Raw genomic sequence first — 230,686 nt, 5'->3', positions numbered from 1 at the left:
GCCCCATCAATTTTAAAAGTGCATTCATATTGATACAATGCCAATACTGCTCTCCATGCAGATAAAGTAATGCGATATTTATTTTGGCTGCTAATGGTTTATGAGGTAATAAATGGATTTGTTATTGTAAAAGTTTTCTGAAATACATTTTGCGGATTATTTAAAACTTGTCAGTAATATCGATGTTATGGCGATGATCACAGAACGTGCCATTCCCTGTGATGAGGCCTCTCGTGATTTTAAACTCATACTCGACGAGAATGCCCGCCATTCAGATTTGGGCTATTACCGAATCACGGATGATAAGCAGGGTAATTTTATCGGCCTCGCCAAACTGGCATCTGTGGCTGACCAACCGAAGACCGCCGAACTGGGCTATATGCTGCTACCGGAATATTGGGGGCTTGGTATTGCGAGCAAAGTTGCCACAATACTGGTCGAGCAGGCCTGCAGAAACCCTGAAATATCTACACTCATTGCGATTATCGATCCTGCAAATCTGGCATCAAAAAAGATCCTGACGAACAAGAATTTTATCACGCGTGAATTCAGAGATTTTGACGGTCTGCCCGGCGAAATTCTGCAACGGGCCGTGTAAAAACAGGTCTGTGTATCATGCAATATCTCTGCTTCGAACCCGAAGCGAAATGTCTATTCAGACTGTGTTGGCTTATTACGTTGAACAGCCGCCCACGCCAGTCTGCACGCATGTAAACTTAACGAATTAGCCCCACCCGCAAAATCAGGATCTGCGGACTGCACGGGATCATCTTCCCATCCGCAGACGGCGCAAATTTCATAATTCCCTCTCTCTTCGAGCGTTCTCTTACCGCAGCATAAACAGGGAGAGTGTTTATTTTCTTTCATTTTTCCACTGTCCCTGGTTGTTCAGATTTTCCCATCTGCTCTCCTTATTGCCAACTCCATACAAAAAATGTCGGGCGCATCAGCTATTGCGTTACTCTGAATAGTGCGACAAGTCATCACTCATCTCTTGTAACTCGTTGATCAATCTTGCCACATGGAAACCATCGCAGACGGCATGATGTACCTGAACGGCGAGGGGTAACAAGACTTTGTCACCCTGTGTGTAGTATTTACCAAGGGTAAACATGGGGGCAAAAAAGTTCTGCATATGGGCAACATTGATATTAAAACCGGTAAAACTTACCCAGGGATTAGCCGATACAAAAAATATATTTTCCCGCGACTCTTCTTTAGGCAGATAGGAAAGGTTATTGCGATAGCGCGCCACGTCTTCTGAAAAAGCGTTCTGGAAGTGGTGAATATTACCGTCGTAATGACTCCATAATGACGAAAAGGTCTCCGTTTCATCATGGAAAATCGTATAGGCTGGATGGCTGTCATTCCATACGACAAGCTCGTTGTTCTTGATGGCCATACGAAATTCCGCATGCCTGTTCACTATTTTTGCAAGGAGGAAAATCATCGTGGGGTAAAATTTCCAGCCGACCTCCTTAATATGTTTTAGCAGCGCGGTAATATCGATTTGCACAGTTTGGCTAAATGTACACTGCGCGAAGCTCTGGAATGCGTCGAAATGTTCTTTCCTTGCCCAGCGCGATAAGTCGACAACGGTATATTCCGGAGTTATATTTTTCATTTTTAACCTTTGATTATCCATTATATTTTAAAGGGTAGCCTAAGATTTTTTCATAAACTAATCAAGCTTGCGGGGCCATGGCCATTTCGCACGGGCAGGGCGTTTTTATACTCGTGTCACTCTTCACCCAACGGTAAAAACGCAATCACCCTAAAGAATCTTCATGGTTAGCCGTTAACTCATCCTGGAATGAAGCAAGTTCGTTAAGAGCGAACACACTAAAAAGGATGAATGATGACGGATACCCCTTTCAAATGGACCTGCTTAACCTGTGATAAGGAGATCGCGCAACACCTTGAATATTGTGCTGAATGTGAGGAAAAACGGTACAGAAAAATCGGTGGCCTGCTGTTCCTGCCACTCCTCAATATTTTGCTCATGGCCTACGATTATTTCACGTCTCTGATAGTGACATTAAAACTGGGTACGAACATGATCGGTCGTATTCCTGTTTACCAGACATCCTATCTTTTTACTGCCGCTGGGATTAACCTGATTTTACTGCTCCTGGTTATCTATGTTACGTCTCTTTTTGTGCGTAAAAAGAGAGCGTTACCTCTGGCGTTTAGCGTGCTACTGGTTGCCAGTATCGCGATCATGATGATTGACCGGGCCATCACTTCATACTTATTCGCGCCTCTTGCGCTGAATTTCGACATGATTATGCCTATTGTCAGATACATAATTTTCGCCTGCATATGGATACCGTACTTCCGTTTTTCGGTTCGGGTTAAAAAGACGTTCATTTGGTAATATCATATATGCCCCCGTTCCTGGCGCATATTGGTTGCATGAAGTGATCGTTTCCATTTGCAAATAAATCAGGTCAGGCATGAAAAGGCTCTGGCCTGTATCGATCACGCTTGAGGATTTTTTTGATTCTTACCAGATAATGTCGTCATCTGGCATTGAATGACATCTCTGTCATACGTGGAAACTCTTTTTTACGGGCCAGGTCACGCGTTGATTGCTTCAAAAAAAAGACTGTATTTGTTATATTATTGCTCATTGGTTATTCACCTCTGCGGTGCCAAAAAGAACAAGATTCACCGCGACCCAGGACAATAAAATGTTAGATTACCGCTTCCCGACAGCTTTGCAGATGGTTCTCAGCGTAGCGATGGCGGAGCAATTGGGTGAACGTTCGACGAGTGCGATTCTGGCCTACGGCCTGGAAGCAAACCCGAGCTTTATCCGTAAATTAATGGTGCCTCTCACGCGTGATGGGATTATCGTCTCTACGCTTGGCCGCAACGGCTCTATTCATCTTGGTCGTCCGCCCGAAGAGATCACCCTGCGCGATATCTACCTTTCGGTCATCGAAGATAAAAAGCTGTGGGCGTCGCGCCCCGACATACCGGCCCGCTGCGTGGTCAGTGCCAACGCGTGCTGGTATTTCAAATCGATTGCCGATGAAGCGGAGCAGGCGTCGTTAGATGTACTCGCTCGCCATACCGTGGCAAGCGCGCTGGAAAAGGTCAAAAAAGCCGATACCAGCGGGTGCGATCTGCTGCCTGAACTGGATGATCGGATTAAAAAAGCGCTTTAATACTTTTCATATTGCGAAAAAAAACCGCCTTCACAGTGAAGGCGGTTTTTTGTTATCTGCAACAGTGACTCAGGCTGGCAAAACCTCTCTTTCCACTTTACCGCGCGTGACGAATTTACGCAGTGTCACGTAAAACACCGGGGTCAGGAACAGACCGAACAGCGTCACGCCCAGCATGCCAGAGAACACCGTGATCCCGGTGACGCCGCGCACTTCCGCCCCCGCGCCGTGGCCGAGTATCAGCGGGATCGTCCCGGCGATAAAGGCGATAGAGGTCATCACAATCGGGCGTAAACGCAGGCGACAAGCTTCAAGCGCCGCTTCCATGATTCCTTTGCCCTGGATTTCCAGCTCACGGGCAAACTCCACGATCAGAATGGCGTTTTTACAGGCAAGCCCCATGAGTACCACCAAACCGACCTGCACAAACACGTTGTTATCGCCACCGGTCAGCCAGACGCCGAACAGTGCGGACAGCATGGTCATCGGCACGATAAGGATCACCGCCAGCGGCAGCGTCCAGCTTTCATACAGCGCCGCCAGAACCAGGAACGCAAGCAGAACCGCGACCGGGAAGACGATCAGCGCCGTATTACCCTGAGTGGCCTGCTGGTAGCTCAGGTCCGTCCATTCAATATTCATCCCATTGGGCAGGATCTGCTTAGACATTCCGTCCAGTTGTGTCATCGCCTGTGAGGAGGAGAGTACGCGAGGATCGGCATCGCCAATGAGATCCGCCGCCGGATAGCCATTGTAACGAATCACCGGGTCCGGCCCGTAAGTCGTACTGATATTGACCATACTGCCAATCGGCACCATTTCGCCCTGATTATTGCGGGTACGCAAATTGGCAATATCTTCCACGCTTTCGCGGTATGGCCCGTCGGCCTGCGCCATCACGCGCCAGGTACGACCGAACTGGTTGAAATCGTTGACATACGACGACCCCAGATAGGTTTGCAGCGTACCGAAAAGATCGGTCAGCGACACGCCCTGTGCTTTCGCCTTATCACGATCAACCTGCACATCCAGTTGCGGCACGTTAGCCTGGTAGGTGGAGATTGGGAAGTGCATCCCTGGCGTTTGCATAATCGCACCGGACATCGTGTTCACCGCGGTTTGCAGCGCGCCATAGCCAAGCCCGGCGCGGTCCTGAATATAAAGCGAATAGCCAGAACCCTGACCCAGCCCTAATATCGGCGGCGGCAAAATGGAGAAACCGAAGCCCTGCTGGATTTGCGCGATTTTGGCGTTGATCTCCGCGTTAATTTCCGCAGCAGAATGTTTACGCTGATCGAACGGTTTCAGGCCAAAAAAGACCGTCCCGGTATTTGGCGTATTGGTGAACTGCAACGCATTCAGCCCTGGAAAGGCGACCGCATAATCCACGCCTTCGGTATTCATCCCGATTTCGCTCATCTTGCGGATCACCGCATCGGTGCGTTCCAGCGAAGAGCCTTCCGGCATTTTCACACCGCCAATTAAATAGAGCTTATCCTGTGTCGGAATAAACCCGCCGGGGACGGCTTTAAACATCACGCCCGCGGCGCAGAGCAGCAGCACATAGACAACAAACACCGCGCCACGGCGTCCGAGCGTTTTGCCAACCAGCCCCTGATAGCCGTCCGAGCTACGGTGGAAAAAGCGGTTAAACGGACGGAAAATCCAGCCGAACAGACGATCGATAAGGCGGGTAGGGTAGTCTTTCGGCGCACCGTGCGGTTTTAACAGCAGGGCAGCCAGCGCTGGTGAGAGCGTCAGTGAGTTGATGGCCGAGATCACCGTCGAAATCGCGATCGTCACCGCAAACTGTTTATAGAACTGGCCGGTCACCCCGGAGAGGAACGCCATCGGCACGAACACCGCGCACAGCACCAGCGCAATCGCGATAATCGGCCCGGAGACTTCACGCATCGCCTGATGCGCCGCCGCAAGTGGAGCCAGCCCCTCTTCGATATTTCGCTCAATGTTTTCCACCACCACGATGGCGTCATCCACGACGATACCGATAGCCAGCACCAGGCCGAACAGACTCAGGGTATTCAGCGAGAAGCCAAGCAGGTAGAGAATACTGAACGTGCCCACCACCGATACCGGCACCGCGATCAGCGGAATAATCGACGCGCGCCAGGTTTGCAGGAACAGAATCACCACCAGCACAACCAGCACCACCGCTTCCAGCAGCGTTTGCACGACTGCGCGAATGGAATCGCGAACAAACACCGTCGGATCGTAAGGGGCCGCCCATTTCATATCATCCGGGAAACGCTTCGACAGTTCGTCCATCTTGGCGCGCACCGCGTTAGACAGATCGATGGCGTTGGCCCCCGGCGACTGGAAGATACCAATCCCGACCGCGTCTTTGTTGTTAAGCTGCGAGCGCAGCGCATAGCTTCCGGAGCCCATTTCAATTCGCGCCACGTCACGCAGGCGGACCAGCGAGCCGTCTTGCGCCGTTTTCAGAATAATATTGCCAAACTCTTCTTCCGTGTGCAGGCGACCCTGGGCGTTAATGGAGATCAGGAAATCGCTCTCTTTCGGCAGCGGCTCGGCGCCAAGCTGCCCGGCGGAAACCTGGACGTTTTGCTCCTGCATTGCCGTTACCACATCGGATGCGGTCAACCCACGTGCCGCCACTTTATTGGGATCCAGCCAGATGCGCATGGCGTATTCACCGGAGCCAAAAATCTGGATTTGACCAACGCCCGGCAGACGGGCCAGCTCATCCTTCACTTTTAGCGTGGCGTAGTTACGCATATACAGGGAGTCGTACTTACCGTTGGGTGAAAACAGATGCACCACCAGCGTCAGCGTCGGCGACTGTTTCTGGGTGGTGATACCCAAACGCCGCACATCTTCCGGCAGACGCGCTTCGGCCTGTGATACGCGGTTTTGCACCTGAACCTGCGCCTGATCGGGGTCAGTACCCGGACGGAAGGTGACAGTGGTGACCAGTACGCCATCAGAGCCGGCAACGGATTTCATGTACATCATGTTTTCAACGCCGTTGATCGCTTCTTCCAGCGGCGTCGCCACGGTCTCTGCAATCACTTTCGGGTTTGCGCCGGGATACTCCGCGCGTACCTGAACGCTGGGCGGTACGACATCAGGATATTCGCTGACCGGCAGCAGCGGGATAGCGATCAATCCTGTAATGAAAATCAGAATCGACAGCACCGCGGCGAAAATCGGCCTGTCGATAAAAAAGCGGGAAAAGTCCATGTGTCGGATTCTCAGGTAAGGGATCAGTTGAGGGCGGTGCTGGTGGTCATGGCAACGGTTTTCGCGTTAACCGGCATACCCGGCATAAACACTTTTTGTAAACCATCGACGATGACTTTATCGCCAGGGTTCAGCCCCTTCTGCACGATGCGTAAACCGGCAGCCAGACGCCCCGGCGTAATATCGCGACGCTGCGCTTTACCTTCTTTATCAACGATATAAACATATTTGCGATCCTGGTCGGTCAGCACTGCTTTGTCGTCGATAAGCGTGGCTTTGAACTCAGCGCTGCCCGGCAGACGCACGCGGGCAAAGAGCCCTGGCGTGAACTGACGCTGTGCGTTATCCAGGATTGCGCGCATACGGATAGTGCCGGTGCTCGGCGTTAACTGATTATCCAGAAAATCCACTTTGCCCTGATGGGGATAGCCATCCTCGCCAACCAGGCCAATCTCAACCGGTAACGCCAGGTGGTTACTGGATGCGCCTTGCCCGCTGCGGGCGAGGTTCTGGTAGTGGAGGTAGGTCGACTCATCCACGTCAAAGTAGACGTAAACCGTCTTTTGCGATACCAGCGTGGTGAGTACGCTGGCGCTGTCGCCCGCCGTGACCAGGTTACCGCTGGTGATCAGCGCACGACTGGCGCGGCCATCAATGGGGGCGGTCACTTTGGTGAAGTCCAGGTTAAGCTGTGCGGCATCAACTGCCGCCTGCGCTGCACGAATGTCGGCCTGCGCCTGGGCGGCGGCAGAACGACGCTGTTCCCACTCTTCACGGGAGACAAGATTGGTGTTGATTAATTTATCGGTACGGCTGGCCTCACTTTGCGCCAGGCTGGCCTGCGTTTTGGCTCTCGCCAGCGTTGCCTGCGCCTGTTCCAGCGCGGCGCGATAGGTTCGGTCATCGATGGTGAACAGCACCTCGCCTTTTTTCACTTCCTGGCCGTCGGTGTAATTCACTTTATCAATGTATCCAGAGACGCGGGGGCGTAGCTGAACGCTTTCCACCGCTTCAATCCGACCGTTAAAGCTATCCCACTGGCTAATCGATTTCACGACCACGTCAGCGGCGCTCACGGCAGGCGCTTGTGGCACGGCATTTTGCGCGACACCCTCATCGCATCCGACGAGCATGACGGAGAGTAATACCGCTCCCAGCGCATTCAGACGAAAATTAACCCAATGTTTTTGCAGGCTCATTATTTTTATTCCGGTAATTGTAGCCGCCGGGCAAGACGCAGCAGGGGACGCCGCGCCACTTCCTTTGTCCGGGCTGGCTTAAGGCCATTTGTGTCGTTCATCGCCACAAAACTGTAACAGTTGCGAATACACTATCGCGGCGATTGTAGGGAGGTGCTAAATTAAGTGCAAGAATAATTGTTGCACTTTATGTGCTGTTTGCGTCAGGAGCAGAAGTCAGATTTCAGGCAGGGATTTAAATGCAATAATAAAACTTGCATTTATTGCAAAAGCAGGCCACCTTTAAATGCAACAGACAAAGATGCTTTTTTGGTAAGCCGCGCGGGAGGAAACAAAATGAACAATGGCGCATTTATTCAAGATTTACTCGACTGGATCGACAACAACATTGAAAGCCGTCTCGATATCAATACCGTTTCCAGACGCGCCGGTTATTCGAAGTGGCACCTCCAGCGGATCTTCAAAGAGCATACGGGCTATCGTCTCGCCGAGTATATTCGTGCGCAAAAGCTGCAAAAATCGGTCGAGCGGTTAGCCCGCAGCGACGAACCGATTTTGAATGTGGCCATCGCGTTGGGCTTTGACTCTCAGCAGTCTTTCAACCGCAGCTTTAAGCGTCACTACGGGCAGGCCCCTGGCGCATGGCGACGCAGTATTGGCCGCGCTGAAATGCAGCGATTAGGCTAGCAATCCACATAGCTCGCATCCGTTCAGGATGATATTGGCGGCCTGCCAGCGGCAGGCACATTGAGTGAGGCGGGTGTCGGGCTGGCACGCCAAAGCCTCAGAGAAGACGAAAAAGGGCGGCGATTTTTTCTACCGCGTCTTCTATTTCCTTCTCCGTGTAAGCCGCAAAACCCATCAAAAAACCGGTTGATGCCGGTTCATTTGCATATAATTCGGCAAGCCCAAGCATATCAATACCTGCACGTCGGGCGGCTGCGGCGACGGCTGCTTCGGAAATGCCCTTCCTGAGATGGCAGGGCATCTGCATTCCGCCCGTTGGCGTTATGCCAACGACAAAATCAGAAAGACGCTCTTCAATCAGGCTTGCCAGTTTGTCACGGCGAGCAACATAAACTTCCCGCATCATCCGGACATAGGAACCAAAATGGCCACCCTCCAGAAATTTGGCGACGGTCAGTTGCGTGATGGAGGCGGTATGACCGTCCATTAACGTCCTTGCCATCGTCAGCGGTTCAACAAGTTCTGCGGGCACAATCATCCAGGCAATGCGTAGCCCCGGAAAAAGAGACTTGGTGAACGTCCCGATATAGATTGTCCGGTTAAAGGCGTCCAGCCCCTGCACGCAGGCCATCGGCTTGCCTTCATAGTGAAACTCGCTGTCATAGTCATCTTCAATAATCCAGGCCTGGTGACGGTTTGCCCAGTCGATGACCGCCAGCCGTCGGTCAAGAGACAGGGTGACGCCGGTAGGATACTGATGGGAAGGGGTAAGATAGATAGCTTTCGCCGGCGCTGTCAGAGCATTAAGTGACTCGATACACAGCCCTTTCTCATCAAGCGGAACCGGAAGGCTGTTCAGCCCGGCAGCCTTAAACGCTTTTTGCGCCCCCTGATAGGTCGGATCTTCAATCACGATGGCATCGCCGCTGTCCATCAGGACATGAGAACAGAGGGCGAGCGCCTGCTGGGAACTTGTCAGAATGATGATACGTTCTGGCGTGGCATGCGCGCCGCGTTCCAGATTGACATACTCTGCGATGGCCCGCCGTAACCGCTCTGTCCCCTGAGGCTGGCTTTGCTCCAGCGCACGGTGGCGATACTCTTTTAGTACCTGCCGCTCAAGTCGCTCCCAGGTTTGCACCGGAAACAGACGAGTTTCGGGGATCCCCGGCGCCAGTGGGCGAGGCGATGAAAATTCACGTATCCCCCCACTTTTGTACATCACATTTCCCCGCGCACTGAGCGTGGGTTCACGTACCTCAGCGGCGGACTGGCGTTGCCGGGAATGTGATTTCAGAAATCGGGCGCTGGCAGAAACAAAGCTGCCTTTACCCGTGTGCCTTTCAATAAACCCCTCCGCATGCAGACGCGTATAGGCGGCTTCAATGGTGTCGCGGGAAACATTGAGTGAGATGGCTAATGCACGCGAGGCGGGGAGGGCTTTGCCGTGAGATAAAATGCCTTCCAGGATAAGTGCGCGTATTGCTCTCTGGATCCTTTCATGAAGAGGCAGTGAGCCGTTTGCCGGATCCATCATCCAGGCCTTTACCGTTTCAAGCTGGGTATGCTTAAACATCCGTTTCTCCGTTATTACTTCCGTCATCATCCAGTCTATAACAGGATGGTCTGCTGCCAGAAGATAAATTGGTCTGCTGCATTGTGAAAAATTGGTGGGGCTAAACCTGCCATTTTAACCTTATCATTATTCCCGAAGCGTCAATGACAGGCAGGGTGGAGCGGCAGCGATAAGGCGCGTCATATATCGGCACGTTGCCTGTGCTTTTCGTGTTTGAATAAAGCCAACACCTACGCTGCCTGCGTTTGTTAATTAATGATTCACTCCAATACAGAACAAGCCAGAAAATAAAGAGGTTATTATTATGAATACAGTGGTTATCACAATTGAAGCAGCCAGCGAAATGGATTATGAAAGCTGGTTGCCGCTGTGGAAAAATTATCAAATATTTTATAATGTTGATATTCCTGACGCGGTCACAACGCGCACCTGGGAGCGCTTTGCCAATCCAATCGAGCCGATATTCTGTGCCGTCGCGAAAAGTAATGGCGAGGTGGTGGGTTTCGCCCATTATCTTTTTCACCGTTCAACCTGGGCGGAAAGTGATTACTGTTATCTTGAAGATTTATATGTCAGCGAAAATACACGCGGCAAACAGATTGGCAAACAGTTAATTGAATATGTCCAGAAAGAAGCCAGAAAACGCCATGCCAGCCATCTTTACTGGCACACCCACGAAGCGAATTATCGTGCGCAAAGATTATATGACTGGATAGCGAAAAAAAGCGGCATGATTGAATATCGGATGCAGGTAAGATAATCCGCGCAATGGCTCCCCCTTCAACAAACGCCGCAAAGCCTGTTTTATTTAGGGGGAAAGTGCGTAAAGACAAGGCCAGTGATAATTTACAGAAAGAGTATTCAACACTGGCTTTTCATCAGTAATGCGGCTCCACAGAGATAGCATGGGGTTTCTGGCGTCGGAATACCCCCGGCGGCATCCCTACATATTTCGTGAAGGCGACGTTGAAGGCGCTCGCTGACTGATATCCAATGCGAAATGCGATCTGTTCGATTTTATCCGTACTGCTCAACAGTGCTTTTCTGGCCAACGACATTCGCCAGAAGAGCAGATATTGCATGGGCGGCATACCGACTGTTTCGTTGAATATGGCGAAAAAAGAGGAACGCGACATCGCACAGTGGCTGGCGAGCTGTGCTATTTGCCAGTCAATGTCGGGTTTTTCATGGATGAGATGCAGCGCGATGGCGATCTTTTCGTGTTGTAATCCCCGCAAAATACCTGCCGTTCCCGACAGACAATCATGGCTTCGCAACGACTCAACCAGTAATAACTGTAAAAGACGCATCAATACCACTTCACGTCCTGGCCGCCGGGCCTGGCTTTCATCAAGCAGAAGTTCAAGCAGGGTGACAAAACGCTGTTGTCCTTTCACCAGGATCTCGTTGGGCAGTAACGCGACGATAAGCTGTTTGTCCGGCGTGTCGAATTCGCAGTGCCCCACATTCATCAGAAATTCAGCCGGTCCTGTTGTTGCGCCAATTCGCACGTGCCCATCGCCAATAAGGGTCGGCGTCGTAATGTCCGTCGGCGCAGACGTGCCCGCATTGGTGTTTTCAAACGTGTAGGTTGCGGGTATCAGAAGGAAATCGCCGGATACCAGCAATTTTGGCGCTTTGCCGTTAATGCTTATCAGACATTCGCCTTGTAACACTGCGCAGTAAAACGCCTCTCCGCAAGATTCCCGGACAATGCGCCACTGACCCGCTCCCTCAACGAGTTTGGTATGGGTGGGCCTGGGGTTGAGCAAGGTAACAATATCGGTTAACGGGTCTGACATTGGACGCTCTCTAAATTTTACTGGATTTTTGATTATATATTGTCCAGACAGAGGCGGCTATGATCGTTGCTCTTGCCAACAGAGAGGATTAAACATGTCGACTGCACTGATTACCGGATGCTCATCGGGTTTTGGGCTTGAAACAGCAAAACTCTTTTTAGACAAAGGCTGGAAAGTGATTGCAACCATGAGAACGCCCGATCCGACGCTGTTACCTGAAAGCGACAACCTGACTCTTTTGCCGCTGGATATCACTTCCGCTGACAGCATTGATAATGTGGTGAAAAAGGCCGGGGCGATTGACCTGCTGGTGAATAATGCTGGTTTTGGCGCACCGGTCCCTGTTGAACTCACGCCCCTGGCAACCGCGCAGCTGTTAATGAACACCAATGTTCTGGGGACGCTCGCATTAACCCAGGCGTTTCTGCCGCTAATGAGAGAGAAAAAGTCAGGGGTTATCATCAATGTTTCATCGTCAGTGACAACCAAAGCAATGCCGCTGATTGGGCTTTATCGTGCAAGTAAAGCGGCGCTGAATGCCTGGAGCGAGTCATTAGCCATTGAGGTCAGGCCATTGGGTATTCGCGTTCATGTGGTGTTGCCGGGGCGCTCACCAGAGACGAAGTTTGGCGAGAATGCGCGGGCCTATTTTGGCGGACAAGACGATCCGGTGTATGGCGCGATGGTGGATGCGTTTATTCAGATGGCGCGCGATAGCCATTCGCCGGTGACTCACGCCGGGGATGTCGCGAATGCCATTTTTGCCGTTGCGAACGATCAAAACGCGCCGCTGTATACCGCTGCCGGTGAAGATGCCAGGCATTTTTTACAAGAGGCGCAGCAACGTTCACCCTTTTCTTACTGATATTCGAGGGTGAAAAGGGGAATGAATCGACGAGGCGATCATGGTGGTGATGAGTATGAAGCAAGAGAAGCTGTTACTATTTTTTGCTATTAAGGATGGCTGAGAGGCCATATTGCTGCTTATTGCCAACAGGTAACGACATGATGATTAAACTCGTAGATTCATCGCCCGCCGTCACGGCTGATGAGCTTGGCGATATTGAAGCATCGCTGGGCGTCTCTTTCCCTGATATTTTAACGTCGTTATGGCTCATCAGTAACGGTGGCAAGCTTGAGGATGGGCGGCGCGTTTACCAGAGTGAAAAATATGAAAACGATATCAAATACTTTCTGTCGATTTTGCGTGCTAACAGCCCAGGTTTGTTGACCGCTGATGGCTACTACAGAACGCTGGTTGTCGATAAGAAGATTCTCCCGGCAAACTTTCTTCCCTTTGCCATTGACGGCGGTGGGTTTCCCTACTGTATGAATCTGGATGATGGGGCCGTCTATTTTGCCAATCTGGAAAGCCAGAAGAATATTTTTCTTGAGCAGAGTCTCGAGAGTTTCATCAGCAAGGTGATAACCGAAGATGAAGCCTGGGGATTTTAATTCCCTCGTTTTCTTGCAAGCATTGCCAGATATGAATTCGCTGAGGGCAGAGAAACCATCACTGCCCTGAGGTCCCGATAAAAGGAACCCGGAAGATGTCCGTAGAACTGGAATATTATGCCGATGATGAAGGCACCGCAGTTGATTTGCTTTTACCGATATTCGGTTCTGAACCTGTTCAGTGCATAAATCTGGAAGCGCATTCGCCTGATGACAAAATGAGGAACGATATCCAGTTTCTTATCGAGAAACAGAACGCTTTCTCGCAGAAAATCACAGCGGAAACTCAGGTTTACTGCAAACGGGTGTACGGCGCAGAGGCGACAGACCTTATTCTGATGAAAATTTATCTGTCTCCTGATGCGAAAGATAATTTCGGGTTTATGTTTGCAACCGATATAGATCGTGAACACGGAATAGGGCTCAAATTTGTAGGGCTTGAGCTGAAAAGCGTGGGGAGCAGCGAAACCGCGTTTTTATAACCCCCACCTCCCGAGCCGCATTTTCCCCCTCACCCTAACCCTCTCCCCAAAGAGGAGAGGGGACCGATCGTGCTCGCATTTTTGTGGGGATTCCTCAGCCCACAGGGTGAGGGGACTTTTTCGTGCGGCCTGAACGTTTTGTAGCCCGGATCAGGCGCTTGCGCCGCCATCCGGGGCCGAGGGGATTGTAAAGGGGAACGCGGTGTTCCCCTTTACCCCTTCACGTGTCCGGAGGTTCCATTTCGCCATGAATATTAAGTGAACAGAACCCTCATCCATAGCCGCATTTTCCCCCTCACCCTAACCCTCTCCCCAAAGAGGAGAGGGGACCGATCGTGCTCGCATTTTTGTGGGGATTCCTCAGCCCACAGGGAGAGGGAACTATTTCGTGCGGCCTGAGCGTTTTGTAGCCGGGATCAGGCGCTTGCGCCGCCATCCGGGGCCACGGGGATTGTAAAGGGGAACGCGGTGTTCCCCTTTACCCGTTCACGTGTCCGGAGGTTCCATTTCGCCATGAACCTAAGGTGAACGGAACCCTCATCCATAGCCGCCTGGCCTCCTCACCCTGCGATGATCTCGCTTTCTGCGACTGACTTATAAGCCATACGCACTGAGATCCGGCCCCTGCGGAACAATCCCATTTGGATTGAGCGCTTTGATGGAATAGTAGCCCTGCTTGATGTGATCAATATTCACCGTTTCCCGGATGCCCGGAACCGCCAGCATTGTCCGCAGATAGCGGTCCAGATGCGGGTATTCCGCAAGCTTACGCCGATTACATTTGAACACCCCATGGTAGGCGGCATCAAAACGCACGAGGGTCACAAACAGACGGATATCGGCTTCGGTTAGCTGTCCACCGCAGAGAAATTCCCGCGTTGCAAGACGCGTTTCCAGCGTATCGAGCATGGAGAACACATCGCTGACTGCCTCCTCATAACTGACCTGGGTGGTGGCAAAACCGGCGCGGTACACACCGTTATTCAGCGTTGGATAAATCTCGGCGTTGAGCTGATCAATCTCTTCACGCAGGGCGGCGGGGTAGAGATCAATACTGCCACGCGCCAGTTCGCCAAAGCCGCTGTTGAGCATCCGTATGATATCAGCGGACTCGTTATTCACGATGGTATGGGTTTTCTTATCCCACAACACCGGGACCGTCGCGCGACCGGTAAAGGTTGGATCGGCTTTGGTATAAAGCTGATGCAGCCACTCGACGTTATTGATCGTGTCGCGGTCGGTGCCGGGGTAATCGCCGAAATGCCAACCTTCCTCCAGCAGCCAGGGTTCAACCACCGAGACACTGATAACCTCTTTCAGCCCTTTCAGCTTCCGGGCAATCAGCGTACGCGAGGCCCACGGGCAAATCAGCGCGACATACAGATGGTAGCGTCCCGGTTCGGCGATAAAACCGCCTTCGCCGGTAATACCGGGCGCCCCGTCAGGCGTCACCCAGTGGCGAAAACTGGAAGTCTGGCGCACAAACCCGCCTTTTTCATCGGTGGCCTGCACCGGGTGCCAGTCCGCCGTCCATTTTCCGTCAATCAGCATGTGTACTCCTTTAGCCTTTAAAAGGGGTCGGTTTGAGCGCGTATTTTCCATCCCCGGTCAGCGCCAGAGCAAGCAGACCCACTATCCAGAATGCCGGGAATTCCCAGCCGCCGTTCGGGTTAGTGAAGAAAAAGCCAGCCGGGCCGTGAACGGTGAAGATAGCGCCCAACAGAATCGGAATCAGCACGATGGCAACGATACGGCTATAGATACCGAGGATCAGCGCAATCGCCCCCACCAGTTCAACCGCCATGGTGAGATAGGCCAGCCCGCCAGGCAGACCGAGAGAGGCAAAAAACTTCGCGGTACCCGCCGGGGTAAAAACAAAGAATTTCAGGCTAAAGTGCGCCAGAAACAGAATACCCAGCGCCAGGCGCAACAGCAGAGATGCATAGGGAGCAGTACGTGAATCAGTCATGGTTGTGTCCTCTCGAATAGGTTGATGAAAGGACTATAGAGTGTTTCCAGCCCAATGATTATTGGGTCAAAAAGAGGATATTTATTTCCATAATGGAAATAATCATGGCTACGACAGCGAGGCGTACGTTGCCGCCAGAAAATCGATTAACACGCGGGCTTTCTGCGCCAGATAGCGGGCCGGGGGATAGACCGCATAGAGCGCCAGCGGCGGCGCCTCAAAAGGAGCCAGAATGGGCACCACACGCTGCGCATTCAATGCTTTTTCAGCGATAAACATCGGCACTCTGGCAATCCCCAACCCGGCGCAGGCGGCCTCCATACAGGCTTCCGCATTGGAGAATTTGATTCGCCCGCGAACCGGCTGCAAATGCATTTGCTGTTGGGTATCGCGAAACGGCCAGTGCCAGGGATCGCGAAAATTGGTATCAACAATCAGGGCGTGCTGTTCCAGCTCTGACCAGTGTACCGGTTCGCCGTGGCGTTCAAGGTAGCTTTGGGCGGCGACGACCACACTGCGAATCGGGCATAAACGGCGGGCAATCAGGCTGCTGTCACTCAGGCTGCCGATACGCAGGGCCAGATCAAAACCTTCATCCACCACGTTAACGAGCCTGTCGGAAAAGCTGACATCCAGTTCGATATCCGGGTAGCGGCGGGCGAATTCCACCAGATGTGGCGCCAGTTGTGAGACGCCAAACGTGACAGGGGCCGAAATGCGCAGCAGCCCGGAAGGGGCGTTGGCGCTATTGCGAACGGCATCATTAAGCGCGTCGTAATCGACCAGAAGCTGACGGATTCGTTCGTAGTAGGCCAGGCCCACCTCGGTGGGGGTCAGTGAGCGGGTGCTGCGGCGCAGCAGGTTAACGCCCAGTTCGCTCTCCAGCCGGGAGATCAATTTCGATGCCTGACCGTGGCTGGTACCACACCGTTGCGCCGCCGCCGTAAAACTGCCTGTTTCCATCACCGCGACAAACATACGGTCGCAATCCAGCCGCTCCATTCGTTCTACCCGCTTCTCATCAGCAAAAAAATACCATAGCAAAACCCAGGGGGGACCGCTTACGTTTTCACCTGGTCACAGCGCGTGTTTCTTGCCTTTTTGTTACAACGTCACGTCATCAAATGCCTTAATAAGCCACTGTTTGAACTGTTGCACATCGCGGCGGCTGGCTTTATCCGCGCTGGTGACAAAATAGTAATTGCCGCCGGGAAGCGCCCCCGGCAGGGCAATATGCAGTAGCCCTTGTGCCAGCGGATACTGGATTAGCAGTTCGCTTGCCAGTAACACGCCCTGTCCGGCAATCGCCGCCTGAATCGCGTGTGTCTCATCATCAAAACGGATCCCCGTCTGCACGGCTAAATCCGCCGGGCCAAAAGTCTCTTTCCAGTGGTGCCAGTCCGGTTCCGGCGTTGGCACATGGCGGTTTTCGATGTGAAAGAGCGTGAGTCCGGCCAGATCCTGCGAGCTTTGCAGCTTTATAGCCGGACTGGCGACCAGCACAAAACGATCCCGCCAGAGTAGCGTGCTTTCCAGCGACGCGTCCGCCTGCATGCTGTAGCGAATGGCGCAGTCGGCCATCGCGCCGCGCACATCCACCAGGCTGGTGCTGCTGTGAAAGCGCAGTTCCAGGTCCGGGAGCTGGCGGTGCAAAAGCGGCAGGCGCGGCACCAGCCAGTTGGTCAGGAAATTCGAGGTGGTGCTGAGCGTCAGCGCATCGGGCGGGGCACCGGCCTCGATAAGCGTGACGGCCTCGCGCAGGGTGGTGAACATATTCTCCGAGGCGCGAAAAAGGATCTCGCCGCTGGCGGTGAGCGTTACCGCGCGGGCGGAACGGGTAAACAAGCGCTGGCCGAGGGTCTCTTCCAGTTGACGAATCTGGTGACTGATAGCCGTGGAGGTGACGCCAATTTCCTCGGCGGCCAGTTTAAAACTGGCGTGGCGGGCAACGGCATCAAAAGCGCGGATCGCGCCAAGCGGTGGCAGACGACGTAATTTCATGGATGAATTTAACTCATCTTTTGCTGAAAACTATGACTTTGATTGCGTCAATCAATAAGGCGTAGCCTGTATGAAGAGCAAGTAATCCATGAGGATTATTCATCATTATTCAACGAACAGGAAGCCTGATGACGCACATTAATCTGACGACAACGCCACAAACATCGCGTTCTCTTCCTCTGCTGGTACCGGGCATTGCCCAGGCGCTGATTGCGCTGGATTACGCCATTGTTTACGTGGCGCTGCCCACGCTGGCGCAGGATTTGGCGCTCACGGCTGGTGAAATGCAATGGGTTGTTTCCCTTTACGGGCTCATTTTTGCCGGGCTGCTGCTGCTGGGGGGAAGCCTCTGCGATCGTCTGGGGGCCCGGCGGATATTTACCATCGGGATGGGGCTGTTTTTATTCGCGTCCGTCATCGGTGGGCTGGCGCAGAGCGCCGCGCTGCTATTAATTGCTCGTGCGGGTCAGGGCGTTGCGGCAGCACTCCTGCAACCGGCGGTACTGGCGCTGATGGCGCAGCGTTTTCAGGGCGAAGCCCATCGCCGGGCGCTGGCTATCTGGAGTGCGATTGGCGCGCTCGGGCTGGTGGCAGGCGTAATGCTGGGTGGGCTGCTGGCCGAGTTAAACTGGCGGGCTATCTTCTTTATCAATCTGCCACCAGGGCTGCTGGCGCTCTGGCGGGTTAGCCGGGACTTTCCGCTGTTGAGAAGCGAAGGAGAGAAACAGCCTGGAGGGTTTGGGGCGCTGGCAGGCTGTGCCACTGCCGGGGCGGTCGTCTGGGCGCTGATGCGCTACGCCGAAACCGGGCAGCCTGATTTTCTGGCAAACCGTCTGGCGCTGGGCATGCTGGTGCTGTTTATCGTACATGAGCGCTTTGCCGCCAGGCCACTGTTGTCGGAACGGCTTCGCACGTTACCGGGGCTGCAAAGCGGCTGGCTCAGTAGCGCCTGCTATATGGCAAGCGTCGGTAGCCAGTTCTATGCCATGACGCTGTTCTGGCAGCAGACACTGGCGCTGGGGGCGGTGGTGACCGGGCTGTTGTTTACCCCGCTGGCAGTGTTGATTGTGGCTGGCAACGGTCTCTATACCCGCCTGAGCGTACGCTTTTCCAGCGCGGGGGTGTTAACCGTTGGGTTTGCTGCTGCGGGGCTGGGGCTGTGGCTGCTGTCGACGACGCTCACTGTGCCGTTTTCGCTTGCCTTTATGCTCGGTATTGCGCTGAGTGGCCTGGGACACGGGTTGATTTATCCGGCGATGTTTGCCATCGGGCTGACGGCCACGCCTGTGGCGCTACAGGGGCGGGCCAGTGCGCTGATGGTCACCACTCAGTACACCGCCGGGGCGATGATGCTGGCAATTATCACCGTGCTGTTGGGGGCGCATCCGTCACTGGAGGCGTGGCGTCTGGTGTTCCAGTGGCTGAGTGGGGCCGCGCTGGTGGGAATGTGTGTGGCATTTTGCGCTCGTCGGTCGGCGTAACCGGTGACTAATGTGTTCTTCGCCTGTCACACAGGGCAGGCGAAAACTCGCTAACCCATTAAATCCAATACTCTCGCCCGGTTCACCGCCTGAATACGTCCGCTCACCGCCAGCTTTTCATACAACTGTTTAAGGTGCCACTTGACGGTCTCAACCGAGATGCCAAGCGTGCGGGCGATGCCTTTATTGGAGTGTCCTTCGGCGATGAGCTGTAAGATTTGCTGCTCGCGTTCGGTCAATCGTAGCCCCTGCGTCGCGGCTTCGTGTGTCGGCAGGGGGGGAATTCCCCCGGACATCAGCATCGCCCCGGCGCTGGCGATGACGGCGGTTAATGCCGTATCAAACTGGGACTGTTCACGCAACCGGCTGAGCAGGGCCAGTAAAGGCGACCCGCCATCGAGCAGCGTGCGCTGCATGTTTTGCGCGACGGCGCGCGGGAGTGCCGGAACGCACGCCGCCATAGCCTGTTTTTCCTCACCGGCTTGCCAGAAGGCCACGGCCTGCTGGATGCGCAAGCGCGTTGCCGCCAGCCATTCACCACAGCGCTCCTGCTCATTTATCACGGGAGTCAGCGTCGCTGCCGCCGTCAGCGCATCGCCTTCGGCCAGTAACAGGCGGCTTTCGCAGATCCCCCTGTGCCAGCCGACAACCCTATTTTCCACCGCCCTTGGCTCGCTCGCCAGTTGCTGGAGTAAGGCGAACTGCCTGCGGGCGTTATCTTTCTTGCCGGTATTCAGGTGGAGGATGATTTCTTCGGCAAGCAGCGCAATGCGCGCACGCCACCAGCCGCGATCTCTACACAGTTGCCCGGCATGGCGTAAGAGTGTCATGGCCTCATCAGGTTGCGCATTCAACTGCGCCTGACGCGCAAGCACCACGTAGCACAGGCTAAGACCATCTGACGGGCAAAAATCATCAATCATGCCCAGACGCAGGTTCAGCAAACTGTTGACCCGTTCGCTGTCGCCGCGCTCCCAGGCGATTTCGGCCAGCAGCGGGGCCAGCGTGGCGCCACTACTGGAATTTTGTCCGGTATGGTGCTCCGCATGGTGCAACGCCTGGATGGCCTGGCGTTCGGCTTCCTGCAGATCCCCCTGACGCAACTGACCGAGTGCCAGCACAAAGACCCGGTAGACCTCAACAAACAGGTTGCGGTTGGTGGCCTGGTTGCCGGAAACGTGCTGCTGCACCTCCAGCGCTCGCTGCGGGTGGGCAAGGGCGAGATGGCAATAACTGAGGATGTTGCAGACCAGTCCATCCACCCAGATATCCCCGCAGGGCACCTCATTCAGCAACGGTTCAACCAGCGGCAGACTGCCGGAAATATTATCGGCGAAGGCCTCACAAATGGCGCGCACCACGCGCTGCTTTACCCACGTTGACCGTGGAAGATGCTCTGCGCGTGTCATCACCATCGCCTCAATGGCATCAAGCAACTGGCGGGCGTCGCTAAAGCGGCAATGGTGCGCCAGCGCCCAGGCCAGATTGAGCTGTAGTTCAATGCGCGAAGGATCGGGCGTGGCAGGCAGATGGTGGATCCAGCGCACCATCGTGTCGATATCGCCTTCTTCCGCCAGTGATTGTGCCCCAGCTTCTGCATGTCGGGCGAGCGACTTCCCGGCCGCCAGCGCATGGCGTATCGCTTCTGCCCAGAGCTGCTGGGCGGCGAACCAGTTACCCGCGCGCTCGTGAAGCTGGCGAATGTCGATGGTGGCATCCTGTTGCAGGCGATGGGAGAGGGCATCGCGCATCAGCGGATGGTAGCGAAACCAGAATCCCGCTTCATCCAGGGCGCTAAGAAACAGATTGTGTTGCTCAATCCAGGCAAGCATCTCTTTGCCGTTATTTAACCCCGTCACCGCATCACACAACGCCGGATGCAGACGATTCAGCAGCGAGGTCAGCATCAGGAAGTGGAGCACGCTGGAAGGCAGCGGTGCGAAAATGACCTCTTCAAGATAGCGACTGATTGAGCGCGAACCGCCACTGAGTACTCCCCCAATGCCGGGCATTGCGTCATGCCTGCGCGGAGAGAGGGCGGCAATTTTCATCCCTGCGACCCAGCCTTCTGTCAGTGTCATCAGTTGCGGGATATCGCGCGTATTAACCGGTGGCGTTACCGACCGGGCGAAGTAGGCCTGGGCTTCGGCATCGTTAAAGCGCAATTCACTGTCTTCGATTTCCGTGTACTGCTCCCAAAGCCGCAGGCGGCTGAGCACCAGAGGCAGGCGGTTGCGACTGCCGATAACCAGATGTAACGACGCCGGGGCATGCTGGAGCAGCCAGGTTAGCCCATCATGGATTTCGCGGCTTCGGATGCTCTGGTAATCATCGAGAATCAGATAGAGCGGGTGTGAACAGTGGTGAAGCTGGTTGACCAGTTCTGCCAGAAACAGTGAAAAATCGCCAGGATGCGCCCCTTCCGGGTATCGCTGGAAGGTATCGCTCCAGCCCGGATAGAGCGGGCTCAGCGCTGCCAGTAGGTAGCGCATAAAGAGTAATGGCGTGCTGTCTTCTTCTTCCAGACTGAGCCAGGCCAGCGCATCGCCCTGTGCCTGACGGTGTTGGTACCATTGGGAAAGCAGCGTGGTTTTGCCAAACCCGGCAGCCGCGCAGACCAGCGTCAGGCTACCGGAGGCGGCGTTGTCCAGCCGCGTTAGAAGACGGTCGCGTTGCAGCACGACGCCAGGGGTACGCGGCGGCGTGAGTTTTGTGAGGATCAGCGGGAGGTTGCGTGTAAATCGGAAAGGTTCTTCGTCAACGTTCTCTATGGGCAGGTGACCTGTGGGGGACAAAAATGCCATACAACCGCAACCTCGTTCTGTTCTCTTTCCCCCGAGTGTACCCAAGGAGGCAGGGCGGAACCAGCGTCACACCCGGGCGACTCGTCACTTCGCGTGCTCACCCCCCCATCAGAGGGGGTAGGCCACGCCTCGGGCGGGCGGTAGTGTAAGCCCAGTCTGCTGCCGTGGCTAAGGCAGTGTTTTTTGTCAGGATGAGGTGAAGAAAGTATGGCTATCGAAAATAAAGTCGCGCTGGTAACCGGTGCCGGTCAAGGGATTGGGCGAGGCATTGCGTTGCGTCTGGCCAAAGACGGCGCAGCAATCATGCTGGTGGATATGAAGGCAGAAGCGCTGGAAGCCGTCGCCGCTGAGGTCAGAGCCTTAGGGCGCAAAGCCGCGACGTTCGTGGCCGATATCTCCGATCGTGAACAGGTCTATGCGGCTATTGCCCAGACGGAACGCGAACTGGGTGGTTTTGACATCATCGTTAACAACGCCGGTATCGCGCAGGTACAACCGCTCTCCGATGTCACCCCGGAAGAGGTGGATCGCATTATGCGGATTAACGTGCAGGGTACCCTGTGGGGGATTCAGGCCGCGGCGAAAAAATTCGAAGAACGTAAGCAGAAAGGCAAAATTATTAACGCCTGTTCTATTGCCGGCCACGACGGTTTTGCGATGTTAGGCATTTACTCGGCGACCAAATTCGCCGTCCGTGCGCTGACGCAGGCGGCGGCAAAAGAGTATGCCAGCCGTGGTATTACGGTGAATGCTTACTGTCCGGGGATTGTGGGCACCGGGATGTGGACCGAAATCGACCAGCGTTTCGCGGCGATCACAGGCGCACCGGTGGGTGAAACGTATAAGAAATATGTCGAAGGGATTGCGCTGGGACGCGCGGAAACCCCGGATGATGTGGCAAGCCTGGTCTCTTACCTGGCAGGCCCGGATTCTGACTATGTCACCGGCCAGTCGATTCTGATTGATGGCGGTATTGTTTACCGTTAAGCCTGTTTTGATATGGAAAAAGGGCAGCAGGCTGCCCTTTTTTATGCGTGCGCCAAATCAGTTAAAGCGCGCGGTAATCGCCGCAACACGTTCGCCAAATTTAGTCGCTGTGGCAAGGTCGCCAGACGGGATTTTATCCGCGCCCGCATCGGACGGAGACTGCACCAGCAGGCCCACAGAACCGCCCAGGTTGTTCAGATCTTCACGCGACGCGGCCAGCGTATTCGCCGGCGGCAAGCCAAGGCTCACCCACACACCGCCGTGCTGAGACGCCAGGGTTTGCAGGTACTGCAACGTCACCTGTTTGTCACCGTTCAGGCTGGCGCTGTTGCTGAAACCCGCAAAAATTTTATCCTGCCAGCTACGGGTAAACCACGCTTTAGAGGTGGCATCAGCGAACTTTTTAAATTGCCACGGTACGCCGCCCATATACGTCGGCGCGCCAAAAATAATCGCCTTCGCGTCGTTTAACTTTTGCCAGTCGCTTTCTGTGATTTCGCCATTTTCATTAATAGCAATCAGCTCAGCACTGGCGCCGGCAGCAACATTTTCCGCAACCAGGGAGGTGTGGCCGTAGCCAGAAAAATAGACAACAACGATACTCATAGGTAGTCCCTCAATGGTGAATGATTATTCTTTATTACCAGACAGACTGTATTTCCCGGCGCCAAGAAACATAATGCACAGGCCGCCGAGGAAATAGAGTGCTTCACTTTCAAGTCCCCATGCCCCGACTTTGGTCAGGGTAAAGAATTTATCTGTACCCACCAGCAATGTTGCCACCACAATGTTAAAGGCATAAATAAAAGCGGCAGGGCGGGTTAACCAGCCAATAATGATCAGCACGGGCGCAACAATTTCGCCGATATAAACACCCTGGGCGATAAATCCGGGTAACCCCTTTGCTTCAAGCATCGCGGAAATCCAGTCTACGCCGTGGTTCACTTTGGCAACGCCATGAAAAAGCATTAAAATGCCGAACGTTAACCGAAGCAGTAATCGGCCAAAATCAGGATGTCTGGTGTACCGGGTAAACGCTTCATCAAATTTATTCAACACGATGTCATCTCTTATTTTGTTGCACCACGGATTGCCGCGTTATTGCGCGAAAGGTGGTCAAATATTCGCAGGTTTATTTTATCGACACAGTGGGTGAGCAAGATATGTATAAATACTTTGTCATTCAGGGTGCCTTAGTATCCAATAGATACCTGAAGCGATTTATACACATTATCTTGTGGTCATGAAAGAAGGCACCTGAAGGCCACTAAGTTTCCCTGAGGAAACCTTGTAAGAGAAACTATCGTTATGAATAAACTGCAATTACCTTACGATGTTTACGACGATCGCTGCCCGACGCGTGATGTGCTCTCAAGGCTGGCCGATAAATGGGCGCTGCTGGTTCTGGGCTGTCTGGAAAAAGAGCCGCAGCGTTTTAACAGTTTGCGACGACATATTCGCGGGATTACGCAGAAAATGTTGACGCAGACGCTGCGCAAGCTGGAGCGTGACGGGCTTATCTCGCGGAAAATTTTCCCCACGGTGCCTGTCACGGTGGAATACAGTTTGTCGCCGTTAGGCAAAACGCTGACGCACACCATGTCGTTTCTGACACTGTGGGTAGAAGACAATATGGACGCCATGCTGGCGGCCCAGGCGGCCTTTGATAAGGCCAATCCCGCCAGCTAGCAGGACATCCACAGCCTGGACGTATTGCGTGAATAATGTGACACAGTGAACACACCTGTCAGACAGGCGTTAAAAAACGACACTCCTGCCTGAGGAGTGTCGTCAGTTTATTGGGGCCGGGCAGTGTCGAGGGTAAGGACGTCACCGCTGCGCACTTTAGCCAGTGCGCTGACTTGCTGATACAGCACGGGGATCCCGGCTTCCCTGGCGATAATCGCGCTATGAGAGTGCGGGCTACCCTGCAGCAGGGCAATCCCGGCGATGTTTTTCTTCTCCAGTTGCAGCATGACGGACGGGTAGAGATCGCTTGCGATAAGAATACTCGGGCGCAGCGGCGTCGGGATGTTTTCCAGCGCCTGTGCCAGATGAAGATGTGTGCGATGCAGTAAATCTTCTATATCGATATAGCGTGCCTGCAAATAGGGATCATCCAGATGGCGATACTGGCTGCTCAGTTCCATCAGCATCTTGTGCCACGCCCATTCCGCCGTGCATTTTCGCTGGCGCAGCATCTCCCAGGCGCTATCCATCAGTTCCTGATCGTCAAGAAGGGTCTGGTGACCGGCAAAAATGGCGGCGATCTCGGGGGAAAACTTCTCTTCCGCCAGGCGAATCAGGTCGCTCAGATCGTCCAGCGTGTCCTTAACGGCACAGCGCAGACGAGCCATTTCCTCTTCCGGTGTTCGCACGGTGGCCTGGGCCAGCGGCAGTTCGACAGGGGTATAGCGCAACGCCTGGCCTTTAATCTGGACTGGAATATCTGGCGTTACCGCAGGTTGCTGCACCGTGAGCGTTTCCCCGAAATTTTCCTGTGCCAGCCGTTCAAAGGCCGCCAGCGCCAGCGCTGCCTGCGGGCCACGGGCAATCAGGCGCAGGGTGTCGTGACAGCGTACCTGCAGCAGAGCGATTTGGTTGATGCTGTCCGGCCTGACACATTTCCCCTCTTTTTCCAGCAACAGCCGGGCGTTAAAACCGGCCAGCGCAGCCACCAGGCGAGATGCCGGGCGAACGTGCAGGCCGTTAGGGTTGTTCACGGTCACTGCGACGGTGAGCGCCTCTTCCTGTGTCTCATCGTCAGTTTGTGGTTGTGGGGGCGCTTCCTGCCGGGCGTCGAGACCAAGCTGAACGCGTTTTGCCTCAAGCGCGTTTTGCGCATCGGCAATCACCTTGTCAATGCCAGACCCCGTGGCGGCGCTAACCGTGGCGGCCAGTGTGCCTTCCACCAGTGGCGCGGCGCACAGACGCACTTTTGCGGCAATGTCCGGGTCAAGCAGTTCCAGGGCGGTTTCCGCGCTTAGCAGGGCGCTACCGATATCCATCATCACCAGCACATGATCGGTGTCGGCCACCGACTCAATGGCCTCCATGACTTTAATCGGATCGGTGCCGATCGGATTATCAGGATCGTCAATCCCAGCGGCGATGGCTAACTTGCAGCCATCTCCCGTTAACATCTGCCGGGCCAGTTCCCCGACACCCTGGCCCAGTTGGGCACTATGAGAAACAATCACCAGGTTAACCATCGCCGTTTCCTTCTTTTACGCTTTTGCGGCTGCCGCCAGCATCTGCACCATAAACATCACCGAGGTTGCGCCAGGGTCCTGATGACCAATACTGCGTTCGCCCAGATAGCTGGCGCGGCCTTTACGGGCCTGCATGGTGATGGTCGACTGAACTGCCTTTTCCGCCACCTGGCTTGCGGCCTCCAGAGCCGCGGGAATGGACAGGTTTTGCGCGATGGCCTGCTCCAGCGATTCCGCGACGGGCAGCCAGACGTCACACATGGTTTTGTCGCCGGGCTCTGCTTTACCACGGCTGATTACCCCTTCGGCGCCTTCACGGATCATCTGATGCAGCTCAACAAGCGTCAGGCTTTGATGGGCCTGGGTCGCCTGCGCGGCGCGCAGAAAAAAGGTGCCAAACAATGGACCGCTGGCCCCACCGACGTTAGAGAGCAGCACCATACCGGTGTTTTTGAGAATAAAGCCGATGTCTTTGTCTGCAATGGCGGGCAGTTTTTCCACCACTTTGCTAAAGCCGCGATGCATGTTCAGGCCGTGGTCCGCATCACCAATGGCCCTGTCCAGGCCGGTGAGGAAATCACTCTCTTTGGTGAAGACCTCGCCGCAGCGGTAGAGCCAGTCAACAATTTGGTTTCTGTTCAGCGACATAAAAAATTCCTTAGTTACCCCAGGTCATGGCCGGTGTATGGACAGGCGCATCCCACAAAGCGAGGATCTCGTCGTCGGCTTTCAGCAAGGTAATGGAGAAGCCGCCCATGTCCAGTGATGTACACCAGCTACCGACCAGGTTGCGTTCGATGACAATACCGGCTTCCTGGCAGCGAGTTTCCAGCCGGTTGTAAACGCCGTACAGCTCAGACAGCGGCGTTGCGCCCAGGTTGTTGACCATCGCAATAACGCGATCGCCGCGCTGCAGGGCCTGTTTGCTCTGTTTGACTTCCTGCCAGCTTCCGCTGGTGTGATCCCATTCGCGCAGGGTGCGGCTGTAGTTGCCATTTTCCAGCAGCACGTTAAACATCTCGTCGACAGTGGTATCAAGTGAGCTAAACGGGCGGCGGTCGATCCCCGGTTCGCCGTGGATACCCACGCCAAATTCCATCTCGTTGTCCGCAAGGGTAAACGAAGGCTGACCGGCCGCAGGAACCGTACAGGCGCTTAAGGCGATACCAATGGAGTGCCCCTGATTGTTGAGCTTACGGCCCAACTGCGCGCAGGCATCCAGTGAGTCTCCGCGCTCGGCGGCGGCGCCGACCAGTTTTTCAATCAAGACGGTATTTGCCACCCCACGGCGTCCGGCGGTATAGAGACTGTCTTTCACGGCGACGTCGTCATCCACCACCACGGTTGTGACCTTCACGCCGCTGTCGTGCAGCAGCTCAGCGGCGGTTTCGAAATTGAGGATATCGCCCGTGTAGTTTTTGATGATTAACAGCACGCCTTCGCCACCATCAATGTTCATGGCGCATTCGAACATTTTATCCGGCGTGGGGGAGGTGAAAATCTCGCCAGGGCAGGCACCGCTTAACATACCTTTGCCGATATAGCCGCAGTGCATCGGCTCATGACCGCTGCCGCCGCCGGATAACAGCGCCACTTTCCCGGCGACCGGGGCATCGGCGCGGGTCATATACACCGGGTCCTGGTGCAGCGTCAGCTCAGGGTGCGCTTTTGCCAGGCCTGCTAATTGTTCGCTTAATACATCTTCCACACGGTTAATCAGTTTTTTCATTATTCATACTCCGCAGGAGGTGAGCCAGGCCATCCGCAGCGCGCAGGCCTGATGTTGTAGGGCATCAGCGGCGGATACCCGGCGTGCGGGGTTCCCTGGCCGATGTGCTGATTCTCCTCTGGCGAGAGAAAAAGAAAATGCCAAAAAATTGGGTTTCATAGTGAAACACCCTTGCGGATAAATGTTTCATAACGGAACACTTTTGCCGGAGAAAGGGGGAAAATGCGAGCAATGCCCGCCTTTTTTACCCCGGTTCCGATGCAGAATATATTTTGTGCAAAAAATCGGCGAACCCGGACAGCGATCAGTGCCAGCCACTCAGTGCTGCGGCTAACGCGAGGCGGATCGCATCCTGGGTCAGCGTTATTGACGCAGGTTCCATAATGGAACGTTTACGTTGATTTCTTTTTTCGGCTGTAGCGACAATAACGTCCCTTACCCGACTCAGACGGAACCGCGCATGACACAGCATCAAACGGCAGAACAGGAGGTTGCCACCTTCATCGCTCACTCCTGGCAGCGCTGCGAAAAAATCATGCAGCGTGACACCTGGGGCACGCCGCACCAGGCACAGGGGCTGACGTTTGAGACGATCAGCCGCCGTAAAACCGGGCTGCTGACCATTGGTCAGGCGGCGCTGGAGGATGCCCTGGAATATATGGAAGGGCGGCCCTGCGCGCTGTTTATCCTTGATGAGTCTGCCTGTATTTTGAGTCGCTGTGGCCATCCCGACACGCTTGACGCGCTGTCCCGGTTCGGCTTCCTGCCGGGCAGCTACTGTGCGGAAAGTATTATTGGCAGTTGTGCGCTGTCGCTGGCGGCGATGATGGGCCAGCCGGTAAAGACGCTGGGCTGCCAGCATTTCAAACAGGCGCTGTTCCCGTGGGCCTTTTGCTCAACGCCGGTATTCGACAACCATGGTCGGCTGTCCGGGTCTATTGCGCTGTGTTGCCGGGCGGAACATGCTTCCCCGGCGGATCTGTCGCTGACGCTGGCAACGGCCAGAGAAATTGGCAACTCGCTCCTGACGGACAATTTGCTGGCGGAATCTAACCGCCATCTGAATCAGATGTACGGCCTGCTGGAGAGTATGGATGACGGCGTGATGGCCTGGAATGAGCAGGGGGTGCTGCAATTTCTCAATGTGCAGGCGGCGCGCATGCTGTTTCTCGACGCCCAGGTCAGCCAGGGGAAAAACATTAGCGATCTGGTGACATTGCCCGCGCTGCTTCGCCGGGCGATTAAACATGCCCGGGCGCTCAATCACGCAGAGGTGACGTTCGAAAGCCAGCACCAGTTTATTGATGCGGTGGTGACCCTCAAACCCATCGTCGAAGAGCAGGGGAATAGCTTTATTTTGCTGCTACACCCGGTTGAGCAGATGCGTCAGTTAATGACCAGCCAGTTGGGTAAAGTCAGCCATACCTTCGAGCAGATGCCCGCCGACGATCCGCAAACCCGCCGACTGATTCAGGCCGGTCGGCAGGCGGCGCGCGGGGCGTTTCCTGTTCTGCTGTATGGGGAAGAGGGGGTGGGTAAAGAGCTGATGTCGCAGGCCATTCACAATGAGAGCGAACGCGCCGGGGGGCCGTATATCGCCGTTAACTGCCAGTTGTATGCCGACAGTGCGCTGGGGCTGGATTTTATGGGCAGCGCGGCCACGGAAAATGAGAAAGGGCGCCTTAGCCGCCTGGAACTGGCCAATGGCGGTACGCTGTTTCTGGAAAAAATCGAGTATCTGGCCCCGGAGCTGCAATCCGCGCTATTGCAGGTTATCAAGCAAGGGGTACTTACCCGGCTTGAGGCCAGGCGTCTGGTGCCGGTGGATATTAAAGTCATTGCTGCCACCACGGTCGATTTGGGCAATCTGGTGGAGCAAAACCGCTTTAGCCGTCAGCTTTATTATGCTTTGCGCGCCTTTGAGGTCGTCATCCCGCCCCTGCGGGAACGTCGCGACAGTATTCCTGCCCTGGTACAAAGCCGTCTGCGCGGGCTGGAGCGACGATTTTCCTCACGGCTTAGGGTAGATGACGATGCGCTGGCCCGGCTGGTGGCCTACTCCTGGCCGGGGAATGATTTCGAGCTCAACAGCATTATTGAAAATATCGCGATCAGCAGCGAACAGGGCCATATTCGCCTGAGTCATCTGCCGGAGTGGTTGTTTAACGAAGGGAGTGCACCGCAGGAACCGGGCGCCAGACTGGCTGCCAATCTGACGTTTTCCGCCGTTGAAAAAGAGGCCATTATCCAGGCTGCCAGAGTGACCAACGGGCGAATACAGGAGATGTCGCAATTGCTCAATATTGGTCGTACCACCCTGTGGCGCAAGATGAAGCAGTACGACATTGACGCCAGCCAGTTTAAGCGCGCACACCTGCGCTAAGGGCTATTCGTGCGCGGTGCAGAACGCGGCCAGCGCGGCGGCAAGGGCGGGTGGGTTCTCCCACGACATATTGTGCCCGCAGTCGGCCAGTTCCACCGTGGCGATCCCCATGGCGCTCAGTTGCGTAAAATCAGCATCTGGCAGGGATTCTGCGCCAAACAGCAGGCAGATGGGCTTATTGAGTTTAACAAACATTTCAAACCACTGATTGCCGGTAATCAGGCTGGATGCGCCACGCCAGACGGCCCAGGGGGCGGCGGCCGATAAACTTCCGGTCCAGGGGTTTTTATAGTTGTTCATCATGAGCGCATAGACATGGGTAATATAAGTCTCTTCATCGACCCGACAAATCTGGCGGCTAAAAAATCCCCCATCGGGGCGGAAGTTGGGCTCCGAGACTATCAGACCACGTAAACCGCTAAGTTGGGTTGCGGCTTCAATGGCAATACTGCCCCCCATGCTATGTCCATACAGGAAGTAATCATCAAGCTGTAAATGGGCGATCAGTTCGCAGACAACAGCGGCTTGTTCACTGATGGAGTAGCGAAATTCTTTTGGTTTCTCGCTATAACCGTAACCTGGCAGGTCAATCAGGATGGCGCGTCGGCCCTGGAAGTTTTTATCGCAGACCACGCGGGGGTACTCGTAAGAGGAGGCGCAGCCAAGGCCATGCACAAAGACCAGCGGCACACCGTCGCCGGGGAGATCTAACCAGCGGACAACACAACCGGCCTGGGTAGAGAAAAATGCGTTCATCGGTTTTTCCTTGTGATGACGTTTTTTGCGCGCGCCGACAGCATCCACGCAACAGCATGAGACCGCTATCATTGTCCTCCGTTTAGGGTATGTCAAAAATTATAAAACCTGCCATGTTTACTCACGGTCTACGGCCTGAAAGCAGGGGAGATCCTTTCCCCTGTCTGCGCGGGTTTAGAACGAGGCGCGTTTATAGGGAGCGTATTGCGCTTCCCAGAAGGTTTTCTCGATTGCCGCATGCAGTTCGTCGTCGCTGGCCTGCGGGGCAACGCCATCCTGCTGAGCCGCACGCGCAGTGGCTAACGCAATGGCGCGTGAAATCTCACCAATATCTTCCACTGCCGGTAACAGGCCGCCGCGCTCCAGGGTGGCCTGCGGTGAATGGGCGGCCAGCGCCTGGCTTGCGGCCATTAACATATTTAATGAGATGGTCACTCCCTCCTTCCCAGTACTATGCTGAGGACAGGCTTTCATTCGGAGAACCATCATGGAAAACATTGCGCTTATTGGTATCGATCTGGGTAAGAACTCTTTCCATATTCATTGTCAGGATCATCGTGGGAAGGCCGTTTACCGTAAAAAATTCACCCGACCAAAGCTAATCGAATTTCTGGCGACATGCCCAGCAACAACCATCGCGATGGAAGCCTGTGGCGGTTCTCACTTTATGGCACGCAAGCTGGCAGAGTTAGGGCATTTTCCAAAGCTGATATCACCGCAATTTGTCCGCCCATTCGTTAAAAGCAACAAAAATGACTTCGTTGATGCTGAAGCTATCTGTGAAGCAGCATCACGTCCATCTATGCGTTTCGTGCAGCCCAGAACCGAATCTCAGCAGGCAATGCGAGCTCTGCATCGTGTCCGTGAATCCCTGGTTCAGGATAAGGTGAAAACAACTAATCAGATGCATGCTTTTCTGCTGGAATTTGGTATCAGCGTTCCGCGAGGTGCTGCCGTTATTAGTCGACTGAGTACCCTTCTTGAGGACAGTAGTTTGCCTCTTTATCTCAGCCAGTTACTGCTGAAATTACAACAGCATTATCACTATCTTGTTGAGCAGATTAAAGATCTGGAATCTCAGTTGAAACGAAAGTTGGACGAAGATGAGGTTGGACAGCGCTTGCTGAGTATTCCCTGCGTTGGAACGCTGACTGCCAGTACTATTTCAACTGAGATTGGCGACGGGAAGCAGTACGCCAGCAGCCGTGACTTTGCGGCGGCAACAGGGCTGGTACCCCGACAGTACAGCACGGGAGGTCGGACGACATTGTTAGGGATTAGCAAGCGGGGCAACAAAAAGATCCGAACTTTGTTGGTTCAGTGTGCCAGGGTATTCATACAAAAACTGGAACACCAGTCTGGCAAGTTGGCCGACTGGGTCAGGGAGTTGTTGTGTCGGAAAAGCAACTTTGTCGTCACCTGTGCTCTGGCAAACAAGCTGGCCAGAATAGCCTGGGCACTGACGGCGCGACAGCAAACTTACGAAGCATAAAGGCAGAAATACACCAGTTTAAACAATCATTCATCTGGTTTTGCGAATACTGATATTGATGATACAAACGGCCCACCGGCCTGTTGAGGAACCTGTAAAACGGAAAGGCTCGCTGAAGCCGTATATTTTCTGGAGGTTCATCAGGCGCGGAACTCATCGAGGCGCGGGAATAAAATCCCATTCAGACGCCGGATAGATTCAAGCAAGCCAACTTATCGTCAAAATCGGTGTTGCAAAAACGGGAGTGACCATAGATTCCGTTACCCGCTTTGCGTTACCGGCGAGGATCCCAAGCCCCAGCCCTGGGAAAATGTAGGCGTTGTTGCACTGGGCAATCTCGTAGACCGCGCCATCGTAATGCACTGGCGCAAACGGGCTGCCGGTGGCAATCAGCGCCGCGCCCTGGGTCCATTCAATCAGGTCACGCGGCTGCGCTTCCGCCCGGGAGGTCGGGTTGGAGAGCGGCATAATGATCGGGCGCGGACAGTGGCTGTACATCTCTTTGACGATCTCTTCGCTGAACAGGCCCGGCTGACCGGAAACGCCGATCATGACCGTCGGGTGGGCGTTACGCACCACATCCAGCAGAGAGATATTGTTCTGCTCCACATCCCAGTGGGCGATAGCCTCGCGCGGGGTCACCAGTTTTTGCTGGAAATCGAGCAGGTTCGGCATGTCGTCCGTCAGCAGGCCAAAGCGGTCGACCATAAAGACGCGGCCGCGCGCCTGGGCTTCGCTTAAGCCTGTTGAGACCATGTAAGCAATGATTTTTTCCGCAATGCCGCAGCCTGCGGAGCCACCGCCTAAAAAGACGATCCGCTGATCCTGTAAATTGACGCCTGCGGTACGCGAGGCGGCGATCAGGGTGCCCAGCGTAACGGCGGCGGTGCCCTGAATGTCATCATTGAAGCAGCACAGTTTATCCCGGTAGCGGTTGAGCAATTTCGTCGCGTTCTTCTGGGCGAAATCTTCGAACTGTAAGAGGACATCCGGCCAGCGGGCTTTGACGGCATCGATGAACATGTCCATAAATTCCATGTACTGATCATCGCTAATACGCGGATGCCGCCAGCCCATATAAAGCGGGTCGTCCAGGCGTTGGGCATTGTTGGTGCCAACGTCAAGCATGATAGGCAGGGTAGTAGCCGGGTTGATGCCGCCGCAGGCGGTATAGAGTGAGAGTTTGCCAATGGGAATCCCCATTCCGCCCACGCCCTGGTCGCCGAGGCCCAGAATGCGCTCACCGTCTGTCACCACAATGACGCGGATATCGTTACGTGAAAATTGTTGCAGCATCTCATCAATCTGGTGGCGGTTCGGCCAGGAGATAAACAGGCCACGGGCCCGGCGATAGATGTCGGAGAAATGCTCGCAGGCTTCGCCCACTGTCGGGGTATAAATGATCGGCAGCATTTCGCTTAAATGCGTGCGCACCAGGTTATAAAATAATGTCTCGTTGGTGTCCTGAATATTGCGCAAATAAACATGTTTTGAAATATCACGTTTGAAATCGCAAAACTGCGCCCATGCCCGGTCGGTTTGTTCTTTAATAGTTTCTACCGTGTCAGGGAGCAATCCATTTAAATTGAGTGCCTGGCGCTCTTCCTGGGTAAACGCCAGCCCTTTATTTAATAATGGGGTTTCCAGCAATACTGCGCCAGTATAGGGCGTGTACAGCATCTCTTTTTTTAACATGTTACGACTCCTGAATAAACACATACCTTGCCTGCAAAAACGGCAACGTATTGCCGCTATTAATGAGGTCGCCTGGTGTTGATGAAGTTACGCCATGCCATTCTAATCGCACATGGCGCAGACTTTGGGTTTGTTTAATTTATTAAAACTTTAATTAGTTAAATAACATCTGTTGATACTTGATTTATGAAACCAGATATATCATGAACCCTTCGGTTATAACGCCCAGCGCCGTTCCTAATAATATGGACGATGACGCCGATTCGACATAAGTATCACTGCGCAGGGCAAACATCCCGGCGGCAATAGCCGAAGGGGTGGCGCCAATAATCACGACTTGCTGCATCAGCGTATGATTCAGGCCGAACGCTAAGCCGGCAACGGCCATCATGATCGGCTGAATTAAATTTTTAATACCAATATTGGTACAGGTCTGAATGTTGAAAGAAGGGCGCTCGCCGTAAAACAGCAGACCGAGTGCGAAGAGCGATAAGCCACCGGCGATTTTGCCTACCATCTCAATCGGCGAGCTGAGCAGATGCGGCAACTTCACGCCCGCCAGGCTCAGCAGAATACCGGTTACCGGGATCCAGACGATAGGGTTACGCGCCGCTTTCCACAGATTTTGCAACACCATTTTCACCGGGTTCAGGTCTTCGGTGTGGTTTTTATCGCCCATACGGATAAGGACAATGGTCAGCGGAATCATAAATACGCTGGTCACCACGTTGCCAATTAGCACGCCTAAAAAGCCTTCCGGGCCGATTAATACCGCCAGTACCGGCGCGCCAAAATAGGCCATATCCGGGAAGGCGCAGACCAGTGATTGTATGGCGCTGGTCTTAATATCGTGACGAAACACAAAACGGGACACAAGCAGGGTAAATAAATAAGATCCCATCAAACCAATAACCAGCACTGCCATAAATGACAGATTCTGTATTTTCTCCGGGTCAGTATTTAATGCGCCAATAAAAAGATGAAAAGGTAGAGCGAAACGGATAACCACAGATGCCATGACATTCGCATCTTCACGTTTGGTATAGCCTAATTTTCCACTCAACCAACCTAATACCATGATGAAAACTAAAGGGAACAAAGATTGAAGTAAAATCGATTGCATAAATTATCCTGTGCCAATGTTTTATTATATGGGTACTGACAGTGGATAATTTAGCGGTCTCTTCTGTAATAGTGAGTGACGGTAGTCACACTCACTCCGCTTTAAATAATTACAGAATGCTTACTTTAGTTTAATTAGTGAGGGGAGATGATGTGCTAATAATATTGCTTTTGCGGAAAATCGCAAGCCGGAAAATACCGGCCTGCGTAAGATAATTATTTCATTGCACAGTTAGCGCATTGTTTATTCTGGATCTGCTGGAAAAAGTCATTGCCTTTATCATCAACCAGAATGAAGGCCGGGAAGTCTTCCACCTCGATTTTCCAGATAGCTTCCATTCCCAGCTCCGGGTAGGCCACACACTCAAGGCTTTTAATACTCTGCTGCGCCAGTACCGCCGCCGGGCCGCCAATGCTGCCGAGGTAAAAGCCGCCGTGTTTATGGCAGGCATCGGTCACCTGCTGGCTGCGGTTGCCTTTTGCCAGCATCACCATGCTTGCACCCTGCGCCTGCAACTGATCGACATAAGAGTCCATACGTCCGGCAGTGGTCGGGCCGAGGGAGCCGGAGGCATAGCCTTCCGGTGTTTTCGCCGGGCCTGCGTAATAAATCGGATGATCTTTCACATACTGCGGCAGTTCTTCGCCACGGTCGATGATCTCCTGTAATTTCGCATGGGCGATGTCGCGGGCGACGATGATCGTGCCGGAGAGGGAGAGGCGGGTGGAGACCGGATGCTGTGACAGTTGTTTAAGAATGTCAGCCATCGGTTGATTGAGGTCGACTTTTACCGCATCGCCTTCGCCCGCTTCGCGCAGTGCCTGCGGAATGAATCTGCCCGGATTCGACTCCAGTTTTTCAATCCAGATACCGTCGCGGTTAATTTTGGCTTTGATATTGCGATCTGCTGAGCAGGAGACGCCCATGCCCACCGGGCAGGAGGCGCCGTGGCGCGGCAGGCGAATCACCCGGATATCATGAGCGAAGTATTTCCCGCCGAACTGCGCGCCGAGGCCAAGATTTTGCGCCTCGATCATCAATTCTGCTTCCAGTTGCGTATCGCGGAACGCCTGACCATGTTCATTGCCTTCGGTCGGCAGTTCGTCATAGTAATGGGTGGAGGCGAGTTTGACCGTTTTCAGGGTGGATTCCGCAGACGTTCCGCCAATCACGAAGGCGATATGGTACGGCGGGCAGGCGGCAGTACCGAGGGTACGCATTTTTTCCACCAGATATTTTTTCAGCTTCGCCGGGGTGATCAGCGCTTTGGTTTCCTGGTAAAGGTAGGTTTTGTTCGCCGAACCACCGCCTTTCGCCATACACAGGAACTTGTACTCGTCGCCATCGACGCTGTAGAGATCAATCTGTGCGGGCAGGTTGGTGCCGGTATTCACCTCTTTGTACATATCCAGCGCCGCGTTTTGCGAGTAGCGCAGGTTATCTTCGGTATAGGTGTTATAGACGCCGCGCGTCAGCGCCGCTTCATCACCACCGCCGGTCCACACGCGCTGGCCTTTTTTACCCATAATGATCGCCGTGCCGGTATCCTGGCAGGTCGGCAACACGCCTTTGGCGGCAATCTCAGAGTTACGCAGGAATTGCAGCGCCACGTACTTGTCGTTTTCGCTGGCATCCGGGTCGGTCAGAATAGTGGCTACCTGCTGCTGGTGCGCCTGACGCAGCATAAAGGCGGCGTCGTGGAAGGCCTGTTGCGCCAGCAGGGTGAGTGCCTGCGGCTCAACTTTCAGTATCTGCTGCCCCTCAAACTCGGCAACAGAAACATGCTCGCGGCTGAGGAGATAATATTCCGTATCGTCATGCGCCAGCGGGAAGGGATCCTGATAGTAAAACGGTTTCGTCGACATAGCTCTCTCGCTTTTTGTAAGGTTAGAGCCGCATACATCCATGCGGCAGCGACAAAAAAACGCCGCCGGAGCGTGTCCGGCGGCGAGGAATCAGAACATCATGGAAATCCACGGATAACCAATCAGCAGCAGGGCGGCCAGGAAGATGGCACCGAAAATGGTCCCCAGACGCCAGTAGTCTTTGGTGGGCAGGTAGCCGCTACCGTAGTAAATCGGGCTCGGGCCGGTACCGTAAGGGGTGATAATCCCCATCACGCCCAGCGAGGTGACCATCACCAGCACGAACACTTGCATGTTCATCCCCGGAATGGTTGACGCGATGGTCAACATGGCGGGCAGCAGGGCGGTGGTGTGCGCCGTGGTACTGGCGAACAGGTAGTGCAGCAGATAAAACGCCAGCAGCAGAACAATGGTCGCCACGCCCGGTGAGACATTGCCCATCAGCGAACCGCCTTCTTTACCCAGCCATGCGATAAACCCGGTGGAGGAGAGGCCATCTGCCAGCGCCACCAGAGTGGCAAACCAGACGAAGGTGTTCCATGCGGCTTTGTTGCTGGTGATGTCGTTCCACTCCAGCACGCCGGTCCATAACATCAGCACGATAATAAGCAGTGCGGCGAGGGCCGGTTCCAGCCAGTTGGCGGCAAAGATCCACATCACCAGGGCGGAGCAGACGAACACCAGCAGCAGGATTTCGTTGCGCGACAGTTTGCCCAGTTTTTCCAGCTCACGACTGGCCCACAGCGGCACTTCATCGTTCACTTTTACTTCCGGCGGGTAGAACCAGTAGGCCAGCAGCGGCATGGTCAAAATCAGCAGAATACCCAGCGGCAGGAAGGCCAGGAACCAGGTCCCCCAGGAGATGTCGAGCCCGGTAATGCTTTTCACCAGTGCCAGTGAAAGCAGGTTTGGCGCCAGCGCGGACAGGAACATGGAGCTTGTAATACAGGCGGCGGTGATCGCCACCCACATCAGATAGGAGCCAATTTTACGTGCGCTCGGATCGTTGGGTTTTGAGCCGTACAGCGGCGGCAGGTTGGCGATAATCGGGAAAATGGTGCCGCCACTGCGCGCGGTATTCGACGGTGTGAACGGCGCCAGCAACAGATCGGCGAAGGTAATGGCGTAGCCGAGTGTCAGGCTGCGACGGCCCAGATATTTCACCAGAATCAGCGCCAGGCGGCGGCCAAAGCGGGTCTTATCGTAACCGGCGGCAAACATAAAGGCGCCGAAGATAAGCCACACGGTGGAGTTGCTAAAACCGCTGACCGCCCACTTAAAGGACTGCGCGGCGAGTTTGAATTTAGGATCCACCAGTTGTTCCGGGCTGAACAGCAGCCACTGGCTGCACAGCGCAATCACGACAACACCGGTCATACCGATAACCGCGCCAGGCAGGGGCTCAAAGATAAGCCCGACGATCACACCCACGAAGATGGCGAAATAGTGCCATGCGAACGGCGGCAGACCTTGCGGAACAGGTACGAACAGCAGGAGTACTGCGACAATAACCGGTAGCGCCAGCATCAATAGCTTGCTCTGGTTACCACTCTTTTTACTACTCACCTGTGACGGTGCTAAAGCGGATGATTTCTCGTTCATAATAGCGTTCTAAGGTTGATAAGGATTCAGTTTTCACGCCAGACAATGGGAATTTAATGACTTTAGTTACAAAACTTTTTTTACTTATTAAATTCAACTCTGGCACGTTAAATAAATGGGTGTTTCCCGCAATAAGCTTTGCGAGGAATTAAAAATTGGGTCTGTTTCTATAATGCTGCTTTCGCTTTTTCGACAATTGATCGCGATCAAGAAAATTATCTAATGGTGTTATTGTATGCCGCCAATATAAAAAATAGCGGCATTTTGTGGTTTTTGCTGAATCGATACACTTTTTGTCAAACTTTGTGGATCTTAATTAAGATTTTTACCCGCATAATTTTTGTAAGATATTGATTTAATTGTATTTAATCTCTTTTATTTCAGCCTGTAGTACTTACTTGTTAGTAACTTGTAAGTTATATTTGTTAGCGCAAATGTTAATTCTATTTTATTTAAATAATAACACCTTTGAGTTAGCGATGTTATTGAGTGTATTAAATAGTTTTTTAACTAAAGTAAGCAATTAAGAAACTAAAGAAATTATTATATTAAAGACATGTATTCGGCAAAAACGACAACGAAAATAATGTCCGATAAGAATTCTCAAATTTCACTTTTAAAGTTTGGAGTTTATTTATGAGCCATTACTCGCAAATTCTCACCCCCTTTACACTACCGAATGGTACCGAGCTTAAAAATCGTCTGCTGATGGCACCTATGACCACCTGCACAGGCTATTTTGACGGTACGGTCAGCAGCGAGCTTATCGAGTACTACCGTGAGCGTGCCGGGGCTATCGGGGCGGTGATTGTCGAATGCTGCTTTGTTGACAGCCTGGGCCTCGCGTTCCCTGGCGCCATCGGGATTGATAACGATGCAAAAGTGGCCGGGCTGGCGAAAATTGCCGACGCCATTAAATCCAAAGGATCGAAAGCTATCCTGCAGATTTACCACGGCGGCCGCATGGTCGACCCGAAACTGATCGGTGGTCGCACACCGGTTGGCCCAAGCGCGCTGGCGGCACCGCGTGACGGCGCGGCTACCCCGGTCGCCCTGACAACTCAGGAAGTGGAAGAGATGGTCGCGAAGTTCGGTGACGCCGTACGCCGCGCTATTCTCGCGGGTTTTGATGGCGTTGAGTTACACGGCGCGAACACCTATCTCATTCAGCAGTTCTATTCGCCAAACTCCAACCAGCGTGATGACGAGTGGGGCGGCAGCCGCGACAACCGTGCGAAATTCCCGTTGGCGGTGCTTGAGATCACTCACAAAATGGTCCGCCAGTATGCGGATGACGCCTTTATCATCGGCTATCGCTTCTCGCCGGAAGAGATGGAAGTGCCTGGGATCCGCTTTGATGACACCATGTATCTGCTGGAAAAACTGGCCGCGCGTGGCCTGGATTATCTGCACTTCTCCGTTGGCGCAACGCTGCGTCCTTCCATTGTTGAGACCACCGATCCTACACCGCTGATTGAAAAATATGTCGCTCTGCGTTCCGAAACCCTGGCCCAGGTGCCGGTGATGGGCGTGGGCGGCGTGGTGAACGCGGCTGACGCACAGGACGCGGTTGACCACGGCTATGACCTGATTGCCGTGGGGCGCGCCTGCATTGCTTATCCGGACTGGACGGATCGCATCATGCGGGGTGAAACGCTGGAGCTGTTCATCGACAGCACCCAGCGCGAAGCGTTGACCATCCCGGAACCGCTGTGGCGCTTTTCGCTGGTGGAGGCGATGATCCGCGACATGAGCATGGCGGACAAAAAATTCAAACCGGGCGTGTACACCGAAACCGTACAGGATGATACCCGCGAGCTGGTGCTCAATATCAGCCTTGAAACCGACCGTATCGCGGATATCGAACTGCTGTCAGGCACGGGCGATGATGTGGATTTTGTCACCAGCTTTGATGAGATTCGTTCACGCATTCTGACCGCCAACAGCCCGCATGTGGATGCGATTTCCGGGGCAACCAGCCAGAGCGAATCGGTGAAAAAAGCCGTTTCCAAAGCGATGGTGAAATCGGGTAAAGCGCTGGCGCAGGAAGAGGGGGCGGACGACACCACGCCGAAAAATTATGATGTGGTGGTGGTCGGCAGCGGCGGTGCCGGACTGGCGGCTGCGATCCAGGCGCATGACGAAGGCGCACGCGTGCTGATTGTGGAGAAAATGCCAACCTTTGGCGGTAACACCATTAAAGCCTCCGCCGGGATGAATGCCGCAGAAACCCGCTTCCAGCGTGTGAAAGGCATTCAGGACAGCAAAGAGCTTTTCTATCAGGAGACGCTGAAAGGCGGCCAAAACCGCAACAACCCTGAGCTGCTGCGTTGCTTCGTGGAACATGCGCCGCAGGCCATCGAATGGCTGGCGAATCGCGGCATTATGCTTAACGACATCACCACCACTGGTGGCATGAGCATTGACCGCACCCACCGTCCGAAAGACGGTTCAGCGGTCGGCTGTTATCTGATTAGCGGTCTGGTTCGTAATGTGACGAAGCGCGGTATCGACGTGATGCTCGACACCTCGGTGGAAGAGATCCTCTGCGAGCAGGGTAAAGTGAGCGCGGTACGTCTGATCAATGACGAAAACGAAACCCTGACCATCGCGGTGAAAAGTGTGATTGTCGCCACCGGCGGCTTTAGCGCCAATAGCGAGATGGTGGTGAAATACCGCCCGGATCTTGACGGTTTTGTCACCACCAACCACAAAGGGGCGACCGGGGCCGGTATTGCACTGCTTGAACATATCGGGGCAGGCACGGTGGACATGGGTGAAATTCAGATCCACCCGACGGTGGAACAGAACACCTCGTACCTGATTTCCGAATCGATTCGCGGCGGCGGGGCGATCCTCGTTAACCAGCAGGGCAACCGCTTCTTTAATGAAATGGAAACCCGTGACAAAGTCTCCGCGCAGATCATCGCCTTGCCGGAACATTACGCTTACATCGTGTTTGATGAACACGTACGGGCGAAAAACAAAGCGGCAGATGAGTATATCGCCCGCGGCTTTGTCACCAGCGCCAGCTCACCGCGTCAGTTAGCGGAGAAACTGGGGATGGATTATCATGCTTTCCTGGCAACGCTGGAGCGCTACAACGGCTTTGTTGAACAGCAACACGACAGCGATTTTGGTCGTACCACCGCACTGCGTAACCCGATTAATGAAGGGCCGTTCCACGCGATCCGCATTGCGCCGGGGGTTCACCATACGATGGGCGGTGTAACCATTAATACTGAGACAGCGGTGCTGAATAAAGCGCAGCAGGTCATTCCGGGGGCGTTCGCCGCAGGCGAAGTGGCCGGGGGGATCCACGGTAGCAACCGCATCGGTGGTAATGCGGTGGCTGACATCATTATTTTTGGTTCACTGGCCGGGCACCATGCGGCAAACTGGGCGAAAGCGCAGGCCTGATGATAAGCCCCGGCAGAGACCGGGGCATTTTTTTAGGAGTGAATATGGAACAGCAAGAAGGTGTCTGGTCATACTCCGCCGTCCTGATGGGATCGCCGATCCTGCTCAAACTGTTCAGCCACAACCCCTCGCTTGCCGCCGACACCTTTCGCCTGATCAAACGCTATGAAGATCTGTTTACGGTCAACCGCACGCCTTCGCAGGTGATGGATATCAATCTGGCCGCCGGGCAGCATCCGGTGGCGGTTAGCCGTCCGGTCTTTGCATTAATTGCCTGCGCGAAGGCGGCAAGCCTGGTCAAGGGCGGCTGCTTTAATCTGGCGATTGGCCCGCTGGTCAAGCGCTGGCGGATTGGTTTTCGCCACGACAACACCGTACCGCCCGCTGAGGAACTGGCTGCACTGCTGGCGCTGACCGACCCACAAAACGTATTGCTGGACGAGGCCGCAGGCACGGTTTATCTGGCGCGTTCGGGGATGGAGATCGATCTGGGGGCGATTGCCAAGGGCTATATTGCTGACCGGGTACGCGATTTCCTGCGTCGCGAAGGGGTCACGCAGGCGTTGATTAATCTTGGCGGGAATGTGCATACGCTCGGCGCGCCACAGGGCGGGTGGGGCATCGGACTGAAAAAGCCGTTTTCGACGGCGGATGCGCTGGTGGGGGTTATCGATGTGCAAGATAAATCGGTGGTCACGTCGGGAACCTACGAGCGCTATTTTGAGGTAGACGGCAAACGTTATCATCACATCCTTAACCCGGCGACGGGATACCCGCTCGACAACGAACTCGACAGTGTGACGGTGATTTCAACCGACTCACTCGATGGCGATATCTGGACCACGCTGCTCTATGGGATGGGGGTGGAACAAGGATGCCAGGCGCTGCGCAACAAGCCGGAGATCGAAGCAATCTTTGTCACAAAAGACCGGCGGGTGGTGGCCTCATCCACGCGTAATGTCCTTTTTACGCTAATGGATGATAGCTACACCTTTACTGACAGTACTGCTTAAGCAATCCGTACTGCTCTTCCAGCAGGCGATAACGATAGACCGGGCGACCCGTCACCCCATAGTGGATGGTGGTAAATAAAATGCCGATCTGCGCGAGCCACATCAAATACTTACGGCAGGAGACGCGGGAAATATTGACCGCGCTCGCCAGCTCATCGGTCGAAAACTCGATATCCGGGTGCGCATCAATCCACTGACAAATGGTCCGCAGCGTCTGCGGAGTAAGCCCTTTTGGTAAGCGTCGGGTATCGGCAACCTCCTGCGGCCCGCCATGGAGCAGCCTGTCCACATCCGCCTGTTCGTAATACTGCTGCGCGCTCATCAGTTTCTTCTTTTCCTGCCAGTGGGTCAGGGCTTCTTCAAAGCGTGGAAACTGGAACGGTTTGATTAAATAATCCACCACGCCGTAATGCATCGATGTCTGAATGGTCGCGGCATCGGAGGCGGAGGAGATCATGATGACGTCGATTTTCCGTCCACTGGCGCGAATGATCGGGAGCAGTGACAGGCCATTATCCTGCTGCATATAGACATCAAGCAGGATCAAATCGATATCCAGCGCCGGGTCGTTAATCATATTTTCGGCCTGACGCAGGGTGGAGGCGACACCACAGCAGGTAAAGCCAGATAGCCGCGTGGTATAGACGCGGTTCAGCTCCGCCACCATGGCGTCGTCATCGACAATTAATACATTAATCACACGCTCTTCCTCTCACTGTCCCATGGGAGTTGTACAAAAAATTGAGTAAATACGCCAGGTTCCGACTCCACCGTAATGCTGCCACCGAGATTTTCGCACTGCTGGCGGGCGAGGAACAGCCCGACGCCCCGGTTTTCGCCTTTGGTTGAGTAACCTTTGTAGAAAATGGCATCGATATGTTCCGGGGAGATACCGGGACCATCGTCGCTGACCTCGGCGCTTAACCAGCCGTTTTGATAGTGCAGCAACAGGCCAATTTCGCCATCGGATTGATCGGTCATGGCGTCGAGGGCGTTTTCAATAAGATTACCCAGAATGGTTACCAGCGCCGTCACCTGCTGCTGGTTGGGGTTATCCGGCACCAGGGATTCATTCGCCAGAGTCAGGATAACCCCGGCTTCTCTGGCACGATTGATTTTACCCAGCAGAAAACCTGCTACGACGGGCGTCTGTATCTGATGCTGCAGGGTGCCGATGTCGTTCTGATAACCTTCTGCCGTCTGTAACACATACTCTTCGAGCGTGTCATAACGCTTCATGTTGAGCAGGCCGAGGATCACGTGCAGCTTGTTCATAAACTCATGGGAGTGGGCGCGGAGAGCATCCACATAATTGACCATCCCGTCGAGACGTTGCAGTAGCTGACTGATTTCGGTTTTATCCCTGAATGTGCTGACCGCGCCAATGACCCCATCCTGGCCGCGCACGGGCACACTGTTGCACAGCAGCAAATGCCCGTTGCAGCCGATCTCCTGATCGGACAGCGGCTGTCCGCTTTGCAACACGGTTTGCAGGTCGGCAAACAGCGGCGTGTGGCGAATATCGCGGGTGCCGTGGTTATTGGTGCTGAGCAACATCTGGCGCGCGGCCTGGTTGGCGAGGGTGATATTGCCCTCGCGATCAACGGCAATAACCCCCTCTTTGAGCGATTGCAGCATGGCCTGGCGCTGTTCAAACAGGGTGGAGATTTCATAAGGTTCCAGGCCAAAAAGAATACGCTTGAGCACCCGGACCAGCGCCCAGATGCCAAGCGAGCCGACCATGGCGCTAAAGAGCATGGTGAGCAGCAATCCCCAGCGGCTGTGGCTTATCTGTTTATCCACTTTACTGAGCGAGATACCGATGGCGACCACGCCGATTTGCTGGTGTCGGGCATCAAATACCGGTGTAAAAACGCGCAGCGCCTCGGCGAGGACGCCGTGGTTGACCGAGACATTCTCCCGGCCATGCAGGGCGGGGATCAGATCATCACCAATAAAGTGTTTGCCAACTTCACTGGCCTCGCGATGTGACAAACGGATGCCGTCCATATCGGTCACGACGACAAACAGCAGATCGTTTCTGCGTTGTACCGCCTGGGCAAGGTCCTGCACCGTTTGGCTCCCGACAGGCATCGAGAGCGCGCGTTTGATCTCCGGTTCATCGGCAAGGGTGCGTGCAACGGCCATCGCAGTGTCCTTCACCCCTTCCCGGGTGACATTGGCGATCTGGACAAAATAGAGCGCGTAAACCACCAGTAACACCGAGCCAATAACGCTGCACAGCATCAGCGTAACCAGGGTACTGAGTTTCATGGTGCGTTTGCGCGAAGCAGGATGTGGATGCCTTCCGTTCACTGCGGCCTCAAAATCATTCACAGAAAGAGGGTAATTATCGCCGAAGGGGCGCATATCTCAAAGCGGCTAACGGCTTGTCACCTTTGGATTTATCCCCTCAGTTACGTGACACGTCTCGCAAGGCAATTATATGAATCGCTTTATAGTAGGGCAGGATAAATAAAAAGGAGGTAATGATGAGCACTTTGTTAACGGTAGCGGCGAAAGCGCGACGTAATGACCGGACAACGGAGATAGACAGACTCTCAACAGACGATGTCCTGCAACTCATTCATCAGGAAGATGTCGCTGCTCACGACGCGGTGGCGCACTGTTTGCCTGATGTAGCGAGAGTGGTTGAGCATGCCGTGGCGGCACTCAGTCGCGGCGGGCGAGTTGTCATTATCGGGGCCGGCGCCTCTGGCGAACTGGCGCAGCAGGCGATTAATGATTTTGCCCCGGACAGCCAGACACAGGTGCGTTGCATTGCGGTTAATGACACGCATGCCGACGACTACGACGGCGGGATTGGTGCCCTACAGGCGATAAATTTTAACCACAATGATGTGCTGCTGGCGCTCACGCTAAGCGGTAAAACGCCGTGGGTATGGGGCGCGCTGCGCCAGGCTAACGAGACCGGCGCAATGGTGGCGGTACTTACTTCCGATCAACATAGCGAAGCCGCAAGCCTCGGGGATATCGTGATTGCGCCGCCAACGGGCGCGGAAGTGGTTGCGGGCTATGGGAATCCCAAAGCACGGCGCGCGCAGCAATCTATTCTGACCATGTTAACGACCACGCTTGCCATCCGCAGCGGCCGGGTATACAGCAACCTGCGGGTGGATATTCCGGCGACGGAAAATAAATGGCAGGAGCGCCAGATAGCGATCGTGATGGCGGCCAGTGATTGTTCACGCAAAGAGGCAAAAGCGGCGCTGGCAAGCTGCAATCAGCAGTGCAAAACCGCCATTCTGATGCTGCTCAGCGGCATGGATGCGTGGGATGCGAGCGAAGCACTACAGCGCAATAACGGCCATCTGCGCCTGGCGCTGAAAGAGAAGAGAGGGTGAGTTTCGGGCCACATGGCATAGGTCATGTAGCCTGCGTTGTGGAGTAAAACCGTGAAAAGCTGAGGAGCGTGGGTAAATCCACGCGCCTCAGAAGCGCAAGACCGTGCGATCAAGAAACGGCTGCACGCTTCAATTCATTCAAGAAGAGACACGCGCGAATGCGTGTCATGATTCCAGCTAAAAAGCACCAGATGCCAGAGTCCCGGTGCTTTTCGGGAAGGGTCAATTAACCCCTTTATCCCAAGAGACGTCAGACGGTTACGCACATTCCACGACCGGGGGACACCGCCTTCACGCACGATTTCCTGCCAGGGCGCAATGGCATCATTCAGGTCAATACCTGCGGCGAACAGCGCCTCAGCATTTCTGAGATCAATAATTTTATCGCTGATAACACTAACCCTGACGATTTCAAGGTTGCGACTTCTGTTACCGCTGTGCGACTGCATGGCCGCTTCTACCCCTTCTGGCGAGGAACTGAGGTACAGCGTAGGTTGATGGCTGTCTGAATATCTGCCCGGCGCTCTGGAACCCGATAACGCAAAATGCCGATATGCGGGATCAATGGCCCGGTAAAAAACCCCATCGATATTCGTTAAATAATTTGTCAGATCCATACGTTCTCTCATTTCTCTTCTGAGAAATACCCTCTACTGCGGGCGCCCGTCACCCATCTGGTTTGCCTGCCAGCGCTGGTTATGCCTGGAAAGCACAAAAAGCAGCAACAGTCGGTTAGCGTGAAATACTTATGGCAGCGCCAGATGAGCTTTATGTTCATCAAATAATGCAATTAAGTGGTCGGCAACGACTCTGACCCGTCGTGACCCGGCTAAGTCTGAATGCATCACCAGCCATAACGGCTGATCCACACCAGGATCGGGATTAACGCAGTGCAGACCGTTTTTCCTTGCCATAAAGTGCGGTAAAACGCCTAAACCGAGACCCGCTAAAACAGCGGAGACCTGAGCCGCGAGCGTGTTTGCTTCCAGCCTGCATGGCCTGCCGCGAAGCATTCGCGTTATCCAGCGCGCCGCAGGCAGGTGTTGGTGTGATTCCGGCCAGCCTATATAGTGCGCATTTTGTAACGAGACTCCCGCGGGCCCGCCAGATACTTTTTTAAGATATGCCTCAGCGCCGTATACGCCAAATCCCACCGTTCCCAGACGTTTTAGCGTCAGATTTCCGCTCTCTGGCTTGACCATGCGTATCGCTAAATCGGCATCTCTGCGATGCAGATTAACTGACTGCACGCCGCTGAGCACTTCCACCCGCAGTTCAGGGTAGTTGTTCATCAGCCTTTCCAGCGAGGGCAGGATGAAATGCGTAGCCAGGTTGTCCGATGTTGCCAGCCGGACAAGCCCTGCAACATTACCCTGTAGTTTAGCTTTCTCACCAAAAGCGAGCCCCGCGTATTCCAGCGCTTCCGCCTGCTCCAGTAGCGCTTCACCATCATCCGTTAACCGGTATCCGCTCTGATGTCGGCTGAAAAGCGGCACGGACAGCGACTGCTCAAGCCTGTCCAGCCTTCTTGAAATCGTAGCGATGCCCATTTCCAGAGCTTCTGCTGCGCCGCTCAACGTCCCCGCGCGGGCGATGGCCAGAAAAATGCGCGTATCGTCCCAGTTAAAATTGGCACTCATAGTTTTTCCGTTTATGGAAAACGGCTCTCCATTTTCAGGTCTGTTTTATCGATTTTAACAAGTTAATACTGTCGTTCCCATAAGGAGATAAATATGAAAAAACCAACATTAACGCCATCGCTCAACCTGGCTGCCATTCCCATTGCCGGACCTCGATGCGCTGTTCAAGAAATGAAAGGCGCGGCTGCCTGAAATCACTAACCAAAAAACGCCTCAGTCACATTTCCACTTTTTTTAAGAGTATTTATTTTATGAATGAAACGGCTGTACACGTAAGTTTCGTGCCGGTGCGCGCCTGGCTGGCAGTTACCGTACTTGGGATCAGTGCATTTTCAATCGTGACAAGCGAGCTTGCGCCGGTTGGTATGCTCAGTACCTTAGCAAAGGATTTGAATCAGACTGAATCCGGGGCGGGTCTTGTCGTGACCGCCTATGGCTGGGTTGGTGCGCTCGCAGCGCTGCTCTCCGGCGCGATACCCGCACGCATTTCCCGCAAGACTCTGCTTGTTGGCCTGATGCTTATTCTTGCTTTGTCCTGTATGGCTGCAACTTTTTCTTCTTCCATGAGCACATTTATGAGTGCGCGCATGGCCGGGGCACTTGCGCACGGTGCGTTCTGGGCAATGATTGGCATAGTGGGCGCGCAGCTTGTTCCGGCGCAAAAGCTTGGGCTTGCCACCTCAATCATTTTTGGCGGCGTCTCGGCAGCCAGCGTTCTGGGTGTACCTCTTTCGAGTTTTATTGCAAGCATGGCCGGATGGCGTAATGCCTTTATGCTCATTTCGCTGCTGGCGCTGGCTGCCGCCTGTGCATTATTCTGGACGCTTCCCGCACTGGCGGCGCCGCAGCCACTAAGGCTGCGTCTTTACTGTGGGCTATTCAAAAACCCGGTGCTCATGTCCCTGTATTGTGCAACAGCCTGCATTATTTCGGCCCATTTCGCGGCCTTCACCTATCTGGAACCCCTGTTGATGAAGGTCCATGGCGTACCGGCGGCTTCCGTCTCGGGTTTGCTGCTGGTGTTCGGGCTTTCTGGCCTGGCAGGGAATGTCATTGCCGGTAAGCTGATTGACCGGCATCTTAAAACGCTTATTTTCACGTCACTTCTTTTGAGTGCCCTCGCACTCGGTATGCTTGGTATGAGTAGCGTCGCACCTCTTCCTTTCTGGTTAATGGGGATGCTGCTTGCCTTGTGGGGGGCGGGTATTTCGATTGTATTTGTCGGGTTGCAGACGTGGTTACTTCATAGCGCCGGCGATGCCGCACAACCGGCGTCAGCCATTTATGTCGCAATTTTTAACGCAGCGATAGGAACCGGTGCCCTTGCGGGTGGCCAGGTGTTAGCCGTGACAGGCTTTCAGGGGCTGGCGTTACTGGCAGCAGGTATTATTGTGGGCAGTATGATGCTTGTACTGGTGTTGAAAAATCCCGTGAAAATGCACCAGGGAAAATTCGACTGCTGATAAAAACGCGGCGATGGCATAAGGGACGCAACAGACTTGCGCCCCTTACTTTAATAATTAGCTTTGACAGAAACGGAGCCGGTTGCCAAAGGGATCATGGACTTCCATAACCTCTCCCCAATCCTGCTTGATGATTTCCGGGCGACCGTAACCATAATGTTTGTCGTGTAGTTCCTTTCTGAACAACGCAATATTGTTCATCGGGATAAATATCGTTGCGCCTGGGGTGGCGTCACCGTGATGTTCAGAAAGATGCAACTGCAAACCATCGCGGACGATGCCCATATACAGGGGTAAGTCGGGTGCAAAACGGTGTTCAAACTCAACGCTGAATGACAGAAATTCAAGGTAGAACTCCTGTGCTTTTCGGACATCAAAAATTCGCAGGATGGGTATCGATTTACTGAACTGAATTTGAGACTCAGGAACCTGCGGACGTAACGATGCCGCCGCCGTGTTCCAGTCTCTAAAGCCTAACTGATGCGAAACCATTTCGAGTGCGGTGGAGTAAGAGATCGTCTGCTCATGTAACGCAAGAGAGGCTTTTAACTTTGCAGCCATGTGTTTGGCTTGCTCGATAGAAAACATAATTGCTCCTGTCGTCAGGAAATGAGGGTGCTCGCATTACCACATCCCGACCATCAAGAGTGGTTGAATCAATGAAGTTGAGAACAAACATGCTTTCACCTTTTCCCATTGGGAAGCGAGCGGCAGGCAGCATGAGCCCTGAAAAAGAATACCCAGACCCTGGACATTCCTCAAGCTTTCGGGGCGTATGAAGAGGGCGGCTACCAGTCCAGGTAGGTAGGCGTAATAGATATCAGATGCAATAAACACAGCGCCCGTGTCTTGCTCACCGCAGATCTGACGCCCACTGAGTGCGAGTAGATGATGTTGCTTACATCATGATAAGTTGATTCAGGATGAGTAGGTCACCGAAGCCAACACCTTTACGTAAAAAGGAATGTCAGATGGATTTAGAAACCGCACGTCTAACGCTTGAACCTTATAATGACTCACACTACGAAGGTTTAAGAAGGATGGATAGCGATACCCGTGTGATGCGTTATATCAACCAGGGTATTGCTAAAACACCCGAAGAGACCTGGGAAGGTATCAGACGTGTTCAGGCCCGTTGGGAGCGATACGGGTACTCGTGGTGGGTAATCAAAGAAAAAGCGTCCGGGGAGATCGTTGGTGCAGCCTGCCTCCAGCACCTGGCAAATGTGGATGGCGCGCCGTTAGAGATAGGCTGGCGACTCGTCCCGGAACATCATGGCAAAGGTTATGCGACAGAAGCTGCTAAAGCGATTATTGCTTTCGCGGTAGAGCGAACAGGCACAACGTATCTGGTGGCTGTTGCCGATCCTGACAATATCCCCTCGCATCGCGTTATGCAGCGCTTAGGGATGACGTATAAGGCAATAGAACAACATTATGATGTGCCCTGCGTCGTTTATGAACTTACGCTTCAACGTTCTGAGTAAGGGTTATTAATCATTCTGGGGAGGCGAATATCCTTTCGCTCCTCTTCATAGCAGACAAGGTTGCGCTGTCGACGGGCATGTGTGTGCCAGACGCAGATGCTATTGCTGGCACATCAACGCAAGCAGTGAATCTTTGAGATACCCCTCCAGCAGAGATGCGCAAATGCGTGTTTCATATGACATCATGCCCGCCGGTGGATGAAGCAGCCAGGCAGTAAAAGGCGGGACCGTGTAGTGGCTTAAAAGGGGGATTAGCGCCCCCTTTTCCATTTCGTTTTTGCAGACCGGAAATTGCAAAACACCGATGGCATGACCAGCTAATAACCAGGTGAGGACACTGCGCCAGTGAGTGGACTGTAATTTAACATCAACGGGAACGTTAATGAGTTGGGCATCAGCGTTGATCAATGGAATGCGATGGCTGGCAAATACACCAGAAACAGCAGCAAATGGATAACCAGCCAGCGCATCCGGAGAGTCCGGATAACCCATTCTGGCCAGCAAAGCAGGGGAGGCGAGCAACACTCTGCGCACGCTACCAAGCGGACGGGCGACAAAAAAACCTTCTGAGACCTCTCCCAGCCTCAGTGATAAATCCACCCCCTCCGTGACAGGATCGATAACGCGGTCGTTAAAAATGACATCGATCTGTAGTCCTGGATGTTCGTTCTGAAGCTGCAACAGTGCAGGCATCAGCAGGCTTTCCCCGGCAGAATAGGGCGCCGCAATACGGATTTTGCCTTGCAGCCCCTGATTTTCTTCATTCACGGAAAGCGCGTGTTCTGCCGCCTGAATGGCCGCTTTGCTTCGCTCATAAAACAGATTACCGCTATGCGTCAGAGACATGTTCCGCGTGTTGCGCCTTAGCAAACGCGTACCAAGATGTGCTTCCAGTTTATCTATTCTTTCACTGACGGCGGGTTGGCCAATGCCAAGATCGCGGGCTGCAGCCGACATGCTGCCCCGCTCAACGACCCTGATGAATATGCGCATTGCTGAGAAGAGATCCATTTAGCAATTATATCGGTTTTACCGATAAATGTAATTCGACACAGGTATCTACTGCTCTTCTGCGAAATGATGAAAACTCAACGCTCAGGTAAGCGTTAAGCAAAATAGTAATCTATTTCATTGAATTATTGGTGGAAGGTAATTATGTCAGATATCAGGCTTTTCATGTTCCAGTCAGGAACGCAGCAGTGTAAATATCAGCATATAAGGATGAATCAGGGCGTGGGAGAGAATTATGAAATTCCTGTCCCCTGGTTCCTGCTGACACATCCGGATGGTTTTACTCTGATTGACGGTGGTCTGGCTGTAGAAGGATTGAAAGATCCTTTTGCCTATTGGGGAAGTGCGACAGAGCAGTTTAAACCGGTGATGTCAGAAGAGCAGGGCTGCCTGGAACAGCTTAAAAGGATTGGCATCGCCCCGGAGGATATCCGCTATGTGGTACTGTCCCATTTACACTCCGATCATACGGGGGCGATTGGCCGTTTCCCACATGCCACTCATGTGGTTCAGCGGCGAGAGTATGAATATGCCTTTGCTCCTGACTGGTTTACATCTGGAGCCTACTGCCGACACGATTACGATCATCCTGAACTTGACTGGCTTTTTCTCGACGGCTTATCAGATGACAACTATGACCTTTACGGTGATGGCACGTTGCAGTGTATTTTCACGCCAGGGCATTCACCGGGACATCAATCTTTTCTCATCAGATTACCCGGCGGTACATATTTTACGCTGGCGATTGATGCGGCTTACACCTTAGATCATTACCATGAGAGGGCGCTCCCTGGCCTGATGACATCCGCCACTGATGTCGCTCACTCTGTCCGCAAGCTGCGCCAGCTTACCGAGCGATATAACGCGATATTAATACCCGGTCATGACCCTGAGGAATGGAAAAAAATCAGGCTTGCTCCCGCCTGGTATAGTTGAATCATTGCTCGCTCTGTAGTAGTGCATTGAATTTGGCCACCTGAACAGATGTGATATGCTCATGTCGGAATAATACAGGTGCCCTGATGAAAAAAGGAATTTCAGTGCAGCGTTGAAACGTAAATTCGTTTAGCTAATTATTGTTCAGAACTACACCGTGGCTGAAACAGCCACTGCAACAATAATCCAGGGAGTCGGGCAATTACGGGGCGAGCGTTCGGGAATTAATATAAAGGTGTTTAAGCGCCTTTTAATGTCCCAGAGCCAAACCATAACTGTTTCATGTTTGGCTTAACGATTTGATTATTTCAGAAGCGAACTGAGAGATTAATTCATTGCTGTGTTCGGATAGTAACGAAAAACGGGGGAGTTCGGCGATAAGACGCTCTCTGGTTGGCTCAAAATAGTCGGGAGCATGCGGCCCTGTCTCTATACAGCATTGGGCGAATCCCCATAAGATGTCGAGTATTTCAACCGTAAGTAACTCATCGGCGCTATCAAGAATCTCTAATATAAATGGAAGGGCAATATATCCCGCTGGCGCCATAGAAACATGCTGATGACAGAGTCCGCACCAAAGCTTATGACTGGCGGTCATTGCTGCCTCGTGATCGTCAGACGCTAATTGTAATAATAGCTCAGGAACATCGTTTGCGGGTCCATATGCTGTACAGGATGAATTCCAGTTTATAGCATAGATTCTTTCCTCCAGCGATGCATTATTCATCGGTAATTTCCTTTGTTCTTAATGAGTATAATCAACAGTTTTTTTGCATTAACGATAATGTAACCAAAACTCGTGCTATTAAAATAAATAGCCTTAAGCGCACCACTGCTATTATAGCCATTTGGCGGTTCTAAAGTCAGCATCTAACTTGATAACTGTTTTAAGGAAAATCCACACCTCATACATATTTACTTACGTTAATGTTCTTCATCTCACTTGGTGGATTAAGGATCTTAAGTCATTAATACTGGGACTGTCAGCGTTAGCGTTTTTACCTGTCAGTACGCAACTGCAAAGCGCTATATCTCCAGGCCAATTAAGGATATCTTCTGATGCGCAGCCGTTTTATAACCCACGCAGTATCTTTTTTTTTGCCATTGACAGGCTTCATCATAAGTTTACCGGGGCACGCAGAATCTTTAACGGACAGGGCCGAATATCAACAGATAAGCGGGCTTATCAGGGAACCTCTCACGCTGTCCGTCACGTTAAATAACGGCCAGCCTGCAATACTTGATGCTTTTGTCACACGTCCGGTTAGCAAGAAGCCTTTGCCGGTTGTGTTAATCACCAATGGAACTACCGGTAAGGCCGAGTTTGACCGCTGGACGCTTAACCCAAACCGGTACTCCTCAACAGCAATCGCGTTTGCACGCCATGGATATGCTGCAGTGGTCGTCCTGCGGCAGGGATATGGTCAGTCCAGTGGCGCTGCGGAATATGCAGGACACTCGTGCATTCAGCCCTTTCATCTGCAGGCCGGAGAGCAGGACATCCAAAATATGGTTGCGGCGCTTAACGCTGTGCGCCGGAATTCATGGGCATCCGTTGATAATGCGATGCTGGTTGGTATGTCCGCCGGTGGATTTGCCGTTATCGCAACGGGTGCCACAAATCCGCCAGGCGTAAAGGCAGTGATCAATTTTGATGGCGGCAGAGGGGCTATCGACGGGAAATCTCTTTGTGATAAGACGGGGCTGATGAAATCGTATGCACAATACGGAAAAGCGGCGAAGATCCCTTCGCTGTGGCTGTACGCAGAAAACGATAAGTCGTTTCCCCCGGATACAGGCCGAGAGATGTTTAATGCCTATCAGCAGGGTAAAAGCCCGGCCCGGTTCGTCGTCATGCCTCCTTATGGGAAGGATGGTCATGTCTTTATGGATTCTGCGCCGGAGAGTTTCTGGTGGAATACCGTCGCTACTTTTCTTGAGCAGTACCATCAGCCGTTTCAGGAGATAATCAGGCTTCCCATCGTAAATCTCATTGAACCGCCAGCCCTCAATGCTGCCGGAAAAAAAGCCTTTTCCGAGTATGAAACAACGCAGCGATATGAAAAAGCCTTTGCCACCGATCCGGACGGAGACTGGGGCGCTGCATACTGGGCCAGAAACAGTCAGGAAGCTGCCGCAACGGCGCTTAATATCTGTACAAAGGAACAACGGAAAGGGGCACCTCAATGCACGCTGTACGCTATCAACAATAATTACGCCGCAGAGAAAAGACACTGAAATAAGCGGATAGAACCGCGGTCCTGGACCAGCGTGGCTGACACCCGTCTGTTTGCGTCATGCATAAAAATCAGGTTTCACTCTGAATTAACACGATGGTGTCGTCTTTTTCCCGGCTGCCTCATCGAAGGCTTTTCGGGACGCCTCAATATCCTGCCATGTATCCCTGATCCAGTCGGTGAATCCGGCGAGGGGTTTTAGCATCGAACGACCACGGTCAGTGAGCTGATATTCCACCCTGGGTGGAAGCTCCGGGTAATAATAACGGTTCACGAGACCATCTCGTTCCAGGTTGCGTAGCGTCAACGTCAGCATACGTTGTGAGATATCGGGAATGCCGCGTCGGATGGCGCTAAATCGCAGGGGGATATCAGGCGAAAGCGACAGCAGCGAAATAACAAGAATGGTCCATTTATCACCCAGCCTTTCCAGCACACTTCCTGGGGCACACGGCGTCAGTTTCGGTCCGTCGGGTGTTTCAATGATCGGTCTGCCATTAATCTCACGCACCATAACTTTTCTCCGCTGAAGGCTCCTGATAGTTACCTCTGTGTAACCAGGGACCAAAAATGTGCCGTCTTGTGGAGGAAATCATAATAGTTCCATACTGTGACCTTCAATAGTTACTATCGAGAACTTTCATGAACAAAACAGCAGAATTTCTTGTTTTTGGCGCCACCGGACAACAGGGCGGGGCGGTGGCGAATGCGCTACGGGCGGCGGGCCGTGAAGTCAGGGCCTTTGTGCGTGATCCGCATAGCGAAAAGGCGCAGGCATTGATGGCGGCAGGCATCACGCTTGCCGTCGGTAATCTTTTTGACAGGGCTTCCATTGAGCGGGCAATGGTGGGCATCAAGGGGGTTTTCAGTGTTCAGACCAGCTCTCCGCAGGGAGAGATAAGTGATGAGCAGGAGATCATTCAGGGAAAAGCCATTGCAGACAGTGCCCTGGCGGCCGGAGTCAGCCATCTTGTTTATTCTTCGTCCGGCGCGGCGGGGAAAGGCCCTACAGGTATGGGGCATTTCGACAGCAAGTCGGAAATAGAAAATTATGTCCGCTCTTTGCCACTTTGCTGGACGATCACGCGTCCGGCCAGCTTTATTGAAATACTGATGCTGCCCGGTATGGGGCTGAACACCGGGAATTTTTCCTTCTTCATGCAGCGTAACCAGCCGATGCAAATGATCACGCTGGACGATCTCGGGCGTATCAATGCCCGCATTCTGTGTAACCCGCAACAGTTCGCCGGAAAAGTGCTGGAAATCTCCAGCCAGACGCTGACAGGGGAGGATCTGGAGCGTGCTTTCTCAAACGCCGCAGGTTTCCCCATCCACTATCAGCGCTTTCCCGACGCACTATTAACACAAAACAGCTTCCTTCGTCGGCTTACCGAACTGGTAGACAATGGCATTGTCGCGGGCGTTGCTGATATTCCGGCACTGGAAAAGATGTTCGGTGAAATGATGAAATTGGATCAATGGCTTACGGGACCCGGAAGACAACACTTTCAGGCCGCACTTAACGCCCCACAGGCTGAAATCGCGCTACGATAAACCTTTATCGACAACGCTCTGGCTCACCGGCCACGTTATTCCAGCGTGGCCTTTGCTAACGGCACATCCGACGTCGCGCCCCCCGTCATCTGAGCCGGGACGGCGCGAAAGGAATTCATTGAGATTGCATAGCCATAAGTTTGCCGGAAACGCACCGCGAACAGCAATCAGAAGCGGTATGTCACCTTCAGGCTTCCGGTGGGCGATGTTTTTCGCTGAACAATGGGGCTATTACGTGCATCCCCCGTTAATTGCGTAAAGCCAGCTTCGGTAATCACGCTCCAGTCCTGATTAATCTTGTACGTCCAGTCAATATTCGTGGACCAGGCATAAATGCCGGAACCGGCATCATATCGTGTAAAGCCCGATGCGGCCGACTGCGATGCGCTTACCCCGTAGTAAGTCTGCATATACTTGCTCGTCCCCCAACTGCCGGTTAGCGCCAGCGTCACGGCATTGCTCGATGACTTATAGAGCGGGCTGACAATGCCGAAATGCAAGGCCGTACCATTGTCTCGCTCAGAAAGGGGCACCTCAGCCTGCAATTGCACATTAAGCCAGTCGGTCACCTCATACCCCAGGGTCGGCACACCGATAGCTGAACCTTTGATATCGCCCATACCGCGTAAATTGTCGCTTCCGCCGTTTATCGAGTCGCTGTCCACGTCACGATCTTTACGGCCTGCACGGTAGCTCAGCGCTGCGCTGTAATTAAATTTGCCGATGTTGTTGCCGTAACCGAGACCGCGCGTGGTGCTGACGAAGAAGCCGTTTGCCATAGCGTAATCAACTACCAGGGCAGTGGTGACACGACTTTTATCCGAACCCGAATAGTAGGGCGCAACATCCACGCCTCCACCCAGGGTCAATTCGTTGCTCTGTTTCTGTTCCGCCGCCAGTACCGGGGTGGTCAGTAATGCCAGGACAACGCCCGGCACCATTTTTTTCAGGCTGCGGCACGGAAATGAACAGGGGGACTCAGGATGCAGGTTTCTGTTTTTCATTAAAGAAGTCCTTGTTGATTCAACTGATTACAAGGCAAACGGTTGTTAATCGCCAGAATGCTCAGTGTGAATGCTTACCCTAAAGTTCTCATGAGCCAAAAATGAAGAAATGCTGAAGCAAGTGCCAGTGCTGCAAACCTGATGGATTTCCTGCTACCGTCTTTTCTTCAGACGATCTTCATTCACTGTTGATACAGTAACCATTGTGAAAATTCTCCTAATCGAAGACGACCTGGATCTGGGCAACGGCGTGCGTATCGCCCTTGCAGATCAAGGGTTTGATGTCATATGGGTTCGCCGCAAAGAGGATGCGCTGCATCAGATCGATGCCTGCGTGCCGGAACTCGTGTTGCTTGACCTTGGGCTGCCCGACGGTGATGGCATGAGCCTGATGACGTACATGCGTCAGCAGCTCAAAGGGATCCCCGTCATCATCCTCACTGCGCGAGGCACCCTGCAGGATCGCCTGAGCGGGTTGGATGCCGGTGCAGACGACTATCTCGTCAAACCTTTTGTTCTGGCCGAATTGTTGGCCAGGGTGAGGGCGCTTGCGCGCCGCAGTTACGGTTTTCAAAATGAGGTGATAGAGATTCGGGGGTTAACGCTTCATGTGCCGACCCGACGCGTGACAGTGAGCGAACGTCATATTGAATTGACGGCCAGTGAATACGCGCTGCTTGAAATTTTAATGTTGCGCACCGATCGCGTGCTGACACGCAGGTTTCTGGAAGAGAGGGTATTCGGCGCAAAAGAAAATATGAGCAACGCGCTCGATGTGCATATGGGCAATTTGCGTCGCAAAATTGGCGAAGGCTATGTGCGAACGGTGAGGGGCGTAGGGTATGTCATTGATACCGTGCCTATCCAGAAAGGGGAAGGTTGATGCGAAATTTCTGGCGACAACTGAGAACCCCAACGCTCGTGCGGCGAATTATGGTCGCTCAGATGCTCCTGCTTACACTGCTTTGGTCTCTATTTCTGACCTTCGTCTTGTGGGAGGACTTGCGCAGCCCCTCAATACTCACGGGCAGTAAGACCTACGACGCCATTTTTACCCTGGTTCAGAGTATGGACGAGCGACCGCAGGAGCGAACCGCCGTGCTTGACGCGTTCAGCAAGGCGTTGCGGGAAGGTTATGGCGGCGGTGAAGATCCTGAGCTCTCAATCAGCCTGATTGTTCGCAAGAATAAAGCACTCATTTATTCATCCCCTGGCGCGCCGACAGGGGTGATAAATACCCGGTTTGGGGAGATTCAGCGTATTCAGAGCGAAGGGCGCGCCTGGACTGGTCGTACGCTCAAGTCAGACAACGCTGACGTGGAGGTAACGCTTGTTACCCCTGCCGCAGGCTGGAATTTCTTTTTTTCTCTGAACTCGCGTGGCTACTACATATTGCCGCTGCTGGTGTGCATTCCTTTTCTTTTGTTTCCAGCGTGGTTATCCATCCGTATTGCGATGCGCCCGTGGAACAAAGTGGTTAATGAAGTTTCCTTACGACCATCAGACGATCTCTCGCCCTTAAAAGAAGTGCCGAAGCACAAGGAGCTTCGCCAGATGGTTGATGCGATCAATATCTTTCTTGCCAGGGTGCGGGAAAGCACGGAACGGGAACGGGTATTTATTGCCGATGCCGCTCACGAGTTACGTACGCCGCTCGCGGCGATGCGTATCAATGTTGAAGCGTTGCAGTCCTATGTCAGCAGCGACAGGCAACAGGAGTTGCTGGCAGGGATTATTCGCAGCAATAGCCGTGCGGCGCGTCTCGTTAATCAGTTGCTATTGCTGATGCACAGCGAAGCGCGCATTGACACGGTAATGGCGCCTGTGCCGCTGACGACGCTCATACAAGAGCGTATGGCGGCGTTGTCACCGCTGGCTGCTGAACGCGGGATTGAGCTTGAATTTTACTCCCATGACGAAATCTGGGTGACCGGCGTCAGGGAACGCCTGATGTCGCTTATCGACAATGTCATTGAAAATGCCGTGAAGTACAGCCCGCAGGGCGGGCGGGTTGAGGTAGAGGTCCGAACACGCGATGAATCCACGCAGCTACGTGTCTCAGACGCCGGCCCTGGCATTCCCGTTGAATTGAGGGAGCGCGTATTTGATCGATTTTTTCGCGATCCCGGGCAGATGCAAAGCGGAAGCGGCCTGGGCCTGGCCATCGTCAAAGCGGTTGCCCAGCAACACAACAGCAGCGTAAGCCTCAGTACATCTGCAGAAGGTGGACTGATGGTGACGGTTGACTTCCCCAACCCCCAGGGACGCCTGAAACACAACATCTGATCCCTGCCTGGCGGAGGGCCTCTACCAGAACAATGGAGTTGAAAGTGAAATACCTGTCTCTGGCAACACTGTTCTTTTCAATCTTCATGAGCGGGTGCGCCATCACTGTCAGTGATTTAAAAAGCAGCCAGTCATCTTTTGATGGCAGTTTTACCAGCCAGACGGGGCCCTCCGATACCTATAGAACCTTACGGCACATGGCAAGGCAGTGCCTGGAATATGAGGCCTATTCAGGAAATCCGGTTATCGTATTAAGTGAGTTTGACGCGGAGCACAAAGAAGGTGAGATCAACCAAAAGTACCTTGCGGATGGACTGTTGATTAACAACACGCTTATTCAGGTGGAAAACCAGGGTAGCGACAACGCGAAGGTCAGCTTATATACCACCAAGAACATCCTGAGCGTGGGGATCCGGTCGCCAAAAATAGGTGATATAAAGCGCTGGATCGGCGGGGATAAAACGTGTTAGCTCAACACGCTTGTAGAGATTCAGGCTTGTTCTCAGATGGCGTGGCGGGTCGTCATGCTGTTTTGACTTATTTAAACTCAACGGATTAACCCCGCCAGCAATATCAGGATCGCAAGATGTGTCCGGCTAATGAAAACAGATTTTGCCTGTGCTGGTATTTCAGGAAGAAGAAAAATACCCGCAGAATATCCGTTTCTCGCTCATTTCTCCGCTGACATACGCAGGGCCAGCCAGGCCCCCCAGAACAAACTGGAAAAGAAGCGAATCGGGGCCTCAAATCCGGCGCCAAAGAGTAAGGCAAAGACATCATCTTCTGACCGTGGTGGCTCTGCGCCCTGCAGAATTTTGTTCATTTTAGACCGGACCTCTTCGGGTTCAGCGCCATTCATTCGCCAGCGATTTGCCCATGCGGCCATCAGCACGGGTTGCGATGCGTAAGCGCGATAGTTTCCTGCAACGACCAGCGGGGCATTCGGTTTCAGGCGCATCGCAATCTGGGTCAGAATATCGTGTTTTGCCTCATCGCCTGGCAGATGGTGCAACACGCCAATCATAATGGCGGCATCGAAGGCGGGGGAGGCATCCAGATCAGAAACCGCACCGGGAACAGCTTCAACGCGGTCGGCTATTGCGGCACTGGCGATATTGGCACAGGCAAGATCGAGCATTGGTTGAGAGGGATCGACGGCGACAAAAGACCAGCGAGGCTCCAGTGTCGCAGCGGCGATGATCTCCCCGGCAGTTCCTCCGGCCCCCACCACCAGCACACGCGCAGGCTTCGCTTCGCCCAGCACGGCCGAGAGCATACATGCAGAAAGTTCGTGGCAGGCATCATATCCGGCCAGCGCAATCCGGCTTTGTTGGGCGTATTCCCTTGCGCGAGTGGCGTCGAATTTAGCAGCAGAATCTTGGGTCATGGCATCTCCAGGCAGTCATCCAGGTAGTAGGTCATTCTCTCTCGTTGACGTAGAATAAAAGATTCTGGGTAATAAAGTTCGACAAATACATGATTGAAAGTCTGAATATTCCACGAAGATATGATCGTCTGACGGCCTTCCTGCACGCTTTTCCGCTCCATGTGGAACAGTGCGAGTCGCCAACGTCGGCAAACCTGCTGATTATCGATGTGAATTGCTCAGGCGGGCCGACCCATTTGCTCTACCGCGCCAGAACATCGGGTGGTCTGCCTGCCGGGGCGACGCTGTGTGCCGCCGCGAGGGTTGATTTTGGCGGCAGTGCGAACCCACTGGTTAGCGCATTACCGGACGAGCTGTGCTTTTCCATGGCGGAGATGCCGCAATTACTTGGCCTGGCTGAACTGATCGTGGCGGAGTACGATGTGAACCGTTGCGGTGGCGGTGCCGTCCAGACCCGGTTGTGCGAAGTCGTGGTGGTATTAGCCATTCGTCGGGCAATCGCGCAGGAAACCGTGGATGCAGGGCTGTTAGCGGGACTTGCCCACCCTAAACTGCACAGGAGCCTTGTCGCTATACACGATGATCCGGCGCGGAAATGGCAGATCCCCGACCTGGCTGCGATTGCCGAAATGTCCCGCGCGCAATTTATCGAGGTGTTCAGGAAAACGGTCGGCGCCTCGCCGGGGGCATATTTGACCAACTGGCGGTTAGCGCTGGGCGCGGCCAAATTACGATCCGGACGGAGCGTTAAATCCGTCGCCGCGATGGTGGGCTTTGGCAGCGCTGAGGCATTCTCGCGCGCATTTATGCGTAAATTCGGTTATTCGCCCGGGAAGTGCAAAGTGCAAGGAAACCATAACGACACGGCATAATCAGGCTGGTCTGCCGCAATCCGCCATTGTGGTTTCGTCATGTGTGACCCCATTCTGTTACTGGCTGGTTTATTCATATCTCTGAGGGGGGCTGGAATGTCTCAAATGACGTTTCACTTTCAGTGAGCCAGTCAGAGTGCGTCATCCGGTGCGGCTGGTGGGCTATCCGGCTCCCAGGAAATAATATCGCCGGGCTGACACTGCAGCGCCTCACAGATTTTTGCCAGCGTATCAAACCGAATGCCTTTAACCTTCCCGGACTTGAGCAGCGAGAGATTCTGCTCGGTGATGCCCACAAAGGCTGCCAGCGCTCTGGACGTCATTTTCTTCTCTACCAACACTTTGTCCAGATGAACCACGACAGCCATAATCAGATAAACTCCTTATTTTCTTCTTCCGCTCTGATCCCCTCAACCAGGGAGTGAAACGTCACAAGCAGCAAGCCGCCCGCTAATAACAGAACAATATCGCCGATCAGCAGGGTGACCTGGTAGAAATGTTCCGGCCACCAGACGACCAGAGGGATCAAAAAGCGGCACACTGGCAGGACGATCCCAAGGCTTAGCATCGCTATCGCGATTTTACGTACACTGTGCGCCAGCGCCTGAGTGAGGATCTGTTTTTGGCGTACCAGTTGCGTGACTTTCATACCTTGCCAGATAGCAAAAGCAAACAGCCCCGTCGGGAAATAGAGAATCACCAGCAAAAGTAGCTGGTTAAGTGACGATACCGTCGTGGTTGGCAAATTATCGCCCTGAATCTCGGCGAACCTGAGCATACTGGAAATAAAAAACGACGAACCCGTGAAATACATCCACAGCGGTGTAATTACCACCAGGATAAGAAATAGCGGTAGCACGCCGGTGATGAGCGCCAGGCTGATTTTATTTCTCGCACCTTTCACAATGAACCTTCCTGAATAATACGCACTATTTTAAGACCAGTATGCTAAAGCATGACATAAGCATCAGCGCGATAGCAATCTTGCTGGCGTTCAGACCTTTAGCGCCGCGTTTTAGCCAGGGGTTTGGCCATACGCGGTAGACACCAAAAGCGATATATGATGCCTGAATCGCCCAGGTCAGCATTCTGAATAAGTAACCCGGCTTACTGAGGTGCGTTATTGTCTGCATCATCTCCACGCAGTAAATAATAATGCCAACGGTCAGGATATAATTGACTAAGCGAAGTTTGTAATGCGAAGCCCAGTTTCCGCACACAAACAACATGGTCGAAGCAAAGGCGAGTATTGCCCAGAGAATATCAATCCAGTTCACGGTGTGCCTCTGTTTCAGAAGACGGCTGGGTGAGTAACAGCCGAACAGCCGGACCAATCACCGGCCATCCGGTGTCGGAGAGGATAACCACGGCGCTTTTACGCTGCGGATCCAGGGCGATAGCGCTGGCAAACCCCGAGGACTCGCCGTCATGCCAGGTGATATCGCGCCCATGTATGCGGGTTGTAAACCAGGCATAACCAATCCGTGAATCGGGATCGTCAGTGGCAAATCGCGGCGGCATCGCTTCGCTTCCTGCGAGTTTTCCTGCCAGTAACGCCTGCGCATAATTTGCCATATCGACAATGGTCGATCGTACTCCCGCGGCGGGGGTAAATGCGTGCAATACCCACGGCGCTTCGCTGAATCCGGAAACTGACCAGCCGTGGCTGAATGTAGGGGTGACGGGTGTCGAATCATCTGCGATGACGGAGCTTTTCATTTGCGCTTGCGCAAAAACCCGTGTGTGCAACAACGTGGCAAAAGATTGATGTGATGCGCGCGCCAGCGCCAATCCCAGCAGGGCATAGCCGGTATTGGAGTAATCAAATACAGCGGGTTTTTCAACGCGGGTGGTGTTCACCATCTCTATTAATGTCTCGTCATCGTAATTCCAGAAATTGTCACGCAGGATGATGGCCTTAATCACCTGAATTTTCTGTCGTAATGATGTCGCCAGCGGCGGCAGGCCAGAGCGATGTGATGCCAGTTGCTCAAGTGTTATCTCGCTCGCCGGGCCAGTGATTTCCGGGACGAGTTCTCCTACGCGGGTTTGTGCCGTTGCTTCACCGCGTCGCTGCGCTTCAATCAGCAGGCTGCTGGTCATGGTTTTGGTCAGGCTGGCAATTTCATACTGTTTTGCATAATCACTGTTCCACAGCGCATATTGTACGCCTCGCGGGGTGATGAAGGCGGCGGCAACGCTGCCTCTTGATCCTTTCAGCAAAGGGGTTAAAAACGAGGCTACCGTTGCATCTCCCGTCTGATGCAAAGACGGTGAACTAAATCCGGGTTGCAGGTAGATCCCCGCCGCTATCAGCGACACAAAAGCTGTACCGGCGGCTAACAACCGCGTACGACTGCGCACAGAGTGCTTCTTCATTGTTGTCCGCCTCAGAATTCATACTGAATCAGTGATGACAGGGTGTACTGCATTCGGCTTTTCACTAACGGACTCTTACCCGCCTCATCAAACAAGTATGCCGCGCGACCGCTCACTCCTGCGGCTACGTTTTCGCTAATGTGCCAGACCAGCCCGGTAGACACTCCACCAAGCTGGAAACCCGATGACGGGCGATAGACAGAAAAATCAGTGCGTTGCGCCTGGCTTGTGGTGACACCGTAATGGCGCTGCTGATAACCGCCGTTCGCCCAGGTGATATCGCCAGCGACTGAAAAATCGACATCCCGCCAGTGCCATAGCGTTGCCTTCACGCCACTGTTTAACGTCATGCCCGGATCCTGCGTTTCGCCCCCGTATCGGTGCTTTTGTGTTGCACTTAATGCGCGCAACCATACCATCCAGCCCTCACGTTGATACCGCAATTCCGCACCCGCCATGAGGATGTCGGACAGGTCTCCCATCCCTTGCAAGTCACGGTTTTTTCTGCCGGAAAATGGGTAGTTGAACACCTCTTTTCGCCCCTCATCCGGTGTTAACAGCAGGCTCACGGCAAACGGGGAATCCGCTGGCAGCGTCCATGCCAGACCGTCTGTAGACAGATCCCAATATCCCCAGCCATCACTCTTAAGGCTTACGCCACCTTTGAGTAACGGACCTGGCGCAGCGTGCTGTGACCCCGAATAGACGGGGCTGACTGCAACGCCGAGACCCGCGTACCCGGACAGATCCGCGCTGTGTAAAGGAACACAAAGCATGATTCCCGCAAGCGAAACGCCATATTGCAGACTTCTTTTCATTCGATGCCTCTCCTGGCAAACGGTAGGTTGAAGTGTGTGCAGGCTAGCCTGGAGTTTATCGTTTTACAATAAATTTTTATTGTTTTATATTAAGTCAACTGAGCGGATAGATGATTTCAGGAAATGGCGATGCCACGGTGTACAGGTAAGAAATTTATTGTGACAGGCGCGACGCTACGCATTGCGCCTGACGAGGCACATTTGACAGTGCTGTGAGTGTTATCGCTAAAAACCGGTAGCTTAAAAATGGCTAAGCATATGATCCAGAAAAGCGCGTACCGCAGGATTGGAACGTCGACTTTCATGCCACACGGCCGACATGTCATGCCGCTCCACCGCGAAATCACAGAGCAGCGGAACAAGCTTTTTGTCGCTTACCCGGGACGCCGCCATAAAATTCGCGGCCATACCGATTCCGGCGCCGGCAACAATGGCGGCAATGACGGCTTCGCTGGTATCCGCAATGATCGTTGATGACGGCACAATGTCTATTTCGCGCTCCCCGACGCGAAACGGCCAGCGAAAAAGCTGCCCTGTATTTTGATAACGCAGATTAATCGTCGTATGCCCGGATAAATCATTGGGATGCAGCGGAGGGGCGCAGCGGGCTAAATAGTCAGGCGAGGCGTAACAACCTATCTGATAGGGGGGAAGGCGACGCAACAGGAGGGTGGAATCCGCGAGCTCGCCAAGTCGAATGGCAATATCAATATTCTCATCAACGAGGCTTACTCGCTGGTCGCTCAGGCGTAGATCAATGGTCACTTTTGGATGAAGTGCGCAAAAGGCGGGAAGGAGAGGGGCAATCATATGGATACCCACCGGCAGTGACGCCGCAATGCGTAATATCCCTGCGGGCTCCGCGCGAGCGTGTTTCGCTATCTGTTCAATCTCCTCCGCATCCCGTAGCAACCGCAAAGCCCGCTCATGCAGTTCGCGCCCTTCGGCAGTTAACACCAGTGAGCGTGTCGTTCGGGTGAATAAGGTAATGCCGAGTTGTTTCTCAAGGCGCTGAATACTTTTACTGATGGCTGAGGGGGAAACAGAAAGCGAACGGGCAGCGGCACTATAGCTACCCAGAGCGCCTGCGCGAGCGAATGCAATAAGACCTGTGAGCCTCTCAAAACCGATTTGTTCCTTCATGGCATAAGTAAAGCGAAATTCAGCCATATTATCAACCTGGGTTATTGATCCTATGCTCTGTCACCTGAGGTCTTTTAGAGCGAGATGATGATGACTGAGATGATGAAAGCAGTACAACTCCATGCGTTTGGCGGGCCAGAAAACCTGCTTTATGAAGATGCACCCAGACCACATGTGGGCAACGACGATGTCCTGGTGCATATGCAGGCGGCCAGCCTTAACCCGCCGGACTGGTATCTGCGCGATGGCTTTCGCACACTGCCACCGGAATGGCGCCCCGATCCCGTTTTTCCCCTTATTTTGGGTACTGACGTATCAGGCATCGTTGCCGCCGTCGGTAAAAATGTGACTGCGTTTCGCCCCGGAGATGACGTCTATTCGATGGTGCGTTTTCCTGAAAAGGTGATGACGGGCAGCGGCGCCTATGCAGAATATGTCAGTGTGCCTGCATCCGAACTGGCACTCAAACCCCAGGGGATTGGGCATGTGGAGGCCGCCGCCGCGCCAATGTCGCTGCTTACCGCCTGGCAGTTTCTTGTCGACACAGGGCATGATGCGGTTAATCCCTTCCAGCCTTTTCCTCATAAAGCCGTGCCATTAAAAGGCCGGACGGTGCTGGTCAATGGCGCTGGCGGCGGCGTGGGGCACCTTGCCGTGCAAATCGCCCGCTGGAAAGGGGCGAAAGTTATCGCTGTGGCCTCTTCGCGCCATGAGGCGCTGTTGCGTGAGCTGGGGGCCGACGAATTTATCGACTACACCACAACGGCAGCCGAGGAGGTGGTCAACAATGTTGATCTGGTTCTCGATGCGGTGGGCGGGGCGCATATGGAACGCTTTCTGCGTTGTATAAAGCCAGGCGGGGCTCTTTTTCTGGTTAACCCTTTGGGTTTTTCCGCAAGGGACGAGGCCGCGCAAAAAGAGATTACGGTCTCTTCCACCCAGGTACGCTCCAGCGGCGCGCAATTAAATGAAGCAGTCCGTCTTCTGGAAAATGGCCTTGTCCGGGTGGTTATTGACAGTACCTATCCGTTAGCCCAGGCCTGCGCTGCCCATCAGCGTGCTGCGATGGGCGGGATTCAGGGTAAAATTGTGCTGACAAACCTCTGATAATGACTCCTCTTACGAGTTAATGAATACATCGCAGGGCTATGCGCCACAGGGGCATGACTCTATACTTATCAACGGTTCAGGTCAGGCTATACCGGGTCTCTGTATCGCCTGGCCTCCTTGCGGTAACAGTGTGTGATGGTGAAAAACAGAAGATCTCAAGACTATGATAACAACCGATGAGATTCACTTTGCTGAATGGCAACTCTGGCCCCAGCTAAGGATTCTGTTGCACCGGGGTAAGCCGGTAAAAATTTCGGCCAGAGCATTTGATGTTCTGGTGGTTCTGATAAGGGCCGACGGTAAAGCGGTCAGTAAAGCGTCTCTCATGACCCAGGTGTGGGGAAATGAAATCGTCGAAGAGAACAATCTTCAGGCGCAAATTTCAGCGCTTCGCCGCCTGTTGGGGCGAGACCGGCATCTCCTTGTTACTGAATTTGGCAGTGGCTACCGCTTTAACATCAAGAACGTACCGTTGCAGGCATCTCCCGACCCGGAAATACCGGTTCCGCCTGTTACCCCCTTTCTGAGCTCGATTTTAGGGCGCGACCAGGCGGTGCAGGAACTCTGTGCCCTGCTAAATCAGCACCCTCTGGTGACGGTAACCGGTCCTGGCGGCGTGGGTAAGACGCGTCTGGCGTGGGAAGTGGTTAACCAGTTGCACCCGCAATTTCCCGATGGCGTCTGTGTGGCGGAACTGGCCCATGTTACCGACGCATCCAGCGTGCTTTCCGTTATTTCTCAGGCGTTACATCTTCCCTTAGCCGGTCTTGAACAGGATGCCGATTTACGCCAACAGCTCGCGCGACGTCAGTGTTTGCTGCTTATTGATAACTGTGAGCACGTGACGAGCAAACTGGAACCGCTGATAACGCGGCTTCTGAGACTGGCTCCCCGGATCAAACTGTTATTGACTAGCCAGGTGGCGCTACAGGTTGCTGGTGAACAACAATATTTACTCCCGCCGTTGCAAGTCCCGCACGAAGAGGGTGCCGAGAACGCCACGTTAATCTCTTTTGCCAGCGTCCGTCTCTTTATTGAGCGTGTCCGGGCCAGTGCGCATGATTTCCAACCCTCAGCACGTGAACTGGTGTTGATTGGTGAATTATGCCGTCATCTTGATGGCTTACCCCTGGCTATTGAACTTGCGGCCTCCCGTCTGCCCTTTATGAGTGTGAGTGAGATTTATCATCGGCTTGAGGACCGCTTCCCATTATTGAGCAATACCCACCGTTCGCTGGAGCCCAGACATCAGAAAATAGTGACGACGCTGGAGTGGACTTATCAGTTACTCAACGCGCGTGAGCAGCGATTATTCAGAATGCTGGGCATCTTTACCGACACGTTTAGCGTGCAATCCGTCAGTGATTTTCTGCGAACAAAAGACAACCATAGCTGGCAGATTATTGACGATTTGCAGCGCTTGTTGTCTCTGTCGCTGATTCAGGTCAGTAGCCAGGCGCCTGTTACGCATTTTCGCCTGCTGGAAACCATGCGCCAGTTCGCCTGCGCGAAGCTCCGGGATGCGGATGAATATGTTGCGCTTGCAGCCGATTTTGCCCATTACAATAGCGTGCTGGTGGAACAGGCGCAGAGGGACTGGCTTAGCTTACCAACGGAGCAGTGGCGGGAGCGTTATCGCCCCATCCTTAATGATTTGCGACGCGTTTTACAGCAAACATTAACTGAGGGGCGCGATCCCTCAACAGGGCTTGCGATCTTACAGGCGATGACGCCGTTCTGGATTGAATACTCACTCTATGATGAGTGTCAGCGTCATATTTACCCTCTGCTCTATGAAAATAACGCGCGGGTCGTATTAACGTTACATCAGAGAATGCATCTGTGCGCCGCAGCAGGTAAGGCATCGACCTGGGCAAAAGGCCCGACATCTGAAACCCATTTGGCCTGGCAAACCGCACTGACGCTGGCGGAAAAGCTCGACGATAAAGAGATACGTTTACAGGCGCACTATGGGTTATGGCTGTATTGCCTGCGCACGGGCGCTCCTGGTAAAGCGCGTGAACATGCGCAGTCAATGTGCGAACTGGCGCGATCCATCAATGATGCAGAAGCCCATGCCGCCGGGCTGCGTATTCTCGGTGTCTCCCTGCATTTTTTAGGTCAGCATAGCGAAGGCCGCGATTATCTGCTGCAATCTTTGGCCTGGTACGCGCAGGAAAGTATGAGCCACTCCTTTCGTTTTGGTCTCGATCAGGAGACCGCCGGCATGGCTTTTCTGTCTCGCTTACTCTGGGTTCAGGGTGAGTATAAGGCCGCAAAACAGATGGCGTTGCGCGGCGTTAAAAAAGCCGCCCGTTTGCAGCATGCCTGTTCTCTCTGCTGTGCGCTCGCCGAGGGCGCCTGTATGACAGCGGCGCTGGAACGCCGTCCACGTTGGGTGGTCAGGGCCGCGAACTGGCTTGTTCAACTGGCAGAAAAGCATGATTTGTATTTCTGGAAAACCTACGGCGAGCTGTTTCTTGTCTGGTCCCAACAGTTCCGTCATAGCGATGTCAGTCAAACCACACTGTTCAGTTCGCTGCGGGCGACGGGATTAGACTGGCAATACTCCCCTTTATTGTCAGAAATTGATGGCGCGCTGGCGCAGAAAGCCGCCAGCGAGGGGCCAGACAACTGGTGCGCGCCAGAACTGATGCGTCTTTGCGCCACGCAATCACCAGCCCAGGAGCGACGTTTATTGCTGACACAAGCGTTGGATAAAGCGCGTCAGCAGCGGGCCCACGGCTGGGCTCTGCGTATTGCCTGTTCACTGGCAACCGTTCAGGCCGAAGCCGGGGAAAACGGGGCGGCTAAGCAGTTAATTCAGAATGCCTTAAACGATGTCGATGGTTCACACCGGGCAACAGAGGTAAGTAATGCGCTGGCCCTGTGTGCCCGAATAGGGCGCTAATCTTTACGTCTCACGGCAATGAGCATCCCGCTGAGTACGAGAGCGGCCCCCGCCGCAGAAATCAGCGTCCAGCTTTGCGTTGCCTGCCATAACCCGGTAGCTGTCAGGGAACCACAGGCGCCACCAATAAACATAACGCACATAAAGAGGGTGTTCAGACGGTTTCTGGCATCCGGGCGCAACGCGTAAATGGTGTGCTGGTTCGCTATCAGTACACATTGTTCGCCCGCATCCAGCAACAGAATGCCCACCACCATCCCCGCCATACTGTTCCAGCCCCAAAAAACAATCCAGGCCAGCAGCATGAGAATGACGCCCAACATCACCATCCGGAAGGGGCCCTGACGATCGCTGAAACTCCCCGCCAGAGGGGCACACAGAATGCCGATTAACCCCAGCGCCGCCAGTGTTCCGGTTACCCCCGCGCCGTAATCGTAGCGATGGGCTAACCAGAATGGGAGTACGGTCCACAGCACGCTGAAGGAGGCAAACAGCATGGCTTGTGTCAGCGTTGCCTTGCGCACCTGCGGTTCGCTTTTCCACAGTTGCCCGAGTGAACGCAATACCGCCAGATAGTTAAATGTTGGCGCAGGCAGCGACTGCGAAGGCAAAATGCGCACGATAAAAACGACGGCCAGTAGCGTCATGAGCGCGCCGAACAAAAAGACACCCCGCCAGTCGAAATATTGACCGATGAGACCGCCAATCGCCCGCCCGGCAAGGATACCGGCGAGAACGCCGCTCATCACGGTACCCACGGTTTTACCCCGGGATGACGGCCCGGCGAGAGAGGCGGCCAGCGGCACGATTTGTTGGGCCACGGTTGCGGACATGCCCGTAATAAAAGAGAAAAACACCAGCACGGTCGCCGTTGGGGATAACATCATGCCGAGCAGCGCCAGGAAAAGCACCTGGGCCTGGCGCAGGATCAGCCGCTGACGTTCAATATAATCGCCTAATGGGATGAGAAAGAATAACCCCGCCGCATAACCTAACTGGGTCGCCATGGGGATCAAAGAAACCGCATTCCGTTCATTGGGAAAGGCGCCCGCAATCAAATTCAGAACGGATTGATTAAAATAAATATTCGCCACCACGATACAGCAAATAATAGCCAGCATCAGGATCCTGGCAGAAGAAAGCGCGTGGTTGTGGGTCTGCATTGACCGCTCCTCACCCGGAATAAAATGTTGCCGCAGTATAAGAAGGGGTGATGCTTAACGCTTTGCGCGTTTTTTTCAGACGTCTGAATTCTGCTCCGCAAGCCCCTGAATGCATTATTTGTTACTCATATTCTTCATCTGGTCATTGTGTTTACTATGAGGAACAAGACATGGATTTAAAACTGACAGGAAAAGTGGCGCTGGTCACCGGAGCCCGAACCGGCATTGGTTTTAGCATTTGTGAAGAACTGGCGGCAAACGGGGCGCATTTAGTCATGGTATCCAGACAAGAGTCTGATCTGATCCTGGCCGCGAAGAAGATTGCCGATAAATATGGCGTTTCGGCGCTGCCTGTTGCCGGGGATGTGACCGATCCCCACCTCCCGGCACGGGTGGTTGAGCACGCAGAAACGGTTTTTCAGGGAATTGATTTACTGGTCAATAATGCCGGAAGAGCGCATGCGGGTACTCTACTCACCACGTCAGAAGAGGACTGGCAATTAATGACGGAGACCAAATTCTCTGCCATGCGGCGCTTTTGTAAGGCGGTTATTCCCGGCATGCAGAAGCGAAACTGGGGGCGCATTGTTAATATTTCTTCTATCGGCGGCATCTATCCAAACCCACAACTTACCGTCTCACATGCCCTGAGTGCGGCAATTAACAATCTGACCCGGAGCTTAGCGTTGAGCGTGGCGCCGGATGGTATCCTGGTCAATGCTATTGGTGTGGGCGCTGTCGCGACTGATAACTGGGCGCAGAATATGCTGCCGAATGTCCGCCATCGTCGCCCTGAACTGGCTGAAAAAACGGACGACGAGGTGATGGCACTGTTGGGTAAAGAGAAAACCCCGGTGGGGCGCTTTGGGCTTCCTGAGGATATTGCGGCAATTACGGCTTTCCTGCTTTCAGACAGAAATCAGTTTGTTACCGGCCAGACAATTGAAGCGTCCGGCGGGGCAGAGCGCTTTATGTGATTTTTTCCACGTTTGGCTGAACCGCACCGCAAAGCCGGGGCGGTTCGTCAGCCGGATGGAGAGCAGTCAGTGCAGCGTGAATAAAGAAAATGGCTGAGGATTAAAACCAGCGCTGGAAATAGCTGAGACAGTATGTGGTTTTAAATATGGCTACAATCTCAGACGCTTCTCGTGCATGACTGGCACGATAAACATTTTCGATAGTGATCAGCAAAAAGCCTGAGTAATGATAATTAATAACATGCCGAACAGTCATCCTCGCAATATACATCGTTAGCGAAATATATTATATCTTTTAATTCCACAGCGTAGCAGTTGGTCATAAATAACTTTGCAGGCTTATGATTATCACGGTAAGAACACCGTAATATGCTGGGCCGTTCACATTATTTATGCAACAATCTTAATTTTCTTAGGATATATTTTCCGCAGATCTTTTTTTGATTTTTTTATTAAATTAAATTGCGTAATTGACGATAAGTAACGTGATAGCCCACTTTTTGTGACTCCTCAAAAAGAAATGAAAAACCGCAATCGAATAAGAAGTAAAAATGAAACTATTTTTTAAATATTAAAAAAGAACACTGAGGATACGTCTATGTCAAAGCTGTTACCGTCAATAAAAAATCTGCCTGTGGCTGCCAAACTTTTTGGCGGGTTTGCAGTTTTAATCGTTATTATTGTTCTGTCCTCACTTATCAGCATTCAACAGTCCGCGAGTATCCGTGAGCATGCTTTAAAAGGTAAATTAATCAGTGAAATCAGCACCGAGCTCAATACGGCGCGACGTAACCGTTTGACTTATCAATTAAACCATGATGAAAAATCACTGCAGGCGAATAGAGTCGCCATTGATAAGATGGATCAAAAAGCGATTACGGGTCTCGACTTTACCTGGGACAGCGATGCCCGTGTTTTGTTTGATGAATTGCGCAGTACTATTCCTGACTATGCCACCCACCGTGATACGTTCGTTAAACTCGAACAGGTGACGGTCGAAAAATCGCAGAATTTAACCTCTCCTGCTCTCAAAACCCTGCTCAATAAATTCAGTACCCGCCTTGAGCAGCAGGAAACCATTTCAAAAGATAAAGTCGCGTTGCTCAATCACCTCAATAACACCTGGGCGGCCGCTTATGAAATTCAGTCATCTGCCGGAAAATTGGGGATGGATATCTTTAAGGCTCAATACGATGAGGCGATGAAGATTCTCCATTCCGAAAATGTCACTTTTACAGCCGAAGATAAAGAGATGGCTCAGGCATTCCTGAGCGGAATGCAGGATAATGTTGCCGCTTATGCTAATGCCCAGAAAGAGTCGCAGAGTGCCGCGACAGCGCTCACCGGCGTTGCAGAAAAAATTAATACTATTACCAATGATTTGGTAACTGGTCAGACTCAGAAAAATATCGATATTATTCAACGTGTGATGATCATTATGGGCATCGTCGCCGTGTGCGCAGTGCTGACAGGGTTACTGGTTGCCTGGCTGCTTACCCGCCAGATGACCCGCCAGATTAAACACAACCTGACGCTGGCGGAACGCATTGCCGAAGGCGACCTGACCGCGATCATTGAGCCGCAGTCAACCGATGAACTGGGCCGCCTGACAATGGCAATGGGCGTCATGAACGACAAGCTTCGTGACATGATCACCCAAATTAAAGAGTCGGTCATTCACGTGGCGAACGACTCGTCGGACATCTCCGCAGGCAACACTGACCTTGCCTCCCGCACCGAAGAGCAGTCAGCCGCGGTAGTCGAAACGGCGGCGAGTATGGAAGAGTTGACCTCAACGGTTAAGCGCAACGCAGACAATGCGCGTGAGGCCAGCCAGCTTGCAGGCGTGGCGGCAGAGCATGCGCGTTCCGGTGGCAAAATTGTCTGGGACGTGGTCAGCACCATGGAAACCATTACCGAAAGCTCCAACAAAATTACCGACATTATCAGTGTAATAAATGGTATTTCGTTCCAGACCAACATTCTTGCGCTTAACGCAGCCGTTGAGGCGGCGCGCGCCGGTGAGCAAGGGCGCGGTTTCGCGGTGGTGGCGGGTGAAGTAAGAAGCCTTGCCCAACGTAGCGCCCAGGCTGCCAAAGAGATCGAAGGATTGATAAAAGAGTCGGTACAACGCGTGACGACCGGCTCAGAAATGGCGAACAAAGCCGGTACCACCATGGAGCAGATTGTCTCCTCGGTCACCAATGTGAGTGGGATCATGAACGAAATCTCCAGCGCCTCGGAAGAGCAGAGCAGGGGTATCGATCAGATTGGTAAAGCGGTAACGGAGCTCGATTCCACAACCCAGCAGAATGCGGCGCTAGTTCAGGAGTCGTCTGCGGCGTCATTATCACTGGAACAACAGGCCGAACAACTGGCGCAACTGGTTTCCGTGTTCAAACTGAATTCAGAAACGGCTAAGCCGAAATACGCCCCAGCGGCAGCGCGCGCTAAGGTTAGCCTGCGACCCGCAGCGTCAACAGCGAACGGTTCTGACTGGGAATCGTTCTGATTACCAGCCCAAAAAAACGGTGCCCTCTTGAGCGAAGAGGGCACGGCTTAACACACAACGAGAGGCCCGGAAAACGCCGGGCACTTAACCGGTGCGTCTGAACACACAGCCGGAATTCATCTCAGCTCGTCGGGCCACGCAATAGCGTAGCCAGTATAATTTCTGACAATGTTCGCAAACCCCCTCGGTCCCAGATGCATGCCCGCAATAAGCAGATTTTCACGCACGGCTTGTGCGAGGATTCTTTTGCGCGTGTCTTCGGCCTGTGCGGGGTCGGCATCAAACAAAATCGTCACGGCGGGCTGTGCCGTCTGAATATGCGGATAATGGACAATGTCGCCCCATATCAGCAGGCTTCTTTCATGCGCGTCAATGCGAAACCCGCAATGCCCCGGCGTATGACCCGGTAACCAGACCGGGGTAATGCCCTTTATGATGTTGTCTGCGCTAAAAAAACGCACATTCTCTGCATAGGCATCCAGCGTTTGTCTGGCCAGACGGAAATTACGCTGGCTGTGTGCACTCGCCTTTTTTAATTTGCCATCATCGCGCCAGTGACTCGCTTCGAGAGGATGCAAAAAGAGTTTCGCATGTTCAAATACAGGCCGTCCTTCGGCATCAAGCAGGCCGCCAATGTGGTCCGGATGGCAGTGTGTCAGTAATACGCTGTCCACATCGTTATGATTGACGCCGCTAGCCGCAAGCCTGGCTTTGAGCTGGCCCCCCGCGTTGTTCAACCCGCCTGTACCGGCATCAACCAGCATGGTTCGCCCCCGGCCGCGAATAAGATAGCCGTTGATATGGATATTGCCGGGCTCAGTCATTCCGGCCTGGCGCTGAATGGCTGCGGCATCCGCTGCTGCAATGCCTGACAATAAATCCAGGCTGACAGACATATCGCCATCACTCAGCGCCGTTACCTGAAAATCGCCAATCTGGCATGTTGGGAAGAAGGGCGCGTTCATCGGTATCTCTCCTGAGGATAAAATTCATTCCACTCTTGCCTGCTCTTTGGATCGGTATATGAGCACTCCACGAAATACAACATTGTCCTGCCTCCGCATGAGTAACCGCAGACAACCACTCACTCTGCTTAATGATTTTTACTCATGCTATAGGGTGTTTTGTGGTCTGGAAATCGATAATATTTCACCTGTCAGTGATATTTACTCACTAAACGGCATGGTCAGTTGCGAAAGAGAGCTCTTTTTATGCGCAGAAAAATACCCAGTAGCACTTCCCTGCAGGCCTTTGATGCCGCCGCACGACACGGCAATTTTGCCAGGGCCGCCGAGGAGCTCTCACTGACGGAAGGGGCCATCAGCCGCCAGATAGCGCGCCTTGAATCGCTGCTCAACTGCAAACTGTTTGACCGGACAGGAAGCCGCGTAAAGCTTAACCCTGCCGGAGCACGTTATGCCCGGCATGTTCACGAAACGCTGGAGCGGCTTGAAAGAGACACCCAGTACATCATGGGGTTACCCGAGGGGGGCAAGAGTCTGGATATTGCCGTCCTGCCGACCTTTTCCAGCCGATGGCTGATCCCCCGTCTGAATAGCTTCACGTTGTTGTACCCGGACATAACCTTAAATATTGCCGCCATCACCGACCCGTTTATTCTCACCGGAAGCGGCTTTGACGCCGTGGTTCATTTTGAACATCCCGCGTGGGCCGGTATGCGCACGCAGTTTCTGTTTCAGGAAACACTGGTTCCTGTGTGTCACCCTTCGCTGTTATCGCAACAGGATATTTTTGAACAGTTAAACGCACTGCCGCGCATTCACCGACGGCAAAATCCCGAGGCGTGGCATCTGTATGCCCGGGAAAAGGGGATACACCTGGATAACCCAGGGCAGGGGGTTCGCTACGATCTGCACGAAATGGCAATAGCCGCCGTGATGGCAAGGCAGGGCGTGGCGCTGGTGCCGAGGATGTATGTCGAAAATGAGTTGAAGCGTGGCCTGCTGGTTTCACCCTGGCCCGAATCCGCAACCCTCAGCAAACGCTTCTGTTTAGTCAAACCGAGCGAAACGGGAGCGAATAGCGCCGCATTAGAGGATTTCGAGCGCTGGTTACTTGCCGAAATAGCGCCCCATCCAGAAGCATTGGCGAAAAAGCTTTAACAGCAAAAGTCTCTGTCAGAAAGCGTACAGGCCCGCTCTCTTCAGATTGTGATACTACAAATATTAGGGATCGGGTGCGGGTAGCCTGCTGTTGACCTCAAGTTAACTTGAGCTTTTATGATGGCTGCCACGGACCAAGAGGGAGTTATTCTGGATATGAAAGATATTGATGTTGGATTCACCCATGTTGCTTTTATGGTCAGGGACCTGGAGAAAAGTATTGCGTTCTATCGCCGCTATGCAGGCATGGAGGTCGTACATCAGCGCGAACCCGGCATTCCGGATGCGCGCAAAGTCGCGTGGTTAAGCGATCATACCCGCCCGTTTGCGCTGGTGCTGGTTCAGGCGGACACCGTAACGGATACGCCGCTGGGCCATTTTGGTCACCTTGGCGTTGCCTGTGCAACCCGCGAAGAGATTGACCGCAAAACCGAGATGGCCATCGCGGAAGGCGTATTAAGAAAAGCGCCGGAAAACCTGGGTGACCCCGTCGGTTACTATGTGTTTTTTGCCGACCCGGACGGCAATACGTTAGAACTGTCATTCGGCCAACGTGTTGGGCTTGAAGCGATCGCCTCTGTAGACCGTGGCGCCCAAGCGCAGGAACGATAAACACAGAGCGTACCGCCTCGCAGATTTTCGTTTGCGGGGCTTGCAACATATCGATGCGGCCCATCGCCCGGATGATTAACGATAAGAGAGGATCCATGACACAGGCGTTGCCGCTACTCACCCCGCGATTATTATTGCGCAAACTGACACCCGCTGATTTGCCGCAGCTTGCGCGCTACCGCAGCCTGCCCGAGGTCGCCCGGTTTCAAAGCTGGGTTCATTACACTGAGCATGATGCGCAGACATTATATGCGCAGCAGTGTTCGCTGGCGTTCAACAGCGAGGGGACCTGGTATCAACTGGCCGTTGAGCGGCTGGACGTGGGGGCGCTTATCGGCGATATCGGCATTCATTTCTTTGATGAGGGAAGACAGGCTGAACTGGGTATGACCTTTGATGTGGCATATCAGAAGCAAGGTTTTGCCAGGGAGGCAATGGGGGCTCTCATCGCGATGCTGTTTAATGATTTTGCAAAGCACCGGCTCACCGCGGTTGTTGATACCCGCAACACAGCGGCTGTGAACCTGCTGGAAAAACTCGGCTTCCGCCGCGAAGCACATTACCAGCAGAATATTTTCTTTAAAGGCGCGTGGGGTGATGAGTATCTCTATGCGCTGTTAAAGAGCGACTATAGCCAGGCTTCTGCTGCATCGTCCGTGTAAATCATCGCCGCATCATCATTTTGCCCGGCACGCGTCTTCGATGCCAGTTCGTTGCCGGGCACCCTGCTTACCGGCGCGCTGGGTTGCGGGCCTGTTATTTCTCTGGCACAGAGATGCGCCGCTATGGTCATATGAGCCATTACTCATTAACAGGGCGAAAAGCATGCGTAATCTTCCACCCACTGCCACCTTGCGCGCGTTTGAGGTCGCCACGCGCCATGCCACCTTTACCTCTGCCGCCGAAGAACTTTTCATTACCCAAAGCGCCGTCAGCCATCAGCTAAAAAACCTTGAGGAACTCTGGGGGTTGCAACTTTTTCAGCGCGGTAAAACCCTGAGCCTGACGCCTGCCGGTGCAGCGCTCGCGCCGCTGGTGCGCGAATTTTTCAGCAAACTGGATACGACCCTTGCCGATCTGCGTGAACAAAATGGTCGGGTAAGATTGCGTGTCAACACCACCTATTCGTTTGCGCTGAAATGGCTGTTGCCGCGCCTGCCCGCCCTGGCGCGGTTACATCCGGAGATTCTGGTGTCGCTGGACAGTTCGGATAAAGCCATCAATTTTGCGGGGAGCGAGTCCGATGTGGCCATTCGCTTTGGTCACGGTAACTATCCTGGGCTCTTTACCGAGTTTTTGTTTCGCGAGCAGATTTTTCCGGTCGCCAGCCCGTCACTTTTGCAGCGTTTTGGTACGCCGGCTGAACCCGCCGAACTGCTGCGCTACCCGCTGCTCACGCGTGACGGCGCTGACCTGGTGCCAAAATGGGACGCCTGGTTTGAGCAAACTGGCGTCAATATCAACGTCCTGCATGAGAGCGTGCGCTTCGCGGATACCAATATGACGATTGAAGCCGCGCTTCTCGGGCAGGGTATTGCGCTGGCGCGCAGCGGACATGTGGAAAAAGAGATTGCCGAGGGGACGCTGACACGGCTTTTTGATATCCGGTTTCCTTCACCGGCCGCCTATTACTTTGTCTGCCCGCAGGGGATTGAAACCCAGTCGCATGTTGTGAAATTCCGCCACTGGTTACTGGATGAGTCACTGCAGGCGCAGCGGCGGTATCGTTAAAGTATGAGTATTTATTCATGGCGGGATGACAACACTTCACTGTTCATCGTGGTCAGGGCTGTTTAGCATCAATGCATGCCTGTAACGATGATTTCGCTGACGCTATTTGCAGCCTTGCTGCATGCCACCTGGAACGCGCTCTTACACGGGGGCGCAGACAGGCTATGGTCGATGACCATCATGTGCGTTGCCATTGCGCTGGCAAGCGCAGCCGCTGCCCTGTTTCTGCCGCTACCCGCTCGCGCAAGCTGGACATATGCGCTGCTGTCCGCGCTGCTGCATGTGGGCTATAACTGGTGTCTGGTACGCAGTTATCAGAGTGGCGAGCTAAGCCAAACCTACCCGGTTGCACGAGGCTCTTCGCCGCTGCTGATCACCTGCGCGGCGGCGCTGTTCGCCGGTGAAAAAATCGCCTTTCATACTCTTTGCGGCATCGTACTCGTTTCGTCCGGGATCCTGATGCTGGCATTCAGACAGCGTCGGCTGGCAATGCCGGGGGTGAAACAGGCCCTGGCGACCGGGGTTTTTATCGCCGCCTACAGCGTGGCTGATGGTATGGGGGTACGGCTTTCCGGCAATGCGCTCTCTTATACCGTGTGGATGAGCATGCTCTGGGGGCTGCTGATGCCGGTGCTTTATATCATCCTGCGTGATAGCAAAAGTTTGCTTCGCTGGCAGCCAGGCTTGCTGAGTGCGGCGGCAGGCGGGCTGGTATCACTGCTGGCTTACGGCATCATTATTTTCGCCATGGCCGCCTCACCGATGGGCGCCGTTTCCGCGCTGCGTGAAACCAGCGTGCTGTTTGTGGCGGTGCTCGGTTACCTGTTTTTCGGCGAAGCGTTGACGTTTAGAAAATTACTGGCGTGCGTGGTGATTGTCACCGGCACACTGATCATGGGCTAAGTGAATCAGGAGAATCAACGATGTCAGAAAATCCGTCCATCGCGCTAATTGGCCCCGGTGCAATCGGCACAACCATTGCTGCCGTGTTGCATGAAGCTGGCCGCGCGCCGCGACTTTGCGGACGTACTGCGCATCCGAAGTTAGTGTTGCGTCACGATGAGGGTGAAATTGTGGTGCCGGGGCCGGTATTGACCGATCCGACGAAGATCGATCATCCCTGCGATCTGGTTTTTGTGGCGGTGAAAACAACCCAGAACGCTGACAGCGCAGGCTGGCTGAGCGCGTTGTGTGATGAAAATACGGTGGTCTGTGCGCTGCAAAACGGCGTGGAACAAAAAAACCAGCTTGCGCCCTGGGTCAATGGCGCAACGGTACTGCCCTCAGTGGTCTGGTTCCCGGCGCAGCGTGAAGCGGATGCCTCCGTCTGGCTGCGTGCCAGCCCGCGACTGACGCTACCGGATGTCCCACAGGCAAAACGGGTCGTGGAGGCCTTGCAGGGGACGCGCTGCGCGGTTGAGCTGTCGGCGGATTTCCCCTCTGTCGCCTGGCGTAAATTGTTGCAAAATGCGGCGGCCGGTTTGATGGTCCTTGCCAATCGCCGCGCCGGAATGTTCTCCCGCGAAGATATCAGTGAACTGACGCTGGCGTATTTGCGCGAATGCCTGTCTGTTGCCAGGGCCGAGGGGGCGGAGCTGGACGACGCGGTCGCGCAGGAGATTCTGGCGGGTTTTAAACGCGCGCCAGCCGATTTAGGAACCTCGATTCTTGCTGACCGTCAGGCTAACCGGCCAATGGAGTGGGATATTCGCAACGGCGTCATACAGCGCTATGGTCACCTTCACGGTATTCCCGTTCCCATCAGCGATGTGCTGGTCCCTCTGCTGGCGGCGGGCAGCGAAGGGCCGGGCTGATCCGCGCCGGATTGATAATTGACCTCTGCGAGCGCCGCCTCTTTTAAGCCGTCTTCCCCGAAGACGGCCTGGCCGCGCATCCTCAGCGTGAGCTAAACGGCGCATAATCCATCCCGCTGCTGCGACCCGCAAGGGCAGCAGAACTAACCTGCACAGACAGACGTTATCGCCTTCCCCAAAAACTATCCTTTTCCTTTAAAATTATACTGGATATTTAACCAGGTAATTGTATACTAATTCTGCAAGTTGGTTGTTTTTTAGCATAAGTGGTGAACGCTATGGTGATTCCTTTGGACACTCTCAATTTGAACGATCGGTCGCCGAGGATGAGCAGCCGTGAAATCGCAAAGCTGACAGGGATAGCCCACAACGAAGTCAAACGCATGGTCAAAAGCCTCGAGACAACGCAGCGTTTGTCGCAACCGGTACAGATGCAGCTCTATGAACGGGAAGGGGAGATGCGTCAGGAGTTCCTGCTTAACAAGCGGGATTCCGTGTTGACCGTGGCGCGTATCTCACCCGGTTTTACCGCCGATATCCTGGACAAATGGCAAGAGCGCGAGCAAACCATGAATCTGCCGGACTTCACCAACCCTGCGGCGGCGGCTCACGCCTGGGCCGAACAGTATGAAAAGCGTCAGCAGGCAGAAGCGCAGCTCGCGCTGACACTGCCAAAGGCTGAGTTTTTTGACTGGTTCGTCAACGTCGATGAGTCGCTGGGTTTCCGCCAGCTTTGTAAAATGCTCAAGGCAAAAGAGCCCGAGTTTCGTCAGTTTTTGCTGGAGCGCAATATCATGCAGCGCGTCAGCGGGACGTTACTGCCGGCGAAGCAGTATAGCCAGGCGGGCTATTTTACGGTGCACGATGGCGTCGGTGAAAACCAGCGCACCTGGTCACAGGCGCGCTTTACCGCGCGGGGCGTGAAGTGGATTGCCGGGCTGTGGGCCGGGCATCTTGCCTCACGTCAGATAGATCTGCGCCCGCCTGAACGTACTGAACCCAGCGCGCCAGGCCGCAACTGGCTATAAGTGCTGCGCCGGGGTGTCCGTGCTTTTGTGAATGCCCATCGCCATTACCTGCGCCGGGTGGAATAGCGACAAGCTTTCCACCTGCGACAGAAGCAGGACTTTGCGGAAATCTACCGCCGCACGCACGTCGATATCATGGGCGTCGTACCATGCGCTGTAGTTGTGCTCAACGTGCAGGTCCAGGGTTTCGCGGTCACGATAACCGCTCAGCATCGGGATCAGCACAATGTTATTGGCATCCGCGCTGTCGAAGGTGGCGGTGTGGATCATGCCAATATAGATGCGCTGCGATGTCAGGGTTATCCAGGCGAGATCGCCTTTCTCCATACACTGATAAACCAGCCCCTCAACGCCGTTGGCGCGGGACAAATGCTTATACAACTCCCTGCGCCCGCTGGTATCAAGGCGGGCGGTTGGCGACCAGTTAGAACGCCACAAACAAAAAACGACGGCGAAGGCCAGCATAATGACTACCGGTGCCTGGATGCCTAAAAAGGTCCAGTTCATAAACGTCATATGCCAGTGGTGATATTCCGGGCCAAAAATAGCGGGCAATGCATTGGTGACGAGTGAGCCTGTCAACAGCGCCAGCCATAAAACGGCGGTAGCCAGCATACCCTGCAAAACAAACACGCAGCCATACAGGGCGACAAGGAAATAGACATCCCAGCCAAAGCTACGTTTGAATTTGAAACGGGTGGAGAGGTCATGGGAGCTGTACCAGTAACCACAGACCATCAAAACCATAAAAATCGCTGTGCCCATCCCTAAGCCCTCTTTAACGCATCGACATGCCGTTTGAAATCATCCTGCACCTTCTGGCAGTGGATATTCACCGACGTGTTACCATCTGCGTCAACAACGATCCGCTCGCCATCCTCAATGGCGTCCTGAATTTCACTGTGGCTCATCACCTGCAATAAGGCGTCCGGGCTGGCAAATAAAGAATTAAAAAACGTTCTCATCAAAAGACCTCCGGCACTAAGTATAGAGGCAAGTGAAAACTCTTCTGGTTGCAGCAGGCGTGAAGACGAGGATGGGAAGAAAATCCAGATTATCGCTACCCGGTGAAAACACCGCTTTACTGGTCTTCTTCACGTTTGCGGCGCAGCGCCAATAAAGGCGTCACCGATATGCCATGGATAAATACGCTGAGGGTAACAACCGTAATGGCAATATCCACCATCCTGCTTGCCTCGCTTCCCGCCAGGCCATGAACCCAGGCATAAGCGATATAGTTCAGACTGCCGATGCCACGGATACCGAGCCACCCGAGGCTTATGCGATGAAACAGCGATTCGTTTGCGCGCCATGTCAGGATTAATACCGCCAGTGGCCGGACGATCACAAAGATAATCAATGCCAGCATCAGGGCAGTGGCGTCCCAGTGTAATGCGAAGGTCACCCCCAGAACGATGACCAGCGTCGCCGCCAGCAAACGCTCTACCGTATCGCCAAAAGACAACGCATCGCCGATGACGAGACCGACTTGCTTTATTGGGTTGCGCTCTTCCAGCGCATGTCGGGTATGGGGATTTACCTGCATTTCCGCAGGCAAATCATGGTCGTATTCCTCAGAATGGCGTTTCTGCACGCTCACTTCCGCACTACGCAAGCCGACACCTGCGGCAAACGCCGCCAAAAAACCGGACGCACTCACCGACATGGCCAGCGAGAAGCTCAGACAGATAAGGGAAAGCGCGATGAAATCGCTGGGGGCGACTTCCCCTTGCGCATGGCGGGAATGGGTGGCTGCAAGGCCAATGACTCTGCCAAGAAGAAAGCCGATCGCTAACCCGCCAATCAGCGCCCAGACCAGATCGACACTCACCCAGCGTAGCCATTCATCGGCGCCGATCGTACCGCCTGCTTTATACCAGACCACCGCCAGCATCAGAAACGGCAGGGCGGTACCGTCGTTCAGACCGGCCTCGCTGGATAACGCGATGCGCAGCCGGTCACCGTCGCGTGCGTCGTTGATTGCCACCAGACTTGCCAGCACGGGGTCGGTGGGGGCCAGGATAGCGGCTAACGCCAGCGAGAGGGGCCAGGAGAGATCTGCCAGAAAATGTGCCGCGACCATGATGCCTGCGATAGTTAACAGCATACCGGGCAGGGCCAGCATCCACCCCATTTTCCAGTACGGGGAGCTGAGCGGCAGGCGAATTTTAAGGCCGGTAATAAACAACGAGGCCGCCATCGCAATCTCGGTTATTCGGCTGGTTAAGGAGGCGTGTTGGACGATATCAAGATTGATCAGGCCAAAACCCCAGGGGCCACAGCCGATACCGACGATAAGATACAGCCCAAAGACGGGGACCGGTACGCGGCTAATCCACCCATAGGACAACGACATCAAAAGTAATAAACCACCGGTTGCTGCGGTCCACGCCAGATATCCCATACACCTCCTCAATCCTCAGCACAGCGTCTGTTCATCGAAAGGGTATAGCCCTTAACCGGGCGTTCTTCCAGGTCGGACAGTGAGTACAAAGAACAAGCAGTGACTTCATCTCTTTGAAAGTAAATGAATTGTATGGCCTGGATACTCCTGATTCTGGTTTTAAATACGCCTTATGTGAAATTTCCTAAGCTTTATTGACATGAATTTACAAAAGAGGTGGGTTGTGTCACAGACTACATCGCCTTTATGGGCGCGCGTCACCGGTGTTCTGGTGACCCTTTTCGGACTCGCATTTTTGCTGCCCGGCGGCTGGCTGGCCTTTATTGGCGGTTCGCCCGGATATCTGCTTTTTGGCTGCGGCTTCCTGTTCAGCGGTGTGTTGTTGTGGAGAAAGCGTCTGGCCGGGGTCTGGATTTATCTTTTCACCTTTGTCCTATGCGTCATCTGGTCTTTGTGGGAAGTCGGCCTGGATGGCTGGCAACTGATGCCTCGTTTACTGCTGCCTGCGGTTTTGGGCTTGTGGGTAAGCATGCCCTGGGTGGTTCGCCCTCTGACGCGCTCTGCGCCAGCCAGACGAAATGGCAGCGCCATCGCCCTGGTGTATGTGGTCGCGATTATCGGCATTTTCTGGAGCGGCTGGCAGATTTCGGATGCGCGTTTTGTCCATCATCAGCCGTTTCCGGCAGAGAAAACAACCGCCCTGACAGACGGCGAAAAGGACTGGAAATATTACGGGCGCACCGCTGAGGGTCAGCGATATTCACCGCTGGCGCAGATCACGCCTGCGAATGTCGCGCAATTGAAACTGGCGTGGCGCTTTGACTCTGGCGATGTCATGCAAAAGGGGGAAGACAAAGCCGGGCGTGAATTTAACCTTGAAGTTACGCCCATCAAGGTGGGTAATGCGCTCTATATCTGTACGCCCCACCGCCAGGTGATCGCGCTTAATGCCACGACGGGTAAGATGCTGTGGCGGTTCGACCCGCAGAACGATACCTCGGCCAATGAGTATCTGGCCTGCCGCGGCGTGGCGTGGAGCGAAAATACCGATGATACAGTTTGCCCGCAAAAAATTATCACGACCACGGCGGATGCCCGTATGGTGGCGCTCAACGCACAGACGGGTAAACCCTGTGCAAACTTCGGTAAGAATGGCTTTGTCAGCCTGACCGATCATCTGGGCGATGTGCCGCCCGGTTTCCATTTCATCACCTCACAGCCGATGGTGATGGATGGACGCATTGTGCTGGGGGGCTGGATATACGATAACCAGTCTACCGGCGAGCCCTCCGGCGTTGTCCGGGCCTATGATGTCAACAGCGGTGAACTGGCCTGGGCCTGGGATATGGGGCGTAACCCGCCCACCGCGCCGCTTAACCCGGGTGAGAACTATACGCGCGGGACGCCGAACGGTTGGGGAACCTATACCGCGGATGCTCAACTGGGGTTGATTTATATTCCGTTGGGCAATGCCACGCCTGATTATTATGGTGCGGGTCGACGCCCCTTTGATGACCGTTACTCCAGCGCTATTGTGGCGCTGGACATCCGCACCGGGGCGGAGCGCTGGCATTACCAGACGGTACATCATGATGTCTGGGATTATGATGTGCCCATTGGCCCAACGTTAATTGACCTGCCCGCTGAGGGTGGTGAAACGGTACCCGCATTGGTGCAGACCACCAAAATGGGACAGTTGTTCTTGCTCGACCGACGAACGGGCACACCGCTGGCGCAGGTTAACGAAAAGCCCGTTCCACAGCATCCCTCGCTGCCTGGCGAGCGTTTATCGGCAACACAACCTGACTCCGTGGGGATGCCGGATCTCTCTCCGGCTGATTTGCGCGAAACCGATATGTGGGGTGCCACGCCCTTTGATCAGCTCTGGTGTCGCATCCAGTTCCACCGTTACCGCTATCAGGGTAAATTCACGCCGCCTGCAGAGGGCACGTCCATTGCCTACCCGGCCTTTGACGGCGTGATTGACTGGTACGGCGCCTCTGTCGATCCGCGCCATCATGTGCTGATTGCCAATACCAGCTATATCCCGTTCACCATGCAGGTAATGAAAAGCGAAGAGGCGATTAAGCAGGGATTAATGCAGAAATGGGCCGGTTGGGGAAGTGGAAAACCCTATCCCAAACCGAAAGAGTTTTCCGTCGGGCCGCAATATGGCACCCCCTGGGCGGCCATCGTTAAACCCTGGCTGGGCGCGCTGGATGCCCCGTGCAACGCGCCGCCGTGGGGGAAAATCTACGCCATCGACCTGGTGAGCAAAAAGATTATCTGGGAGCGTCCGGCGGGAACCACCCGCGATATGAACATTTTCGGCACCCATACCAATCTGCCCTTGCCGACCGGGATTTTCATGATGGGGGGAAATGTCATCACCCAAAGTGGGCTGATTTTTACCGGCGCCACAGCGGATGATTACCTGCGCGCGTTTGACGAGGCCAGCGGCAAAGAACTCTGGCGCGCACGGCTTCCGGCAGGAGGGCAGGCAACGCCAATGACCTACCAGGGCGATGATGGCAAACAGTATGTGGTTATCGCTGCCGGTGGGCATGGGGGGCTGGGAACCCGCTCCGGAGACGCGTTAATGGCGTATGCCTTACCCTGAGTAAGCGTTTATCAGGCCGTCATCCTTTATTTTAATTCTCAGACCTGCTTATTCGGCAGGTCTTTTTTATCGGGCCAGAAAAGGGGAACTATCGATGTAACTCTCTTTTCTGTTGGCATTATTTACGCGCAATCTTCATGCAATATTTCAACAAGCGTAACGGTATTTTGGATTTAACATGGCGCTTGCCGCCTGGCTTATTTTTCATGAGACCGTCTATAGTTAATCTCTTATTGAAAACAGGAGGCGGTTTTTATGCTGTATATTGAGAAAGATGATCCCCGTGAAGCACCCGAGTCCGGAGATAAAAAACCTGATCCGGATAAAAAATAGAAGAGTCTAAAGGCCACGCTGTGTGGCCTTTTATATTTTATAGTCAATGAGTTGTGACTTTGTCGTGAGCGGGCGTCTTACGTTTTTCTGAGGGCGAGCCTGTCTGCGTCATTTAGCTGATTCGGGCATCTATAATCAGATGCATTAACGCGGGCGAATAAATGGCATATTGATACCATTACCGAAAGCCATTTTCTCTATCGCTCCGGCGCAATTTTACCGCTTCGTTTTGTAACGTTTGCTCATACTCTTTTTTAGAGCGACAGTGTTTTTTTCACTACGATTTTTTCACAACAAACAGACAGACGGAATATTCCCGGCTTTGCCACTCGGTTTAGCAAAAAATCTTTTTAACTGCCATAACAGATACGTCACCCATGGCGTGAGTAAAAACGCGTTATTCATCAGGATAAGACGTAACGCATTTTACCAAACGGGAGTGCGCGTACATGACTGGTCTGAGGAAGCAAAATGAGCCTGCAAAAATGTACCGTCATTTACGACGGCAAGGCCCTTGTCGGCCCGGCGGACATGCCGCTTATCGATTTTCTTGATGCCTGCCATATCACCTTGCCCCACGTCTGCTATCACCAGGCGCTGGAGCCGCTGCAAACCTGCGATGTCTGCTGGGTTGAACAGGAGGGGACGCTGGTCAGAGGCTGTACGTTGCGTAGCCAGGATGGGATGGTCATCAATAGCGCCGACCAACATGCGCGTGCCGCCAGAGAGGAGGGGATGGATCGCCTGCTGGCAAAGCATGAACTCTATTGCACCGTCTGCGAACACAATACCGGTGACTGCACGCTGCATAACACCATGGTGGACATGCATATCCCTATCCAGCGTTACCCTTTCCAGCGCAAGCCTTATGTGAAAGACGAATCCAATCCGTTTTACACCTATGACCCCGATCAATGCATCCTGTGCGGGCGCTGCGTGGAGGCCTGCCAGAACGTTGAAGTCAACGAGACGCTGAGCATCGATTACACGATGGAACATCCGCGCGTGTTATGGGACGGCGGTAACCGCATCGCGGGCTCAAGCTGTGTCAGTTGCGGTCACTGCGTCACGGTCTGCCCGTGTAACGCGCTGCTCGAAAAAACCATGCAGCCCGATGCCGGTCCGTTCACCTCTATGCGCCAGTCCCTGAAACGTCCGCTGATTGATGTTATCAAAACGCTGGAGAATGCCACCGGGGCAGAAATTATTTCCGGCATTTCGGTTATTGATACCCATCTGCGACAGCCGGAGATCAAACGCACCAAGACGGTCTGTACTTACTGCGGCGTGGGGTGCAGTTTCGAAATGTGGACCCGCGACAGGCATCTCCTTAAAGTGCAGCCGGTGATTGATGCGCCGGTGAATGGCATTTCGACCTGTGTGAAGGGCAAGTTCGCGTGGGATTTCATCAATAGCCCGGAACGCCTGACCACGCCGCTTATCCGCGAAAATGACCGTTTTCGCCCGGCAAGTTGGGAGGAGGCGCTCACCCTCGTCGCGCAACGCCTGCTGGCTATCCGTGATGAAACAGGGCCGGACAGCATTGGCTTTATAGGCTCCAGTAAAGGCAGCAATGAAGAGGCTTACCTGACGCAAAAAATCGCGCGACTGATCATCGGCACGAACAGTGTCGACAACTCATCGCGCTATTGCCAGAACCCGGCGACCGAGGGGCTTTTTCGCACGGTAGGTTATGGCGGCGATGCAGGCACGATACACGACCTGGAACAGGCGGAACTGATTGTGATTGTGGGCAGCAACACGGCAGAGAACCACCCGGTTATTGCCTCGAAACTGAAATCCGCCCGCAAACACCGTGGACAAAAATTGCTGGTTGTCGATCCGCGCCGTCATGAGATGGCAGAACGCGCCGATCTGCATTTGCGTATCCACCCAGGCACCGACCTGGTATGGGCATCTGCGATGTCGCGCTACATGTTTGACCACGGTTATGCCGACGAGGCGTTTCTTGCCGCACGCGTGAATGACGTGGAGGCGTATCGCCATTCGCTGGCCCCGTTTACCCTGGACTATGCCGCGCAAATTACCGGTATCCAGGAAAACACGCTGCGCGAAGCGGCGGAACTGATAGGCCAGGCGGGAAGCATGTGCATCCTGTGGGCGATGGGGATAACGCAACACAGTCATGGCGCGGATACCAGTACGGCGTTGTCCAACCTGCTGCTGGTGACCGGTAACTATGGCCGCCCCGGAACGGGGGGCTACCCGATGCGTGGTCACAACAACGTACAGGGGGCCAGTGATTTCGGCTGCCTGAAAAATTTCTATCCGGGGTACGAATCGGTCAGCGACCCGCAGGTGCGCGAGAAGTGGGCGCGGGCATGGGGCGTGGCACCAGAAAAACTCTCACTCGACGTGGGTGAGGACAATTTTATGATGGTCAAGCTGGCGGCCAGCGATCAACTTCGCGCGATGTATGTTATCGGTGAGGAGACCGCCTTTTCTGACGCGGACACAACCAATGTGCATCAGGGCTTTACGGAGCTCGATTTCCTGGTGGTGCAGGATCTCTTTCTCAGCCGCACGGCGCAGTTTGCCGATGTGGTATTGCCGGGGTGCCCGAGCGTGGAAAAAGAGGGCACCTACGTCAATACCGAGCGACGCATCCAGCGGTTTTATCCGGTGATGCCGCCGCTCGGCGACAGCCGACCGGACTGGCTTATCCTCACGCAACTGGCCGCGAAAATGGGGTATGACTGGGGTTATACCCATCCGGGGCAGATCATGGACGAAGTGGCAAAGATTGCCGAAAGTTTTGCCGGGGTCAGCTACGCGCGTCTGGAAGGCTGGAAATCACAGATTTGGCCGGTGAGCCCTGAGGGCGTCAGTACGCCATTACTTTACACCGAGCGCTTTAAATTCCCCGACGGACGTGCCCGTCTTTATCCCCTGAGCTGGCAGCCGCCTGCGGAAGAGGCTGACGCCGAATTTGACCTTATCCTGAACAATGGCCGCATGCTCGAACACTTCCAGTCGACCAACCAGAGCGGCAGAGGGGGGCGGACGATCAGCCTCTCGCCCGAATGGTATGTAGAGGTGAGCCCCGAACTGGCGGCGGGACGCAGCCTGAATGAGGGCGACTGGGTGAGGCTGAGCTCGCGCAGGGGAACGCTTGATGTCCCGATTGTCGTGACGGATCGGGTGCAGGGTAACGTGCTTTTCATCTCTATCCATCAGGGCAAGCCGGGGATTAATCAACTGACCGGCGAGCATCACGATCCGGCGGTGAATACGCCTGCCTATAAAGAAATCGCCGTTCAGTTGCAGCCGCTGCAACGGCCTGCTCACCCTGGCCCCTTACCCGCACACAATTTCCGCCACGGCAAGCGCACCCCCATTAACAAAGTGCCCGTGGAGGAGAAATGGCGTCGTGATGATTATGACGAGCCACCGGCGCATGAACCACATCCGGAGAGATTCTGATGGCGAAATCGATAGAGTATCAGCCGGAACCGGCAAAAATCGGGCCGGACGCCCACGACGAACTGGAACGACTGCTGGAGACCTTGCACCAGCATGGTGTATTGCGTTTAGTCAACGATCTGGTGGCAGCGAATAACGAGGTCGCGCAGGTTCTGGTGAAGGGGCTGCAACGGGAAGGCACACTCAATGTTATCCAGAATGTGTCGGTCATTGTTCTGGCGCTCTCCTCTCTGCCGCCGGATCGGGTCTATAAACTGGCCTTTGGCCTGCGGGATATGGCGGATGCGCTGAGCCAGCCTGAACAGACCCGCGAGCAAAAGGCGCCCGGCGTGCAGGGAGTCTGGAAAATGTTGCAGGATGACGACCTGTGGCGCTCGCTGCAGCCTGTTCTTAACGGGCTTAAAGCCTTTTCCCGCCGGATGGAGGAGCAGGTCGATAAGCCCATCTCTTCATATACCGGCAAACCCAGCGACGCCTAGCATGAGCCCGGAAACCGCACTGCTGCTGGCTCGTGGTCAGTTTGCGTTTACCATCGGCTTTCATATTGTGCTGGCCGCCTTTACCCTTGGGCTGGCGCAATTTTTGATGGTGCTTGAAGGCCTGTGGCTCTGGCGAAAGCAGCAGGTCTGGCTGAGCCTGTGGCGCTACTGGAGCAAGATATTTGCCCTGAATGTGGCGGTTGGCGTGGTGACGGGTGTGGTGATGGAGTTTTCCTTCGGCACCAACTGGAGCGGGCTTGCCAGCCGCACGGGGGCCGTGCTGGGCCCGATGCTCTATATGGAAGTGCTGGTGGCCTTTTTCCTTGAGGCCGGATTTATGGGGGTTATGCTATTCGGGATGGGCAAGGTGCGCCCGTGGGTCCACTTTATGGCGACCTCTATTGTGGCGCTGGGATCGTTTTTCAGCGCCTTCTGGATCCTCGCGGCAAATTCATGGATGCAGACACCGGATGGCTTTGTGATAGGTGCAGAGGGGCGTTTTGAGCCTGTCGACTGGTGGGCGGCGATTATCAACCCTTCGTTTCCGTTGCGGATGGCGCATATGGTCGCGGCCGCCATGCTCGGCACCGCCTGCCTGGTGGCGGCCTGTGGTGCGTGGCACTTGCTGCGCGATGCACGCCATCCGGCGGCACGGCACATGTTTTCTCTCGCCATGTGGATGCTGTTCGTAATGGCCCCCCTGCAAATCGTATTGGGCGATCTGCACGGTGAAAACACGCGCGATCACCAGCCGGTGAAACTGGCGGCTATCGAAGGCAACTGGAACCCGCCGCCGCCGGGCGAGGGCGAACCGATGCGCCTGTTTGCCATACCGGATATGGCGGCCCGCCGCAACCACTATGAGGTGGCGATACCGGATGTGGGTTCCCTGTACCTGCGCCACAATTTGCAGGGAACAATTCATAGCCTCAATCAGTACCCCCAGGATACGTTGCCCTGGGTTCCGCTGGTCTTCTGGTCGTTTCGGGTGATGGTTGGGTTGGGGCTGCTGATGACCTTTGCCGGGGTTGCCGGCCTGGTGGTGCGCCTGCGCCGCCGTCTGTTTCACGCACGCTGGCTGCTTCGCCTGATGGTGCTGATGGCCCCGGCGGGGTTTGTCGCCATGCTGGCCGGGTGGGTGGTGACCGAAGCCGGGCGACAGCCGTGGACTGTGTACGGTCTGCTGCGCACGGCTGAGAGCGCCTCGCCCGTATCGCCATCGCTGGTGCTGGGTTCTCTGGTGTGTATTGTGACGGTCTATCTCGCGCTGTTTGGGCTTGGGCTATGGTTTTTGCTGCGCATTTTGTCACGCCCGCCGCAACGGGACGAAGAAGGGGCAATGCCGGATGTCGCCAGGCGTACAGGGCAGGGGGGCGCAGAATGAGTGAACTTCTGGGGCTTCCCTGGTTACAGACCCTCTCTGCTGCGGCGCTGGCGGGGAGCCTGTGGGTCTATGTTTTACTCGATGGCGCCGATTTAGGTACGGGCATGTTATGCGCATTCCAACGCGATGCCGACGCCCGCCATCAGCTTAACCTCTCTTTATTGCCCGTATGGGATGGTAATGAAACCTGGCTGGTGCTGGCGGCAGGGGGCCTGCTGGGGCTGTTTCCGCTGGCCTATGCCATTATGCTTAGCGCGCTGTATGTGCCGGTCTTTATGATGCTGCTGGCGCTTGTGGCGCGCGGCATGGCCATTGAATACCGGCACTATGCGCCACGCCTCTTCGACACGATGCTGGTGAGCGGTTCATTACTGGCAAGCATCTCTCAGGGTGTCATCGTTGGCACTCTGATTATGGGACTCCCCAACGACGGCCTACAGTTTACCGGGACGGGGTGGGAATGGCTGAGCCCTTTCCCTCTCTTTTGCAGCATAGCCCTGATTACGGGCTACTGCCTGATGGGGGCGGGATGGCTGAACTGGCGTTGTACGGGCAGTCTGGAATACCGGGCAAGGCGCGCTATTCCCTGGCTTAGCGCCCTGACGCTGGTTCTTGTGACCGGGTTACTGGTCTGGACCATTTTCCTTCATGAGACCTGGCGGCAGCATCTCCTCAACCCCTGGCTGTGGGGGCCGCTGTTAACCATTGCGGCTGCCGGGCTTGCGGTGCTGTGGATTAGCCTTTCACGGCACTATGTGTTCTTGTCGATGGCCGCCATTCAGATACTGGTCAGTTGTGCGTTCGCGGCGCTGGCCTTTACGTTGTTCCCTTTTATTGTGCCCGTGAATCTCCTGATTCAACAGGCGGCGGCACCGGTGAAGACGCAACAGTTTCTTCTCCTCTGCTTTGGCCTGCTGGCGCCGATAACCTTAGCCTATAACACCTGGGTCTTTCGCGTATTTAGCGGCAAGATTCATTAGCTGCCCGCCAATTAAAGAACAGACATTTTCGCCATGATGAATAAATAGACGGGTACGTTCAAAACATATTCCGCTGCGCTTGTTATTTTTATTTTATTGTCTACGGAGAGGAACAATGAATGGAAACTTAATTTTTGTTCTATCCTTTATATTCTTAATCGGTAAATAAGATGGAGCGTAATCGATGCAGCCTTAATAAAAGGCGGCAGATAATTCAGATTAATACCTAAAACTTACCGTTCTGTTTATTCAAAGCCGTTAATCAGGAGACGCGCCTATGAAAGCACTCGCCTATCATGGACCTCATAACGTTAAAGTGGATACGATGCCCGACCCTGGTCTTGAGGCCCCGGATGATATTATTCTGCGTGTAACCGCAACGGCTATTTGCGGCTCAGATTTGCACCTCTATCACGGTAAAATACCGGGTACCCATCATGGTGATATTTTTGGTCATGAATTTATGGGCGAAGTGGTTGAAGCGGGCCCGGAAGTCAAAAATGTCAGTAAAGGCGACCGCGTTGTTATTCCATTTGTGATTGCCTGCGGAGACTGTTTTTTCTGCCGACTGCAGCAATACTCCGCCTGCGAAAACACCAACAGCGGGAAGGGCGCTGCACTGAACCGTAAGAGCATTACGCCGCCCGCGGCCCTGTTTGGCTACAGTGACCTCTATGGCGGTATTCCTGGCGGGCAGGCAGAGTATGTTCGCGTCCCGAAAGCCAACACCGGGCCGTTTAAAGTCCCCGCACACTTGCCGGATGAAAAAGTGCTTTTCCTCTCCGATATCCTGCCAACGGCCTGGCAGGCTGTGAAAAACGCGGAGATAAAAAAGGGGTCAAGCGTGGCCATCTACGGCGCCGGACCGGTAGGACTACTGACGGCGGCATGTGCGCGACTGAATGGGGCCGAGCAGATTTTTATCATTGATCACAATGATTATCGGCTGGCGTATGCCCACCAACGCTATGGCGCCATTCCCATTAATTTCGATAAGAATGATGATCCCGCCGCCTGGATCATTGAAAACACGGCGGGCCATCGCGGTGTCGATGCGGTGATCGATGCGGTTGGCTTTGAAGCGAAAGGCAGCCTGACCGAGACCGTCATGAGCAACCTCAAGATTGAAGGCAGTAGCGGCAAGGTCCTCCGGCAAGCCATCGCAGCCGTGCGCCGTGGCGGTATTGTCAGCGTGCCCGGCGTCTATGCCGGATTTATCCACGGATTTATGTTTGGCGATGCCTTTGATAAAGGGCTGACCTTCAAAATGGGCCAAACCCACGTCCATGCTTTCCTGCCTGATTTACTTGAACTTATCGACCAGGGCCACCTCTCTCCGGAAGAGATTGTGACACATCATCTTCCGCTTGAAGAGGCGGCGCGGGGCTATGAAATCTTCGATAAGCGCCAGGAGGAGTGCCGTAAGGTTATTCTGGTGCCGGGCCTGAGCGCGGAAAAAGCAACCCTCTGATGGGAAACGGCGGTTGCCTGCGCAACCGCCATGTGGATGACAGGAGGAAAATAATGACAACACCCGCTTTATCTATCGCCAACGAACTGGGGCGATTGCTCACTGAAAAGAAGTTACGATTGACGACGGCCGAATCCTGCACCGGTGGGTTAATCGCCTCAGCGCTCTGTGCTTCTGACGATACGCCCTCGTTTTATGGCTGTGGATTTATCACCTATACGGATGGCGCGAAAATCACGGTGCTGGGCGTCAAAGAAGAGACAATTTCAGCCCATACCGCGGTGAGTGAACAGACGGTGAAGGAGATGGTTTCCGGCGCTATCGCCCACTCCGGGGCGGATGTCAGCCTGGCCGTCAGCGGTTATGCCGGGCCGGATGGTGGTGAAGATGGCACCCCGGCCGGGACGGTCTGGTTTGCCTGGCAACTTCCTGACAATGTCATTGTCGCTAAAGTAAAACATTTTGAAGGTGACAGTGAATCGGTTATAAAACAGGCCGCCAGTTATTCATTAGGCACCTTAATTATGCTATTAGCGGATGATCAGTAAGCGCATTTCTTTCGTCAGGTATGTAGACCTGCCATCGTCATCAATAATTTAATCAGTGTGCTGGCGATAAATAACGCCAGCACACTACCAAACCACAGTGAAATAAACCACATCACTTTTTTCACTGCGCCGCTTTGTTTACTGTTCATCAATGATAACCCTCCCCATGTTCAATTTTCCCGCGGAACACATAATAGCTCCAGAAGGTATAGACAAGGATGACGGGAATAATCAGTAGCGCCCCCACCAACATGAATCCCTGACTTTGCGGCGGTGATGCCGCCTGCCATAGCGAAATATCAGGAGGAATAATATTTGGCCATATACTGATGCCGAGTCCGCTAAAACCGAGGAAAATTAACCCCAGGGTCAATATAAAAGGCAGGGTATGGTGTTGCGGGTTATGTAAGGTACGCCATAACCCCACGCTTAAAATCAGTACCAGCAACGGAACGGGCGCGAAAAACCAGAGATTAGGGAAGCTAAACCAGCGCGCCGCGATCGCCTCGTGGGTGAGCGGTGTCCAGAGACTGACAATCGCCATGGCCAGCAGTAAACCGAGAAGTAATGTCCTGGCGGCCACCCGCATTTTTTGCTGCAACGCGCCCGCGCTTTTCATCACCAGCCAGCTTGCGCCAAGCATGCCATAGGTAATCACCAGTCCAAGACCGCAAAACAGGTTAAATGCCGTAAGCCAGTCCAGCGCGCCGCCGCTAAAGGTGCGACCCGTGACGGTAAAACCATTGATCACCGTGCCAACGACTACTCCCTGCGTAAAGGTGGCAAGTAATGATCCTGCAAGAAAGGCTTTGTCCCAAAAGGGCTTATGGTGGGGTGTCGCTTTAAAGCGAAACTCAAAGGCAACGCCGCGAAAAATAAGGCCGATGAGCATCAGCGTCAGAGGAATAGCCAGTGCGTCGGTGATCACCGCGTAGGCGAGGGGGAAGGCTCCAAACAGACCGGCGCCACCCAGCACCAGCCAGGTTTCATTGCCATCCCAGACCGGTGCGACGCTATTGACCATGATGTCTCGTTCCCCCTCGTCCGTGATCAGGGGAAAAAGAATGCCAATGCCAAGATCAAAGCCGTCCATCACGATATACATCAGCGTGGCGAAGACAATAATGACAAACCAGATAAGCGATAAGTCGATACCCATTATTTTCTCTCCCCGGTCTGTAAGCTCTCCCCAGCCGCAGAGAGCGGGCGTGCGGGTCTGCCGTCGGTGGGGTGCTCATCCCACGGCTGCGGGCCTTTTTTAATCAGGCGTGCGATATAGCCATATCCCACACCGAAGACGGAGGTGTAGACGATAATAAATGTCGCCAGACTCAGGCTCATCTGCAATGTACTGTGTAACGAGACGGCGTCAATCGTACGCAGGAGGCCATAGACAACCCAGGGCTGGCGACCTGACTCCGTTGTCACCCATCCGGCAAGCAGGGCAACAAGACCAGCCGGACCCATCCACAGCGCGAAGTGCAGAAAGGGCCTTGAGGTATACAAGCGGTGTCGATATCGCAGCCACAGCGACAGAATACCCAGCGCTATCATCAGCAACCCCATCCCGACCATCAGGCGGAAAGACCAGAACACAATGGTGGAGTTTGGCCTGTCAGCTTTCGGGAAGTCTTTTAGCGCCGGAACCTGGTCGTGTAGAGAGTGAGTCAGAATCAGACTGCCCAGCGCGGGAATGGCAACGGCGTAACGTGTGCGCTCTTCCTCCATATCCGGCAGGCCGAAAAGTAATAAAGGAGTGGCTTCGCCTGGCGGGTTTTCCCAGTGTCCTTCAATGGCGGCTATTTTGGCCGGCTGATGCTCAAGGGTGTTGAGCCCATGCATATCGCCTACAAAAGCCTGCACCGGGGCGACGACCAGCGCCATCCACATCGCCATCGATAACATCTTTCTGATGGCAGGGGTGTCATTGCCACGCAATAAGTGCCAGGCCGCAGAGGCGCCGACAAAGAGGGCGCTACTTAAAAAGGCGGCAATCGTCATATGCAGTAAACGGTAAGGGAAAGAGGGATTGAAGATGACCTTAAACCAGTCGGTAGGGACCACCTGGCCATTTACAATCGAAAACCCCTGTGGCGTGTGCATCCAGCTATTGGACGCCAGGATCCAAAAGGTGGACATCAGCGTGCCGAGCGCCACCATACAGGTCGCGAAGAAGTGCAGACCGGGGCCTACCTTATTCCAGCCAAAGAGCATCACCCCTAAAAACCCGGCCTCAAGGAAAAAGGCCGTTAGTACTTCATAGGTCAACAAAGGGCCGGTAATACTTCCGGCAAATTGCGAGAAGCCGCTCCAGTTGGTTCCGAACTGATAGGCCATGACCAGACCGGAGACCACCCCCATCCCAAAGTTAACCGCAAAGATTTTTAACCAGAAATGATACAAGGCGCGCCAGTCAGGGTTTTTGGTCTTTAACCATAACCCCTCCAGCACCACGAGATAGCTGGCAAGCCCAATCGTGATAGCCGGAAAGAGAATATGAAAAGAGACCGTAAAAGCGAATTGTATTCTTGCCAGATGAAAGGCATCTAATTCAAACATCACGATCCCCTTATCAAAAAAACACCCCTTGGCTAAGGGGTGAATAACACAGGCATGCGACTGCTGATGTTATTTGGGTTGTGGTTCCCCATTTCCGAGTTCGGCACCGGTTAGGGGGTCGACAGAAGGGTCAGACTGGGTACGTTTAGCCATGGCTTTCACCAGCGCCTGCTGCTCTTTGCTGAGCGTGACAGAGGCTAAACCATCGCCACCGTCAACGGCAGGCTGCGGATCGGCAACGTACTCAAAGTTTTCATCACTATTCCAACTGCCACGCGGGTCGTCCCCTTCGGACATGTTGTAATAGACGTTGGTGTATTGTTCGATAGGCGGCAATTTGCCCGGCGGGAAATTGTTGCGAATCGAATAGAGCGCTTTCTCAAAAGAGAGCATATGCGCGGCTTCACGGGTCATTAAGAAGCTCAGCGCATCTTTCACACCCGGATCATCAGTGACGTTAATCAGGCGCTCGTAGATAATTTTGGCACGCGCTTCGGCCGCGATATTCGAACGCAGATCTGCCGTTACTTCACCAATGGTGTCAATATACGCCGCCGTCCAGGGATAACCCGCAGAGTTCGTCAAAGCCGGGCCGCCGCCGTAGAGCAGGGAGGTGACATGGCTGTCATTCCCGTTCTGCGTTAACGAACGGTAAAGCTCTGCTTCGTTCTCCGTCCCCTCTGCAAGCTCGCCCTTAGCGCCTTTATTGAGCATTCCCACGAGAGAGCCGATGATTTCCAGGTGGCTCAGTTCTTCGGTAGCGATGTCCATCAGCATCTCTTTGCGACCGACATCATCATCCCCCAGCCCTTGGGTAAAATAACGGCAGGCTGCGGCTAATTCGCCTTGCGGGCCACCGAACTGTTCCAGTAAAAGGTTGGCGAGACCGGGATTCGGCTCACTGACGCGAACGGTATATTGCAACTGTTTAACGTGTCGAAACATAGTCTCTCCTGATGTGTCGTGTTATTTTTTCGCTTCTACGCCGTCGGCGGCGTCACGCAGTAAAAATTGTTCGGTCACATCCGGCAGATGCTTAAGTGCCCAGTCGGCCATGGCCTCTTCCTGGGCGAGGATTTGCTCAAAGGTCGCAACGCTTGCGGTATCGCCCACCTTTTTTGCCGCGCTGATTAATGAGGTATAACAGGCGATTTCGAACTGCTCGAAAACGTAGCTGCTAATCGCGCCTTTTACGATCTCGTCCGAAGCGAACATGCCGCCCGCGGCCTGACCCATGGCGCTCATTTTACTGGTGGCATCTTTCATGATGGAGCGGTTGATGCCGTTGCGATCAAGCACCTCTTCAAGAAGGGTGATCTGCCCCTGAGTCTCCGTCAGGTGTTGTTCAATTCGCGCGCGCAGGTCCGGATAATTATCGATACGTTTGCTCATGGCGTTGAGCATGGATTCGGCCTGTTTTTCCATCGCGTGGGCATCGCGCAACCAGTCGTGATAATTCTCTTGTGGGGTCATGTTCTTTTCCTTTCATCGTCGTCATTTTTACTTACCGGTAAGTGAAATTAAGCGAATGCATTACGAGGGCGTCTATTTGCCTTCGGCTTTTTTATTAATCGATGAGGTGGCAATTTTTGTGAGAAGATTATCGGTGGTTTTTTCTTCTTCAAGCGTCGCGGAAAGCAGGTCATAGGCTTTTTTAAGCCCTAACTGGCTTGCCAGCGTACAGAGCGTGCCGTAAGAAGCAATTTCGTAATGTTCAACTTTTTGCGCAGCGGCAATAAGCCCGGCATCACGAACACTGCCTTTTTCTGTGGCTTCGATAACTTCATTTGCTTCGTCAATAAGCCCTTCCATCGCATGGCATTTCATACGCTTGAGCTTGATATTCGGTTCGGCTTCAATGAGCTGGTCGAGACGCTCAATTTGCCCCTGTGTTTCTTCATAATGTTTTTTAAACGCGTCAGCGAGTTCAGTATTCGACGATTCGCGGGCAAGTTTCGATAATGCACGAGTGAGCTGCTTTTCTGCACTGTAAATATCAGACAGGCCATGGATAAAGAAATCAGTCAGTGAATTGATCTGCATAAATATTACCCTCGAGGTCAGCGAAAATAATAGCGAGCCGAAACCGACTCGCTATCAGTATTGCTATTAAACCAAACGTTAAACTTAATTAATCAGTGAAAAATTAGTCACCCGATTTGCGGCCGCCGCCATGGCTTTGTTGACCGCCTTTTTTACCTGCTTCAGAGGCGCGTTGCGGATCATTTTTAAAATTACCGCCACTATTTTGACCACCTTTACGACCTGCTTCGGATGCTTTTTCACGATTTTCTGCGAAATTACCAGAACCGCCACGATGTTCAGCCATGTTATTTCTCCAGTTTCGTTGTTTAAATAAAACGACATATTTTGCATCTCATGTCGTCGGTGTTCGTATTAAAAACTAGCCGAGTACTGAAATTAGTCAAAGCGAAGCGGTAAACTTATTATCGAATAAAAATTAACCTCGTGGTTTTATTTTAAGCGATAGTGGTATCTGGCATATATCTTTTCAAATAAGGGGGTTAAGTCAAAGTTCAATGCAAATGCATTAATAACGTGAGTTACTATCTATCAAAACCAGGGATCCTGACGGCTTTTCTTGACATTAATTGACATTTCTCGCCGGTTTTTTATCTGCGATTGATAACGTATTTTAATCATTTTAAGACTTATCTCAGAAGGGGGGATACCCAATAAATTGCTGATAAATGACAAAGATACCTAATTAGGGGTGGTTCATGTCCTGCTCCAAAAGTAAGCGAAACAGCAGAATTGGGTACGATCGCTTATAGAGACACACAACCGCAGGCGCAGAGGGATTTCCCCTGCATCTGGTAGCAATGACATATTCCTTATGCTGATTAAGCAGGAAACTCACTAACTGGTCGCATTCGGACAGTGCCTGAACCGGTCAGAGAGATAAATAAATGGGTGATGAGGAGACAGTATTGTCGGGTATGCAATAAAACCAGGCCGTTACAGAATAATAAGGAGAAAAGGGATGAGAATAACGCTGAAAATGAGTTGCCTTTTATTCTTCTTTATTCGGTAGCTTGCGATTGGCTAAACATCTCACCAGACGTAACTGCCAGGGGGCAAGACGAAGCGGTATATCGTCGTTATCAGAGTAATGAATAGTGATGATATCGGGTGAAGTAACGGTAGTGTTATCTGCTATTGTCGATTCATTTTGCTCTGGTGGATCTTGTGCTGGCATGAACAACTCTCCTATTTTTTACGGTTTGACTGCGTGTGCAGTGCAGTGGCAGGGTAAATGACTTCATGTTATAAGCTCCTTGTTTGCAGTGGGTTAAGTGTTAGCGGTAAAGCCGTCAGTAAGCTTCAAAAAAAGTAAACGAGCCGTTACCGACTCGTTTATGGACACTCAATGAGTATTAAGCGTGGTGATAAAATAAACGTTATTTTTTATCACCGCTGTGGCTGTTCTGGCCACCTTTTTTACCGGCTTCAGAAGCACGTTCAGGGTCATTTTTAAAATTACCCCCACTGTGCTGTCCGCCTTTTTTCCCTGCTTCTGATGCTTTCTCACGGTCTTCTGCGAAATTACCTGAGCCGCCTCTATGTTCCGCCATTCTATATCTCCCGTATGGGTTTTTGATATAATCGATACGACAACTAATACCGTATCAATCGCGTTCAGGAATTAACTCTAGCTGTTCACGTAAATTCGTCAAAGCGCAGCGCAGAAACATTTTGTCGCAAAGCGAGGGGAGTAATTTATTTGATTTCTAAAAATAAAAAGTTGCAGCGAAAATAAAACGTTATTGAATCAATAGAGTTGGTGATAAATGTAATTCAGGAATATTCATTACATCCGTTATTTGTTGTGTGATGTTGCTGGTTTTTTCTGCCATTAAAGCTGTATATATACAAATCTTTACAAATGTTGTGCGCACAAATTCTACGCTCAGTAAGAACTGTGTATTAAATCGATGGCTTATTGAATATGCCATTCTGCGTTTTTGACGTGTTACGCCTTTTTAATACGCCGTGGCTGAGTGTGACATCGGAACATAAGAAGTTGATTTTACGTGAGAGGGCGAATGTCAGATGACGTGAGTCGCTTATCAACATGAGGAGACGAATATGCATTCCGAACATCAAGACTGTATCGATGCCTGTTATCAGTGTGCCATCGCCTGCGAGCATTGTGCCGCAAGCTGTCTGAACGAAGATGACCTTGCGATGATGCGAAATTGCATCAAGCTGGATGTGCAGTGTTCCGCGCTGTGTCGCCTGGCGGCTCAATTTATGACGCTGGAAAGCGATCATATTATGCCGCTTTGCCGTATTTGCGTGGATGTTTGCAGAGCCTGTGCGGAAGAGTGTGGCAGGCATCAGCACGCGCATTGCCAGCAATGTGCACAGGCCTGTCGGGCCTGTGCACAAGCGTGCCTGCAAATGGTCGCCTGAGATCCCGATATTAAGTTACTCGGGAACTGTGCCTTCCCCTTGTTGGGAAGGCCATTTCCAGTTTTGCACCTCGGGGAGATCCTCGCCATATTCCCGCACATATTGATGGTGCGCGGCAATCTTCTGTTGTAACGCTTCCAGAATATCCTCCACATTTCCCTGCAAAGACGGTATGCGCAAAAGCGCCTCCTGGGCCAGATGGAAACGGTCGAGCCCGTTAAGCACCGTCATATCAAAGGGTGTCGTGGTGGTGCCTTCTTCCATAAAGCCGCGAACATGAAAATTTTGATGGTTGTTACGCAGGTAAGTGAGACGGTGAATCAGACTTGGATAGCCGTGAAAAGCGAAGATAACCGGTTTATCACGCGTAAAAATCGCATCAAAAGCCTCTTCACTCAGGCCATGCGGGTGTTGATCCTGCGTCTGTAGCGCCATTAAGTCCACCACATTCACCACCTGGATACGCAGTTCTGGCACATAGCTACGCAGAAGGTCGACGGCAGCAAGTGTTTCCATTGTCGGCACATCGCCCGCACAGGCCATCACCACATCCGGCGCTTCGCCTTCCGATACCGTACCGGCCCAGTACCAGATGCCCATCCCGGCGGCACAGTGTTTTGCCGCACCCTCCAGCGTCAGCCACTGTGGAGCGGGCTGTTTTCCGGCCACAATGACATTAATGCGATCCCAGGTTTGCAGGCAGTGCCCGGCTACGCACAGTAACGTATTGGCATCCGGCGGCAGATAAATACGGACAATCTCGGCTTTCTTGTTGGCGACATGATCGAGAAAACCCGGATCCTGATGGCTGTAACCGTTATGGTCCTGTCGCCAGACATGGGAAGAGAGCAGGTAGTTGAGGGACGATATTGGCGCGCGCCAGGGCAGATGGCGCGACACCTTCAACCATTTGGCATGCTGATTGAACATGGAGTCGACAATATGAATGAACGCTTCATAGCAATTGAACAGACCATGACGTCCGGTCAGCAGATACCCCTCAAGCCACCCCTGACACTGATGTTCGCTGAGGATTTCCATGACCCGGCCATCGGGCGCAAGTTGCTCATCATACGATTTAAGCGGTTCCAGCCATGTACGGCTGGTGACGTCAAAAACGCGGCTTAGCCGGTTCGATGCGGTCTCATCCGGTCCGAACAGGCGAAAATTATCCGGGTTACGCTGAAAAATACCTGCAAGCCACGCTCCCAGTGCGGCGGTGGATTCTGCCTGGCTATCGCCCGGTGAGGTGACCTCTACGGCGTACGACGCCAGCTCAGGTAAGATCAGCTCTTTGCGCAGCCGACCGCCATTCGCCCAGGGCGAGGCTCCCATCCGTTTATCGCCTGTCGGGGCAAGGGCACGCAGTTCTGGATGCAGGCGTCCCTGCTCATCAAAGAGATCGTCGGGATGATAGCTGCGCATCCAGTGTTCCAGGATGTGTCGGTGTTCTTCATTTTCACGGCACGATGAAACCGGAACCTGATGCGCGCGCCAGAAATTCTCCACTTTTTTACCGTCAACCGTTTGTGGACCGGTCCATCCTTTGGGGCTGCGAAGGATAATCAGCGGCCAGCGCGGCACGGATGCAGCGGCACTGCCGCTTCGCGCCGCGTGTTGGTAATCACGAATGGTATCCAGCGCGTCGTCCAGCACCTGGGCCATTTGGTGGTGCATGATTTTTGGCTCGTGGCCGCTAACCAACAGCGGTTCGTAGCCATAGCCACGGAATAGCTGGCGCAGGTCTTCATCGCTGGCGCGACCGAGAATGGTCGGGTTAGCAATTTTATAGCCATTGAGATGCAGTATGGGTAGAACCGCGCCATCGCGGGCGGCATTGAGAAATTTAATACCGTGCCAGCTTGAGGTGAGTGGCCCGGTTTCTGCTTCACCATCACCAATGACACAGGCGGCAATCAGCGTTGGGTTATCGAACACGGCACCGAAAGCATGGGAAAGCGAATAACCCAGCTCGCCCCCTTCGTTAATGGAACCGGGCGTTTCCGGCGCCGCATGGCTGGGGATCCCGCCGGGGAAGGAAAACTGGCGAAACAGCTTTTTCATGCCTTCGCCATCGGGGGTAACGTCGGGGTAGATTTCGCTGTAGGTGCCTTCAAGCCAGGTATTGGCCACCATACCCGGCCCCCCGTGTCCGGGGCCGCACACATACAGCATATCGAGATCGCGCTGACGAATGGCACGGTTCAGGTGGGCATAAATAAAGTTCAGACCCGGCGTGGTTCCCCAGTGTCCCAGCAGGCGGGGTTTGATGTGCTCTGGTTTGAGGGGCTCGCGCAAGAGCGGATTGTCCATCAGGTAGATTTGCCCGACGGAGAGATAATTGGCTGCTCGCCAGTAACGGTCAAGCAAGGCGAGATCATGGTCGGTAAGTGAGTTTATCTGGGTCATGCAGTTCTCCATGCAAGGGGTTATGCGTGCCACGCAGATTCAGACGCAGTACAGGCCAAGTATAGACAGGGTGATTTTGGCGACGGCATAACGCCGCAAGGATGGAAACATCCGCACCGGCGTGCGGATTTGAACGAGGAGGGGTAGCGGTGAGGGATCTTCGGATTAAAAGCGGTCAGACGATACTCTGAAAACCCATCTGCTGCATGACCTGATCGCCGGTATTAAGCTGCTGTTGCACCGCATCGATATCTTTTTTCACGTCGCGGTCATCTTTGTCTTCATCGCGCATTTTGCTTTTGACCATCGACAACAATGAGCGCAGTTCACGCACGACATCTTTTAATAGCTGCGCGTCTTTATGCCGCGAGTCGCTCTCCTGCAACTGCTCACGGATACCACTATAAAGCGATTGCGTCAGGCCAGCGCTATCACTGGTTTCGCTGTCATCACTCGCTGACTTGTGGTTTTCCTGGCCGCCGTCGGAGGCGCGTGCAGCGGCCATAGCGTCAGTTTTGCTCCCGGCATTGCCGTCTGCCAGGGACTGAATCGCACTGTACGCCGCCGTACCGCTGCTACTTGTGTCGACGCTATTGCTTGTACTGGCGCTGTCACTCTGCCCGAGTTGCGATGCCGCCTGACCCATCTGGGCCGAGAGTTGTTTAAGCTGTTTAAGGACGTAAGCAGAGGCATTGCCAAAACGCATCAGCATGGCTTTAAGGCGCTCAATTTCTCGCTTTATCGCTTCCAGTTTGGCGCGCGCGTCGGCTTTGCGTGAGGCGGCGCTGAACTCATTCAACCGGTTAACGGCTTCAAGGTCGTTTTGCAGATTAGTGTAATAATCTTTCGCCTGTTGGCTCAACGAGACCGTGCTATCGGCGGTGGCCGTTGCCTGCTGTGGCAGCGCGGATGCTGAATTTTGTTCGCGGTTTCGGGACGTCGTGTCCGATGTCGCGGTGGATAACGAAAAGCTGGCATTACCTGTGAGGGTTGGTCGTAGCATGCGTATCACTCCGGAGGTCCATTCTTTCTATTAACGGCACGCTTTGCGAAATGCTTTAACACTATTCACACCCTCTCAGGGCGCTGCGCCAGAAGAGGGTGCGAAAAGGCGGGGGAGTCAGGGTTGTGGCGGAAACTGACCTAACTGCATGAACAGACCGAGCCAGTCCTCCATATGCCATGTGGCCGTAATACGCTCACCGTTAAGCTGATGCATTTCATGCAGGCGAATGCTCACTTTTTTACTCGTCGCGGCAATCCCCATAAAGGTGCCTTTATGCGTACCGGTTATCTCGGCGCGCACGGCAATCTGCCCCGGTACCTGGATTACGTCATGAATAACGATACGCACATCCGGGAACGCCGCGGCAAACATCGCTATGATTGGCTTGAGCCCTTCCGGCCCTGGCTGCTGGCCGGGCGCTAACGGGATATCGGCCCAGTCTGCGGTAACGGCCTCATTAACTAAATCCGGCTGTTGCAGGCTAAAGGCCTGGTAGAGCGTTTCGACGGCTTTACGTTCCGTCAAAAGGCGATGGGCGATTTCTTCATGGTCTGACATGGTTTTACCTCTGGCTGGGACGCTTTTTGGGGAAATGCTTTAATGTGCCGCCAGTATCCCATCGGCAGGTGGTATAAATGAAATAGATAACAGATATAGAGGAATATTCGTTCTATGGATTTTAGAGGGCTTGATCTGAATCTGCTGGTGGCCTTTGATGCGCTGATGGAAGAGCAGAATGTCACTCGCGCGGCTATTCGGGCCTCGGTGAGTCAGCCTGCGATGAGCGCGGCATTGTCGCGCCTGCGAAGCCATTTTGCCGACCCGCTCTTTATTCGCAGCGCCTCTGGTCTGGTGCCGACTGCCAGGGCGAAGGAGATTGCGGTCCATGTGACGAAAGCGCTGCAGGAGCTGACAAACCTGCTGACGCCGGATGACGCCTTCGCGCCGCAGGAGAAAAAAATCGCCTTTACGCTGGGGATGTCTGAGTACCCAACGCTGGTGTTGCTGCCGGGTATTATGCGCGCCATCAGCCAGCAGGCGCCTGGGGTGACGATCCATGTGCATACGTTTGTTGATCGTGATGAAGCGGTGTCGATGCTGGATGCCGGCAAAGTTGATCTGGTCATCGGCATCGCGCCCACCCAGTCAGAAAGCCGCATCCTCTCACAGCCGCTTTTCAGCGATGAGTTTGTCACCCTGGTGCGGCGTGACAGCGGTGCGGCACGCGATGGCATGACGCTCGAAACCTATCTCAGCATGGGGCACATCCTTGTCTCCCCGGAGGGGAGCCATTATGGCCTTGTGGACGAGTGGCTCAGGGCCAAAGGGTTACGCCGGGAGATCCGCCTGACCTTACCGGTCATGGTTGCTGTGTCCTCCATTGTTCAGCAGACCCATTATGTCGCGACGGTGCTCAGGCGCAGCGTGCTTGCCAGCGAGCAGAGCAGGGACGTGGTGATGCTGACGCCACCCGTAGAACTGCCTGCCATTGAGTTCAATTTGCTCTGGCACCGCCGTTCAGACGGGGGGAGCGCGCAAAAGTGGCTGCGCAAGTTGATATGCGCCTGTGCCAGCGAACTGATGTAACAAAAAGGGGGGTTACCCCCAGTCCAGCCCGCGCGGTGAGCTGGAAAAACCGACCTCCCGCAGCAGGGTAAAGAGCGGCATCTGGCGTACAGGCGTGTCGTTAATCTCCTCCAGCGTGAAGTGCAGACGCGGCTCCCGGCGCAGCGCAACCGCCAGCGCACGGAAGACCTGCCCGGCGATGGCCTCGTCATCGTCCATCCAGACAATCATCTTTTTTCCGCCCTGAGCAAGGTAGAGGCGCAGTATGCCCCCGGCAATCACAATCAGCGCGCCATTGCGGCGAGTCGGCACCAGTGAGGAAGGATGAACCGGCCACGGCAATTGCGTACCGAAGGGGTTCGCCGGATCGCTGGCAGACAGCGCAACCGGCGTGAAGACCGCTTTTTCAGGTTGTGTCGTCGACAGCTCGCGCAGACGGTCAATGGTCAGCCGTTCGGCAAATTGCGTACCGCCCATCCCGTCTACAAAACGCCCGCGCAGAATACGCCCGGCATCTTCCATATTGCGATAGACGGTCTGCATCGCCGGAAAACCGCCAGGCAGGTTCTCCATCATCACCGCCCGTCGGCTGACTATGCCGTAGCGGTCGAGCATATTGTCTGCCAGCGCAAGTAACCATTCGGTGTCACTGAGTGTATCGGCGAGCAACAACGACCAGCGCCCGGCAAGCGTCGGCGTACTGAACGACATGTGCACCGCCCTGGCCGGGTGGGGCGCCAGCGCCGGACGCCCGCGTCGGCTTCGAACGCGACGCTGAGATGACGGGCGGGACGTGCTCCCCATGCGGGATAACGCGCGCAGAGGCGACCAGATATCGGTGGTGATATACCCCAGCCAGACCAGCCCCCACAGCGCTTCATGCAGGGCATCTGGCGTCAGCGTCTCATCGCCTGGGGCGCGGTGCGAATCAATAAGCGCGCTGAGCTGGTGGGCGAACCAGGCTCCGCCGTTGGCAAGTGCCGCCAGAATGTCCCGCTGTAGCGAAGAGAGTGCCGCGCTGTCTGCGTGCGGCACGCTCAGGGTTTCCGCTGCATACTCCTGGATATGCAGGGCGACCAGCCCGTCATCATCACCAAGTTTTTTCTGCCCGGACCAGATCACTTCGCCCGTTGAAAGCAGCTCATCAAGCATCTCCGGGGCGTAGTCCCGCACGCGTGCGGGTAAAATCTGGCTTTCCCACAGCGTTGCCGGTAAGCCCAGTCCGGCCAGTTGCTCGATAACGCGCAGGACGCCGTCAACGCCTTCAAACACGCCGCCGGATAAGTTGCTATGAAACGCCGGGCTGCCATCAGACCCGGCAAGCAACCCCTGGCGCTCCAGCAGCAGGCGGGTAAAAGCCGTCGCCGGGACCGGGCGTGTCGCTTCGCGGGCCGCTTGCAGCGAGCGGATACGCAGGCGACGGAAAATCTCTTCACCCACCCAGTCTGAGGGGGAGCGCGCGTCTGGCTGTGCGGGTTTCCCGGCGCGCAGGCGCATTACTTTGCCCTGGTCGCGCAATTTTTCCAGCGCCTCTTGCGCCACGGCGACGCCAAGGCCGAAGGCGAGGGCGATCTGCTGGACGGTAAACAACGTGTGGGTCTGAACATAGCGCAAAAATAAGTCAGCGAGCGGGGTCGCCACCGGATTAAGCCAGATGTCGGGCAGATCCGCTGGCAACCGTACCCCCAACGCATCCCGAAGCCGTGCGGCATCGTCCATACAGGCGATGCGCTGGCTTTCGCCAATCGTGACCCCAAAGGCGCGCCGTTCCGCCAGCAGTTCCTCCAGCCAGAGGTTAACCGCATCCCGATTCTCCCGGTGGCGCGCGGCGAGATCGTCTGGCGTCATCGGGCCCAGTTCGCGCAGCAGGTCAAAAAGGCCTTCTTTGCCACGGGCTTTGCGATCGGGGGCCAGGCGCTGCAACTCATCGTCGATCTGGCGAATGACCAACGGATCGAGCAGCTCACCGGGATCGGCCTGGCCCAGCAAGTTACCCAGCAGTTCGCTATCCAGAGACAATACCGAGGCCCGGCGTTCGGCGAGCGGGGCATCGGACTCATACATAAATTCTGCCACATAGCCAAAGAGCAGGCTGGCGGCGAAAGGCGACGGGGTGGTCGTCGTCACCCCGGAAATCTGCACTTCCCCGGTGTTCAGGCGGCGCATCAGCCTGTCCAGCGCGGGCAGGTCGTACACGTCCTGCAGACACTCGCGTACGGTTTCCAGCAAGATGGGGAAATCCGCATAGCCGCGTGCGATCTCCAGCAACTGACCCGCACGCAGGCGCTGTTGCCAGAGGGGGGAGCGACGGCCAGGCGTGCGCCCAGGCATAAGCAATGCGCGCGCGGCGCACTCGCGAAAACGGGCGGCAAATAACGCAGAGTTGCCCACCGCATCCCGGACAAGTCGGCCTAATTTTTCGGGTTCGAAAAGAAATACGTCGGCGTCCGGCGTTTTTCCCTCGGTATCCGGTAGCCTGGCGACGATACCGTCGTCACTGGCGACAATGGAGGCGTCTGCCCCCCATAACGCGTGAAGACGTCCGGCGATCGCCAGCGCCCAGGGTTCATGCACCCGACGGCCATACGGCGAATGCAGGATGACGCGCCAGTCGCCCATTTCATCGCGACAGCGCTCGAGCACCAGATGTCGGCTGCCCGGAATGATCCCCGTGGCGCTGCGTTGCTCCTCAATGAGCCCTTTGATGTTGGCAAGCGCGTTTTCATCGTGGCTTAACCCCGGCAAGGCGAGCGCGTTGGGTGAGGCGAGAAATGCCTCGTCGGCAAGGGCATGCATAAAATCACCGATCAGTTCGCCGAGTTCGGCGGGACGCCCGTTCCCTTCGCCGCGCCAGAACGGCAGCCTGGCGGAGCGACCGGGGGCCGGGGTCACAATCACCTGGTCATGAGTGATTTGCTGGATGCGCCAGGAGGTGGCCCCCAGAGTGATGATGTCATTGACGCGGGACTCGTAGACCATCTCTTCATCAAGCTCGCCCACCCGCCGGGCACCTGGCTGTTCTTCCCCTTCCGGGAGCAGGACGCTGAACATTCCCCGGTCAGGGATGGTGCCGCCGCTGGTCACCGCCAGCAGATGCGCGCCGGGGCGGGCGGTGAGCTGGCCGCTCTCCCGCTGCCAGATAATCCGTGGCCGGAAAGCAGAGAAATCACCGGAAGGATAGCGTCCCGCCAGCATATCAAGCGTGGCGTCAAAGACATCCCGTGGCAGCGCTTTCCACGGCGCTGCGCGACAAACGGTGGCATACCAGTCATCCACGTTTAGCGCATCCATGGCAACGGCGGCGACAGTTTGCTGGGCCAGCACATCAAGGGGATTTCGCGGCGGGGTCAGGGTCTCGAGTTTACCCGCCAGCATACATTCGACCACGACCGTGGAATCAATCAGCTCACGCCGGGTGCGCGGATAGAAAAGGGCTTTCGATATACCGCCCACCTGATGTCCGGCGCGGCCGATACGCTGTAAGCCGCTGGCAACAGAAAGGGGGGAGGCAATCTGAATAACCAGATCCACTGCCCCCATATCAATCCCCAGTTCAAGGCTTGATGTGGCGACCACGCAGCGCAATTCCCCGGATTTCAGCGCCTGTTCCGTGATGGCCCTTTGTTCTTTTGATACGGAGCCATGATGCGAACGGGCGATAAACACCTGCCCGGTTTGTGCACGGTTGGATGTCGCCCCGGAGGACGAAACAAAGTGCGCAGAGTCGCTTTGTTCTTCGGGCGCTTCTGCCATGCGTGAGGCAAAGAGTTCATTGAGCCGGGCAGTCAGTTTTTCCGCAAGACCGCGGGAGTTGGTAAACACAATGGTCGAGTTGTGGCTGAGTACCTGGTCGAGGATACCGGATTCGATATGCGGCCAGATGGAGCCTTCTCTGCCCGCGTGGCTGATTTCCCCGGTTCCGGCGCTGGTGGAGAGGACGTCATCGAGATTGGTAACGGGCACCACAATACGAATATCCGGATGGCGAAGGGCCGGTGGGTTGACCACGGTAACCGGGCGATCGCCCCCCAGAAACTGCGCAACATCGTCCGGTGAACGCACCGTCGCGGACAGGCCAATACGTTGGGCTGGTCTGGCAAGCAGGGCATCTAACCGCTCCAGGCTGAGGGCCAGATGCGCGCCACGTTTGTTGCCCGCCACCGCATGGACTTCATCGACGATAACCGTTTCGACACCGCGCAATGTTTCGCGTGCCCTGGAGGTGAGCATCAGGTAGAGCGACTCCGGCGTGGTGATGAGGATATCAGGAGGATGGCGCACAAGCGTTGCCCGCTCCTGAGAAGAGGTGTCGCCTGTACGCATCGCCACGCGGATTGCCACTTCCGGCGCGCCGTGTTTTTTCCGCTGCTCGCTGATGCCCTGTAACGGGATCTGTAAGTTGCGCTGAATGTCGCTGCCCAGGGCTTTTATCGGCGAGATATAGAGAATGCGCGTGGTTTTTTTTCTCTCGACCGCCTCCTCAGCGGGGGCGTCACCTTCACGATAAAGCTGGTCCAGGGCGTAGAGAAAGGCCGCCAGCGTTTTACCTGAACCGGTAGGCGCGATGGCGAGCACATGTTCCCCGGCATTGGTTGCCGCCCATGTCTGCGCCTGTACCGGCGTGGGGTGCTGAAAAGCGCAGACAAACCAGTCGCGGGTGGCGGGCGAAAAGATCTCAGCCAGTACGGAGGGTAAAATGGTTTTCTTTGACATCTTTCCTGCTCCCTGTGATGTCTGCCGCGACCGGAATAGTAATTAGGGTAGAAGGATAAGTGTAACGCAGACGCCGGGGGTTGAGCCGATGGGATTTTGCCCTTAATAACAATGACGTGATGGTTTACGCAGAATTTAATATCCCCGGATAGACATTACGGATATCGTAAATACGGCGTTTATTCGGGATGAGGGTTGAGATGAAGATCTACTGGAGTGGCAAAGATATTCCGGAGCTTGCGGGGCTGCCTGCCAGCGTCGGCCATAAAAATTACAAAGAAGCCCGATCGCGTGCCAACAGCCATGTGGAGACCTGGCTGGGGGGCGTTGTTTATTTGGGTTTGATGGTGGGGCTCTCTGTCGTTTTTGATCGCGTTTTCCCTGGTAAAGGGACATTCGCACACAGTTTTGTGACCATTATTTGCGCGTTGCTGCCCGCCACCTTTATCTGGAATCAGATCATGATTTATGTCATGCGCAAATATTATACGCATATCCTCGTACGCAGGTCGGCGGCGTGCGGAGAAGTAGAGAAAACGGCGGAACGGCTGATGGATGAAGCTGATGAGCGTGAGTTTCAGCAATGGCGCGTGCTGCGGCGGTTTGGTCGGTGGGGGCTGTTTATTGTGATGCTGGCGGCTATCTGTAGTCTGGCGACATCGGTGTAGCGATACGGAACCCGGATGGCGGCGCAAGCGCCTGATCCGGGCTACTAAATGCAACAATTTCAAACGGTTGAAACGGCGATTACTGGTAGTTGGCGAAAATTTCAACAATTGCATTCGCCGGGCCGGGCTGCACCGTGCCGGTGGTACGCACATAACGTGCCGCCATATTCACCGTGCCGTCGCCGGAAACTGTGGCGCTTCCCACGGCAAAAGGCCCTGCCGCGATATTGCTGCTGATGGTGCTGGCATCGGTGGCCGTGTTCAGCTTGACCGGCTTTGTGGGGTTGCCGCTGTTCTGGCTGGCGTAATCACCCCATGCCAGTTGGATGCCCACGCCTTGCGCCCCGGTGCCGTCAAGCGCGAAGATACCTTTATCGGTATTAATCACTGTGGTGCGGGGGACGACTTTGATCGTTACGGCCTTATTCCCCGTAAACGTGGATATATTAGCGGGGTTCTGATAGGAGCCATAGGCAGCAGGGCAGATTAGCCGGAAGCTGGCATCCACCCATGGCGTACCGTAACCCTCTGGGGCATTGGTCGGAATATTGCGCTTACCCATCTGCACCGTTTTTGCCGCATTGACAAATTCACAGGTGCCGGAATAGATAGACGTAGTGATTCGCGGGATGATCTCATTCACAATACACTGATCCCCCGTCCATTTGGTATTACACGTCCCAAAGGTGTCTCCGGCCACAGGGCCAACTGTTTGGTAAACCTCAGGGCCGGTAACCGTCACTTGCCCGTAGGGAAGCGTATCGGTTGCCGATGAATACCGCCATAAACGCACGAAGACCCAGGGATTGATTATGAGGCCAGTCGAAATATAAGGCTGCGTAAATTTTTGCAATAGATTACTGGTGTTTGGCGACCACGGGGGGATCGGCTTTCCATTATTTTGCGAAGCACTATCAGCATCGTTATAGGAGATGCCAATCCCGTCAATATTCGTTTTATAGATTTTGTAACCGGGCTGCTGACCAACGCAAACTTCGGAGGAGTTTAGATTTGTTGCAAGGTAATAAACCGTACTTACATTTGCGTTTGGCAATACGTTGTTCGCTGGTGCCAGATTTAGTGATAATCCGGTAAGCATTGTGCAGTTCGGAATACCAGTGCCTAATGTGACGTTGGGGGGATAAAGTGTCGCCATATAATCTATCGTACCTGTCACGGTATAACTCACTGTGGCTGCATTAAGTTCCCCGCTGCCTAAAGCCCCGATAATACAGCCCGCCACTATTACTAATCGCATCATGCCTCTCCTTGGTTCTAACACCGTCCTGAAGGGGCACAGTACAATAACTCACCACAGAAAGATATTATATCTTCCCAAGTTACGGATTTGTCGGGTGTTTTTCGCTCAAACGATAAATCACGACAATACGTTTTTCGGCTTATATTTTTGCGGGTAATAGAAACCCTGACCGGGCGAGGTTGCTCGCGGTCATCAGGGTTTTCCTTCTGTACGGGAAGGCGATGGGATGCATCCGATGATGTGGCGGGTATGATGCATGGACGGTGAATTATTTTCAATACAAATCAGATTGGCAATCCAATATATGAGGCTTATTTGTTATTGTGCGCAACCGAACCCGAATGGCGGCGCAAGCGCCTGATCCGGGCTATCACAAGCGTGAAGGTGAGCAGGTAGCCCCGGTAAGCGGTAGCGCCACCGGGGAGTTTCTTGCAGGAAGAGGTTAGTGACCAACCAGCAGAGCGGAAAGACGCGCCTGCACATCGACGCAACCGGCCAGCACCAGATTGCCATTGATCAGCCCATTATCGGCGAGAAACGCATTACTGGTGCCGCCTGCTTCAACAATAAGCAACAGTCCCGCCAGCGCATCCCAGCTATTCATATGCTCCTCATAATAGGCATGCACCTGCCCGGTGGCGACGTGGGCCAGCATCAGCGCCCCGGCACCAAACCGGCGATACTCCATACCTGCATTGATCACACGGGCAATCGTGCGGGTATAGTTTTCCACCGGCGCGCGGCTCGAGCGCCCCATCCCAATAATCACCGTATCCGGATCCGGCTCGCGTAGCGTCAAACGCTGCTCGTTAAGAAACGCTCCCTTGCCACGGCGGGCAACGAAAAACTCATCACGATCCGGGGCATAGACAATCCCCAGTTCAATCACGTTATGGCGAACATAAGCCAGCGAAATACACCAGTAATCCATCCCCTGAATATAATTGGTGGTCCCGTCGATAGGGTCGAGCACCCAGGTACCTTGCTCACCTCCTTGCAGACCACTCTCTTCTCCGAGGAAACCATCCTGTGGGCAGTGGCTGTTGAGCCAGCTTTTGACCTCCTTTTCGACAAACAGATCCGCATGAGATACAAAATCCTGGCGGGCCTTTTTATCGACCTGTAACCCCGCGTTACGTAATGCCTGCGCCTGTGCGCCCAACTGGCGAATCAATGCACATAATGACTGCTGCTGTTCTTCCGTCATGGCCTGCTCTTATTGAGATAATGGCGACGTGCGCCGATGAATTAATTGCACATCCACCCATGTCGTGCGCGAAGGCTGTTGCGGATCGTCGGCCCGTTCCAGCAGGCGGGTTAAAGCCTGGCGGGAAATTTCCGCAACATCCTGATGCAGGGTGGTCAGTTGATAACTGTATTGCGCCGTTTGTGGCGTATTGTCAAAACCAATGAGCTGAAAATCGTCCGGGGCGTGTCTGCCGCGCTGGCGCATCCCGTCAAGAAAACCGCAGGCGAGCTGCGCATTGGCACAGAAGATGCCCTCAAGATTCGCATCTGCGCTTAAAGCCGCCTGAACACCCCCGTCGTACCCCTCCGTAGGGGCGATGAGCGCCTGCAGATCGCGCGTGGTATCCACACCGAGTGCCTGCAACGCCTGATAAAACGCATCGCCACGCATCCGCCCGGCCCAGGTGGAGTGAGACGTATTGAGCCAGCCGAAACGTCGGCAGCCATTGCCGACCAGTTGCCCGGCGGCGAGCGTCGCGCCGCAGACATTGTCGGAACAGACATAATCCACAAACGGGATATCCGGCTGACGGTTGATACCCACCACCGGGATCTGTTGTGAAACGCACTCGTTGACCAGTGATTCCGGTGGTTGCCCGGAGGTGACGATGACCCCGGAGACGCGAAACTGGGCAAAGCGACGCAGCGTGCGGGCCAGATCCTGCTCGCTGCGAATTTCGCTCACCAGTGCCTGAAAACCGCGACGCTGGATCTCGCCAAGCAGAGCGTCAAGCAAACTACTGCGAAACGGATCGCTGATGCGCGAGACCATGACCCCAATCAGATGACTGCGGCGGCGATTCAGCCCCTGGGCGAGGAAATTGACCTGATAGCCGAGCTCCTCTGCCGCGCGCAATACACGCTCACGGGTGTCGGGAGAGATACTGCCGTTATTGCTGAGCGCGCGGGAGACCACCGCCCGCGAGACGCCCGCCCGGTGGGCGACATCCTGCGCGGTCACGCTCTGTTTACGAGGCAGGGCGCTCATGCCGGGCGTTCCTCACCGTCAATCTGGGGCGTATCCAGTGGCAACTGGAGGCCGTCGTGACTGACAAACAGGCCATCCCAGGGCTGACAGGCGGTCTTAAGATCATCGAGTATCGCGTCATAGCAGTGGTAGAGCCCAAAAGCCGGGATAGCCAGTTGCCGGAAAAGCGCCAGACAGGAGGGGAAATCGCCGTGTGAGGCATCGTCGCTGAGCGCGGTCAGTGAAGCGCACTCCTGAAAGGCGAGGTCGGCCCCGGCCATTAACGCGATGGACGCCGCCGTCGGGCGACCGTCGCCGCTATAAAACAGCGTCCGCCCGCCAAAGGTAATGCGAATGGCGCGGTTGGTCAGTTCATGCCGGGTTTCGGCGGTGCGAATATGCCAGTCGTGCCAGTGCCATGCGTCGGTGGTGTCGCGCCAGTCGAGATCGAAACTCAGGGTGGTCTGCGGCCAGTTAGCCAGCGCCGCCAGTTGCATCAGTACCGGGCGCTGCTGTGGCTGACAATAGATAACCAGCGGTTTCTGGCGCGAGAAGCTTTTCCAGTAGTTCAGCAGAGCCGTCAGCCCGACGCAGTGATCCGGGTGGACATGGGTGAAATAGATAACGTCGATATCGTTGATATCCCCTCCGCGCTGCCAGAGTGCCCGGGGAATAGTGGGGCCGCAGTCGATTAACCATTGCCGGTTCGCCTCGTCAATAACCCGCAGCGCAGAGGTATTTTGTTCACGGGAGAAAGCGCTACCGCAGCCAAGAACATCGATTTTCATTTTTCCCTCACCAAAAATTTTTTAGGCTTCTGAGCACTGCCCTGGGCCAAACGGATAAATAAAATAGCCTGATGACCAGAGTCTTAATTAAATTGTCACAAATACCCGACAAAGTAGGCTCACATAATGTCGAGTCAACATTGCATTTTTTTTACATTCGAATGAACACGTGTTCATCGGCGTGAAAAAATAAGCAGCGATTTTTTGGGTAGCGAATATGAGTTATTTACAGATAAGCGGTCTTAAAATTAGCTATGGCGATAAGGTCGTGCTGCATAATATCGATCTGCAGGTCGAAAAAGGGGAAATGATTGCCCTGCTGGGCCCGTCGGGCTGTGGAAAAACCACACTGTTAAATGCGCTGTGCGGTTTTATTCCGGTACAAAGCGGGGAGATTGCCGTTGCCCATCGCGATATTACCCACAGCGCGCCAGAGCAGCGCAATATCACCATGGTGTTTCAGAGCTACGCGTTGTGGCCGCATCTGACGGTGGCGCGCAATATTGGCTACGGGTTAAAGCTGCGCAAATGGCGCCGCGACGACATTGACCGCCGGGTTACGGATCTGCTGAACATTGTCAATCTCACCGGTCTTGCGGATGTGAAGGTGACAGAACTTTCCGGCGGCCAGCGCCAGCGTGTCGCTCTGGCGCGTGCCCTGGCGATCGAACCCGACGTGCTGGTGCTTGATGAACCCCTGTCGAACCTCGATGCCAAAGTCCGCCTCAATGTGCGTCATGAAATTAAGGCGCTGCAAAAACGCCTCGGATTCACCTCATTAATTGTTACTCACGATCAGCAGGAAGCGCTGGTAATGGCCGATCGTATTGCGGTGTTAAATAATGGCCGAATCGAGCAGATAGGCACCCCGGAGGATATTTATCAGCGTCCGGCAACGCCTTTTGTTGCCGATTTTATGGGGGCCGATAATAAAATTCCCGCAAACGAACTCTTTGCCGTGCAGAATATTTCCCTGCGTACCCAGGGGAAATATTCAGCCGACGATTTCCGTGACCGCACTCTTTATTTTCGCAGCGCCGATGCGGCGCTCAGTGCATTAAGTACGGGCACCCCAGAAGAGGGGTTAACGCTCAATGGCGTTGTCGAGCAAAGTGCGTTTCTTGGCAATTTATATCGCCACAGCGTGCGCTGCCAGGATCGACTGTTACTGGCGGATTCAACACAGTGCTGGCCCGCGCAGTCAACCGTCCGGCTCCACGTCCCGGCACCCGCGTTACATATTTTTCCATCATCACAAGCAAGTTGACATCATCGTGTTCATTTTGGGGATAGACCATGTTTATTAAAACGAAAGCTGCGGTAGTGACTGCATTGTTTTTGAGCTACGGCGCACAGGCCGACACCATCCTGAACGTTGCCACAGCAGGCGATCAGAATATGGTGGATTACGTAAAAACCTGGCTGGGGCCGAAATTTGAAGCGGCGCATCCTGGCGTCAAAGTCCAGGTGGTGGGCACCGGTCCGGGCGATGCCGGTTCGAACAAAATCATCGAGAAACTGACCGCGCAAAAAGAGAGCGACGCGAAAACCTGGGATATTGATGTGGCGGTCGTTCACCAAAAAGCCGGTGGCGAACTGGTGGAAAAGGGGCTGCTTGCGAAATACCGTCAGCAGATCAGCACCGGCAGCATGGTGAGCGCGGATAACGCGAAAAATGCTCTCGGCGTGAATGTCGACGGGTACGTCATGCCGATGTTTTTAAGCCAGACCGCTATCGCCTGGAACAGCGAGGCGATCAAAATCCCGCCTGCCTCCTACGATGAACTGGTGAACTGGGCGCAGAAAAACCCGCAGGCCTTTGGCTATAACGGGATCAAGAATGGTATGTCCGGCGTGAGCTTTGTGGTGGGCTGGATCTACGCTTATGGTACGGATGCTCAGCGTCTGTCCGCACTGCCTTACGACAAAGGCGTGGAGAAAAACTGGAGTCAGGCGTTCGAGAAGTTAAAGGCATTCAACAAGAACGTGACCTTCACGCCAGGCAATGCCGGGACGCTCGATATGCTCAGCCGTGGCGAGATCACGATGGGGCCGGTGTGGGTGGATATGTTCTATAGCTGGAAAGATCAGGGCAAGCTGCCGCCGTCCATCAAACTGACGCTGCTTTCGCCGGGTATGCCAGGGCAACCGATGTACTACGTCACCCCGGCAAAGGCGGCAAATCCGCAGCTTGCGCGTGAGTTTATCGAGCTGGCAACCAGCCCGGACGTACAGGCGCAAGGCATTGTGAAACAGTTTAACTGGTACCCGGGTATTGATGCCGAACATGTGAAGCCGAAGCTGGATCCGGCGACCTGGCAGAAACTGTTTGCGGAAATTTCGCCGAAAGCGCTGGCGGATTACGGCAAAAGCTTCCCGATTACCCCTTACTTTGACGACATAAAAGAGGGCTATGAAAGCCAGGTCGCCAATTAATCATACCCGTCATACTTCAAGCTGCAGGTGCGTTGGCTACACGCGTTCACCCGAATCACTTACCGGCGTAAGCGCATCGGGATTTACTCGTTTGCCGCCTGCCTGCAACTGGAATTATTGAGGGTATACCGTCAATGTTCAGGCGCGACACGACGTCGCCCTGAGCTTTTTTTCTGACACCAGGTTTTGCTATGCGCCGTTCGTTGAAAAATGTGTTACTGGTCGCGCCTGCCGCGCTGATGATTGCGGTACTCTTTTTATATCCGCTGGGGTTCTCGCTGGTTGCCGCGTTTACTGACGATGCCCGAAAGCTAACGCTGGCTCATTTCAGTAAAGTCTACGCGCTCTATTCCAGCGATATTGCCTTTACGCTGGTGATTGTGCTGGTTTCAGTCGCGCTGCTGGCGGTGATTTCCATCACCCTCTCGGCGGTGATCACCTTGTCACCCTGTCGGCCCATCGTGCGGATGCTGGGGTTTTTGTACCGCCTGCCGCTGTTTATCCCCTTTATTGTGGCCGCGCAGATGATGCGCACTTTTCTGGCGAAAAACGGCCTGATGAACAATGCACTGGTGGCAACCGATCTCTTTACGCCGCTGGAGACCGTCTCCTGGCTGGGCTGGAAAGGGATCATCATCACCTTTGTCTGGAAACAACTGGCGTTCGCCACGCTGCTTATCTGCGGCGCGATGGCGGCGCTGGAGCAGTCACAGATACTGGCCGCCCGAAATCTTGGGGCCTCGCGTCCACGTATTCTGTTCGACATCATCCTGCCGCAGGTATTACCCGCCATCGGCGTGGCGCTGGTGCTCTCCACCGTAACCATGATGTCGGTGCTGTCCGTGCCGCTGATGATCGGTGTGGGGACGCCAACGATGATGACCGTGGATATGGCGTTTCGCGTTAACTCCTACGGTGACTATGCCGTGGCAAACGCGCTTGGCGTGGTGTCGCTACTGATTTGTGGCGCGCTGTCGTGGTTCTACCTGCGCCACAGTCTGCAACAGAAGGGAGGCGAATGATGAAAGAGGCAACAATGACATTACCGGAAACATGGCTTGCGAAAGGGCGCAGGAAACTGAGCGCCAGCCTGCCTCTGCAAACGCTGCTGTTGCTTTTTATGCTGTTGGCGATGTTTGGCCCGTTATTGAATTTACTTATCTGGACGGTGGCGGAGAGTTGGTTTTTCCCTCATGCGCTGCCCGGTCAGTGGGGGCTGAAATACTGGTATCAGGTGTTCAGCCCCTATAGTGATGTCTCCGGCTCGCTGCTCACCAGCGTGTTTATCGCCGTGTTGTCGGTGGCCGTCTGCCTGCTGATTTCGGTCCCGGCGGGGTATGCGCTCTCACGGCGCGGGATGCCGCTGCGGGTGCTGTTTATGCTGCTGTTTTTGATTCCGCAGGCGTTCCCGAACCTGACGGTATATATGAATATCGCCCGGCTGTTCTATCAGTGGGGTCTCAATGGCACGATAGCCGGCGTGGTGCTGGTGCACAGCGTACACGGCCTGATGTATTCGGTATGGATCTGCGTGGCGGCGTTTTCCGCCGTGGATCCGCTGCTGGCGAGGGCGTCACGGAATCTCGGGGCCGGGCCAGTCTACACCTTCTGGCATATCGTGCTGCCGCAGGCCTCGCCGGGCATTATCGCCGCCAGTATTTTTGTCTTCCTCGAATCGCTCGATGAGTTTACCGGCACCTTTTTCGTTGGTGCGCCGGACATCACCACCTTACCGCTGCTGCTGTATAACGCCAGTATGTCGGGGAACTATCAGGTGTCGTCCATTACCGCCCTGATTTTGCTGGTGCCGTCGCTGCTGTTTATGCTGGTCATCCATAAATTTATGCGCCCGGAGATGTTGTCAAAACTGGGGAAAGGGTAAACCCGAAATGGCAGGGCGGGAAACGGCCCGTGCCATTGCGCCTTCATCAAATAAATCACTACAATGCAAAATTATTATCGACGACAAATTGAGAATTTATGGAGCGCATCAGTGACATTTCGCTTTTCCTGCGGGTGGTGGATTTAGGCTCCATCAGCGCCGCCGCACGCAGTGAAAATCTCTCTCTGGCGGTGGCCAGCAAGCGAATACAACGCCTGGAGGAGAGCCTGGGGGCCAGGCTCCTCAACCGTACAACCCGGCGTCTTTATCCCACCCCGGAAGGGGAATTGCTGGCATCACAGGGGCGGCCGTTGATTGAGGCGTTAAATGCCCTTGGCGAGAGTTTGCATACCAGCCGCTCCGAAGTGACCGGGACTATCAGAGTCACGATGTCAGCGTCCTTCGGGCGTTTATACATTTCGCCGCTGCTGGCGGAATTTCAGTCGTTACATCCGGACGTCAATTTTGTGGCGCACCTCAGTGATGAAGTGGTCGATCTGGTAAAAGGGGGATACGACCTCGCTATCCGCATCGGCAATCTTAAAGACTCAAGCCTGGTCGCGCGACGGATCGCGCCAAACCGGCGCGTGTTGGTGGCGTCGCCCTCCTATCTGGCGCGACGCGGTGTGCCGCAGCATCCTGCCGAACTCGAAGCGCATGACGGATTACTGATGACGGACGCCGACGGCAAGCGGGATATCTGGACATTGCTCGCCCCTGGCGAGGGAACCTTTCGGGTAAAAATAAACAGCAAGATCGAGAGCAACTTCGGTGAATTGTTACGTGACGCGGCGGTATATGGACGGGGGATCTCACTCCAGTCTGTCTGGCATGTTGCCGATGATCTCAAGGCCGGGCGCTTGCAGATTGTCCTGCCTGATTATCCGGTGCAGGAGAGTTTTATTCACGCTGTCACACCCACACGCCTGATGCAGACGCCGCGCATTAAGGCCTTTATTGATTTTCTGCTGGAGAAGTTTGCCGAGCCTGCCCCCTGGGAGCGATAAGTCGGGAACAGAAACAGAGCCAGGCTGATTTCGGGTAATAACGCGCTAAATTGCCACGTTTGTCTATTTCTATTTCTGGATAGGGCAGTCATGACCCGTCCAGACACCTTATTATTTTTGTCACCATAAAACCGATAAAAATAAACTGCCGCTCAACATCCCCTTAAGTCAAATTAAAAAACAATGGCGTTAAAACCTACCAAAAATAAGTAAGTCGTTGTTAAGATTAATCTTAGAGTTAATCGTGAAGCGAATCTCTGTTAGAGATGCCATTATTTTTGACGTAAATTTATTCATAAAGATTATGTTACAAATTCTACGAATTTCTTCACAACAAAGGATGTTTGGCTCATGAAGAGTATAAAACCTGGCGTATTACTGACAGCCTTATTTCTGACCGCATGTGGCGGCGGTGGCGGCGGCGGTGGGGGCGATGACAGAGCGCCTGCGCAAACCACGACACCGGTTCAAACCGATAACGGCAATACCAATACCGGCAATACCAATACCGGCAGTACACCTGAAACCCCTTCCCAGGCTCCCGCGAGTCTTGCAACCGGCGGGACCCTTTCTGGTTATACCTACACCACGCCGCAAGGGTTTGCCTATACCATGCGTGGTACGGGGATCTCCGCAGGCTATGTGCAAACCCAGAGACTTGTACGCACGGACGGTACGCCCGTTTCGGCAACATCCTGGTGCTGTGGTCGTATGAGCTACACTACATTCGGTACCTGGACAAGTTTCGAAACTGGTCAACATGATGTTTTCTACACCGGTGATGCGACCGCGGTCGCCAATGTACCGACACAAGGCACGGCAACGTACGTTGGTAACGGCCTGCGTGAGAGCAATCGTAGCGATGCCACCTTCAATATTGATTTTGGCGCCAAAACCATCAACGGAAACATTGCCGCCAGCGATACCTTCGGCAGTGCAGTGACGATGCAGGGCAACATTGCTAACGGTGGTTTCTCCGGCAATGCGCAATCAGGCGGGCAGAACGGGACGTTTGTTGGTCATTTCAACGGCCCGGCAGCACAGGAATTGGGTGGTCTTGCCCAGTTCGCCGACAGCAGCAAAAACGCCTCCTTTGGTGCAACACGCCAGTAAAAGTGTTTCCGGCCAGCCCGCCTGGCCGGTGATTTCCTGATGGTAAGTAATTTATGAATGTCTTGCGTATTGGGGCACTGAGTGTGCTTTGCCCATTTGGTGCCGCCTTTGCCGCACCGCCAGAAACGAACGCTATTCCCGCCGCTCCCCATTTTGAACGTCTGACGACACCGGATACCTCCACACCATCCCGTGGAAAGACGCGGCATGTGACAAACGTTCAACTGGCTGAACAGCCCGCGCTGGCGATGGCGTTGCTCGATCAGGCCGTGCGGGACGGGCAATGGCAGGTGGTCAGCGCGATTTTGCCGGTTTACGAGGCATCGCCAAACCCGGATAACACGCTGATTCACTTCGCAAAAGCGGGGCTTGCCCGCAGTCAGGGCAATTATGCTCAGGCCATTGACCATTACCGTGCCATTCTCAGCCTGCACCCTGAATTTGCCGCGGTGCGGCTCGATCTGGCACGCGCGATGTTTGAAAATCATCAGTATGATGCGGCGGAATATCAATTTCGTCGGGTACTGCAAAGCAGCCCACCGGATAATATTCAACGTGTTATTGCGCAATATCTTGAACGCATTCAGAAAGGCAACGCGCTAACGGGGACGTTGAGTGTCAGCTATCTCAACGACAGTAACGTGAACAATGCGTCTTCAGGCAAAACGATCCGCGTTGGCGACCGTCTGTTTATCCGTAATAAAGACAGCTTCCCGCAACGGGGAGAGGGGCTGTGGTTTAGCGGTGCGATGCAAAAGGATGTGCAGCTTTATGATCAACACGGGCTGCGCTTTCTGGCTACCGTGAACGGGAAAAGCTACTGGAATAACCACAAGTTTGATGACATCACCAGCCGTCTCTATGCCGGATATCAGTGGCGCGATTTCCGCCAGCAGTTTGCGCTGCTGCCCTTTTATGAAAAACGCTGGTACGGCACCGAGAATTACTCCTCTGGTCCGGGCGTGCGTGCAGAGTACAGCTATCTGTTGTCGCCCACCTGGCAGGTGAGTCAGGCGCTTGAGTATCAGAAATTGTCTTACGATGATGATGCTTACCGTTTTCTTCGCGGCTATAACCGTTACACATCAACGACGTTATCGCATGCATTAAGTAGCCGGGTTTCCACCTATGCGGGCATCGATTTTCTCGATCAGCAAACTTTTGTTAAAAGCGAGTCCAGTCACCGGGTGGCCATACGTGGAGGAATACAGGTGGATTTACCCTGGCAGATCTCGTTTTCTGCCGGTTCAGCGTTTGCGCGCCGGGACTACCAGGCCGACAGCGAAATCTTTGCTACCCGCCGTAAAGATAGCGAACAGATCTATAACCTCTCGGTCTGGCATCGCGATCTCTATTTCTTTGGGGTGATGCCGAAACTGAATTTCAGCTATAAGCATGTGGACAGTAATATCGACTTTTATGACTATCGCCAGCGAAATGTGACGTTGTCACTTGATAAAAATTTCTGAATATCTGCACGTTAAACGGTAATAGCGGCCACATCATCGATTGCACCGATGTCGCCACAGGTTCTGCAATCGGCTTAACAGGTACATTGTTCTCTCCCCGGTAAGCGCCGGGGAACCGGCCCCGTGTTTTTCACCGTCACGGTGAGAAGGTGAGTTTTACAATACCTGGCCGGTAAAAAATAATGTCGCGCCCATACTGGCAATAACAGCATGCTTTTTATTAGCGATTGGCTAATCCCATAATCTCGAAATTTTGTGATGTGTGTCGGTAATACAGAAAATGATTTCCACCCTATACAATGATTGCCCCCTGATATGTCGCAACATTCCTATTTCAGTAAAGCGTTAGCAAAGAAGCCCACGATTTCAGGTGCTGAAACGTGTAATTCATGAGTCCCGGAATGAATAATCCTCTGGAGTGCATAGCCACCGGTAATGCCATCATCACCATGACCTGTACAGACTGACTGCATCCCCGGCCTGTCTGGGGTTTGAGGCGGTTGGCGTTATTTCTATTGTGGCGTAATAATATTTTTTTTATTTTCTTATGGCAAAATTAAAATAGTGAGGCTAACGTTTGTAAGCATTTTTATTTATTTTATTGCTTGCCATAGTTTGCATTTTAATAAATAAAAATAGGAGAAAAGTATGATATTTTTTTATTTCGTCATGCATTTGTAGGTCTGGTGTATTTATTAATTTTTCGTCATATTGCGGCAATAAATTAATGAAATGCTCACTTTCGATATAAAGGTGCAGGGATGGTTATGGTTACTCTTCATCGGCGTGTTAATTCAGTGAAACGGTTTAAATCAGGAACCTGCTTATTTGCAGTGAGCATGATGTTGCCATTTTTCGCCTATGGCGCGAACCCTGCCTACGATGAGCTGATTATTCAGGCACGAAAAGGGGATCGCCAGCCGCTGCTAACGTATCTCAATGCCCGTGAGCAAACTGCGCCGCTGACGCCAGAGCAAGTTGCCGACTGGCTACAGGTATCCGCTTGGGCAGATAACGATGCACAGACGCTGGAAGTATGGGGCCGCTATCAGGACAAAATGGTCATTCCGGTCCGCGGACAAATCGCCGTGGCACGCGCTCTGCGCAATCTGAAAAAGTGGGATGAATCACTGAATGTCTGGGAGCGCGTTTTGCGTGAGGAGCCCGACAACAACGACGCGCGAACCGGATGGATAATGACCCTCGCCGATGCCCGGCGTAACGAAGAGGCCATTACCGCCGCACAGCAGTGGGCAGAGCAGTCTCCTGGGCCGGAACGCGATGCGCTGCTGGCTTATGTTTACAAGGCGCAGGGTAAAAACTGGGATGCGTTACTCGCCGCGACCCGCGTTGATTCGGATTCACCGGCAAGCAAAAATGTGGTGCCGACACTGTTGTCTGCCATGACGGCTAACCGGATAGCCGGCCCCGCGCTGTCGCTTTACGAGCGCAACCCGCAGTCCGATGCGATCACCCGCCAGCTTGAACTCGATGCCGCCGCCCAGACAGTACGCGCGGCGTTTACACCCGCCCGCAACGAAGAAGAGCGCTATCTGGTGGCCGATCAGGCGCTTGCCCGCTATGACGCCTTCATCGCTGCCTGGAAAGATAACCCCGAGGCGCAAAAGGATGTGCGGCGCGCCAGAATCGACAGACTGGGTGCCCTGGTGATTCGCAAACGCAGTGCTGAGGTCATTGCCGAATATGAAGCGCTGGAGGCCGATGGAAAACACGTCCCCAATTATGCCCGGCGCTGGGTTGCCTCTGCCTGGCTTGCCGAGCGACAGCCTGATAAAGCGGAATCAATGCTGGAAGCGGTTTTCTACCCGCATGGCCCTGTCGCGGTGATGCCGCTCACCATGGATGACCAGCAAGACCTTTTCTATGCACGTCTCGACAATAATCACTTCGATAAAGCAAAGCAGCAACTGGACACCTACATCAGTAAAAGCCCTTACTTCATCTATTTCGAGGGTTCACCCACACCGCAACCTAACGATAACTGGCTGCTCGGTCAGTCATTGCTTATCGACTATTTCACGGCAACCAATGACTTAGCTGCCGCACAAAAACAAGCGCAAACGCTGGTGAGCAAGGCTGCGGGTAATCAGGATCTGCGTATTGCTTTAGCGTCGGTCTTGCTGGCGCGGGGCCTCCCGCACGCGGCAGAACGCGAACTTAAGCTTGCTGAGGTCATTGAACCCACCAACCTGGCGCTGGAGAGACAGCAGGCCTCGACGGCGCTGGAATTGCAGGAGTGGCGGCAGGCCAATGAACTGACCAGTGATGTGGTCGCACGCAGTCCCGATGATTTCGCTACCCGTCAGCTCGAACGCCTGCTGGCGGTACACAATAAAGCGGAGCTGCGTATCAGCGGCACGCAGGGGATTTCGTCGGACAGCCCCATTAGCGGCAAACATGATTTCACCCTGAACACCGCTCTCTACAGCCCGCCCATAAACGATAACTGGCGACTCTTTGCGGGCTATAACTTTGCCAGCGGTGAGTTTGAAGAAGGCAAGGGGATTAACCGCGATATTGGCGCCGGTGCTGAGTGGACCTCACGGGATAACTGGGCCGAACTGGAAGTGTCCGGGCATAACTACGGCGACGGGCAGAAAGTCGGTGGACGCCTGTCTGCCTGGCACGATTTTAATGACAACTGGCGGGTGGGTGGTTCGGCGGAGCGGTTATCGCGTAATACGCCGCTGCGTGCGTTACGCAATGGCGTAAGCTCCAACGGCGGCGACCTTTGGCTGCGTTGGTATCACAACGAACGTCGCGAATACCAGTTTTCACTGGCGGGCGCCCATTTTACGGACGGCAATGATCGCCTGGAGTACGGCATCAGCGGCAAAGAGCGGCTGTGGACCCGGCCGCGTTTTACGCTGGATTTCATCCCCGCCATCAACGGTAGCCACAACAGCAAAGACAATGCGCCTTATTACAACCCCAAACGTGACGTTTCAGCCGTTGCGGGCCTGCGCGCGGAGCACGTGATGTATCACCATTACGATACCGTCTGGAAACAGCAGTTTATCGTGGGCGCGGGGGGCTACTGGCAACAAGGACACAATAGCGGTGCCATTACTCAGCTTGGCTACGGGCAGCGCATTCAATGGAATAACGTAGTGGATGCCGGGGTGACGCTCTCCTGGGACAAACGTCCTTACGATGGCAAGCGTGAGCGAAATATCGCCCTCGCTTTTGATCTGAATGTCAGATTTTAAGGACACGCATGTTTAAACACTGGCTACGCATCGTCATTGTGATCGCAGGGTGGGTACTGGCAAACGTGTGTGCCAGCGCGCCAGCGCCACGCTACCTTTCCCCCTCCGCGCGGGCGCCACTCTACGCGGAACAGCCCTGGCCAAAAAACAGCTTCCTGGTGCTGGCGTACCACGACGTGGAGGATAACGCCGCGGATCAGCGCTATCTTTCCGTGCGCACCAGTGCGCTTAACGATCAGTTTGCCTGGCTGCATGTTAATGGCTACCACCCGATAAGCGTGCAGCAGGTGCTCGATGCTCACGCCGGCAAGAGTGTCCTGCCGCCGAAAGCAGTACTGCTGACCTTTGATGACGGTTACAGCAGCTTTATCAAACGTGTTTTACCTCTGCTCAAATCCTATAAATGGCATGCCTTATGGGCACCTGTCGGCATTTGGGTAGATGCGCCAGCCAATGTTCCGATTGATTTTGGCGGGCTAAAGACGCCACGCGATAAATTTGCGACCTGGCAAATGGTACGCGAAGCCAGCCAGTCGTCGCTGGTGGAGATTGGCGCACACACCTGGGCTTCGCACTATGGGCAACAAGCGAATCCGCAGGGCAGCCGCGAGCCTGCCGCGGCAAATCGCGGATTCAATGACGCCACCGGGCAGTACGAAACCGATAGCCAGTTTGAGCAACGCATGAGCGCTGACCTTGTGCATATCAGCCGGAAAATTACCGAGGTGACGGGACATTCACCGCGCGCGTGGGTCTGGCCGTATGGTGCGGCGAGTGGCACCACGTTGAGGCTGGCGAAGCAGCAGGGTTATCAGATGGCTTTTACCCTCAATCAGGGCCTGGCCAATGCGGCAAACCTGGACGACATACCCCGTATGCTTATCACTGGTAATCCGTCGCTTCGTGAGTTTGCCGACCAGGTCGCGCAGGTCAGAGAGCCTGAGTCTATGCGGGTTATGCACATCGACCTGGATTATGTGTATGACAAAAACCCCGCGCAGCAGCGTAAAAATATCGATGCGCTCATTCAGCGCGTCTTTGATATGCATATCACGCACGTATTTTTGCAGGCCTATGCCGACCCGAAAGGGGATGGCAATGTGCAGGCGCTCTATTTCCCGAACCGCTGGCTGCCGATGCGCGCCGATTTATTCAACTTTGTCGCATGGCAACTCCAGACCCGCGCGGCTGTGAGTGTCTATGCCTGGATGCCGGTGCTGGCTTTCAATCTTGATGCCTCTGTTCCACGTGTGATGGCATGGTCGCCGGGCGCCGGGCGTACAGCGCCTGACAGCAGGCACTATGCGCGGCTGTCACCCTGGAGCCCCGTGGCCCGTAAGCGGATCAACGATATCTACGAAGATTTGGCTCGCCATGCCAGCTTTCAGGGCATTTTGTTCCACGATGATGCGTTTCTGACGGACTATGAAGATGCCTCTCCGGCAGCGCTGGACGCGTATCGCGCTGCCGGGTTTCCTCACGACATTGCGCAAATTCGTGCCAATCCCCAGCTACTTGAGCGCTGGACGCGCTTTAAAAGCCGGGCGCTGATTGATTTCACCGAACAACTCACGCAAACCGTTCGATCCATACGCGGCCCGCAGGTGAAAACGGCGCGCAATATCTACGCGATGCCGGTGCTGGAGCCAAAGAGCGAAACCTGGTTTGCCCAAAATTTGAATGATTTCCTTGGCACCTATGACTGGACGGCACCGATGGCGATGCCGTTGATGGAAGATATTTCGCCGAAAGACGCGAACGACTGGCTGGACAGGCTGGTCGGGCGCGTGGCCCGTTACCCTGGCGCAATGGAGAAAACGGTCTTTGAGTTGCAGGCGCGTAACTGGCGCAAAGGGGCAGGGCAGGACGGCATCAGTGATGAAATGCTTATCGGGTGGATGCAACAACTTCGGTTGAGCGGCGCCAAAAACTACGGCTATTACCCGGATGACTTCATCAACGATCAACCCCGGATGGCGGAGATACGCCCCGCTTTCTCATCATACTGGTATCCACAAAAATGACCGATCGCATCATCGCATTCCTGATCCTTTGCCTGATGTTCAGTTTTCCGCTCGGTGTGGCGGTGGTCTTTACGGGTGAAGTGATTCTGGATTTCGTCTTTTTCTGGCCGCTGTTTATGTCTGCGCTTTGGATGAGCGGTGGCCTCTATTTCTGGTTTCATCGTGAGCGTTACTGGCCATGGGGGGAAGGGACACCTGCGCCAACGCTTGCGGGAAATCCGCTGATTTCCATTCTTATACCGTGCTTTAACGAAGGGCTGAATGCGCGGGAAACCATCGAAGCCGCCCTGGCCCAGCGTTACGACAATATCGAAGTCATTGCCATTAACGATGGTTCGAAAGACAACACGGGCGCTGTGCTGGATCAATTGGCCGAAGAGTATTCACGGCTGCGGGTCATCCATCTGGCGGAAAACCAGGGCAAAGCGGTAGCGCTTGCGGCCGGAGCCGCCGCGGCACGCAGTGATTTTCTGGTCTGCATTGATGGCGACGCCTTGCTGGATAAAGATGCGGCGGCATATATGGTCGCGCCGTTGTTAAATCATCCGCGCGTGGGGGCGGTGACCGGTAACCCGCGTATTCGCACGCGATCAACGCTTATCGGGCGGGTGCAGGTCGGTGAGTTTTCATCAATCATCGGGTTGATCAAGCGAACCCAACGTGTCTATGGGCAGGTTTTTACTGTTTCCGGCGTCATTGCCGCGTTTCGTCGTCGGGCGCTGGCTGAGGTGGGTTACTGGAGCCCGGATATGATCACCGAAGACATTGATATCAGTTGGAAGTTGCAACTGCGCCACTGGTCCATCTTTTTTGAACCCCGTGCGCTGTGTTGGATCCTGATGCCTGAGACGTTAAAAGGGCTCTGGAAGCAGCGTCTGCGCTGGGCACAGGGCGGTGCCGAAGTCTTTATTGTCAATATGCGTCGCCTGTGGGGCTGGGAATATCGACGCATGTGGCCGTTGTTTATTGAGTTTTGTATGTCCAGCGTGTGGGCATTTGCCTATGCGATGACGATTGTGCTGTTTCTCATCGGGCTTGTCATCCCTATGCCTGATTCACTGCATGTTCAGCATCTCTTTCCACCCGCATTTACTGGCCTGATGCTTGGCGTCGTTTGCCTGCTGCAATTCGCGGTCAGCCTGTTTATTGAACGGCGCTATGAAAAAGGCATTGCGGCGTCGTTGTTCTGGGTTATCTGGTTTCCGGTGGTGTACTGGATGTTGAGCCTGTTCACAACCCTGGTGGCTTTCCCGAAAGTGATGCTGCGGCGCAAACGCAGCAGAGCGCGTTGGGTCAGCCCCGACCGCGGTATCGGGAGAATTGAACCATGATCGAACCGTTAATTTTTACTGAACAGCGTCTGTTTCCGCGCATGCTTGATGTGTTTTTAACGCTTGTTGCCTGGTTGGGATTTTGCTGGCTGATCTATAGCGGGCTGGTGGTGGCGATAAAACACGATCCCTTTATGGGCGTCCGGCCGTTTTATACCACGCTCAGCACCCTGAGTGTCTATCTGCTGGTGGCTTGTATGATCAGTCTGACACTTATCGGCTGGGCTAAATATAACCAGCTACGTTTTCGCGTTGAGCGTCGTCGGCGTCGCCCCGGCCTTGAAGAGCATGAAGTGGCGGCAAGCTTTAATATCACACCTGAACTCGCGCAGGCGATGAGTCGGGCCCAGGTATTTACCCTTGCCCATTATGATACCGGTGCGATTGACCGTGTGTGGATGGCAAAAATGCTGGCAGAAAACTAGGGCAGTCTTGTCGGGAGAATAGATCCACGCCGAAGCGTGGATCTTTCTCAGTGGCCGGTGCCGTTATACGCTAAACGGCGCTAATTCAGAGCGCGCCTTCGCCTTCGTAAGCCTGACGATAAAGCTCGATGACCTGCTCTTTCGTCGCTTTTCGTGGGTTGGTTAACTGGCAAACATCTTTTTTGGCGTTCTCCGCCATAATGGCGAAGTCTTCCGGTTTAACCCCCAGGCTTTTCAGATCGGCAGGAATACCGACCTGTTTGCTCAGGCGACGAATGGCGGCAATCGCCCTCACGGCGGCTTCATCGGTCGACAGACCGGCGACTTTCTCACCCATGGCTTCGGCGATATCACGGAAGCGATTAAGGTTGCCGATAAGGTTAAATGATTCAACATAGGGCAGAAGAATCGCGTTACACACGCCGTGAGGAAGGTTATAGAAGCCGCCTAACTGGTGCGCCATCGCATGAACATAGCCCAGTGACGCGTTGTTAAATGCAATCCCGGCGAGGTACTGGGCATAGGCCATATTGTCCCTTGCCTTCATATATTCACCGTTGGCTACCGCTTTGGGCAGGTATTGCGTGATCATTTTAATGGCTTGTAATGCGGCGGCATCGGTTAACGGATTCGCCATTGTCGACACATAGGCTTCAATAGCATGCGTCAGCGCATCCATACCGGTTGCAGCGGTAAGGGAAGGGGGCATGCCAACCATTAATTCCGGGTCGTTGATGGAAATTTGCGGGGTGACGCGCCAGTCGACGATCGCCATTTTCACCTTGCGTTCCGTATCCGTAATAATACAGAAGCGGGTAATTTCAGAGGCGGTACCAGCCGTGGTATTAATCGCCATCAGCGGGATCATATCGTTGCTGGATTTATCCACCCCCTCGTAATCGCGAATATTCCCGCCGTTTGCCGCAACCAGGCCAATACCTTTGGCGCAGTCATGGGAGGAGCCGCCACCGAGTGAGACAATCCCATTGCAGCCATGTTCACGATAGCATTCGATGCCGGCCGCGACGTTTTTATCCGTGGGGTTTGGCTCTGCGCCGCCAAAAATATGTACATCGATACCGGCTTCTTGATAAATCTTCGCAACATTATCAGCCATGCCGCTTTTTGCCAGAAATGCATCCGTGACGATAAGGATTTTTTTCACATTTAACGTTTTTGCCAACGTACCGGCTTCCTGAACACTACCTTCACCAAATACATTGCGTGTTGGTAGAAAATAATATGTCGACATTGATCATCCCCTGTTCATAAATGTGATTGTTAGAGTGTCCATGACTGCTTTTAAACTCCTGGCAACGTATTCCTGCCGCAGAATAACGATACTCTGCTGATGCGAATAAAAGCGCTGACTGAACATGCGCAGGCAATGTTAAGGAAAAGCTGACAGGGAACAGTGAACAACCTCACAAAACACAGGGGTTTTTAACAATAAACATCAAATTTATTTACAGGGAGGGTTTCTAATTATCACTTTATGTTATTAACTTGTTGTAAAAGAACGGGTGAAAATGGCGGGTAGTGGGGCATTTTCTCTTTGTGATCAGAAAGCTTGCAGGTTTTGTTTAACATTGCAGAGAAAAGTTAAACGGGGCGACAAGGTGGTCGGTGTGTCGGTGTGGTGATGCGAGGGTGAGCAACACACGCTTCGCTTGCTGCTTTAGTCTGCTGAGCGGATCTTTCGGGTGCTGAATAAAGTGCGCATGGTTGCGTTTAAGCCAGCGTGAAGACGTTTATTTTAATCGCAAAGCAGTGAAAGGCGCTAATTAAAGCAAATGGCCGCTCTGAAAGAGGAAAGGCATTTCCAAAAAACGCTAAAGAATACATGATGTATACATTGAACGAGATAAATCGATTCTGTTATTTTTCTGCGTTATAAACCTGTTCGCTACCGATTTCCATATTGAGCTTGCTTATTATGGCGTGGGGTTGAAACAGTGATTACGCGCTGAGGGAAAATCACCGTTTTTATTGATCGTGGCGGGGGCAATATGAATAAAACTCACTGGGATGAAAGTGGCTTATTTCAGGCAATCCTCGACAAATGTCCCGTCGGAATAGCGGTAATTGATTATGACGGACATTATCTGACTGTTAATCCCGCTTATTGCGATATCTATGGCTATACGCAGCAAGAGATGTTGCATCACTCCTTCACCATGATTTTTCCAGCCGCAGATAAACAGGCTGTTCTGCAACGTCATTATCAATTTATCAAAGAAGGCACCCGCCTTGGCGGAGAGTGGCCTGTCCTGCATCATGATGGTTCGCAAATGACGGTCTTTTCGGAGTCCGTGACCTTTTATCCTGCCCAGGGACTACCGGCCAGGCTGGTCTACGTTCAGAACATCACCGAACGCAAAAAGGCGCAGGAGCAAATGAAAATTGCGGCAGCCGTGTTTGATGCGAGCCAGGAAGCCATTGTCGTGACCGACTGCGACAATAATATTATTAGTATTAACCCGGCTTTCACCATCCTGACGGGATGGTCTTTGGAGGAGGTGAAGGGGCACAATCCTCGGGAATTTAAGTCGGGCCGCCATCCACGTTCTTTTTATACCGAGATGTGGCAGGCATTAAACGACAGCGGACAGTGGATGGGGGAGGTCTGGGACCGGCATAAAGACGGCACTGAATTTCTCAAAGAGCTGAGCATTTCGGTGATAAAAGATCCTGCGGGCAATGTGATTAATTACGTTGGCATGTTTTCCGACATTACCCTACGTAAAAAACAGGAAGAACTCATCTGGCAACAAGCAAATTATGATGCGGTCACCGGTTTGCCCAACCGTCATTTGTTTCAAAGCAAGCTTGAACAGGCGGCCCGCCACGCCTCGCGCACCCACCGTATCATGGCGCTGATGCTCATCGACCTCGATCAATTTAAATCGGTTAATGACAGTATGGGGCACCGGGCGGGTGATGAATTATTAGGCCGCGTGGCTATGCGCTTACTTGAATGTGCCAGTAACGCCGAATGTATCGCGCGCCTGGGTGGCGATGAATTTGCCATCATTATCCCGGACATTAACGATCCGGCGGAATGTACGGATATTGCCCGCAAGATTCTCCGTAAACTGGAAATTCCATTTACGATTAACGGCGAGACCATGTTTGTCTCGGCCAGTATTGGCATTTCTCTTTATCCCACTGATACAGAAAACCTCGAAGATTTATTCAAGAACGCCGACCAGGCGATGTATGCGGTTAAAAACGCGGGGCGAAAGAATTTCCGCTACTACTCCCGCGCCCTGCATGATGCGATTCATGCGCGTCTGCGGATGATGAGAAATTTAAGAAAGGCGCTCGAAGAGAGCCAGTTTGTGGTCTATTACCAGCCGATTGTCTCGCTCACCACGGGGCAGATTACCCGAATGGAAGCACTGGTTCGCTGGCTCCACCCGGTACAGGGGATTATTAGCCCGGATACCTTTATTCCGCTGGCCGAAGATACCGGTCTTATCGTCCCCATGGGCAACTGGATCGCAAAACAGGCTATTACACAACTGGCTTACTGGCGGCAAAAATATGACCCTCAACTCAAAATGGCTATTAATCTGTCACCAATACAGTTACGCAGCCAGGAGTTTGAAGATATCCCCTGGATTCGGGATCTACAAAATCATAACCTTATGGGTGATGCGGTCACCATTGAAATCACCGAAGGGTTGCTGCTTAATTCGGAAACACGCGTCAACCACAATTTAAAAATGATGCATCAGATTGGTATTCAGATTGCCATCGACGATTTCGGCACCGGCTATTCATCACTGGCCTATCTGAGAAAATTTAATATTGATTTTCTCAAAATTGATCGCTCCTTCGTGGAAGATTTAAAAGGGGTGGGGTTTGAACTTTGTACGGCCATTATTGCGATGGCGCACAGTCTGGGGCTCGGCGTGATTGCGGAAGGCGTTGAAACAGAGGAGCAGAAAAAATTGCTGATGGAACTGGGGTGCGACGCTATGCAGGGGTATCTGTGTTCGAAACCCTTGCCCGCCGATGAGATCGAAAAGCTACTGGCGCCGTCTTATGTCCGATAACGCTTCTGTTTCATAAGGGGCCGCATTACGCTCACCACCCGCAATGTGAGGAATCCCCACAAAAATGCGAGCACGAACGGTCCCCTCTTCCTTGAGGAAGAGGGCCGGTGGAGGGGGGGGAATGCGGCTCTGATGGTCATTCCGTTCACCTTATGTTCCTTGCTTTTCTGTCGCAAAAGTCTATGTGTCACGGCTGATGAACAGCCGCGATACCCTGATCATTATGATTTAACGTAGTCGCTGTAGGCGTTTTGCAAAACAATATGATCGGCAATATATTTTGCGTCATGCCAGACGCCGTAAATAAACGAAGAGGCACGGTTGACCAGATTCGGCAGGCCAAGGAAATAAATGCCACGTTCTGCTGAAATACCGCGTTTATGGAACGGCAGGCCTTTTTCATCGAAGGCATCCACCTGTAGCCAGCCGAAATCAAATTTAAATCCCGTCGCCCAGATAATGGTGGTAATACCGGCAGCGGCAATATCTAATTGTGCCAGCGGGTTGAGCAGGCATTCCGGGTCCGGCAGTAACGTCCACGCCTGCGGCTCCGGTGGCAGATCCAGCCCGTTGCGTTCGATATAAGCGTCCGCATCGCGCAGTACATCAAAATAGGCGTTATCGCCCGCAGCGATATTCTCCGCCAGCCCCTCGGCAAAGCGCAGCACACCGTTATCCCAGCTTTGGGTAATGCCCACCAGCGTAATACCGGTATGCGCCAGGCGTCGGAAATCGACGGTTTTGCCCCCTTCATAACCGCTCACGGCAAAGGCAACGTGCTCTTTCTTCGGCTTTATTTTCACTTCATCCCACAGACCCAGCGCGCCCAGCCACCAGCAGTAATCACGGTCGCGATAACTGCGCGGTGGACGATAATGTTCACCGACTGACAGATAAACGTCACGCCCTGACTGGCGCAGCTCTTCGGCAATTTGCGTACCGGACGCGCCTGCTCCAACAACCAGTACGCCGCCTGCGGGCAGTTGCTGCGGATTTTTGTAAACCGAGGAGTGGATCTGATGCACCCCGGCGCTTTGCGGGACGATCTGCGGAAACGACGGTTTTTGAAACGGGCCGGTGGCGGCGACCACATTGGCGGCTTCAAATTCTCCGGCAGAGGTCACCACGTTGAATCCGCTGCGTCCTGCCAGGCGAGTCACCTGATTCACGTCAACGCCCGTGCGCACCGGGGCATTAATCATCCTCGCATAGTCTTCAAAATACTGTGCCATGCGCTCTTTGGGTGGGAAAGCTTCCTGGGAGATATTGTCGAATTGCAGCGACGGAAAGCGGTCATGCCACGCAGGCCCGTTCGCCACCAGCGAATCCCAGCGTTCAGAGCGCCAGCGCTCAGCAATACGGCTGCGCTCCAGCACGACATGGGGCACGCCCATTAATGTCAGATGCTCGCTCATGGCAATACCGGCCTGACCTGCACCGACAATCACAGTATTGATTTTTTCTGTTGGCATAGTGAATCCCTAAATATAAGCGACCCTCGATATTTTTATCGCTACGCGGCATCGGGGCGGTATGAATGATAATCAGGCATTTTTAAATGCAGCGCGGCGCAATAGCCCGCGTGCATTTCTTCACGGTTTATTAATGTCTGGCTTCAACATTTAATATTTTCCCCAGACCTAGAAACCTATTGGCGATAATTAACATCGTGGCGGTGACGGCAATATAGATAACCGACAGGGCAGCGAGTGTTGGATCGGCAAATTCACGCACATAGTTGTACATCGCCACCGGAAGGGTCTGCGTTGCCTGGGTCGTAATAAACAACGATGCGGTAAATTCGTTAAAGGAGAGGATCGCGGCAAACAGCCAGCCGCCAAACAGTCCTGGTAAAATCAGCGGCACGGTGATGGTCCATACCACGCGCAGCGGCGATGCCCCCAAACTTGCCGCCGCCAGTTCAATGCGCTGCTCCAGGTTTTTTAACGACACATACACACTGCGCAACACAAACGGCAGTACCAGGACGATGTGGCAGAAAATCACCAGTGGGTAACCGCGCCCGAGGTTGAGTTGCGACACCAGCATCAACAGCCCCAGGCCAATGGTGAAGTGGGGGATAAAGAGCGGTGACAGCAGAATGCCTTCCAGCACCTGCTTGCACGCAAAGGAATAGCGTTCAATGGCAATGGCCAGCGTGGCGCCGATGATCACCGCCAGCGACGACGCCCACGCGGTGACAATCAGCCCGGAGTAAAAACCGTGGCGGAAATCGTCATAACTCACCGCCCGCTCGAACCAGCGCAGCGACCAGCCTTTTGGCGGGAAAAACAACACGGCAGTGCTGCTGAACGAGGAGATAAACACCACGATGGTCGGCAGCATGACAAAAACCAGAATAGCGGCGACCAGCAGGCGGCCTGCCAGTATCGTCAGTTTGTCGTTAAGTGAACGGGTCATATCAATGTTCTCCCATCGCGTGCAGGAACCGGGTCATGCGTTTTAGCGCCATCAGCAACAGGATGGTCAGGATTAAACCGGCGATGCTCAGCGCGGCAGCAAACGGAAAGTTCATCGAGGAGAACCCCAGTTGATAGACCATTGTGGCGACGGTGCTGACGCGTCCCCCGCCAATCAGTTGCGGTGTGGCAAAGGCGCTAAACGTCCAGGCAAACGCGGTAGTCAGGCTGGCGACGATGCCGGGGATGGACAGGGGGATCGTCACGGTCAGCAGGGCGCGGATTGGTCCCGCGCCAAGACTGGTAGCGGCTTTATCATAATCGGGATTGATGTGCGATAGCGCGGTTGCCAGCATCAGCACCATGATCGGCATGGTGACATGCACCAACGCCAGCACCACGCCCGTTTGCGTAAACATAAACTGAATGGGGGTGGAGATAACACCCAGCGCCAGCAGCAGGCTATTGAGGAAGCCGCTGTTACCCAGGACGATAATCCATGAGTAGGTGCGCACCACTTCGCCGAGAAACAACGGCGTGATCGCAATAATCAGAATCGTGGATTTGACCCAGATTGTGCGGGTGCGCACCAGGGCAAACGCCAGCGGATAACTCATCAACAGGCCAAAAAAAGCGGTTTTGGCGCTCAGCATAACCGTGTTGATAAACGCATCGGCATAGACGCTTTTGAACAGACCGCTAAAGTTTGCCAGCGTAAATCCGCCCACGTCGAGCGAACCGGGGATATAAGCGCGCACGCTGAACTGCATCACCGCCAACATCGCGATAACCAGCCCGACGGCGGTTAGCGTCGCGGGAATAATGAACCAGGGTAAAAATGTCGGTTTTCTCGTCATAACGTGCTGCCTGAGTAATGTGCTGCCGGTAGAACCAGGGCGACGTGTTCGTCGCCCGGCAAATCAATGAGACATGATGTTTTCAGAGAACCACTGACGCCACTGTGCGGTTTTCTCCGCACGCAGTTGCGGATCGGTATTGATGGAGGCATTCCACTGGGCGGGTGTGGTCAGCATACCCGGCAGTTTTGCCAGTTCAGGATCGATATGGGCGTTGGTTACCGTTGGGCTACCGTGATAAATCTTCGCCACCTGCTCCTGTATCTCGGGCTGTAAGGCAATATTGATAAACTTATAAGCCAGTTCGCTATGTCGGGTGCCTTTGTTGATCCCGATGGTATCAACGCCCAAAATCGCACCTTCTTTTGGCATTGCCAGTTTGACGTCCACCCCTTCGGCCATCATGTTGTAGGCGTTCATCGAGAGCATCACCTGTACCGGTGTTTCGCCAGTGGAGATCAACTGCTGACTGTTGGCATCATCGGTATAGAAGGATTTGATATTCGGGATCAGCGCCTTAAGCTTCGCCTGGCCTTGTTCCCAGTGCGCTGCGTCGCTGCCGGAGAGTTTGGCGGCCACTGCAATGATGTGGCTCGGATCCCAGTCAGGCAGCGCCAGCGTGCCCTTGAGCTCAGATTTCCACAGATCGTTCCAGCTCTCGAAGGTTTCGTCTTTGGGGACTAAATCCGGACGGTAGCCGATGGTGTAAACGTAACCCCAGACGCCGAGGTGATAGGGGCTGACTTTGGCCTGTTGGACAAGGTTCGCGGCGTTGGGGATTTTGCTCATATCGAGTTTTTCAAACAGGCCGGAATTGGCATACAGATAGCCCACATGCGCAGTCGTAAAGGTCACGTCAGTTTCCGGTGACCCGCCGGCCAGTTTGGCTTTATTAAGGCGATCGATGGTGCCGCCGGTAACAAACTGCACTTCCACGCCGGTCTCTTTGGTAAAGGCTTTCGCGATGGTTTCATCGATCAAATCTTTGAAGCCGCCGCCCCAGGTGCTGACAATCAGTTTGTCTGCGGCCATCGCATTTCCTGCGCTTAGCACACATGTGGTCAACAACGTTAAGGCACGAATTTTACGCAACATATTCTTATCCCCATCTATGAAATGGCTGTTGTGGCAGTCTGAAACCCGGCGCGCCAGAACGGTGCAAGCGGTGTTCCCTGGTGTGAAAGCGATAATGACGTGGTGAACGGATGGCGTAAAACAGCCTTTTCCTCGCCGTTGCATCGGAATTTCTGAGGCTAAAAAAGGCGCTGCTTTGCAACGGATTTTCTTAACCAGTGATAAGGATGAAGAGAAGAAGGGCACAACAAAACCAGGGGATTATGCTGTTATTTTTCATTTGGCATGATAACTGCATAAAAATTAGCACTATTAGAATGACTGGCGCGACATGATCGCGTCGGCGATCTCAGGAGAACCTGCATGCTCAGTCGCATTACCCAGCGTCAGCTGGAATATTTTGTCGCCTCTGGGGAGGCGGGCAGCATCATTGGCGCCTCAGAACGTATCCACGTTTCATCACCGTCGATCTCTGCTGCCATCACCCATATCGAATCTGAACTGGGCGTACAGCTCTTTGTGCGCCATCATGCGCAGGGCGTTTCGCTGACTGCCATCGGTCATCAGGTTCTGAAAGAGGCAAAGCTCATTCTGGAGCAGATGATGAATCTTTATACTATTGCCTCGGAGTCCATGAACAATGTGCGCGGCCCGCTGCGGGTAGGCTGCCTGGACACGCTGGCGCCGATGCTGACGCCTGAGCTGGTATTCGGCTTTGGACGCGCCTTTCCCGGCGTGCGCATTACGCTTGTCGAAGGCAACCATGAACAGTTGCTCAAACAGTTGCGCACCGCCGATATCGACATCGCGCTGACTTACGATTTAGTCCCCGCCAGCGATATTGACTTCACCGCACTGGCCCAATTGCCGCCCTATGTGATGGTGGGGGAACATCATCCGTTCGCGACCCACTCAGCGGTGACCATCGAGGATCTGGCGACCATGCCGATGGTCTTGCTGGATATGCCGTGGAGCCGCGAATATTTCCTGGGGCTGTTCAGCGAGGCGGGCGTTACGCCCAACGTGGTGATGCGCTCCAGCAATATGGAGGTGGTGCGCTCGATGGTGGCAAATGGCGTGGGATTTGGTATCGCCAACGTGCGGCCAAAAGCGCATTTATCCCAGGATGGCAAACGTCTGATTCGCGTGCGGCTGGCAGGGGCGAACAGGCCGATGCAACTGGGTTACGCGACCGCAGCCCACACCCAGCATTCAATGGTGGTTAACGCTTTTGCTGAGCGCTGTCGCATTTTTATCTCCGATCAGTATATTCCCGGCATGGCGGCACCGAGCTATTTCGATCCGCAGGTGGTACGGGTGGCGTGATACCGGGCGGGGCGGCAACTTAGTAGCCACGCGCCGGGAAGACCTGGCCGGTCACCGGCTCGCCGCGTGCGGCGCGCTGAATGTTATCCACCACCTGTTGTGCGGCGCTGGCCGGAATGGCAACGGAGGCCAGATGCGGCGTGATGAGCACGTTGTCCATGCGCCATAACGGATCGCCCGGCGGCAGCGGCTCACGCTCAAACACATCCAGCGTGGCCTGTGCAATCTGTCCTGAGCGCAACGTCGCTGTCAGTGCCGCCTGATCGACAATCGCACCGCGCGACACATTGATAAAGGCGGCGCCACAGGGGAGGCGAGAGAGCCGGTCTGCGCTGAGCAGGCCCGCCGTCTGTGGGGTGAGAGGTAGCATCACCACCAGAATGTCGCTCTGGCTGAGAAAATCATTCAGCGAGGCCAGTCCGCTGCGACAGTGAATACCGTCGATGGCTTTAGGTGTCCGCGACCAGCCGCGCACGTCGAACCCCTGGCGTGCCAGTTCCCGTGCCGTATACGCGCCCAGTTCCCCCAATCCCAACACCCCAACGCGAATACCAGAAGGGCTACGCGGGTGGAGGTAATGCCAGCGCTGTTCACGCTGCGCGCGCTCGAATGCCGGGATATCACGTGCGTAACGCAATACCGCAAAAAGCACGTAGCCTGCCATCATGCGCGCCATATCAGGATCGGAGAGACGAACAATCGGAACCGGCGGCAGATCGTCGCGCCCCACCAGTGAATCGACCCCCGCGCCGAGATTGACCAGTAACTTAAGATGGCGGTAGGGCGCAAAGAACCCGTGTGGCGGCTTCCATGCCAGCGCATAGTGCACCTCATCGGGGTTTTGCACTGTTTCGGCGCGGCAAATCGTCACGCCGGGCAAACGTGGCGCAAGAAGGGCCGACCATTCTTCGAAACTATCGAATTCGCTGTAAAACACTAAGGTGCTCATGCGCTGTGTGTCCCCATCAGATTGACCACCGCATCAATGGCCAGCTCGTAGCCCACCGCGCCCAGTCCGGCAATCACACCGGTTGCCGCTTTGGAGACAAGGGAGTGATGGCGAAATGGCTCACGCTTCCAGATGTTGCTCATGTGCGTTTCAATGATCGGGCCATCAAACATCAGCAATGCATCCAGTATGGGGACGGAACTGTAGGTCAACCCCGCGGCGTTGATAATTAACCCTGCGGCGTGCTGACGCGCCTCCTGGATCCAGTCAACCAGCACGCCTTCGTGGTTGCTCTGGCGAAAATGCAAAATCACGCCGTGTGTCCCGGCGCGGCGCTGGCAGCGTTCGCCAAGACTGGCAAAGCTTTCGCTGCCATACGTGCCGTTTTTATCCAGGCCATATAAGTTGGCGTTCGGCCCATTAAGAAAGTAGATCTGCTGTGACATGCACACTCCTGATTAAACGTGCGGATGGGTAGCGGTCATCGCCGGATGCGCATCAAAGAGGGCAAACCATGCGGCGGTAAGCGGATGGCTGGCACGCCAGTTGAGTTCGGCAAAGCGAAAGTCGAGATAACCGAGCGCACAGCCGATGGCAATAAGGCCGATATCGTCGGGTTGATCGCGAAAACTGCTGACCTGGTGTTCAATCTCCGCCAGCGCGGCGGTGACTTTCTTCAATTGGGCGTCGGCCCAACCTTGCCACTGCTTTTCAGGCGGGCGCGCGGTGAACTCGTAGCGCGCCAGTAATGCGGCATCGATAATGCCGTCGCCCAGCGCCTGGCGTGCCAGACTTTTCCAGCGTGCCTCGGCGTTTTCCGGGTATAAATGGCCCTGCGCACGCGTATTGAGGTATTCACAAATAACCCGGCTGTCATAGAGACAGAGCCCGTCTTCGGTACGCAGCGCCGGGACTTTTGCCAGCGGGTTAAAGAGGGCGATACGTTCGTCGCGCACCACCGGGTGCGCGGCGGAATCCAGCCGTTCTATCTCCTCAGCAAGCCCCAGTACGGTTGCGCATACCATCACTTTGCGAACATAGGCGGAGGTGGTGGCAAAAAAGAGTTGCATCATGACGCCACCTGCAGCAGCACTTTGCCAATGTTGGCGTTGGCTTCCAGAATGCGATGGGCCTCTGCGGCCTGGGCTAAAGGCAGGGTTTGATAAATGCGCGGCGCGATTTTTCCGGCGGCGATCAGTGGCAGCAGATGTTTACTGATGCCCTGCGCCAGGCGTGTTTTCTCGGCCAGGCTTTTGGGGCGCAGGGTGGAAGAGGTCAGACTCAGCCCTTTGCGCATCACCTGTTGCAGGTCCAGTTCAATCTTTGCCCCCTGCATAAATGAGAGACTGACGTGGCGCCCGCCCGGTGCCAGCACGCTGAGATTGCGTGCCACGTACTCACCCCCCACGTTATCCAGCACCACATCCACACCACGCTCCCCGGTTGCCGCCAGAATGACGTCGACGAAATCCTCGCCGTGGCGGTCAATGGCGCGCCATACTCCGAGTTGTTGCAGTGCGGCAATTTTTTCCGCGCCGCCCGCGGTTGCTATCACGCGCGCGCCGCACGCCTGTGCACACTGAATAGCAAATGTTCCTACGCCGCTGGCTGCCCCGTGAATCAGCACGGTTTCCCCAGGCTGCAAGCGGCCCAGTTCAAACAGGTTATGCCACACGGTAAAGGCCGCTTCCGGCACGCCTGCCGCCTGCGGGAGAGGCAGGTTTTCGGGAACGGATAAACAGAGTTCGGCACGTGCCACACAATAATCTGCATACCCTCCGCCGTTGAGCAAGGCCATGACCGGGGTGCCTGGCGCGGGGGCGTCAACGCCTGCACCCAGCGCGACGACGGTGCCTGAAACCTCCAGCCCCAGCACATCGGTGACTCCCGGCGGCAGCGGCATGCCGTTGCGTTGCAGAATATCGGGGCGATTGACCCCGGCACTGGCAACGCGAATCAGCACTTCACCTGCGCCCGGTTGCGGCACCGGGCGCTGCACCTGTTCTAAGACCTCCGGACCACCTGGTCGGCCCGCAATTATGGCGTTCATCATTTCAGGTATCATGCGCGTGTATCCCGGTCTGCCGCGCTAAATGCGCAGACACCTTCATCATCAACGTTAATACCCACCAGGCTACCGACGGGCCAGCGTGTCAGCGCATGAAGACCGGACTGGCGTGCAAAGAGCGTGGCGCTACCCAGCGCAGGCACATCGAGATGCACATCGACATGATCGCCCTGAAAGACATGGGCAATCACCGTGGCGCTGAGCAGTGACTGCGGGCCCAGGGCGGCCAGTTGAATATTTTCCGGGCGAACAAAGACATCCAGGCGTTCGCCAATCGTGGCATGTACTCGATCCGCTGGCAGGCGAAGCACACTGCCGCCCAGTTCCAGCATCGCCACGCCATCGCGACCGGTGTAGCGACCTGGCAGAATGTTCACATCACCCACAAACCCTGCAACAAAGGGATCCTGTGGACGACGATAGATCTCATCCGGCGTGCCTATCTGGCGAACATGCCCCGCAGACATCACCACCACGCGATCGCTCATGCTCAGCGCTTCGCCCTGATCGTGCGTCACGAAGACCGTGGTGACGCCAAGCTTGCGCTGAATGGCTTTCAACTCAACCTGCATCGACAGGCGCAGGTTTTTATCCAGTGCGGAGAAAGGTTCATCAAGCAACAGGACTTTGGGGCGGATCACCAGCGCACGCGCCAGCGCCACACGCTGCTGCTGCCCACCCGAAAGCTCGCGTGGTTTGCGATGGCCGTAACCGGCAAGTTTTACCAGCGCCAGTGCCTGTTCAACACGTTCAGCGATTTCGGCTTTGGGTACGCCGCGCATGCGCAGACCGTAGCCCACGTTTTTTTCGACCGTCATATGCGGGAACAGGGCGTAGTTCTGAAACACAATGCCGATTTCACGCTGCCAGGGCGGGGTATCTGTCACCAGATCGCCATCAATGAAAATTTCGCCGCCATCCGCCCCGGCGAAACCCGCCATCAGATTCAGCAGCGTGGTTTTGCCGCAGCCGGACGGGCCAAGCAGTGTGATAAATTCCCCTTCTTCAATCATCAGGGAAATTTTGTGTAAGGCGATGGCGTCGCCAAAGCGTTTGAGTACGCCATCGAGTCGTACGGCAACGTGCCTGTTGCTCATGTCGGGTTGCAGCCTTGCGGGCTGCGGGAACGGGGTGACTTCTGCACTGACCATGTAATCTCCAGAAAGGGGCTATCAAATGCCTGAAACCAGCATACGGCTTAAACGCCGAAGACGCGGTTAGTGCTTCCCGAAGCTGGTGTTTGGAAAAGGTAAAGCAGAGATAACGCGAAGCAGAGGGAGGCAGGGCGAGCCGGCGCACGCCCTGCAATCAAGGGAACCTCAGAGGGGATGATGCCGCGACAGTGTTATCTTTTTTGACACATCCAGGTCGCAAGACGGCGTAGCAGGGCGTCACAGGCGTTTAGCTGTTCGACGGTAATGAACTCATCCGGTTTATGGCCCTGCGCCATACTGCCTGGCCCGCATATCACGCTGGGAATACCGGACTGATGGAACAACCCGCCTTCGGTCCCGAAGGCGACGGTGCTGAATTTTTCCGATCCGGTGAGATGGGCGACCAGCCGTGCGGCGGCACTTTGCGCAGCGGTGTACAAACCGGGGTAACTACTGATGGGATAAAAGCGGATCGCTGCATCACGATTTACCGCGTGCATTGCGGGCAGGAGTTCGCGCTGTGCGTAACTTTCCAGCTCACGGGCCACCTCCTGCGCATCATCCTGCGGCAATGTTCGCACCTCAAAGTCAAAGGTACAGTCGGCGGGCACGATATTCAGCGCCCGGCCACCCTGGATAAGACCCGTTTGCACCGTAGTAAAAGGGGGATCAAAACGCGCATCATGATGCTCCGGCGCGGCCAGCCGCTGGCCGATTAGCGTCAGATGATGGATAAGTTTTGCGGCATATTCGATGGCATTGACACCCTGCGGCGCATAAGCCGAGTGGCAGGCGGCGCCCTGGACTTCACAACGCACGCCGAGTTTGCCTTTGTGACCAAGAACCGGTTGCAGTTCAGTGGGTTCGCCAATCAGGCAGATAGCGGGCTTGTCCGCACGATGGGAGAGCGCATCCAGCAATGTTCGCACCCCGAGGCACCCGACTTCCTCATCATACGAAATCGCCAGATGCAGCGGTTGCGCCAGCGGCTGCGCAAGAAAGTGGGGGATGGCGGCGAGAATGCAGGCAATAAAGCCTTTCATGTCCGCGGTGCCACGGCCATACAGTTTGCCATCGCGCTCCGTCAGGGCGAAGGGGGGGACGCTCCAGTTCTGCCCGTCAACGGGCACCACATCGCTGTGGCCCGATAGCATAACGCCACCGTGACCCGGCGGGCCAAGCCGCGCATACAGATTGGCTTTGCTGCCTTCGGCGTTGTGAATCAATTCGTAATCAACGCCGAGCCCGGTTAAATAGCGCCCGACAAATTCGATCAGCGCCAGATTCGATTCTCGGCTGGTGGTGTTAAACGCCACCAGTTGTTCCAGCATTTCACGGCTGGTCATCATCAGATCTCCTTGCCGTTACTCATCGCCGGGTACGCCGTAACCCGGCGCGCTACGGGGATCGAGCGCCCGCGTTAAATAGTCCTGCATCTGGGGTTGATAAACCTGCCAGAGTTTGCCGAGTTCATCGATAGGGGCGGCGTCAGCCCAGTCGACGCGCAAATCCACTATCGGCCAGACGTGAGAATCCACGATCGACAGCGCCGCCGAATGCAGCGGACCGGCTTCCCCGCCTGCGCGCAGGCCCGCGTGCATGGCGGCAATGAGCCTGTCAGCAAGATGGCCGGATTGCTGTTCGAACGCGTTTATCATCGCGACAATGACATTGGGATCCGCGAGCATGTTGCCCGCCGCCACGCAGTTCTCGCCGCTCAGGGCGTTGTTGACCCCCAGGGTTTTTTCGCCGCTGTAGAAGGCGCTTTCACCCCCGGCGGTCAGCACAGTCACCTGCCGGTACAGAGAATAGTCATCCGTGTCCAGGCCGCTTTTCAGCGCGGTTTCGGCACTCTCGCCCTGTTGTAATCTGTCAAGAATACGCGGCCCCAGCGCCGGTAAGGTGATGTTTTGGGTTGAGACCGCGCCAACCTTGCTGCGCAGCCAGGGGCAGCGTGCGCCCACCGCGATACTGGATGAGCTGATGGCAATGCCCAACTGGCCGGTTTGCGCGCAGCGACCAATAATCGATATCGTCATGATCTTATTCTCCCCCAGGGGTTTGCCATTCGTCCGGAATCACCGCGATAACATCGATTTCCATCAGCCACTGCGGCTGACCCAGCGCGGAAATAACCAGCCCGGTTGAGATGGGATAGACCCCCTTTAGCCATTTGCCGACAACCTGGTAAACTGGCTCGCGATAGCGGGGGTCGATGATATAGGTGGTTGTTTTGACGATGTGCGACAGATCGCTGCCCGCCTCTTCCAGTAGCTGTTTTACGTTCTTCATTGCCTGCTCAGCCTGGGCTGCCGGGTCGCCAAGCCCCACCAGATTGCCGTCGAAATCGGTGCCAATCTGGCCGCGCACGTACACGGTATTGCCTGCACGCACGGCCTGGCAAAGATCGTTATCCAGTGACTGATTGGGGTAGGTGTCTTTGGTATTAAATTTGCGAATGCGGGTATGTGTGCTCATCGTTGCCTGCCAGTAAGTGGGTTCCCCGCAAGGTATACCCGCTCAGGCAAAACAAACAAAACAGCATAATCCGAGGCTTTAGTTTAGAAAATGCGAACACCCGTCCAGGCCTTGAGCGACGGGTGTCAGAGAGACTGTTTTCGTCACTTACTGCCCGCTATACCTGGTTGCGCTTCTGATGGGAATGAGCAAAGGCAGGATGCAAAGCACCAGTAGCGCGACAAGAATTAAGGTTTGTTGTACCCCCATCACATCGCCTGCCATACCGTAGATGACGGGCATCAGGGCGCCACACCCCAGTGACGCGGTATAGAAAATGGCAAACGCGCGGGTTTGCTGTTGCGGGCGGGATAGCTCGGCAACACTGCCATAGAGGATCGAGGAGGTGCCGTTCAGCGCCACACCCAGAGGAATCAACAGTAACCAGATAACGTGCAGCGGGGCATATGCCATCCCCAGCACGATAGCGGAGGTGATTATCTCACTGGCCGCGACGCTTTTGATGATACCAAGCCGGGTCGACAATATTCCGCAAACCAGCTTACCAAATGCTCCGCCAATAAAGATTAAGGTCAGCGCAAAGCCAATTTGCGTCGCCGATGCCCCGCGTGCGGCCATCAAAAAAGGCAGAAACGTCAGCGTGCCCGTGCGCGTTGCGTTATCAATACTGCCGATCACGCATAACGCGGCGAAAGCCCTTCGACGCAAGGGGTCGGGAAGATTTAGCGCCTGTTGATGAGGCTGGCTGTGTGTCTCTTCGGTGGTGAGCGGCTTTGCCTGCGCGGCCATGCTGCCAACCGGCAATAACAGGTACAGGCCCAGGGTGACGAGGAAGCCAAAGAGGGCAATCCACTGCAGGGCGCTTCCCCAGGAGATGACGAGCAGGCAGGCCGACAGCGTGCTGGGAATCACCCCTTTGCCGACATCGCCAAAGAAGTTATATGTGCTAAGCGCAATACGGGCCTGCTTCGCGGAATAATATTGCGTAATAAAACTGGATGATAAGGGATGCTGAACGCTGGCGCCCAGCCCACCGATGACAATCAGTACCATGAGCTGTATCAGCGTTGATGAGGTGCCGTAGAGGAGCAGCGCGACGGTCAAAAGCAGGGTGCCAGCCATTAAGACTTTGCGTTCGCCGTACTTTCGACCTAATTCCCCTGCGGGGATCTGAAAGGCTGACATCGCGCCGGAGAACAGCATTTTAAGCAGGCCTATCTGAGCCATGGAAAGCCCGAATTGCTGCTGCCAGATAGCAAAAAGGACGTAATGCAGGTCGGTGGCGCCGTCATGGAAAAGGTGAGCAAGACTGGTTGCCCCCAGGACTTTGCGGCTGTGTGACTTTTCGATGCTAACCGGATGCGTGTTATCGGGGGAACCGGACGTCAGGCTCATGCATTTGCTCCACGGTACAAAAGAGTATCTTTACATTAAATTTCCCCTCGCGAAAATAATGTTTGAAAGTTTATTTGCATAAGCATTCAGGGTTCTGCTCTGTTAGGGGGATTTTTTATTTTTTCGCCGCGTGTTCCGACTTTTTTTGCTGATATCACAAGGGTTAAGATTCAGAACGGCTTAACAGGTTTGTATTCTGGCTTATTCACTATTTTAAATAGGGTTACTATATCAATTTAAATATTAACCAGTGTGTTACTTGAATTTTCTCGCGATAAGTTAACAGCCGCGATTCACTTATCGCATTTGTAATGTTGCTCACGCAAACTTATTGCACATTCACCGTTTGTTGCGCAACTTGCAAGCGAGATGATTTGCCTGCTTTTTTGATGAAATTGAGAATCGATACAGTATGCGGGTACTTAACCGGTGGGCATCAGGCACCGGTTTCACAGCGCACTCTTGATATTGTTACGATGCATGTTCCTATTTTATTTTGCCTTTTCTGATGACATACTATGCGCAAATGTGATTGGACAGATTTCTGCATGCTCTGGTGTTTTTTAGTTGCAGGTATGGGTAAGCAACATGAAGAAAAAGAAATTATTTATATCACTGGTGGTCACGGTTGCTTTCCTTATCGCTTCAGTTTTATTGACATTCCAGATGTTCTCTGCGCGTACTCAGACTATAAATGAGCTTAATATAAATGTCATAAACTTAAGTCGCACGCTTGATACTTATTCGGAAGGCATTATTCGTCAAGGTGAGATGCTTATTAAAACCATTTCCAGCATGACAGAAATCTATGGGCTAAATCATCAGAATATCTCACGCATCCGAACACTCTTGTCGGAACAAACAATATTTCTTGAACAACTGAATAATATCGTCATTTACGATGAAAATGGAGGGGAGATCCTTGCCATGCGTGATATCCCGAAGGGAAGCAGAAATGGCGCAGACAGGTCCTTCTTTATCTATCATCGTAATAATCCCTCTAAAAATATCTTTATTGGTCCTCCTGTTGTCAGCAGAACAACGGGTAAGTGGGTTATTACCATCAGTAGAAGGCTCGAGGATGCTAATGCCCTGTTCAGAGGTGTGGTCGTTTTAACGCTGAACGTTGAAAATTTTCTGGAAACATATGGCAAATTAGATATTGGCAAAAATGGTTCTATCTCGCTGATTAGCGATTCAGGGACGCTTATGGTCCGCTTTCCGTTCAGTGAGGAATATATTGGAAAGGCTTTCTCTGATTCGCTTCTGTTCACCCATTATCTGAAAGAGAGCGACTCAGGAACGGCAACCGTGATCTCTCGTGTTGACCATATTGAACGTATTTTCGCTTTTCAGAAAAATAAGCGCTATGGGTTAGTCACAACGGTTGCGGTAAGTACAGATGAAGCCTTAAATTCATGGCGGCATCACGCTGAGATTCTGAGTGCGACCATTATATTCCTTGTTGGATGTGCTTGTTTTTCAGGCGGTTATGTTTTTAAAGAAATGAGCAGACGTGTGCAGCTTAATAAAGAACTTACAAATGCAAAAGAGTCATTGATGTCTGCTAATGCACAATTAAAAGAGATGGCTTCGGTTGACAGTTTAACAGGCCTGGCTAATCGCCGGGAGTTTGATGATATTTTCCCTCAAACTATTTCGGAATGTGCGAAAAATAAAAAATCGATATCGCTTTTGCTGATCGATGTTGATTTTTTTAAAAATTACAATGATAAGTATGGCCATGTGGCCGGAGACGACTGTTTACGCAGTGTGGCGGCAATAATAAAAGCGAGTTTAACAGAGTTTAATGCTGTGACAGCCCGCTATGGCGGCGAAGAGTTTGTAGTTATCTTACCCGAAGCAGAGCCAGAATTAGCAAAGAGAATTGCCGGGTCGATTACGCGTAATATCATCAGCGAAAGAATAACCCATGAAGCCAGCCCCTTTGGGGTGGTGAGTGTCAGCATAGGTGTTTCACATGCACGCGCGACCGATCTGGACGATGACGGAACGTCACTCATTGAAAGTGCCGATACGGCACTTTATCGTGCGAAGTTTTCTGGCCGCAACCAGATTAGCATGGTCTGACAGCTTCTTACTGAACCAGCTCGCTTTCCTGGCTTGTTTTTAAAACCGTTGAATAAATGCTATCGAGCAAAGAGATTAACGGTTCGTGGTCATCGCAGGGTTAACCTGACTTCCGCTGTAATGCTTTTCCTTCACCCAAAGACGATACTGCCCGGGCGTGCGATGATAATGTTCGCGAAACGCGCGACAGAATGTTGACTGCTGTCGGTAACCCAGATGCATGGCAATATCGGTGATTGAGTGACGGGTATCGTGGAGTAAATCGCGGGCAATAACCATTTTTCGATAACGTATATATACGCCAGGAGTCATACCCGTTATTTTTTTAAATCCCCGCTGGAAATGCCAGGCAGAATAACCCGATTTTTGCGCCAGCACCTTGAGTGGCAAAGGCGTTGCAATATTGCACTCTATCCAGTCGATAATGTCCTTTATCGTTAATCTCATCAGGCATAATGCGCTTTCCTTTGTCATTTCAATACCCTTTTATTGGCAGCATCAGGGGAGCCACCGTCATATAGCAGCGTCCCCCGACAGAAATAATAATCGCTTTCTCCGGGCCGGCTTAGGGTAAATCTTCGCGTGCCCGTTTATTGCATCAGCAGTCTTCGATAATCAAATAGACTGCGTTCAGCGGCCCGTGAACGCCAACGACTTTAATCAGTTCAATATCCGCCGTTGAACTTGGCCCGGCGATGAGATTGATACAAGAGGGCAGTGTTTCGCCTGACTGCACCCGCTGGCGAAGGATCTCCGCCAGTTGCGTGACGCCAGCCAGTAACCGGCTCTTGTAGATAACAAACAATGTCGTCGGAGGAAGCAGGCTGATGGCACGCCCCTGCAAGGGAGAGGAAAAGAGCACGACGCCGCCTGTTTCACAAAGGCCGTATTCGGCAAAGACCACACCGATGTTTGCCGCAGCGGCGTTACGCAAGTTGTCTTCTCTTCCCGGCGAGGCCCAGCAGTGTGTCGGGAACGTCTTCTGTAAGTGCGCCGTAATGCCCGCGTTTACCAGCCGGGCATCGCCGCTTATCAGTACCGGACCGCCGCCATAATGTTTACAGAGACGTTCGGCAACCTGTGGCAGGGTGGTAAGGGAGGCCCGTTCGCAGTGAGCCTGCATGACCTGTGCGGCAAAGGCCATAAAACTGTCGCAAGGTTGCTGTGCTATCTTTTCGGCATAGCGGCTTCTTAGCGGCGCTGCATGCGTCGTGGGCAATGGCTGAGGGATGCGGCGCGGTTCACGGCCAAGCTGCCGGGCAATGTTTAGCATGAAGGCATCACGGTTTTCCATTATGCGTCCTCCCCATTTTTACGTTGCTTTTGATGCGTTTTGAACCAGCTTCGGAAACTTTCTCCATCAGCCTGTGGCAGATCCCGAGCTTCCGTCCATTTGCGGATAGCGGCGATGCTAAAAGGCATCTTCCCGTTGCGAATCATCAGTTGCGCGGCGCGTGCGCCCGCCACCATACCGACCTTCCACAGAGCGTGATGACGATTAGCGTAATTGAACAGATGGACGGTCTGGCGTTCCATCGCGGGGGTCATTCCGTTTTCAGCCAGCGTCCGGCGGTGCTCAAGAATTAATGAAGACAAGGGGATACGAACCGGACAGACGTCATCGCAGGCCGTACATAACGAGCAGGCATAGGGCAGGTTTTTGAAATCCTTATAGCCACCGAGCAGCGGCGAGAGTACCGCGCCAACAGGGCCAGGATAAATGGAACCGTAGCCATGTCCACCAATATGGCGGTAGGCAGGGCAGGTGTTCATGCAGGCACCGCAGCGTATACAGCGCAAGATATCCTGAAAAGGCGAGCCCAGTACCTGCGAACGACCATTGTCGACAATCACCAGATGGAACGCCTCAGGCCCGTCGCTTTCTGCGTGACCACCGGGGCCCGTAAGCCAGGTGTTGTAGCCGGTCAGGCGGGCGCCCACGGCGCTGCGAGCCAGCATGGTCAGCATAATGTCCAGTTCTGCAAATGAGGGCACCACGCGCTCCATCCCCATCACGGCAATATGCGTTCGCGGTACGCTGGTGCAGAGCCGGGCATTGCCTTCGTTGCTCACAAGGCTCAGCGTCCCGGTTTCCGCGACCGCAAAATTGCATCCGGTAATGCCGATATCGGCGGTGAGGAAATCTTCGCGGATCTTCTGGCGAATAAAGCGTGTCATCGCTTCCGGGGTTTCGGCACCCTCGTAACCCAGTTTCTCCCGCAAGACGCGCTGAATTTGATGGCGGTCTTTATGTATGGCAGGAACAACCACATGGGAGGGGGCGTCGTTGGCCAGTTGCAGGATATACTCGCCCAGGTCGGTTTCGACGACCTCAATGCCTGCCGCCTCCAGCGCGGCATTCATGCCTATCTCTTCGGTCACCATTGACTTCGATTTCACGATTTTGCGGGCCTGCTTCTGCTGCGCAACCTGCAAAATGTAGCGGGTGGCATCTTCGCGCGTGTTGGCAAAAAAAACGGTGCCGCCATTCGCGGTGACTTTTTCACTGAGCTGATAGAGATACGCATCCAGATTTTCGAGAACATGGGCGCGAATATCCGCAGCGCGGGAACGCCAGTCGGGCCAGTTCTCAAGTTCGTCGATCATTTTCTGGCGATTAATGCCAATGCGATCCTGCGCGTTCGCGACCGCATGACGCATCACCGGATCGTCGATTTGCTGCTGTACCCGATCATAAAAGGGGAGGTTACTGGTTTTAAGAAACATAGGGATTCCTTAGCGGCTCATCAGCACATCGGCGATGTGCAGTACACGAACGTTGTGGCCTTCGCGCTGCAAGCGCCCGCCAATATTAATCAGGCAACTGGCATCTGCGCCGATCACATAATCCGGCCTGGCTTCCATAAGATGCGCCACTTTTTCCTTCACCATCTCCCCGGAGATTTCGGCCATCTTGACCGAGAAAGTTCCGCCGAAACCGCAACAGGTCTCCTGAGCGGCAAAAGGGATGATTTCCAGTTCGCGAACGCTACGCAACAGGGCCAGAGGTTCATCGTGTACGCCAAGCTTGCGAAACAGACTGCACGAAGGATGATAGACAGCCCGCCCCGGCAGGCGCGCACCAACGTCCGTGACGCCAAGCTGGTTTACGATAAACGAGGTCAGATCAACCATTCGGCTGGCAACTTTCGCCGCGCGCATTGCCCAGTCTGGTTCATCCCTCAGCCAGTCCTGATAGTGGCGAATCGCGTTCATACACGACCCGGCGGGTGAAATAATGGGATCGTCGTTGATCTCAAGGGCGGTAATCTGCGCTTTCATACCTGGCAACGCATCGGTAATGTAGCCGCTATTGATAGCCGGTTGACCGCAACATCCCTGATGTTCAGGAAACTGGACACGACAGCCCAGTTGCTCAAGCAACAGAACACTGTTTCGGGCCATCCGTGATTTAAGCGCGTCGCCAATGCAGGTGACAAAGAAATTAACGTTCATATTATTTTGCTTCCGGAAAATATAATGACTCGCGTCTTTTTTCAATAAGACAGTCAGTGATGGTGTTGTTAGTCACCTTATTAAATTATGTATTTAGCGAGCCACGCGCAGCCCGCCGGAGACGCCACGGCTTAGTACCAGTTGCCAGAGTTGAATATTTCTGGCGCGAAATGCGCCCGCACAAGCGGTGAGGTAATAGTTGAACATACGCTGAAATTTCAGGGAGTAGTTTCCTGATAATTGCGGCCAGGCCTTATTGAAGCGACTATGCCATGCCATCAGGGTCTTATCATAATCAGCGCCGAAATTATGTAAGTCTTCTATGACGAAATAAGGTTCACAGGCTTGCGCGACCTGTTTTACGGAGGGCAGGCAACCATTAGGGAAGATATATTTATTGATCCAGGCATCAACGTTATATTGGGTTTTATTCGAACCGATGGAATGCAATAAAAAAAGACCATCGGGTTTCAGGCAGCGATCTACCGCCTTAAAATAGGTGGCGTAATTTTTCGGCCCTACGTGCTCGAACATGCCGACAGAAACGATACGATCGTACTGTTTATCCAGATCGCGGTAATCCTTGAGCAGGATTCGCACATCCTTTCCGGCACTGAGGCTCTCGGCGTAGGCTTTTTGCTCTGCGGAAATCGTAATGCCTTCCACACGCACGCCATAGTGGTGCGCCGCATACTCTGCTAAACCGCCCCAGCCGCAGCCAATATCCAGCATTGTCATGCCGGGTTTAAGCTGTAATTTTTCGCAAATCAGCGCCAGCTTGTTTTCCTGGGCGACAAATAGCTCATCGGCCTCTTTCCAGTAGCCGCAGGAGTATTGCATGTTGGGATCGAGCATGCGGCTAAAGAGATCATTGCCCAGGTCGTAATGCACTTCGCCGACTTGCCAGGCGCGTTTGCGTGACTGTGGGTTAACAAGGCGGGCAAACGCGATGCGCAGAAGATCGGATAAACGGGCGGGGCGTTGTTCGTCCAGGTGGGCGCGCAGCAATTTATCAAAAAAGATATCAAGCCGTTTGCAGTCCCACCAGCCTTCCATATAACTTTCGCCAAGACCGAGCGAACCCTGCTGTAAAACGCGTTTAAAAAAACGGGTATCGTGCACCCGGATATCCCAGGGTTCAGCGCCATTAATTTCAATTCCCGCCTGTGATAGCAGTTCTTGCACAATGCGCAGCCAGTGGTTTGGTGTGCTGATCACATCGACGGTACATTCATTAGCCATCATCTCTCCTTTAACGTAGCGTGCAGCCAGCCAGAAAATATCCCTGTCACGCCAGTCAATGTTTGCGAAAAGGCTTATCCCTCAGGCAGATGGCTGGTAAATTATTCATGACGGGTGAACCAGATTTATGACCGCTTCATTATTCAGTAAACCCGCCTTGTCTGCGCTGTGCTATCAAGACAAACTTCATCGAATAGAGGCCAGGTGCTTATGTGCTCTACGTTAGTGTTACCGCCGAGTCAGCCGGTGAACGGCCAGCCCGCCCCGGTGCTGATGGCATTGCCGCGCGCGGTTTACTTTCGCAGCTACCCCCTGATGGGCGATACGGGCGTGGACATGCATGAGCACCCCTTCGCTGAATTCCTCTATGCGCGCAACGGCAGTATGCGTGTGGAAATTGAAGGCAAGACGCTGGTGGTTCCCGTTCTCTATGGCGTGTGGATCCCGGCTCATGTGCCGCATCGTATTCTTGCTACGAGCGACGTGCTGCTGGAAAGTCTCTACGTTGAAGCCGATTTCGCCACCATCGCTTTCAGTGGCAGCAAAGTGGTGGTGGTCAGCGATTTCGTGCGTGAGTTTATTCACTACGCGACACAAAATGTGCCGGAGTTGTATGACGATAAAGGGGAGGATGGGCAACTTGTGCAAGTGCTGATTTCGTTACTCAGACGGTTGCCGGATGCCGGTCTGGCCATATCATGGCCGGGCTCACCTTTACTGATGAAGGTCTGCCGCCAGATCCAAAAAACACCGGGTGACGCGCACAGCATTGAGAAGTGGGCCTGCGATAGCGGCATGTCGGTGCGCACTTTTTCACGTCGCTTCAAAAAAGAGACCGGCGTGGCGTTCAGTGAATGGAAAAAACGCGTGCGCTTGCTGGAATCCGTTGTGATGCTCAAAAACAAGCGTAGCGTTACACAGGTTGCCCTTGATCTGGGCTATTCAAGCCCGGCCGCATTCACCTTTGCTTTTCGCGCCATGTTCGGCGTGCCGCCGACACGGTATTAGGTTGTTTCCTGGGTAAACCGTCTTCACTCAGATTGCCGTTGCCCTTGTGTTTAAGTCCCTCAGAGAGCAGGGCACAACCGCGCAGCGTTTACTTCTCAGTCAGCATCGACAAAAAACGTTTCACCGTTCGCGAGCGTTCGAAACGTCGCCAGCACAGCGCGATCTCGGTATAGAGCGTCGGTGAGATAAGCGGATGATGAGTAACATTCGGCGGAGAAATGACCACCATTGACTGCGGCACCAGGGCAAAGCCGCTGCCTGCGGACACCATGCTGATGGACGACGAAAGCTGTGAGCACTGTAGCGCGTTTTGCATATCAATCCCGCAACGTGCGCAGCAGGAGTAAACGCGATCATATAAACAGGGAGCAATCTCCTGTGGGAACAAAACCACTGGCGTATCCCGGAGCTGCTCAAGCGACAGCGAACCGCTTGCTGCGAGAGGGTGATCGCGATGCAGTACCACCACCATTGGTTCCCGGTCCAGTATCTTTACTTCGAACGCTTTACTGCTCTCACAAGGCAGCCGGACGAATGCAATGTCCAGTTCCCCCTCCGCCAGCATCGTTGTAAGAGAGGACATGTTGGCTTCCAGTTGATGAATCTTCACCGCCATGTTCTGCAACTGAAAATGGCGAATAAGCATGAAGATCATCGGATGAAAAGCGTCTGAACTGGTAATCCCGATCGACAGATTGCCGTTGAGCCCACGAGCAATACCCCGAACTTTTTCGACTGCTATGTCGCTCAACGCCAGGATCTCACACGCGTCTTCATAGAAGGCTTTTCCCGCTTCGGTCAGCTCCACGCCACGCGTCAGGCGTCTGAACAGCGGTGTACCCACTTCCTCCTCAAGCCGCTTGATTTGCTGGCTCAGGGGAGGCTGCGAAATTCCCAGCGCTTTAGCCGCCTTAGTGAAATGTCTCTCGCGTGCAACCGTGACGAAATACCGCAGATAACGAAGTTCCATATCTAAAACGTCTCAAACCAGCATGGTTTCTATATTGGAACTCCCGGCTGAATCGGGTCAACATTTATTTAACCTTTCTAAAAAAAGTTGAAGAGGACGAGCATAATGATGCATTCATCGGCATGCGACTGTGAGGACAGCCTGAGCGAGACCGTACGTGGGTTCTCTGCCCGGCACCCTGACAGCGTGATCTATCAAACATCGCTAATGAGCGCCCTGTTAAGCGGCGTATATGAGGGAAACACCACCATCGCCGATTTGCTGGCACAAGGTGATTTTGGTTTGGGCACTTTTAACGAACTGGACGGCGAACTGATTGCCTTTAGCAGCCAGGTGTACCAGTTGCGCGCCGACGGTAGCGCCCGCGCCGCGAAACCAGAGCAGAAAACGCCGTTCGCCGTGATGACTTGGTTCCAGCCGCAGTATCGCAAAACCTTCGATACGCCGGTCAGCCGTCAGCAGATCCACGACGCGATCGACCAGCAGATCCCTTCCGATAACCTGTTCTGCGCGTTGCGTATTGATGGCAACTTTCGCCACGCCCACACTCGCACGGTCCCGCGCCAGAAGCCGCCTTACCGGGCGATGACCGACGTCCTGGACGACCAGCCGGTGTTTCGCTTTAACCAGCGCGAAGGGGTGCTGGTCGGATTTCGCACGCCGCAACATATGCAGGGTATTAACGTGGCCGGTTATCACGAACATTTCATCACCGATGACCGTCAGGGTGGGGGCCACCTGCTCGACTACCAGTTGGAGAACGGCGTGCTCACCTTCGGTGAAATTCACAAACTGATGATTGACCTGCCCGCCGACAGCGCTTTTTTACAGGCCAACCTTCACCCAGGCAATCTGGATGCGGCTATCCGTTCCGTTGAAAACTAACAGGAGAACCATCGTGAACAGTGATAAACAGGTTCGCCAGTGGGCGCACGGCGCCGATATGGTTGTCGGCCAACTGGAAGCGCAGGGCGTTAAACAGGTTTTCGGTATTCCGGGTGCGAAAATCGACAAAGTGTTTGATTCCCTGCTGGACTCCTCCATTGAGACCATCCCCGTACGCCATGAGGCGAACGCGGCGTTTATGGCGGCAGCGGTAGGACGGTTGACGGGCAAAGCCGGGGTAGCGCTGGTCACCTCCGGACCGGGTTGTTCAAACCTGATCACCGGCATTGCTACCGCCAACAGCGAAGGCGACCCGGTTGTGGCGCTGGGCGGGGCGGTGAAGCGGGCGGATAAAGCGAAACTGGTGCATCAGAGCATGGATACCGTCGCAATGTTCAGCCCTGTCAGCAAATATGCCGTCGAGGTCAGTTCCCCGGACTCGATTGCCGAGGTTATCTCAAACGCGTTTCGTGCCGCCGAGCACGGCAGACCGGGGAGCGCGTTTGTCAGCCTGCCGCAGGATATTGTCGACCAGCCCGCCACTGGCGCCATTTTGCCTGCCAGCGGCCCGGCGATGATGGGCCCGGCACCCGAATCGGTGATTAACGATGTGGTGAAGCTCATCGACAATGCCAAAAATCCGGTCATCCTGCTGGGTCTGATGGCGAGTCAGCCTGCCAATAGCACGGCGCTGCGTAAGCTGTTGGAGAAAAGTCGTATTCCGGTGACCAGCACCTACCAGGCCGCCGGGGCGGTAAACCAGGAACACTTCACCCGCTTCGCCGGGCGCGTCGGCCTCTTTAACAACCAGGCGGGCGACCGGCTACTGCATCTGGCGGATCTGATTATCTGTATTGGCTACAGCCCGGTGGAGTATGAGCCGTCCATGTGGAACAGCGGGGATGCCACGCTGGTGCACATTGATGTGCTGCCCGCGTATGAAGAGCGTAATTATGTGCCCGACATCGAACTGGTGGGGGATATCGCCGCCACGCTGAACCAGCTTGCCAGTCGGATTGACCACAAACTGGAGCTGAGCCAGCGCGCGTCAGAAATTCTGGTCGACCGCCAGCATCAGCGGGATCTGCTCGATCGCCGCGGCGCCTCGCTCAACCAGTTTGCCTTGCATCCGCTGCGTATCGTAAGAGCCATGCAGGACATCGTAAATAACGACGTGACGCTCACCGTGGACATGGGCAGCTTCCACATCTGGATCGCCCGTTATCTCTACAGCTTCCGGGCGCGTCAGTTGATGATCTCCAACGGTCAGCAGACCATGGGCGTCGCGCTGCCATGGGCGATTGGCGCCTGGCTGGTGAATCCGGGGCGCAAGGTGGTTTCCGTCTCCGGTGACGGCGGCTTCCTGCAATCAAGTATGGAGCTGGAAACCGCGGTGCGTCTTAACGCCAACGTGCTGCATATCATCTGGGTGGATAACGCCTACAACATGGTGGCCATTCAGGAAGAGAAAAAATACCAGCGACTTTCCGGCGTGGCGTTCGGCCCGGTCGATTTCAAAGTCTATGCCGACGCTTTTGGCGCCAAAGGCTTTGCCGTGGAGAGCGCCGATGCGCTTGAGCCCACACTTCGTGCGGCGATGGATGTCGATGGCCCGGCCGTGGTGGCCATTCCCGTTGACTATAGCGATAACCCGCTGCTGATGGGCCAGCTCCATCTCAGCCAGATTTTATGACTCACTATAAGGACAGAAAAATGAAAAAAGTTGCTCTTGTAACCGGCGCAGGCCAGGGGATTGGTAAAGCGATAGCGCTTCGTCTGGTAAAAGACGGCTTTGCTGTTGCCATTGCCGACTATAACGATGAGACGGCGAGCGCCGTTGCCGATGAAATCAACCGTAACGGCGGCAGCGCCATCGCCGTGAAGGTGGATGTCTCTGACCGCGATCAGGTGTTTGCGGCGGTCGAAAAAGCCCGCACAGCGCTGGGCGGTTTCCACGTTATCGTCAATAACGCCGGGGTTGCGCCTTCCACGCCCATCGAATCCATCACATCGGAGATTATTGATAAGGTTTATAACATCAACGTGAAAGGGGTGATCTGGGGGATTCAGGCGGCGATTGAGGCGTTTCGCAAAGAGGAGCACGGCGGCAAGATCATTAACGCCTGCTCTCAGGCGGGTCACACCGGTAATCCGGATTTGGCCGTCTACAGTTCCAGTAAGTTCGCGGTTCGCGGTTTAACCCAGACTGCCGCACGGGATCTTGCTCCGCTTGGGATCACCGTTAACGCTTACTGCCCGGGTATCGTTAAAACGCCGATGTGGGCGGAGATTGACCGCCAGGTGTCTGAGGCTGCGGGCAAACCGCTCGGCTACGGTACCGAAACCTTTGCCAAACGCATTACGCTTGGCCGCTTGTCCGAACCGGAAGATGTTGCCGCCTGCGTCTCGTACCTTGCCGGGCCGGATTCCGATTATATGACCGGCCAGTCTCTGCTCATCGATGGTGGGATGGTGTTCAATTAAATTCGACGATACCCGTCATGCTTCACGTTGCCTGTGCGCTCGGCTGGTCACGTACTTACCTACGTTATTCAGACTCGCGGCGTTCATGTAACACGAATTATTAAGATATAAGCTCTGACATGAGTTTTCCCCTGCATCCGTGCAGGGGCTTTTTTTGCAATAAAATAAGGGGGGACTGACACAGTGCAGTGCAGTGCAGGCGTGGCGTGCATGGTTATTACGGCTAAACCCGCAGTTTTGTCGCCATTAAACGAGGCGCTGTAGGCCATATGTGAAATGCAGCACAGGTATGTGGCAGATAATCACCTTCATTCGAATGGCTGGCACGCCCGTGAATGATAAAGTCATTATCAGCGTGCTTACGGGCCGCTTTCCAGGCGTTTTAAACAGAGCGTACTGGTTTAGAGATATTGGGTCCCCTCCGCTGCGGCTTCCGCAGCACAAAATCCGCGAGCTGTAATGTCAAAAAGAAACTCAATATCCGTTTGCTCAATATTCATCTTTTGACGGAACAACGCCTCAGTGTATGCGACACGCCATGTATTCATAATAATGGTGGCGAGCAGATGCGCCGTAGGGTCCGTCTCTGGTTGCCCGGCATCTGACGCCAACATTTTTCCAAGTTGTTTGCAAATAATATCAAATTGCATAATGCCAAAGGTGCTCAGCGTTGTGCTGTCCGCAACAACCTGCCAAAATTTAACGACATTCTGGTTAATCATAAAAACTTTATGTTTTTGCTCAAGTAATTCAGCCGTCAGCCCCTTCAATTTGGCGAGCGGGGACCGTTCGTTACGGTTCTTAAGGCTTTCCTCCAGTAATTCCGTTATCTCGCCCATGCGGTCAAACAACAGTTCTTCCTTACGCACAAAATAGTTAGACACTGTCATCTTCGATACATTTGCCGCCTGCGCAATATCACTAATGGTTACGTTATCAAAACCATAGCGGATAAAAAGCTGAGTGGCTTCATTTGAAATGTGTTGGCGGGTAAGTCTCTTCTTCTGTTCTCTCAGCCCTTCCGGTTTGTTTGCCTTCATTGTTTTCCTCTCTCACCGATCAGCGGACAAATCCCCCTTGATCTTTTATTTGATATAAATTTATACTCGATAAAAGTTTATATCAAGTAAAAATAATGGTCGAAACCAATTATGGGCACCATCATAAACCTAATTTTTATTGTTAACTCACTGTTTTCTTTCACATCCATTTATCTGGAAAGCCGGGTCGATACACATCGGAGACTACCATGCTATTGATAACATCAGCGATAACGCCTGCCTCTCTAGCCCAGGGGGACGCCAGCACAGGCGGTGTGGGCCGAAAACGGGGCATTCTACGTATGGCCTTTCTTGCCTTTATTGTTTTTGCTGGCATTTGTGCCTGGTGGATAGTCAACGGTTGGTACATCGAAGAAACCGATGACGCTTTTATCAAAGCGGACAGTATCTCCATTTCATCAAAAATCGGCGGATATGTTGAGGAAGTCCTGGTGACGGATAATCAAGGGGTACGAAAAGGGGAGCCACTGCTCCGTCTTGATAGCCGCCATAGCCACGCAGCGATCGATAAAAAAGTAGCTGATATCGCCAGGTTTGAAGCGGACAAAGCACAAGTGCAGGCGCAAATCGCACAACTGGAGGCGCAACTCATCCAGGCCGATGTGCAGCAACAAGCCGCTCGCCTGGCCGCCCAACATGCAGAAAATGAATGGGCTCGCTATCAACCACTGGTAAAGACAGGGGCGACCACACCACAGCAACTTGCCGACAGGGATAACGCCCGTCAACAAGCCTGGGCGCAATTACATGCCCTGGAAGCCGGAGTAAAAGCCGCCCGGGCAAAAATTGTCGAGTGTCACGCCGAAGAACAAGGATACGAGGCCCAGTTGCAGGGCGCCAAAGCCGACCTGCAAAGTAGCAACCTGGATTTAGAAGATACTGTTTTGCAAAGTATGCAGGATGGAACGGTGGGAGATGTGGGGGTCAGAGCAGGCCAGTACATCCAGGCGGGTTCACGTTTAATGTCGATAGTGCCAACCAAAAGCATTTACGTTATTGCCAACTTTAAAGAGACCCAGGTTGGTCGCATGCAGCCCAATCAACCCGTACGTTTACATATAGATGCTTTCCCCGGAAAAACTTTTGCAGGCCATATTGAAAGTCTTGCGCCTGCAACCGGATCGGAATTCGCATTATTGCCACCGGAAAATGCGACGGGTAATTTCACGAAAGTCGTGCAGCGGGTTCCGGTTCGAATTCGTTTCGATAATCAAGACATGCCATCAACGGTGATTGCAGGCCTGTCAGTAAGAGTTGAAGTTGATACACGCCAGGAACCTCAACATCATGGCTGAGCAAATCAAACCCAAAAATAACGCAACACTCACGGACTGGATCGCTGTTGCAGCAGGCGCGGCCGGTGCCCTTATGGCGACACTCGATGTCTCGATTACTAACTCGGCCTTACCGCAAATTCAGGGCGCAGTAGGTGCTACGGGAACAGAAGGAACCTGGATTACCACCGGCTATATGATGTCCGAAATTGTGATGATACCGCTGGTGGCATGGCTGACAAAATGGCTTGGGCTACGTAACTTGCTGGTTATGAATGCAACACTGTTTATTGTTTTCTCTTTTTTGTGTGGCTTTTCATCCAGTTTGCCGTTTTTGATTGCGGCCCGCGTGGGGCAGGGGTTCTGTGGCGGTGCCATGATCCCTACCGCGCAATCGATCGTCCGAACGCGTTTACCGTTACATCAACTTCCGGTCGGGATGACTGCATTTGGCCTGACAGTCATTATGGGGCCCTTGTTGGGGCCCGTTGTCGGGGGCTGGCTTACTGAAAATGCAAACTGGTCATGGTGTTTTTTTATTAATGGGCCAATCTGTCTCGTCATGTTAGTCATGCTACTTTGCGGATTACCTGCAGAGAAAATTAAATCGCATGAGTTTGTTAAAGCGGATTGGTTAGGAATTGCGGGTCTGGCGCTTGGTCTCAGTACATTGATAGCGATTCTGGAAGAAGGACAGCGAGAAAACTGGTTTGAATCAACAATGATTTGCAGGCTCAGCGTGATTTCGGTGACAGGCTTGTTGATGATTATCATGTCGCAAATACATGTAGAAAAACCCGTGTTAAACCTCAGGCTATTTAGAAATAAAAGTTTCTCCTCTGTCATCATCATTATATTCGTTACCGGGATTGTGCTTTATGGCATTGCCTACCTGGTGCCGCAATTCCTTTCACATATCGCAGGGTATAATGCTGAGCAATCCGGTGGCGTATTGTTGCTTGCCGGGATACCCGCATTGTTATTAATGTATATTTTGCCCCGTCTGGTGACGAAGGTGGATATCAGGCTGATCGTTATTCCTGGCCTGGTGCTATTTGCAATAAGTTGTTTTATGGATACGTCACTTAGCATACAAAGCTCTGGGGATAGTTTTGTCATTTCACAACTGGTTCGCGGCACCGCGCAAATGCTCTGTATGATGCCACTAAACCAGGCGGCAATGGCGGCGGTGACAAAAGAAGAGTCGGGTGATGCCGCTGGTTTATATAATATGGCACGTAACTTAGGTGGGGCAATAGGACTTGCGCTAATAGGGACATTTTTAGACAGAAGAGAAGCATTCCATAATACTGTTCTCAGAGAGTCAGTACATGCCAGTTCTCCGGTGGCTCAGTCTAAGTTCGAGGCGCTTGCAGGATCCTCCGTGGGCGGGAATAGCCGGTAATGACTCCAACTTACTGATAGTGTTTTATGTTCAGATAATGCCCGATAACCTTGTCATGCAGCTCCACCGATTTTGAGAACGACAGTGACTTCCGTCCCAGCCTTGCCAGATGTTGTCTCAGATTCAGGTTATGTCGCTCAATGCGCTGAGTGTAACGCTTGCTGATAACGTGCAGCTTTCCCTTCAGGCGGGGTTCATACAGCGGCCAGCCATCCGTCATCCATACCACGACCTCAAAGGCCGACAGCAGGCTCAGAAGACGCTCCAGTGTGGCCAGAGTGCGTTCACCGAAGACGTGCGCCACAACCGTCCTCCGTATCCTGTCATACGCGTAAAACAGCCAGCGCTGACGTGATTTAGCACCGACGTAGCCCCACTGTTCGTCCATTTCAGCGCAGACAATCACATCACTGCCCGGTTGTATGCGCGAGGTTACCGACTGCGGCCTGAGTTTTTTAAGTGTCGTAAAATCGTGTTGAGGCCAACGCCCATAATGCGTGCACTGGCGCGACATCCGACGCCATTCATGGCCATATCAATGATTTTCTGGTGCGTACCGGGCTGAGAGGCGGTGTAAGTGAACTGTAGTTGCCATGTTTTACGGCAATGAGAGCAGAGATAGCGCTGATGTCCGGCAGTGCTTTTGCCGTTACGCACCACGCCTTCAGTAGCTGAGCAGGAGGGACAACTGATGGAGATGGAAGCCACGGGAGCACCTCAAAAACACCATCATACACTAAATCAGTAAGTTGGCACCATTACCCCCAGCCCGAACTGATTAAGTCTGCCAGGATAACGCAGGACACGGTTAAAGGCCTGTCGGAATTCAGTCACAGGAAGATGCGTGGTGCAGGCATGGCTGGGTAGCAGTGAAATGCTGCCGGGAAGTGCACTGTCGGGAATGCATTCGACTTCAGCTTTTCGTTCAGATTTGCGCTGAGCGGAGGCAATGTTGCCCTCACGTGATGCGCAGATCGCAGTACCTCTTCCTACATGACTCTCACAGAGGCCTTTCAGACACAACACTTCATATGCCCTGATCACACAGCCTCTTGAAACACTCAGTTGCCGGGACAGATCTCTCGTAGAAGGGAGAAGGGCTGCGTGTTCCGTCAGGCCGTTAAGAATATGCCATTCAATTTGCCCCGCAATTTGCAGGTAAAGGGGAACAGCAGCCTTGTTACGGTTCAGTCGAAATTCAATCATTGAGACATACCCGGACCAATTATTTAATGATATTGGACCTGTGACACGCGCCACGAAAGGACCACTATACGACTTTAAAGTTATGTTATGCGGACAGGGCAAGCCCCTGATGCCGTCGAGAGAAAACCGTGTTCACCAGAATTGAAACTGTCACCTTTGATTATTTTGCATCTGTCATGGGTATCACCGGGCTGGGCCTTGTGTGGCGCTCTGCCGCTATGGCGTATCCTTTACCAGTATGGCCGGCAGAAGTCATCCTTCTCTCCGGTTTGGTATTATTTCTTATACTGATTTTGACTCAGCTGCTTCGCGTGTTTTTCTGTCATTCCTGTGTGGTTCAGGAGTGGCGTTCGCGGGCAGGCAGAAACTTTTTTTGTGCTGCTACCATCTCTGGATTCCTCCTTGCTATGGCGTTACTTCCGTACAGCTTCATGGCGGCTAAGCTGCTCTGGATAGCGTCTCTATGCGCACAGCTTATCTTCCTGGTCAGCACGTTCCGGCGCTGGCTGATTGACGAACTGGAAGCACACGAGATCAGTCCCGTCTGGCTTATTCCTATGGTTGGTAATGCCTCGCCCGCTTTTACCGGTGGTGTGCTTGGCTTTTACGCACTGAGTAAAATGATGTTGTTTTCAGCCATTCTTTGCTGGACGATTTTTATGCCTCTCATTATCTGGCGTATTGTTTTTATCACTCCACAGACAACCAAAAAGGCCATGCCGGGCCTGGCAATCATGATTTCTGCGCCAGCGGTTATTGCTGTCGCGCTCGATTGTCTCTACGGGACGATGACCGAGCTCGCACAGTTTATGGCATGGACTGCACTTTTTTTTGGCATCGTGCTGGTCAGCCTGTGGCGAAGAATGCTTCCCGGGGCCTTCGGCCGTGGATGGTGGGGATTTACCTTTCCGTCAACCGCGCTTGCTTCAGCACTCATCAGGGTTGATGTGGCGATAAAGGATCCACTCAATCATATGATTGCCATCAGCGCGCTGTGGCTTGCCACGGGCGTAGTCTGCGCGGTGGCATACCTGACATGCCAGCATGTCATAAGGCCGGCCGTTGATATTGCAGACACTAAATCCGGGCCTGACAGGCCGTCCCGCTCATAAGGCCTATCTGTTACTGAAAAGAGTCTCGCTGCTGAGCAGTTTTATGCCCTGCGGCGAACTTTCCAGAATACGCCTTTCTCCTGCTGAGACTGTCCGGGTGAATGACAGTCCGGTACCGGAAGATAATGATATCTGCACCTGTTCAAGTAATGCTTCGCCTTTTGCATCACTCACTTCCATAAAACCTATTTCAGTCTGATTCTCAAATATATGTAACCGATGTTTTTTCATCATTGCTGTCTTTTCCCCGGTTGTACGTACAGTTCGTTATACCCAGCAGCCTGGCTTTCCAGGACTCTCTGAGCGGTAAAGAGTGCAGCAAGCTGAGTGGCGTCTTCAATACGATAGCCCTGAAGAATTCTTGCCGTGAGCTCTGCCGAGAACAGATCTCCGGTACCTTTCGGTGCGCCTTTATAAAAGCAGTGTTCCGTGACGGTAACGCTGTCAGGTGTGACACAGAACACTTCCATTGTTTTCTGAGTTATCACAGTTGCCGCACTGGTTACCACGACCCATCGGGTGTTTTTAGTCAGCAGTGTGCGGGCGCCCTGTACAATATCTTCCCTGTGTTGCAACGGACATCCGCAGAGCTGAGACAGCTCAAAAACATTTGGTGTTAATCCTGTAGCCAGAGGGACAAGGTGTTCCCGGTAAAAAGTCGCAAGCTCAGGAGCGACATAAAAGCCCGTATCCTCATCACCCATCACAGGGTCGATGATAACCCGGATGGAAGGATTGATTTCACGAAGGCGGATGAGCCACCCGTGGAGGGCCCTTGCTTTTGCCACACTGCCAAGATAACCCGTCAGCACAGCCTGTAAACTGCCGGCCTGTCCCCGTTCTTCGATAGCACGCAGATAACCGTGAAACCACGCATCCGGAATTTCTCCGCCATAGCTGGCAGGAAAATGTGGTGTATTACTTAACAGAAATGTAGGGACAGCAAGTGCATGAATGCCATGTTGCGTTAAGGCCGGCAGGGCAATACTGTTGCCCACACTCCCGTAGGTGACCTGAGACTGGACGGAAATCACATCTGGTTTATCCACCAAAAGCGGTACTCTCGTTGTACTGCTCACCTGTTTTCACCCTTAATACCTGGCCAGAAATATTCGTCAGGCAGGCTGCGCGCCCCAAAAATAGCCTGACCGACGCGCACTACGGTCGCGCCTTCTTCAATGGCCACCTCAAAATCTCCGGACATACCCATTGATAATTCATGTGGTGAATAACCCCCGGGTTCCAGGTCAAGGATGTGATCTCTCAGTTCACGCAGACGCACAAAACAAGCCCTGATACGTGCCTCATCACGTGTGAATTCCGCAAGTGTCATCAGTCCCTTAACATTCAGGGCATCACATCCGCGCAGTTGCTCTAAAAAAGGGATGACATCCGGCAAAGCCAGGCCATATTTGCTCTCTTCCTCAGACGTATTAACCTGCACATACACATCCAGGCTCCGGTCCTCGGCCAGAAGTCTTTTATCAAGTTCAACAGCAAGGCGCATACTGTCCAGAGCCTGGAATTCGCTGGCAAAACGTGCCACCACACGGGCCTTGTTGCGCTGCAGGTGACCAATGACTGACCACTTAAGATCTGTCAGATCGTTCATTGCCTGTGCTTTTTGCCATGCTTCCTGCACCTTATTTTCGCCCAGCAAAGTACATCCAGCCTCATGGGCAAGACGAATGTGTTTTTCATCCATGGTTTTACTGACTGGCAGGAGCCTGACGCTGGACGGATCTCTGCCCGCGCGTTCACACGCTTGCTCGATTCGTTTTCGGACAGCGAGCAGGTTATCCCTGAAATCCTGGACGCTTTCTGCGCGTGGCCACTGACCATGCATGTCATGACGCGTTCGGGCATGTTTTTCAGTCTCAACAGCATCAGCTTCGGAAGAAAGCGTTCGGGTAGAACAGGTATTTTCTGGATCGTGTACAGGCATAAATGGACTTCTCTGTTGCGCTATTTTATTATTGACATAGGCTATATATCTATTTGTCATAGGTCAATAATGATTATCGGAAAAACCGCAAGCGATATCTTTGAACACGTACGGTTGCGTGTGCAGTCAGGTGAGCTCTGTCCGGGAGACTCGCTCCCCCCCGTGCGTGAACTTGCCACGCAGCTTGACGTGAACCGCAATACGGTTGCGTCTGCTTATAAACGACTGACGGATGCCGGCATTGCTGAATCTCGTGGCAGGAATGGCACAATCATCCGGGGTACTGATGCTCCTGCTCAACAGGAAGGCACCCCTCCGGGTCTCGCGCTTATTGATCTCGCCGGTGGTAATCCCTCACCGGTATTACTACCGGATATGGCTGTTGCGCTGACCAGCATTCAGCTGAAACCGCGGTTGTATGGTGAGCCTCCGGTGGGAGATGAGATAGGCCGCTATGGCCGGGCGTGGTTAGAAGAAGATATCGATGTGGATTTTGAGCTGTCGCTGAGCAGCGGTGCGGTTGATGCCATCGAACGTATTTTGTGCAGCTATCTGATTGGCGGCGATCGCGTTGCCGTTGAAGACCCCTGTTTTCTGAGCAGCATCAGTACCATAAGAAACAACCGTTTTTTACCCGTGGGCGTTGGCATGGATGAGGAAGGTCCGTGTACTGGTCTTCTTGCTGAACAGCTGGCGTCAGGTGCTCAGGCTGTCATTATCACGCCCAGAGCACATAACCCGACGGGCTGGGGACTCAGCGAACAGCGGGCAGGGGAGATCCGCGAACTGCTTATTCAGTATCCTCAGGTGCTGGTCATTGTGGACGATCATTTTTCATTGTTATCCACCTGCAGCTATCACCATGTGATACCCCCGACCACCCGCCACTGGGCGCTGGTGCGTTCGACATCTAAATTCCTTGGACCCGACCTGCGCCTGGCCTTTGTCGCCAGCGACAGCGAAACCGCAATGCGCCTGCAGCAGCGTCTGAACGCCGGTACTAACTGGGTCAGCCATATCCTGCAGGATATGGTGCTGGCCACCCTGCAGTCTGCTGAGCTTTCAGCGTCAATACAGCAGGCCAAAGAAATCTATCATTCCCGCCGGCAAGTTCTCCTCAGTGCACTGGCAGGCTGCGGGATCGAAATGTCCTCATGCCATGACGGACTGAACATATGGGTACCACTGCGGGGACAAAGTGCCCCGGTTGTCATGCAGATGGCGCAGCGTGGCTGGCTGGTTCGCGGAGGGGAAGCCTTCGGACTGAGCCACAACTGCAATGGACTGCGTATTACCGTCTCGGATCTGAAAGAAGAGTCAGCCGGGATATTTGCTGAAACTCTGGCGGCGCTGCTGAAGCATTAAATCCCTTCAGCCCGTTATGCTGGTTGATGATTAACAGACTTTACGGAGCTCAGTTGAATGCGCGTACATTTTATTGTTCATGAAAGTTTTGAAGCCCCAGGCGCCTATGAAACGTGGGCCAGAAAAAAGGGGTATGAAGTGACCTTTTCCCGCGTCTATGCGGGGGAAAAACTGCCATCTTCAGTGGAGAGGATTGATTTCCTTATCGTAATGGGTGGGCCACAGGATCCGGCTACGAGTATGGAGACATGTCCGCATTTTGATTCGAAAGCCGAGCAGGCCGTCATTCTGCAGGCTGTGAAAGCAGGCAAGGCGGTCATTGGTATCTGCCTGGGTTCGCAGCTGATCGGTGAAGCCCTCGGTGCGACGTTTGACCACAGCCCGGAGAAAGAGATCGGTAAATTCCCGATCACACTGACGAATGAGGGCCTCGCTCACCCGCTGTTCTCACATTTCGGCCAGTCGCTTGAAGTGGGTCACTGGCATAATGACATGCCTGGCCTGACTCCGGATGCAAAAATTATTGCCGCGAGTGAAGGCTGCCCGCGCCAGATTGTCGCCTACAGTGAGCTGGTCTATGGCTTTCAGTGCCACATGGAACTGACGCGAGAAGTGGTTGAGTTACTGATCGAAAACTCGCAAAAAGACTTAAGCCGTGCTGCAGAGTTCCGTTTTGTCGAGACACCTGACGTGCTTCGCGCTCATGATTATGACGGGATGAATCAGAAGCTGTATGCGTTCCTTGATAAACTGACGGAAAAATACCGTGACCGGGCAGATATCTGATCCCCTGTAAACAGTGCGTTGAGAGCCGGTGCGACTGGTACCGGCTCTGGCTGGAAAGATAGTTATTCTTTTCTGAGCCACGTCCGGGTAGCTCTGGCGAGGCGTTGCGCTATCATGGCAATCTCATTTTCCGTCGATATCAGTGCAGGCAGCAGACGCACGGTTTTTTCTCTCGTCACATTAATGAGCAGTTTTTCCTGCGAAGCGCAGATATCAGCCAGCTCCTCGCATGGCCTGCTGAACTCAATCCCGGCCATCATGCCGTGGCTGCGTATAGCTGTAACACACTCAAAATCCTGCATCTGTGATCGCAGGTAATCACGAAGCAGTATGCCCCCTTCACTGGCATTCATTAAAAGATTGTCCCTTTCAATAATATCAATGACCTGACAGCCGACGCGGCAGGCCAGGGGATTTCCGCCAAAGGTCGAGCCATGATTTCCCGGCATAAAATATCCTGCGGCTTCTCCGCTCGCGAGACATCCTCCCACGGGAATGCCATTACCCAGGGCTTTCGCAACTGTAATTACATCCGGAAGAATGTCCGCATGCTGGAAACCAAACCATTTTCCCGTTCTCCCGAGGCCAGTCTGGACCTCATCCATCATAAGAAGCCAGCCCTGCTCGGTGCAGATCTGCCGGACCGATCTCAGAAAGTCGGGTGACGCGACATTCACGCCGCCTTCACCCTGAACGGGTTCCATGAGTACAGCCGTTACCTGGCAAGCCTGACCGGCTATCTTCCGGATGGCGTCAATGTCCCCAAATGGCACCCGCCTGAAACCCGGCACAAGCGGAGCAAAACCTGCGTGACCGGCAGGATTTCCGCTGGCAGAAAGCGTGGCAAATGTCCGGCCATGAAAACTTTTATCCATCACAATAACTTCAGGTGCCTGGAAACCTTTGCGGGCACCATGAAGCCGCGCCAGTTTAAGCGCTGTTTCATTGGCCTCCGCACCGGAGTTACAGAAAAAGGCCCGGCTCATGCCCGATATCCGGCAGAGTTGCTCTGCCAGCCTTTCCTGCCACTCGATAGAAAACATGTTGGAAGTATGCAGTAGCCTTGACGCCTGGATGGCAATAACAGCGGCGATCTCGGGATGAGAATGCCCGAGGGATGTAACCGCCACGCCCGATATTGCATCCAGGTACTCTCTTCCGAAGGTATCAACCAGATAATTTCCTCTGCCGCTAACGAACCTGATGTTACGACGTTTGTAAACGTTCATCAGGTGATTTATCTCACTCATTACCTGCTCTCTTTTAAACGACACATTTTCAGTATTATGTCATATGACACAATATTTTTGTCATATGACATAATTTTTTTTGTGTGTTTTGTTCTCCAGAAAACGCACAGAGTCAGCCTGCTGCCGTTCTGGCAGCAGGTTAGCGTAAGCTGGTATCTGGACTGAGATGAAAAGAAGGGTATCGGGCTCGCTGATGACGGATAACAATCTACAGCGAGTCTTACTGATTACTCTGCAGGTGCGTGGTAGTTGATCTGACATTGCGGGCCATAACATTTAATGGCCATACAACCTGCTTTACCGCTGCGGCAGTTATGTTTGACGTCGAGGTTATGGAGCCTGACATTATACACGGTGTCAAAATTGAGCCCGTCATCAGCATTACCATGTACGTCCAGATTGCCCATATAAACATTTGTTAAGTGCGAACCACGTATACCGTGTCCTCTTGGGCTGTCGTAAAAGCCAGCGCCGTCCTCGCCTGACTGGATTACCCGCAAATCTGCCACCCGCCGAAAATACACGTTATGAAAGTAGTCTTTCTCTGTATTGCCATTGTTATGCAGTTTCAGATCAATGGCAGTGACATGACTTGCACCCTTGATATGAATACCGTCGCTACTGTTTTCCACCTCAATCTTTCTGAGGAGGATATTGTTACAACCGGTATGCTCGCCGGCTGTCGGGTCGCCCGCGCAGTCAAGGAATATGCCGATGTGATTGTTACGCAGATCCTGACTCTCAGGATTCTGGTTAATCGTTCCGACAATTTTAACGTTCTCGATACTGATATTGCTGACATCAGATGAGTAAAAGAGAGGCGCATTTATCGTTGAGCGGACAGTATCACGCCAGGTGATTATGGTTTCTGGTCCGGTACCAGCCAGATTAACGTTATTTTTTAGTAAAACCGTACGGGACTGCGCATAGGTTCCGGGACGTAAATGAACGGTTCCACCGCCACTCCCGGCCACTTGTGTAATGCAGGCATTTATATCCTGCCCCGGAGAACATGTGATGCTCGTTGCGGCTGCTGATACCTGGCCACTCAGCGCGATGAGGGCTATTAAAATCCTTGATAAAACTGACATTAAGCTGTCCCGTTTATAATTTGTTAAGCCCGGGATAAAGCGGGCACACTGTCTCATCGAAGAATAAGTTTGATCCCGAGATAGCTCATCATTAGCCCGCCGGCTTTATCAAACCAGTTTCTGTAACTTATATAAGCCTTTCGGGGCTTCTCGGAAGAAAGCAGCCATGCAACTGTCCCGTACCAGGCCGCATCGATACAAAAAGCCATAACCGGAAGTAACAGATAGAGATATGGCGATATATGTTTGCTCAGAATGGCAGCAAAAATACTGCCGAAAACGATGGCTGTGTTAGGGTTGCTCAGCTGTATAACCAGTCCTTTGATAAAAGCATTACCGGGTCGCATAACCCCGCTGGCAGCGGTGTGTATGTCTGTCTTTCCTGACCTTGTCAGCATCCGGAACCCCAGCCACAGAAGATAGACTCCCCCTGCAGTTTTAAGTGCCGCATACAGCCAGGGAACGAGCACCAGTAAGGAGTGCAGGCCTGCCAGCGCTATCGTGGAAAAAATCATGCAGCCCACTCCCATCCCTGCAGCGGCGGCCAGCGCACTGAGTCTTGAGGAGGTAACAGCAGTCTGCGCTATCATAACGAAGCTGGGTCCGGGACTCATTGCTCCCAGCAAAATCGCGCCAGCGACAGAAAGCAGGGCCAGGATTGAATCAGGCATATTATTCCCCGGTTATTTAGTTAGTGGTTTGTCAGGTCAGGTAGCGGGCAACACTTTTATGGAAATTATTTCCTGACGAAGATGCCCCTTGGCATAATCCCAGGTCAAATAAAATTTGACACAGGACAATGAAAGCCAGAGTAAGTTAAATAATGAACTGGTGCATTGATGAGAGTGTTTCGAAATATCTCATCCGTGAGGCAATCGTCATAAGGCTCAAATCACAATGACTCCCGCTGTTATGCGTTCTGTCAAAATGTTGCTGAGCCATAACGATATACCCTGCACTTCTTTGAGGTTATCGGGATCTGAATCGGGAACAGCGGTCGATCCGATAGTACCGGTTTTCGGATCTCAGCGGAAAACAGGACATGGCGCCTTCCCACTGACCTGGTTCAGGACAGGCGGTGTGTTAAAAAAATCCGGGCATCTTCGCTCGTGCGGTTAAAGTGTAACGGTGTCACTGAAATACCGCAGTGATTCACCACGCCGGATTCCGTTCCGCTGAGCTCCTCCGCGTCACCATGCCGTAACTCTATCTCACACTGGCTGACCGATCCCTCTTCTGCCACAACGCTGACGCTGAATCCACTGAGGCTTCCGTTCCCCTGGCGGGTCACTGCAAATGGTTTTACTTTTTCAGGAGCAGTATCCGGGAAATTAACATTCAGGCAGACCTCATCGGGCCAGCCCGCCGACAGCAGGGCACGGAGAACGTCAGGCGCATGCCTTTCGGGCGTTTCCCAGTGCGGCTGAACCCTTTTATCCCGGTGGGCAAGGCTGAGGGCCACAGCAGGGATCCCAAACAGCCTGCCCGTCAGGGCGGCACCGACCGTTCCGGAAAAGAGGGTTTCATTACCCAGGTTCGGTCCGCGGTTGATACCGGACAAAATCAGATCAGGAAGCGCACCGGCCATCAGGTGTCCGCAGGCGATGGCCACGCAATCAGCGGGGGTGCCGGCGACGGCATATTCCCTTTCCCCCCGGCAGTCCATCCTGACAGTCCGGTGCAGGCTGATACCCTGTGACGCGCCGCTCCTTTCATGGTCAGGCGCCACAACCCAGACTTCGGGGGCCAGCTGCGCGGCGATTTTTTTCAGTACAGCCAGCCCCGTTGCGTCGATCCCGTCGTCATTGGTGATGAGGATGCGCTGACGGAGGTAATTCATGGAAGTCATATTTTTCCTTATGTGTTGAATGAGACACAGCGTTTCTTAGGCGGACCTTTACTGTAACAGACTCCTTCACTGAGATACGGCTCATTCCGGGGTAATGGCATACATTGAGAGGGCAGGGTAGACCCGGCATCCTTAATCCGGCACGGTTGCACACCTCTCCTCAGCCTGGGCATGAAAGCTCCCCTGCACCCACCTTGTAAAGAGTACCGGTAAAAGCGGTTTCGCATTCCTGCCAGTCTGGCATCCCTGACTCAAATATGGTTACCTGAGGAGCAGGGGGTCGTTCTGCTGTTCCGTTGTCTGCTATAAAATCGACTTAAGAGTGGTATACAAACAATGCAATCATCACTTCCAGTTCACGTAACAGGAAAAGCGTTATGCCAATTTCTATTAAAGCGACGAAAAATACACGCACAGGTATCAGGGGAGTACAACGATATGGGGATATGTATCGCTGGCGTGTTGATGCAGTCAGATTCAGAAGCCTTACAGGACAAGATCCAACACCCCCATTCATTGCCCGTCTTAATGAGCGTGTATCCGGATGCGTGGACTCGCTTGGTTTTCATACGATTGAGGATGCTGGCGATGACCTTTGCCGGTTCTTAAAAGCGATGACCGGGGGGGCGTTTGAGTACTGATGACCTGACCCGAAATTACCCGGGCTGCTGAACAGGCCCGGTTGCAGGCAGAACAGCGTGCCAGTTAACAGAGCAATCCGTTAATTTACGCCATTCTCTCAGACATTATTTTTTTACGCGATACCCATCTGTTTCGATGAAAATGAGGGTGGTTTAATCAATAAGGGTGGGACAAAAGGTCAAAAATGAAACAGCATTTATCTGATATTTAACATAAGACAGATGATGCACATCATCTATGTAGTTGCAAAGTTGTAATGTCCGTTCTGGGCTAAGTTAAGATGCCCGTCACGTAGATTTACCCTCAAGGGATTCTGATTACGGCTCATGCAGCGGAGTTTTTTACTTTGAATGAAGTTTACCGACTTAAAATCATTCAGGGGGGACGACCGGCACCTGACAACGCAGATGGCCACGCAGCGCCTGGGTATCTCCTGTCAGCAATATCAAGCCAGGGCATGTGAAAATTTCGGTGGCTTGATAGTGACGCTTAATTGAGGTTAATCAACATCTGTTATTCATGCTCAACATGTAATGTAGGTAGAATTATAGGTTATTTTAAATAATCAAAAATTTATTATATTAATCAATGATGAAGCACCAATGCATCAGCGTTTACGAAACATCAACGCTGATGTCGGTGCTGCTTACCCATCCATCAAGCCTATCAGCCCATTCCTGCATCATCACTTTACGCTCATCAAGATAGGTCGCATGGTTGTACGCGCGGCGAACATTGTTGGTATCAGCATGCGCAAGCTGAGCTTCGATAGCATCAGGTCGATAGCCCATCTCGTTTAAACGGGTACTTCCTGTAGTTCTGGTTGCATGTGGGCTATAAGTTCCGCTCCAGCCGAGGCTTTTAAGTAGCTGACGCAGCGAGTGTGATGTCATCGGGCCACGTGGGTTGTCCCGGCCCGGAAAAAGGTGCTGTCGATGCCCGGTTAATCCTTGTAACGTTCTGAGCATATTAACAGCCTGGGAGGGAAGGGGAATAACGTGTTCTCTGCGAGCTTTCATGCGCGTTACCGGAATGGTCCATAGGGCATTATCGAGATCGAATTCTGCCCATTCTGCCTCGGTGACTTCGGCTGGTCGCGCCAGCGTCCACCACATTAGCCACATGCAATAGTTAACCTGATATGAGCTGCGACTGTTATCAAAACAGCTTAATAGCTTCCCGATTTGTTGTGGATTCAATGCCTGTTTGTGCTGTGTCTTATTCGCCGGAAGCGCCTTGCGTACAGGCCAGACAGGATCGCTGTCAGCTCTAAGCGTTGCCACTGCCAACTCGAAAACCGATGAAATGGTACGTCGGGCTTCAGCAGCAACAGTCGGAGCGCCGCGTTTAGCGGTTTCCTGAAGAATTTTAAGAATGTGGTGTGGGGTGATCTCTCTGACAGGGAGCTTACCGATTGCGGGGAAAACCACACGTTCAAGCATATCCAGTCGGCGTGTTTTGGTAATTTCGGCCCAGTCTTTCATCTGCAACCACTCTTTGGCGATCAGCTCAAAGGTGTTAGAAGCGTCATTGACCTTGCGGATCTTATCTAACTGACGAGCCAGTGTCGGGCTAACTCCATCTGCGACTTGCTTACGCGCTTGCTCGCATTTCTCGCGAGCTTCGGCGAGCTTTATCGCTGGATACTCACCCAACGCAAACATGCTTGATTTTCCGTTGAGTTTAAATCGATAGCGCCATGCCTTTTTGCCATTGGGTTTCACTTCGAGGTAGAGACCATTAAAGTCATTGAGTCGATAGAGTTTTTCTTTTGGCCTGGCAGTGCGGCATTGCGTATCAGTGAGCATAGCGGGTCCTTGACTATTTCTTATACCGTTATTGTACTCACCTAAAATGATAATGGAAACGGATTATACTCACCTATGTACTCATTTTAGACTGCGCTTCCATGAGATCACATGAGACAATGTGGAATAAAAAATCCACGCAAGCGCGTGGATTTTAGAGGGTTTTGTGAGCTTCAAGAGATGTTCTGACACCTCATGAGACAACAAAAACGAATTAGACGTTGAACAGGAAGTTCATCACATCGCCATCTTTCACGATGTAATCTTTACCTTCTGCGCGCATTTTGCCCGCTTCCTTCGCGCCTTGTTCGCCTTTGTAGGTGATAAAGTCTTCATACGCGATGGTCTGCGCACGGATAAAGCCTTTTTCGAAGTCTGTATGAATTTTACCTGCCGCCTGCGGGGCAGTTGCGCCAACCGGGATCGTCCATGCGCGCACTTCTTTCACGCCCGCAGTGAAGTAGGTTTGCAGGTTCAGCAACTGATAACCGGCGCGAATAACGCGGTTCAGACCCGGCTCTTCAATGCCCAGTTCGGCCATAAATTCTTCGCGGTCTGCATCGTCGAGTTCAGCGATATCGGACTCAACCGCCGCACACACGGCAACGACAACAGAACCTTCGGCATCGGCGATTTCACGCACTTTATCGAGGTAGGGGTTATTTTCAAAACCGTCTTCGTTAACGTTCGCGATGTACATGGTCGGCTTGAGCGTCAGGAAGCTCAGGTATTTGATCGCGGCTTTGTCTTCTTCGGTCAGGTTTTTCAGCGCACGCAGCATGCCTGCGTTTTCCAGTTGAGGCAGACATTTTTCCAGCGCCGCCAGCTCTGCTTTCGCGTCTTTATCGCCGCCTTTGGCTTTTTTCTGTACGCGATGAATAGCGCGCTCACAGGTGTCGAGATCAGACAGCGCCAGCTCGGTATTAATAACCTCGATATCATCCGCCGGATCCACTTTATTATTCACGTGAATGATATTGTCGTTCTCAAAGCAGCGTACCACATGACCAATGGCTTCGGTTTCGCGAATGTTGGTCAGGAACTGGTTACCAAGGCCTTCACCTTTGGATGCGCCTTTAACCAGACCGGCGATATCCACAAACTCCATCGTGGTTGGCAGAATACGCTGCGGCTTGACGATCTCCGCCAGCTTGTCCAGACGCGGATCGGGCATCGGTACGACACCGGTGTTCGGCTCAATAGTACAGAAGGGGAAGTTTGCCGCTTCAATACCTGCTTTGGTGAGCGCGTTGAACAGGGTGGATTTACCTACGTTGGGCAGGCCAACGATACCGCATTTGAATCCCATGATGTGATTACCTTAATTTCTGAATAATCAATCCGTTATATAAAACAGATTGCATAAAAGTTAATAACTTTGCCTATTATACACGTAACCGTTGTATCGCGCGGCAAAAATGCCAGAGGGCGCGTGTTACTGGGCCTTAAAGGCGTGCAGACGGTTGGTTGCTTTTGTCAGGCCGTCTTTCAGCCAGATTTCCGTGCAACGTGCCGCTTCATCTACCGCTTCGTCAATCAATTTCTGTTCAGAAACAGGCGGTTTACCCAGCACAAAACCGACAACTTTGTTTTTATCGCCCGGATGACCAATTCCCACGCGCAAACGGTGGAAATTGGGGTTATTGCCCAGTTTACTGATAATGTCTTTCAACCCGTTGTGGCCGCCATGACCGCCGCCCAGTTTAAACTTCGCCACGCCCGGCGGTAAGTCCAGTTCATCATGGGCAACCAGGATTTCGTCCGGGTTGATGCGATAAAAGGTTGCCATCGCGGCAACGGCCTTGCCGCTAAGATTCATAAAAGTCGTGGGGACCAGCAGACGCACATCTTCGCCCGCCAGATTAATCCGTGAGGAATAGCCAAAAAACTTCGGTTCTTCACGTAGCGGGGCGCGGCAACGTTCAGCCAGCAGATCGACGTACCAGGCGCCTGCATTATGGCGTGTCGCGGCATATTCCGCGCCGGGATTTGCCAGCCCGACAATCAGTTTAATCGTCACTTTTTCTTCCTGACCAGGTCAATATCTGGCGCGTAGTTTACGTCGTGCGGCGCGTGATGACAAAGTTCTCAGGACGAAACGGGGAAAAGGGCAATGATTACCCATTTGAACCATTAGAAATACAACTAGTTCAGAGGGTTATTTGTAAATATATGTGGTCTTAATATGTGTAATTGTGATCCTGGGCGCAATCGCCATAACCCCCCCTGTCTATACTTTACCCACAAGCATTGGGGTTATTCCCTTTCAACCCATCGTTCCGGAGGTGACACCATGAAACGCAAAAACGCTTCGTTACTCGGTAATGTGCTTATGGGCCTGGGGTTAGTCGTGATGGTAGTCGGCGTGGGTTACTCTGTTCTGAATCAGTTGCCGCAGCTTAATCTGCCGCAGTTCTTCGCCCACGGCGCCATTCTCAGCATTTTTGTCGGCGCAGTACTCTGGCTTGCAGGCGCGCGTATTGGTGGCCATGAGCAGGTCTGTGATAAGTACTGGTGGGTACGCCATTACGACAAACGCTGCCGCCGTGACGGACACGGTCATAGCTAACGTATAGCAACACAAACAAGCGGTTTCCTCAGGAAGCCGTTTTTTTTGGCTTTTTTCTTGACCCTTACGTAACGTTAGGCCCGAGAGTGGCAGTCAAGGGGAAGAAAAGGAGCCGTTATGTTAATTCAAGCTGGTGAACTGGCACGTCGTGCCGGGATCACTGTCCGTACACTGCACCACTACGAACATATCGGTCTACTTACGCCTTCATCCCGAAGTGCTGCCGGTTACCGTTTATACAATCTCGCTGACGTCAAACGCCTGCATATGATTCAGGTACTGGCGAAGGCGGGTATGGCGCTGGCAGCTATCAAGGATTACCTGGCGCGGGAGACGCGTCCGCTTCACGTTCTGCTCGATGAACAAATCAGCTTGCTTGATGCGCAAATGCGCACGATCCAGACGTTGCGCCAGCAACTGCTGATGTTAAAGCGTGGAATGGAAAGCGGGTCTGAACCTGACCTGGAGTCCTGGTTACTGACACTGGAGTTAACGAATATGTATAATCGTTGGTTTAGTGCTGAGGAATTGCGCGACCTACCGTTTGCCGCGCATGACGAAGAGCGCAGCCTTGTATGGGCGAACATGGTGGCGGAAGCCAAAGCGCTGATGGCGCAGGGGTGCCCGGTTGATGATGAAAAGGCGATGGATCTGGCAACGCGCTGGATGACGCGCCTGGAGGAGGATACTGCCCGCAGGCCGGAGTTTTTGACCCGGCTCAATGAGATGCACCTGGTTGAGCCGCAAATGCGTGAACAGACCGGAATTGATGATGCGACAATTAATTTCATCACCCGCAGTTTCGGCGAAAGCAAACTGGCTATCTGGCAGCGCTATCTGACGCCAGAAGAGATGGCATTTACCCGCGCGCATTATTTTGACCGGATGATGGAGTGGCCGCCGTTAGTCAGTCGCGTTCGCCAGGCGGCACTCGAGGGGCTTGACCCGCTGTCAGAAGAGGCGCAGGCGCTGGCAAACGCCTGGCTGGAGCTGTTCCAGTCCTATGCCGGAACCGATCCGCAAACCCAACAGAAGTTTCGCCTGTCGATGCAGCGGGAGCCGCATCTCATGAAAGGAACCTGGGTGACGCCAGACATGCTGCAATGGCTGCAGCAGGCGGTAGATGCCCTGATGCGCAAGCGCTACGGGGCATCGGGTTCATCATAAATCCGCTAACGCGGCGTCACGGTTTGGCCAGAACGACAACCGGCCCGCAATGGGTTTGATACCCGCTCGCGCCATGGTGCGCAGCGGCTGAAACTCCAGATTGCTGACGCGCAACTCGGTGCCTTCCGGCAGGCGATTGACAAAACGCTGGAAGGCATCGAGCCCACCCGCATCAAGCAGCGGTACCGCATCCCATTTGAGTATCACGACCCGTTTGCCTGCAATCCGCGATTCCAGTTCGGTGAACAGACCGTCGGCGGCGGCGAAAAACAGCGGGCCAATCACACGTAACACCAGAATATCGTCCGCCACGTCTACATTGACAGGCGACAGACGGGTCATGCGCGCGATACGGCGCATAAACAGTAGTGATGCCAGAACGATACCCACGCTAATGGCGATAACCATATCGAACAACACGGTCAGCGACATACAAATCAGCATGACGATAATGTCGTCTGTCGGCGCGCGACGCAGCAGGTTTACCACTTTATGCGCTTCACTCATGTTCCAGGCCACCATCAGCAGCAGCGCGGCCATGGCGGAAAGCGGCAGCCAGGAGAGCAGGGGCGCGAGCACCAGCAGGGCAAGGATCACCAGAACCGCGTGAATAATGGCGGAGACCGGGGACGATGCTCCGGCGCGGACGTTGGCCGCTGAACGGGCAATCGCCGCCGTAGCGGTGATGCCGCCAAAGAAAGGCGCGACAATATTCCCAAGCCCCTGACCTATCAACTCGCTATTGGCTTTATGGCGTGTTCCGGTCATGCCATCAAGCACAACCGCGCAGAGCAGAGACTCAATGGCCCCCAGTAATGCCATCGAGAACGCGGCGGGCAGCAGCGCCTGCAGAGAGGACCAGCTCAGGGTGAAGCTCGAACCCGGCAAATCCCAGGGCAACACGAGCTGTGGCAGCAATTGTGGAATACCGTTGCCCTGTGAACCGTCTGCCAGTACGTAGTGAAATTGAGAGCCAATGGTGGCGACATGACCACCCACCAGATTAACCACCGCCATCACGGCACAACCGGCAAGCAGTGCCGGTAAATGCCCCGGCAGGCGAATGCGCAGACGAGGCCACAAAATCAGGGTGCCGAGGGTAACGACACCGATGGCCGCATCACCGAGGTTAATACTCGGCAATGCCATTGCCAGCGCGCCGACTTTTTGCAGGTAATGTTCCGGCATATGGGCAACCTGCAAACCGAGGAAATCTTTTATCTGCATGGTACCGATGGTAATCCCGATACCTGACGTAAAGCCCAGCGTGACGGAAACGGGAATATATTCGATCAGGCGACCAAAGCGGGCGAGGCCAAACAGAATCAAAAAGACGCCTGACATCAGCGTCGCTACAAGCAGCCCACCGAGACCAAATTGCTGCGATACGGGATAGAGAATGACGACGAAAGCGGCGGTAGGGCCGGAAACGCTATAGCGCGAGCCCCCGGTCAGTGCGATGACGATACCGGCGACAGCGGCGGTATAAAGCCCGTATTGCGGCGCAACGCCGCTACCAATGGCCAACGCCATGGCCAGCGGAATGGCGATGATGCCAACCGTCACCCCGGCAATCAGGTCGCGCGTGAAACGCGCCAGGCTATATTTTTCCTTCCAGCAGGCCTCAATAATGGCGCTGAATGGCATGACGTGTGGAGAAAAGAGTCTTTTCACAGAAGAGTAATCCCTGGTCAAATATCACCAATACAAATTTGTATGCGCGATGTTTATTAGTCATACAAATAAAACACAGGAATAAAAAAACCCGCCGTAGCGGGTCTTTGTGCCGATTCCAATCAATGTTCGAACATTGCGGAAATGGATTCTTCGTTGCTGATGCGACGAATCGCTTCGGCCAGCATGCCAGACAGAGTCAAGGTACGCACGTTTGGCAGCGATTTGATTTCATCCGTCAGCGGGATGGTGTCACAAACGACCACTTCATCGATAACGGAGTTGCGCAGGTTGTTTGCCGCATTGCCAGAGAAGATCGGGTGAGTCGCGTAAGCAAACACGCGTTTAGCACCGCGCTCTTTCAGCGCTTCTGCTGCTTTACACAGCGTACCGCCGGTGTCGATCATGTCGTCAACCAGCACGCAGTCACGGCCTGCGACGTCACCGATGATATGCATAACCTGAGAAACGTTCGCACGCGGGCGACGTTTATCAATGATAGCCATATCGGTATCGTTAAGCAGTTTTGCGATAGCGCGAGCGCGAACAACGCCGCCGATATCCGGAGAAACCACAATCGGGTTATCCAGATTAAGTTGCAGCATGTCTTCCAGCAGAATAGGGCTACCGAATACGTTATCAACCGGCACATCAAAGAAGCCCTGGATCTGCTCAGCGTGCAGGTCGACGGTGAGGACGCGGTCAACGCCTACGCTGGAGAGAAAATCCGCGACAACTTTTGCGGTGATAGGTACACGTGCGGAGCGCACGCGGCGGTCCTGACGGGCATAACCAAAATAAGGAATAACAGCGGTGATACGGCCTGCAGAAGCACGGCGCAGGGCATCAACCATAACAACCAATTCCATCAGGTTGTCGTTCGTTGGAGCACAAGTGGACTGGATGATGAAAATATCACCACCGCGTACATTTTCATTAATTTGTACGCTGACTTCGCCATCGCTAAAGCGACCTACGGCGGCGTCGCCGAGAGAAGTGTACAGGCGGTTGGCAATACGTTGTGCTAGTTCCGGGGTGGCGTTACCAGCAAAAAGCTTCATATCAGGCACGAGAAGAACCTCAGGCATGCGTCCATTGGTGGATAGAATAAGCCATAAATGTGCGGTTCAGACATAATTCTATCCATGCGGTGTATTAAAGAGCGCGATGCAACGTCTGGAACAAGTGACGTTGTCACCGGGACTCAGCTTGCCCGGCGAGGGCGCTGGCGAGAGGCGAGAGGTTTACACCTCGTGCGACAAAACCGCGCAGCCATGCCGGGGCTTGCTCTAACACCTGAAGAGCAGCAGACTCTGTGTCAAATTCAGCAAAAACACAGGCCCCTGTGCCAGTCAGGCGCGACGGCGCGTATTCTAGCAGCCAGGTAAGCGCCTCATCAACCTTACGAAAACGTTTTCTTGCGATAACCTCGCAATCGTTGCTGAATTCACATTTTAGTAACGTTTCTATTGACCGCTTTGGTGTATTTCTCGGCAATTCCGGATCGCGGAAAATGGTCGGGGTGGGGATGCTGACGCCAGGATGGGCGACCAGATACCATTTCTCTTCGGGTTCCACGGGGGTAAGTATCTCGCCGACACCTTCGGCAAACGCCGCGTGGCCCCGGACAAACACTGGTACATCCGCCCCAAGTGTTAATCCCAGTTCTGCCAGCTCATCAACCGATAAACCGCAATGCCACAGATGATTGAGCGCCACCAGCACCGTAGCCGCGTTTGAGGAGCCCCCGCCCAGACCGCCGCCCATCGGCAGACGTTTGTCTATCTGGATATCCGCGCCGCTGCCAGCAGGCAGGCGACCCGTTTTATGCGCCTGCTGCATCAACAAACGGGCTGCGCGCACGATCAGGTTTTCTTCCTCCGGCACCCCTTCAATAGGCGTTAGCAACCGAATAACGCCATCTGTTCGCGGTTCAAAGCTTAAGGTGTCACCGTAATCAAGAAACTGAAACAGGGTTTGCAGCGTGTGATAACCATCAGCCCGTTGCCCGGTGATGTACAAAAACAGATTGAGTTTCGCCGGTGCGGGAAAGCGCGTCATCATTTCGCAATCCAGTTATCCATTTTGAGCTTAATACGCTGTCCGCCATCGCTTAGCTCAAGACTGGAGGGCAGGGCTGGCTTCGTATTGCTGTCATAACCGCCGTACACCACTTTCCAGTTTTTGCCGCCCTGGCTGTAGTTAAGCTCGCTGAGGCGATACTGGTCGTCAAGCTTGTAGTCGGTCGCGTCGCCGGGCAAGCCCAGAATCCACTGACGCAGGCTGTTCAGTGGAATAGGCATACCGGTCAGTTCGCCAATCATCTCTTCCGCATCGGTGGAGGTATAGTGCTTGCCTTTGTTGTCGACCAGCTCTACTGCGCCAGGCTGGGCGTTGAGTTCCAGCTCCGTGCTGCCCAACGGGTTTGTCAGCAGCAGGCGATAGCGATCCTGCCCGGTCTGTTGCCAGAAAAAGCGGGCATAGACTTTCTGCTCATCGGAGATAAAAGCGAAAGCGCCACGTGTCTGAAACTGGTTCAATTTGCTGACGTCTTGCTGATGTTGACGCCACTGAGGGGCATCCGGACTCTGGCCCGGCCCTTTAGGCGCATTGAGGGTACAAGCAGTCAGTACGAGGCTAGCCAGCGGCAGCAAACGAATAAGGCGAAAGTCCGGCAAAGTCATAATGATGACGAATCCTTGAGGTGCGTTGCAGTAAATATTCTTAATGCTAGCGCCGGGCAGTGATAGCGTCTACGTTCAAGTTGTCTTAAATCATTAAATTACCGATTACTCCAAAAGGGGGCGCTCTCTTTTATTGACCTCGCGCATCCTGTATGATGCGCACAGTCTAACCTTATCAACGTTGGTACTATTCCCACTCACATGACTCTTCTGGCGCTCGGCATCAACCACAAAACGGCCCCCGTTTCGTTGCGAGAACGTATTACGTTTTCGCCGGATACGCTTGACCAGGCGTTAGACAGCCTGCTGGCGCAGCCGATGGTGCAGGGTGGTGTGGTGTTGTCAACATGTAACCGTACCGAGCTTTATTTAAGCGTTGAAGAGCAGGAAAACCTCCATGAATCGCTGGTTCGCTGGCTGTGTGATTACCATCAGATCAGCGAAGAAGAGTTGCGTAACAGCCTTTACTGGCACCACGATAACGACGCCGTCAGCCATTTAATGCGTGTGGCGAGCGGGCTGGACTCGCTGGTACTGGGCGAACCGCAGATCCTCGGCCAGGTGAAAAAAGCGTTTGCGGATTCCAACCGCGGTCATCTGAAAGCCAGCGAACTCGAACGCATGTTCCAGAAGTCGTTCTCCGTCGCCAAACGCGTGCGCACGGAAACCGATATCGGCGCGAGCGCGGTTTCTGTCGCCTTTGCTGCCTGTACCCTGGCGCGCCAAATCTTTGAATCACTCTCGTCGGTCAGCGTCATGCTTGTCGGTGCGGGGGAAACTATCGAACTGGTGGCACGTCATTTGCGCGAGCATAAAGTGCAGAAGATGATCATCGCCAACCGTACTCGTGAACGTGCGCAGGTTCTGGCAGATGAAGTAGGGGCGGAAGTGATTTCCCTGAGCGATATCGATTCGCGCCTGAAAGATGCCGATATTGTTATCAGTTCTACCGCCAGCCCATTGCCGATCATTGGTAAAGGCATGGTTGAGCGGGCAATGAAGGCGCGCCGCAACCAGCCAATGCTGCTGGTGGATATTGCCGTTCCGCGCGATGTCGAGCCGGAAGTGGGTAAACTGGCGAACGCCTATCTCTACAGCGTTGACGATCTACAAAGCATTATTCAGCACAACCTCGCGCAGCGTAAAGCGGCGGCGGTGCAGGCTGAAACTATCGTTGAGCAGGAAACGAGCGAATTTATGGCCTGGCTGCGCGCGCAAAGCGCCAGCGAGACAATTCGTGATTACCGCAGCCAATCTGAGCAGATTCGTGATGAATTGACTGCCAAAGCGCTGGCCGCCCTCGAACAGGGTGGCGACGCACAAGCCATTATGCAGGATCTGGCCTGGAAACTGACCAATCGCCTGATCCACGCACCAACCAAATCTCTTCAGCAGGCCGCCCGTGACGGGGATGATGAGCGCCTGCATATTCTGCGCAACAGCCTCGGGCTGGAGTAGCACAACAATCTCTAATAACAGGGTGCATTTACGCCTATGAAGCCTTCTATCGTTGCCAAACTGGAAGCCCTACACGAGCGTCATGAAGAAGTTCAGGCGCTGTTGGGTGACGCGCAAACCATCGCCGATCAGGAGCGATTCCGCGCCTTATCCAGGGAGTATGCGCAACTAAGCGACGTATCGCGCTGTTTTACTGACTGGCAACAGATTCAGGAAGATATCGAAACCGCACAAATGATGCTCGATGACCCGGAAATGCGCGATATGGCGCAGGAAGAGTTACGCGATGCAAAAGAAAAAAGCGAACAACTGGAACAGCACCTGCAAATTCTTTTGCTACCTAAAGATCCTGACGATGAGCGCAGCGCCTTCCTGGAAGTGCGTGCCGGGACCGGCGGCGATGAAGCGGCGTTATTCGCAGGCGATCTGTTCCGCATGTATACCCGTTATGCCGAGTCGCGTCGCTGGCGTGTAGAGATCATGAGCGCCAATGAGGGCGAGCATGGCGGCTATAAAGAGATCATCGCGAAAGTGAGCGGCGAAGGCGTTTACGGACGGCTGAAATTTGAGTCCGGCGGCCATCGCGTACAGCGTGTTCCGGCAACCGAATCTCAGGGACGTATCCATACCTCTGCCTGTACCGTTGCGGTAATGCCAGAATTGCCGGAAGCCGAACTGCCGGACATCAACCCGGGCGATCTGCGCATTGATACCTTCCGTTCATCCGGCGCGGGTGGGCAGCACGTTAACACCACCGACTCCGCGATTCGTATTACCCACTTGCCGACAGGCATCGTGGTGGAGTGTCAGGACGAACGTTCTCAGCATAAAAATAAAGCCAAAGCCCTGGCCGTTTTGGGTTCGCGTATTCGCGCGGCGGAAATTGCCAAACGCCAGCAGGCGGAAGCCTCAACGCGTCGAAATCTGCTGGGTAGCGGCGATCGCAGCGATCGTAACCGCACCTATAACTTCCCGCAGGGGCGTGTGACCGACCACCGTATCAACCTGACAGTCTACCGTCTGGACGAGGTGATGGAAGGCAAGCTGGATATGCTGATTGAGCCGATTGTGCAGGAATATCAGGCCGACCAACTGGCAGCGCTCGCCGGACAGGATTGATGGACTATCAACACTGGTTGCGTCACGCGATAAATCGACTTTCGCACAGCGAAAGCCCGCGACGGGATGCGGAGATTTTGCTGGGCTTTGTAACCGGAAAAGCGCGCACCTTTATTCTTGCCTTCGGCGAAACTGCGCTTTCGGACACTGAGCTCGCGCGGCTTGATGATCTGCTGGCCCGTCGTGGACAGGGTGAGCCGGTCGCGCATCTTGTGGGGGTGCGCGAGTTCTGGTCGTTGCCGCTGTTTGTCTCGCCTGCGACGTTGATTCCGCGCCCGGATACCGAATGTCTGGTTGAGCAGGCGCTGAACCGTCTGCCGGAACAGCCGTGCCGGATCCTCGATCTGGGCACCGGCACCGGCGCTATCGCGCTGGCGCTGGCCAGTGAACGTCCGGATTGCCAGATTACGGCGGTCGACGTCATGCCTGATGCCGTCGCCCTGGCTCTGCGTAACGCGGAACATTTAGGAATAACGAACGTTTCGGTGCTGACCAGCCACTGGTTTAGCGCCCTGGAAGGGCAGCCGTTCGACCTGATTGTCAGCAATCCGCCTTACATTGATGAGCAGGACCCTCATCTTGCCATGGGGGATGTGCGTTTCGAGCCGCGTTCTGCACTGGTTGCGGCACAAGAAGGACTTGCGGATCTGGCGTGGATAATCGCACAATCAAGGCGTTTTTTGCGCCCTGGTGGCTGGCTGCTACTGGAACACGGCTGGCAGCAGGGTGAAGCGGTACGTGCGCTGTTTGGCGAACAAGGATATGTGCAGGTGGAAACCTGCCGGGATTATGGTGATAACGAGCGTCTGACGCTCGGGCGCCTGCCGCAACAGGAGTAACAGGGAATGAGTGCGTTCACGTTTCTGATAAGCCTGCATTTGACCACGGTGGTTCTGACCATTAGCCTGTTTGTGCTGCGATACTGGTGGCGCTTTACGGGTGATCCTCGCGCACAGGCGCGCTGGGTGCGGGTTGTGCCCCATGCAGTGGACACGCTGTTATTGCTCAGCGGCCTCGGGCTTATCGTTGTAACGCGCTATATCCCATTTACTGCTAATGGCGCATGGCTGACGGAAAAGCTGTTTGGCGTTATCATCTACATCGTTTTGGGTTTCATTGCGCTGGGACGACATCGTCCGCGCAGCCAGCAAACGGGGTTTATTGCGTTTTTGCTGGGGCTGGTGGTGCTGTACATCATCATTAAACTCGCCGCCACAAAGATACCGATACTGGGGTAAGACATGCGGTCGTTAGCCGATTTCGAATTTAACAAAGCACCATTGTGCGATGGAATGATCCTGATATCTGAATTGATTCGTGATGATTTTCCCTCGCAGTTCGTGCACGACGAACTTGAGCGTCTGATCCGTCTGGCGCGTGAAGAAATAAGTGAGGCTCAACCGCAGGACTTGCAACTGGAGAAACTCCTTGAGCTGTTTTACGGCGAATGGGGTTTTAAAGACACCCGCGGTGTGTACCGTCTGTCGGATGCGTTGTGGCTGGATAAAGTCCTGCAAAACCGTCAGGGTAGCGCGGTGTCACTGGGCGCCATTCTGTTATGGGTTGCCGGGCATCTGGATATTCCGCTGATGCCGGTGATTTTCCCGACGCAGCTCATTCTGCGCGCTGAGTGGCTGGATGGGGAAATGTGGTTGATCAACCCCTTTAATGGCGACACGCTGGACGAGCATACGCTGGACGTCTGGCTTAAGGGTAACATCAGCCCTGTGGCTGAGCTATTTAATGAGGATCTCGACGAGGCAGATAACGCGGAAGTCATCCGTAAGCTGCTCGATACTTTGAAATCGGCGTTGATGGAAGAGCAACAAATGGAACTGGCTTTGCGTGCCAGTGAAGCCTTGTTGCAGTTTAACCCGGAAGACCCGTATGAGATCCGCGATCGTGGCTTAATTTACGCGCAACTCGAGTGCGATCATGTTGCGCTGCACGATCTGAATTACTTCGTAGAGCAGTGTCCTGAGGATCCCATTAGCGAGATGATCCGTGCGCAAATTAACACCATTTCGCACAAGCAAATTACACTGCACTAAACTGAATTAATAGACTGAATCTTGATAAGGGAATTATATGACACAAAAAGTGGTTAGCATTGGCGATATCAATGTCGCGAACGATCTGCCGTTTGTTCTGTTTGGCGGTATGAACGTGCTGGAGTCCCGCGACCTCGCGATGCGTATTTGTGAGCACTACGTAACTGTTACCCAGAAACTGGGTATTCCGTATGTGTTCAAAGCCTCTTTTGACAAAGCCAACCGTTCCTCCATCAAGTCTTACCGTGGGCCGGGCCTGGAAGAAGGGATGAAAATTTTCCAGGAGCTGAAACAGACGTTCGGCGTGAAAGTGATCACCGATGTTCACGAAGCCAGCCAGGCTCAGCCCGTTGCTGACGTGGTTGACGTGATTCAGTTACCAGCATTTCTGGCGCGTCAGACCGACCTGGTCGAAGCGATGGCGAAAACCGGCGCTGTCATTAACGTGAAAAAACCGCAGTTCGTAAGCCCTGGCCAGATGGGTAATATCGTGGATAAATTCCATGAAGGCGGTAACGATAAAGTTATCCTTTGCGACCGTGGCAGTAACTTCGGTTACGACAACCTGGTTGTCGATATGCTCGGCTTTAGCGTGATGAAAAACGTCTCTGGCAACTCGCCGGTCATTTTCGATGTGACGCACGCATTGCAGTGCCGCGACCCGTTTGGCGCCGCGTCTGGTGGCCGTCGTGCCCAGGTTGCTGAGCTGGCGCGTGCGGGTATGGCGACAGGCCTGGCCGGTCTGTTTATTGAGGCGCACCCGGATCCAGCCAACGCGAAATGCGATGGCCCGTCCGCACTGCCGCTGGATAAACTGGAGCCGTTCCTGAAACAGATCAAAGCGATTGATGATCTGGTGAAAAGCTTCGATGAGCTTGATACCAGCAAGTAATCGGAGCAAAGCGTCTTAAGGTGACAGTTTGTCAACCGAACGGCGAGTAACAAAACAGGCATAGCTCCGGGCAATCTTTCATGTGTCAGATTGCCTCAGTCGGGTTGGTAGCTGTGCCTGTTTTAACAGCCCCCAGCCTGTTTTGTATCACTCTCACCGCGATTTTATGGCATCGGGAGCCTTATCGAGACTGCTGAGATCGCACTCCAGTTCAACATTATTCTTAGGTATCCAGATCCCCGCCGTAAACCCTCCCCATGCTTGCAGACGAAGCTGTGCGCGTCGTCCGCGGAACGCCACTTTGATGAGCGAGGGAGAAAAGGTTGGATGCAACGAGAACCAGGCAAAGTCGCCGATGCCGATATCCACTGAACGTCGCGCCTCTACGGTAAGAATGACCGTCCCCCAATGACGTCTTTTCGTCTCTTCGAACTCCACTTTCAGTAAGAACCCGTTATTCTCCGGCTGGTTACCAAAGCGCCCTTTATTGGGATCGTCCGGGAAGATAACAGGACGAGAAAAGGCGGGAAGTTCCGGTGAGTGTTCTGGCCGCAATTGGCCGGAAAAAGCACATGCTGTTTCCAAAACGCTTTGCGGAGGCGCCAGTCGAGGGGATCTCACGCTTTTTGGGCTCGATCGTGACAGGGTGATTTTTCCGGCGCTGATTTCGCCTTGAAAGATCACAAAAGTGTTATGCGTGGGAAGACGACCAGAAGGGGTCCGGTTTGGCGTGAGAATGTTGTACTTTTTAAGAGCGTCTAAATCGCGTGCAAGCCAGCTAAATGTTGGGCCGACACCACGTTGGAGTGGTAGCTCACGGCGCCAGCGTATATTTAGTCGTTCAAAGGTGCGTACTATCGCAGGCTGGATGGCTTCCCTATTGGTTTTGATGTAAGTAGCTATACCTGACAACAGTTCATTGAATAACTGATTGGTATAGCGGTAGTAGGGCGAGCCTGCTGTTTGTGCCTTTGCAAGGCTCAGAATTGCCTGCGCGACGGCGTGATGTTGCTCTTGTGAACCTTTTTCCTGCGCCGCAGAAAGAGATTTGCTGGCAATAATCACATGGGTATCAAACGCCCATGCGGCTCGTTCCTTGAGCGATATGATCGGGAAAGCATCTTGCTGCGCAAACAACTGCGGAAATCGTATCGACAGAAGACCAATAAGTATTGCGGCCCAGGGATCTGTGAATAATACAGTGACATCATCCTTGCGAATGATGTTATCCCTGACAGCCTGAACCTCTGCCGAGGTTCCTGCATCCAGTGCACGTAACAGCGCGCGTAATCGGGGGGCGGCAGGTGTAATGCTAAGCTCAAGATCTTCCGGGGCAAACGGAGGTGCCACTACCGTGATCAACGTACCACCTTGATAAAGCGGCAACAAACAACGCTCAATCCTCACTTTTTCGATGGCTGCCGTTAACCGCACCCGATGACCCAGCCAGGGGGCGCGATCAGGCGCGTCCGGTATCTGGAGTTCAAGCCGCCCGGAAAATATTTCCATTTTTGATTCGCCGCGAAAGAGAGTAAACGTTTCTCGTCCGCCTTGTTCCTCGGACAGACCGAGCGAAATACGTCTTTTGTCTGGAGAAACCGCAACGGGCAATGTTTTGATCATCTCTGACACAGGCGCTGCACCGGAAGATCCCCATTCCTTATACAAGGGAAGGGCTGTGACATCAGAGCTAAACCATGGTGGAACTTTTGTCTCAGTCTGCTGCTTTATCGAATTAAAGAAAGTGGTTTTGCTTCCCGAAGACAGGAGGGCGGAAAAAGTGGGCAAGATAACGTTGTTCGTTTTTCCCGCTTCTACATAAAAAATAACCGATTGCGGTGCCATACCCGCAGGTGCAATGTCAGCCCAATAAATGCCGGGACTGATATTTTCTGATGAGAAGGTGCGGTTATTGGGTGTGGCAATCCAGTCGGCGAGAAATCGCTCTTTGTTTTGAATGCGAATCGTGCCAATGGAAAGGTCACGCGGTGCCACGAAATTAAGCGTTGTTTTCATGGGACGGTCACCCATTGTTCGAAGAGAGGCTCTTTAGGTTGAAAAAGCTGTGAGAAATGGCCTGTACCGTCTATCGCAATGGCATAAAGTGCGTTAATTCCCGGAGGTACGGTTGTACACCAGGGCAATGCATCGCGCGTCTCTTTGTTTTTCAACCAGGGCGGTGAAGGTTCATCCCGCTGACTAATGGCAAAATCAAAATTGGGCATTCGCTCTGGCGGGTCGGTCATGACTACCAGGGGTAGCTCAAAGTTCTGTGGATAGACAAAGGGCGTGGGATCGCTTTGGGTTACAGCAAAATAGGGGTCGAAAGGTTCATTATCTCGCCAGTGTTCAAAATAAATTCGCCGCAATGATTTGAGATCGCTCTGCAAATCGCGGCTATTGACTCCCCAACCTGAGCGGGAATAGCGCGCAGAGGAGCCGCTCAGCCCTTTAAGACATGTTTGCGTAAAGCGCCCAAATTTACGGTTACTACCAGCGGCATCCGTCCCTTCATAGGCCAGTTGCCCTTCCGAGGCCGCACAGAGCAAGGAGACCTGATTACGGCTCACGGCAAAAAGATCCGGCTCAGGATAAAACAGACAAGGCTGCGCCTGAGGTCTCAGTTCGAATTTAGAAACAAATTGGCCGCATGCATCGGAAAATAAAAACGCAGCGGAAATCGTCTGGTTTTTTCTTAATGCGGTCGAAAGCTGCCCGAGATTGAAGTGCGACCAGACATTGGTGATATCGTGGTTCAAGTCTTCCAAAAAGAGCACCGGTTGCTGTAGATGCGATGCACCGTGGCCACAGCAATAAAAAAAAGCCACATCGCCCGGCTGTATGCATAAACGCTGATACCAGGCCAGCCCGCGTGTAGAGACGTTTAACTCTGTTGCGGGGTCAACAGGTACCGCAGCGGTCCATGGGTAGCGATTTGCTGTGACGGGTGGATCGGAAATCAATACATCGAGTGTTGCCAGCGGCGCGGCAAGGCGATCTTGATTATCGAGTAACCAGTCGCAGACAAGTTTTGCGCTATCTGCAGCGCTCGGTAAGGGAGGGACCGAGCGTAAGTCAGCGTCAACACCTTGCCCGGCGCGGGCGAAGGGATAATTTCCCACACCGACAACAAATGCGTGTGTCTTCGGGCCAATAACGTGACGATCCAAAAGTAGCGTCATTGTCTGTCCCTCACAAAATACCAGACGCGTTAAGCCGCGCCCGGGTCCGTGCGTAAAACTGCGGACGCTGGAAATATTTCGAGTGCGTATCAGTAATGCCAGCCACAGAATTGAACATCACGTCTTCTGCTCCCGCATAAATCATGTCGGCACGGAAGGCCAGGGGATCGATCGGATCGAAGACATTGAACCAGTGCTTAACGCACTCCGGTCGGCGGCGAGGCGACCCGGCAGGAAGGTTAGAAGACAGGACACCGAGCGCGGCAAAAAGACCGGGTTGCGAGCCCACCGTGAAGAGCGCATCAACTTCAATATCTTTGGGTAATCCAGCGGCTTCCGGGTTGGTCAACATATCGGTGAGGATCACTCCTCCCATACTGTGTCCAACCACGATCAGCGGACCTTTAGCGGCTTTCTTCGCACTATAAGCGCGCATAAGGTCGCCACGTACAACATCCTGAATGGCATTTCGCGTTTTGCCCTCCTTGAGATAGACAAAAACATCTCCCATAAACAGACCGATGGCGGGGCTGAGACTTCCACGTACAGCATCAAACCCCAGCGTTGATGCCGCATTCGAGATACGTCCTGTTACTGCAGAAATCGCATTACTGATCGCACCTCCAATACTGAAAGTACCGTCGACGCCTTCTTTCAGCCGGTCACTAACACTTTGCGCAGTCGCATCCGCAGGAAACAGGCTGGCACTTTGCTCTGACGCAATGAGCACAAATGCATTGCGAAACGCCTGAAGTTCCTCACCTGACAGCGGACGTTTTTGGCTCATGGCCTTGTCTGCAATCTCTGAACAAATTGCATCAAGGGCAGCAATAGGGTCTTGCTGCCCTAGCGCGACGATGGACAAATCAGACGTCTTATCGCCCGTGCTCCCGAGCCCGTCATCAAGGCCGGTTAACAAGGGGAGGTTTAGCGAGAAGGTGGCAATATTCGTATTGGTTTGAAATACCTCGGACGGAATGGGGGCGACAAATGTTCCCCACATCGGCGAATAGATGTCGACGGGGTTACCGTCAAAAACCAATTCCCGATAGAACGTATTGCGGTTAGCAACCGCGAGTGCGTAATCAGCGTCTGCACGCGTCGCGACACCATGGACAAAAACGAGTTGCGGCATGTTTATTCCCCATATCTTGTTATAAAGGGGGTCCTGAGTGTCCTTATGCCGGGCCTTCACCGTGAAGCACCACTTACCACGCTCAACTTTAAAAAGCGTAGCTAAGCGCAACGGTAAAGCAATATAAAAATCGGGGTTTTTATAAAGGGGAGAATAAAGGGGCTTTTACCTGTTATCGGATAGGAAAAGACGGAGAGTATGGCTGATCCTCTCCGCCTCTGTTGAAATAGTTTACATCGGGGTATATTCCGTCGGGAAAATACGACTGAATATCAGGCAAAAATCGTCATCAAATAGGCCGCAAACAGTGCCAGATGTGCGGCGCCGTTAAGGACATTGGTGCGACCCGTTGAAAACGAAATATGGCACAGCATCAATGACGCCAGCATCACCACCAGCTCCGGTTTGCCCAGGCCAAACATCAAATCATTCCCGGTCACCCAGGCAATCAGCGTGACAACCGGTACGGTTAACGAAATGGTCGCCAGAACTGAGCCGAAGAACAGATTCATTGCGCGCTGCACCTGATTATTTAATACCGCTTTCAGGGCACCCAGGCCTTCGGGAGAGAGAATCAACAGCGCAACCAGGAAGCCGGTAAAGGCAACAGGCGCATTCATTTCCGTCAGCAGATTTTCCAGCGGATTGGCATTCATCTTGGTGACCGCAATAACGGCAATCAGATGGACCAGCAGCCAGACGGTGTGCCAGCCGCTGCTATGTGCCGACGGTTTGCCGTGGTGCGGGTCATCATCGTCGCCGTCATCTTCGTGCTCATAAACGAACAGACTCTGATGCGTTTTCGTTTGAATCAGCAGGAATACGCCATACATAGCGGCAGAAATAAGGGCCACCAGTAATGATTGTCCGGTCGTGAAATTGCCGCCTTCTAAGGCCACCGGGAAGACCAGAACAATAATGGCCAGCGGGAAGAGGGCAATCATATATTGCTTGATGCCGAACAGGTTCACATATTGCGTGGCAAATTTCCGCCCACCGAGCAATAACGAGAAGCCAACCAGACCACCGCTAACGATCATAATGATGGAATAAAGTGTGTCGCGCATGAGCGTTGGCGCAGCATCGCCGGTTGCCATTAACGCAGAAATCAGACTCACTTCAAGAATAACGACAGAAAGGCTTAAAATTAATGAGCCATAGGGTTCACCGAGACGGTGAGCAAGAACATCGGCGTGGCGTACGACGCTAAATGCGCTGGCAAGAATCCCCACCAGGGCCAGAGCATTCATTCCGATTATCACTGGCAGCGACTGACTGTTTCCCCAATAAAGCAGGGCTGCCAGTGCCAGAACCGGGAAAATGAGCGAAGTCTCCTTGTGGCGGGTTTTAACCGCCTCGTGCGTTGTTGTCATTGTTGATCTCCAACCAGCAGGTATTTGTAATTATAGAAAGAAATTCAGGGCGCATAAAATAACAAACATTCGCCTTTCATTATCCCTTTTTTACGCTTTTTTACGTCATGCGAATTTTCTGCTTTGAGATGAATATTTATAAAGATTTAATGGAAAATATAGTTAATTAACAATGTAATGCCATTGGGGTTTTGTCGAAAATCAAAATCGGTTGGATAAGACGGGAAGAATAAACCAGACTTAAGTTTTTGCTTAAGGAGGTATATACGATGCCCTATAAAACGAAATCAGACTTACCCGACAGCGTGCAACATGTCCTGCCTGCTCACGCCCAGGAAATCTATAAAGAAGCCTTTAATAGTGCCTGGGAGCAATATAAAGATAAAGACGATCGCCGCGGTGATGCCAGCCGCGAAGAGACCGCGCATCGCGTAGCCTGGGCGGCGGTAAAAAATGATTATGAAAAGGGTGACGATGATAAATGGCATAAAAAGCGATAACCCTCTGAAATAGTGAGCCACATTTTTATATTGCCAACATGATGAATCGCCCTTCGCCTTACGCCCCATAGAGTTCACTTGAAAACGGCCTGTGAATTGCATATCGTCATTGAAAAGCGCCAGGAAGGCAGCAGTAAAGTCGTCGCAAGGAAGCAGGCAGTGGCGGAGGTAGAAAGAGATGTTGACGCGTGATTTCTTGATGAAGGCAGATTGTAAAACGGCGTTTGGAGACATTGAGGAATCGCTGTTATGGTCGGCGGAGCAACGAGCAGCATCGCTTGCAGCGACGCTGGCTTGCCGCCCGGATGACGGCCCGGTATGGATTTTTGGTTACGGTTCGCTGATGTGGAACCCGGCTCTGGAATATGACGAGTCCTGTACTGGTACTCTTCCCGGCTGGCACCGCGCATTTTGTTTACGTCTGACGGCGGGACGCGGCAGCGCATGCCAGCCCGGACGTATGCTTGCACTAAAAGAGGGCGGGCGCACCACCGGCGTGGCCTATCGCCTGGCAGAATCCACCCTACACGAAGAGCTTTCCCTGTTGTGGAAACGCGAGATGATCACCGGCTGCTACCTGCCGAGCTGGCGCAAGCTGGAGCTTGACGACGGGCGTACGGTAAATGCGCTGGTATTCATCATGGACCCGCGTCATCCGCTTTATGAGTCCGATACCCGCGCGCAGACCATTGCGCCGCTTATTGCCTCAGCGAGTGGCCCGCTGGGTACCAACGCGCAATATCTGTTCTCGCTGGAACAAGAGCTGATCAAACTGGGTATGCAGGATGATTGCCTCAACGAGCTGGTGGGAAGAGTGCGTCTGCTGCTGGAGGGAGAAAAACCAGGTCCGGAGATGCAACCTGGTTTCGCCTGAGTGTGATGCTAACTTATGCTGGAACGTAACTGATGGAATGTTCCAGCGACTGGCTGTGGCTATCGATCAGCACATTCCAGATGCCGCTGTAAGGAACCGCCAGATACGCACTGGCACGATCCTGAACGCTTAACACATCAGTCTGACTTGCGGCCTGACTCTTTTCGCTCATCAGATGGATATGGCAGCTCTCAGAACAACGTACTACCACTGTATCCCCACCAAATAACTTCAAACTTGTTTTTACCAACGCCATTGTTTTAAACCCCGTATATATCGACAACGCACTCCCTGCGGGAAAATCCCGTGCGTGATTTTGTTCACAATTCACTCATTGCATAACACCAAAGGGAAGGGGTTCAGATGCTGACTTTGATCAAAAAATGGCGTAACGATTAAACAATAATGACAAAATTCGGCGGGGGATTATGTCGGCGCGTTAAATTCGGGGAAAAACGCGCCGACAGAAGATTAAATGCGGAAATGCCCCGCAGTTTCAGCAAGCTCGCCCGCTTGTTCCTGCAACGCGCCTGCGGCGGCGGCTGACTGGATCACCAGTTCGGCGTTTTGCTGCACCATTCGGTCAAGATCGATGACCGCATGGTTAATTTCCTGGATACCTTTCATCTGCTCGTTCGTGGCGACGGTGATTTCACGCATAATGACCGAGACGCTGTCAATGCTGGAGACAATTTCCCCCATACTTTCCCCGGCCAGGCGCACGTAGCGGGAACCCGTTGCCACGCTGTCTGTTGTCGAATCAATCAACGATTTAATCTCTTTCGCCGCCTGCGCGCTGCGACTGGCAAGGTTGCGCACCTCGCCGGCAACAACCGCGAAACCACGCCCTTGCTCGCCTGCACGTGCTGCTTCGACCGAGGCGTTCAGCGCCAGGATATTGGTCTGGAAAGCGATCCCGTCAATCACGCTGGTAATATCACCGATTTTGGCCGACGCCACTTCGATTGTCTGCATGGTTGAAATGGCCTGCGATACCACTTTGCCGCCGCGTGACGCCGCCTCAGAGGCGCTGTGCGCCTGTTCGTTGGCCTGAGCCGCAGAATCGGTTGACTGGGCGACGGAGGCGGTAATCTGCTCGACGGCACTGGCGGTCTCGCGAAGGCTCGAGGCGGCCTGTTCGGTACGCCCTGACAGATCCTGGTTGCCTGTCGCAATCTCTTGTGCCGCCTGCTGAACAGAGTGGCTGGAATCGCGCAGTTTAACCATCACTACGGCGAGTTTATCGCTAAAGGCGTTAAATGCATGGGCGATTTGCGCCACTTCATCGTTACCCTGTTCCGGCAAGCGCTGCGACAGGTCATCTGTGCCGCTGCTAATTGCGTTCATCGCGTCACGAATGGTGATCAGGCGCTTGAGCATAGTGGCGACAATCCAGTGCATGAGGGCACCCGCCAGCATGACCAGTACAATCAGCGAAACGGCTGAGGCTTTTAATTGCGCACGCAGGCCCGCCGTGGCGTCTGCGCTGTCCAGTGCGACAACCAGCAACCAGTTGGTGCCGTTCACTTTGGTGGCAAGAAACGCTTTTTCCGCACCGGCAAAGAGGCCCGTGAGCGGTTTACCCGCTTGCAGATCGGCAAATTGTACTTCCCTGATGGCCTCGCCAAACGGTTTCAGCGTCAGTTTGCCATCGTTGGCGGCAATCACGCTGCCATCACTGTTAAGTAACAGTCCGCTGCTGTTTGGGGTGGGTTTAATACCCTGGACGTTGGCCACCACGCTGTCCATTGACACATCACCTGCGACCACCGCTTTAAGCGTACCGTTTTCTTTGACTGGTACCGCGAAGGTGACCACCAGTTTCCCGCTGCCTGCATCGACATAAGGTGCGGTGACTATCGGAGCATCCGCTTTGGCGGCCTGCTGATACCAGGGACGAATGGTCGGATCATAATCCGCAGGCACACCGTCCGGGTTTGAGAATTTGGCCGTTTTACTGGCGTACCCCACATAGACGTTGATAAAGCCGGCGGCCTGAGCAATCTGGGTGAACACCGGAACGGGGTCGTCGGTTAGGGCGACTTTCTGGAGAGAGGAGATGGCGGTCGTTTTACTGCTGACCCAGTCGCTGATAGCGAGGCTATGGCTGGAGCTGGTGCTGGTGAGGATGTCTTGCTGAGCGTCCTGATTATGCTGGCTGGTTACCTGGTAGTTAATAACGGTGTTAAGAAGAAGAGCAATAGCGAGACAGCCCGCCGTCGCCGCAATGATACGAGCGCGAATTGACCTGAACATATTTATGAGTACCTGCTGTGTTGTCTTTAATGCCTATCGGCAGCACAGCAGGCAAACTTGATGCCAGAGAGGCACCCATAAGAAAAAAGTATTAAAGAATGATGAATATTAGAAGGTCAGCACTTTATCTGCCGACAGCGTCCACTGCGCCAGTTCGACCAGGGTGCCAATCGCCACGCCATCCACTAAGGGCAACGTCGTGATACCGCGCCCGTCGGTGCAGGTCTTACACAATTTCACCGGTACATTTTGCGCAGTAAGGATTTCCAGCATTTGCTGAATATTGTACCCCTCGGCGGGTTTTTGCCCACGCAGCCCGGCGGTCACCGCATCGGACATTAAAAACAGGCGTAAATCGAGGTCGGCTTCTTGCTCGCGCAGGGCGATGGCCAGACGCAGACTGTTAAATAAGGATTCACTACCGTACGCCGCGCCGTTGGCGACAATCACGATCTTTTGCATCTTCACTCCTTCGATAGGGCATGGTTATTGCTTATTACTCTCCAGCAGACAGCCACGGAGAGTAAGCATGAATAATTATACTGATGCGACACCCGACGCCACCGACTGGTTTCGCTATGCGCGTCAGGTCCAGAAACAACAGCTTTACCAGCTCACCCAGCTTGGCGTGCTGGCGGGAAAAATCAGCCATCTGACCCATATGTTGCAGTGCGAACGCGGCGCATCGAATATCTGGCTGTGTTCAAAAGGGCAGCTTTACGCGCTGGAATGTCGTGCCAGCAGCGCCCTTGCCGATGAGAACATCACCCCGTTTTTACCGTTACTCGCCACGCTCAGGCCACTTGCCAGTAGCGCATTATGCCACCGTATTGCCGCCGCTGTTGGGTGTCTGGAACAACTTCCACAGTTACGCGAACAAATAAAAAACCAGCGTATTACGGCAGAACAGGCGATGGCGCAGTTCAGCCGTACCATTAGCCATCTGCTGAGCATTATTCCGCAGCTTAACGACAGCGTTGATGATCCCAGAATCGTTAAACATCTGGTGGCCCTCTACAGTTTTATGCAGGGAAAAGAGCTGGTAGGGCAAGAGCGCGCGCTGGGGGCGATTGGGTTTACCCAGGCGGCATTTAGCGATGCATTGCGCCAGTCGCTGGTGGACCGCATTGATGGTCAGCAACCCTGTTTTGAGGCCTTCCTGTCACTTGCGGCGCCTGATGTCAGTGCGATATTTGCCCGCGAATGTACCGCCGGGCTGGAGATTGAACAGCTCCGTCGCCAGGCCTGCACCCGCGTGCCCGCCGCAGACGGCGGCGAAGGGGCGCTACGCTGGTTCGCACTGCAAACCCAGAGGCTGGAACATCTGCGTGCGCTGGAAGAGTTGCTGATCAATGAACTGATGCACACGACAGCGACCATGCTGGAGGAAGACGACGACGTTAATGTCAGTAGCTGGATTGAGGAAACGACGAGCGACCGCCTTTCCGCGCGGCTCGACAAACAGCTCTTACCCCTGGTGCGCCAGCAAGCCCGTGAACTGGAGCAGCTTAGTGCGCAACTGGCCTCATTACAGGATTCCATGGAGGAACGCACGCTGATTGATAAAGCGAAAAATATCCTGATGAATCACCAGAACATGAGCGAAGAGCAGGCCTGGCAATGTCTGCGCAAAATGGCTATGGACAAGAATCAGCGCATGGTTGAAATCGCCCGCGCGCTGCTCACTGTACGGGCATTATGGCCTCTAACACCTAAGGAGTAGTTGCACATTCTGCGGGCATTCCCTGCACATGTGCAGTGCGAAAACATCCTGAAAACAGGTGAAAAGCACGAAAAACAGCGGCTTGTAACCTGGCATAGTGGTTGCATTGTTAAGTGTGTAAATGAATACATTTGTGGCGGGGAACCAACGGCGGTTCACTGACCATACGGATAAAGGCGTCCATTGGTGCGAAAGCATCGACGGGCGCTTTTTTTTTGCTTCGGGAGTGGGTATGGGCGATTCATCGGTTTTACTAACGCGCAGGCGTTTTCTACAGGCAGGAGCAGCACTGGGCGGTGCGATGCTGATGCCCGGCCTGATGCAGTCCGCGTGGGCGGCAGGTTCCGACAAACCTGAACTGACTACTGTTCGTGTCGGGTTTATTCCGCTGACCGATTGCGCGCCGCTGGTCATTGCTGCCCTGAAAGGGTTCGATAAAAAGTACGGCATCACCCTGGTGCCAACCAAAGAGGCCAGTTGGGCGGCGGTGCGCGACAAACTGGTCTCCGGCGAACTGGACGCCGCGCACGTGCTTTATGGCTTGCTGTACGGGCTGGAACTCGGGATCGCCGGGAAAACCCAGTCGATGGCCAACCTGATGACCCTTAACCAGAACGGTCAGGGGATCACCCTTTCCAGCGACCTGCTGGATAAAGGCGTCACCGATGGCGAGAGCCTGAAAAAACTGATTGGGCAGAGTGCCCCCGGAACATACACCTTTGCCCATACCTTCCCGACCGGCACTCACGCCATGTGGCTCTATTACTGGCTGGCGAGCGCGGGCATCAACCCCTTTACCGACATTCGCACGGTGGTCGTGCCGCCGCCGCAAATGGTGATGAACATGCGGATCGGCAACATGGTCGGTTTTTGCGTGGGTGAACCGTGGAACGCCCGCGCCATTAATGACCGCATCGGATTTACCGCTGCGACCAGCCAGGCCGTGTGGCCGGATCATCCGGAAAAAATTCTCGGCACGCGCAGCGCCTGGGTCGAACAAAACCCACACACCGCCCGTGCGCTGGTCTGTGCGGTGATGGAGGCATCCCGCTGGATTGATGCTTCCGATGATAACCGCCGGGAAACCGCGCGCATCCTCGCGCGTCGGGCGTGGCTTAACACCAAAGAGCAGTATCTGACCGGGCGCATGCTCGGTGAATACGACAACGGTGCGGGCAAGCGCTGGCAGGATGCGCACGCTATCCGCTTTTTCAATGACGGCCAGGTGAGCTACCCATGGCACTCCGACGGCATGTGGTTTTTAACCCAGTTTCGCCGCTGGGGGCTGCTGAAAAGCGCACCGGATTATGCCGCCATCGCCGGGCGCATTAACCGTATCGATATCTGGAAAGATGCCGCCACGGCTATCGGGGGCATTACGCCGCCTGCGCAGACCATGCGAACCAGCACACTGATGGATGGTACGCGCTGGGACGGTACCGACCCGGAGCAATACGCCAGACGCTTCGACATTCAACGAACAGGGGCCTGATATGAAACATCAACAGAACACACAGCGCGTTACGCCGCCGTCCATAGCTGGCGAAGTGATTACGCTGCCTCCGGTCAAAGTCCGCACCCGTAAGCCGGCCTTGTCGCGTAAAACTCGCGCGGTAGCCGAACGTGTTGTTCCCGCGCTGCTGGGGCTTGGGCTGCTGCTTATCGCCTGGGAACTGGCGGCAATCAACAGCAAAGGCTTTCCCACCCCGCTCAGCACGCTGGATTCGGCAATGACGCTGTTTGCCGACCCGTTCTATCGGGATGGGCCGAATGACATGGGGATCGGCTGGAACGTACTGGCTTCATTGCAGCGCGTCGCCATCGGTTTTGGTCTGGCGGCGCTGGTGGGGATCCCGCTGGGTTTTATGATTGGCCGCTTTATCTTTCTGGCGCGGATGTTCAACCCGCTGATTGCACTGCTGCGCCCGGTCAGCCCACTGGCATGGTTACCGATTGGCCTGCTGCTTTTCCAGAAAGCGGAACCGGCATCAAGCTGGACCATTTTCATCTGTTCTATCTGGCCGATGGTGATTAATACCGCCGAAGGGGTGCGCCGCATTCCGCAAGATTACCTCAACGTGGCCCGCGTTCTGCAGTTGTCCGAATGGACAGTCATGCGCCGCATTTTGTTCCCGGCGGTGTTGCCCGCCGTGCTCACCGGCGTCCGCTTGTCGATCGGCATCGCCTGGCTGGTGATTGTCGCCGCGGAAATGCTCACCGGCGGCCTGGGGATCGGTTTTTGGATCTGGAACGAATGGAACAACCTCAATGTGGAAAACATTTTAATCGCCATTGTCATCATCGGTGTGGTCGGTCTGCTGCTGGAGCAGGGGCTGATGCTGGTGGCACGTCGCTTTAGCTGGCAGGAGAAATAAGATGAGCAAAAAACCCATTATCCAGGTGCAGGCGGTGAGCCAGCGCTTTTCGACCGCGGGCGGTGAGTTTGTGGCGTTGCAAAATGTCTCATTCGATATTCATGAAGGGGAAACGGTCAGCCTGATTGGTCATTCGGGCTGTGGGAAATCGACCTTACTGAATTTGATTGCCGGTATCACGCTCCCAACCGAAGGCGGTTTGCTGTGCGATAACCGGGAGATAGCGGGGCCTGGCCCTGAGCGCGCGGTCGTGTTCCAGAACCACTCTTTATTACCGTGGCTGACCTGTTTTGACAACGTGGCGCTGGCGGTGGATCAGGTGTTCCGTCGCACCATGCACAAAGCGGAGCGCCGCGAGTGGATTGAGCACAATCTGGAGCGGGTACAAATGGGCCACGCGCTGCACAAACGTCCGGGGGAGATCTCCGGCGGGATGAAACAACGTGTCGGCATTGCCCGTGCTCTTGCCATGAAACCCAAAGTGCTGCTGATGGATGAACCTTTTGGCGCGCTCGATGCGTTAACCCGCGCCCACCTGCAGGATGCGGTCATGCAGATCCAGCAGTCGCTGAACACCACCATTGTGCTGATCACCCATGATGTGGACGAGGCGGTGCTGCTTTCTGACCGGGTACTGATGATGACCAACGGCCCGGCGGCAACCGTCGGTGAAATCCTTGACGTCAATCTGCCGCGTCCGCGTAACCGGGTGCAACTGGCTGATGACAGCCGTTATCACCACCTGCGCCAGCAGATCCTCCATTTCCTCTATGAAAAACAGCCGAAAGCGGCCTGAGGTGAGTGAGATGACCCTGCGACTGTTAATCATTGGCAACGGCATGGCGGCCACCCGCCTTGTCGAAAAACTCAGCGAATCGGCTGCCGACCGCTATGCCATCACGATGATTGGCGACGAGCCGGGCCATGCCTATAACCGCATCCAGTTATCACCGGTGCTGGGTGCAGAAAAAGCGTTCAGCGACACCGTCCTGCACGATGCGCAGTGGTATAAAGCGCGCGGCATCAGGGTACTGACGGGGGAGACGGTCACCCAGGTTGATGTGTCGGCGCGTCGGGTCATTACCACCCAACGCGAGTTGACCTGGGATGAACTGGTGTTTGCCACCGGATCGACGCCCTTTATCCCGCCCGTACCGGGCCACGACTTACCGCATGTCCATGGCTTTCGCCGTATCAGCGATGTGCAGGCCATTCTGGCAGGCAGTGGGCCGGTGGTTGTCCTCGGCGGTGGCGTGCTGGGGGTTGAAGCGGCTGCGGCGCTGCGCCGTCATGGTGACAACGTCACGTTGGTGAACCGCGGCGAATGGCTTATGGAGCAGCAGCTTGACGCACAGGCCGGGGGGCTGCTGGCAGCGCATCTGCGTGAGCGCGGCATTGACTGCGAACTCTCTGCCAGCATCCGCTGTATTACACCCGATAGCGTCACGCTGACCAACGGCCGCGTTTTGTCGGCAGGTCGCGTGGTAATGACCACCGGCGTGCGCCCGGCGATAACCCTTGCCCAGGCCAGCGGTATTCCCTGTGCCCGTGGCATCGTGGTGGACGGGCAGTTGCGCAGTGCGGTCGCCGGGGTGAGCGCCCTCGGTGAATGCTGTGAAATTGCCGGACAAACCTGGGGGCTGGTGGCCCCTTGTTTGCAGCAGGCGGAGATTCTCGCTGCGCGTCTGCTCGGCACGCCTGAGGCAGACTTTCACTGGCAGGCGGGCGGGCTGCGACTGAAAGTGACCGGCATCGACCTGTTCAGTGCCGGGGACGTGCAGGCGCGTGATGGCGATGACATCTGGACCAGCCTCGATCCCCTCAGCGGCCATTACCGTCGCCTGCTGGTGCGGGAAAACAGACTGTGCGGCGTACTGCTGCTGGGCGATTGTGCCAGTGCGGCAGCACTCACCGAACGATTAAATACGCCGGAACCGCCGCAGGCGGGCTGGCTTTTTGACAGCTTTACAGCGCAGCCAGCGGCTGCCGGGATCCCAAAGATGACAAAACCTACTCTGGTTGTGGTTGGACACGGTATGGTCGGCCACCATTTTTTAGAACAGTGCGTGAGCCGCAACTTGCATCAGGCCTATCACATCGTGGTATTCGGCGCGGAGCGTTATGCCGCCTACGATCGCGTGCATTTATCCGAGTACTTTGCCGGACGCAGCGCGCAGTCGCTCTCCATGGTCGAGGGGGATTTTTTCGACCAGCACGGCATTGAGCTGCGTCTCAACCAGACCATTACCGATATCGACCGCGCGTTACAGGTGGTGCGGGATGCCCGGGGGCATGAAACGCGCTGGGATAAACTGGTGCTGGCAACCGGTTCATACCCGTTTGTGCCGCCGGTTCCGGGGCATGATGCCCGTGGCTGTTTTGTCTATCGCACCCTGGATGACCTGGATGAGATTGCCGCGCGAGCAAAAAACGCCACGCGTGGCGTCGTGATTGGCGGCGGGCTGCTGGGGCTGGAAGCGGCGAATGCGTTAAAACAACTGGGGCTGGAAACCCACGTGGTGGAGTTCGCCCCGGCGCTGATGGCCGTTCAGTTGGATGAACAGGGCGGCGCTATGCTGCGCAAGAAAATCACCGCGCTGGGGGTGCAGGTTCATACCAGCAAGGCGACCCGGGAAATCGTGGCGAATGGCGACACGCTCACCCTCAACTTTGCCGATGGTGAGAGCCTGACGACCGACATGGTGGTGTTCTCCGCCGGCATTCGCCCACAGGATGCGCTCGCCCGCAGCGGGGCGTTGGACCTGGGGGAACGCGGCGGGATCACCATTAATGAACAGTGCCAGACCTCGGATGAAAACATCTTCGCCATTGGCGAATGTGCGGTGTGGGAGGGCAAAGTCTATGGTCTGGTGGCGCCAGGATATCAGATGGCGCGTGTAGTGGCGGCTCATCTCAGCGGCGAAGCGGCGGCGTTTACCGGTGCGGATATGAGCACAAAGCTGAAATTGCTTGGCGTTGATGTGGCGTCGTTCGGCGATGCCCACGGGCGCACACCCGGCTGCCTGAGTTATCAGTGGACCGACGGCCCGGCGCAAATCTATAAAAAAATCGTGGTCAGTGAAGATGGCAAACAATTGCTCGGCGGCGTACTGGTGGGGGAAGCCAGCGACTATGCGACGCTGCTACAAACCATGCTCAACGGGCTGGCGCTGCCAGCACAACCGGAAAGCCTGATCCTGCCTGCGCTTGCTGGCAGTGCGCCAAAAGCGCTCGGCGTGGCGGCCTTGCCGGACAGCGCGCAGATTTGTTCCTGTCATAACGTCAGCAAAGGCGATATTTGCCAGGCGGTCAGCGCGGGCGCCAGCGACATGGGAGCCATCAAAAGTTGTACCAAAGCGGCCACCGGTTGCGGCGGTTGCAGCGCGCTGGTCAAACAGGTCATGGAACACCAACTGGCGTCGCAGGGCGTGGAAGTGAAAAAAGACATCTGCGAACACTTCCCGTACTCGCGCCAGGAGATCCACCATCTGGTGCGCGTCAACCATATCCGTACTTTCGCACAGTTAATCAGCCGTTATGGTCACGGGCAGGGCTGCGAGGTGTGTAAGCCGCTGGTCGGGTCGATTCTGGCCTCCTGCTGGAATGAGTATCTGCTCAAACCGGCGCACCTGCCGCTGCAGGATACCAATGACCGTTATTTTGCCAACATCCAGAAAGACGGGACCTATTCCATCGTGCCGCGGATGCCCGCCGGGGAGGTCACGCCGGATGGTCTGATTGCCATCGGGCAGATCGCCAAACGCTATCAGCTTTATAGCAAAGTCACCGGCGGCCAGCGTATCGATCTCTTTGGCGCCCGTCTGGAGCAGCTTCCGGCCATCTGGCAGGAGCTGGTCGATGCCGGGTTTGAAACCGGGCACGCCTACGGCAAGTCATTGCGCACGGTGAAATCCTGCGTTGGTTCGACCTGGTGCCGCTATGGTGTGCAGGACTCCACCGGGCTGGCGGTCACCCTGGAGCATCGATACAAAGGGCTGCGTGCGCCGCATAAGATAAAAATGGCGGTGTCCGGCTGTACCCGCGAGTGTGCGGAAGCGCAGGGGAAAGATGTGGGGGTGATCGCCACGGAGAAAGGCTGGAACCTCTATGTGTGCGGTAACGGCGGCATGAAGCCACGTCATGCGGATCTGTTTGCCAGCGATTTAGATGAGGCCACGCTGATCCGCACCGTTGACCGTTTTCTGATGTTCTACATCCGCACGGCTGACCGCCTGCAACGTACCAGTACCTGGCTGGATAACCTGGAGGGCGGCATCGACTATTTGCGCGATGTTATCCTGAATGACAGCCTGGAGATTGCCACTGAGCTGGAAGAAGAGATGGCGCGGGTGGTGGACAGCTATCAGTGCGAGTGGCAGACCACGCTTAACGATCCTGACCGTCTGGCGCTGTTCCGCTCGTTTGTTAACAGCGACGTGCCGGACGAAACCGTTCACCGCGAGGTTGTCCGTGACCAGCCGCAACTGGCGGCGGCACCGGAGCAGTCAGAAGGGCAACTGCCGTGGCGGCCATGGCAGGTTATCTGCGACATTGCCGCGATACCTGAACAGGCGGGGATTGGCGCACGGCTGGGTGAGCGGCAAATCGCACTGTTCCGCTTTGGCGAAACCATCTATGCGCTCGATAACCACGAACCGGGCAGCCACGCCCAGGTTCTGTCGCGCGGGATCTTAGGCGACACGAACGGTGAACCGCTGGTGATTTCGCCGCTCTACAAGCAGCGTATTCGTCTGCGTGACGGCTGTTATGCGGAAAGCGGTGAACCGGCGGTCCGCGCCTGGCCGGTTAAAATTGAAGGTGGCAAAGTGTGGGTCGGCAACCAGGTCCTGTTGATGCGCGCGGAGGCATCATGAGTACCCGCACCACCTGCCCGTATTGCGGTGTGGGCTGCGGCGTGGTTGCGACCGTCACTGACGATGGGGTGAGCGTGGCGGGTGACCGCGCGCACCCGGCAAACGCCGGTCGGCTGTGCGTGAAAGGGGCGGCGCTGGGGGAAACCACCGGGTTAGCGGGGCGGCTTCTGGCTCCGCAGGTGGATGAGCAGACGGTAAGCTGGCAGGCGGCGCTGGATGCTGCCGGGGAACGCCTGAACGCCATCATCAGCGAATTTGGTCCGCAGGCGGTGGCGTTTTATGCCTCCGGGCAGTTGCTCACCGAAGATTACTATGCCGCCAACAAGCTAATGAAAGGCTTTATCGGCGCGGCAAATATCGACACCAATTCACGGTTGTGCATGTCATCTGCCGTTACAGGCTACAAGCGGGCCTTTGGTGCAGACGTTGTGCCGTGCAGCTATGAAGATATCGAAAAGAGCGATCTGCTGGTGCTGGTGGGGTCGAATGCCGCCTGGACCCATCCGGTGCTCTACCAGCGCATTGTGCAGGCAAAGCATGATAACCCGGCGCTAAAAGTGGTGGTCGTTGACCCGCGCGTCACCGCCACCTGTGATATTGCCGACCTCCATCTGCCGCTAGCGCCGGGGAGCGACGCCGGGCTGTTTGTCGGCCTGCTGAATATGATTGCGAAGGGAAATCAAACACTTGTCGATTTTGATGAGGGCGAGGCCGCACTGGCTGCCGCGCGTGCGTGGACACCAGAGGTGGTCGCGTCATTCTGTAATTTGTCGCGTGACGTTGTCACAACGTTTTATGACTGGTTTATTACCGCGCCACGGGCGATGACGTTGTTCACCATGGGAATTAACCAGTCATCGAGCGGCAGCGATAAGTGTAATGCCATCATGAATGTGCATCTGGCCAGCGGCAAATTTGCCCGTCCGGGATGCGGCCCGTTTTCGCTGACCGGACAACCGAATGCCATGGGCGGGCGCGAAGTGGGCGGTCTGGCGACACAACTGGCGGCACACATGAATTTTGAAGCGGCGGACCTTGCCCGGCTGGCACGTTTCTGGGGGACGGAGCGGCTGGCGCAAACGCCGGGACTGATGGCGGTCGATCTGTTTGAGGCCATCGGGCGTGGCGAGGTGAAAGCGGTGTGGATAATGGGCACCAATCCGGCGGTTTCGCTGCCGGACAGCCATGCGGTGTGCCGCGCACTGGCGGCCTGTCCGCTGGTGATTGTCTCTGAGGTGGTGGCGCAGACTGACACCAGCCGCTACGCTCATATCCGTTTTCCGGCGCTGGCCTGGGGGGAGAAAAATGGCACAGTGACCAATTCCGAGCGACGCATCTCACGCCAGCGGCCCTTTTTACCCCCGCCGGGCGAGGCAAAAGCTGACTGGTGGATAATCTCACAGGTCGCGCAGCGCCTCGGCTTTGGCTCCGCGTTTGCCTGGCAGCATCCTCATGAGGTGTTTTCTGAACATGCGGCGCTTTCCGGCTTCGAAAACAACGGTACGCGGGCGTTTGATATCAGTGAACTGGCCGGGTTAACGCGCGAACAGTGGGACAGACTGGAACCCTACCAGTGGAGCGTGACCCCGGCGGCATTACAACGCGGCTGGCGGCCTTCCGGGCGTTTACGCATCGTACCTGTATCGCCCGCACGCGCAGTGGCGCAACCGACGGCGCACTATCCACTTTTACTTAACACCGGGCGGATCCGCGATCAGTGGCATACGATGACCCGCACTGGCACCGTTGCGCGGTTGATGCAGCACATTGCCGAACCCGTGGTGGATATTTCCCCGGCGGATGCTGCCCGTTTTGCACTCAGTGAGGGAGACCTCGCACATATAAGCTCTCCCCGCGGCGTTATGGTGGCTCGAGCGCGTATTCAGCACGGTCAGCGGGAAGGTGAACTGTTTACACCGATGCACTGGAACCACGCCTTTGCGCGGCAGGGGAAGGTTAACGCACTGGTGGCCCCGGTGTGCGACCCGCATTCCGGGCAGCCGGAGAGCAAACAAACGGCGGTGCGCATCGCCGCCTGGCAGCCAGACTGGCAGGGCGAATTCTATGCGCGTGAAATGCCGCCGCTCCCCGCCAATCTCTACTGGGTGCGCAAAGCGACGGATAGCGCCTTGCATTTCACCCTGGCGGGCAATGGCGATGCGTCGGCATGGCTGACGGCATGGTGTCAGATGCAAGATTGGCAGATACAGACTGTTCGTGCCGGTACGGTGAAAAATCTGCTGGCCTGGCATCACGGGCAATTGATGCTGGGGTGGTGGAGTGATACGCGGCTTCCGGTTATTGCACATGATGTCATTGTGCAGGCATTTATCACCGCGCCGGCAACGGCGCAGGCGCGGCATAGCCTGTTAGCCGGGCAGTCACCGTCCAGCTTACCTGTGCCGGGGCGCACGGTCTGTAGCTGTTACAGCGTGGGGGAAAATGCGATTCGCGCCGCGATTGCCAAAGGGTGCGACAGTACCGCAGCGCTGGGGAATGTCCTGCGCTGCGGCACAAACTGTGGCTCCTGTCTGCCGGAATTAAAAGCGCTACTGTCCGAAGCGGCCAATTAAACCTGCCGCGCCCAGGGTGTGGCCTTTGAGTTTGGCAAACAGCTCGTCCCGGGTTAATCCTTTGGGGAGATCCGGGGCGAGGCTGGTGGCAATCAGGGTAAAGGTGTAGTGATGTGCGCCGCTACCCGGTGGAGGGCAAGGACCATACCACTGCACGGTGCCGGGGGTATTTTTACCGCCGGTATAGCCTTTGCCGTCACGCAGATCATTTTCGGCAAAACCGGTGCCGGAAGGGGGAATGTTGTAGGCCACCAGATGGGTAACGCCAAGGCCCATCGCCCCTTCAGGGTCATGTACGACCAGGGCGAAACTTTGCGTTTTTGCAGGCGGATTGTTCCACACCAGTGCCGGGGAAATATTCTCTCCCGTGCAGTTAGGATTGCTGGTGGCGTTGCCCGCGAATCTTTTCTCCATCAGCGCGTTATCACCAAAAGCAGGGGATTGCAGTTGGAAAATGTCGGTGGCGCTGGCCGACACGGCATACAACAAAATGGAACTGCACATGGCCCATCGTAGTGTCTGAGTCATTCGCTTTTTCTCAGTTATCAGCATTCAGTTAACTGTAGTCTGGCGAAACGGGAAGGATTAAGGATTTTCCTGAAATTTGCGCAAAAGCTGAAATTGTCGGGCAAAGCCGCTAACCTGAACGACTGGCGATCATTTCCAGCCCGGAGCGACCCCCTACAAACGTGATGCACTGGTTTTCCTCTTCCCCAATACTGCTTTTATTCTTGCCGCTGGCGGGAAGCGCGGTCAGTGGCGTACAGACCGCCCCGCAATCCTGGTATGTTCAGCAGGCTCAACATCCGTTTGATAATGATGGTGATTCTCTGCCCGATCTCGGAATGACGCCCGACAAAGGCAGCAGTGAAAAACATCTGGCCGAAATGGCGAAAGCCTTTGGCGAAGCCAGCATGACAGACAACGGGCTGGATACCGGAGCACAGGCGCGCCAGTTCGCCTTTGGTCAGTTGCGCGATGTGGTGAGCGATGAGGTAAACCAGCAGGTAGAGTCCTGGCTGTCGCCCTGGGGCAAAGCGACCATCGATGTCAAAGTTGATGACAAAGGGGGCTTTAACGGCAGCCACGGCGACTGGTTTGTCCCTTTGCAGGATACGTCCCGCTATCTCAGTTGGAGCCAGCTTGGTCTGACCCAGCAGGATGAGGGGCTGGTCGGTAACGTGGGTATCGGGCAGCGCTGGATTTCCGGTGACTGGCTGCTGGGGTATAACACCTTCTACGACAATCTGCTCGATGAAAACCTGGCCCGTACCGGACTGGGGGCTGAGGTGTGGGGACAGTCGCTGCGTTTTTCCGCCAATTACTATCAACCGCTCACCGACTGGACGTATCGTTCGGCAACGCTCCAGCAGCGTATGGCGCGCGGCTATGACATTACCGCTCAGGCGCGTTTACCCTTCTGGCAGCAACTCGATACCAGCGTCAGTCTGGAACAATACTTTGGTGAGAGCGTGGATTTATTCGACTCCGGGACGGGGTATCGTAATCCGCTGGCGGTAAAAGTGGGGCTGGATTACACCCCCGTACCGCTGGTAACGCTCTCGGCGCACCATAAACAGGGAGAGAACGGCGAAAGTCAGAACGATTTAGGCCTGAAACTGAATTATCGGTTTGGTGTTCCTCTCTGGAAACAGCTTTCCGCCAGCCAACTGGGAGAGGAGGCCTCTTTGCGCGGCAGCCGTTACGATAATCCGGTGCGTGATACGGTGCCGGTATACGAATATCGCCAGCGCAAGACACTCTCAGTATTTCTCGCCACACCGCCCTGGGATTTACAGCCTGGCGAAACGGTGGCACTTAAACTGGATATCCGCAGCACGCACGGGATACGCGAGTTACGCTGGCAGGGTGATACTCAACAGCTTAGCCTGACGCCGCCTGCTCATCCCAGCAGTACGGAAGGCTGGTCGATCATTATGCCGAAGTGGGATAACAGTGAAGGGGCGACCAACGAGTGGCATCTGGCGGTGATTGCCGAAGATGAAAAAGGTCAGCGCGTCTCATCCAATGAGATTGTGCTGACGCTGACGCCACCGCTGGTTGACACCTCTGACGCGACGCCGCGCTGGGAGCTGATGGCGCCTGACAATTAGAAAATGCGTTCCTGATGAACCCAGACCGCTGCTTCCACGCGGGATTTCAGGCGCATTTTTTTCAGCATATGTTTCACGTGCACTTTTACCGTACTCTCGGTGATGTCGAGGCGACGGGCAATCATCTTATTCGGCAGACCCTGCGCGATAAGCTTAAGAATGTCGCGTTCGCGCGGCGTTAACTGACTGATATCGCGATCCGAGGTTGCACGGTTGGCGCGCAGGCTGGCAGCCAGCACGGGGGTTAGCGCATCGCTCAGAACCATCTCACCCGCGGCGGCCTGCTGGAGGGCTTTGAGTAAATCTTCTGGCTCCATATCTTTAAGCAGATAGCCATCGGCGCCGCGTTTAAGGGCAGTGACAACATCCTCTTCGTGATTCGATACGCTAAAGACCACCACGCGACCCGACAGCGTTTTTTCACGCAGTTTATCGAGCGTTTCAAGGCCATTCATCCCCGGCATATTCAGATCTAACAGAATCAGGTCCGGGTCCAGATCCTCTGCCAGTTCGATGCCTTGTTCGCCATTGCTGGCCTCGCCGACGACGGTGATTTCAGGCGACATGCTGATAAGTTGCTTGACGCCGGTACGCAACATCGGGTGATCATCGATGAGCAAAATGGTAGCCGGTTCCTGGTTAGTCATAGTTATCTCCTTGCACTGATGAGAGAAGATTTTCGGGAATAAACGTCACGGTCACATCGGTACCGCCGGACTCACGCCGTCGAACCTGGCAATCGCCACGTAAACTTTGCGCACGGTCGCGCATGATAATCAAGCCATAATGGTTTGTTCGCGCTGCGTTTTCCGGCACGCCACAGCCATTGTCGCGAACTTGCAATATTACCCGTTTTTCCTGCTGGACGACCGAGACGATAACCTCAGTCGCGCCGGAATGTTTCAGCGAATTGCTTAAGGCTTCGCGGGCAATCTGCAATAAATGGATTGCCTGATGTGAGGGCACGAGACGCGCAGGGAGCTGGTAATCCAGCCTGACCTGAAAACCGAAGCGCGCGCTGTATTCCTGACAACTGGACTCCAGGGCCGGGCGCAGTCCAGGCTCTGTTAATTGTAAGCGGAATGTCGTCAACAGCTCACGCAACTGCGCCCATGAGGTATTGAGCTCGTTTCGGATTTGCCCCAGCAACTGCTGGCTACTCTCAGGCAGGTCGCCGCCCTGCATCTGCAAACAACTGACCTGCATCTTCATACAGGAGAGAGACTGGGCGATGGAGTCATGCAGTTCCCTGGCGATGGTGGCACGCTCTTCCATCACCATCATCTGCTGCAGATGTTCCTGATGACGGTCCAGCGCCAGCGTCGCGGTTAACTGCTCGACAAGCGTATCCACCAGTTGTTGCTGATCGTGGCTAAGATGCCTGCCGTGGGGGAGCTGCGCGAGTAGCAAGCCATATTGTGTATGGTTGTCCGCCAGGCGCCATTTCAGGGTGGAACTGCCGCCAGCGGGAGCAGGCAGGATGCCGCGCGGACATAAATGGCACCCCCGATCATCACAGGTAATATCCGAATGGCAGGTGAATTCCTGGTGGTTTTTCTCATCTTCCATGTCGTAAACGCGCAGCTCAATATCATGCAGCAGCGTCAGGTTTTGCAGCCCGTGAAGCACCGGTGACAAACGTTCGCACAAAGGAATACGCGAATGCAGACGATGGTTGGCCTGCCACAGGAAAGAGAGAATCTGGTTTTTTTGTTCAAGTCCGGCGGTTTTTTCCTGAACGCGCTGTTCAAGGACGGCATAACTTTCCGCCAGCTCTTCCGACATATTATTCAGGGCGGTACCGAGGGTCGCCATCTCATTGCGTCCGCTGATTTGTGCCCGCCGGGTAAAGTTACGCTGGCTGACCGCCTGGGCCATTTTCAGTAACTGTTCCCACGGCTGGAGCAGGCGGGCGCGAAGCCAGACAACGGTAAAGAGCAGCAGTAAGCCCAGCAAGATGGCCATCACCCGATGCAGGATCACCACGCGCGCCATGCGCTGTTCGGTGCTGTGATCGAAGGCGGTAACCAGCGTGTCGATTCGATTTACGTAGGTGGCTATTTTATCGGTGACAGCCTGAGGCTCCTGGGCCTGCTTAAGGGCTGGCGCGACCTCATTGCGCCAGAAATGTTGCAGCGCCTCTAACTGCTCTTGCTGCCCGTCACGTTCGGCGACATCGGCCAGTTCAGAACTGAACGCCGTTTGCTCCATCTCTTTGAGTAATACGTCGTCTGCCGGGCGCAGTGGCACGCTTGCCAGCAACCGATAACTTTGCATACGCAGCGAGCCCGCTTTGTTGATGGCGTGGGCACTGCCCTGAACGCCAAGCACCAGCCAGCCGGAAACCGCCATACCCGCCACACCGATAACCGTCGACAGCAGCATGGTCAGCGCGACCTGGTTAACCAGGGAGAGCGGTGTAAAGAGGCGTTTAAGCATAGAGGGCAAGGCTCCGGCGCACGGAAATAAAGAGTGGTCGATATTGTCCGCCATACCCTGAGGTATACCCATACCTACAAAGAAGTACTCCTTTATCGTTGTCGGTATCCATAAAAGGAGTGGGTCTTTTTCATCAGGCGACAGGGTTGTGAAAAACCACACTTTTTTAAGAAAAACGATCTACTCACTAATGAGCATGGCTATTTTTTGCTCGTCGTTACGCACACTTTTCCTTTGATTTATATCAACTTACCTTGCGCTGTAAAAACTAATGTGGCCTCGTCAAATCAATAACCAGAGGTGTCTATGAGTCACTCTTCTACCCCCCAAAGGGCGTCAGGCCGAATTATTAGCGACTGGCGTCCGGACGATCCGCTTTTCTGGCAACGACAGGGGCACGGCATCGCCAGCCGTAACCTGTGGATTTCGGTTCCGTGTCTGTTGCTGGCGTTCTGTGTGTGGATGTTGTTTAGCGCCGTTGCCGTAAACCTGAATAAAGTTGGCTTTCAATTTTCGACTGACCAACTCTTTATGCTGACTGCTTTACCGTCCGTGTCGGGCGCACTGCTGCGCGTACCGTACTCTTTTATGGTCCCGGTATTCGGTGGCCGCCGCTGGACCGCGTTCAGTACCGGCATTCTGATCATTCCTTGCGTCTGGCTGGGCCTGGCGGTTGAAGATACCTCCACCCCATTTAGCACGTTCATCATCATTGCGCTGTTGTGTGGTTTTGCCGGAGCGAACTTTGCCTCCAGTATGGCGAACATCAGCTTTTTCTTTCCAAAAGAGAAGCAGGGGAGCGCGCTGGGGATTAACGGCGGTTTCGGTAACCTGGGTGTGAGCGTGATGCAGCTTCTGGCACCGCTGGCTATTTCGTTTTCGATGTTTGCTGTGTTTGGCGCAACGGGTGTGGCGCAGCCTGATGGCAGTATGATCTTCCTGGCGAATGCCGCATGGGTATGGGTGCCGTTGCTGGCCGTCTTTACTCTCGCCGCCTGGTTTGGCATGAACGAACTGACCGCCTCGAAAGCGTCACTGAAAGCGCAGTTGCCGGTGTTAAAGCGTAAGCATATGTGGATCATGAGCTTTCTCTATCTGGCAACCTTTGGTTCGTTTATTGGCTTCTCTGCCGGTTTCGCCATGCTGTCGAAGACCCAATTTCCGGACGTAGTCATCATGCATTACGCCTTTTTTGGCCCACTCATCGGCGCGCTCACCCGTTCTGCGGGTGGGGCGCTGTCGGACCGGCTGGGGGGGACGCGTGTTACACTCGTGAACTTCATCCTGATGGCTATTTTTAGTGCCTTACTGTTCCTGACGCTGCCAACCAATGGCGTGGGCGGGAATTTTACCGCCTTCTTTGGCGTCTTCCTGATGCTGTTCCTGACGGCCGGGCTGGGCAGTGGCTCTACCTTCCAGATGATTTCAGTCAATTTCCGCAAGATGACGCTGGAACGGGTGAAAAACGCTGGCGGCAGTGAAGCCACGGCGCTGCGTGAGGCGGCAACCGAAACCGCTGCTGCACTGGGCTTTATTTCAGCTATTGGGGCGATTGGCGGCTTCTTTATCCCGAAAGCCTTCGGCACCTCGCTGGCGCTCACCGGTTCCCCGGCGGGCGCAATGAAAGTGTTCCTGGTGTTTTATATCGCCTGTGTGATGATCACCTGGGCTATCTACGGACGGAATTCTAATAAAAAGTAAGTAAATGTTGATTATCCTTGCGCGGGCCTGGCTCGCGCTTTTTTTTGATCTGACTTAGTTACAACATACTTTAAGAGGGAGTTACCCACGACAGAGAAAAACCCTCGTCTTCAGGGGGCTATACCCCTTAATACCTGCTTAGCGCATTTTTTCTCGCTTGCTGTCATTTTGGTTATTTATTTTCTTTATATATCAATAAATTAAATTTAAAACCATTCTACCCTTTTGGAGGTAGATAGTGATTTCCCTGCCTTTATGAAGCCCTTACAGCTTGATCGCCATCAATTCTTCTCGCCTTTCAGAGCGTTACTTTCGCCGCAAATGCTGTAACCCCTAATTTGTGCAATGTCGATTTATCAGAGAGCCGTCAGGCTCCATACAGGAGAAACCCGATGAGTAAATTCCTGGACCGATTTCGCTACTTCAAGCAGAAGGGCGAAACGTTTGCCGATGGGCACGGCCAGCTTCTCGAAACAAACCGGGACTGGGAGGATGGATACCGCCAACGCTGGCAGCACGATAAAGTCGTGCGTTCTACTCACGGTGTAAACTGCACCGGGTCTTGCAGCTGGAAGATTTACGTCAAAAACGGTCTCGTTACCTGGGAAACCCAGCAGACCGACTACCCACGTACCCGCCCTGATATGCCAAACCATGAGCCACGCGGCTGCCCTCGCGGTGCCAGCTACTCCTGGTATCTTTACAGTGCGAACCGCCTCAAATACCCGCTGATGCGCAAACGCCTGATGAAAATGTGGCGTGAAGCGAAAGTGGCACACCCTGATCCGGTGAACGCCTGGGCCTCGATCATTGAAGATGCTGATAAAGCGAAAAGCTTTAAACAGGCACGTGGACGCGGTGGTTTTGTTCGCTCCTCCTGGCAGGAAGTGAATGAGCTGATTGCGGCCTCTAACGTCTACACCGTGAAAACCTACGGTCCTGACCGCGTGGCAGGCTTCTCGCCGATCCCGGCGATGTCGATGGTCTCCTATGCTTCCGGCGCACGCTACTTGTCGCTGTTAGGCGGTACCTGCCTGAGCTTCTACGACTGGTATTGCGACCTGCCGCCAGCCTCGCCGCAGACCTGGGGTGAGCAGACCGACGTTCCGGAGTCCGCCGACTGGTATAACTCCAGTTATATCATTGCCTGGGGTTCCAACGTACCGCAGACCCGTACCCCGGATGCCCACTTCTTTACCGAAGTCCGCTACAAAGGCACCAAGACCGTTGCCGTAACCCCGGACTATGCCGAAATCGCCAAGCTGTGCGACCTGTGGCTGGCACCGAAGCAGGGCACCGATGCGGCAATGGCGCTGGCGATGGGCCACGTCATGTTGCGTGAATTCCACCTCGATAACCCGAGCCAGTACTTTACCGATTATGTGCGTCGCTATACCGACATGCCGATGCTGGTGATGCTGGAACCGCGTGAAGGATACTACGCCGCGGGCCGTATGCTGCGCGCATCGGATCTTGTGGATGCGCTGGGCCAGGAGAATAACCCGCAGTGGAAAACCGTTGCGCTCGCTGATAACGGCGAAATAGTGGCGCCGAACGGTTCCATCGGTTTCCGCTGGGGCGAGAAGGGCAAATGGAACCTTGAACAGCGTGATGGCACGACCGGCGTTGAGACAGAGCTGCAACTGAGCCTGTTGGGTCGTCAGGATGAGATCGCGGACGTTGGCTTCCCGTACTTTGGCGGCGACAGCACCGCGCACTTTAGTAAGGTTGAACTGGAAAACGTTCTGCTGCATAAACTGCCGGTTAAACGCCTGCAACTGGCCGATGGCAGCAGCGTGCTGGTGACCACCGTTTACGACCTGACCCTGGCGAACTATGGCCTGGAGCGCGGTCTTAATGATGAAAACTGCGCCACAAGCTACGACGATATCAAAGCCTATACGCCGGCCTGGGCTGAAAAAATTACCGGCGTTTCCCGCGCCAATATTATCCGCACCGCCCGTGAATTTGCGGATAACGCCAACAAAACGCATGGCCGCTCGATGATCATCATCGGGGCCGGGATGAACCACTGGTATCACCTCGATATGAACTACCGTGGGATCATCAATATGCTGATCTTCTGCGGCTGTATCGGTCAAAGCGGCGGCGGCTGGGCACACTATGTAGGCCAGGAAAAATTGCGCCCGCAAACGGGCTGGCAACCGCTGGCGTTTGCCCTGGACTGGAACCGTCCGGCGCGCCATATGAATAGCACCTCCTACTTCTATAACCACTCCAGCCAGTGGCGCTATGAAACCGTCACCGCACAGGAGCTCTTGTCGCCGCTGGCGGATAAATCACGCTACACCGGCAGCCTTATCGATTTCAACGTGCGCGCCGAGCGTATGGGGTGGTTGCCATCTGCACCGCAACTGGGTACCAACCCGTTGCGTATTGCCGAAGCGGCGAAAAAAGCAGGTATGTCTGCGGTGGATTACACCGTGAAATCCCTGAAAGAGGGCACCATGCATTTTGCGGCGGAGCAGCCAGAAAACGGCAAAAACCACCCGCGTAACCTCTTTATCTGGCGTTCAAATCTGCTGGGCTCCTCCGGTAAAGGCCACGAGTACATGCTCAAGTACCTGTTGGGTACGGAAAACGGTATTCAGGGCAAAGATCTCGGCAAGCAGGGCGGCGTGAAGCCGGAAGAGGTGGAGTGGAAAGATAACGGGCTCGACGGCAAGCTGGATCTGGTGGTGACGCTGGACTTCCGTCTGTCGAGCACCTGCCTGTACTCCGACATCGTACTACCGACGGCAACCTGGTATGAGAAAGACGATATGAATACGTCGGATATGCATCCGTTTATTCATCCGCTGTCTGCTGCCGTTGATCCGGCCTGGGAGTCTAAAAGCGACTGGGAGATTTATAAAGCGATTGCCAAAAAATTCTCCGAAGTCTGCGTGGGCCACCTCGGTAAAGAGACCGATCTGGTGACTCTGCCGATTCAGCATGACTCTGCCGCTGAACTGGCGCAGCCGCTGGATGTGAAAGACTGGAAAAAAGGCGAATGCGATCTGATCCCAGGTAAAACCGCACCGCATCTGATTGTGGTTGAGCGTGATTATCCGGCGACTTACGAACGCTTTACCTCCATCGGCCCGTTGATGGAGAAAATCGGTAATGGCGGTAAAGGTATTGCCTGGAACACCCAGAGCGAAATGGACCTGCTGCGTAAGCTCAATTACACCAAAGCGGACGGCCCGGCGAAAGGCCAGCCGATGCTTAACACAGCGATTGATGCCGCAGAAATGATCCTGACGCTGGCGCCGGAAACCAACGGCCACGTGGCGGTCAAAGCCTGGGCAGCGCTCAGCGAATTTACCGGTCGCGACCACACGCATCTGGCAACCAACAAAGAAGAGGAAAAAATCCGCTTCCGCGATATCCAGGCCCAACCGCGCAAAATTATCTCCAGCCCGACCTGGTCCGGCCTTGAAGATGAGCATGTCTCTTATAACGCAGGCTATACCAACGTTCATGAGCTCATTCCATGGCGCACCCTCTCCGGTCGTCAGCAGTTGTATCAGGACCATCAGTGGATGCGTGACTTCGGTGAAAGCCTGCTGGTCTATCGTCCGCCCATTGACACCCACTCAGTGAAAGAGGTGATGGGCGAGAAGTCCAATGGTAACCCGGAAAAAGCGCTCAACTTCCTGACGCCGCACCAGAAATGGGGGATTCACTCCACCTACAGCGACAACCTGTTGATGCTGACCTTAGGCCGCGGTGGTCCGATTGTCTGGATGAGTGAGACGGATGCTAAAGACTTGGGTATCGAAGATAACGACTGGATTGAAGTCTTTAACAGCAACGGTGCCCTGACTGCCCGTGCGGTTGTCAGCCAGCGCGTGCCAGCCGGGATGACCATGATGTACCACGCTCAGGAACGTATCGTGAACATTCCGGGGTCAGAAATCACCGGTCAGCGCGGGGGTATCCATAACTCGGTAACCCGAATTACGCCAAAACCGACCCATATGATCGGCGGCTATGCCCAACTGGCCTATGGCTTTAACTACTACGGAACGGTTGGCTCCAACCGCGATGAGTTTGTGGTGGTACGTAAGATGAAGAACATTAACTGGCTGGATGGCGAAGGCAATGACCAGGTACAGGAGAGCGTAAAATGAAAATTCGTTCACAAGTTGGCATGGTGCTGAACCTCGATAAGTGCATCGGCTGTCATACCTGTTCCGTCACCTGTAAAAACGTCTGGACCAGCCGTGAAGGGATGGAGTACGCGTGGTTTAACAACGTGGAAAGTAAGCCCGGCGTCGGTTTCCCTAATAACTGGGAAGACCAGGAAAAATGGAAGGGCGGCTGGATCCGTAAAGTGAATGGCAAATTGCAGCCGCGGATGGGTAACCGTCCGATGCTGCTGGGAAAAATTTTCGCCAACCCGCATCTGCCGGGCATCGACGATTACTACGAGCCGTTTGATTATGACTACCAGACGCTGCACACCGCGCCGGCTGACAGCAAACACCAGCCAATCGCCCGTCCGCGCTCGCTGATCACCGGCCAGCGGATGGATAAAATCACCCGTGGGCCAAACTGGGAAGATGATCTGGGAGGCGAGTTTGAGAAGCTGTCGAAAGACAAAAACTTCGAGAACATGCAGAAGGCGATGTACGGCCAGTTTGAAAACACCTTCATGATGTATTTGCCGCGTCTGTGCGAACACTGTCTTAACCCGGCGTGTGTGGCGACCTGCCCGAGCGGCGCGATCTACAAACGTGAAGAAGATGGCATTGTGCTGATTGATCAGGATAAATGCCGTGGCTGGCGTATGTGCATCACCGGTTGCCCGTATAAGAAAATCTACTTCAACTGGAAGAGCGGTAAATCCGAGAAGTGCATCTTCTGTTATCCGCGTATCGAAGCCGGTCAGCCAACGGTCTGTTCCGAAACCTGCGTGGGCCGTATCCGCTACCTCGGCGTGCTGCTGTATGACGCGGATGCCATTGAGCAGGCGGCAAGTACAGAAAACGAGAAAGATCTCTATCAGCGCCAACTGGATGTGTTCCTTGACCCGAACGACCCGAAGGTTATCGAGCAGGCAATTAAAGATGGCATTCCGCTGAGCGTGATCGACGCCGCCCAGCAGTCGCCGGTGTATAAAATGGCGATGGACTGGAAGCTGGCGCTGCCGCTGCACCCGGAATATCGCACGTTGCCAATGGTCTGGTACGTGCCGCCTTTGTCACCGATTCAGTCTGCAGCGGATGCAGGTGAGCTGAGTAGCAACGGTATTCTGCCGGATGTGGACAGTTTGCGTATCCCGGTACAGTACCTGGCAAACCTGCTGACCGCAGGGGATACCGGGCCGATACTGCTGGCGCTGAAACGCATGCTGGCAATGCGTCACTACAAACGTGCGGAAACTGTGGACGGCAAAATCGATACTCGTGCGCTGGAGGAAGTGGGGCTGACCGAAGCACAGGCGCAGGAGATGTACCGTTACCTGGCCATCGCCAATTACGAAGATCGTTTTGTGGTCCCGAGCAGCCATCGCGAGCTGGCGCGCGAAGCGTTTCCTGAGAAGAGCGGTTGTGGCTTTACCTTTGGTGATGGCTGCCACGGTTCGGACAGTAAATTCAATCTGTTCAACAGCCGCCGCATCGATGCCATTGATGTTTCAGTGAAAACGGAGCCACACCCATGATTGAGCTGGTCGTTATTTCCCGTCTGCTGGAATACCCGGATGCTGCTCTGTGGCAGCATCAGCAGGAGTTGATCGAGGCGCTGCAATCGTCAACGCACTTCACGGCGTCTCAGTCACAAGGTGTTATCGATTTTTTGCAGCAGTTGACCTCGCAGGATCTGCTGGATGCCCAGGCAAACTACAGCGAACTGTTTGATCGGGGGCGCGCCACCTCATTGCTCCTCTTCGAGCACGTACACGGCGAGTCCCGCGACCGTGGACAGGCAATGGTCGATCTGCTGGCGCAATACGCCCGGCAAGGTCTGGAGCTGGACAGCCGCGAGTTGCCGGATCACCTGCCGCTCTATCTGGAGTATCTGGCGCAACTGCCGCCGGCGGAAGCGTTGGGCGGATTGCAGGACATTGCGCCGATCCTGGCGCTGCTGAGCGCTCGTCTGCAACAGCGCGACAGTCACTACGCGATGCTGTTTACACCGCTGATCGAACTGGCGAATACCGCTATCGATCAACAAAAAGTGGCTGAAAAAATCGCTGATGAAGCGCGTGATGATACCCCGCAGGCGCTGGATGCCGTCTGGGAAGAAGAGCAGGTGAAATTCTTTGCCGAACAGGGGTGTGGCGAATCTGACATTACTGCGCATCAACGTCGCTTCGCTGGCGCTGTCGCACCGCAGTACCTGAATATCACAACCGGAGGACAGCAATAATGCACTTCCTGAATATGTTCTTCTTTGATATGTACCCGTACATTGCCGGGACGGTGTTTCTGGTGGGGAGCTGGCTGCGTTATGACTACGGCCAGTACAGTTGGCGTGCCGGTTCCAGCCAGATGCTGGACCGCAAAGGAATGGTGATTTGGTCAAACTTATTCCATCTGGGGATCCTCGGCATCTTCGCCGGGCACTTCCTGGGGATGTTGACGCCGCACTGGATGTACGAATCCTTCCTGCCCATCGAAGTGAAACAAAAAATGGCGATGATTGGCGGTGGGGCCAGCGGTGTGATGTGCCTGGTGGGCGGTATCATGCTGCTGAAACGCCGACTGTTCAATCCGCGGATCCGCGCGACATCCACGGCGGCCGATATTCTGATCATGACTTTGCTGATGGTGCAGTGTGCGTTGGGGCTGTTAACAATTCCTTTCTCCGCACAGCATATGGATGGCAGCGAAATGATGAAGCTGGTGGGCTGGGCCCAGGCCGTGGTGACGTTCCACGGCGGGGCTTCCGAGCATCTTGACGGGGTAGCGTTTATCTATCGTATGCATCTGGTGCTGGGGATGACGCTGTTTGTGCTGTTCCCGTTCTCGCGGCTGGTGCATATCTGGAGCGCGCCCGTTGAATATCTGACGCGCAAATATCAGATTGTCCGCGCCCGCCGCTAACTGGACCGTGTTTTGATTCCAACCCCGCATTCGCGGGGTTTTTTTTCACCCCAACCCAGGTTATTACCAGCGGCAGCAAACAGAATCAATACGCCGCCCATCAGTTGTGTGGCGTTGAGCGAATGACCAAAGATCAGTTTATCGACCACAATCGCAATCACGGGATAAATAAAGGAGAGCGATCCTGTGATGGGGGTTGGCAGCTTCTGGATCGCGCTATAGAGCAACTGGTACATCACGCCGGTGTGTACGATCCCAAGAGTAAGTAAGATCAGCCACGGATAGTCGGCGGAAAACACAGGCCTGCCGGTCAGTGGCAACAGGAGAACGACCCCGGTTAACACCTGGATAAAGGCAATATGCTGCGGCGCTATCCCGCTGAGTTTGCGGGTGATGATTGCAGTCAGCGCATAAAAAAAAGCGGCGCTAAGGGCCAGCACAATACCAGAAAACCACTGTGCGGAGTGGCCGGACGTGAGCTCGCCGGAGAGCAGTATCACCACCCCTGCGAAGGCCAGAAAAAGCCATCCCCATTTGACCAGGCTGACCCGCTCGCCCAGCGCCATCCCCATTAAGACCAGCATGAACGGCTGCGTATTGTAGACCACTGTCGACAGGCCAATTGAGATACGGCTATAGGCGGCGAACAGCAATAACCAGTTGACGACCAGGGCGATACCGCCCGCAATGGCTAATGCCAGCGTGACTTTAGTCAGCGGACTAAAGGGCTGTTTACTGGCGCGGATAAAGATAAACAGTGTGAGTGCGCCGATCAGGCATCGCCAGAAAACCACTTCCGTGACCGGTAATCCCGACAGCAAAACGAATGCGCCAATGGAACCGGAAATCAACATCGCCAGGCTCATCTGCCAGACGCCTTTTTGCCTGTTATTCATAAACCACCTCCTGAATGATGGCCCTTATTGTCGAAAATGGCAGGCCACTTTTACAGAGATGATGTAAGGTGGAATTTGCGTATGACGTTTATTAATTAGGTAAAACCAATGGAAAGCCTTATCGATGAAATCGACCGACAAATTCTGGCGTGTCTGGTGGAAGATGCGCGGATGTCGCTAAAAGTATTAAGTGGTCGCGTCGGGCTGTCGTCACCCAGCACGGCAGAAAGGCTCAAACGCCTGGAAGAAAAGGGGGTGATTGAGGGGTACGCGGCGCGGGTGAATCTGGCGGCGTTAGGGTATACCTTGCAGGCGCTGGTACGTGTTCGGCCATTGCCGGGGTTATTACAGAAGGTGGATAAGTACATTCAGGCGATGCCCGAATGTATCGAGAGCGATAAGGTCACCGGGGAGGATTGTTTTGTTATCCGGCTGGTGGTGCGCTCCATTGAACAACTGGATACATTGCTGGATGGTTTAGCGGAATACGCACAGTGCAACACCTCAATTGTGAAAAGCTCGCCAGTCAAACGCCGTTTGCCACCCGTGTAATGATTTTGGCATCCCGATGCGCTGCGTTTATTCGACGTACGGACCGGTAGCCCTGATAAGCGCAGCGCATCAGGGGAAATGTTGCTTCTCATCCTTCCCGGCATGGGGAGGATATATGGCATTAAAGATTTGATTTGGCAGTGTGCTACATGAAGTGATGGTGGTGGGGGAAGGATTACTCGTCGCTTCGCTCCTCGCCCTTCGGGCCGTTGCCTGCGGCAACGTTGTCTCGCTTTCGCTCGACTCTAACCTTAGTCGAAGGTTCTCACCCTTCCCGGCATGGGGAGGATATATGGCATTGAGGATTTGATTTGGCAGTGTGCTACGTGAAGTGATGGTGGTGGGGGAAGGATTACTCGTCGCGCTGCTCCTCGCCCTTCGGGTCGTTGCCTGCGGCAACGCTTTCTCGCTGCGCTCGAATCGAACCTTAGTCGAAGCTTCTCATCCTTCCCGGCATGGGGAGGATATATGGCATTAAAGATTTGATTTGGCAGTGTGCTACATGAAGTGATGGTGGTGGGGGAAGGATTACTCGTCGCGCTGCTCCTCGCCCTTCGGGTCGTTGCCTGCGGCAACGCTTTCTCGCTGCGCTCGAATCGAACCTTAGTCGAAGCTTCTCACCCTTCCCGGCATGGGGAGGATATGTGGCATTGAGGATGTGATTTGGCAATGTGCTACATGAAGTGATGGTGGTGGGGGAAGGATTCGAACCTTCGAAGTCGATGACGGCAGATTTACAGTCTGCTCCCTTTGGCCGCTCGGGAACCCCACCAGGGGTAATTCATATTGTCTGGAACTGCTTTGAAGATGGTGGTGGGGGAAGGATTATTCGTCGCTTCGCTCCTCACCCTTCGGGCCGTCGCCTGCGGCAACGTTGTCTCGCTTTCGCTCGACTCGAACCTTAATCGAAGGTTCTCACCCTTCCCGATAAGTGCAAACTTCGCAAACTCTCACCGGTGTTACCACATTGCAGTGGTCAATAATGGTGGTGGGGGAAGGATTCGAACCTTCGAAGTCGATGACGGCAGATTTACAGTCTGCTCCCTTTGGCCGCTCGGGAACCCCACCACGGGGTAATGCTCATACTGGCCTGCCTCCGTTTCAGGAAGCGGGGCGCATCATACCAAATGACGCGCCGCTGTAAAGCTTTCCTTCAACGAAACTGAACCGTTTGCGTACTTTTCATCCGTAACGGATTAAAGCTAATCAATTCATTCCGTTAGCGATTAAAGAATAATCGTTCTGTTACCGTAAACGAAGACACGTTGCGCCAGCACCTGATACAGCGCACGGCTCAGGACATTCTTTTCAACATCGCGGCCCGCACGCATCATATCTTCGGCAGTGTAAGTGTGATCGACGTGAATGACGTCCTGCATAATGATTGGACCTTCGTCCAGATTATCGTTTACGTAGTGTGCCGTTGCGCCGATGATTTTTACCCCGCGCTCATAAGCCTGGTGGTAAGGACGCGCGCCGATAAATGCTGGCAGGAACGAATGGTGAATATTGATTATCTTATTCGGAAAACGGGAGACAAAACCCGGCGTCAGTACACGCATGTACTTCGCTAACACCACATAATCCGGTTGATGTGCTTCAATGGCTTGCGCCATCCGCTCATCGTGCTCTTCGCGGGTTAACCCTTCATGGCTGACCAGTTCAAACGGAATATCAAAGCGCTCAACCAGCGAACGCAGCGTTTCATGGTTGCCGATGACCGCTGCAATATCAATATCCAGCCCGCCGTAGTTGGCTTTCATTAATAAGTCGCCAAGACAATGTGCTTCTTTGGTCACCAGAATAACCACGCGACGCTGTCCTGCGGGGTTCAGTTCGCGGACA

General features: G+C 54.0%; 203 protein-coding genes, 2 tRNA genes, 4 other RNA genes and 1 pseudogene (1 of these 210 only partly in view). 94 read left to right on the top strand and 116 right to left on the bottom strand.

What is annotated here, in order from left to right; translation table 11 throughout:
• Positions 1–142 precede the first annotated feature (142 nt).
• Positions 143–598: a GNAT family N-acetyltransferase gene (locus tag MRY16398_RS16795; protein WP_255498903.1), complete on the top strand. Its 456-nt coding sequence runs from the start codon at positions 143–145 to the stop codon at positions 596–598.
• 53 nt (positions 599–651) lie between these two features.
• On the opposite strand, the gene MRY16398_RS16790 is transcribed toward MRY16398_RS16795, so the two are convergent.
• Positions 652–867 carry a CPCC family cysteine-rich protein gene (locus tag MRY16398_RS16790; protein ID WP_108701470.1) on the bottom strand — a complete coding sequence of 72 codons (216 nt, stop codon included), beginning with the start codon at positions 865–867 and terminating at the stop codon, positions 652–654.
• 91 nt (positions 868–958) lie between these two features.
• The gene (gene catA / locus MRY16398_RS16785; RefSeq protein ID WP_125124852.1) at positions 959–1,624 is read right to left on the bottom strand and encodes a type A chloramphenicol O-acetyltransferase; all 666 of its coding nucleotides are present in this window, start codon (positions 1,622–1,624) and stop codon (positions 959–961) included.
• 231 nt (positions 1,625–1,855) lie between these two features.
• Between catA and MRY16398_RS16780 the strand changes: the two genes are divergently transcribed.
• Both MRY16398_RS16780 and MRY16398_RS16775 read left to right on the top strand, forming a co-directional pair.
• Positions 1,856–2,377, top strand: coding sequence for a DUF2569 family protein (locus MRY16398_RS16780; protein WP_125124851.1), 522 nt, complete (start codon positions 1,856–1,858; stop codon positions 2,375–2,377).
• 316 nt (positions 2,378–2,693) lie between these two features.
• Positions 2,694–3,173: an RrF2 family transcriptional regulator gene (locus MRY16398_RS16775; RefSeq protein ID WP_039079368.1), complete on the top strand. Its 480-nt coding sequence runs from the start codon at positions 2,694–2,696 to the stop codon at positions 3,171–3,173.
• A 69-nt stretch (positions 3,174–3,242) separates the two neighbouring features.
• Here MRY16398_RS16775 and oqxB read toward each other — a convergent pair whose 3' ends face one another.
• Both oqxB and MRY16398_RS16765 read right to left on the bottom strand, forming a co-directional pair.
• Positions 3,243–6,395, bottom strand: coding sequence for a multidrug efflux RND transporter permease subunit OqxB (oqxB, locus tag MRY16398_RS16770; RefSeq protein ID WP_125124850.1), 3,153 nt, complete (start codon positions 6,393–6,395; stop codon positions 3,243–3,245).
• Positions 6,396–6,418: 23 nt separating this feature from the next.
• A complete protein-coding gene (locus MRY16398_RS16765; RefSeq protein WP_071194830.1) occupies positions 6,419–7,594 on the bottom strand; it encodes an efflux RND transporter periplasmic adaptor subunit in 1,176 nt (391 codons plus the stop codon).
• 336 nt (positions 7,595–7,930) lie between these two features.
• Between MRY16398_RS16765 and MRY16398_RS16760 the strand changes: the two genes are divergently transcribed.
• A complete protein-coding gene (locus tag MRY16398_RS16760; protein ID WP_125124849.1) occupies positions 7,931–8,281 on the top strand; it encodes a helix-turn-helix domain-containing protein in 351 nt (116 codons plus the stop codon).
• Positions 8,282–8,378: 97 nt separating this feature from the next.
• On the opposite strand, the gene pdxR is transcribed toward MRY16398_RS16760, so the two are convergent.
• Positions 8,379–9,857, bottom strand: coding sequence for a MocR-like pyridoxine biosynthesis transcription factor PdxR (gene pdxR / locus MRY16398_RS16755; protein ID WP_125124848.1), 1,479 nt, complete (start codon positions 9,855–9,857; stop codon positions 8,379–8,381).
• 304 nt (positions 9,858–10,161) lie between these two features.
• Between pdxR and MRY16398_RS16750 the strand changes: the two genes are divergently transcribed.
• Positions 10,162–10,617 carry a GNAT family N-acetyltransferase gene (locus MRY16398_RS16750; RefSeq protein WP_172600664.1) on the top strand — a complete coding sequence of 152 codons (456 nt, stop codon included), beginning with the start codon at positions 10,162–10,164 and terminating at the stop codon, positions 10,615–10,617.
• 118 nt (positions 10,618–10,735) lie between these two features.
• On the opposite strand, the gene MRY16398_RS16745 is transcribed toward MRY16398_RS16750, so the two are convergent.
• Positions 10,736–11,659: an AraC family transcriptional regulator gene (locus MRY16398_RS16745; RefSeq protein WP_125124847.1), complete on the bottom strand. Its 924-nt coding sequence runs from the start codon at positions 11,657–11,659 to the stop codon at positions 10,736–10,738.
• 94 nt (positions 11,660–11,753) lie between these two features.
• Between MRY16398_RS16745 and MRY16398_RS16740 the strand changes: the two genes are divergently transcribed.
• From MRY16398_RS16740 to MRY16398_RS16730, 3 genes are all read left to right on the top strand, one after another.
• Complete coding sequence (locus tag MRY16398_RS16740; RefSeq protein ID WP_125124846.1) at positions 11,754–12,524, top strand: SDR family oxidoreductase; 771 nt, start codon at positions 11,754–11,756, stop codon at positions 12,522–12,524.
• 140 nt (positions 12,525–12,664) lie between these two features.
• A complete protein-coding gene (locus MRY16398_RS16735) occupies positions 12,665–13,114 on the top strand; it encodes an SMI1/KNR4 family protein (protein WP_172600663.1) in 450 nt (149 codons plus the stop codon).
• A 95-nt stretch (positions 13,115–13,209) separates the two neighbouring features.
• Positions 13,210–13,596 carry a hypothetical protein gene (locus tag MRY16398_RS16730; RefSeq protein WP_125124844.1) on the top strand — a complete coding sequence of 129 codons (387 nt, stop codon included), beginning with the start codon at positions 13,210–13,212 and terminating at the stop codon, positions 13,594–13,596.
• 594 nt (positions 13,597–14,190) lie between these two features.
• Here the strand turns inward: MRY16398_RS16730 and MRY16398_RS16725 are convergent.
• The 4 genes from MRY16398_RS16725 to MRY16398_RS16710 all read right to left on the bottom strand — a co-directional run bounded on the left by MRY16398_RS16725 (position 14,191) and on the right by MRY16398_RS16710 (position 17,566).
• Entirely contained in the window at positions 14,191–15,147 is a 957-nt protein-coding gene (locus MRY16398_RS16725; protein ID WP_125124843.1) for a glutathione S-transferase family protein, read from the bottom strand.
• A gap of 10 nt (positions 15,148–15,157) precedes the next feature.
• On the bottom strand, positions 15,158–15,565 hold the full coding sequence (locus MRY16398_RS16720) for a DoxX family protein (RefSeq protein WP_039079357.1): 408 nt from the start codon (positions 15,563–15,565) through the stop codon (positions 15,158–15,160).
• Between the two features lie 108 nt (positions 15,566–15,673).
• Entirely contained in the window at positions 15,674–16,567 is an 894-nt protein-coding gene (locus tag MRY16398_RS16715) for a LysR family transcriptional regulator (protein WP_108701462.1), read from the bottom strand.
• Positions 16,568–16,669: 102 nt separating this feature from the next.
• Positions 16,670–17,566, bottom strand: coding sequence for a LysR substrate-binding domain-containing protein (locus tag MRY16398_RS16710; RefSeq protein ID WP_125124842.1), 897 nt, complete (start codon positions 17,564–17,566; stop codon positions 16,670–16,672).
• 128 nt (positions 17,567–17,694) lie between these two features.
• On the opposite strand from MRY16398_RS16710, the gene MRY16398_RS16705 reads away from it, so the two are divergent.
• Positions 17,695–19,047 carry an MFS transporter gene (locus MRY16398_RS16705; RefSeq protein ID WP_125124841.1) on the top strand — a complete coding sequence of 451 codons (1,353 nt, stop codon included), beginning with the start codon at positions 17,695–17,697 and terminating at the stop codon, positions 19,045–19,047.
• A gap of 50 nt (positions 19,048–19,097) precedes the next feature.
• Here MRY16398_RS16705 and MRY16398_RS16700 read toward each other — a convergent pair whose 3' ends face one another.
• Positions 19,098–21,851, bottom strand: coding sequence for a LuxR C-terminal-related transcriptional regulator (locus MRY16398_RS16700; RefSeq protein ID WP_125124840.1), 2,754 nt, complete (start codon positions 21,849–21,851; stop codon positions 19,098–19,100).
• Between the two features lie 207 nt (positions 21,852–22,058).
• On the opposite strand from MRY16398_RS16700, the gene MRY16398_RS16695 reads away from it, so the two are divergent.
• Complete coding sequence (locus MRY16398_RS16695) at positions 22,059–22,838, top strand: acetoin reductase (RefSeq protein WP_039079352.1); 780 nt, start codon at positions 22,059–22,061, stop codon at positions 22,836–22,838.
• Between the two features lie 57 nt (positions 22,839–22,895).
• On the opposite strand, the gene MRY16398_RS16690 is transcribed toward MRY16398_RS16695, so the two are convergent.
• Both MRY16398_RS16690 and MRY16398_RS16685 read right to left on the bottom strand, forming a co-directional pair.
• Complete coding sequence (locus MRY16398_RS16690) at positions 22,896–23,444, bottom strand: flavodoxin family protein (RefSeq protein WP_071194842.1); 549 nt, start codon at positions 23,442–23,444, stop codon at positions 22,896–22,898.
• Positions 23,445–23,468: 24 nt separating this feature from the next.
• Complete coding sequence (locus MRY16398_RS16685) at positions 23,469–23,897, bottom strand: DoxX family protein (protein ID WP_039079350.1); 429 nt, start codon at positions 23,895–23,897, stop codon at positions 23,469–23,471.
• A 249-nt stretch (positions 23,898–24,146) separates the two neighbouring features.
• Here MRY16398_RS16685 and MRY16398_RS16680 point away from each other — a divergent pair, with 249 nt between their 5' ends.
• A complete protein-coding gene (locus MRY16398_RS16680) occupies positions 24,147–24,527 on the top strand; it encodes a winged helix-turn-helix transcriptional regulator (protein WP_125124839.1) in 381 nt (126 codons plus the stop codon).
• 107 nt (positions 24,528–24,634) lie between these two features.
• Here the strand turns inward: MRY16398_RS16680 and dhaM are convergent, their stop codons facing one another.
• Genes dhaM through dhaK form a run of 3 tightly spaced genes read right to left on the bottom strand, consistent with a single transcriptional unit; the run spans position 24,635 to position 27,779 of the window.
• Positions 24,635–26,050, bottom strand: coding sequence for a dihydroxyacetone kinase phosphoryl donor subunit DhaM (dhaM, locus tag MRY16398_RS16675; RefSeq protein WP_125124838.1), 1,416 nt, complete (start codon positions 26,048–26,050; stop codon positions 24,635–24,637).
• A 15-nt stretch (positions 26,051–26,065) separates the two neighbouring features.
• Complete coding sequence (gene dhaL / locus MRY16398_RS16670) at positions 26,066–26,698, bottom strand: dihydroxyacetone kinase subunit DhaL (RefSeq protein WP_108701458.1); 633 nt, start codon at positions 26,696–26,698, stop codon at positions 26,066–26,068.
• Between the two features lie 10 nt (positions 26,699–26,708).
• The gene (dhaK, locus tag MRY16398_RS16665; protein WP_039079346.1) at positions 26,709–27,779 is read right to left on the bottom strand and encodes a dihydroxyacetone kinase subunit DhaK; all 1,071 of its coding nucleotides are present in this window, start codon (positions 27,777–27,779) and stop codon (positions 26,709–26,711) included.
• Positions 27,780–28,239: 460 nt separating this feature from the next.
• On the opposite strand from dhaK, the gene dhaR reads away from it, so the two are divergent.
• Positions 28,240–30,162, top strand: coding sequence for a dihydroxyacetone kinase operon transcriptional regulator DhaR (gene dhaR, locus MRY16398_RS16660; protein WP_108701457.1), 1,923 nt, complete (start codon positions 28,240–28,242; stop codon positions 30,160–30,162).
• Between the two features lie 3 nt (positions 30,163–30,165).
• Here dhaR and MRY16398_RS16655 read toward each other — a convergent pair whose 3' ends face one another.
• Both MRY16398_RS16655 and MRY16398_RS16650 read right to left on the bottom strand, forming a co-directional pair.
• Positions 30,166–30,918, bottom strand: a complete 753-nt coding sequence (locus MRY16398_RS16655; RefSeq protein WP_071194846.1) for an alpha/beta fold hydrolase — start codon at positions 30,916–30,918, stop codon at positions 30,166–30,168.
• Between the two features lie 174 nt (positions 30,919–31,092).
• On the bottom strand, positions 31,093–31,353 hold the full coding sequence (locus tag MRY16398_RS16650) for a malic enzyme-like NAD(P)-binding protein (RefSeq protein WP_232034342.1): 261 nt from the start codon (positions 31,351–31,353) through the stop codon (positions 31,093–31,095).
• Positions 31,354–31,405: 52 nt separating this feature from the next.
• Here MRY16398_RS16650 and MRY16398_RS16645 point away from each other — a divergent pair, with 52 nt between their 5' ends.
• Complete coding sequence (locus tag MRY16398_RS16645; protein WP_000427614.1) at positions 31,406–32,410, top strand: IS110-like element IS5075 family transposase; 1,005 nt, start codon at positions 31,406–31,408, stop codon at positions 32,408–32,410.
• Positions 32,411–32,656: 246 nt separating this feature from the next.
• Here the strand turns inward: MRY16398_RS16645 and MRY16398_RS16640 are convergent.
• The 4 genes and pseudogenes from MRY16398_RS16640 to MRY16398_RS16625 all read right to left on the bottom strand — a co-directional run.
• Positions 32,657–34,105, bottom strand: a pseudogene (locus MRY16398_RS16640) (NAD-dependent malic enzyme); the annotation flags it as partial.
• Between the two features lie 184 nt (positions 34,106–34,289).
• The gene (locus tag MRY16398_RS16635) at positions 34,290–35,228 is read right to left on the bottom strand and encodes an AEC family transporter (RefSeq protein WP_047370704.1); all 939 of its coding nucleotides are present in this window, start codon (positions 35,226–35,228) and stop codon (positions 34,290–34,292) included.
• Positions 35,229–35,443: 215 nt separating this feature from the next.
• The gene (gene fumA, locus MRY16398_RS16630; RefSeq protein ID WP_071194848.1) at positions 35,444–37,093 is read right to left on the bottom strand and encodes a class I fumarate hydratase FumA; all 1,650 of its coding nucleotides are present in this window, start codon (positions 37,091–37,093) and stop codon (positions 35,444–35,446) included.
• Positions 37,094–37,183: 90 nt separating this feature from the next.
• The gene (locus tag MRY16398_RS16625; protein ID WP_039079340.1) at positions 37,184–38,695 is read right to left on the bottom strand and encodes an anion permease; all 1,512 of its coding nucleotides are present in this window, start codon (positions 38,693–38,695) and stop codon (positions 37,184–37,186) included.
• Between the two features lie 636 nt (positions 38,696–39,331).
• Between MRY16398_RS16625 and MRY16398_RS16620 the strand changes: the two genes are divergently transcribed.
• On the top strand, positions 39,332–42,115 hold the full coding sequence (locus MRY16398_RS16620) for a flavocytochrome c (protein ID WP_125124836.1): 2,784 nt from the start codon (positions 39,332–39,334) through the stop codon (positions 42,113–42,115).
• 44 nt (positions 42,116–42,159) lie between these two features.
• The gene (locus MRY16398_RS16615; protein WP_125124835.1) at positions 42,160–43,128 is read left to right on the top strand and encodes an FAD:protein FMN transferase; all 969 of its coding nucleotides are present in this window, start codon (positions 42,160–42,162) and stop codon (positions 43,126–43,128) included.
• Here MRY16398_RS16615 and dcuR read toward each other — a convergent pair.
• The gene (gene dcuR, locus MRY16398_RS16610) at positions 43,109–43,828 is read right to left on the bottom strand and encodes a two-component system response regulator DcuR (protein ID WP_039079337.1); all 720 of its coding nucleotides are present in this window, start codon (positions 43,826–43,828) and stop codon (positions 43,109–43,111) included. The genes MRY16398_RS16615 and dcuR overlap by 20 nt on opposite strands.
• Complete coding sequence (locus MRY16398_RS16605) at positions 43,825–45,402, bottom strand: sensor histidine kinase (RefSeq protein ID WP_052249278.1); 1,578 nt, start codon at positions 45,400–45,402, stop codon at positions 43,825–43,827. Before MRY16398_RS16605 ends, dcuR begins: the two co-directional genes overlap by 4 nt.
• A gap of 218 nt (positions 45,403–45,620) precedes the next feature.
• Here MRY16398_RS16605 and MRY16398_RS16600 point away from each other — a divergent pair, with 218 nt between their 5' ends.
• Positions 45,621–46,493 (top strand): N-acetylmuramic acid 6-phosphate etherase, encoded by an 873-nt coding sequence (locus tag MRY16398_RS16600; protein WP_039079336.1) that lies wholly within the window; start codon positions 45,621–45,623, stop codon positions 46,491–46,493.
• A 134-nt stretch (positions 46,494–46,627) separates the two neighbouring features.
• Here the strand turns inward: MRY16398_RS16600 and MRY16398_RS16595 are convergent, their stop codons facing one another.
• Complete coding sequence (locus MRY16398_RS16595; protein WP_125124834.1) at positions 46,628–47,110, bottom strand: RES family NAD+ phosphorylase; 483 nt, start codon at positions 47,108–47,110, stop codon at positions 46,628–46,630.
• Between the two features lie 129 nt (positions 47,111–47,239).
• Complete coding sequence (locus MRY16398_RS16590) at positions 47,240–48,133, bottom strand: LysR family transcriptional regulator (protein WP_125124833.1); 894 nt, start codon at positions 48,131–48,133, stop codon at positions 47,240–47,242.
• A gap of 251 nt (positions 48,134–48,384) precedes the next feature.
• Here MRY16398_RS16590 and MRY16398_RS16585 point away from each other — a divergent pair, with 251 nt between their 5' ends.
• The gene (locus MRY16398_RS16585; protein WP_125124832.1) at positions 48,385–49,596 is read left to right on the top strand and encodes an MFS transporter; all 1,212 of its coding nucleotides are present in this window, start codon (positions 48,385–48,387) and stop codon (positions 49,594–49,596) included.
• A 57-nt stretch (positions 49,597–49,653) separates the two neighbouring features.
• Here the strand turns inward: MRY16398_RS16585 and MRY16398_RS16580 are convergent, their stop codons facing one another.
• A complete protein-coding gene (locus MRY16398_RS16580) occupies positions 49,654–50,184 on the bottom strand; it encodes a glyoxalase superfamily protein (protein WP_039079333.1) in 531 nt (176 codons plus the stop codon).
• A 383-nt stretch (positions 50,185–50,567) separates the two neighbouring features.
• Here MRY16398_RS16580 and MRY16398_RS16575 point away from each other — a divergent pair, with 383 nt between their 5' ends.
• Positions 50,568–51,083: a GNAT family N-acetyltransferase gene (locus MRY16398_RS16575; RefSeq protein ID WP_125124831.1), complete on the top strand. Its 516-nt coding sequence runs from the start codon at positions 50,568–50,570 to the stop codon at positions 51,081–51,083.
• Positions 51,084–51,182: 99 nt separating this feature from the next.
• Here the strand turns inward: MRY16398_RS16575 and MRY16398_RS16570 are convergent, their stop codons facing one another.
• Positions 51,183–52,076 carry a LysR family transcriptional regulator gene (locus MRY16398_RS16570; RefSeq protein ID WP_125124830.1) on the bottom strand — a complete coding sequence of 298 codons (894 nt, stop codon included), beginning with the start codon at positions 52,074–52,076 and terminating at the stop codon, positions 51,183–51,185.
• A 159-nt stretch (positions 52,077–52,235) separates the two neighbouring features.
• On the opposite strand from MRY16398_RS16570, the gene attM reads away from it, so the two are divergent.
• Complete coding sequence (gene attM, locus MRY16398_RS16565) at positions 52,236–53,030, top strand: AttM family quorum-quenching N-acyl homoserine lactonase (protein WP_172600708.1); 795 nt, start codon at positions 52,236–52,238, stop codon at positions 53,028–53,030.
• Positions 53,031–53,310: 280 nt separating this feature from the next.
• Here attM and MRY16398_RS16560 read toward each other — a convergent pair whose 3' ends face one another.
• A complete protein-coding gene (locus MRY16398_RS16560) occupies positions 53,311–53,757 on the bottom strand; it encodes a hypothetical protein (protein ID WP_125124828.1) in 447 nt (148 codons plus the stop codon).
• Between the two features lie 332 nt (positions 53,758–54,089).
• Here MRY16398_RS16560 and MRY16398_RS16555 point away from each other — a divergent pair, with 332 nt between their 5' ends.
• Positions 54,090–55,268, top strand: coding sequence for a dienelactone hydrolase family protein (locus tag MRY16398_RS16555; RefSeq protein ID WP_125124827.1), 1,179 nt, complete (start codon positions 54,090–54,092; stop codon positions 55,266–55,268).
• Between the two features lie 87 nt (positions 55,269–55,355).
• On the opposite strand, the gene MRY16398_RS16550 is transcribed toward MRY16398_RS16555, so the two are convergent.
• Positions 55,356–55,781 (bottom strand): winged helix-turn-helix transcriptional regulator, encoded by a 426-nt coding sequence (locus MRY16398_RS16550; protein ID WP_125124826.1) that lies wholly within the window; start codon positions 55,779–55,781, stop codon positions 55,356–55,358.
• A gap of 128 nt (positions 55,782–55,909) precedes the next feature.
• On the opposite strand from MRY16398_RS16550, the gene MRY16398_RS16545 reads away from it, so the two are divergent.
• On the top strand, positions 55,910–56,821 hold the full coding sequence (locus tag MRY16398_RS16545; protein ID WP_125124825.1) for an NmrA/HSCARG family protein: 912 nt from the start codon (positions 55,910–55,912) through the stop codon (positions 56,819–56,821).
• A 167-nt stretch (positions 56,822–56,988) separates the two neighbouring features.
• Here the strand turns inward: MRY16398_RS16545 and MRY16398_RS16540 are convergent, their stop codons facing one another.
• Positions 56,989–57,825: a MipA/OmpV family protein gene (locus MRY16398_RS16540; RefSeq protein WP_125124824.1), complete on the bottom strand. Its 837-nt coding sequence runs from the start codon at positions 57,823–57,825 to the stop codon at positions 56,989–56,991.
• Positions 57,826–58,030: 205 nt separating this feature from the next.
• Between MRY16398_RS16540 and MRY16398_RS16535 the strand changes: the two genes are divergently transcribed.
• From MRY16398_RS16535 to MRY16398_RS16525, 3 genes are read left to right on the top strand one after another with little or no spacing between them, the layout of a single operon-like run.
• On the top strand, positions 58,031–58,708 hold the full coding sequence (locus tag MRY16398_RS16535; protein ID WP_071194861.1) for a response regulator: 678 nt from the start codon (positions 58,031–58,033) through the stop codon (positions 58,706–58,708).
• Positions 58,708–60,111, top strand: a complete 1,404-nt coding sequence (locus MRY16398_RS16530; RefSeq protein WP_125124823.1) for a sensor histidine kinase — start codon at positions 58,708–58,710, stop codon at positions 60,109–60,111. The genes MRY16398_RS16535 and MRY16398_RS16530 overlap by 1 nt, the downstream gene beginning before the upstream one ends.
• A gap of 32 nt (positions 60,112–60,143) precedes the next feature.
• Entirely contained in the window at positions 60,144–60,581 is a 438-nt protein-coding gene (locus MRY16398_RS16525; protein WP_125124822.1) for a hypothetical protein, read from the top strand.
• Positions 60,582–60,781: 200 nt separating this feature from the next.
• Here the strand turns inward: MRY16398_RS16525 and MRY16398_RS16520 are convergent, their stop codons facing one another.
• Entirely contained in the window at positions 60,782–61,498 is a 717-nt protein-coding gene (locus tag MRY16398_RS16520; RefSeq protein WP_125124821.1) for a class I SAM-dependent methyltransferase, read from the bottom strand.
• An 89-nt stretch (positions 61,499–61,587) separates the two neighbouring features.
• On the opposite strand from MRY16398_RS16520, the gene MRY16398_RS16515 reads away from it, so the two are divergent.
• Complete coding sequence (locus tag MRY16398_RS16515; RefSeq protein WP_125124820.1) at positions 61,588–62,370, top strand: helix-turn-helix transcriptional regulator; 783 nt, start codon at positions 61,588–61,590, stop codon at positions 62,368–62,370.
• Positions 62,371–62,501: 131 nt separating this feature from the next.
• On the opposite strand, the gene MRY16398_RS16510 is transcribed toward MRY16398_RS16515, so the two are convergent.
• From MRY16398_RS16510 to MRY16398_RS16485, 6 genes are all read right to left on the bottom strand, one after another.
• Positions 62,502–62,738, bottom strand: coding sequence for a helix-turn-helix domain-containing protein (locus MRY16398_RS16510; protein ID WP_039079320.1), 237 nt, complete (start codon positions 62,736–62,738; stop codon positions 62,502–62,504).
• Positions 62,739–62,740: 2 nt separating this feature from the next.
• Positions 62,741–63,274, bottom strand: a complete 534-nt coding sequence (locus MRY16398_RS16505; RefSeq protein WP_071194866.1) for a DUF2975 domain-containing protein — start codon at positions 63,272–63,274, stop codon at positions 62,741–62,743.
• A 25-nt stretch (positions 63,275–63,299) separates the two neighbouring features.
• Positions 63,300–63,647 (bottom strand): hypothetical protein, encoded by a 348-nt coding sequence (locus MRY16398_RS16500; RefSeq protein WP_071194867.1) that lies wholly within the window; start codon positions 63,645–63,647, stop codon positions 63,300–63,302.
• A complete protein-coding gene (locus MRY16398_RS16495) occupies positions 63,634–64,749 on the bottom strand; it encodes a serine hydrolase domain-containing protein (protein WP_125124819.1) in 1,116 nt (371 codons plus the stop codon). Before MRY16398_RS16495 ends, MRY16398_RS16500 begins: the two co-directional genes overlap by 14 nt.
• A gap of 11 nt (positions 64,750–64,760) precedes the next feature.
• A complete protein-coding gene (locus tag MRY16398_RS16490; RefSeq protein WP_103245659.1) occupies positions 64,761–65,567 on the bottom strand; it encodes a MipA/OmpV family protein in 807 nt (268 codons plus the stop codon).
• A 240-nt stretch (positions 65,568–65,807) separates the two neighbouring features.
• Positions 65,808–66,710 (bottom strand): LysR family transcriptional regulator, encoded by a 903-nt coding sequence (locus MRY16398_RS16485; protein ID WP_125125693.1) that lies wholly within the window; start codon positions 66,708–66,710, stop codon positions 65,808–65,810.
• Positions 66,711–66,800: 90 nt separating this feature from the next.
• On the opposite strand from MRY16398_RS16485, the gene MRY16398_RS16480 reads away from it, so the two are divergent.
• On the top strand, positions 66,801–67,817 hold the full coding sequence (locus tag MRY16398_RS16480; RefSeq protein WP_172600707.1) for an NADP-dependent oxidoreductase: 1,017 nt from the start codon (positions 66,801–66,803) through the stop codon (positions 67,815–67,817).
• Between the two features lie 166 nt (positions 67,818–67,983).
• Complete coding sequence (locus MRY16398_RS16475; protein ID WP_125124818.1) at positions 67,984–70,731, top strand: winged helix-turn-helix domain-containing protein; 2,748 nt, start codon at positions 67,984–67,986, stop codon at positions 70,729–70,731.
• On the opposite strand, the gene MRY16398_RS16470 is transcribed toward MRY16398_RS16475, so the two are convergent.
• On the bottom strand, positions 70,728–71,894 hold the full coding sequence (locus MRY16398_RS16470; protein ID WP_064572408.1) for an MFS transporter: 1,167 nt from the start codon (positions 71,892–71,894) through the stop codon (positions 70,728–70,730). The genes MRY16398_RS16475 and MRY16398_RS16470 overlap by 4 nt on opposite strands.
• A gap of 170 nt (positions 71,895–72,064) precedes the next feature.
• On the opposite strand from MRY16398_RS16470, the gene MRY16398_RS16465 reads away from it, so the two are divergent.
• Together MRY16398_RS16465 and MRY16398_RS16460 are read left to right on the top strand one after the other, a co-directional pair.
• Positions 72,065–72,871, top strand: a complete 807-nt coding sequence (locus MRY16398_RS16465) for an SDR family NAD(P)-dependent oxidoreductase (RefSeq protein WP_125124817.1) — start codon at positions 72,065–72,067, stop codon at positions 72,869–72,871.
• 598 nt (positions 72,872–73,469) lie between these two features.
• Positions 73,470–75,383 carry a methyl-accepting chemotaxis protein gene (locus MRY16398_RS16460; protein ID WP_125124816.1) on the top strand — a complete coding sequence of 638 codons (1,914 nt, stop codon included), beginning with the start codon at positions 73,470–73,472 and terminating at the stop codon, positions 75,381–75,383.
• A gap of 116 nt (positions 75,384–75,499) precedes the next feature.
• On the opposite strand, the gene MRY16398_RS16455 is transcribed toward MRY16398_RS16460, so the two are convergent.
• Complete coding sequence (locus MRY16398_RS16455; RefSeq protein WP_125124815.1) at positions 75,500–76,348, bottom strand: MBL fold metallo-hydrolase; 849 nt, start codon at positions 76,346–76,348, stop codon at positions 75,500–75,502.
• A gap of 246 nt (positions 76,349–76,594) precedes the next feature.
• Here MRY16398_RS16455 and MRY16398_RS16450 point away from each other — a divergent pair, with 246 nt between their 5' ends.
• The 3 genes from MRY16398_RS16450 to MRY16398_RS16440 all read left to right on the top strand — a co-directional run bounded on the left by MRY16398_RS16450 (position 76,595) and on the right by MRY16398_RS16440 (position 78,780).
• Positions 76,595–77,506, top strand: coding sequence for a LysR substrate-binding domain-containing protein (locus tag MRY16398_RS16450; protein ID WP_125124814.1), 912 nt, complete (start codon positions 76,595–76,597; stop codon positions 77,504–77,506).
• Between the two features lie 156 nt (positions 77,507–77,662).
• Entirely contained in the window at positions 77,663–78,118 is a 456-nt protein-coding gene (locus tag MRY16398_RS16445; RefSeq protein ID WP_103245931.1) for a VOC family protein, read from the top strand.
• A 95-nt stretch (positions 78,119–78,213) separates the two neighbouring features.
• Positions 78,214–78,780, top strand: coding sequence for a GNAT family N-acetyltransferase (locus MRY16398_RS16440; RefSeq protein WP_071194876.1), 567 nt, complete (start codon positions 78,214–78,216; stop codon positions 78,778–78,780).
• Here the strand turns inward: MRY16398_RS16440 and MRY16398_RS30640 are convergent.
• Complete coding sequence (locus MRY16398_RS30640; protein WP_158276522.1) at positions 78,747–78,920, bottom strand: hypothetical protein; 174 nt, start codon at positions 78,918–78,920, stop codon at positions 78,747–78,749. The genes MRY16398_RS16440 and MRY16398_RS30640 overlap by 34 nt on opposite strands.
• A gap of 23 nt (positions 78,921–78,943) precedes the next feature.
• Here MRY16398_RS30640 and gcvA point away from each other — a divergent pair, with 23 nt between their 5' ends.
• The 4 genes from gcvA to MRY16398_RS16420 all read left to right on the top strand — a co-directional run bounded on the left by gcvA (position 78,944) and on the right by MRY16398_RS16420 (position 82,691).
• Positions 78,944–79,849, top strand: coding sequence for a transcriptional regulator GcvA (gene gcvA, locus MRY16398_RS16435; protein ID WP_107223292.1), 906 nt, complete (start codon positions 78,944–78,946; stop codon positions 79,847–79,849).
• Between the two features lie 75 nt (positions 79,850–79,924).
• Complete coding sequence (locus tag MRY16398_RS16430; protein ID WP_071194878.1) at positions 79,925–80,752, top strand: DMT family transporter; 828 nt, start codon at positions 79,925–79,927, stop codon at positions 80,750–80,752.
• 20 nt (positions 80,753–80,772) lie between these two features.
• Complete coding sequence (locus MRY16398_RS16425; RefSeq protein ID WP_079496604.1) at positions 80,773–81,663, top strand: oxidoreductase; 891 nt, start codon at positions 80,773–80,775, stop codon at positions 81,661–81,663.
• 278 nt (positions 81,664–81,941) lie between these two features.
• Entirely contained in the window at positions 81,942–82,691 is a 750-nt protein-coding gene (locus tag MRY16398_RS16420; protein WP_039079303.1) for a phage antirepressor KilAC domain-containing protein, read from the top strand.
• Here MRY16398_RS16420 and MRY16398_RS16415 read toward each other — a convergent pair.
• The 3 genes from MRY16398_RS16415 to MRY16398_RS16405 form a co-directional block, all read right to left on the bottom strand.
• Positions 82,686–83,456 (bottom strand): hypothetical protein, encoded by a 771-nt coding sequence (locus tag MRY16398_RS16415; protein WP_039079302.1) that lies wholly within the window; start codon positions 83,454–83,456, stop codon positions 82,686–82,688. The two genes, MRY16398_RS16420 and MRY16398_RS16415, sit on opposite strands and share 6 nt — an antisense overlap.
• Positions 83,457–83,458: 2 nt before the next feature.
• Entirely contained in the window at positions 83,459–83,656 is a 198-nt protein-coding gene (locus MRY16398_RS16410) for a hypothetical protein (RefSeq protein WP_125124813.1), read from the bottom strand.
• A gap of 116 nt (positions 83,657–83,772) precedes the next feature.
• Positions 83,773–85,095, bottom strand: a complete 1,323-nt coding sequence (locus tag MRY16398_RS16405; protein WP_125124812.1) for a cation:proton antiporter — start codon at positions 85,093–85,095, stop codon at positions 83,773–83,775.
• Positions 85,096–85,318: 223 nt separating this feature from the next.
• Between MRY16398_RS16405 and MRY16398_RS16400 the strand changes: the two genes are divergently transcribed.
• The 7 genes from MRY16398_RS16400 to MRY16398_RS16370 all read left to right on the top strand — a co-directional run bounded on the left by MRY16398_RS16400 (position 85,319) and on the right by MRY16398_RS16370 (position 96,354).
• Complete coding sequence (locus tag MRY16398_RS16400) at positions 85,319–87,715, top strand: membrane-bound PQQ-dependent dehydrogenase, glucose/quinate/shikimate family (RefSeq protein ID WP_232034341.1); 2,397 nt, start codon at positions 85,319–85,321, stop codon at positions 87,713–87,715.
• Positions 87,716–88,519: 804 nt separating this feature from the next.
• On the top strand, positions 88,520–91,492 hold the full coding sequence (fdhF, locus tag MRY16398_RS16395) for a formate dehydrogenase subunit alpha (protein ID WP_125124810.1): 2,973 nt from the start codon (positions 88,520–88,522) through the stop codon (positions 91,490–91,492).
• Complete coding sequence (locus MRY16398_RS16390) at positions 91,492–91,971, top strand: helical membrane plugin domain-containing protein (protein WP_039079297.1); 480 nt, start codon at positions 91,492–91,494, stop codon at positions 91,969–91,971. Before fdhF ends, MRY16398_RS16390 begins: the two co-directional genes overlap by 1 nt.
• 1 nt (position 91,972) lies before the next feature.
• Positions 91,973–93,355 (top strand): cytochrome ubiquinol oxidase subunit I, encoded by a 1,383-nt coding sequence (locus tag MRY16398_RS16385; protein WP_125124809.1) that lies wholly within the window; start codon positions 91,973–91,975, stop codon positions 93,353–93,355.
• A complete protein-coding gene (locus MRY16398_RS16380) occupies positions 93,352–94,335 on the top strand; it encodes a cytochrome d ubiquinol oxidase subunit II (protein ID WP_125124808.1) in 984 nt (327 codons plus the stop codon). The genes MRY16398_RS16385 and MRY16398_RS16380 overlap by 4 nt, the downstream gene beginning before the upstream one ends.
• A 277-nt stretch (positions 94,336–94,612) precedes the next feature.
• A complete protein-coding gene (locus MRY16398_RS16375; RefSeq protein ID WP_039079294.1) occupies positions 94,613–95,806 on the top strand; it encodes a zinc-dependent alcohol dehydrogenase in 1,194 nt (397 codons plus the stop codon).
• A 53-nt stretch (positions 95,807–95,859) separates the two neighbouring features.
• Positions 95,860–96,354: a 2-oxo-tetronate isomerase gene (locus tag MRY16398_RS16370; protein WP_039079293.1), complete on the top strand. Its 495-nt coding sequence runs from the start codon at positions 95,860–95,862 to the stop codon at positions 96,352–96,354.
• Between the two features lie 14 nt (positions 96,355–96,368).
• Here MRY16398_RS16370 and MRY16398_RS16365 read toward each other — a convergent pair whose 3' ends face one another.
• The 9 genes from MRY16398_RS16365 to MRY16398_RS16325 all read right to left on the bottom strand — a co-directional run bounded on the left by MRY16398_RS16365 (position 96,369) and on the right by MRY16398_RS16325 (position 102,509).
• Positions 96,369–96,503, bottom strand: a complete 135-nt coding sequence (locus MRY16398_RS16365) for a DUF2474 family protein (protein WP_082027085.1) — start codon at positions 96,501–96,503, stop codon at positions 96,369–96,371.
• Complete coding sequence (gene cydB / locus MRY16398_RS16360) at positions 96,503–97,513, bottom strand: cytochrome d ubiquinol oxidase subunit II (protein ID WP_125124807.1); 1,011 nt, start codon at positions 97,511–97,513, stop codon at positions 96,503–96,505. The genes MRY16398_RS16365 and cydB overlap by 1 nt, the downstream gene beginning before the upstream one ends.
• Positions 97,513–98,913 carry a cytochrome ubiquinol oxidase subunit I gene (locus MRY16398_RS16355; RefSeq protein WP_039079291.1) on the bottom strand — a complete coding sequence of 467 codons (1,401 nt, stop codon included), beginning with the start codon at positions 98,911–98,913 and terminating at the stop codon, positions 97,513–97,515. Before MRY16398_RS16355 ends, cydB begins: the two co-directional genes overlap by 1 nt.
• Before the next feature lie 69 nt (positions 98,914–98,982).
• On the bottom strand, positions 98,983–99,858 hold the full coding sequence (locus tag MRY16398_RS16350) for a manganese catalase family protein (protein ID WP_039079290.1): 876 nt from the start codon (positions 99,856–99,858) through the stop codon (positions 98,983–98,985).
• Between the two features lie 21 nt (positions 99,859–99,879).
• Positions 99,880–100,386 carry a ferritin-like domain-containing protein gene (locus MRY16398_RS16345; RefSeq protein ID WP_039079289.1) on the bottom strand — a complete coding sequence of 169 codons (507 nt, stop codon included), beginning with the start codon at positions 100,384–100,386 and terminating at the stop codon, positions 99,880–99,882.
• A gap of 72 nt (positions 100,387–100,458) precedes the next feature.
• Complete coding sequence (locus tag MRY16398_RS16340; RefSeq protein ID WP_125124806.1) at positions 100,459–100,956, bottom strand: YciE/YciF ferroxidase family protein; 498 nt, start codon at positions 100,954–100,956, stop codon at positions 100,459–100,461.
• A 103-nt stretch (positions 100,957–101,059) separates the two neighbouring features.
• Entirely contained in the window at positions 101,060–101,242 is a 183-nt protein-coding gene (locus MRY16398_RS16335; RefSeq protein WP_039079287.1) for a con-10 family general stress protein, read from the bottom strand.
• Between the two features lie 705 nt (positions 101,243–101,947).
• Positions 101,948–102,133 (bottom strand): hypothetical protein, encoded by a 186-nt coding sequence (locus MRY16398_RS16330; protein WP_125124805.1) that lies wholly within the window; start codon positions 102,131–102,133, stop codon positions 101,948–101,950.
• Between the two features lie 202 nt (positions 102,134–102,335).
• A complete protein-coding gene (locus MRY16398_RS16325; protein ID WP_064572407.1) occupies positions 102,336–102,509 on the bottom strand; it encodes a con-10 family general stress protein in 174 nt (57 codons plus the stop codon).
• A gap of 514 nt (positions 102,510–103,023) precedes the next feature.
• Here MRY16398_RS16325 and MRY16398_RS16320 point away from each other — a divergent pair.
• A complete protein-coding gene (locus MRY16398_RS16320; protein WP_039079286.1) occupies positions 103,024–103,350 on the top strand; it encodes a four-helix bundle copper-binding protein in 327 nt (108 codons plus the stop codon).
• A 15-nt stretch (positions 103,351–103,365) separates the two neighbouring features.
• Here the strand turns inward: MRY16398_RS16320 and MRY16398_RS16315 are convergent, their stop codons facing one another.
• From MRY16398_RS16315 to MRY16398_RS16305, 3 genes are all read right to left on the bottom strand, one after another.
• Positions 103,366–105,759 carry a phosphoketolase family protein gene (locus MRY16398_RS16315; RefSeq protein WP_125124804.1) on the bottom strand — a complete coding sequence of 798 codons (2,394 nt, stop codon included), beginning with the start codon at positions 105,757–105,759 and terminating at the stop codon, positions 103,366–103,368.
• A gap of 175 nt (positions 105,760–105,934) precedes the next feature.
• Positions 105,935–106,762, bottom strand: coding sequence for a hypothetical protein (locus MRY16398_RS16310; protein ID WP_039079284.1), 828 nt, complete (start codon positions 106,760–106,762; stop codon positions 105,935–105,937).
• 117 nt (positions 106,763–106,879) lie between these two features.
• Complete coding sequence (locus MRY16398_RS16305) at positions 106,880–107,323, bottom strand: ester cyclase (protein ID WP_125124803.1); 444 nt, start codon at positions 107,321–107,323, stop codon at positions 106,880–106,882.
• Between the two features lie 114 nt (positions 107,324–107,437).
• Between MRY16398_RS16305 and MRY16398_RS16300 the strand changes: the two genes are divergently transcribed.
• The gene (locus MRY16398_RS16300) at positions 107,438–108,352 is read left to right on the top strand and encodes a LysR family transcriptional regulator (protein WP_039079282.1); all 915 of its coding nucleotides are present in this window, start codon (positions 107,438–107,440) and stop codon (positions 108,350–108,352) included.
• 12 nt (positions 108,353–108,364) lie between these two features.
• On the opposite strand, the gene MRY16398_RS16295 is transcribed toward MRY16398_RS16300, so the two are convergent.
• Positions 108,365–113,044: an ATP-dependent helicase gene (locus tag MRY16398_RS16295; RefSeq protein WP_125124802.1), complete on the bottom strand. Its 4,680-nt coding sequence runs from the start codon at positions 113,042–113,044 to the stop codon at positions 108,365–108,367.
• Positions 113,045–113,244: 200 nt separating this feature from the next.
• Here MRY16398_RS16295 and MRY16398_RS30955 point away from each other — a divergent pair, with 200 nt between their 5' ends.
• Positions 113,245–113,712, top strand: a complete 468-nt coding sequence (locus tag MRY16398_RS30955; RefSeq protein ID WP_232034340.1) for a hypothetical protein — start codon at positions 113,245–113,247, stop codon at positions 113,710–113,712.
• A 79-nt stretch (positions 113,713–113,791) separates the two neighbouring features.
• Here the strand turns inward: MRY16398_RS30955 and MRY16398_RS30635 are convergent, their stop codons facing one another.
• Complete coding sequence (locus MRY16398_RS30635) at positions 113,792–114,355, bottom strand: fimbrial protein (protein ID WP_172600662.1); 564 nt, start codon at positions 114,353–114,355, stop codon at positions 113,792–113,794.
• 941 nt (positions 114,356–115,296) lie between these two features.
• On the opposite strand from MRY16398_RS30635, the gene MRY16398_RS31160 reads away from it, so the two are divergent.
• The gene (locus tag MRY16398_RS31160; protein WP_255498894.1) at positions 115,297–115,419 is read left to right on the top strand and encodes a hypothetical protein; all 123 of its coding nucleotides are present in this window, start codon (positions 115,297–115,299) and stop codon (positions 115,417–115,419) included.
• On the opposite strand, the gene MRY16398_RS16280 is transcribed toward MRY16398_RS31160, so the two are convergent.
• The 3 genes from MRY16398_RS16280 to MRY16398_RS16270 are packed head-to-tail and all read right to left on the bottom strand — an operon-like array spanning position 115,416 to position 117,976.
• Positions 115,416–116,180: an inositol monophosphatase family protein gene (locus MRY16398_RS16280; RefSeq protein WP_039079279.1), complete on the bottom strand. Its 765-nt coding sequence runs from the start codon at positions 116,178–116,180 to the stop codon at positions 115,416–115,418. The two genes, MRY16398_RS31160 and MRY16398_RS16280, sit on opposite strands and share 4 nt — an antisense overlap.
• 9 nt (positions 116,181–116,189) lie before the next feature.
• The gene (locus MRY16398_RS16275) at positions 116,190–117,209 is read right to left on the bottom strand and encodes a LacI family DNA-binding transcriptional regulator (RefSeq protein ID WP_079496588.1); all 1,020 of its coding nucleotides are present in this window, start codon (positions 117,207–117,209) and stop codon (positions 116,190–116,192) included.
• A complete protein-coding gene (locus tag MRY16398_RS16270; RefSeq protein ID WP_125124800.1) occupies positions 117,206–117,976 on the bottom strand; it encodes an MBL fold metallo-hydrolase in 771 nt (256 codons plus the stop codon). Before MRY16398_RS16270 ends, MRY16398_RS16275 begins: the two co-directional genes overlap by 4 nt.
• 217 nt (positions 117,977–118,193) lie before the next feature.
• On the opposite strand from MRY16398_RS16270, the gene MRY16398_RS16265 reads away from it, so the two are divergent.
• The 11 genes from MRY16398_RS16265 (at position 118,194) to pgaD (ending at position 132,893) form a co-directional block, all read left to right on the top strand.
• Positions 118,194–119,243, top strand: coding sequence for an ABC transporter ATP-binding protein (locus tag MRY16398_RS16265; protein WP_125124799.1), 1,050 nt, complete (start codon positions 118,194–118,196; stop codon positions 119,241–119,243).
• Positions 119,244–119,272: 29 nt separating this feature from the next.
• Positions 119,273–120,412, top strand: a complete 1,140-nt coding sequence (locus MRY16398_RS16260; protein WP_125124798.1) for an ABC transporter substrate-binding protein — start codon at positions 119,273–119,275, stop codon at positions 120,410–120,412.
• Between the two features lie 191 nt (positions 120,413–120,603).
• Positions 120,604–121,434 carry an ABC transporter permease gene (locus MRY16398_RS16250; protein ID WP_039079274.1) on the top strand — a complete coding sequence of 277 codons (831 nt, stop codon included), beginning with the start codon at positions 120,604–120,606 and terminating at the stop codon, positions 121,432–121,434.
• A complete protein-coding gene (locus MRY16398_RS16245) occupies positions 121,434–122,294 on the top strand; it encodes an ABC transporter permease (protein WP_079496823.1) in 861 nt (286 codons plus the stop codon). The genes MRY16398_RS16250 and MRY16398_RS16245 overlap by 1 nt, the downstream gene beginning before the upstream one ends.
• 98 nt (positions 122,295–122,392) lie before the next feature.
• Positions 122,393–123,301, top strand: coding sequence for a LysR family transcriptional regulator (locus MRY16398_RS16240; RefSeq protein WP_071194901.1), 909 nt, complete (start codon positions 122,393–122,395; stop codon positions 123,299–123,301).
• 351 nt (positions 123,302–123,652) lie between these two features.
• Entirely contained in the window at positions 123,653–124,414 is a 762-nt protein-coding gene (locus MRY16398_RS16235) for a Slam-dependent surface lipoprotein (RefSeq protein WP_107223278.1), read from the top strand.
• 53 nt (positions 124,415–124,467) lie between these two features.
• Positions 124,468–125,883 (top strand): porin family protein, encoded by a 1,416-nt coding sequence (locus tag MRY16398_RS16230; protein WP_107223277.1) that lies wholly within the window; start codon positions 124,468–124,470, stop codon positions 125,881–125,883.
• A gap of 767 nt (positions 125,884–126,650) precedes the next feature.
• Positions 126,651–129,113 carry a poly-beta-1,6 N-acetyl-D-glucosamine export porin PgaA gene (gene pgaA / locus MRY16398_RS16225; protein ID WP_071194923.1) on the top strand — a complete coding sequence of 821 codons (2,463 nt, stop codon included), beginning with the start codon at positions 126,651–126,653 and terminating at the stop codon, positions 129,111–129,113.
• Between the two features lie 8 nt (positions 129,114–129,121).
• On the top strand, positions 129,122–131,137 hold the full coding sequence (gene pgaB, locus MRY16398_RS16220) for a poly-beta-1,6-N-acetyl-D-glucosamine N-deacetylase PgaB (protein ID WP_125124797.1): 2,016 nt from the start codon (positions 129,122–129,124) through the stop codon (positions 131,135–131,137).
• Positions 131,134–132,468, top strand: coding sequence for a poly-beta-1,6-N-acetyl-D-glucosamine synthase (gene pgaC, locus MRY16398_RS16215; RefSeq protein WP_039079271.1), 1,335 nt, complete (start codon positions 131,134–131,136; stop codon positions 132,466–132,468). Before pgaB ends, pgaC begins: the two co-directional genes overlap by 4 nt.
• Positions 132,465–132,893 carry a poly-beta-1,6-N-acetyl-D-glucosamine biosynthesis protein PgaD gene (gene pgaD, locus MRY16398_RS16210; RefSeq protein ID WP_071194903.1) on the top strand — a complete coding sequence of 143 codons (429 nt, stop codon included), beginning with the start codon at positions 132,465–132,467 and terminating at the stop codon, positions 132,891–132,893. Before pgaC ends, pgaD begins: the two co-directional genes overlap by 4 nt.
• An 85-nt stretch (positions 132,894–132,978) precedes the next feature.
• Here the strand turns inward: pgaD and MRY16398_RS16205 are convergent, their stop codons facing one another.
• Positions 132,979–134,145: an iron-containing alcohol dehydrogenase gene (locus tag MRY16398_RS16205; protein ID WP_039079269.1), complete on the bottom strand. Its 1,167-nt coding sequence runs from the start codon at positions 134,143–134,145 to the stop codon at positions 132,979–132,981.
• Between the two features lie 757 nt (positions 134,146–134,902).
• On the opposite strand from MRY16398_RS16205, the gene MRY16398_RS16200 reads away from it, so the two are divergent.
• Positions 134,903–136,954, top strand: a complete 2,052-nt coding sequence (locus MRY16398_RS16200) for a putative bifunctional diguanylate cyclase/phosphodiesterase (protein WP_039079268.1) — start codon at positions 134,903–134,905, stop codon at positions 136,952–136,954.
• Between the two features lie 221 nt (positions 136,955–137,175).
• On the opposite strand, the gene MRY16398_RS16195 is transcribed toward MRY16398_RS16200, so the two are convergent.
• The 4 genes from MRY16398_RS16195 to MRY16398_RS16180 form a co-directional block, all read right to left on the bottom strand.
• Positions 137,176–138,426, bottom strand: a complete 1,251-nt coding sequence (locus MRY16398_RS16195; RefSeq protein WP_125124796.1) for a flavin-containing monooxygenase — start codon at positions 138,424–138,426, stop codon at positions 137,176–137,178.
• Positions 138,427–138,556: 130 nt separating this feature from the next.
• Positions 138,557–139,375, bottom strand: a complete 819-nt coding sequence (locus MRY16398_RS16190) for an ABC transporter permease (RefSeq protein WP_039079266.1) — start codon at positions 139,373–139,375, stop codon at positions 138,557–138,559.
• A 1-nt stretch (position 139,376) separates the two neighbouring features.
• Positions 139,377–140,231 carry an ABC transporter permease gene (locus MRY16398_RS16185; protein WP_125124795.1) on the bottom strand — a complete coding sequence of 285 codons (855 nt, stop codon included), beginning with the start codon at positions 140,229–140,231 and terminating at the stop codon, positions 139,377–139,379.
• A 63-nt stretch (positions 140,232–140,294) separates the two neighbouring features.
• Positions 140,295–141,326, bottom strand: a complete 1,032-nt coding sequence (locus MRY16398_RS16180; protein ID WP_125125690.1) for an ABC transporter substrate-binding protein — start codon at positions 141,324–141,326, stop codon at positions 140,295–140,297.
• Between the two features lie 342 nt (positions 141,327–141,668).
• Here MRY16398_RS16180 and MRY16398_RS16170 point away from each other — a divergent pair, with 342 nt between their 5' ends.
• A complete protein-coding gene (locus tag MRY16398_RS16170; RefSeq protein WP_039079263.1) occupies positions 141,669–142,631 on the top strand; it encodes a LysR family transcriptional regulator in 963 nt (320 codons plus the stop codon).
• A gap of 19 nt (positions 142,632–142,650) precedes the next feature.
• On the opposite strand, the gene MRY16398_RS16165 is transcribed toward MRY16398_RS16170, so the two are convergent.
• From MRY16398_RS16165 to MRY16398_RS16125, 9 genes are all read right to left on the bottom strand, one after another.
• Positions 142,651–143,580, bottom strand: coding sequence for a 2-hydroxyacid dehydrogenase (locus MRY16398_RS16165; RefSeq protein ID WP_172600661.1), 930 nt, complete (start codon positions 143,578–143,580; stop codon positions 142,651–142,653).
• On the bottom strand, positions 143,577–144,026 hold the full coding sequence (locus tag MRY16398_RS16160; RefSeq protein ID WP_107223273.1) for a type II 3-dehydroquinate dehydratase: 450 nt from the start codon (positions 144,024–144,026) through the stop codon (positions 143,577–143,579). Before MRY16398_RS16160 ends, MRY16398_RS16165 begins: the two co-directional genes overlap by 4 nt.
• A 12-nt stretch (positions 144,027–144,038) precedes the next feature.
• Positions 144,039–144,653, bottom strand: coding sequence for a glutathione S-transferase (locus tag MRY16398_RS16155; protein WP_125124794.1), 615 nt, complete (start codon positions 144,651–144,653; stop codon positions 144,039–144,041).
• Complete coding sequence (locus tag MRY16398_RS16150) at positions 144,650–145,633, bottom strand: NAD(P)H-quinone oxidoreductase (RefSeq protein WP_232034338.1); 984 nt, start codon at positions 145,631–145,633, stop codon at positions 144,650–144,652. Before MRY16398_RS16150 ends, MRY16398_RS16155 begins: the two co-directional genes overlap by 4 nt.
• 8 nt (positions 145,634–145,641) lie before the next feature.
• On the bottom strand, positions 145,642–146,799 hold the full coding sequence (locus MRY16398_RS16145) for an ABC transporter ATP-binding protein (RefSeq protein WP_125124792.1): 1,158 nt from the start codon (positions 146,797–146,799) through the stop codon (positions 145,642–145,644).
• Positions 146,800–146,993: 194 nt separating this feature from the next.
• Positions 146,994–148,151, bottom strand: coding sequence for an acetylornithine deacetylase (gene argE, locus MRY16398_RS16140; RefSeq protein ID WP_125124791.1), 1,158 nt, complete (start codon positions 148,149–148,151; stop codon positions 146,994–146,996).
• A 15-nt stretch (positions 148,152–148,166) separates the two neighbouring features.
• Positions 148,167–148,841 (bottom strand): DUF1028 domain-containing protein, encoded by a 675-nt coding sequence (locus MRY16398_RS16135; protein WP_125124790.1) that lies wholly within the window; start codon positions 148,839–148,841, stop codon positions 148,167–148,169.
• A gap of 4 nt (positions 148,842–148,845) precedes the next feature.
• Positions 148,846–149,280, bottom strand: coding sequence for a RidA family protein (locus MRY16398_RS16130; protein ID WP_039079255.1), 435 nt, complete (start codon positions 149,278–149,280; stop codon positions 148,846–148,848).
• Between the two features lie 147 nt (positions 149,281–149,427).
• On the bottom strand, positions 149,428–150,675 hold the full coding sequence (locus MRY16398_RS16125; protein ID WP_125124789.1) for an MFS transporter: 1,248 nt from the start codon (positions 150,673–150,675) through the stop codon (positions 149,428–149,430).
• Positions 150,676–151,263: 588 nt separating this feature from the next.
• Between MRY16398_RS16125 and MRY16398_RS16120 the strand changes: the two genes are divergently transcribed.
• Positions 151,264–152,766 (top strand): sensor domain-containing diguanylate cyclase, encoded by a 1,503-nt coding sequence (locus MRY16398_RS16120; protein ID WP_125124788.1) that lies wholly within the window; start codon positions 151,264–151,266, stop codon positions 152,764–152,766.
• Between the two features lie 75 nt (positions 152,767–152,841).
• Here MRY16398_RS16120 and MRY16398_RS16115 read toward each other — a convergent pair whose 3' ends face one another.
• The 5 genes from MRY16398_RS16115 to cfa form a co-directional block, all read right to left on the bottom strand.
• Positions 152,842–153,240, bottom strand: coding sequence for a helix-turn-helix transcriptional regulator (locus MRY16398_RS16115; RefSeq protein WP_052249260.1), 399 nt, complete (start codon positions 153,238–153,240; stop codon positions 152,842–152,844).
• Between the two features lie 124 nt (positions 153,241–153,364).
• On the bottom strand, positions 153,365–154,060 hold the full coding sequence (locus MRY16398_RS16110; RefSeq protein WP_125124787.1) for a LutC/YkgG family protein: 696 nt from the start codon (positions 154,058–154,060) through the stop codon (positions 153,365–153,367).
• A complete protein-coding gene (locus MRY16398_RS16105) occupies positions 154,060–155,493 on the bottom strand; it encodes a LutB/LldF family L-lactate oxidation iron-sulfur protein (protein WP_125124786.1) in 1,434 nt (477 codons plus the stop codon). Before MRY16398_RS16105 ends, MRY16398_RS16110 begins: the two co-directional genes overlap by 1 nt.
• Positions 155,494–155,502: 9 nt before the next feature.
• Entirely contained in the window at positions 155,503–156,222 is a 720-nt protein-coding gene (locus MRY16398_RS16100; RefSeq protein WP_125124785.1) for a (Fe-S)-binding protein, read from the bottom strand.
• Between the two features lie 93 nt (positions 156,223–156,315).
• Positions 156,316–157,464 (bottom strand): cyclopropane fatty acyl phospholipid synthase, encoded by a 1,149-nt coding sequence (cfa, locus tag MRY16398_RS16095; protein WP_125125688.1) that lies wholly within the window; start codon positions 157,462–157,464, stop codon positions 156,316–156,318.
• A gap of 210 nt (positions 157,465–157,674) precedes the next feature.
• Here cfa and MRY16398_RS16090 point away from each other — a divergent pair, with 210 nt between their 5' ends.
• Positions 157,675–158,472, top strand: coding sequence for a helix-turn-helix domain-containing protein (locus tag MRY16398_RS16090; protein WP_039079249.1), 798 nt, complete (start codon positions 157,675–157,677; stop codon positions 158,470–158,472).
• An 88-nt stretch (positions 158,473–158,560) separates the two neighbouring features.
• On the opposite strand, the gene MRY16398_RS16085 is transcribed toward MRY16398_RS16090, so the two are convergent.
• Complete coding sequence (locus MRY16398_RS16085; RefSeq protein ID WP_125124784.1) at positions 158,561–159,442, bottom strand: LysR family transcriptional regulator; 882 nt, start codon at positions 159,440–159,442, stop codon at positions 158,561–158,563.
• A gap of 105 nt (positions 159,443–159,547) precedes the next feature.
• Here MRY16398_RS16085 and budA point away from each other — a divergent pair, with 105 nt between their 5' ends.
• The 3 genes from budA to MRY16398_RS16070 are packed head-to-tail and all read left to right on the top strand — an operon-like array spanning position 159,548 to position 162,811.
• Entirely contained in the window at positions 159,548–160,327 is a 780-nt protein-coding gene (budA, locus tag MRY16398_RS16080; protein ID WP_039079247.1) for an acetolactate decarboxylase, read from the top strand.
• A gap of 13 nt (positions 160,328–160,340) precedes the next feature.
• A complete protein-coding gene (gene alsS / locus MRY16398_RS16075) occupies positions 160,341–162,020 on the top strand; it encodes an acetolactate synthase AlsS (RefSeq protein WP_409349119.1) in 1,680 nt (559 codons plus the stop codon).
• 20 nt (positions 162,021–162,040) lie between these two features.
• The gene (locus MRY16398_RS16070) at positions 162,041–162,811 is read left to right on the top strand and encodes a (S)-acetoin forming diacetyl reductase (protein WP_039079245.1); all 771 of its coding nucleotides are present in this window, start codon (positions 162,041–162,043) and stop codon (positions 162,809–162,811) included.
• A 401-nt stretch (positions 162,812–163,212) separates the two neighbouring features.
• Here MRY16398_RS16070 and MRY16398_RS16065 read toward each other — a convergent pair whose 3' ends face one another.
• Complete coding sequence (locus tag MRY16398_RS16065; RefSeq protein WP_125124782.1) at positions 163,213–163,851, bottom strand: TetR/AcrR family transcriptional regulator; 639 nt, start codon at positions 163,849–163,851, stop codon at positions 163,213–163,215.
• Between the two features lie 302 nt (positions 163,852–164,153).
• On the opposite strand from MRY16398_RS16065, the gene MRY16398_RS16060 reads away from it, so the two are divergent.
• Positions 164,154–165,167 carry an HlyD family secretion protein gene (locus MRY16398_RS16060; protein WP_108701400.1) on the top strand — a complete coding sequence of 338 codons (1,014 nt, stop codon included), beginning with the start codon at positions 164,154–164,156 and terminating at the stop codon, positions 165,165–165,167.
• Positions 165,160–166,551 (top strand): DHA2 family efflux MFS transporter permease subunit, encoded by a 1,392-nt coding sequence (locus MRY16398_RS16055; protein ID WP_125124781.1) that lies wholly within the window; start codon positions 165,160–165,162, stop codon positions 166,549–166,551. Before MRY16398_RS16060 ends, MRY16398_RS16055 begins: the two co-directional genes overlap by 8 nt.
• A gap of 10 nt (positions 166,552–166,561) precedes the next feature.
• Here MRY16398_RS16055 and MRY16398_RS16050 read toward each other — a convergent pair.
• Positions 166,562–167,259, bottom strand: a protein-coding gene (locus tag MRY16398_RS16050; RefSeq protein WP_227157174.1) for an IS1 family transposase whose coding sequence is annotated in 2 segments (ribosomal slippage) — positions 166,562–167,010 and positions 167,010–167,259 — 699 coding nt in all. Because the reading frame shifts where the segments join, the coding sequence is not laid out codon by codon here.
• Between the two features lie 33 nt (positions 167,260–167,292).
• On the bottom strand, positions 167,293–167,757 hold the full coding sequence (locus MRY16398_RS16045; protein ID WP_125124780.1) for a GntR family transcriptional regulator: 465 nt from the start codon (positions 167,755–167,757) through the stop codon (positions 167,293–167,295).
• 128 nt (positions 167,758–167,885) lie between these two features.
• Between MRY16398_RS16045 and MRY16398_RS16040 the strand changes: the two genes are divergently transcribed.
• Positions 167,886–168,869, top strand: a complete 984-nt coding sequence (locus tag MRY16398_RS16040; RefSeq protein WP_232034337.1) for an SLAC1 family transporter — start codon at positions 167,886–167,888, stop codon at positions 168,867–168,869.
• A 3-nt stretch (positions 168,870–168,872) separates the two neighbouring features.
• Here the strand turns inward: MRY16398_RS16040 and MRY16398_RS16035 are convergent, their stop codons facing one another.
• From MRY16398_RS16035 to MRY16398_RS16025, 3 genes are read right to left on the bottom strand one after another with little or no spacing between them, the layout of a single operon-like run.
• The gene (locus MRY16398_RS16035; RefSeq protein ID WP_125124779.1) at positions 168,873–169,103 is read right to left on the bottom strand and encodes a hypothetical protein; all 231 of its coding nucleotides are present in this window, start codon (positions 169,101–169,103) and stop codon (positions 168,873–168,875) included.
• Positions 169,100–169,948 (bottom strand): PfkB family carbohydrate kinase, encoded by an 849-nt coding sequence (locus tag MRY16398_RS16030; RefSeq protein WP_125124778.1) that lies wholly within the window; start codon positions 169,946–169,948, stop codon positions 169,100–169,102. The genes MRY16398_RS16035 and MRY16398_RS16030 overlap by 4 nt, the downstream gene beginning before the upstream one ends.
• On the bottom strand, positions 169,945–170,715 hold the full coding sequence (locus tag MRY16398_RS16025) for a YggS family pyridoxal phosphate-dependent enzyme (protein ID WP_125125686.1): 771 nt from the start codon (positions 170,713–170,715) through the stop codon (positions 169,945–169,947). Before MRY16398_RS16025 ends, MRY16398_RS16030 begins: the two co-directional genes overlap by 4 nt.
• Positions 170,716–170,883: 168 nt before the next feature.
• On the opposite strand from MRY16398_RS16025, the gene ptsJ reads away from it, so the two are divergent.
• Together ptsJ and MRY16398_RS16015 are read left to right on the top strand one after the other, a co-directional pair.
• Positions 170,884–172,179 (top strand): MocR-like B6 salvage transcription factor PtsJ, encoded by a 1,296-nt coding sequence (gene ptsJ, locus MRY16398_RS16020; RefSeq protein WP_125124777.1) that lies wholly within the window; start codon positions 170,884–170,886, stop codon positions 172,177–172,179.
• Positions 172,180–172,236: 57 nt separating this feature from the next.
• Positions 172,237–172,965 (top strand): type 1 glutamine amidotransferase, encoded by a 729-nt coding sequence (locus MRY16398_RS16015; protein ID WP_125124776.1) that lies wholly within the window; start codon positions 172,237–172,239, stop codon positions 172,963–172,965.
• A 62-nt stretch (positions 172,966–173,027) separates the two neighbouring features.
• Here the strand turns inward: MRY16398_RS16015 and MRY16398_RS16010 are convergent, their stop codons facing one another.
• From MRY16398_RS16010 to surE, 4 genes are all read right to left on the bottom strand, one after another.
• Positions 173,028–174,215 (bottom strand): aspartate aminotransferase family protein, encoded by a 1,188-nt coding sequence (locus MRY16398_RS16010; RefSeq protein WP_197718594.1) that lies wholly within the window; start codon positions 174,213–174,215, stop codon positions 173,028–173,030.
• Positions 174,216–174,442: 227 nt separating this feature from the next.
• Entirely contained in the window at positions 174,443–175,306 is an 864-nt protein-coding gene (locus MRY16398_RS16005; RefSeq protein ID WP_125124775.1) for a glycoside hydrolase family protein, read from the bottom strand.
• 53 nt (positions 175,307–175,359) lie between these two features.
• The gene (locus MRY16398_RS16000; protein ID WP_125124774.1) at positions 175,360–175,977 is read right to left on the bottom strand and encodes a LysE family translocator; all 618 of its coding nucleotides are present in this window, start codon (positions 175,975–175,977) and stop codon (positions 175,360–175,362) included.
• Positions 175,978–176,372: 395 nt separating this feature from the next.
• Positions 176,373–177,155, bottom strand: coding sequence for a 5'/3'-nucleotidase SurE (surE, locus tag MRY16398_RS15995; RefSeq protein ID WP_197718593.1), 783 nt, complete (start codon positions 177,153–177,155; stop codon positions 176,373–176,375).
• A gap of 377 nt (positions 177,156–177,532) precedes the next feature.
• On the opposite strand from surE, the gene MRY16398_RS15990 reads away from it, so the two are divergent.
• Positions 177,533–177,796 (top strand): hypothetical protein, encoded by a 264-nt coding sequence (locus MRY16398_RS15990; RefSeq protein WP_125124773.1) that lies wholly within the window; start codon positions 177,533–177,535, stop codon positions 177,794–177,796.
• A 615-nt stretch (positions 177,797–178,411) separates the two neighbouring features.
• Here MRY16398_RS15990 and MRY16398_RS15985 read toward each other — a convergent pair.
• The 3 genes from MRY16398_RS15985 to pth all read right to left on the bottom strand — a co-directional run bounded on the left by MRY16398_RS15985 (position 178,412) and on the right by pth (position 181,625).
• Positions 178,412–179,605 carry a tyrosine-type recombinase/integrase gene (locus MRY16398_RS15985; RefSeq protein ID WP_125124772.1) on the bottom strand — a complete coding sequence of 398 codons (1,194 nt, stop codon included), beginning with the start codon at positions 179,603–179,605 and terminating at the stop codon, positions 178,412–178,414.
• Positions 179,606–179,819: 214 nt separating this feature from the next.
• Positions 179,820–180,914 carry a redox-regulated ATPase YchF gene (gene ychF / locus MRY16398_RS15980; protein WP_039079207.1) on the bottom strand — a complete coding sequence of 365 codons (1,095 nt, stop codon included), beginning with the start codon at positions 180,912–180,914 and terminating at the stop codon, positions 179,820–179,822.
• Positions 180,915–181,040: 126 nt separating this feature from the next.
• Entirely contained in the window at positions 181,041–181,625 is a 585-nt protein-coding gene (pth, locus tag MRY16398_RS15975; protein WP_039079206.1) for an aminoacyl-tRNA hydrolase, read from the bottom strand.
• Positions 181,626–181,898: 273 nt separating this feature from the next.
• On the opposite strand from pth, the gene ychH reads away from it, so the two are divergent.
• Together ychH and MRY16398_RS15965 are read left to right on the top strand one after the other, a co-directional pair.
• The gene (ychH, locus tag MRY16398_RS15970; RefSeq protein WP_039079205.1) at positions 181,899–182,174 is read left to right on the top strand and encodes a stress-induced protein YchH; all 276 of its coding nucleotides are present in this window, start codon (positions 181,899–181,901) and stop codon (positions 182,172–182,174) included.
• A 117-nt stretch (positions 182,175–182,291) separates the two neighbouring features.
• Positions 182,292–183,341, top strand: coding sequence for a MerR family transcriptional regulator (locus MRY16398_RS15965; protein ID WP_125124771.1), 1,050 nt, complete (start codon positions 182,292–182,294; stop codon positions 183,339–183,341).
• On the opposite strand, the gene dauA is transcribed toward MRY16398_RS15965, so the two are convergent.
• The 4 genes from dauA to lolB all read right to left on the bottom strand — a co-directional run bounded on the left by dauA (position 183,336) and on the right by lolB (position 187,699).
• Positions 183,336–185,015, bottom strand: coding sequence for a C4-dicarboxylic acid transporter DauA (gene dauA, locus MRY16398_RS15960; RefSeq protein ID WP_125124770.1), 1,680 nt, complete (start codon positions 185,013–185,015; stop codon positions 183,336–183,338). The two genes, MRY16398_RS15965 and dauA, sit on opposite strands and share 6 nt — an antisense overlap.
• Before the next feature lie 122 nt (positions 185,016–185,137).
• Complete coding sequence (gene prs / locus MRY16398_RS15955; protein ID WP_090085106.1) at positions 185,138–186,085, bottom strand: ribose-phosphate diphosphokinase; 948 nt, start codon at positions 186,083–186,085, stop codon at positions 185,138–185,140.
• A gap of 124 nt (positions 186,086–186,209) precedes the next feature.
• The gene (gene ispE / locus MRY16398_RS15950) at positions 186,210–187,076 is read right to left on the bottom strand and encodes a 4-(cytidine 5'-diphospho)-2-C-methyl-D-erythritol kinase (protein ID WP_172600706.1); all 867 of its coding nucleotides are present in this window, start codon (positions 187,074–187,076) and stop codon (positions 186,210–186,212) included.
• Positions 187,076–187,699, bottom strand: coding sequence for a lipoprotein insertase outer membrane protein LolB (lolB, locus tag MRY16398_RS15945; RefSeq protein WP_125124768.1), 624 nt, complete (start codon positions 187,697–187,699; stop codon positions 187,076–187,078). The genes ispE and lolB overlap by 1 nt, the downstream gene beginning before the upstream one ends.
• Before the next feature lie 201 nt (positions 187,700–187,900).
• Between lolB and hemA the strand changes: the two genes are divergently transcribed.
• From hemA to kdsA, 6 genes are read left to right on the top strand one after another with little or no spacing between them, the layout of a single operon-like run.
• Positions 187,901–189,157, top strand: coding sequence for a glutamyl-tRNA reductase (gene hemA, locus MRY16398_RS15940; protein ID WP_039079200.1), 1,257 nt, complete (start codon positions 187,901–187,903; stop codon positions 189,155–189,157).
• 36 nt (positions 189,158–189,193) lie between these two features.
• Positions 189,194–190,276 carry a peptide chain release factor 1 gene (prfA, locus tag MRY16398_RS15935; RefSeq protein ID WP_039079199.1) on the top strand — a complete coding sequence of 361 codons (1,083 nt, stop codon included), beginning with the start codon at positions 189,194–189,196 and terminating at the stop codon, positions 190,274–190,276.
• A complete protein-coding gene (gene prmC, locus MRY16398_RS15930; RefSeq protein ID WP_125124767.1) occupies positions 190,276–191,115 on the top strand; it encodes a peptide chain release factor N(5)-glutamine methyltransferase in 840 nt (279 codons plus the stop codon). Before prfA ends, prmC begins: the two co-directional genes overlap by 1 nt.
• Positions 191,116–191,121: 6 nt before the next feature.
• Complete coding sequence (sirB2, locus tag MRY16398_RS15925; RefSeq protein ID WP_039079197.1) at positions 191,122–191,514, top strand: invasion regulator SirB2; 393 nt, start codon at positions 191,122–191,124, stop codon at positions 191,512–191,514.
• 3 nt (positions 191,515–191,517) lie between these two features.
• On the top strand, positions 191,518–192,327 hold the full coding sequence (gene sirB1, locus MRY16398_RS15920; RefSeq protein ID WP_039079196.1) for an invasion regulator SirB1: 810 nt from the start codon (positions 191,518–191,520) through the stop codon (positions 192,325–192,327).
• Between the two features lie 37 nt (positions 192,328–192,364).
• Positions 192,365–193,219 carry a 3-deoxy-8-phosphooctulonate synthase gene (kdsA, locus tag MRY16398_RS15915; protein WP_039079195.1) on the top strand — a complete coding sequence of 285 codons (855 nt, stop codon included), beginning with the start codon at positions 192,365–192,367 and terminating at the stop codon, positions 193,217–193,219.
• Between the two features lie 153 nt (positions 193,220–193,372).
• Here the strand turns inward: kdsA and MRY16398_RS15910 are convergent, their stop codons facing one another.
• The 4 genes from MRY16398_RS15910 to chaA all read right to left on the bottom strand — a co-directional run bounded on the left by MRY16398_RS15910 (position 193,373) and on the right by chaA (position 198,909).
• Positions 193,373–195,235: a pYEATS domain-containing protein gene (locus tag MRY16398_RS15910; RefSeq protein ID WP_125124766.1), complete on the bottom strand. Its 1,863-nt coding sequence runs from the start codon at positions 195,233–195,235 to the stop codon at positions 193,373–193,375.
• Positions 195,232–196,401 carry a caspase family protein gene (locus MRY16398_RS15905; RefSeq protein ID WP_125124765.1) on the bottom strand — a complete coding sequence of 390 codons (1,170 nt, stop codon included), beginning with the start codon at positions 196,399–196,401 and terminating at the stop codon, positions 195,232–195,234. The genes MRY16398_RS15910 and MRY16398_RS15905 overlap by 4 nt, the downstream gene beginning before the upstream one ends.
• A gap of 10 nt (positions 196,402–196,411) precedes the next feature.
• Positions 196,412–197,536 (bottom strand): DDHD family phospholipase, encoded by a 1,125-nt coding sequence (locus tag MRY16398_RS15900; protein ID WP_125124764.1) that lies wholly within the window; start codon positions 197,534–197,536, stop codon positions 196,412–196,414.
• 272 nt (positions 197,537–197,808) lie between these two features.
• Entirely contained in the window at positions 197,809–198,909 is a 1,101-nt protein-coding gene (gene chaA, locus MRY16398_RS15895) for a sodium-potassium/proton antiporter ChaA (RefSeq protein ID WP_039079191.1), read from the bottom strand.
• Between the two features lie 269 nt (positions 198,910–199,178).
• On the opposite strand from chaA, the gene chaB reads away from it, so the two are divergent.
• Together chaB and MRY16398_RS15885 are read left to right on the top strand one after the other, a co-directional pair.
• A complete protein-coding gene (chaB, locus tag MRY16398_RS15890) occupies positions 199,179–199,409 on the top strand; it encodes a putative cation transport regulator ChaB (RefSeq protein ID WP_039079190.1) in 231 nt (76 codons plus the stop codon).
• 178 nt (positions 199,410–199,587) lie between these two features.
• Positions 199,588–200,283, top strand: a complete 696-nt coding sequence (locus tag MRY16398_RS15885) for a gamma-glutamylcyclotransferase (RefSeq protein WP_039079189.1) — start codon at positions 199,588–199,590, stop codon at positions 200,281–200,283.
• 13 nt (positions 200,284–200,296) lie between these two features.
• Here MRY16398_RS15885 and MRY16398_RS15880 read toward each other — a convergent pair whose 3' ends face one another.
• The 3 genes from MRY16398_RS15880 to ychN form a co-directional block, all read right to left on the bottom strand.
• Positions 200,297–200,539, bottom strand: coding sequence for a DUF1883 domain-containing protein (locus MRY16398_RS15880; RefSeq protein ID WP_039079188.1), 243 nt, complete (start codon positions 200,537–200,539; stop codon positions 200,297–200,299).
• 215 nt (positions 200,540–200,754) lie between these two features.
• Positions 200,755–202,539, bottom strand: coding sequence for a methyl-accepting chemotaxis protein (locus tag MRY16398_RS15875; protein WP_125124763.1), 1,785 nt, complete (start codon positions 202,537–202,539; stop codon positions 200,755–200,757).
• A 108-nt stretch (positions 202,540–202,647) separates the two neighbouring features.
• Complete coding sequence (gene ychN / locus MRY16398_RS15870; protein WP_071194060.1) at positions 202,648–203,001, bottom strand: DsrE/F sulfur relay family protein YchN; 354 nt, start codon at positions 202,999–203,001, stop codon at positions 202,648–202,650.
• 67 nt (positions 203,002–203,068) lie between these two features.
• Here ychN and nasR point away from each other — a divergent pair, with 67 nt between their 5' ends.
• The 6 genes from nasR (at position 203,069) to MRY16398_RS15840 (ending at position 214,084) form a co-directional block, all read left to right on the top strand.
• Positions 203,069–204,262: a nitrate regulatory protein NasR gene (gene nasR / locus MRY16398_RS15865; RefSeq protein ID WP_125124762.1), complete on the top strand. Its 1,194-nt coding sequence runs from the start codon at positions 203,069–203,071 to the stop codon at positions 204,260–204,262.
• A 232-nt stretch (positions 204,263–204,494) separates the two neighbouring features.
• A complete protein-coding gene (locus MRY16398_RS15860; RefSeq protein WP_125124761.1) occupies positions 204,495–205,754 on the top strand; it encodes a CmpA/NrtA family ABC transporter substrate-binding protein in 1,260 nt (419 codons plus the stop codon).
• 1 nt (position 205,755) lies between these two features.
• Positions 205,756–206,637, top strand: a complete 882-nt coding sequence (gene ntrB / locus MRY16398_RS15855; RefSeq protein ID WP_107224666.1) for a nitrate ABC transporter permease — start codon at positions 205,756–205,758, stop codon at positions 206,635–206,637.
• A gap of 1 nt (position 206,638) precedes the next feature.
• Complete coding sequence (locus tag MRY16398_RS15850; protein ID WP_039079182.1) at positions 206,639–207,433, top strand: ABC transporter ATP-binding protein; 795 nt, start codon at positions 206,639–206,641, stop codon at positions 207,431–207,433.
• A 10-nt stretch (positions 207,434–207,443) separates the two neighbouring features.
• Positions 207,444–211,511 (top strand): nitrite reductase large subunit NirB, encoded by a 4,068-nt coding sequence (nirB, locus tag MRY16398_RS15845; protein ID WP_125124760.1) that lies wholly within the window; start codon positions 207,444–207,446, stop codon positions 211,509–211,511.
• On the top strand, positions 211,508–214,084 hold the full coding sequence (locus tag MRY16398_RS15840) for a nitrate reductase (RefSeq protein ID WP_409349118.1): 2,577 nt from the start codon (positions 211,508–211,510) through the stop codon (positions 214,082–214,084). The genes nirB and MRY16398_RS15840 overlap by 4 nt, the downstream gene beginning before the upstream one ends.
• Here the strand turns inward: MRY16398_RS15840 and MRY16398_RS15835 are convergent.
• The gene (locus tag MRY16398_RS15835) at positions 214,061–214,612 is read right to left on the bottom strand and encodes a YbhB/YbcL family Raf kinase inhibitor-like protein (protein WP_039079180.1); all 552 of its coding nucleotides are present in this window, start codon (positions 214,610–214,612) and stop codon (positions 214,061–214,063) included. The two genes, MRY16398_RS15840 and MRY16398_RS15835, sit on opposite strands and share 24 nt — an antisense overlap.
• A gap of 164 nt (positions 214,613–214,776) precedes the next feature.
• Between MRY16398_RS15835 and MRY16398_RS15830 the strand changes: the two genes are divergently transcribed.
• Positions 214,777–216,198, top strand: coding sequence for a YchO/YchP family invasin (locus MRY16398_RS15830; protein ID WP_125124759.1), 1,422 nt, complete (start codon positions 214,777–214,779; stop codon positions 216,196–216,198).
• Here MRY16398_RS15830 and narL read toward each other — a convergent pair.
• Positions 216,195–216,845, bottom strand: a complete 651-nt coding sequence (gene narL / locus MRY16398_RS15825; protein WP_039079179.1) for a two-component system response regulator NarL — start codon at positions 216,843–216,845, stop codon at positions 216,195–216,197. The genes MRY16398_RS15830 and narL overlap by 4 nt on opposite strands.
• On the bottom strand, positions 216,838–218,637 hold the full coding sequence (gene narX / locus MRY16398_RS15820) for a nitrate/nitrite two-component system sensor histidine kinase NarX (protein WP_039079430.1): 1,800 nt from the start codon (positions 218,635–218,637) through the stop codon (positions 216,838–216,840). Before narX ends, narL begins: the two co-directional genes overlap by 8 nt.
• Positions 218,638–218,943: 306 nt before the next feature.
• Here narX and MRY16398_RS15815 point away from each other — a divergent pair, with 306 nt between their 5' ends.
• From MRY16398_RS15815 to narI, 5 genes are all read left to right on the top strand, one after another.
• On the top strand, positions 218,944–220,338 hold the full coding sequence (locus tag MRY16398_RS15815) for a NarK family nitrate/nitrite MFS transporter (RefSeq protein ID WP_125124758.1): 1,395 nt from the start codon (positions 218,944–218,946) through the stop codon (positions 220,336–220,338).
• Between the two features lie 392 nt (positions 220,339–220,730).
• Positions 220,731–224,474: a nitrate reductase subunit alpha gene (locus MRY16398_RS15810; protein ID WP_125124757.1), complete on the top strand. Its 3,744-nt coding sequence runs from the start codon at positions 220,731–220,733 to the stop codon at positions 224,472–224,474.
• A complete protein-coding gene (gene narH / locus MRY16398_RS15805) occupies positions 224,471–226,009 on the top strand; it encodes a nitrate reductase subunit beta (protein ID WP_125124756.1) in 1,539 nt (512 codons plus the stop codon). Before MRY16398_RS15810 ends, narH begins: the two co-directional genes overlap by 4 nt.
• On the top strand, positions 226,006–226,716 hold the full coding sequence (narJ, locus tag MRY16398_RS15800; RefSeq protein ID WP_039079175.1) for a nitrate reductase molybdenum cofactor assembly chaperone: 711 nt from the start codon (positions 226,006–226,008) through the stop codon (positions 226,714–226,716). The genes narH and narJ overlap by 4 nt, the downstream gene beginning before the upstream one ends.
• Complete coding sequence (gene narI / locus MRY16398_RS15795; RefSeq protein WP_071194067.1) at positions 226,716–227,393, top strand: respiratory nitrate reductase subunit gamma; 678 nt, start codon at positions 226,716–226,718, stop codon at positions 227,391–227,393. Before narJ ends, narI begins: the two co-directional genes overlap by 1 nt.
• Here narI and MRY16398_RS15790 read toward each other — a convergent pair.
• Positions 227,390–228,289, bottom strand: a complete 900-nt coding sequence (locus MRY16398_RS15790; RefSeq protein WP_110294961.1) for a DMT family transporter — start codon at positions 228,287–228,289, stop codon at positions 227,390–227,392. The genes narI and MRY16398_RS15790 overlap by 4 nt on opposite strands.
• Positions 228,290–228,397: 108 nt before the next feature.
• Here MRY16398_RS15790 and MRY16398_RS15785 point away from each other — a divergent pair, with 108 nt between their 5' ends.
• Complete coding sequence (locus MRY16398_RS15785; RefSeq protein ID WP_125124755.1) at positions 228,398–228,841, top strand: Lrp/AsnC family transcriptional regulator; 444 nt, start codon at positions 228,398–228,400, stop codon at positions 228,839–228,841.
• A gap of 158 nt (positions 228,842–228,999) precedes the next feature.
• Here the strand turns inward: MRY16398_RS15785 and MRY16398_RS15780 are convergent.
• From MRY16398_RS15780 to purU, 7 genes are all read right to left on the bottom strand, one after another.
• Positions 229,000–229,131: non-coding RNA, RtT sRNA (locus MRY16398_RS15780), on the bottom strand.
• Positions 229,132–229,176: 45 nt separating this feature from the next.
• A non-coding RNA gene (locus MRY16398_RS15775) (RtT sRNA) lies at positions 229,177–229,307 on the bottom strand.
• Positions 229,308–229,352: 45 nt separating this feature from the next.
• Positions 229,353–229,483: non-coding RNA, RtT sRNA (locus tag MRY16398_RS15770), on the bottom strand.
• A gap of 45 nt (positions 229,484–229,528) precedes the next feature.
• Positions 229,529–229,613, bottom strand: a tRNA-Tyr gene (locus MRY16398_RS15765).
• A gap of 36 nt (positions 229,614–229,649) precedes the next feature.
• A non-coding RNA gene (locus MRY16398_RS15760) (RtT sRNA) lies at positions 229,650–229,781 on the bottom strand.
• 43 nt (positions 229,782–229,824) lie between these two features.
• Positions 229,825–229,909: transfer RNA gene (locus tag MRY16398_RS15755), tRNA-Tyr, on the bottom strand.
• 158 nt (positions 229,910–230,067) lie between these two features.
• On the bottom strand, positions 230,068–230,686 hold the 3' portion of the coding sequence (gene purU, locus MRY16398_RS15750) for a formyltetrahydrofolate deformylase (RefSeq protein WP_039079171.1). 224 nt of this gene lie beyond the right edge of the window; only the last 619 of its 843 coding nucleotides appear in the window; its start codon lies off the right edge, out of view; its stop codon occupies positions 230,068–230,070.

It is taken from the genome of Phytobacter sp. MRY16-398, from assembly GCF_003925915.1.
Classification (GTDB): domain Bacteria; phylum Pseudomonadota; class Gammaproteobacteria; order Enterobacterales; family Enterobacteriaceae; genus Phytobacter; species Phytobacter diazotrophicus.
The sequence above is the reverse complement of the archived record's forward strand: the minus strand, read 5'-3'. Positions and strand labels throughout refer to the sequence as shown.

Bases quoted from the DNA above. Each gene is read 5' to 3' on its own strand.
- narL (WP_039079179.1), bottom strand. From the start codon at position 216,845: ATGACTAACCAGGAACCGGCTACCATTTTGCTCATCGATGATCACCCG.
- oqxB (WP_125124850.1), bottom strand. From the start codon at position 6,395: ATGGACTTTTCCCGCTTTTTTATCGACAGGCCGATTTTCGCCGCGGTG.
- MRY16398_RS16385 (WP_125124809.1), top strand. From the start codon at position 91,973: ATGAGCCCGGAAACCGCACTGCTGCTGGCTCGTGGTCAGTTTGCGTTT.
- MRY16398_RS16735 (WP_172600663.1), top strand. From the start codon at position 12,665: ATGATGATTAAACTCGTAGATTCATCGCCCGCCGTCACGGCTGATGAG.
- MRY16398_RS16240 (WP_071194901.1), top strand. From the start codon at position 122,393: ATGGAGCGCATCAGTGACATTTCGCTTTTCCTGCGGGTGGTGGATTTA.
- MRY16398_RS16480 (WP_172600707.1), top strand. From the start codon at position 66,801: ATGACTGAGATGATGAAAGCAGTACAACTCCATGCGTTTGGCGGGCCA.
- MRY16398_RS16180 (WP_125125690.1), bottom strand. From the start codon at position 141,326: ATGTTGCGTAAAATTCGTGCCTTAACGTTGTTGACCACATGTGTGCTA.
- MRY16398_RS16280 (WP_039079279.1), bottom strand. From the start codon at position 116,180: ATGACGGAAGAACAGCAGCAGTCATTATGTGCATTGATTCGCCAGTTG.
- MRY16398_RS16015 (WP_125124776.1), top strand. From the start codon at position 172,237: ATGCGCGTACATTTTATTGTTCATGAAAGTTTTGAAGCCCCAGGCGCC.
- MRY16398_RS15875 (WP_125124763.1), bottom strand. From the start codon at position 202,539: ATGTTCAGGTCAATTCGCGCTCGTATCATTGCGGCGACGGCGGGCTGT.
- MRY16398_RS16555 (WP_125124827.1), top strand. From the start codon at position 54,090: ATGCGCAGCCGTTTTATAACCCACGCAGTATCTTTTTTTTTGCCATTG.
- MRY16398_RS16695 (WP_039079352.1), top strand. From the start codon at position 22,059: ATGGCTATCGAAAATAAAGTCGCGCTGGTAACCGGTGCCGGTCAAGGG.
- MRY16398_RS16320 (WP_039079286.1), top strand. From the start codon at position 103,024: ATGCATTCCGAACATCAAGACTGTATCGATGCCTGTTATCAGTGTGCC.
- MRY16398_RS16250 (WP_039079274.1), top strand. From the start codon at position 120,604: ATGCGCCGTTCGTTGAAAAATGTGTTACTGGTCGCGCCTGCCGCGCTG.
- lolB (WP_125124768.1), bottom strand. From the start codon at position 187,699: ATGACTTTGCCGGACTTTCGCCTTATTCGTTTGCTGCCGCTGGCTAGC.
- MRY16398_RS16760 (WP_125124849.1), top strand. From the start codon at position 7,931: ATGAACAATGGCGCATTTATTCAAGATTTACTCGACTGGATCGACAAC.
- MRY16398_RS16415 (WP_039079302.1), bottom strand. From the start codon at position 83,456: ATGGGCACAGCGATTTTTATGGTTTTGATGGTCTGTGGTTACTGGTAC.
- MRY16398_RS16130 (WP_039079255.1), bottom strand. From the start codon at position 149,280: ATGAGCACACATACCCGCATTCGCAAATTTAATACCAAAGACACCTAC.
- MRY16398_RS16340 (WP_125124806.1), bottom strand. From the start codon at position 100,956: ATGCAGATCAATTCACTGACTGATTTCTTTATCCATGGCCTGTCTGAT.
- MRY16398_RS16625 (WP_039079340.1), bottom strand. From the start codon at position 38,695: ATGAACGAGAAATCATCCGCTTTAGCACCGTCACAGGTGAGTAGTAAA.
- MRY16398_RS16375 (WP_039079294.1), top strand. From the start codon at position 94,613: ATGAAAGCACTCGCCTATCATGGACCTCATAACGTTAAAGTGGATACG.
- MRY16398_RS16445 (WP_103245931.1), top strand. From the start codon at position 77,663: ATGAAAGATATTGATGTTGGATTCACCCATGTTGCTTTTATGGTCAGG.
- nasR (WP_125124762.1), top strand. From the start codon at position 203,069: ATGAATAATTATACTGATGCGACACCCGACGCCACCGACTGGTTTCGC.
- narJ (WP_039079175.1), top strand. From the start codon at position 226,006: ATGATTGAGCTGGTCGTTATTTCCCGTCTGCTGGAATACCCGGATGCT.
- MRY16398_RS16120 (WP_125124788.1), top strand. From the start codon at position 151,264: ATGAAGAAAAAGAAATTATTTATATCACTGGTGGTCACGGTTGCTTTC.
- kdsA (WP_039079195.1), top strand. From the start codon at position 192,365: ATGACACAAAAAGTGGTTAGCATTGGCGATATCAATGTCGCGAACGAT.
- MRY16398_RS16720 (WP_039079357.1), bottom strand. From the start codon at position 15,565: ATGACTGATTCACGTACTGCTCCCTATGCATCTCTGCTGTTGCGCCTG.
- MRY16398_RS16580 (WP_039079333.1), bottom strand. From the start codon at position 50,184: ATGTTTTCTATCGAGCAAGCCAAACACATGGCTGCAAAGTTAAAAGCC.
- narH (WP_125124756.1), top strand. From the start codon at position 224,471: ATGAAAATTCGTTCACAAGTTGGCATGGTGCTGAACCTCGATAAGTGC.
- MRY16398_RS16315 (WP_125124804.1), bottom strand. From the start codon at position 105,759: ATGACCCAGATAAACTCACTTACCGACCATGATCTCGCCTTGCTTGAC.
- MRY16398_RS16590 (WP_125124833.1), bottom strand. From the start codon at position 48,133: ATGAGTGCCAATTTTAACTGGGACGATACGCGCATTTTTCTGGCCATC.
- MRY16398_RS15965 (WP_125124771.1), top strand. From the start codon at position 182,292: ATGTTAATTCAAGCTGGTGAACTGGCACGTCGTGCCGGGATCACTGTC.
- MRY16398_RS16060 (WP_108701400.1), top strand. From the start codon at position 164,154: ATGGCCTTTCTTGCCTTTATTGTTTTTGCTGGCATTTGTGCCTGGTGG.
- MRY16398_RS16550 (WP_125124826.1), bottom strand. From the start codon at position 55,781: ATGGTGCGTGAGATTAATGGCAGACCGATCATTGAAACACCCGACGGA.
- MRY16398_RS16245 (WP_079496823.1), top strand. From the start codon at position 121,434: ATGAAAGAGGCAACAATGACATTACCGGAAACATGGCTTGCGAAAGGG.
- MRY16398_RS16730 (WP_125124844.1), top strand. From the start codon at position 13,210: ATGTCCGTAGAACTGGAATATTATGCCGATGATGAAGGCACCGCAGTT.
- MRY16398_RS16135 (WP_125124790.1), bottom strand. From the start codon at position 148,841: ATGACGATATCGATTATTGGTCGCTGCGCGCAAACCGGCCAGTTGGGC.
- MRY16398_RS16440 (WP_071194876.1), top strand. From the start codon at position 78,214: ATGACACAGGCGTTGCCGCTACTCACCCCGCGATTATTATTGCGCAAA.
- dhaR (WP_108701457.1), top strand. From the start codon at position 28,240: ATGACACAGCATCAAACGGCAGAACAGGAGGTTGCCACCTTCATCGCT.
- MRY16398_RS16165 (WP_172600661.1), bottom strand. From the start codon at position 143,580: ATGAGCACCTTAGTGTTTTACAGCGAATTCGATAGTTTCGAAGAATGG.
- MRY16398_RS16085 (WP_125124784.1), bottom strand. From the start codon at position 159,442: ATGGAACTTCGTTATCTGCGGTATTTCGTCACGGTTGCACGCGAGAGA.
- MRY16398_RS15810 (WP_125124757.1), top strand. From the start codon at position 220,731: ATGAGTAAATTCCTGGACCGATTTCGCTACTTCAAGCAGAAGGGCGAA.
- MRY16398_RS16230 (WP_107223277.1), top strand. From the start codon at position 124,468: ATGAATGTCTTGCGTATTGGGGCACTGAGTGTGCTTTGCCCATTTGGT.
- MRY16398_RS16585 (WP_125124832.1), top strand. From the start codon at position 48,385: ATGAATGAAACGGCTGTACACGTAAGTTTCGTGCCGGTGCGCGCCTGG.
- MRY16398_RS16780 (WP_125124851.1), top strand. From the start codon at position 1,856: ATGATGACGGATACCCCTTTCAAATGGACCTGCTTAACCTGTGATAAG.
- MRY16398_RS16270 (WP_125124800.1), bottom strand. From the start codon at position 117,976: ATGAAAATCGATGTTCTTGGCTGCGGTAGCGCTTTCTCCCGTGAACAA.
- ychF (WP_039079207.1), bottom strand. From the start codon at position 180,914: ATGGGATTCAAATGCGGTATCGTTGGCCTGCCCAACGTAGGTAAATCC.
- MRY16398_RS16750 (WP_172600664.1), top strand. From the start codon at position 10,162: ATGAATACAGTGGTTATCACAATTGAAGCAGCCAGCGAAATGGATTAT.
- MRY16398_RS16100 (WP_125124785.1), bottom strand. From the start codon at position 156,222: ATGAACGTTAATTTCTTTGTCACCTGCATTGGCGACGCGCTTAAATCA.
- MRY16398_RS16475 (WP_125124818.1), top strand. From the start codon at position 67,984: ATGATAACAACCGATGAGATTCACTTTGCTGAATGGCAACTCTGGCCC.
- dhaL (WP_108701458.1), bottom strand. From the start codon at position 26,698: ATGTCGCTGAACAGAAACCAAATTGTTGACTGGCTCTACCGCTGCGGC.
- nirB (WP_125124760.1), top strand. From the start codon at position 207,444: ATGACCCTGCGACTGTTAATCATTGGCAACGGCATGGCGGCCACCCGC.
- MRY16398_RS16680 (WP_125124839.1), top strand. From the start codon at position 24,147: ATGAATAAACTGCAATTACCTTACGATGTTTACGACGATCGCTGCCCG.
- MRY16398_RS16425 (WP_079496604.1), top strand. From the start codon at position 80,773: ATGTCAGAAAATCCGTCCATCGCGCTAATTGGCCCCGGTGCAATCGGC.
- MRY16398_RS16405 (WP_125124812.1), bottom strand. From the start codon at position 85,095: ATGGGATATCTGGCGTGGACCGCAGCAACCGGTGGTTTATTACTTTTG.
- MRY16398_RS16540 (WP_125124824.1), bottom strand. From the start codon at position 57,825: ATGAAAAACAGAAACCTGCATCCTGAGTCCCCCTGTTCATTTCCGTGC.
- prmC (WP_125124767.1), top strand. From the start codon at position 190,276: ATGGACTATCAACACTGGTTGCGTCACGCGATAAATCGACTTTCGCAC.
- dhaK (WP_039079346.1), bottom strand. From the start codon at position 27,779: ATGAAAAAACTGATTAACCGTGTGGAAGATGTATTAAGCGAACAATTA.
- MRY16398_RS15905 (WP_125124765.1), bottom strand. From the start codon at position 196,401: ATGACGCTACTTTTGGATCGTCACGTTATTGGCCCGAAGACACACGCA.
- MRY16398_RS16045 (WP_125124780.1), bottom strand. From the start codon at position 167,757: ATGATTGAATTTCGACTGAACCGTAACAAGGCTGCTGTTCCCCTTTAC.
- MRY16398_RS16105 (WP_125124786.1), bottom strand. From the start codon at position 155,493: ATGTTTCTTAAAACCAGTAACCTCCCCTTTTATGATCGGGTACAGCAG.
- MRY16398_RS15830 (WP_125124759.1), top strand. From the start codon at position 214,777: ATGCACTGGTTTTCCTCTTCCCCAATACTGCTTTTATTCTTGCCGCTG.
- MRY16398_RS15815 (WP_125124758.1), top strand. From the start codon at position 218,944: ATGAGTCACTCTTCTACCCCCCAAAGGGCGTCAGGCCGAATTATTAGC.
- chaA (WP_039079191.1), bottom strand. From the start codon at position 198,909: ATGACAACAACGCACGAGGCGGTTAAAACCCGCCACAAGGAGACTTCG.
- MRY16398_RS15910 (WP_125124766.1), bottom strand. From the start codon at position 195,235: ATGAAAACAACGCTTAATTTCGTGGCACCGCGTGACCTTTCCATTGGC.
- catA (WP_125124852.1), bottom strand. From the start codon at position 1,624: ATGAAAAATATAACTCCGGAATATACCGTTGTCGACTTATCGCGCTGG.
- MRY16398_RS16470 (WP_064572408.1), bottom strand. From the start codon at position 71,894: ATGCAGACCCACAACCACGCGCTTTCTTCTGCCAGGATCCTGATGCTG.
- pgaB (WP_125124797.1), top strand. From the start codon at position 129,122: ATGTTTAAACACTGGCTACGCATCGTCATTGTGATCGCAGGGTGGGTA.
- MRY16398_RS16070 (WP_039079245.1), top strand. From the start codon at position 162,041: ATGAAAAAAGTTGCTCTTGTAACCGGCGCAGGCCAGGGGATTGGTAAA.
- MRY16398_RS16275 (WP_079496588.1), bottom strand. From the start codon at position 117,209: ATGAGCGCCCTGCCTCGTAAACAGAGCGTGACCGCGCAGGATGTCGCC.
- chaB (WP_039079190.1), top strand. From the start codon at position 199,179: ATGCCCTATAAAACGAAATCAGACTTACCCGACAGCGTGCAACATGTC.
- MRY16398_RS16160 (WP_107223273.1), bottom strand. From the start codon at position 144,026: ATGTCACAGCAGATCTACTTTCTTAATGGGCCGAACGCCAACTTATAT.
- MRY16398_RS15785 (WP_125124755.1), top strand. From the start codon at position 228,398: ATGGAAAGCCTTATCGATGAAATCGACCGACAAATTCTGGCGTGTCTG.
- MRY16398_RS16745 (WP_125124847.1), bottom strand. From the start codon at position 11,659: ATGTCAGACCCGTTAACCGATATTGTTACCTTGCTCAACCCCAGGCCC.
- narI (WP_071194067.1), top strand. From the start codon at position 226,716: ATGCACTTCCTGAATATGTTCTTCTTTGATATGTACCCGTACATTGCC.
- MRY16398_RS16330 (WP_125124805.1), bottom strand. From the start codon at position 102,133: ATGCCAGCACAAGATCCACCAGAGCAAAATGAATCGACAATAGCAGAT.
- MRY16398_RS16345 (WP_039079289.1), bottom strand. From the start codon at position 100,386: ATGACCCCACAAGAGAATTATCACGACTGGTTGCGCGATGCCCACGCG.
- hemA (WP_039079200.1), top strand. From the start codon at position 187,901: ATGACTCTTCTGGCGCTCGGCATCAACCACAAAACGGCCCCCGTTTCG.
- MRY16398_RS16595 (WP_125124834.1), bottom strand. From the start codon at position 47,110: ATGGATCTGACAAATTATTTAACGAATATCGATGGGGTTTTTTACCGG.
- MRY16398_RS16065 (WP_125124782.1), bottom strand. From the start codon at position 163,851: ATGAAGGCAAACAAACCGGAAGGGCTGAGAGAACAGAAGAAGAGACTT.
- MRY16398_RS16485 (WP_125125693.1), bottom strand. From the start codon at position 66,710: ATGAAGGAACAAATCGGTTTTGAGAGGCTCACAGGTCTTATTGCATTC.
- dhaM (WP_125124838.1), bottom strand. From the start codon at position 26,050: ATGGTTAACCTGGTGATTGTTTCTCATAGTGCCCAACTGGGCCAGGGT.
- MRY16398_RS16740 (WP_125124846.1), top strand. From the start codon at position 11,754: ATGTCGACTGCACTGATTACCGGATGCTCATCGGGTTTTGGGCTTGAA.
- MRY16398_RS16710 (WP_125124842.1), bottom strand. From the start codon at position 17,566: ATGAAATTACGTCGTCTGCCACCGCTTGGCGCGATCCGCGCTTTTGAT.
- fumA (WP_071194848.1), bottom strand. From the start codon at position 37,093: ATGTCGACGAAACCGTTTTACTATCAGGATCCCTTCCCGCTGGCGCAT.
- MRY16398_RS30640 (WP_158276522.1), bottom strand. From the start codon at position 78,920: ATGGCTCATATGACCATAGCGGCGCATCTCTGTGCCAGAGAAATAACA.
- MRY16398_RS15850 (WP_039079182.1), top strand. From the start codon at position 206,639: ATGAGCAAAAAACCCATTATCCAGGTGCAGGCGGTGAGCCAGCGCTTT.
- cfa (WP_125125688.1), bottom strand. From the start codon at position 157,464: ATGGCTAATGAATGTACCGTCGATGTGATCAGCACACCAAACCACTGG.
- MRY16398_RS15985 (WP_125124772.1), bottom strand. From the start codon at position 179,605: ATGCTCACTGATACGCAATGCCGCACTGCCAGGCCAAAAGAAAAACTC.
- MRY16398_RS16790 (WP_108701470.1), bottom strand. From the start codon at position 867: ATGAAAGAAAATAAACACTCTCCCTGTTTATGCTGCGGTAAGAGAACG.
- MRY16398_RS16260 (WP_125124798.1), top strand. From the start codon at position 119,273: ATGTTTATTAAAACGAAAGCTGCGGTAGTGACTGCATTGTTTTTGAGC.
- fdhF (WP_125124810.1), top strand. From the start codon at position 88,520: ATGAGCCTGCAAAAATGTACCGTCATTTACGACGGCAAGGCCCTTGTC.
- MRY16398_RS16570 (WP_125124830.1), bottom strand. From the start codon at position 52,076: ATGCGCATATTCATCAGGGTCGTTGAGCGGGGCAGCATGTCGGCTGCA.
- MRY16398_RS16390 (WP_039079297.1), top strand. From the start codon at position 91,492: ATGGCGAAATCGATAGAGTATCAGCCGGAACCGGCAAAAATCGGGCCG.
- MRY16398_RS16090 (WP_039079249.1), top strand. From the start codon at position 157,675: ATGTGCTCTACGTTAGTGTTACCGCCGAGTCAGCCGGTGAACGGCCAG.
- MRY16398_RS16235 (WP_107223278.1), top strand. From the start codon at position 123,653: ATGAAGAGTATAAAACCTGGCGTATTACTGACAGCCTTATTTCTGACC.
- MRY16398_RS16560 (WP_125124828.1), bottom strand. From the start codon at position 53,757: ATGAATAATGCATCGCTGGAGGAAAGAATCTATGCTATAAACTGGAAT.
- MRY16398_RS16355 (WP_039079291.1), bottom strand. From the start codon at position 98,913: ATGTTTGAATTAGATGCCTTTCATCTGGCAAGAATACAATTCGCTTTT.
- MRY16398_RS15835 (WP_039079180.1), bottom strand. From the start codon at position 214,612: ATGACTCAGACACTACGATGGGCCATGTGCAGTTCCATTTTGTTGTAT.
- MRY16398_RS16490 (WP_103245659.1), bottom strand. From the start codon at position 65,567: ATGAAAAGAAGTCTGCAATATGGCGTTTCGCTTGCGGGAATCATGCTT.
- MRY16398_RS16265 (WP_125124799.1), top strand. From the start codon at position 118,194: ATGAGTTATTTACAGATAAGCGGTCTTAAAATTAGCTATGGCGATAAG.
- narX (WP_039079430.1), bottom strand. From the start codon at position 218,637: ATGCTTAAACGCCTCTTTACACCGCTCTCCCTGGTTAACCAGGTCGCG.
- MRY16398_RS16365 (WP_082027085.1), bottom strand. From the start codon at position 96,503: ATGAACAGTAAACAAAGCGGCGCAGTGAAAAAAGTGATGTGGTTTATT.
- pgaC (WP_039079271.1), top strand. From the start codon at position 131,134: ATGACCGATCGCATCATCGCATTCCTGATCCTTTGCCTGATGTTCAGT.
- MRY16398_RS16010 (WP_197718594.1), bottom strand. From the start codon at position 174,215: ATGAGTGAGATAAATCACCTGATGAACGTTTACAAACGTCGTAACATC.
- MRY16398_RS16575 (WP_125124831.1), top strand. From the start codon at position 50,568: ATGGATTTAGAAACCGCACGTCTAACGCTTGAACCTTATAATGACTCA.
- MRY16398_RS16310 (WP_039079284.1), bottom strand. From the start codon at position 106,762: ATGCTACGACCAACCCTCACAGGTAATGCCAGCTTTTCGTTATCCACC.
- MRY16398_RS16715 (WP_108701462.1), bottom strand. From the start codon at position 16,567: ATGGAGCGGCTGGATTGCGACCGTATGTTTGTCGCGGTGATGGAAACA.
- MRY16398_RS16300 (WP_039079282.1), top strand. From the start codon at position 107,438: ATGGATTTTAGAGGGCTTGATCTGAATCTGCTGGTGGCCTTTGATGCG.
- MRY16398_RS16545 (WP_125124825.1), top strand. From the start codon at position 55,910: ATGAACAAAACAGCAGAATTTCTTGTTTTTGGCGCCACCGGACAACAG.
- cydB (WP_125124807.1), bottom strand. From the start codon at position 97,513: ATGGGTATCGACTTATCGCTTATCTGGTTTGTCATTATTGTCTTCGCC.
- MRY16398_RS16110 (WP_125124787.1), bottom strand. From the start codon at position 154,060: ATGGAAAACCGTGATGCCTTCATGCTAAACATTGCCCGGCAGCTTGGC.
- MRY16398_RS16190 (WP_039079266.1), bottom strand. From the start codon at position 139,375: ATGACCCGTTCACTTAACGACAAACTGACGATACTGGCAGGCCGCCTG.
- MRY16398_RS30955 (WP_232034340.1), top strand. From the start codon at position 113,245: ATGAAGATCTACTGGAGTGGCAAAGATATTCCGGAGCTTGCGGGGCTG.
- ychH (WP_039079205.1), top strand. From the start codon at position 181,899: ATGAAACGCAAAAACGCTTCGTTACTCGGTAATGTGCTTATGGGCCTG.
- MRY16398_RS16200 (WP_039079268.1), top strand. From the start codon at position 134,903: ATGAATAAAACTCACTGGGATGAAAGTGGCTTATTTCAGGCAATCCTC.
- MRY16398_RS16410 (WP_125124813.1), bottom strand. From the start codon at position 83,656: ATGAGAACGTTTTTTAATTCTTTATTTGCCAGCCCGGACGCCTTATTG.
- MRY16398_RS15885 (WP_039079189.1), top strand. From the start codon at position 199,588: ATGTTGACGCGTGATTTCTTGATGAAGGCAGATTGTAAAACGGCGTTT.
- MRY16398_RS16725 (WP_125124843.1), bottom strand. From the start codon at position 15,147: ATGCTGATTGACGGAAAATGGACGGCGGACTGGCACCCGGTGCAGGCC.
- MRY16398_RS15900 (WP_125124764.1), bottom strand. From the start codon at position 197,536: ATGCCGCAACTCGTTTTTGTCCATGGTGTCGCGACGCGTGCAGACGCT.
- MRY16398_RS16520 (WP_125124821.1), bottom strand. From the start codon at position 61,498: ATGACCCAAGATTCTGCTGCTAAATTCGACGCCACTCGCGCAAGGGAA.
- sirB1 (WP_039079196.1), top strand. From the start codon at position 191,518: ATGCGGTCGTTAGCCGATTTCGAATTTAACAAAGCACCATTGTGCGAT.
- MRY16398_RS16765 (WP_071194830.1), bottom strand. From the start codon at position 7,594: ATGAGCCTGCAAAAACATTGGGTTAATTTTCGTCTGAATGCGCTGGGA.
- MRY16398_RS16605 (WP_052249278.1), bottom strand. From the start codon at position 45,402: ATGAAACTCAGTACCCTGGTTACGCTGATGCTGTGCAGCGTTATTGGC.
- MRY16398_RS15990 (WP_125124773.1), top strand. From the start codon at position 177,533: ATGCCAATTTCTATTAAAGCGACGAAAAATACACGCACAGGTATCAGG.
- argE (WP_125124791.1), bottom strand. From the start codon at position 148,151: ATGATGACCAGCCGTGAAATGCTGGAACAACTGGTGGCGTTTAACACC.
- MRY16398_RS16170 (WP_039079263.1), top strand. From the start codon at position 141,669: ATGCTCAGTCGCATTACCCAGCGTCAGCTGGAATATTTTGTCGCCTCT.
- MRY16398_RS16615 (WP_125124835.1), top strand. From the start codon at position 42,160: ATGGAACAGCAAGAAGGTGTCTGGTCATACTCCGCCGTCCTGATGGGA.
- MRY16398_RS16705 (WP_125124841.1), top strand. From the start codon at position 17,695: ATGACGCACATTAATCTGACGACAACGCCACAAACATCGCGTTCTCTT.
- MRY16398_RS16125 (WP_125124789.1), bottom strand. From the start codon at position 150,675: ATGAGCCTGACGTCCGGTTCCCCCGATAACACGCATCCGGTTAGCATC.
- MRY16398_RS16025 (WP_125125686.1), bottom strand. From the start codon at position 170,715: ATGCATGGTCAGTGGCCACGCGCAGAAAGCGTCCAGGATTTCAGGGAT.
- ispE (WP_172600706.1), bottom strand. From the start codon at position 187,076: ATGACGCGCTTTCCCGCACCGGCGAAACTCAATCTGTTTTTGTACATC.
- MRY16398_RS16775 (WP_039079368.1), top strand. From the start codon at position 2,694: ATGTTAGATTACCGCTTCCCGACAGCTTTGCAGATGGTTCTCAGCGTA.
- sirB2 (WP_039079197.1), top strand. From the start codon at position 191,122: ATGAGTGCGTTCACGTTTCTGATAAGCCTGCATTTGACCACGGTGGTT.
- MRY16398_RS15790 (WP_110294961.1), bottom strand. From the start codon at position 228,289: ATGAATAACAGGCAAAAAGGCGTCTGGCAGATGAGCCTGGCGATGTTG.
- prfA (WP_039079199.1), top strand. From the start codon at position 189,194: ATGAAGCCTTCTATCGTTGCCAAACTGGAAGCCCTACACGAGCGTCAT.
- MRY16398_RS16350 (WP_039079290.1), bottom strand. From the start codon at position 99,858: ATGTTTCGACACGTTAAACAGTTGCAATATACCGTTCGCGTCAGTGAG.
- MRY16398_RS16145 (WP_125124792.1), bottom strand. From the start codon at position 146,799: ATGGTCAGTGCAGAAGTCACCCCGTTCCCGCAGCCCGCAAGGCTGCAA.
- MRY16398_RS16620 (WP_125124836.1), top strand. From the start codon at position 39,332: ATGAGCCATTACTCGCAAATTCTCACCCCCTTTACACTACCGAATGGT.
- MRY16398_RS15840 (WP_409349118.1), top strand. From the start codon at position 211,508: ATGAGTACCCGCACCACCTGCCCGTATTGCGGTGTGGGCTGCGGCGTG.
- MRY16398_RS16000 (WP_125124774.1), bottom strand. From the start codon at position 175,977: ATGCCTGATTCAATCCTGGCCCTGCTTTCTGTCGCTGGCGCGATTTTG.
- MRY16398_RS16525 (WP_125124822.1), top strand. From the start codon at position 60,144: ATGGAGTTGAAAGTGAAATACCTGTCTCTGGCAACACTGTTCTTTTCA.
- MRY16398_RS16465 (WP_125124817.1), top strand. From the start codon at position 72,065: ATGGATTTAAAACTGACAGGAAAAGTGGCGCTGGTCACCGGAGCCCGA.
- MRY16398_RS16430 (WP_071194878.1), top strand. From the start codon at position 79,925: ATGCCTGTAACGATGATTTCGCTGACGCTATTTGCAGCCTTGCTGCAT.
- MRY16398_RS16460 (WP_125124816.1), top strand. From the start codon at position 73,470: ATGTCAAAGCTGTTACCGTCAATAAAAAATCTGCCTGTGGCTGCCAAA.
- MRY16398_RS15880 (WP_039079188.1), bottom strand. From the start codon at position 200,539: ATGGCGTTGGTAAAAACAAGTTTGAAGTTATTTGGTGGGGATACAGTG.
- MRY16398_RS16195 (WP_125124796.1), bottom strand. From the start codon at position 138,426: ATGCCAACAGAAAAAATCAATACTGTGATTGTCGGTGCAGGTCAGGCC.
- MRY16398_RS16005 (WP_125124775.1), bottom strand. From the start codon at position 175,306: ATGTCAGTTTTATCAAGGATTTTAATAGCCCTCATCGCGCTGAGTGGC.
- MRY16398_RS16205 (WP_039079269.1), bottom strand. From the start codon at position 134,145: ATGTCGACATATTATTTTCTACCAACACGCAATGTATTTGGTGAAGGT.
- MRY16398_RS16380 (WP_125124808.1), top strand. From the start codon at position 93,352: ATGAGTGAACTTCTGGGGCTTCCCTGGTTACAGACCCTCTCTGCTGCG.
- MRY16398_RS16335 (WP_039079287.1), bottom strand. From the start codon at position 101,242: ATGGCTGAACATCGTGGCGGTTCTGGTAATTTCGCAGAAAATCGTGAA.
- MRY16398_RS16115 (WP_052249260.1), bottom strand. From the start codon at position 153,240: ATGACAAAGGAAAGCGCATTATGCCTGATGAGATTAACGATAAAGGAC.
- pgaA (WP_071194923.1), top strand. From the start codon at position 126,651: ATGGTTACTCTTCATCGGCGTGTTAATTCAGTGAAACGGTTTAAATCA.
- MRY16398_RS16455 (WP_125124815.1), bottom strand. From the start codon at position 76,348: ATGAACGCGCCCTTCTTCCCAACATGCCAGATTGGCGATTTTCAGGTA.
- MRY16398_RS16600 (WP_039079336.1), top strand. From the start codon at position 45,621: ATGAGCACTTTGTTAACGGTAGCGGCGAAAGCGCGACGTAATGACCGG.
- ntrB (WP_107224666.1), top strand. From the start codon at position 205,756: ATGAAACATCAACAGAACACACAGCGCGTTACGCCGCCGTCCATAGCT.
- MRY16398_RS16295 (WP_125124802.1), bottom strand. From the start codon at position 113,044: ATGTCAAAGAAAACCATTTTACCCTCCGTACTGGCTGAGATCTTTTCG.
- MRY16398_RS16645 (WP_000427614.1), top strand. From the start codon at position 31,406: ATGGAAAACATTGCGCTTATTGGTATCGATCTGGGTAAGAACTCTTTC.
- MRY16398_RS16150 (WP_232034338.1), bottom strand. From the start codon at position 145,633: ATGATGAACGCCATAATTGCGGGCCGACCAGGTGGTCCGGAGGTCTTA.
- MRY16398_RS16185 (WP_125124795.1), bottom strand. From the start codon at position 140,231: ATGACGAGAAAACCGACATTTTTACCCTGGTTCATTATTCCCGCGACG.
- MRY16398_RS16450 (WP_125124814.1), top strand. From the start codon at position 76,595: ATGCGCAGAAAAATACCCAGTAGCACTTCCCTGCAGGCCTTTGATGCC.
- MRY16398_RS16530 (WP_125124823.1), top strand. From the start codon at position 58,708: ATGCGAAATTTCTGGCGACAACTGAGAACCCCAACGCTCGTGCGGCGA.
- MRY16398_RS16420 (WP_039079303.1), top strand. From the start codon at position 81,942: ATGGTGATTCCTTTGGACACTCTCAATTTGAACGATCGGTCGCCGAGG.
- ychN (WP_071194060.1), bottom strand. From the start codon at position 203,001: ATGCAAAAGATCGTGATTGTCGCCAACGGCGCGGCGTACGGTAGTGAA.
- MRY16398_RS16035 (WP_125124779.1), bottom strand. From the start codon at position 169,103: ATGATGAAAAAACATCGGTTACATATATTTGAGAATCAGACTGAAATA.
- MRY16398_RS16495 (WP_125124819.1), bottom strand. From the start codon at position 64,749: ATGAAGAAGCACTCTGTGCGCAGTCGTACGCGGTTGTTAGCCGCCGGT.
- budA (WP_039079247.1), top strand. From the start codon at position 159,548: ATGATGCATTCATCGGCATGCGACTGTGAGGACAGCCTGAGCGAGACC.
- MRY16398_RS16370 (WP_039079293.1), top strand. From the start codon at position 95,860: ATGACAACACCCGCTTTATCTATCGCCAACGAACTGGGGCGATTGCTC.
- MRY16398_RS16700 (WP_125124840.1), bottom strand. From the start codon at position 21,851: ATGGCATTTTTGTCCCCCACAGGTCACCTGCCCATAGAGAACGTTGAC.
- MRY16398_RS16690 (WP_071194842.1), bottom strand. From the start codon at position 23,444: ATGAGTATCGTTGTTGTCTATTTTTCTGGCTACGGCCACACCTCCCTG.
- MRY16398_RS16305 (WP_125124803.1), bottom strand. From the start codon at position 107,323: ATGTCAGACCATGAAGAAATCGCCCATCGCCTTTTGACGGAACGTAAA.
- surE (WP_197718593.1), bottom strand. From the start codon at position 177,155: ATGACTTCCATGAATTACCTCCGTCAGCGCATCCTCATCACCAATGAC.
- MRY16398_RS16515 (WP_125124820.1), top strand. From the start codon at position 61,588: ATGATTGAAAGTCTGAATATTCCACGAAGATATGATCGTCTGACGGCC.
- pgaD (WP_071194903.1), top strand. From the start codon at position 132,465: ATGATCGAACCGTTAATTTTTACTGAACAGCGTCTGTTTCCGCGCATG.
- gcvA (WP_107223292.1), top strand. From the start codon at position 78,944: ATGCGTAATCTTCCACCCACTGCCACCTTGCGCGCGTTTGAGGTCGCC.
- ptsJ (WP_125124777.1), top strand. From the start codon at position 170,884: ATGATTATCGGAAAAACCGCAAGCGATATCTTTGAACACGTACGGTTG.
- MRY16398_RS16635 (WP_047370704.1), bottom strand. From the start codon at position 35,228: ATGCAATCGATTTTACTTCAATCTTTGTTCCCTTTAGTTTTCATCATG.
- pdxR (WP_125124848.1), bottom strand. From the start codon at position 9,857: ATGTTTAAGCATACCCAGCTTGAAACGGTAAAGGCCTGGATGATGGAT.
- MRY16398_RS16055 (WP_125124781.1), top strand. From the start codon at position 165,160: ATGGCTGAGCAAATCAAACCCAAAAATAACGCAACACTCACGGACTGG.
- MRY16398_RS16325 (WP_064572407.1), bottom strand. From the start codon at position 102,509: ATGGCGGAACATAGAGGCGGCTCAGGTAATTTCGCAGAAGACCGTGAG.
- MRY16398_RS16655 (WP_071194846.1), bottom strand. From the start codon at position 30,918: ATGAACGCATTTTTCTCTACCCAGGCCGGTTGTGTTGTCCGCTGGTTA.
- MRY16398_RS16155 (WP_125124794.1), bottom strand. From the start codon at position 144,653: ATGATGCAACTCTTTTTTGCCACCACCTCCGCCTATGTTCGCAAAGTG.
- MRY16398_RS16510 (WP_039079320.1), bottom strand. From the start codon at position 62,738: ATGGCTGTCGTGGTTCATCTGGACAAAGTGTTGGTAGAGAAGAAAATG.
- MRY16398_RS15860 (WP_125124761.1), top strand. From the start codon at position 204,495: ATGGGCGATTCATCGGTTTTACTAACGCGCAGGCGTTTTCTACAGGCA.